This window comes from Duganella radicis (assembly GCF_009720825.1).
Lineage (GTDB): Bacteria > Pseudomonadota > Gammaproteobacteria > Burkholderiales > Burkholderiaceae_D > Rugamonas > Rugamonas radicis.
In genome coordinates, this window is record NZ_WNKY01000003.1 from 112,680 (window position 1) to 330,678 (window position 217,999).

172 protein-coding genes, 3 tRNA genes and 2 pseudogenes (1 of these 177 running past the window's edge) are annotated in these 217,999 nt (G+C 64.7%); 114 read left to right on the plus strand and 63 right to left on the minus strand.

The genetic code is table 11. The annotated features are described in order from the left end of the window. The 5 genes from GM676_RS05195 to GM676_RS05215 form a co-directional block, all read left to right on the plus strand. On the plus strand, positions 1-262 hold the final stretch of the coding sequence (locus GM676_RS05195; RefSeq protein WP_155462325.1) for a UxaA family hydrolase. The gene continues 959 nt to the left of window position 1, outside the view; 262 of the gene's 1,221 nt are visible here — the last part of the coding sequence; its start codon lies beyond the left edge, outside the window; its stop codon occupies positions 260-262. A gap of 1 nt (position 263) precedes the next feature. Beyond that, positions 264-1,277, plus strand: a complete 1,014-nt coding sequence (locus GM676_RS05200) for an aldo/keto reductase (RefSeq protein ID WP_155462326.1) — start codon at positions 264-266, stop codon at positions 1,275-1,277. Between the two features lie 38 nt (positions 1,278-1,315). Further along, complete coding sequence (locus tag GM676_RS05205; RefSeq protein WP_155462327.1) at positions 1,316-2,182, plus strand: fumarylacetoacetate hydrolase family protein; 867 nt, start codon at positions 1,316-1,318, stop codon at positions 2,180-2,182. 92 nt (positions 2,183-2,274) lie between these two features. After that, on the plus strand, positions 2,275-3,576 hold the full coding sequence (fucP, locus tag GM676_RS05210) for an L-fucose:H+ symporter permease (protein ID WP_229262546.1): 1,302 nt from the start codon (positions 2,275-2,277) through the stop codon (positions 3,574-3,576). Beyond that, complete coding sequence (locus GM676_RS05215; protein ID WP_155462328.1) at positions 3,564-4,328, plus strand: SDR family NAD(P)-dependent oxidoreductase; 765 nt, start codon at positions 3,564-3,566, stop codon at positions 4,326-4,328. The genes fucP and GM676_RS05215 overlap by 13 nt, the downstream gene beginning before the upstream one ends. A gap of 3 nt (positions 4,329-4,331) precedes the next feature. Here GM676_RS05215 and GM676_RS05220 read toward each other — a convergent pair whose 3' ends face one another. After that, positions 4,332-5,246 carry a GntR family transcriptional regulator gene (locus GM676_RS05220; protein WP_155462329.1) on the minus strand — a complete coding sequence of 305 codons (915 nt, stop codon included), beginning with the start codon at positions 5,244-5,246 and terminating at the stop codon, positions 4,332-4,334. 138 nt (positions 5,247-5,384) lie between these two features. On the opposite strand from GM676_RS05220, the gene GM676_RS05225 reads away from it, so the two are divergent. Then, the gene (locus GM676_RS05225; RefSeq protein WP_155462330.1) at positions 5,385-5,714 is read left to right on the plus strand and encodes an L-rhamnose mutarotase; all 330 of its coding nucleotides are present in this window, start codon (positions 5,385-5,387) and stop codon (positions 5,712-5,714) included. Between the two features lie 117 nt (positions 5,715-5,831). Next, positions 5,832-7,421, plus strand: coding sequence for a methyl-accepting chemotaxis protein (locus tag GM676_RS32735; RefSeq protein WP_155462331.1), 1,590 nt, complete (start codon positions 5,832-5,834; stop codon positions 7,419-7,421). A 117-nt stretch (positions 7,422-7,538) separates the two neighbouring features. Here GM676_RS32735 and GM676_RS05235 read toward each other — a convergent pair whose 3' ends face one another. From GM676_RS05235 to GM676_RS05245, 3 genes are read right to left on the minus strand one after another with little or no spacing between them, the layout of a single operon-like run. After that, on the minus strand, positions 7,539-8,483 hold the full coding sequence (locus GM676_RS05235; RefSeq protein WP_155462332.1) for a LysR substrate-binding domain-containing protein: 945 nt from the start codon (positions 8,481-8,483) through the stop codon (positions 7,539-7,541). A gap of 5 nt (positions 8,484-8,488) precedes the next feature. Then, on the minus strand, positions 8,489-10,060 hold the full coding sequence (locus GM676_RS05240; RefSeq protein ID WP_155462333.1) for a methyl-accepting chemotaxis protein: 1,572 nt from the start codon (positions 10,058-10,060) through the stop codon (positions 8,489-8,491). A gap of 58 nt (positions 10,061-10,118) precedes the next feature. Continuing rightward, a complete protein-coding gene (locus tag GM676_RS05245) occupies positions 10,119-11,576 on the minus strand; it encodes a catalase (protein ID WP_229262556.1) in 1,458 nt (485 codons plus the stop codon). Between the two features lie 386 nt (positions 11,577-11,962). On the opposite strand from GM676_RS05245, the gene GM676_RS05250 reads away from it, so the two are divergent. Further along, entirely contained in the window at positions 11,963-14,119 is a 2,157-nt protein-coding gene (locus GM676_RS05250; RefSeq protein WP_155462335.1) for an exo-alpha-sialidase, read from the plus strand. 48 nt (positions 14,120-14,167) lie between these two features. On the opposite strand, the gene GM676_RS05255 is transcribed toward GM676_RS05250, so the two are convergent. The 6 genes from GM676_RS05255 to GM676_RS05275 form a co-directional block, all read right to left on the minus strand. Continuing rightward, positions 14,168-14,938 (minus strand): IclR family transcriptional regulator domain-containing protein, encoded by a 771-nt coding sequence (locus GM676_RS05255; protein WP_155462336.1) that lies wholly within the window; start codon positions 14,936-14,938, stop codon positions 14,168-14,170. Between the two features lie 12 nt (positions 14,939-14,950). Further along, positions 14,951-17,164: a beta-glucosidase gene (locus GM676_RS05260; RefSeq protein WP_155462337.1), complete on the minus strand. Its 2,214-nt coding sequence runs from the start codon at positions 17,162-17,164 to the stop codon at positions 14,951-14,953. A 77-nt stretch (positions 17,165-17,241) separates the two neighbouring features. Then, a complete protein-coding gene (locus GM676_RS32740) occupies positions 17,242-17,832 on the minus strand; it encodes an extracellular solute-binding protein (protein WP_308936678.1) in 591 nt (196 codons plus the stop codon). Further along, positions 17,724-18,524, minus strand: a complete 801-nt coding sequence (locus GM676_RS32745; RefSeq protein ID WP_308936676.1) for an ABC transporter substrate-binding protein — start codon at positions 18,522-18,524, stop codon at positions 17,724-17,726. Before GM676_RS32745 ends, GM676_RS32740 begins: the two co-directional genes overlap by 109 nt. Beyond that, entirely contained in the window at positions 18,521-19,948 is a 1,428-nt protein-coding gene (locus GM676_RS05270) for a sensor histidine kinase (RefSeq protein WP_155462338.1), read from the minus strand. Before GM676_RS05270 ends, GM676_RS32745 begins: the two co-directional genes overlap by 4 nt. Before the next feature lie 6 nt (positions 19,949-19,954). Then, positions 19,955-20,650, minus strand: a complete 696-nt coding sequence (locus tag GM676_RS05275; RefSeq protein WP_155462339.1) for a response regulator transcription factor — start codon at positions 20,648-20,650, stop codon at positions 19,955-19,957. A gap of 172 nt (positions 20,651-20,822) precedes the next feature. On the opposite strand from GM676_RS05275, the gene GM676_RS05280 reads away from it, so the two are divergent. The 5 genes from GM676_RS05280 to GM676_RS05300 are packed head-to-tail and all read left to right on the plus strand — an operon-like array spanning position 20,823 to position 29,784. Continuing rightward, entirely contained in the window at positions 20,823-23,051 is a 2,229-nt protein-coding gene (locus GM676_RS05280) for a TonB-dependent receptor (RefSeq protein WP_155462340.1), read from the plus strand. After that, positions 23,051-24,856, plus strand: coding sequence for a tannase/feruloyl esterase family alpha/beta hydrolase (locus tag GM676_RS05285; protein WP_211923157.1), 1,806 nt, complete (start codon positions 23,051-23,053; stop codon positions 24,854-24,856). Before GM676_RS05280 ends, GM676_RS05285 begins: the two co-directional genes overlap by 1 nt. A gap of 36 nt (positions 24,857-24,892) precedes the next feature. Then, positions 24,893-28,258: a glycosyl hydrolase gene (locus GM676_RS05290; protein WP_155462341.1), complete on the plus strand. Its 3,366-nt coding sequence runs from the start codon at positions 24,893-24,895 to the stop codon at positions 28,256-28,258. Continuing rightward, positions 28,255-29,307 carry an alpha/beta hydrolase gene (locus tag GM676_RS05295; protein WP_155462342.1) on the plus strand — a complete coding sequence of 351 codons (1,053 nt, stop codon included), beginning with the start codon at positions 28,255-28,257 and terminating at the stop codon, positions 29,305-29,307. Before GM676_RS05290 ends, GM676_RS05295 begins: the two co-directional genes overlap by 4 nt. 24 nt (positions 29,308-29,331) lie before the next feature. Next, positions 29,332-29,784, plus strand: coding sequence for a nuclear transport factor 2 family protein (locus GM676_RS05300; protein ID WP_155462343.1), 453 nt, complete (start codon positions 29,332-29,334; stop codon positions 29,782-29,784). A gap of 32 nt (positions 29,785-29,816) precedes the next feature. Here the strand turns inward: GM676_RS05300 and GM676_RS05305 are convergent, their stop codons facing one another. Further along, on the minus strand, positions 29,817-30,818 hold the full coding sequence (locus GM676_RS05305; protein ID WP_155462344.1) for a glycoside hydrolase family 43 protein: 1,002 nt from the start codon (positions 30,816-30,818) through the stop codon (positions 29,817-29,819). Positions 30,819-30,923: 105 nt separating this feature from the next. On the opposite strand from GM676_RS05305, the gene GM676_RS05310 reads away from it, so the two are divergent. The 4 genes from GM676_RS05310 to GM676_RS05325 all read left to right on the plus strand — a co-directional run bounded on the left by GM676_RS05310 (position 30,924) and on the right by GM676_RS05325 (position 36,268). Continuing rightward, positions 30,924-32,393: a carboxylesterase/lipase family protein gene (locus GM676_RS05310; RefSeq protein ID WP_155462345.1), complete on the plus strand. Its 1,470-nt coding sequence runs from the start codon at positions 30,924-30,926 to the stop codon at positions 32,391-32,393. Positions 32,394-32,501: 108 nt separating this feature from the next. After that, positions 32,502-33,398, plus strand: a complete 897-nt coding sequence (locus GM676_RS05315) for an isoaspartyl peptidase/L-asparaginase (RefSeq protein WP_155462346.1) — start codon at positions 32,502-32,504, stop codon at positions 33,396-33,398. An 83-nt stretch (positions 33,399-33,481) separates the two neighbouring features. After that, positions 33,482-33,751 (plus strand): GlsB/YeaQ/YmgE family stress response membrane protein, encoded by a 270-nt coding sequence (locus GM676_RS05320; RefSeq protein ID WP_155462347.1) that lies wholly within the window; start codon positions 33,482-33,484, stop codon positions 33,749-33,751. A gap of 3 nt (positions 33,752-33,754) precedes the next feature. After that, the gene (locus GM676_RS05325) at positions 33,755-36,268 is read left to right on the plus strand and encodes an excinuclease ABC subunit UvrA (protein ID WP_155462348.1); all 2,514 of its coding nucleotides are present in this window, start codon (positions 33,755-33,757) and stop codon (positions 36,266-36,268) included. Positions 36,269-36,277: 9 nt separating this feature from the next. Here the strand turns inward: GM676_RS05325 and GM676_RS05330 are convergent, their stop codons facing one another. Continuing rightward, entirely contained in the window at positions 36,278-37,510 is a 1,233-nt protein-coding gene (locus GM676_RS05330; RefSeq protein ID WP_155462349.1) for a family 1 glycosylhydrolase, read from the minus strand. 218 nt (positions 37,511-37,728) lie between these two features. Here GM676_RS05330 and GM676_RS05335 point away from each other — a divergent pair, with 218 nt between their 5' ends. The 14 genes from GM676_RS05335 to GM676_RS05400 all read left to right on the plus strand — a co-directional run bounded on the left by GM676_RS05335 (position 37,729) and on the right by GM676_RS05400 (position 63,737). Beyond that, the gene (locus tag GM676_RS05335; protein ID WP_229262547.1) at positions 37,729-39,384 is read left to right on the plus strand and encodes a DUF1302 domain-containing protein; all 1,656 of its coding nucleotides are present in this window, start codon (positions 37,729-37,731) and stop codon (positions 39,382-39,384) included. Between the two features lie 18 nt (positions 39,385-39,402). Then, positions 39,403-40,764 carry a DUF1329 domain-containing protein gene (locus GM676_RS05340; protein ID WP_155462350.1) on the plus strand — a complete coding sequence of 454 codons (1,362 nt, stop codon included), beginning with the start codon at positions 39,403-39,405 and terminating at the stop codon, positions 40,762-40,764. Positions 40,765-40,778: 14 nt separating this feature from the next. Then, complete coding sequence (locus tag GM676_RS05345; protein ID WP_170304226.1) at positions 40,779-41,831, plus strand: WD40/YVTN/BNR-like repeat-containing protein; 1,053 nt, start codon at positions 40,779-40,781, stop codon at positions 41,829-41,831. Between the two features lie 10 nt (positions 41,832-41,841). Next, the gene (locus GM676_RS05350) at positions 41,842-44,265 is read left to right on the plus strand and encodes an efflux RND transporter permease subunit (protein ID WP_155462351.1); all 2,424 of its coding nucleotides are present in this window, start codon (positions 41,842-41,844) and stop codon (positions 44,263-44,265) included. A 2-nt stretch (positions 44,266-44,267) separates the two neighbouring features. Next, positions 44,268-44,720 (plus strand): cache domain-containing protein, encoded by a 453-nt coding sequence (locus GM676_RS05355; RefSeq protein ID WP_155462352.1) that lies wholly within the window; start codon positions 44,268-44,270, stop codon positions 44,718-44,720. A 74-nt stretch (positions 44,721-44,794) separates the two neighbouring features. Next, positions 44,795-45,907, plus strand: coding sequence for an alcohol dehydrogenase catalytic domain-containing protein (locus tag GM676_RS05360; protein ID WP_155462353.1), 1,113 nt, complete (start codon positions 44,795-44,797; stop codon positions 45,905-45,907). A 16-nt stretch (positions 45,908-45,923) separates the two neighbouring features. After that, positions 45,924-46,298, plus strand: coding sequence for a nuclear transport factor 2 family protein (locus GM676_RS05365; protein WP_170304227.1), 375 nt, complete (start codon positions 45,924-45,926; stop codon positions 46,296-46,298). A 21-nt stretch (positions 46,299-46,319) separates the two neighbouring features. Next, positions 46,320-46,862 (plus strand): VOC family protein, encoded by a 543-nt coding sequence (locus GM676_RS05370; protein ID WP_155462355.1) that lies wholly within the window; start codon positions 46,320-46,322, stop codon positions 46,860-46,862. 322 nt (positions 46,863-47,184) lie between these two features. Continuing rightward, positions 47,185-48,234, plus strand: a complete 1,050-nt coding sequence (locus GM676_RS05375; protein ID WP_155462356.1) for a Fic family protein — start codon at positions 47,185-47,187, stop codon at positions 48,232-48,234. Positions 48,235-48,300: 66 nt separating this feature from the next. After that, the gene (locus GM676_RS05380) at positions 48,301-53,601 is read left to right on the plus strand and encodes a DEAD/DEAH box helicase family protein (protein ID WP_155462357.1); all 5,301 of its coding nucleotides are present in this window, start codon (positions 48,301-48,303) and stop codon (positions 53,599-53,601) included. 18 nt (positions 53,602-53,619) lie between these two features. Next, positions 53,620-56,412, plus strand: a complete 2,793-nt coding sequence (locus tag GM676_RS05385) for a DUF8741 domain-containing protein (RefSeq protein WP_155462358.1) — start codon at positions 53,620-53,622, stop codon at positions 56,410-56,412. A 20-nt stretch (positions 56,413-56,432) separates the two neighbouring features. After that, the gene (locus tag GM676_RS05390) at positions 56,433-60,938 is read left to right on the plus strand and encodes an Eco57I restriction-modification methylase domain-containing protein (protein ID WP_155462359.1); all 4,506 of its coding nucleotides are present in this window, start codon (positions 56,433-56,435) and stop codon (positions 60,936-60,938) included. A 16-nt stretch (positions 60,939-60,954) separates the two neighbouring features. Beyond that, a complete protein-coding gene (locus tag GM676_RS05395; RefSeq protein ID WP_211923158.1) occupies positions 60,955-62,949 on the plus strand; it encodes a coiled-coil domain-containing protein in 1,995 nt (664 codons plus the stop codon). An 11-nt stretch (positions 62,950-62,960) separates the two neighbouring features. Continuing rightward, entirely contained in the window at positions 62,961-63,737 is a 777-nt protein-coding gene (locus tag GM676_RS05400; protein WP_155462360.1) for an HNH endonuclease, read from the plus strand. A 218-nt stretch (positions 63,738-63,955) separates the two neighbouring features. Here the strand turns inward: GM676_RS05400 and GM676_RS05405 are convergent, their stop codons facing one another. The 4 genes from GM676_RS05405 to GM676_RS05420 all read right to left on the minus strand — a co-directional run bounded on the left by GM676_RS05405 (position 63,956) and on the right by GM676_RS05420 (position 68,649). After that, on the minus strand, positions 63,956-64,657 hold the full coding sequence (locus GM676_RS05405) for a GntR family transcriptional regulator (protein ID WP_155462361.1): 702 nt from the start codon (positions 64,655-64,657) through the stop codon (positions 63,956-63,958). 79 nt (positions 64,658-64,736) lie between these two features. Continuing rightward, a complete protein-coding gene (locus tag GM676_RS05410) occupies positions 64,737-66,332 on the minus strand; it encodes a bifunctional 3-(3-hydroxy-phenyl)propionate/3-hydroxycinnamic acid hydroxylase (protein WP_155462362.1) in 1,596 nt (531 codons plus the stop codon). Positions 66,333-66,362: 30 nt separating this feature from the next. Continuing rightward, entirely contained in the window at positions 66,363-67,793 is a 1,431-nt protein-coding gene (locus GM676_RS05415) for an aldehyde dehydrogenase family protein (RefSeq protein ID WP_155462363.1), read from the minus strand. Positions 67,794-67,797: 4 nt separating this feature from the next. Further along, positions 67,798-68,649 carry a fumarylacetoacetate hydrolase family protein gene (locus tag GM676_RS05420; protein WP_155462364.1) on the minus strand — a complete coding sequence of 284 codons (852 nt, stop codon included), beginning with the start codon at positions 68,647-68,649 and terminating at the stop codon, positions 67,798-67,800. Positions 68,650-68,812: 163 nt separating this feature from the next. On the opposite strand from GM676_RS05420, the gene GM676_RS05425 reads away from it, so the two are divergent. Genes GM676_RS05425 through GM676_RS05435 form a run of 3 tightly spaced genes read left to right on the plus strand, consistent with a single transcriptional unit; the run spans position 68,813 to position 70,533 of the window. Then, a complete protein-coding gene (locus GM676_RS05425) occupies positions 68,813-69,394 on the plus strand; it encodes an amino acid synthesis family protein (protein WP_155462365.1) in 582 nt (193 codons plus the stop codon). 21 nt (positions 69,395-69,415) lie between these two features. Then, complete coding sequence (locus GM676_RS05430; protein WP_155462366.1) at positions 69,416-69,955, plus strand: cupin domain-containing protein; 540 nt, start codon at positions 69,416-69,418, stop codon at positions 69,953-69,955. Continuing rightward, positions 69,952-70,533 carry a malonic semialdehyde reductase gene (locus GM676_RS05435; protein WP_155462367.1) on the plus strand — a complete coding sequence of 194 codons (582 nt, stop codon included), beginning with the start codon at positions 69,952-69,954 and terminating at the stop codon, positions 70,531-70,533. Before GM676_RS05430 ends, GM676_RS05435 begins: the two co-directional genes overlap by 4 nt. A gap of 8 nt (positions 70,534-70,541) precedes the next feature. Here the strand turns inward: GM676_RS05435 and panB are convergent, their stop codons facing one another. The 3 genes from panB to GM676_RS05450 are packed head-to-tail and all read right to left on the minus strand — an operon-like array spanning position 70,542 to position 72,397. Beyond that, the gene (gene panB, locus GM676_RS05440) at positions 70,542-71,357 is read right to left on the minus strand and encodes a 3-methyl-2-oxobutanoate hydroxymethyltransferase (RefSeq protein WP_155462368.1); all 816 of its coding nucleotides are present in this window, start codon (positions 71,355-71,357) and stop codon (positions 70,542-70,544) included. A 12-nt stretch (positions 71,358-71,369) separates the two neighbouring features. Beyond that, positions 71,370-71,669 (minus strand): AzlD family protein, encoded by a 300-nt coding sequence (locus GM676_RS05445; RefSeq protein ID WP_155462369.1) that lies wholly within the window; start codon positions 71,667-71,669, stop codon positions 71,370-71,372. Next, positions 71,666-72,397: an AzlC family ABC transporter permease gene (locus GM676_RS05450; RefSeq protein WP_155462370.1), complete on the minus strand. Its 732-nt coding sequence runs from the start codon at positions 72,395-72,397 to the stop codon at positions 71,666-71,668. Before GM676_RS05450 ends, GM676_RS05445 begins: the two co-directional genes overlap by 4 nt. Before the next feature lie 113 nt (positions 72,398-72,510). On the opposite strand from GM676_RS05450, the gene GM676_RS05455 reads away from it, so the two are divergent. Then, positions 72,511-72,975 carry an Lrp/AsnC family transcriptional regulator gene (locus GM676_RS05455; RefSeq protein ID WP_155462371.1) on the plus strand — a complete coding sequence of 155 codons (465 nt, stop codon included), beginning with the start codon at positions 72,511-72,513 and terminating at the stop codon, positions 72,973-72,975. A 52-nt stretch (positions 72,976-73,027) separates the two neighbouring features. After that, positions 73,028-74,092 (plus strand): helix-turn-helix domain-containing protein, encoded by a 1,065-nt coding sequence (locus tag GM676_RS05460; RefSeq protein ID WP_155462372.1) that lies wholly within the window; start codon positions 73,028-73,030, stop codon positions 74,090-74,092. Between the two features lie 43 nt (positions 74,093-74,135). Here GM676_RS05460 and GM676_RS05465 read toward each other — a convergent pair whose 3' ends face one another. Both GM676_RS05465 and GM676_RS05470 read right to left on the minus strand, forming a co-directional pair. Further along, entirely contained in the window at positions 74,136-74,879 is a 744-nt protein-coding gene (locus GM676_RS05465; RefSeq protein ID WP_155462373.1) for an SDR family NAD(P)-dependent oxidoreductase, read from the minus strand. Between the two features lie 17 nt (positions 74,880-74,896). Further along, positions 74,897-75,304: a DoxX family protein gene (locus GM676_RS05470; RefSeq protein WP_155462374.1), complete on the minus strand. Its 408-nt coding sequence runs from the start codon at positions 75,302-75,304 to the stop codon at positions 74,897-74,899. Positions 75,305-75,396: 92 nt separating this feature from the next. Between GM676_RS05470 and GM676_RS05475 the strand changes: the two genes are divergently transcribed. Next, positions 75,397-75,786 (plus strand): winged helix-turn-helix transcriptional regulator, encoded by a 390-nt coding sequence (locus tag GM676_RS05475; RefSeq protein WP_155462375.1) that lies wholly within the window; start codon positions 75,397-75,399, stop codon positions 75,784-75,786. Between the two features lie 5 nt (positions 75,787-75,791). On the opposite strand, the gene GM676_RS05480 is transcribed toward GM676_RS05475, so the two are convergent. Continuing rightward, positions 75,792-76,682, minus strand: a complete 891-nt coding sequence (locus GM676_RS05480; protein ID WP_155462376.1) for a LysR family transcriptional regulator — start codon at positions 76,680-76,682, stop codon at positions 75,792-75,794. Between the two features lie 111 nt (positions 76,683-76,793). On the opposite strand from GM676_RS05480, the gene GM676_RS05485 reads away from it, so the two are divergent. The 4 genes from GM676_RS05485 to GM676_RS05500 are packed head-to-tail and all read left to right on the plus strand — an operon-like array spanning position 76,794 to position 80,927. Beyond that, a complete protein-coding gene (locus GM676_RS05485; protein ID WP_155462377.1) occupies positions 76,794-77,981 on the plus strand; it encodes an acyl-CoA dehydrogenase in 1,188 nt (395 codons plus the stop codon). A gap of 5 nt (positions 77,982-77,986) precedes the next feature. Continuing rightward, on the plus strand, positions 77,987-79,225 hold the full coding sequence (locus GM676_RS05490) for a CaiB/BaiF CoA transferase family protein (protein WP_155462378.1): 1,239 nt from the start codon (positions 77,987-77,989) through the stop codon (positions 79,223-79,225). A 9-nt stretch (positions 79,226-79,234) separates the two neighbouring features. Beyond that, complete coding sequence (locus tag GM676_RS05495; RefSeq protein WP_155462379.1) at positions 79,235-79,987, plus strand: electron transfer flavoprotein subunit beta/FixA family protein; 753 nt, start codon at positions 79,235-79,237, stop codon at positions 79,985-79,987. Positions 79,988-79,997: 10 nt separating this feature from the next. Beyond that, positions 79,998-80,927, plus strand: a complete 930-nt coding sequence (locus tag GM676_RS05500; protein ID WP_155462380.1) for an electron transfer flavoprotein subunit alpha/FixB family protein — start codon at positions 79,998-80,000, stop codon at positions 80,925-80,927. A 7-nt stretch (positions 80,928-80,934) separates the two neighbouring features. Here GM676_RS05500 and GM676_RS05505 read toward each other — a convergent pair whose 3' ends face one another. From GM676_RS05505 to GM676_RS05515, 3 genes are all read right to left on the minus strand, one after another. Further along, the gene (locus GM676_RS05505; RefSeq protein ID WP_155462534.1) at positions 80,935-82,335 is read right to left on the minus strand and encodes an efflux transporter outer membrane subunit; all 1,401 of its coding nucleotides are present in this window, start codon (positions 82,333-82,335) and stop codon (positions 80,935-80,937) included. Positions 82,336-82,424: 89 nt separating this feature from the next. After that, positions 82,425-85,502, minus strand: a complete 3,078-nt coding sequence (locus GM676_RS05510) for an efflux RND transporter permease subunit (RefSeq protein ID WP_155462381.1) — start codon at positions 85,500-85,502, stop codon at positions 82,425-82,427. Beyond that, positions 85,495-86,622, minus strand: coding sequence for an efflux RND transporter periplasmic adaptor subunit (locus tag GM676_RS05515; RefSeq protein ID WP_155462382.1), 1,128 nt, complete (start codon positions 86,620-86,622; stop codon positions 85,495-85,497). Before GM676_RS05515 ends, GM676_RS05510 begins: the two co-directional genes overlap by 8 nt. A 101-nt stretch (positions 86,623-86,723) precedes the next feature. Between GM676_RS05515 and GM676_RS05520 the strand changes: the two genes are divergently transcribed. The 5 genes and pseudogenes from GM676_RS05520 (at position 86,724) to GM676_RS05540 (ending at position 91,236) form a co-directional block, all read left to right on the plus strand. Beyond that, positions 86,724-87,407, plus strand: a complete 684-nt coding sequence (locus GM676_RS05520) for a response regulator transcription factor (protein WP_155462383.1) — start codon at positions 86,724-86,726, stop codon at positions 87,405-87,407. Then, complete coding sequence (locus tag GM676_RS05525) at positions 87,400-88,788, plus strand: sensor histidine kinase (protein ID WP_155462384.1); 1,389 nt, start codon at positions 87,400-87,402, stop codon at positions 88,786-88,788. The genes GM676_RS05520 and GM676_RS05525 overlap by 8 nt, the downstream gene beginning before the upstream one ends. A 47-nt stretch (positions 88,789-88,835) precedes the next feature. Further along, positions 88,836-89,265, plus strand: a pseudogene (locus GM676_RS05530) (DUF4172 domain-containing protein); the annotation flags it as partial. Positions 89,266-89,449: 184 nt separating this feature from the next. After that, positions 89,450-90,169: a DUF6088 family protein gene (locus tag GM676_RS05535; RefSeq protein WP_155462385.1), complete on the plus strand. Its 720-nt coding sequence runs from the start codon at positions 89,450-89,452 to the stop codon at positions 90,167-90,169. Then, a complete protein-coding gene (locus GM676_RS05540) occupies positions 90,166-91,236 on the plus strand; it encodes a nucleotidyl transferase AbiEii/AbiGii toxin family protein (RefSeq protein ID WP_155462386.1) in 1,071 nt (356 codons plus the stop codon). Before GM676_RS05535 ends, GM676_RS05540 begins: the two co-directional genes overlap by 4 nt. Positions 91,237-92,063: 827 nt before the next feature. On the opposite strand, the gene GM676_RS05545 is transcribed toward GM676_RS05540, so the two are convergent. Together GM676_RS05545 and GM676_RS05550 are read right to left on the minus strand one after the other, a co-directional pair. Next, entirely contained in the window at positions 92,064-93,371 is a 1,308-nt protein-coding gene (locus tag GM676_RS05545) for a sugar MFS transporter (protein ID WP_155462387.1), read from the minus strand. Between the two features lie 134 nt (positions 93,372-93,505). After that, positions 93,506-94,411, minus strand: a complete 906-nt coding sequence (locus tag GM676_RS05550; protein ID WP_155462388.1) for a LysR substrate-binding domain-containing protein — start codon at positions 94,409-94,411, stop codon at positions 93,506-93,508. Between the two features lie 112 nt (positions 94,412-94,523). Between GM676_RS05550 and GM676_RS05555 the strand changes: the two genes are divergently transcribed. From GM676_RS05555 to GM676_RS05570, 4 genes are all read left to right on the plus strand, one after another. Further along, on the plus strand, positions 94,524-95,258 hold the full coding sequence (locus tag GM676_RS05555; RefSeq protein WP_155462389.1) for an SDR family NAD(P)-dependent oxidoreductase: 735 nt from the start codon (positions 94,524-94,526) through the stop codon (positions 95,256-95,258). 10 nt (positions 95,259-95,268) lie between these two features. Then, positions 95,269-95,481, plus strand: a complete 213-nt coding sequence (locus GM676_RS05560; RefSeq protein WP_155462390.1) for a 2-hydroxymuconate tautomerase family protein — start codon at positions 95,269-95,271, stop codon at positions 95,479-95,481. Further along, the gene (locus tag GM676_RS05565; RefSeq protein ID WP_155462391.1) at positions 95,478-96,095 is read left to right on the plus strand and encodes a DsbA family protein; all 618 of its coding nucleotides are present in this window, start codon (positions 95,478-95,480) and stop codon (positions 96,093-96,095) included. Before GM676_RS05560 ends, GM676_RS05565 begins: the two co-directional genes overlap by 4 nt. Before the next feature lie 80 nt (positions 96,096-96,175). Continuing rightward, on the plus strand, positions 96,176-97,303 hold the full coding sequence (locus GM676_RS05570; RefSeq protein ID WP_170304228.1) for a sensor histidine kinase: 1,128 nt from the start codon (positions 96,176-96,178) through the stop codon (positions 97,301-97,303). Here the strand turns inward: GM676_RS05570 and GM676_RS05575 are convergent. Then, positions 97,300-97,521 (minus strand): 2-hydroxymuconate tautomerase family protein, encoded by a 222-nt coding sequence (locus GM676_RS05575; protein ID WP_155462393.1) that lies wholly within the window; start codon positions 97,519-97,521, stop codon positions 97,300-97,302. The genes GM676_RS05570 and GM676_RS05575 overlap by 4 nt on opposite strands. Continuing rightward, positions 97,509-98,894, minus strand: a complete 1,386-nt coding sequence (locus GM676_RS05580; protein ID WP_155462394.1) for an MFS transporter — start codon at positions 98,892-98,894, stop codon at positions 97,509-97,511. The genes GM676_RS05575 and GM676_RS05580 overlap by 13 nt, the downstream gene beginning before the upstream one ends. A 99-nt stretch (positions 98,895-98,993) precedes the next feature. Between GM676_RS05580 and GM676_RS05585 the strand changes: the two genes are divergently transcribed. Beyond that, complete coding sequence (locus GM676_RS05585; protein ID WP_155462395.1) at positions 98,994-99,866, plus strand: LysR family transcriptional regulator; 873 nt, start codon at positions 98,994-98,996, stop codon at positions 99,864-99,866. A 40-nt stretch (positions 99,867-99,906) separates the two neighbouring features. Continuing rightward, entirely contained in the window at positions 99,907-101,640 is a 1,734-nt protein-coding gene (locus GM676_RS05590; protein WP_155462396.1) for a GGDEF domain-containing protein, read from the plus strand. Between the two features lie 7 nt (positions 101,641-101,647). On the opposite strand, the gene GM676_RS05595 is transcribed toward GM676_RS05590, so the two are convergent. Then, positions 101,648-101,899 (minus strand): dynamin, encoded by a 252-nt coding sequence (locus GM676_RS05595; protein ID WP_155462397.1) that lies wholly within the window; start codon positions 101,897-101,899, stop codon positions 101,648-101,650. Between the two features lie 152 nt (positions 101,900-102,051). Between GM676_RS05595 and GM676_RS05600 the strand changes: the two genes are divergently transcribed. Beyond that, complete coding sequence (locus tag GM676_RS05600) at positions 102,052-103,029, plus strand: ribonuclease T2 family protein (protein WP_155462398.1); 978 nt, start codon at positions 102,052-102,054, stop codon at positions 103,027-103,029. Between the two features lie 3 nt (positions 103,030-103,032). On the opposite strand, the gene GM676_RS05605 is transcribed toward GM676_RS05600, so the two are convergent. Next, positions 103,033-103,779, minus strand: a complete 747-nt coding sequence (locus GM676_RS05605; RefSeq protein ID WP_155462399.1) for an SDR family oxidoreductase — start codon at positions 103,777-103,779, stop codon at positions 103,033-103,035. Between the two features lie 114 nt (positions 103,780-103,893). Between GM676_RS05605 and GM676_RS05610 the strand changes: the two genes are divergently transcribed. The 8 genes from GM676_RS05610 to GM676_RS05645 all read left to right on the plus strand — a co-directional run bounded on the left by GM676_RS05610 (position 103,894) and on the right by GM676_RS05645 (position 114,848). Further along, on the plus strand, positions 103,894-104,823 hold the full coding sequence (locus GM676_RS05610) for a LysR family transcriptional regulator (protein ID WP_155462401.1): 930 nt from the start codon (positions 103,894-103,896) through the stop codon (positions 104,821-104,823). A gap of 11 nt (positions 104,824-104,834) precedes the next feature. Further along, positions 104,835-105,896, plus strand: a complete 1,062-nt coding sequence (locus tag GM676_RS05615) for an SGNH/GDSL hydrolase family protein (protein WP_155462403.1) — start codon at positions 104,835-104,837, stop codon at positions 105,894-105,896. Between the two features lie 3 nt (positions 105,897-105,899). Further along, positions 105,900-106,802 (plus strand): sulfurtransferase, encoded by a 903-nt coding sequence (locus tag GM676_RS05620; RefSeq protein WP_155462405.1) that lies wholly within the window; start codon positions 105,900-105,902, stop codon positions 106,800-106,802. Positions 106,803-106,864: 62 nt separating this feature from the next. Then, positions 106,865-109,249: a glycoside hydrolase family 127 protein gene (locus tag GM676_RS05625; RefSeq protein ID WP_170304229.1), complete on the plus strand. Its 2,385-nt coding sequence runs from the start codon at positions 106,865-106,867 to the stop codon at positions 109,247-109,249. Positions 109,250-109,391: 142 nt separating this feature from the next. Then, positions 109,392-110,663 (plus strand): dicarboxylate/amino acid:cation symporter, encoded by a 1,272-nt coding sequence (locus tag GM676_RS05630; protein WP_155462409.1) that lies wholly within the window; start codon positions 109,392-109,394, stop codon positions 110,661-110,663. Positions 110,664-110,693: 30 nt separating this feature from the next. Further along, positions 110,694-111,689, plus strand: coding sequence for a porin (locus GM676_RS05635; protein ID WP_155462411.1), 996 nt, complete (start codon positions 110,694-110,696; stop codon positions 111,687-111,689). Between the two features lie 34 nt (positions 111,690-111,723). Next, on the plus strand, positions 111,724-113,517 hold the full coding sequence (locus GM676_RS05640) for a sensor histidine kinase (RefSeq protein WP_155462413.1): 1,794 nt from the start codon (positions 111,724-111,726) through the stop codon (positions 113,515-113,517). After that, the gene (locus GM676_RS05645) at positions 113,514-114,848 is read left to right on the plus strand and encodes a sigma-54-dependent transcriptional regulator (RefSeq protein ID WP_155462415.1); all 1,335 of its coding nucleotides are present in this window, start codon (positions 113,514-113,516) and stop codon (positions 114,846-114,848) included. The genes GM676_RS05640 and GM676_RS05645 overlap by 4 nt, the downstream gene beginning before the upstream one ends. On the opposite strand, the gene GM676_RS05650 is transcribed toward GM676_RS05645, so the two are convergent. Further along, a complete protein-coding gene (locus GM676_RS05650) occupies positions 114,845-116,827 on the minus strand; it encodes an AsmA family protein (protein WP_155462417.1) in 1,983 nt (660 codons plus the stop codon). The genes GM676_RS05645 and GM676_RS05650 overlap by 4 nt on opposite strands. Before the next feature lie 57 nt (positions 116,828-116,884). Then, positions 116,885-121,561: a DEAD/DEAH box helicase gene (locus GM676_RS32070; RefSeq protein ID WP_155462419.1), complete on the minus strand. Its 4,677-nt coding sequence runs from the start codon at positions 121,559-121,561 to the stop codon at positions 116,885-116,887. An 83-nt stretch (positions 121,562-121,644) separates the two neighbouring features. On the opposite strand from GM676_RS32070, the gene GM676_RS05660 reads away from it, so the two are divergent. From GM676_RS05660 to GM676_RS05675, 4 genes are all read left to right on the plus strand, one after another. After that, positions 121,645-125,289: an ATP-binding protein gene (locus GM676_RS05660; protein WP_211923160.1), complete on the plus strand. Its 3,645-nt coding sequence runs from the start codon at positions 121,645-121,647 to the stop codon at positions 125,287-125,289. An 89-nt stretch (positions 125,290-125,378) separates the two neighbouring features. Next, on the plus strand, positions 125,379-128,123 hold the full coding sequence (locus GM676_RS05665) for a bifunctional diguanylate cyclase/phosphodiesterase (protein ID WP_229262549.1): 2,745 nt from the start codon (positions 125,379-125,381) through the stop codon (positions 128,121-128,123). An 11-nt stretch (positions 128,124-128,134) separates the two neighbouring features. Further along, complete coding sequence (locus tag GM676_RS05670; RefSeq protein ID WP_155462423.1) at positions 128,135-130,426, plus strand: FdhF/YdeP family oxidoreductase; 2,292 nt, start codon at positions 128,135-128,137, stop codon at positions 130,424-130,426. Next, on the plus strand, positions 130,423-131,343 hold the full coding sequence (locus GM676_RS05675; protein ID WP_155462425.1) for a bestrophin family protein: 921 nt from the start codon (positions 130,423-130,425) through the stop codon (positions 131,341-131,343). Before GM676_RS05670 ends, GM676_RS05675 begins: the two co-directional genes overlap by 4 nt. On the opposite strand, the gene GM676_RS05680 is transcribed toward GM676_RS05675, so the two are convergent. After that, complete coding sequence (locus GM676_RS05680; protein ID WP_155462427.1) at positions 131,338-132,897, minus strand: methyl-accepting chemotaxis protein; 1,560 nt, start codon at positions 132,895-132,897, stop codon at positions 131,338-131,340. The two genes, GM676_RS05675 and GM676_RS05680, sit on opposite strands and share 6 nt — an antisense overlap. A gap of 62 nt (positions 132,898-132,959) precedes the next feature. After that, the gene (locus tag GM676_RS05685) at positions 132,960-134,405 is read right to left on the minus strand and encodes an aminotransferase-like domain-containing protein (protein ID WP_371866122.1); all 1,446 of its coding nucleotides are present in this window, start codon (positions 134,403-134,405) and stop codon (positions 132,960-132,962) included. A gap of 108 nt (positions 134,406-134,513) precedes the next feature. On the opposite strand from GM676_RS05685, the gene GM676_RS05690 reads away from it, so the two are divergent. From GM676_RS05690 to GM676_RS05715, 6 genes are all read left to right on the plus strand, one after another. Next, positions 134,514-135,974, plus strand: coding sequence for a sensor histidine kinase (locus GM676_RS05690; protein WP_211923161.1), 1,461 nt, complete (start codon positions 134,514-134,516; stop codon positions 135,972-135,974). Continuing rightward, entirely contained in the window at positions 135,961-136,584 is a 624-nt protein-coding gene (locus GM676_RS05695; RefSeq protein WP_155462429.1) for a response regulator transcription factor, read from the plus strand. The genes GM676_RS05690 and GM676_RS05695 overlap by 14 nt, the downstream gene beginning before the upstream one ends. 98 nt (positions 136,585-136,682) lie before the next feature. Next, positions 136,683-137,084, plus strand: coding sequence for a response regulator transcription factor (locus GM676_RS05700; RefSeq protein WP_371866123.1), 402 nt, complete (start codon positions 136,683-136,685; stop codon positions 137,082-137,084). A 4-nt stretch (positions 137,085-137,088) separates the two neighbouring features. Beyond that, positions 137,089-139,017, plus strand: coding sequence for a putative bifunctional diguanylate cyclase/phosphodiesterase (locus tag GM676_RS05705; protein WP_155462431.1), 1,929 nt, complete (start codon positions 137,089-137,091; stop codon positions 139,015-139,017). 13 nt (positions 139,018-139,030) lie between these two features. Further along, positions 139,031-140,692: a methyl-accepting chemotaxis protein gene (locus tag GM676_RS05710; RefSeq protein ID WP_155462433.1), complete on the plus strand. Its 1,662-nt coding sequence runs from the start codon at positions 139,031-139,033 to the stop codon at positions 140,690-140,692. Positions 140,693-140,737: 45 nt separating this feature from the next. Continuing rightward, the gene (locus GM676_RS05715; RefSeq protein WP_229262550.1) at positions 140,738-141,403 is read left to right on the plus strand and encodes a FecR family protein; all 666 of its coding nucleotides are present in this window, start codon (positions 140,738-140,740) and stop codon (positions 141,401-141,403) included. Here the strand turns inward: GM676_RS05715 and fur are convergent. Further along, positions 141,400-141,852, minus strand: coding sequence for a ferric iron uptake transcriptional regulator (gene fur / locus GM676_RS05720; RefSeq protein ID WP_155462435.1), 453 nt, complete (start codon positions 141,850-141,852; stop codon positions 141,400-141,402). The genes GM676_RS05715 and fur overlap by 4 nt on opposite strands. A 262-nt stretch (positions 141,853-142,114) precedes the next feature. On the opposite strand from fur, the gene GM676_RS05725 reads away from it, so the two are divergent. Genes GM676_RS05725 through GM676_RS05735 form a run of 3 tightly spaced genes read left to right on the plus strand, consistent with a single transcriptional unit; the run spans position 142,115 to position 146,030 of the window. Beyond that, the gene (locus GM676_RS05725; RefSeq protein ID WP_155462437.1) at positions 142,115-143,368 is read left to right on the plus strand and encodes a hypothetical protein; all 1,254 of its coding nucleotides are present in this window, start codon (positions 142,115-142,117) and stop codon (positions 143,366-143,368) included. 2 nt (positions 143,369-143,370) lie between these two features. After that, positions 143,371-143,811 (plus strand): type 2 periplasmic-binding domain-containing protein, encoded by a 441-nt coding sequence (locus GM676_RS05730; protein ID WP_155462439.1) that lies wholly within the window; start codon positions 143,371-143,373, stop codon positions 143,809-143,811. Beyond that, entirely contained in the window at positions 143,808-146,030 is a 2,223-nt protein-coding gene (locus GM676_RS05735) for a putative bifunctional diguanylate cyclase/phosphodiesterase (protein WP_155462441.1), read from the plus strand. The genes GM676_RS05730 and GM676_RS05735 overlap by 4 nt, the downstream gene beginning before the upstream one ends. On the opposite strand, the gene GM676_RS05740 is transcribed toward GM676_RS05735, so the two are convergent. Genes GM676_RS05740 through GM676_RS05750 form a run of 3 tightly spaced genes read right to left on the minus strand, consistent with a single transcriptional unit; the run spans position 146,027 to position 150,006 of the window. Next, positions 146,027-148,135 carry a TonB-dependent siderophore receptor gene (locus tag GM676_RS05740; RefSeq protein ID WP_229262551.1) on the minus strand — a complete coding sequence of 703 codons (2,109 nt, stop codon included), beginning with the start codon at positions 148,133-148,135 and terminating at the stop codon, positions 146,027-146,029. The genes GM676_RS05735 and GM676_RS05740 overlap by 4 nt on opposite strands. Positions 148,136-148,171: 36 nt before the next feature. Beyond that, positions 148,172-148,792 (minus strand): helix-turn-helix transcriptional regulator, encoded by a 621-nt coding sequence (locus GM676_RS05745; RefSeq protein WP_155462443.1) that lies wholly within the window; start codon positions 148,790-148,792, stop codon positions 148,172-148,174. Then, complete coding sequence (locus tag GM676_RS05750; RefSeq protein ID WP_155462445.1) at positions 148,789-150,006, minus strand: MFS transporter; 1,218 nt, start codon at positions 150,004-150,006, stop codon at positions 148,789-148,791. Before GM676_RS05750 ends, GM676_RS05745 begins: the two co-directional genes overlap by 4 nt. 121 nt (positions 150,007-150,127) lie before the next feature. Between GM676_RS05750 and GM676_RS05755 the strand changes: the two genes are divergently transcribed. Together GM676_RS05755 and GM676_RS05760 are read left to right on the plus strand one after the other, a co-directional pair. Beyond that, positions 150,128-150,487, plus strand: coding sequence for a hypothetical protein (locus GM676_RS05755; RefSeq protein ID WP_155462447.1), 360 nt, complete (start codon positions 150,128-150,130; stop codon positions 150,485-150,487). A 46-nt stretch (positions 150,488-150,533) separates the two neighbouring features. Beyond that, complete coding sequence (locus GM676_RS05760) at positions 150,534-151,058, plus strand: hypothetical protein (protein WP_155462449.1); 525 nt, start codon at positions 150,534-150,536, stop codon at positions 151,056-151,058. On the opposite strand, the gene GM676_RS05765 is transcribed toward GM676_RS05760, so the two are convergent. From GM676_RS05765 to GM676_RS05775, 3 genes are all read right to left on the minus strand, one after another. Continuing rightward, positions 151,006-152,031, minus strand: a complete 1,026-nt coding sequence (locus GM676_RS05765) for a transporter (RefSeq protein ID WP_155462451.1) — start codon at positions 152,029-152,031, stop codon at positions 151,006-151,008. The two genes, GM676_RS05760 and GM676_RS05765, sit on opposite strands and share 53 nt — an antisense overlap. A 6-nt stretch (positions 152,032-152,037) precedes the next feature. After that, positions 152,038-152,877 (minus strand): HDOD domain-containing protein, encoded by an 840-nt coding sequence (locus tag GM676_RS05770; protein WP_155462453.1) that lies wholly within the window; start codon positions 152,875-152,877, stop codon positions 152,038-152,040. A gap of 162 nt (positions 152,878-153,039) precedes the next feature. Continuing rightward, a complete protein-coding gene (locus GM676_RS05775) occupies positions 153,040-154,323 on the minus strand; it encodes a D-amino acid dehydrogenase (protein WP_155462455.1) in 1,284 nt (427 codons plus the stop codon). A 98-nt stretch (positions 154,324-154,421) separates the two neighbouring features. On the opposite strand from GM676_RS05775, the gene GM676_RS05780 reads away from it, so the two are divergent. The 3 genes from GM676_RS05780 to GM676_RS05790 are packed head-to-tail and all read left to right on the plus strand — an operon-like array spanning position 154,422 to position 156,811. Beyond that, positions 154,422-154,919 (plus strand): Lrp/AsnC ligand binding domain-containing protein, encoded by a 498-nt coding sequence (locus GM676_RS05780; RefSeq protein ID WP_155462457.1) that lies wholly within the window; start codon positions 154,422-154,424, stop codon positions 154,917-154,919. Between the two features lie 55 nt (positions 154,920-154,974). Continuing rightward, positions 154,975-155,235, plus strand: coding sequence for a hypothetical protein (locus GM676_RS05785; RefSeq protein WP_155462459.1), 261 nt, complete (start codon positions 154,975-154,977; stop codon positions 155,233-155,235). 52 nt (positions 155,236-155,287) lie between these two features. Beyond that, entirely contained in the window at positions 155,288-156,811 is a 1,524-nt protein-coding gene (locus tag GM676_RS05790; protein ID WP_371866125.1) for a hypothetical protein, read from the plus strand. Here GM676_RS05790 and GM676_RS05795 read toward each other — a convergent pair. From GM676_RS05795 to GM676_RS05810, 4 genes are read right to left on the minus strand one after another with little or no spacing between them, the layout of a single operon-like run. Continuing rightward, positions 156,808-157,956: an HlyD family secretion protein gene (locus tag GM676_RS05795; RefSeq protein WP_155462463.1), complete on the minus strand. Its 1,149-nt coding sequence runs from the start codon at positions 157,954-157,956 to the stop codon at positions 156,808-156,810. The genes GM676_RS05790 and GM676_RS05795 overlap by 4 nt on opposite strands. Before the next feature lie 12 nt (positions 157,957-157,968). Next, the gene (locus tag GM676_RS05800; RefSeq protein WP_371866126.1) at positions 157,969-159,405 is read right to left on the minus strand and encodes an efflux transporter outer membrane subunit; all 1,437 of its coding nucleotides are present in this window, start codon (positions 159,403-159,405) and stop codon (positions 157,969-157,971) included. 12 nt (positions 159,406-159,417) lie between these two features. After that, on the minus strand, positions 159,418-160,950 hold the full coding sequence (locus GM676_RS05805; RefSeq protein WP_155462465.1) for an MDR family MFS transporter: 1,533 nt from the start codon (positions 160,948-160,950) through the stop codon (positions 159,418-159,420). After that, a complete protein-coding gene (locus GM676_RS05810) occupies positions 160,947-161,381 on the minus strand; it encodes a MarR family winged helix-turn-helix transcriptional regulator (protein WP_155462467.1) in 435 nt (144 codons plus the stop codon). The genes GM676_RS05805 and GM676_RS05810 overlap by 4 nt, the downstream gene beginning before the upstream one ends. Before the next feature lie 142 nt (positions 161,382-161,523). Here GM676_RS05810 and GM676_RS05815 point away from each other — a divergent pair, with 142 nt between their 5' ends. Beyond that, positions 161,524-162,015: a hypothetical protein gene (locus tag GM676_RS05815; protein ID WP_155462469.1), complete on the plus strand. Its 492-nt coding sequence runs from the start codon at positions 161,524-161,526 to the stop codon at positions 162,013-162,015. A 38-nt stretch (positions 162,016-162,053) separates the two neighbouring features. Then, complete coding sequence (locus GM676_RS05820) at positions 162,054-163,334, plus strand: NAD(P)/FAD-dependent oxidoreductase (RefSeq protein ID WP_229262552.1); 1,281 nt, start codon at positions 162,054-162,056, stop codon at positions 163,332-163,334. Here GM676_RS05820 and GM676_RS05825 read toward each other — a convergent pair. Together GM676_RS05825 and GM676_RS05830 are read right to left on the minus strand one after the other, a co-directional pair. Then, entirely contained in the window at positions 163,331-164,053 is a 723-nt protein-coding gene (locus tag GM676_RS05825; protein WP_155462473.1) for a sensor histidine kinase, read from the minus strand. The genes GM676_RS05820 and GM676_RS05825 overlap by 4 nt on opposite strands. 74 nt (positions 164,054-164,127) lie before the next feature. Next, positions 164,128-165,753, minus strand: a complete 1,626-nt coding sequence (locus tag GM676_RS05830) for a response regulator (protein ID WP_371866127.1) — start codon at positions 165,751-165,753, stop codon at positions 164,128-164,130. A gap of 167 nt (positions 165,754-165,920) precedes the next feature. On the opposite strand from GM676_RS05830, the gene GM676_RS05835 reads away from it, so the two are divergent. Next, positions 165,921-166,340 (plus strand): hypothetical protein, encoded by a 420-nt coding sequence (locus tag GM676_RS05835; RefSeq protein WP_155462477.1) that lies wholly within the window; start codon positions 165,921-165,923, stop codon positions 166,338-166,340. Positions 166,341-166,358: 18 nt separating this feature from the next. Here GM676_RS05835 and GM676_RS05840 read toward each other — a convergent pair whose 3' ends face one another. The 3 genes from GM676_RS05840 to GM676_RS05850 form a co-directional block, all read right to left on the minus strand. Next, positions 166,359-167,336: a GGDEF domain-containing response regulator gene (locus GM676_RS05840; RefSeq protein WP_155462479.1), complete on the minus strand. Its 978-nt coding sequence runs from the start codon at positions 167,334-167,336 to the stop codon at positions 166,359-166,361. Between the two features lie 214 nt (positions 167,337-167,550). Beyond that, the gene (locus GM676_RS05845; protein WP_229262553.1) at positions 167,551-169,734 is read right to left on the minus strand and encodes a hybrid sensor histidine kinase/response regulator; all 2,184 of its coding nucleotides are present in this window, start codon (positions 169,732-169,734) and stop codon (positions 167,551-167,553) included. Positions 169,735-169,804: 70 nt separating this feature from the next. After that, the gene (locus GM676_RS05850; protein ID WP_155462482.1) at positions 169,805-170,623 is read right to left on the minus strand and encodes a response regulator; all 819 of its coding nucleotides are present in this window, start codon (positions 170,621-170,623) and stop codon (positions 169,805-169,807) included. Positions 170,624-170,850: 227 nt separating this feature from the next. Here GM676_RS05850 and GM676_RS05855 point away from each other — a divergent pair, with 227 nt between their 5' ends. From GM676_RS05855 to GM676_RS05880, 6 genes are all read left to right on the plus strand, one after another. Beyond that, a complete protein-coding gene (locus GM676_RS05855; RefSeq protein WP_155462483.1) occupies positions 170,851-171,078 on the plus strand; it encodes a hypothetical protein in 228 nt (75 codons plus the stop codon). 191 nt (positions 171,079-171,269) lie between these two features. After that, a tRNA-Arg gene (locus GM676_RS05860) sits at positions 171,270-171,346 on the plus strand. A gap of 74 nt (positions 171,347-171,420) precedes the next feature. Further along, positions 171,421-171,497: transfer RNA gene (locus GM676_RS05865), tRNA-Arg, on the plus strand. A 57-nt stretch (positions 171,498-171,554) separates the two neighbouring features. Continuing rightward, a tRNA-Arg gene (locus tag GM676_RS05870) sits at positions 171,555-171,631 on the plus strand. A gap of 263 nt (positions 171,632-171,894) precedes the next feature. Beyond that, positions 171,895-172,380: an FxDxF family PEP-CTERM protein gene (locus GM676_RS05875; RefSeq protein WP_229262559.1), complete on the plus strand. Its 486-nt coding sequence runs from the start codon at positions 171,895-171,897 to the stop codon at positions 172,378-172,380. A gap of 144 nt (positions 172,381-172,524) precedes the next feature. Next, positions 172,525-173,007 carry a VOC family protein gene (locus GM676_RS05880; protein WP_211923162.1) on the plus strand — a complete coding sequence of 161 codons (483 nt, stop codon included), beginning with the start codon at positions 172,525-172,527 and terminating at the stop codon, positions 173,005-173,007. On the opposite strand, the gene GM676_RS05885 is transcribed toward GM676_RS05880, so the two are convergent. Genes GM676_RS05885 through GM676_RS05895 form a run of 3 tightly spaced genes read right to left on the minus strand, consistent with a single transcriptional unit; the run spans position 173,000 to position 175,688 of the window. Next, on the minus strand, positions 173,000-173,785 hold the full coding sequence (locus GM676_RS05885) for an alpha/beta fold hydrolase (RefSeq protein ID WP_155462485.1): 786 nt from the start codon (positions 173,783-173,785) through the stop codon (positions 173,000-173,002). The genes GM676_RS05880 and GM676_RS05885 overlap by 8 nt on opposite strands. Beyond that, entirely contained in the window at positions 173,782-174,750 is a 969-nt protein-coding gene (locus GM676_RS05890) for a D-2-hydroxyacid dehydrogenase (RefSeq protein WP_155462486.1), read from the minus strand. The genes GM676_RS05885 and GM676_RS05890 overlap by 4 nt, the downstream gene beginning before the upstream one ends. Before the next feature lie 11 nt (positions 174,751-174,761). Then, positions 174,762-175,688 (minus strand): LysR family transcriptional regulator, encoded by a 927-nt coding sequence (locus tag GM676_RS05895; protein WP_155462487.1) that lies wholly within the window; start codon positions 175,686-175,688, stop codon positions 174,762-174,764. Between the two features lie 124 nt (positions 175,689-175,812). Between GM676_RS05895 and GM676_RS05900 the strand changes: the two genes are divergently transcribed. The 5 genes from GM676_RS05900 to GM676_RS05920 all read left to right on the plus strand — a co-directional run bounded on the left by GM676_RS05900 (position 175,813) and on the right by GM676_RS05920 (position 183,114). Then, a complete protein-coding gene (locus GM676_RS05900; protein WP_155462488.1) occupies positions 175,813-176,025 on the plus strand; it encodes a hypothetical protein in 213 nt (70 codons plus the stop codon). Next, the gene (locus GM676_RS05905) at positions 176,022-176,888 is read left to right on the plus strand and encodes an alpha/beta hydrolase (protein ID WP_155462489.1); all 867 of its coding nucleotides are present in this window, start codon (positions 176,022-176,024) and stop codon (positions 176,886-176,888) included. The genes GM676_RS05900 and GM676_RS05905 overlap by 4 nt, the downstream gene beginning before the upstream one ends. 300 nt (positions 176,889-177,188) lie before the next feature. Beyond that, complete coding sequence (locus GM676_RS05910; RefSeq protein ID WP_155462490.1) at positions 177,189-178,424, plus strand: efflux RND transporter periplasmic adaptor subunit; 1,236 nt, start codon at positions 177,189-177,191, stop codon at positions 178,422-178,424. 6 nt (positions 178,425-178,430) lie between these two features. Beyond that, complete coding sequence (locus GM676_RS05915; protein WP_155462491.1) at positions 178,431-181,619, plus strand: efflux RND transporter permease subunit; 3,189 nt, start codon at positions 178,431-178,433, stop codon at positions 181,617-181,619. A 1-nt stretch (position 181,620) separates the two neighbouring features. Beyond that, positions 181,621-183,114 carry an efflux transporter outer membrane subunit gene (locus tag GM676_RS05920; RefSeq protein ID WP_155462492.1) on the plus strand — a complete coding sequence of 498 codons (1,494 nt, stop codon included), beginning with the start codon at positions 181,621-181,623 and terminating at the stop codon, positions 183,112-183,114. Between the two features lie 72 nt (positions 183,115-183,186). Here the strand turns inward: GM676_RS05920 and GM676_RS05925 are convergent, their stop codons facing one another. Further along, positions 183,187-183,537, minus strand: a complete 351-nt coding sequence (locus tag GM676_RS05925) for a hypothetical protein (RefSeq protein WP_155462493.1) — start codon at positions 183,535-183,537, stop codon at positions 183,187-183,189. Between the two features lie 157 nt (positions 183,538-183,694). On the opposite strand from GM676_RS05925, the gene ligD reads away from it, so the two are divergent. Next, complete coding sequence (gene ligD, locus GM676_RS05930; protein WP_155462494.1) at positions 183,695-186,184, plus strand: DNA ligase D; 2,490 nt, start codon at positions 183,695-183,697, stop codon at positions 186,182-186,184. Positions 186,185-186,203: 19 nt separating this feature from the next. Here the strand turns inward: ligD and ku are convergent, their stop codons facing one another. Beyond that, complete coding sequence (ku, locus tag GM676_RS05935) at positions 186,204-187,253, minus strand: non-homologous end joining protein Ku (RefSeq protein ID WP_155462495.1); 1,050 nt, start codon at positions 187,251-187,253, stop codon at positions 186,204-186,206. Between the two features lie 2 nt (positions 187,254-187,255). Next, complete coding sequence (locus GM676_RS05940; protein ID WP_155462496.1) at positions 187,256-188,251, minus strand: SDR family oxidoreductase; 996 nt, start codon at positions 188,249-188,251, stop codon at positions 187,256-187,258. Positions 188,252-188,448: 197 nt separating this feature from the next. Here GM676_RS05940 and GM676_RS05945 point away from each other — a divergent pair, with 197 nt between their 5' ends. After that, on the plus strand, positions 188,449-189,915 hold the full coding sequence (locus GM676_RS05945) for a GGDEF domain-containing response regulator (protein ID WP_229262554.1): 1,467 nt from the start codon (positions 188,449-188,451) through the stop codon (positions 189,913-189,915). Here GM676_RS05945 and GM676_RS05950 read toward each other — a convergent pair. Further along, positions 189,912-191,048, minus strand: a complete 1,137-nt coding sequence (locus tag GM676_RS05950; RefSeq protein WP_155462497.1) for a thiolase family protein — start codon at positions 191,046-191,048, stop codon at positions 189,912-189,914. The genes GM676_RS05945 and GM676_RS05950 overlap by 4 nt on opposite strands. An 88-nt stretch (positions 191,049-191,136) precedes the next feature. Here GM676_RS05950 and GM676_RS05955 point away from each other — a divergent pair, with 88 nt between their 5' ends. Next, complete coding sequence (locus GM676_RS05955) at positions 191,137-191,709, plus strand: TetR/AcrR family transcriptional regulator (RefSeq protein WP_155462498.1); 573 nt, start codon at positions 191,137-191,139, stop codon at positions 191,707-191,709. On the opposite strand, the gene GM676_RS05960 is transcribed toward GM676_RS05955, so the two are convergent. Then, on the minus strand, positions 191,706-194,030 hold the full coding sequence (locus GM676_RS05960) for a hypothetical protein (protein ID WP_155462499.1): 2,325 nt from the start codon (positions 194,028-194,030) through the stop codon (positions 191,706-191,708). The genes GM676_RS05955 and GM676_RS05960 overlap by 4 nt on opposite strands. Before the next feature lie 27 nt (positions 194,031-194,057). After that, positions 194,058-194,219, minus strand: coding sequence for a hypothetical protein (locus GM676_RS31525; protein WP_170304219.1), 162 nt, complete (start codon positions 194,217-194,219; stop codon positions 194,058-194,060). Here GM676_RS31525 and GM676_RS05965 point away from each other — a divergent pair. The 7 genes from GM676_RS05965 to GM676_RS05995 all read left to right on the plus strand — a co-directional run bounded on the left by GM676_RS05965 (position 194,218) and on the right by GM676_RS05995 (position 206,922). Beyond that, a complete protein-coding gene (locus tag GM676_RS05965) occupies positions 194,218-196,599 on the plus strand; it encodes a glycoside hydrolase family 95 protein (protein WP_211923163.1) in 2,382 nt (793 codons plus the stop codon). The two genes, GM676_RS31525 and GM676_RS05965, sit on opposite strands and share 2 nt — an antisense overlap. A gap of 72 nt (positions 196,600-196,671) precedes the next feature. Beyond that, positions 196,672-198,318, plus strand: a complete 1,647-nt coding sequence (locus tag GM676_RS05970) for a SulP family inorganic anion transporter (RefSeq protein WP_155462500.1) — start codon at positions 196,672-196,674, stop codon at positions 198,316-198,318. An 88-nt stretch (positions 198,319-198,406) separates the two neighbouring features. Continuing rightward, positions 198,407-200,968 carry an ATP-binding protein gene (locus tag GM676_RS05975; RefSeq protein WP_155462501.1) on the plus strand — a complete coding sequence of 854 codons (2,562 nt, stop codon included), beginning with the start codon at positions 198,407-198,409 and terminating at the stop codon, positions 200,966-200,968. 48 nt (positions 200,969-201,016) lie between these two features. Then, positions 201,017-203,200, plus strand: a complete 2,184-nt coding sequence (locus GM676_RS05980; protein WP_155462502.1) for an EAL domain-containing response regulator — start codon at positions 201,017-201,019, stop codon at positions 203,198-203,200. Between the two features lie 16 nt (positions 203,201-203,216). Further along, positions 203,217-204,989 (plus strand): DUF885 domain-containing protein, encoded by a 1,773-nt coding sequence (locus GM676_RS05985; protein WP_155462503.1) that lies wholly within the window; start codon positions 203,217-203,219, stop codon positions 204,987-204,989. A 108-nt stretch (positions 204,990-205,097) separates the two neighbouring features. Next, positions 205,098-206,357, plus strand: a complete 1,260-nt coding sequence (locus tag GM676_RS05990) for a DUF945 family protein (protein WP_170304231.1) — start codon at positions 205,098-205,100, stop codon at positions 206,355-206,357. Beyond that, positions 206,335-206,922: a nucleotidyltransferase family protein gene (locus tag GM676_RS05995; RefSeq protein ID WP_155462505.1), complete on the plus strand. Its 588-nt coding sequence runs from the start codon at positions 206,335-206,337 to the stop codon at positions 206,920-206,922. The genes GM676_RS05990 and GM676_RS05995 overlap by 23 nt, the downstream gene beginning before the upstream one ends. Here the strand turns inward: GM676_RS05995 and GM676_RS06000 are convergent. Beyond that, positions 206,919-207,551 (minus strand): sigma-70 family RNA polymerase sigma factor, encoded by a 633-nt coding sequence (locus GM676_RS06000; RefSeq protein WP_170304232.1) that lies wholly within the window; start codon positions 207,549-207,551, stop codon positions 206,919-206,921. The two genes, GM676_RS05995 and GM676_RS06000, sit on opposite strands and share 4 nt — an antisense overlap. A gap of 150 nt (positions 207,552-207,701) precedes the next feature. On the opposite strand from GM676_RS06000, the gene clpP reads away from it, so the two are divergent. Further along, on the plus strand, positions 207,702-208,286 hold the full coding sequence (clpP, locus tag GM676_RS06005; RefSeq protein WP_371866128.1) for an ATP-dependent Clp endopeptidase proteolytic subunit ClpP: 585 nt from the start codon (positions 207,702-207,704) through the stop codon (positions 208,284-208,286). Here clpP and GM676_RS06010 read toward each other — a convergent pair. After that, on the minus strand, positions 208,283-209,173 hold the full coding sequence (locus GM676_RS06010) for an NAD-dependent epimerase/dehydratase family protein (RefSeq protein ID WP_155462507.1): 891 nt from the start codon (positions 209,171-209,173) through the stop codon (positions 208,283-208,285). The genes clpP and GM676_RS06010 overlap by 4 nt on opposite strands. A gap of 281 nt (positions 209,174-209,454) precedes the next feature. On the opposite strand from GM676_RS06010, the gene GM676_RS06015 reads away from it, so the two are divergent. The 8 genes from GM676_RS06015 to GM676_RS06050 all read left to right on the plus strand — a co-directional run bounded on the left by GM676_RS06015 (position 209,455) and on the right by GM676_RS06050 (position 215,157). After that, on the plus strand, positions 209,455-210,318 hold the full coding sequence (locus tag GM676_RS06015) for an urease accessory protein UreD (RefSeq protein WP_155462508.1): 864 nt from the start codon (positions 209,455-209,457) through the stop codon (positions 210,316-210,318). Between the two features lie 14 nt (positions 210,319-210,332). Further along, positions 210,333-210,635 (plus strand): urease subunit gamma, encoded by a 303-nt coding sequence (locus GM676_RS06020; RefSeq protein WP_155462509.1) that lies wholly within the window; start codon positions 210,333-210,335, stop codon positions 210,633-210,635. 12 nt (positions 210,636-210,647) lie between these two features. Then, positions 210,648-210,974 (plus strand): urease subunit beta, encoded by a 327-nt coding sequence (locus GM676_RS06025; RefSeq protein WP_155462510.1) that lies wholly within the window; start codon positions 210,648-210,650, stop codon positions 210,972-210,974. Between the two features lie 8 nt (positions 210,975-210,982). Beyond that, positions 210,983-212,683 (plus strand): urease subunit alpha, encoded by a 1,701-nt coding sequence (ureC, locus tag GM676_RS06030; RefSeq protein WP_155462511.1) that lies wholly within the window; start codon positions 210,983-210,985, stop codon positions 212,681-212,683. A gap of 2 nt (positions 212,684-212,685) precedes the next feature. Then, positions 212,686-213,195 carry an urease accessory protein UreE gene (gene ureE / locus GM676_RS06035; RefSeq protein WP_155462512.1) on the plus strand — a complete coding sequence of 170 codons (510 nt, stop codon included), beginning with the start codon at positions 212,686-212,688 and terminating at the stop codon, positions 213,193-213,195. Between the two features lie 94 nt (positions 213,196-213,289). Next, the gene (locus GM676_RS06040) at positions 213,290-213,970 is read left to right on the plus strand and encodes an urease accessory protein UreF (RefSeq protein WP_155462545.1); all 681 of its coding nucleotides are present in this window, start codon (positions 213,290-213,292) and stop codon (positions 213,968-213,970) included. 13 nt (positions 213,971-213,983) lie between these two features. Then, the gene (gene ureG / locus GM676_RS06045) at positions 213,984-214,598 is read left to right on the plus strand and encodes an urease accessory protein UreG (protein WP_155462513.1); all 615 of its coding nucleotides are present in this window, start codon (positions 213,984-213,986) and stop codon (positions 214,596-214,598) included. Between the two features lie 10 nt (positions 214,599-214,608). After that, entirely contained in the window at positions 214,609-215,157 is a 549-nt protein-coding gene (locus GM676_RS06050) for a HupE/UreJ family protein (RefSeq protein ID WP_155462514.1), read from the plus strand. 3 nt (positions 215,158-215,160) lie between these two features. Here GM676_RS06050 and GM676_RS06055 read toward each other — a convergent pair whose 3' ends face one another. After that, entirely contained in the window at positions 215,161-215,778 is a 618-nt protein-coding gene (locus tag GM676_RS06055; RefSeq protein ID WP_155462515.1) for a 1-acyl-sn-glycerol-3-phosphate acyltransferase, read from the minus strand. A gap of 140 nt (positions 215,779-215,918) precedes the next feature. Between GM676_RS06055 and GM676_RS06060 the strand changes: the two genes are divergently transcribed. Both GM676_RS06060 and GM676_RS06065 read left to right on the plus strand, forming a co-directional pair. After that, on the plus strand, positions 215,919-217,259 hold the full coding sequence (locus GM676_RS06060; protein ID WP_155462516.1) for a sigma-54 dependent transcriptional regulator: 1,341 nt from the start codon (positions 215,919-215,921) through the stop codon (positions 217,257-217,259). A 182-nt stretch (positions 217,260-217,441) separates the two neighbouring features. Continuing rightward, positions 217,442-217,999, plus strand: a pseudogene (locus tag GM676_RS06065) (hypothetical protein); the annotation flags it as partial.

Sequence of the window (217,999 nt, forward strand, 5' to 3'; positions counted from 1 at the left end):
GGCGATCTCGCCGGTGATCAAGGTGTGCGCCAACCCGGCCACCTACGAGCGCCTGGCCGAGGACATGGACGTCAACGCCGGCCGCATCCTGACCGGCGCCGCCTCGCTGGAGCAGGTCGGCAGCGAGATCGTGCAACTGGTGGCGCAGGTGGCCAACGGCGCGCAGAGTTGCTCGGAAGCGCTGGGGCACCAGGAGTTCATCCTCACCTACAAACAATTCGAGCCCTCGGGCCCGGGTTGCTTCCCGCTGAAGGCGGCCTGAGATGCACGTGACCGAATTGCGCCCGCTGCCGCGCCGCGCCCTGTCGCTGAGCAGCCTGGGACTGGGCTGCGCCCAGCTGGGCGGCCTGTACCAGGCCGTCAGCGAGGCCGAGGCGCTTGCCATCGTCGACACCGCTTGGGAACTGGGCATCCGCTATTTCGACACCGCGCCGTACTACGGCTACACGCTGTCCGAGCACCGCCTGGGCGCTGCGCTGCGCGGGCGGCCGCGCGACAGCTACACCATCAGCACCAAGGTGGGCCGCCTGATGCTGCCGGACCCGGGCGTGCGGCCGGGCGACTCCGGCTGGGCCCGGCCGCTGCCGTTCCGCCCGCACTTCGACTACAGCTACGACGGCATCAAGCGCTCGCACGAGGACAGCTTGCAGCGGCTCGGCATGGACCGGGTCGACATCCTGTATGTGCACGATATCGGCCGCGTCACGCACGGCGCGCGCCACGCGCACTACTGGGAGCAATTGGTGCAGGGCGGCGGCTTCCGCGCGCTGACGCAGCTGCGCGACGAGGGCAGCGTCGGCGCCATCGGCCTTGGCGTCAACGAATGGGAAGTGGTGGCCGAGGCGATCGACGTCTGCGACCTGGATTGCGCGCTGCTGGCGGGACGCTACACCTTGCTGGAACAGGCCTCGCTGGCGCCGCTGCTGGATGTCTGCGCCGAGCGCGGCATCGGCATCGTGATCGGCGGGCCGTTCAATTCCGGCATCCTGGCGGGCAACCGCAAGTTCAACTACGAAGAGGCGCCGGCCGAGATTGTCGCCCGGGTCGACGCCATCGCCGCCGTGTGCGCGGCGGCCGGCGCGCCGATCCAGGCCGCCGCCTTGCAGTTCCCCATGGCCCATCCGGCGGTGGTGTCCTGCATCCCCGGCGCGCAAAGCCCGGCGCAGTTGCGCCAGAACGCCGCCTGGTTTGCCCAGCCGCTGCCGGCCGCCTTGTGGCAGGCGCTGGCGCGTGATGGCCTGATCGACCGCCGTGCGCCGTTGCCGCCGGGCGCCTAATACCGCTTTTATCTCGATTTGACAGCAGAAGGAATGAAATGAAATTGTTACGCTTTGGCCCCAAGGGCTATGAAAAGCCGGGCCTGCTCGACGCGCAAGGCCAGGTGCGCGATTTGTCCGGCGTGCTGCCGGACCTGACCTCGGCCCACCTCGGCAAGGCCAGCCTGGACCGCCTGGCCTCGCTCAATCCCGCCCAACTGCCGCTGGTGGCCGAACCGGGCCGCATGGCGCCCATCGTCGCCGATATCGGCAAGCTGATCTGCGTGGGCCTGAACTATTCCGACCACGCCGCCGAATCCGGCATGGCGGTGCCGTCCGAACCGGTGCTGTTCGCCAAGGCCACCAGTTCCATCATCGGCTGCAACGACCCGGTGGTGCTGCCGCGCGACTCGGTCAAGAGCGACTGGGAAGTGGAGCTGGGCGTGGTGATCGGCACCCGCGCCCGCTACGTGGAGGTGGAGCAGGCGCTGGACTACGTGGCCGGCTATTGCGTGGTGAACGACCTGTCCGAGCGCGAGTACCAGCTCGAACGCGGCGGCCAGTGGGACAAGGGCAAGGGCTGCGACACCTTCGGCCCGGTGGGGCCGTGGCTGGTCACCGCCGACGAGGTGCCGGACCCGCAGAATCTCGACATGTGGCTGGAGGTGAACGGCAAGCGCTACCAGACCGGCAACACCCGCACCATGGTGTTCACGGTGGCGCACCTGGTCAGCTACATCAGCCGTTTCATGACGCTCAATCCGGGCGACGTGATCAGCACCGGCACGCCGCCCGGCGTCGGCCTGGGCCAGAAGCCGGACCCGGTCTACCTGCGCCCGGGCGACCGCATGGCGCTGGGCATCGAAGGCCTGGGCCAGCAGCGGCAGACCGTCCACGCATGGGACCCGGCCCTGATCGACGGTTGAAGTAACAACGCCGCCGCGGCCGCGCCGCGGCGGTGGGAAGCAAATGGATACAGCGAAAAAATGGCACCCAGAGTGCCGCATACGGAGACTCCATGGCGCCAACCGAAACAACCAGCGGGCAGAGCTACAAATTTGCCTTCGCGATGATCACCACCCTGTTTTTCATGTGGGGCTTCGTCCATAATCTTGATCCGATACTGATTCCCCACCTGCGCAAGTCGTTCAACCTGACCGTGCTGCAATCGGCGCTGGTGGATTCGGCGGTGTTCATCGCTTATTTCGTGATGGCGCTGCCGGCCGGCCTGCTGATCCGCAAGGCCGGCTACAAGAACGCCATGCTGTGCGGGCTGGGGCTGTTCGCCGTCGGCGCGCTGCTGTTCATCCCGGCCGCCGACACCCACCGCTACGCCTTCTTCCTGGGCGCGCTGTTCATCATCGCCTGCGGCCTGACGGTGCTGGAAACCGCCGCCAATCCCTATATCACGCTGCTGGGGCGGCCCGAGCTGGCCACCCAGCGCCTCAACCTGGCGCAATCGTTCAACGGCCTGGCCGCCACGCTGGCGCCCATCGTCGGCGCCCGCGCCATCCTGGTCGACGGCGCCAGCGAGGCGCAGTTGCAGGCCATGTCCGACAGCGCGCGCCAGGCGCAGCTGGCGGCGGAGGCGGCCAGCGTCAAGGGGCCTTACCTGGCGATCGCGCTGGTCATCATGCTGATCGCGCTGGTGTTCTACTTCCTGAAGTTGCCGGCCGCCGCCGGCGCCAGCGGCCACGCCAGCCCCGCCAGCGGCGCGATCGGACGGGCGCTGCAACGGCCGTCGATCCGGCGCGCCGTCATCGCCCAGTTCTTTTACGTGGGCGCGCAGGTGTGTGTGTTCAGCTTCTTCATCCTGTACGCGTCCAGGGCGGCCGGCATCTCGCAGATCCGCGCCGCCGATTATCTGGGCTGGGGCTGCGGCGCCGCCTTCGTGGTGGGGCGCTTCGCCGGCACCTGCCTGATGAAATACTTCGCGCCGGCGCGCCTGCTGCTGAGCTATGCGATGGCCAGCGCGGCGCTGTCGGCGGTGGCGATGTTCGCCAGCGGCGGCGCCGCCCTGGCGGCGGTGATCGGCATCGCCTTCTTCATGTCGATCATGTTCCCCACCATTTTCTCGCTGGGCATCCGTGACGCCGGCGCCGACACCGAGATGGGCAGCAGCCTGATCGTCATGTCCATCGTCGGCGGCGCCGTGCTGCCGCTGCTGTTCGGCGCCATCAGCGACGCCACCCAGAATCTTCAATTCGGCTACGCCGCGCCGCTGCTGTGCTTCCTCGTGATCGCCTGGTTCGCGCTGCGCGAGGCGCGGCCAGCCGCCAGCACCACCTCGACCGGGAGTATTGAAACATGTTTGAACTGAATAACAAGACCGCCATCATCACCGGCGGCGGCAGCGGTATCGGCCGCGCCATCGCGCTGCTGTTCGCGCGCAGCGGGGCCAGCGTGCACGTGCTGGAGCTGAGCGAAGAGGCCGGCGCCGGCGTGGTGAACGAGATCCGCGCGGCCGGCGGCCAGGCCACCGCCCACGTCTGCGACGTCACCCGCCAGGCCGACGTGCGGGCCCGCTTCGCCGCCATCGGCGCGATCGACATCCTGATCAACAACGCCGGCATCGCCCACGTCGGCAAGGCCGACAACACCGCCGAGGAAGACTTCGACCGCGTCATCAACGTCAACGTGAAGGGCGCCTACAACTGCCTGCACGAGGCGATTCCGCTGCTGCGCGCCAACGGCGGCGGCGTGATCCTCAACATGGCGTCGGTGGCGGCCTGGGTGGCGGTGCCCGAACGCTTCGCCTATTCCACCGCCAAGGGCGCGGTGATGGCCATGACGCTGTCGGTGGCCAAGGATTATTTGCAGGACCGCATCCGCTGCAATTCGATCTCGCCGGGACGGGTGCACACGCCGTTCGTCGATGGCTTCCTGGCGAAGAATTACCCGGGCCAGGAGGCCGAGATGTTCGAGCGGCTGTCGAAGACCCAGCCGATCGGCCGCATGGCGCGGCCGGAGGAGGTGGCCGCGCTGGCCCTGTACCTGTGCAGCGACGAGGCCGCGTTCATCACCGGCAGCGATTATCCGATCGACGGCGGCTTCATCACCCTGAACGCCTGAGGCTTACGCCTGCGGCATGCTGCTTTCCCGGGCATGCAGCGCGTTGAGCATGGTGGAGCGCGAAGAGTGCAGGTGGCGGCGCATGGCCGCCATCGCGGCCGGCAAATCGCCGCCGACCAGCGGGCGCAGGATGGCCACGTGCTCCTGCACCGCGTACTGATTGCGCGGCAGCTCGTCGCGCTTGTCCCATTGGTAGTGGTAGTGGTACACCATCGACACCGCTTCGTTCAGGTTTTCCGCGAAGCGGTTGTCCAGCAGACTGATCAGGAAACTGTGGAACTCGCGGTCCAGCGCCGGGAACTCGGCGTGGCTCTCGGCCGGTTCCTTGCCCAGCGCCTCGTGGCGCGCCAGCAGGTCCGCCAGCCGCGCGAACGCCGGATGGTCCGGCGCCAGGGTGGCGATGCGCTCGATCGCCCGCAACTCGAACATCTCGCGCGCCTCACCCAGCTCCTGCGCGAACTTGCTGTCGAACGCGCACAGGCGCCAGCTGCCGCGCGGGGTTTTCTCGATCAGGCCGTTGCGCGAGAAGCCGATCAGGAATTCACGCACGGCGATGGTGCTCACGCCGGCCGCGCGCGACAGCTCGACCTCGGTGAACTCGGCCCCCGGCGGCAAGTCGCGCTCATAGATCCGCTCCATCAACACCTGCTGCAACTGCTCGGTGGCGCTGTGCAGTTCCGTCACGTCGAAATAATCGTCCGGCCTCGGCCGGCGCAATAGGTGGCGCTGCTTCATGCCCGCGATCAGGCCATGCTCCACCATGTGCGCCAGCGCGCTGCGCACCGCGGTGCGGCTGCTGTTGACGATCTGCGTCATTTGCATTTCGGTGGGCATGGCGTCGCCCACTTTCAGGTGGTTGGCGGCGTGTTCCAGCAGCAGGTTGATGCTGCGTCTGGTGGTGATGGGAAGCTTGGCCATGTATGGGCGGCGTCGGGACTGAAAAATAAAACCATATTTTACCTCCCGGGGTCCCCGATCAGAATGAAAATACGTTGAGTGTATTGAATATATTCAGTACAATCTGCCGATGTTAACCGATTGGGCAAGGACAAAAAAATGCAACGCATGGGCATGGTGATCGGGATCGAACCCGGCAAGATCGATGAATACAAGGCGCTGCACGCGGCGGTGTGGCCGCAAGTGCTGGCCACGCTGGCCGCCGCCAATGTGCGCAACTACACTATCTTCCTGCGCGAGCCTGAGAACCTGCTGTTCGGTTACTGGGAATACCACGGCAGCGATTTTGACGCCGACATGCGCCGCATCGCGGCCGATCCGGAAACCCAGCGCTGGTGGACCTTCTGCGAACCGTGCCAGCGGCCGCTCGCCAGCCGCGCCGAGGGCGAGCACTGGGCCATGATGCCAGCCGTGTTCCACATGGACTAGGGCGGGCGCTATCTCCGGTAGGGAAATCCTTACCGGAGATAGCGTGCCCGCCTTATTGTTGCAAAATTGAATCGACTATATCCTTAAGGCATTTTTAGTAATGCGTACCGGGTAGTCATGAAATTTTCAAACTTAAGGATTGTCATCAGGCTGAGGTTGGCGTTTGCCGGCATGTTGCTGCTGCTGATGGGCGTCGCGCTGGTCGGCTGGATGGCGCTGTCCGCCACCAAGGCCGACATCGATGTCATCACCGGCGAGAACGTGGTGAAGATCGATGCCGCCACCGACCTGCGCCAGGGCCTGAACGTGTGCGCCCGCGCGGTCCGCAATTACATTCTATACGACGACGCCGACCAGCGGCGCGTGATGCTGGGCCGGATCAAGGAGGGCAGCGCGGCGGTGCTGGAGGCCTCGCAGCGCATGCACCGGCTGGTGGTCAGCGAGCAGGGCCGGCGTCTGGATGGCGAGATCCAGGCCACCGCCGCTAACCTGCTGCCCATGTACGGCCAAGTGGTTGCGCTGACCGACGGCGGCCAGACGGCCGAGGTGGTCGGCTTCCTGCAACGCTCGGTGCAAGCCCCGCAGGACAAGCTGTTCGAGCTGACCGAGGCGATGATCGCGTTGCAGGAAAAGCAGAACAAGGAGGGCGTCGAGCGCATGAACCGGCAGTACCGCTTCGCCCGCGACGCCTTGGGCGCGATGGTGGCGGCGGCGGTGATGGTGGGCGCGCTGCTGGCGTGGCTGCTCTCGCGTTCCATCACAGTGCCGATCGGCCAGGCGGTGGCGGTGGCGCAAACCGTCGCCGGCGGCGACTTGAGCAGCGTCATCCAGGTTGAATCGGCCGACGAGACGGGACAGCTGATGCTGGCGCTGCGCGAGATGAACAGCGGCCTGGTCGACATCGTCGGCCGGGTACGTGCCGGCGCCGAGGTGATCGCCACCGCGTCGGGCGAGATCGCCAGCGGCAACCTCGACCTGTCCGCGCGGACTGAACAGCAGGCCGGGGCGCTGGAGGAAACCGCCTCCTCCATCGAGCAGCTGGCGGCGGCGGTCCGGCACAACGCCGACAGCGCGCGCCAGGCCAACCAGCTGGCGATCGCCGCCAGCGACATGGCCAGCCGTGGCGGCGCGGTGGTGACGCAGGTGGTCGAGACCATGGGCGCGATCAACGATTCGGCGCACAAAGTGGGCGACATTATCGGCGTGATCAATGGCATCGCCTTCCAGACCAACATCCTGGCCTTGAACGCGGCGGTGGAAGCCGCGCGCGCCGGCGAGCATGGCCGCGGCTTCGCGGTGGTGGCCAGCGAGGTGCGCAATCTGGCGCAACGCTCCGCCAGCGCCGCCAAGGAAATCAAGGCGCTGATCGACGACTCGCAGCGGCGGGCCACGGCGGGTGCCGCGCTGGTGGAGGAGGCCGGATCGGCGATGCGCGACATCGTCGAGCGCGTGCACCAGCTGGGCGACACCGTGAACGAGATTTCCTCGTCCAGCCAGCAGCAGGCGGCCGGCATCGATCAGATCAACCAGGCCGTCAACCAGATGGACAGCGCGACCCAGCAGAACGCGGCGCTGGTGGAGCAGGCCAGCGCCGCCTCGCAGTCCCTGCGCGAGCAGGCGGCCAGCCTGGCGGCGGCGGTCGGCAGTTTCCGGCTGACGGCCACCGTGGCGCGGCGCCAGCCGGCGCCGGCGCTGGCCCTGCGTTGAGCGGGGGAGGGCGGCCGGCACGCCACGGCTTGTCTCTTATTGCCGGGGCATGACTTCATAAGCGCGGCGGGCAGCCGGCCGGGGCCGCCGCCTGCGCGGGAGGTCCGCGCCGCGCGCTCACAGGGCGAACGCGCACGCGCCCGCCTCGGGCGGGGGCGCCAGCAGCGGCGGCAGCTGCGCCAGCAGGCACGCGACCAGGCCGCGCACCGACGGCAGCATGCCGCGCTGGGCGGGGTAGATCGCGTACAGCGGGCTGTCGATTACGGCCCAGTTCGGCAAAACGCGTTCCAGCTGGCTGGTTCCCGGTTGGTCCTTGACCGCGTGCGCGGGCAGGCAGGCGATGCCCAGCCCGTGCGCTGCCGCCGCCAGCTGGGTCGGCAGGTCGCCGCTTTGCAGGCGGGGCGACAGCGTGACCGTGGTCTTGTGTTCGCGTGCTCCCAGCAGGCGCCAGTGGACCAGGCCATCGCGCACGTCGCCGGGGGCCGCCACCGCGTCCAGCATGGCGAGCTCCTTGGGCGTGCCGGGCCGGCCGTGGCGGTCGAGGAAATCGCGGCTGGCCAGCAGCTGGCGCCGCACCCCGCCCAGCTCGCGCACGACCAGCCCGGACAGGCTGCCCGCCGGCAGTGATGAGCGCAGCGCGATGTCGCACTGCTGGCCGCTCAGGTCGGGCGGCGTGTCGCCATGTTCCAGTTCGACGCGCACCTTGGGATGCGCGGCGAGATAGGCGGACAGGATGGGGCTGAGATCGGCGGCCGCCAGCGCCTGGGGGCAGCTGATGCGCACCAGGCCGGCGGGTTCGTCGCGCAGTTGCGCCACATTGGCCAGCGCCAGCTGGGCCGCCTCGACGATTTTCAGGCTGTCGGCGTAGAACCGCGCGCCGGCCTCGGTCAAGGCCACGCTGCGCGTGCTGCGCTGGAGCAGGCGCACGCCCAGCCGCTGTTCCAGCGCCGCCACGCGCCGGCTCAGACGGGTCTTTTCCACGCGCGTGGCGCGCGCGGCCGCTGAAAAGCCCTGGTGACGCACCACCGCCACGAAGCAGGACAGATCGTCGAGGTTGTTCATCGCCGTCACCGCAAGGCCGCCACGTCCTGGCGCAGCCGGAAGATGCCGATCACTTCACGCAGGTTGTGGGCCTGCGCGTGCATTTCGTCGGCGATGGCGGAGGTCTGCCGCGCCAGCGCGCTGTTCTGCTCGGTGGCTTGTTCCATCAGGGCCAGCGCGTCGCGCGCCTGGCCCACGCCGGCCGCCTGCCGGCTGCTGGCGGCGCGGATGTCGGCCATTCTGCCGGTGACCTCGTGCATCGCCGCCGCCACCTCGGCCATGGTCTGGCCGGCCTGGCCGATCAGGGCGGTGCCGGCCTCGGTGCGCTGCAATCCGGTGGTGATGAGGGTCCGGATTTCCTTGGCGGCGGTGGTCGAATGCGCGGCCAGCGAACGGACTTCCGACGCCACCACGGCGAAGCCGCGTCCGTGCTCGCCGGCCCGCGCGGCTTCCACGGCGGCGTTCAGGGCCAGCAGATTGGTCTGGAAGGTGATGTTGTCGATCAGGTCGGCGATGCTGGCGATGCGGGTGGCGTCCTGCTGGATCAGGTGCATGGTCTGCACCACCTCGGCCATCGCGCGCCCACCCTGTTCGACGATGGCACTGGCCTGGATGGCGGCGTGGTTGGCCTGTTCGGTGAAACCGAGGTTTTCCCGCACGCTGGCGTCCAGCTGCTCCATCGCCGCGCTGGTTTCGGCCAGGGCCGATTGCTGTTGCGCGTTGCGCCGGGCCAGCTGGCGGTTGTCTTCCAGCAGTCCGCCGCCGATGTCGGCCACCTGATGGGCGCTGAGCTGGACCCGCGACAGGGCCGAGGCCAGGCTGTGGCGCAGGGTGTGCAGGCCGGCCAGCAGCCGGCCGCCCTCGTCGCGCCCGCCGGCCGGGATGTCCTGTATCAGGTCGCCGGTGGCCATGGTGTGCACCGCGTGCGTGGCCTGGTGGATCGGGCGGGTGACGGCGCGCGCGGTGGCCCAGCCGATCAGGCCGGCCAGTAGCAGCGCCATGCCGGACAGGATCAGCATCAGCCGCGAAAAACCTTGGGCGGTGGCGCGTACCTCGGCCGACTCGGCCTTGATCCTGGCTTCCTCCAGGTCGATCAGTCGATTGACCGCCGCCAGCCAGGCGACGTAGGCCGGGCGCGCGGTTGTCAGCAGCAGCGCGCTGGCCTCGGCTTGGCGCTGCGCCAGGCGCAGGTCGATGACTTGCTGGCTCACCGCCAGCGTGCGCGCCTCGATCTCCTTGATGGCTTGCACCGCCGTGCGCTCCTCGCGGTCGAGCGGGGCGCGGTCGAGCAGGACGGCGGACTGCGCGTAGCGCTCCGCCAGCATGCGTATCCTGGCGACCTGTTCCAGCGCACCCGGCTCCTGCTCCAGGATGAGATCGCGCAGCGCGATCGCGCGGTCATGCACGCTGCCGCGAAAATTGATGGCGTAACGTTGCTTGACGCTGTGCGCCTCGGCGATCTCGGTCAGGCCGGTATTGATCCGGCTGACGCGATGCACGCCGGTCGCGGTCAAGGCCAGCATCAGGGAAATCAGGATGGCAAAACCCAGCGCCAGCTTGTGGCTGGTCTTGATATCTTTGAAAAAACGGAAAAACATGAAGGGCTCCCGGATGGGCGGGCGGACGGCGGTGCCGTCGCGCCTGCCCGGATTGCGCTTAGTCGCGTAGCGCCGCCGCCAACGCTTCAACGCGGCCGGTGTCCGCTTTCAGCGCCTGCGCCAGGGCCTTGCCGTAGCCGGCGTCGGCCTTCTGGAAGTAGGACAGCATGGTGTACTTGATGTTCTCGTCCTTGACCTGGCCCAGGTCGCCGGCCAGATTGCTGATCAGGTTGGCCTGCTGGGACTTGCCGAGGGAACGATAGAACTCGCCGGCCTGCTGGAAGTTCTGCGTGCGCGCGATGCCTTGCTGCTGGGTGGCGCCCGTCAGCGGCAACTGGCTGTACTTGTACTGGCCGTTGTCGGCCACCGCGGCGCGCTCGCTCGGCTGATAGTTGACGTCGCCCTTGCGCGCGCCCGGGTTCTGGGCGCCGTCCTGGTTGTAGTTCACCGCCGCCTGGCGCGGGCGGTTCACCGGCAACTGCAAGCCATTGGTGCCGACCCGGTGCAACTGGGTGTCGGCATACGAGAAGATACGGCCTTGCAGCAAGCGGTCTTCGGACGGTTCGATGCCCGGCACCAGGTTGGACGGCGCCAGCGCCGACTGCTCGGTTTCCAGGAACACGTTGTCAGGATTGCGGTTCAGCGTCATGGTGCCGACCTTGACCTCCGGCACATTGGGCCAGATCTTGGTGGCGTCCAGCGGATCGATCGCCATGGATGCCATCTCGGCCGGTTGCAGCACCTGCACATACAGGTCCCATTTCGGGAAGTCGCCCTTGTTGATGGCGGCGATCAGATCGCGCGTCATGTGATTGAAGTCCTTGGCCTGGATGGCCTCGGCCTCCTTGGCGCTCAGGTTGCGCTGGCCTTGCAGGCTTTTCCAGTGGAACTTCACGTAGCTGTACTGTCCTTGGGCGTTGACGAACTTATAGGCGTGGACGCTGTTGCCGTCCATTTCGCGGTACGAGGCCGGCGTGCCGAAGTCCGAGTACACCCGGGTCAGCATGTGGGTCGCTTCCGGCTGGTGCGAGAAAAAGTCGAAGAAGCGGTTGGGGTCCTGGATATTGCTGTCCGGGGCCGGTTTCAGCGAATGGACCATGTCCGGGAATTTGATCGCGTCGCGGATGAAGAACACCGGCAGATTGTTGCCGACCAGGTCCCAGTTGCCTTCGCGAGTATAGAACTTGGTGCCGAAGCCGCGCGGGTCGCGCAAGGTTTCCGGCGAGTGGTTACCGTGGATCACGCTGGAAAACCGGACGAACACCGGCGTTTCCTCGCCTGGACGGAACACCGCCGCGCGGGTCAGTCCCGAAATATCCTTGCTGGCGACGAATACGCCATAGGCGCCGGTGCCGCGCGCGTGGACCACGCGCTCGGGCACGCGCTCACGGTCGAAGCGTTGCAGCTTCTGGATCAGTTGTACGTCCTGCAACAGCACCGGACCGTTCGGCCCGGCGGTTTGCGAGTTCTGGTTGTCGCCCACCGGCGCGCCATTGTCGCGAGTGAGATCGGTCATCACTTCCGCGCTGGCGGCGCCGACGCCGAGCAGTATCAGTAAGGACGCGGTAATCCGGGTATGTTGAGTCATGTTGGCTCCCTTAATTGTTGTGTAACTGGAATCGCCAATGTACGTGCCGGATGAATATAGTTGAAGTTAATTATTCTAATGGAATCGATAGTAATTTATTTCTTGATAATATCCGATTGGTGTTGGCGCAAGTGATACGGCGGCTTCCGGCGCTTGATTGTTGCGATGACGCACAGCTGTGTTGCTGCGCGGGTGTGTGAAATTTCGTTGCCGGTTTAGGCGATTTTCGTAATTGCCTGCGTTCGGAAAGCATGGGCACAATCGTCCGAGCGCCGGCCTCGACCGGAAATACAACGCAAAAGGAGACGAGACATATGCAACTGATCAAGGCAATGTTCATGCGGCTGGCGTCATGCACGCTGGCCGCGCTTGGCGTCCTCACCATCGCCGCGCCGCCGGCGGCCGCCTACACCTGGGACAACGTCGCCATGGGCGGCGGCGGCTTTGTTTCCGCCGTCATCCCCAGCAAGACCGAGGCGGGCGTGGTGTATGCCCGCACCGACGTCGGCGGCGCCTATCGCTGGGACAACGGCAACGGCCGCTGGCTGCCGCTGACGGACTTTGTCGCGGAAGACCAGGTCGGCTATCTGGGGGTGGACTCGCTGGCGGTCGATCCGAAGAACGCGGCCAACGTCTATCTGCTGGTCGGCATCAGCTATTTTAACGGCGGCAAGACTGCCATTCTGCGCTCCAGCAACTACGGGCAAAGCTTCACCGTGACCGAGGTCACCAGCCAGTTCAAGGCCAACGGCAACGGCATGGGCCGGCAGAACGGCGAGCGGCTGGTGGTGGACCCGGGCTCCAGCAACGTGCTGTATGTCGGCACCCGCGCCAACGGCCTGTTCAAGAGCAGCAATTCCGGCGCCACCTGGACCCGTCTGAACGCGCTGAGCGTCACCACCACGCCCAACGAGAACGGTATCAGCTTCGTGATGGCGGACCCGGCCAGCGTCAGCGGCGGCGTGGCGCAACGCTTGCTGGTGGGCGTGTCGCGCTTCGGCTCGGTGGGGGCCAACCTGTACCGCAGCGATAACGCTGGCGCTTCCTTCAGCGCCGTCTCCGGCAGCCCGTCGGGCCTGATGCCGCAGCGCGCCGCATTCGACGGCGCCGGCAATCTCTACATCACCTACGCCAACGGCGCCGGCCCGCACGGCAGCAGCACCCAACCGGAGCCGATGAGCAATGGCCAGATCTGGAAGTACAACTTGGCCGGCAACAGCTGGGCCAATGTCACGCCTGCCGGGGTGACGGCGGCCTTCAGCGGCATCAGCGTCGACTCCGCCAACAGCCAGCGCCTGGTGGCCACCACCATCAATCAGTATCAGGCGCAGGGCGACAGCTACGGCGACCGCATCTTCATCTCTACCAACGGCGGCGCCAACTGGACCGATGTGATCGCGCGCGGTTTCGTCAAGGATAACGGCGGCGTCCCATGGGTGGCCGGCCACGCCATCCACTGGGCCGGCACGGCGGTGTTCGATCCGTTCAACAGCAAGGCCGTGTGGGTCACCTCGGGCAATGGCATCTTCAAGACCAGCAATATCGACGCGGTGCCGACCACCTGGACTTTCACCGTCAAGGGGCTGGAAGAGACGGTGCCGCTGAACATCCACAGCATCGCCGGCGGTCCGCTGCTGTCGGCCATCGGCGACTATGACGGCTTCCAGCATTACAACATCGCCACCTACACCAACCCGATGTACTCGCCGCAGATGGGCACCACCACCGGCCTGGCGGTGGCCGCCAGCAACAGCAACCTGGCGGTGCGGGTCGGCAACCAGATGTACACCTCCGGCAATGGCGGCACCAACTGGAATCTGGCCACCATGAACGGCAGCAAGGGGCAGGTCGCCCTGTCGGCCGCCGGCACCGTGCTGCTGCACAATCCGGAAAACGCCAGTACCATGTACCGCTCCACCAACATGGGCGCCAGCTGGTCGACCGTCGGGGGGCTGAGCGTGAACAACGCGCGGCCGGTGGCGGACCCGGTGAACGCCACCAAGTTCTACGTGTACAACCCGGCCGACGGCGGCTTCATGATCAGCACCGACAGCGGCGCCTCGTTCTGGAAGTTCTCCACCCTGGCCACCGGCGGCAGCGACGCGATACGCGCCGCGCCCGGCGCCGAGGGCGATATCTGGGTGCCGCTGTATGGCGGCGGCCTGGCGCGCACCACCAGCTCGGGCTGGCAGTTCAGCAAGGTGGCCGGCATCACGTATTGCGGCGCGGTGGGCTTCGGCAAGGCGGCCAGCGGCGCGACCTATCCCACCGTCTTCATCTGGGGCACCATCAATAACGTGATCGGCCTGTACCGCTCCACCGACAGCGGCAACAGCTGGACCCGCATCAACGACAACGCCCACCAGTTCGGCGGCCCGGGCAACGGCCGCTTCGTGGTGGGCGACATGAACACCTTTGGCGTGGTGTACATGAGCACGGCGGGCAGGGGTATCGTGGTCGGCCGGCCGTAAGCGGACGTGGCGGTGTTCGTCGATTCAAGAAAAACCTGGCGCAATCCATCACAGCAATGCAGATAGCTCGCGCGCGGTTTCCCGCAGCGCCGGCAGGAACCGCCGGTGCAATTGATCGACGCTGACCTGGCTGGCCTGCACTGCCACGTTCAACGCCGCCACCACCTCATCGCAAGCCGCTGACCATACCGGTACCGCGATCGCGCGCAAGCCGATTTCCAGCTCCTCGTCGTTGAGCGCATGGCCGCAGCGCCTGACTTCCGCCAGCACTTCGCGCAGCGCCGTTGGCGACACCACGGTCTGCCCGGTCATCGCGGCCAGGCTGGTGCGGCCGAGGTAGCTGTCCAGTTGCGCGGCCGGCAGGTGCGCCAGCATGACCCGGCCGAGCGCGCTGCAATAGGCCGGCAGGCAACTGCCGGCGCTCAGCGACATCGATACCGCGCGCGACGTGTTGGTGTTGGCCACGCAGATGATGTCATCCTCATTGAGCACGGCCACCGAGCAGGCTTGTTGCAAGGCCTGGCCCAGCTTGTCGAGCAAGGGCTGGGCCTTGAGCGCCAGCGGTGTCGACGAGCGGTAGGCATGGCCCAGCGCCCGTATCTGCGGCGCCGGCGTGTGCGCATGCAGTTCGCCGACCACATATCCCAGCTGGCGCAAGGTGTACAGGCAGCGCCTGACCGCCGCGCGCGAGAGGCCGGTGCGGGCGCTGAGCATGGCGATGCTTTGCGGCTGCCGCGCATCGCACAGCGCCTGCAACACGTGCATGCCGCGCGCCAGCGAGCGCATGAATTCGGCATCGCCGTGGTCTTCGGATTGCATGGCCGCCGCCGCTCAGGGCTTGATGCGCCGGGCGGCCAGTCTGGCGCCGCCGAGCAGGGCGCTGTCGCCGGCGTGCTGGCCGACGCTCACCTGGTATTCGCCGGCCGCGATCTTCCAGCCGTGCGCGGCCGTGTCGTAGCTGGCCAGCAGGCGCGGATCGGCGGTGACGCTGACGCGCTTCTGCTCGCCGGGCGCCAGCTGCACCTTGTCCCAGCCGATCAGGCGCGCCAGCGGCTGCCCGGCCGCCGAGCGCAAGTACACCTGCGGCACCTCGGCGCCGGCGCGCGCGCCGGTGTTCTTCAGGTTGAAGCTGACGGTCAGCGTGTCGCCGCCGCTCACCTGCAAATCCGATAGCGCGAAGCTGGTGTACGACAGGCCGAAACCGAACGGGAACAAGGGCTGCGCGCCGGTCCTGGCGAACCAGCGGTAGCCGACGTCGGCGCCTTCGTTGAACAGGATGTCGTACTGGCTGTCCGGCGCCAGGCCGGCGCCCGGCAGGGCGGGGCGCGGCAACTGGGCCACCGATTGCGGGAAGGTCATCGGCAGATGGCCGGAAGGGTTGACCTGGCCGAACAGCACATCGGCAATGGCCTCCGCGCCTTGCTGGCCGGGATACCACGCTTGCAGCACGGCGGCGCTCTGGGCCAGCCACGGCATCTGCACCGGATTGCCGGTTTCCAGCACCACCACCGTGCGCGGATTGGCGGCCGTCACCGCCGCGATCATGGCGTCCTGGCCTTGCGGCAGGCTGAGGTCGGGCACGTCTTCGTTCTCGCTGTTCCATTGGGTGCCGAACACCACCACCACGTCGGCGCGGCGTGCCGCCGCAGCGGCCGATGCCGGATAGCGGCCGTCGTCGAAAATGATCTCGGCCTTGGGCGCGCGTGCGCGAATGGCGTCCAGCGGGCCGGGGCCGAACCAGGAGATGCGGCGGAACAGGGCGTCAAACGGCGTGTTGCCGCCCATCGGTTGGACCATCGGCGGCGCGCCGTGCGGCGTGACCTGCGACGAGCCCGCGCCCGACAGCACGCCGATGCTGGCGTTGCCGCCGATGACGGCGATGCGCTTGATATCGGCCCGCAACGGCAGCATCGCGCCTTCGTTGCGCAGCAGGACCATGCCTTCGGCCGCAGCCTGGCGCGCGATCTTGCCGTGGGACTCATAATCGATCTGGCCGCCGCCGGCGGGGTGCTCGAACAGTCCGTGCGCAAACATCGAACGCAGTACGCGCCGCACCATGTCCGAGATGCGCGCCGGCGCCACGCTGCCGGCGGCCAGCGCGTTTTTCAGCGGCGCGCCGAAATACACTTCCTTGTCGAGCTGCTCGCCCGACTGGTGGTCCAGCACCTTGACCGCATCCAGCGAATGTACCGCGCCCCAGTCGGACATCACCCAGCCCGGGTAGCCCCAGTCGTCCTTGAGCACCTTGCCCAGCAGCGGCACGCTCTCGCAGGCGTAATCGGCATTGACCTTGTTGTAGGCGCACATGACGGAGCCGGGCTGGCCGCGCTCGATGGCGATCTGGAAGGCCAGCAGATCGCTCTCGCGGAACGGCGCTTCGGCGATCACGGCGTTGTGGGTGTTGCGCGAGGTTTCGTAGGCGTTCAGGGCGAAGTGCTTGACGGTCGAGATCACGTGGGCGCTCTGGACGCCGGCGATCGATGCGCCGGCCATCACGCCGGTCAGCAGCGGGTCTTCGCCCAGGTATTCGAAGTTGCGGCCGGCGCGCGGGTCGCGCGTCAGGTTGGCGCCGCCGGCCAGCAGCACATTGAAGCCCTTGGCATGGGCTTCCTGGCCGATGGCCGCGCCGGCCGCGCGCGCCAGCGCCGGGTTCCAGCTGGCGGCCAGCGCCAGGCCGGACGGCAGCGCGGTGGCGACGTCGCCGGGCCGCGCGCCGCCCGGATTGGTCACGCCTAGGCTGGCGTCGCTTTGCTGGAGCGCGGGCAGGCCCAGGCGCGGGATGCCGGTGACGTAGCCGGCCGAGGACAGCGCGCCGGCCGGTTTGCTGAACGGGCCGAAATCCAGCGCCATCGGGCTGTGCACCAGGCTCAGTTTCTCGTCCATGGTGAGTTCGCGTTCCAGCAGCCCGGCGCGCGCGTCCGGCGACAGCCGGGCATCCATCCAGGGACGCTGCGGCGGCGCGGCCGCTGCGGCGGTCGCCGTCAGGCACAGCGCTAGCGCCACGCTCATGCTGCGGCAAGCGCGCAGCGGGTGTTCTGGTCTCATGCTTTCCCCTGAATGTGATTTCAAAGGGGAAAGATTAACATGATCGTTAATGTTTGATAATCATATTAATGATTGATTCAGGGCCGCTGGCGGCCGGCCGGGGCGGCTTTGGCGGCGATGGCCGCCAGCCGGGCCATGGTCTCCGCCGGACTCATCGCATCCTGGTGCCAGAACTGGCTGATGACGTCGGAGATGGCGCTCACCACCGGCGACGGCAAGCTGCCGTTGAGCAGGCTGGGCATCAGGCTGCCGCGGCTGGCGCTGCGCTTGAAGTCATGGCTGGAACGCTTGCCGCATTCGTCGAAGCGGTCCATTGGCACATCCAGCCGGACCGGAATCGAGCCCTTGGCCAGGTTGAAGTTTTCCTGAAATTCCTTGCTCATGACGGCGCGCACCAAGTCGCGCTGGGCCGCCTGCTTGTCCTTGCTGACCTGGAACATGACGAAGGAATCGATATTGAAGGTGAAGGCCTGGGCCGTGCCCGGCGCCGGCGCGCACAGCACGTCGATCCCCGGCCGCTTGCCGGCGGCCTGGATCTCGGCCTTGGCCCAGTCGCCCATCAGCTGCATGCCGGCCGTGCCCTTGGCCACCATGGTGGTGGCGCTGATCCAGTCGCGCTCGGCCGCCTGCGGATCGGTGTAGCGCTTGATGCGCTTGTAGGTTTCCAGCGCCTTTTCCATGGACGGGCTGGTGAACGCCGCCGGATCGAGTTCGACGAAGGCGCGCCGGTAAAAGTCTTCGCCACCCACCGCCAGCGCGACATTTTCAAACGTCCCAGGTTGAGCCAGGACTGGCCCACGTAGGCCACCGGGATCACTCCGGCCTGCCTGATCGCCTCGGCCACGGCAAAGAACTCGTCCCAGGTGGTGGGCACTTTGGCGTTGGCTTTCTTCAGCACTTCGGCATTGATCCATAGCCAATTGACGCGATGCACGTTCATCGGCGCGGCGACATAGCGGCCCTGGTATTTCATGGTGGCGCTCACGCTCCGCGGTAACAACTGGTCCCATTGGTCGGCCCGCGCCACTTCGTCGATCCCGGCCAGCTTGCCGCTGCGCGCCCATTCCTGGATGGCGATGCCCTTGATCTGGGCGGCGGTTGGCGGGTTATCCGAGGCTACCCGCGACCGCAGCATGGTCATGGCCAGGCCATTGCCGCCGTTATTGACCGTGAAGTCGCGCCAGGTATGGCCCTGCTGGCGCAAGCTGGCCTTGAGTTTGGCCAGGGCGCCGGTTTCGCCATCGCTGGTCCAGAAATGCAGCACCTCGATCTCGCCGCCGGCGGCCGGGGCGGGCGCGGCCAGGCAGGCCAGGGCGGCGCCCACGGCGCACAGGGTGCGGCGCGCTTGCAGGGCGCTCATGCGGCGTCTCCATCGCTGCCGTCGGCCGGCGCCAGCGGCAAGCGGATGGTCACCCGTAGGCCATGCGGCTGGGCGTCGGCGAGAGTGACGCCGCCATGCTGGCGTTCGACGATTTCCTTCACGATCGCCAGTCCCAGGCCGCAGCCGTCGCCGTCATAGGTGGCGCGCACGAAGCGCTCGAACACGCGCTCGCGGTCCGCCGCCGCGATGCCCGGGCCATTGTCTTCGACGATCAGCAGCGCGTGCGGGGGCTGGCGGCGCGTTTGCACCGTAATCACGGCGCCCTGGCCGGCGTACTGGATGGCGTTGTCGATCAGATTGGTCAGGGCTTCGCGCAACAGCAGGGCGTTGCCTCGCACTGGCAAGGCGTCGTCGCCGGCGTCGTCGAAACCGAGGTCGGCGCCGGCCCGCAGCGCGCGCGGCACCAACTGGGCGACCCATTCCTGCGCGGCGCGGCGCAAGTCGAATTGTTCCTGTGGCGCCTGGGTGGGGCGCGGCTCGGCGCTGGCCAGGGTTAATAATTGCGCCACCAGGTGGGCGCTGCGCGCCGCGCTCTGGTGCACCAGCGCCAGGCGGCGGCGCTGCTCGTCATCGGTGGCGGCTTCCAGCGCGAGCAAGGTCTGGCTCTTCAGGCCGGCCAGCGGCGTGCGCAGCTGGTGGGCGGCGTCGCTGATGAAGCGCTGTTGCGCGCCGATCTGGTGCTGCACCGCCGCCAGCAAATGATTCAGCGCGGCGGCCAGCGATTGCAGTTCCGCCGGCGCCAGCGCCAGCTGCACCGGCGTCAGGTCGTCGGGCGCGCGGCGTTCCACTTCGCGCCGCAGGCGCGCCAGCGGCGCCAGCCCGGCGCGGATGCCGGCCCAGACGATCAGCGTCATCAGGATGACCAGGATCGACAGCGGCAGCAGGGTGTCGGCCAGGATGGCGTGCGCCAGTTCCTCGCGGTTGGCGCTGCTGCGGGCGACCTGCACCAGCATGGTCTGGCGTGGCGATGCGTTGTCGCCATACGCCACATACAGGGCGGCGATGCGCATGCGCTTGGGCGCCTCCGTGCTGCCGGGCTCGGGTGCAATGACGCGGTCGTAGAAGTAGGGCTGGTCGAACTGGTAGCGGCTGATGTCGGGCGGCGGCAGGTTGCGGTTGCCAAGGATGAATTTTCCCGGCGGCGTGCTGACCGTGTACATCAGCCGGTCCCTGGGGTCGGCCTCCAGCACGTCCTGGGCGGCGCGCGGAAAGTCGATCAGCAAGCCTTGGTCGATGGGTTTGACCTGGCGCAGCAGGGAGCGCGAGGCCTGGGCCAGGCCGGTGTCGATGGCCTGGTTGGCGTAGCTGGCCGCCAGGCGAAAGGTGGCGACCCCGCCCGCCAGCCACAGCACCAGCTGCGGCAGCAGCAGCCACAACAGCAATTTGCGGTGCAGGGACACCATGGGCGTTCAGCCCGCGCGGGGGACGGCCCGGCCGGCCGCTTCAAGCAGATAGCCCAGGCCGCGCACGGTGCGGATGTCGACCTCGGAGTGCTCCAGCCGGCGCCGCAGGCGGTGGATGTAGACCTCGATGGCATTGCCGGCGCCGAGGTCGCTGCCATCGCTGGTCCAGGCCTGGACGATCTGTTCCTTGGTGACCACGTTGTCGCGGTTCAGCAACAGCAATTCCAGCAGCGTCCACTCGCGCGGGCTCAGTTCAATCAGCTCGCCGGCCACGCTGGCGCGGCGGGTTTTGGGATCGAAGAACAACTGGCCGAAACCCAGCTCGGACGAGGCGGTGCCGGCCTTGGCGCGGCGCGCCAGCGCGCGCACGCGCGCCTCCAGTTCAGGGAAGTCGAAGGGCTTGGTGATGTAGTCGTCGGCGCCGGCGTTGAGTCCGGCCACGCGGCTGTCCAGGCCATCCTGCGCGGTGAGGATGATCACCGGCATCTGCTGGTTGACGGCGCGCAGTTGCCGCAGCACGCTCAGGCCATCCATCATGGGCAGGCCGAGGTCCAGGATCGCCACGTCAAAGCTGTGCCGCAGCAGCAGGTATTCGGCGACCGGGCCGTTCGGTGCGTGTTCGACGGTATAGCCGGCGCCGCGCAACTGCGCGCCCAGCGCGTCGGCAAGGATGGTGTCGTCTTCGGCCAGAAGGATATGCATGGATCAAGTTTAACAATAAATGAATGCTTATGCCATTGCGATCACCAACGTGATTAATTTTCGAGCGAAGCGACAAAGCATTTGCGCGAAATTAAGCCGGTGTTATATTTCATTAAGGCACGTTAATGTTGAATTAATGAAGCCGTGACATAACGACAAGAACGGAGACGATATGAAAAAGTGTAACTGGAGCTATTCGGCCCCTCTGCTGGCGCTGAACCTGGCGCTGAACATGGCCTACGGTTCGTTTGCCACGGCCGCGACCCTGGCCGATAACGCGGACGAGCAGCAGCCAGAGCCGGCGCCGGCGGCGGCCGTCAAGGATCAGGCGATACCCGAGGTGGTGGTCACCAGCCAGCGCCGCGCCACCAAGGTGCAGGACATTCCGATCGCCACCACGGTGCTGAGCGGCGACCAGCTCAAGGCCCAGTCGGTGGTGCGGCTGGCCGACCTGCAAACGGCGTCGCCGGCGCTGACGGTGGTCGACGCCGGCCTGGTGTCGTCGGTGAACATCCGCGGCATCGGCCTGGCCAGCGGTTCGCCGAATGTGGCCAACGGCGTGGCCACCTATGTGGACGGCCTGTTCCAGCCGCCGCTGGTGAGCGCGGCCAGTTACTACGATATCGCCAATGTCGAAATCCTGCGTGGCCCGCAAGGCACGCTGGTGGGCAATAGCTCGACCGGCGGCGCGGTGCTGATCACCACCCAGAATCCCCGGCTGAGCGGGATGGAGGGGTATGCCGAAGCGGGCTTCGGCAGCTACAACGCGCGCAATCTCCAGGGCGCCATCAATGTGCCGCTGTCGGACACGCTGGCGATCCGCCTGGCCGGCAACCACCGCACCCGCGACAGCTACTACACCGATCACGGCGTCTATCACAACACGCCGGGCAAGCTGGACGAGAACGCCGGCCGTTTCGGCCTGCTGTGGAAGCCGGGCAAATTCCAGGCCCTGCTCAAGATCGATGACGTGGAACGCAAGAGCGGCGGGGTGGTGGGCAAGCCGGTGCCGGGCAGCGCCAACGATTTCGGCGCCAGCGGCGGCGTGTTCGACCTCGACTACAACAGCCCGACCCGCTTCAACGAGCGAGGCCTGATGAACTCGCTCGAACTGAAATACGAGCTGGACAACGGCGTGGTGCTGCGCTCCCTGAGCGGCTACCAGGACAAGAAGATCAGCGCCGGCTACGACCAGGACATGAGCGCGCGCCTGAGCAACTACATGGACCAGATCGTGCGCGAGCGCGAGAGCTCGCAGGAATTCAACCTGATCTCGCCGACCACCGGCCGCTTCAACTGGATACTGGGCGCCTACTTCCAGCAGAACACCATCGACGTGACCATCCTGCAAACCAGCGCCGGCCCGCAGGTGAATGTCGATGGCAAGAATAAAAAACGCGTGACCGGCCTGTTCGCGCAAACCGGCTACAAGCTGACCGACGACCTGGAGCTGCAATTCGGCCTGCGCCGCTCGACCTTCAAGGCCACCGGCGAGGGCGGGGTGTTCATCGGCCGCGGCTTGCCGGTATTCCCGGCCGGCGGTCTGCAAGTGGCGGACCTGACCGCCGCCTACGAGGACAGCAAACCGACCGGCAAGCTGGCGCTGAACTGGAAGACCGACCGCAACAACCTGCTGTACGCGTTCGCCGCGCGCGGCTACAAGCCTGGCAACGCCAATTCCGCCACCACCAAGTTCGATCCCGAAACGGTGATGAACTACGAGTTGGGCTGGAAGTCGACCATGGCCGAAGGGCGCGTCCGCACCCAGCTGGATGTGTTCTACAACGATTACAAGAACTTCCAGCTGGACTTCCTCGACACCGCCACCGGCCAGAACAACCCGGCCAACCTGCCGCCGTCGACCATCAAGGGCATCGAAGGCCAGATCCAGGCCAAGCTGAACGGCTTTGGCATCAACGCCGGCTTCGCCTACGTCGATTCGAAAATGGGCGCCATCAGCCTGGTGGACGTGCTGTCGCTGCCGGCCGGCCTGCTCGGCCCGCAATGCGCGGCGGGTACGCCATCCAATCCGCCCATCTGCTTCAACTATGGTCCCTACATCTATGCCAACCAGGGCGGCCCCAACCTGATGTCGCCCAAGCTGACCTACAACCTGGGCATCGACTACAAGTTCGCGTTTGAAAACGGCACCAGCTTGACGCCGCGCCTGAACTTCTCGCATATTGGCGATAGTTACTTTTATGCCACCTACCAACCGAACTCGCACGTGGCCGCGCGCAATCTGATGTCCGCGCTGCTCACGCTGCGCCATGACGACTGGACCGCCGAGTTGTTCGTCAACAACCTGGCCGACAAGCGTTATGTGGCGGGCGGATCGGGAACCAGTCTGTTCTACGGCGCCCCGCGCGAGTTCGGCTTCCGCTTGAATAAGGAGTTCTGATGATGACGCAGCACACCGCCCGGCAAGCCGCCGGATCTGTTATGTATTCCCAACTTGCCGCGCGGGTGCTGCGGCATCTCAGGGCCTGCTGGACCCTGGCCGCGCTCCTGCTCGGCCTGTCCTGGGTGGCGCCGGCGCACAGCCAGGCCGCGCCGGCCGATGCGGCCGAGGCTAACTGCAACAACTTCCAGTCGCGCGCGTTGAAGTTCAGCGAGCGCTCGGTGCGGCTGGTGTCCAGCCGTTTCGTGGCGGCCGGCCCGCTGGTGTTCCCGCCCAATCCGGGCGGCCCGGGGCGCACGGTGTCGCTGCCCGACCACTGCGAAGTGTTTGGCGTGCTGCAAGAACGCACCGGCGTGCGTGGCGCCAAATACGCGATCCGCTTCCACATGCGGCTGCCGGTGGCGTGGAACCAGCGCTTCTTCTTCCAGGGTGGCGGCGGCAGCAACGGCGAGGTGGGCGACGCGGTGGGCCAGGTCGGCCCCAGCCTGCCGCCGGCGCTGGCGCTGGGCTACGCGGTGCTGACCCAGGATTCCGGTCACGACAATGCCACCAATACCGATCCGGCCTACAACGGTCCGCTGGCGTTCGGCTTCGATCCGCTGGCGCGCTCCAACTACGGCGACCTGTCGCTGAAGCTGACCGCGCAGACCGGCAAGGAAGTGCTGGCGCAGTACTACGGGCAGAAGCCGCGCTACTCCTTCTTCGTCGGCTGTTCCAAGGGCGGGCAGGAGGGCATGGTATTCGCCCAGCGCTATCCGGAGGAGTTTGACGGCATCGTGGCGGCGGCGCCCGGTTTCTCGCTGCCGCGCGCGGCGCTGGCGGAGGCCTGGGATACGCAGGTGTTCGGTGAACTGGTCAAGGCGCCTGGCGCCACCGGTTTTGACGTGAGCCGCCTGCACCAGGCCTTCAGCGTGGGCGACTATGGGCTGGTGCGCAACGCCATCCTGGCCGCCTGCGACAAGGACGACGGCCTGGAGGACGGCATCGTCGGCGACTTCACCCGCTGCACCGACGACAAAGTGCTGCCGCAGCTGCGCGCCCGTTTGTGTCAGCAGGACAAGGCCGAGGGCTGTCTGTCGTCGGCCCAGATCGCCGCCCTCCAGCGCTCGCGCCAGGGACCGCGCGACGCCAAGGGACGCGCGCTGTATAGCGACTGGGGCTGGGCGCCCGGCATCTCGGACCCGGGCTGGCGCCTGTGGAAGACCGGCTTCCCCAACATGACGGCCCTGAACGTCACGCTGGGCGCGCGTTCGCTGGCCTCGGTGTTCACCACGCCACCTAGCGTGTTGCCGGATGGCGACCAGGCCGCCGCCGATTTCCAGAGCGCCTTCGACTTCGACCGCGACGCCGCCAGGATCTACGCCGTCAACGCCGTCTTCAAGCGCTCGGGCTGGCAGGACGTCGGCGCGCGCTCGCCGGACTTGTCGGCGTTCCAGCGTCGCGGCGGCCGCCTGATCGTGCCGCACGGCGATTCCGACGCGGTGTTCTCGCTCAACGACACGCTGAGCTGGTACCGTGAAGTGGACGCCCGCGCCAAAGGCAAGGCAGCCAGCTTCGTGCGGGTGTTCCCGGTGCCGGGCATGTGCCACTGCATGGGCGGCCCGGCCACCGACAACTACGACGCCTTTGGCGCGCTGGTGGCATGGGTGGAGTCGGGCAAGGCGCCGGACCAGATCATCGCCACCGCCGGTCCGGCCTCGCCGTGGCCGGGCCGCGAGCGTCCGCTGTGCGCCTATCCCCAGGTGGCCCGATACACCGGCCGTGGCGATCCTGAAAAGGCCGCCAGCTTCGAGTGCCGCATCTGAGGATGCCGCGCCTGTCACACTGAATGGAATGATTCGATGACTCTTTTGACTTTACCGCACCCACGCCTGCTGGCGCTGCTGGTCGCCGGCGCCGTGGCGCTGCCTTGCGCGCAGGCGCAGGACGCGCTGACGGCCGGCTTCGCCAATCCGCCGAACTCGGCCAAGCCACGCGTGTGGTGGCACTGGTTGAACGGCAATATCACCCAGACCGGTATCAAGCAGGATCTGGAATGGATGTCGCGCATCGGCATCGGCGGCATGCAGAATTTCGACGCCGCCCTGCAAACCCCGCAAGTAGTGGAGCGCCGCCTGGCCTATATGACGCCGGAATGGAAGGATGCCTTCAAATACAGCGCCACCCTGGCCGCCTCCTTGGACCTGGAGATGGGCATCGCCGCCTCGCCGGGATGGAGCGAGACCGGCGGCCCTTGGGTGGCGCCCGCCGACGGCATGAAAAAACTGGTCTGGAGCGAGACCGTGATCGGCGGCGGCAAACGCTTCAAGGGCAAGCTGCCGCGTCCGCCGTCGGTGACCGGGCCGTATCAGGACGTGCCGCGCCCGCCGCCCTTCATGGACACCTCCAAGCCAAAGAAACTGCCCGAGGTGTATGCCGATGTTGGCCTGTACGCCTTGCCGGTCGGCGCGCCGTCCGGCGCGCGCAAGCCGCGCATCTCGGTGGGCGGCAAGGCGCTCGACGCCGCGCTGCTGATGGACCGCGGCTGGACCCGCACGGTGGAAGTGCCGGGCGGATCGCCGGAACGGCCCACCATCATCCACTTCGCTTATGACCAGCCGCAGACCATCCGTTCGGCGACCCTGTATCTGCCGGGCGCGGTGTCGATGTTCTTTGGCACGCCGATCCATCCGGTGCTGGAGGCCAGCACCGACGGCAAGCAGTGGACCAAGGTGGCCGAGGTGGCCCTGGCCGGCGTGCCGACCACCGTCAGTTTCGCGGCGGTCAGTGCGCGCCAGTTCCGGCTGGTGCTGAACGTCAAGCCAGCCAATGTGCCCGAGCTGTTCACGCCCGGTCCGGGCATCGCCGGCACGGGCTTTGGCGGACCCGGCGGCAATCCGCCGCTCAAGCTCGCCGAGGCCAGCCTGTCGTCGCAGGCGCGCGTCAACCGCGCCGAGGTCAAGGCCGGGTTTGCCATGGCGGACGATTACTACGTGCTCGACCGCGACACGCCCGACGAGCCGGGCAGCGCGCCGGACGCCGTCATCGACCTCAGCGGCAAGCTGGCCGCTGACGGCAGCCTGGACTGGACGCCGCCGCCCGGCCGCTGGAAGCTGATCCGCTTCGGTTATTCGCTGACCGGCACCGAGAACCATCCGGCCACGCCGGAGGCCACCGGCCTGGAGGTCGACAAATACGATGGCGCGGCGGTGCGCAACTACATGCAGACTTATCTCGACATGTATGCCGGCACGGTCGGCCCCGACCTGATCGGCAAGCAGGGCTTGCGCGCGCTGGTGGTCGACAGCACCGAGGTGGGCGCCTCCAACTGGACGCCGCGTTTCCTCGCCCAGTTCCAGCGCCTGCGCGGCTACGATCCGGCCCGCTGGATGCCGGTGCTGGCGGGCGAAATCGTCGGCAGCCGCAAACAAAGCGACGCCTTCCTCTACGATGTGCGGCGCACCCTGGCCGAGCTGACCGCCACCGAACACTATGGCGTGGTGGCCGAGATGGCGCGCGCGCGCGGCCTGACCGTGTACACCGAGGCGCTGGAGGGCGGCCGCGTCAGCCTGGGCGACGACATGGCGATGCGCCGCTTCGCCGACATCCCGATGTCCGCCATGTGGACCTTCAAGAACGAAGCCACCATGAACAAGGTCAATCTGGCCGACATGCGCGGCGCCGCGTCGGTGGCGCACGTGTACGGCCAGAAGCTGGTGGCGGCGGAATCGCTGACCTCGGCCTTCACGCCGTGGGCGTATGGCCCGGCCGACCTGCGGCCGATGATCGACCTGGAGTTCGTCTCCGGCATCAACCGTCCGGTGATCCACACCTCGGTGCATCAGCCGAGCGACGATAAAAAGCCGGGCCTGTCGCTGGAAATGTTCGGCCAGTATTTCAACCGGCATGAAACCTGGGCGGACATGGCCAAGCCGTGGATCGACTATCTGGCGCGCAGCAGCTATCTGTTGCAGCAGGGCCGCTTTGTCGCCGACGTCGCTTATTTCTATGGCGAGGACGCGCCGCTGGTCGGGCTGTACCAGACCACGCCGGTGGCCGATGCGCCATCGCGTTACGCCTACGACTTCGTCAACGCCGAGATCGTGCTGGACAAGCTGTCGGTGCGCGACCAGCGCCTGGTGGCGGACAGCGGCGCCTCGTACCGCGTGCTGTACCTGGGCGGCTCCAGCCGCACCATGACGCTGGCCATGCTGCAACGGCTGAAGGCGCTGGCGAGCGCCGGCGCCACCATCGTCGGCCCGGCGCCGACCGCCACGCCGGCGCTGATGGACGATGCCGCCAGCTTCCAGGCGCTGGTGGCCGAACTGTGGGCGCCGGGCGCGACGCGGGCCGTGGGGCAGGGCCGCGTGATCGACAGCACCAACATCGAAGCCGTGCTGTCGTCGCTACAGATTGCGCCGGACTTCAGTGTCGCGCCGGCCGCCGCCAACATCCAGTTCCTGCACCGACAAATGGAGGACGGCGATCTCTACTTCCTGACCAACCGCGGCGGCGCCAGCGGCCAGACCGAATTGCGCTTCCGCGCCAGCGGCAAGAAGCCGGCCATCTGGCGCGCCGACACCGGCCAGATCCTGCCGGTGTCCTATCGCGTCGAAGGCGGGCAAACCGTGGTGACGATGGACGTGGCGGCGCAGGATGCCTTCTTTGTGGTGTTCCGCGAACCGCTGCTGGCGCAGTCCGCCGAGGTGAAGGCCAAGGCCTACGCCACCGCCGCGACGCTGGATCAGGGCTGGGACGTGTCGTTCAAGGGGCTGGCGGCGCCCGCGCCGTTCCACATGCGGGAGCTGCGTTCCCTGAGCGAATCGGCGGACCCTGCGGTGAAATATTTTTCGGGAACCACGACCTACCGCAGCCACTTCGAACTGGGGGCGGGCGGGCAGGGCAAGCCGCTGCTGCTGGATCTGGGCAAGTTGTCCGACGTGGCGCACATCTTCGTCAACGGCAAGGATGCCGGCTACGCCTGGCGCGCGCCGTACACGGTGGACATCGGCGCGCTGGTCCAGCCGGGCCGCAACGCGGTTGAGATCCAGGTGGCCAATTTGTGGGTCAACCGCCTGATCGGCGACGCCCAGCCCGGCGCCAGCAAGGTGGCGTTCACCACGCTGCCGACCTATCTGCCCGAAGCGGTCCTGCGGCCGGCCGGACTGATGGGGCCGGTGGTGGTGCGGGCCGAAAAAAGCGACGCCGATGCAGGAATGAAACCATGAAAAAAACACTCCCTATCTTGTTGACGGTGCTGCTGGCGCAAGCTGGCCTGGCCGCCTCGCTGGCGCCATTGCCGCCGCCACCGCTGACCATCTCGGTGCAGGCGCAATTCGAGATGAACAAGTTCCAGCAGAACCTGGGCGAGCCGCCGGCGGAAGCCGCGCAGCCGGGCCCGGACGATATCGAAGCCTGGCGGCCGTTGCAGGAAAACTTCATCAAATGGATCGAGCCGTTTTCACGGCCGCTGCTGCGCCAGTTCCATTACACCCAAGCGGCCCGCACGATAGGCGGCGTGCCGGTGATCGAGGTCACGCCCGCGCACTGGAAAAACGATGGCAAGGTGATGGTGTACGTGCATGGCGGCGGCTATGTGTTCGGCTCGGCCGCGTCCAACCTGCTGTCGGCGGTGCTGGCCGCCGACGCCACGCACATGCGGGTGGTGGCGGTGGATCACACCGTGGCGCCGCGCGGCAAGTGGCAGCAGGCCACCAGCGAAGTGGTCAGCGTGCTGACCGGCCTGAAGAACGAAGGCTATCCATTGCGCTCGATCGCGGTCTTTGGCGACTCGGCCGGCGGCGGCCTGGCGGCGGGGGCGGTGCTGAAGATGCGCGACCAGGGGCTGGGCATGCCCGGCGCGGTCGTGCTGTGGTCGCCATGGTCGGACATCACCGAGGCCGGCGACACCTATGCCACCCTCAAGGATGTGGACTTCCTGCGCTACAAGGAACAGCTCGGACCGGCCGCTGCCGCCTATGCGGCGCCGGCCGAGCAAAAAAATCCCTACGTCTCGCCGGTCTACGGCGACTACAGCAAGGGCTTCCCTCCCACCCTGATCCAGGGCGGTACGCGCGAGATTTTCCTGAGTAATTTCATTCGCCAGTACCAGGCGATCGATAGCGCCGGCGGCGACGCCAAGCTGGATCTGTACGAGGGCTTGCCGCATGTATTCCAGGTGCTGCTGGCCAACACGCCGGAGTCGCAGCTGGCGCTGCGCAAGATGAATGAATTCCTGCAAGCGCGCATGCGCGACGTGCGGGTCGCCCAACCATAATCACTCACCAGAAAGGCAGCAACAATGATCAAGAAAATCTGCATCTCGGCCATCGTCCTGGCCAGCCTGTCCGGCGCCGCGTGGGCGCAGACCGGCACGGCGCAGGAGGAGGCCAATCGCCAGACCGTGCTGGCCTTCTACGAGAAAGGCCTGAACCAGAAAGACGCCGACGCCGCGCTCCAGTACGTCGGCGACCATTACATCCAACACAATCCCTTTGCCGCCGATGGCCGCGAGGGCTTCCGCAACTTCATCGCCTTCATGCGCGAGAAGATGCCCAATGCCCGCGGCGAAATCAGGAAATCCTTTGCCGACGGCGACTACGTGATCCTGCACGTCTACGCCGCCGGTCCGCCGGGAACGCGCGGCAGCGCCATCGTCGACATTTTCCGGCTGGAGAAAGGCAAGATCGTCGAGCACTGGGACGTTGCCCAGCCGATTCCGGAAAACCCGGCCAACGCCAACACCATGTTCTGAACACGGTCACCCGCCAGCGGCAGCCCGGGGTTTCAGTTCGGCTTGACGGCATCCGCCACCGGCGCGCCGAAATCCGGTGTGCCGTCGCCGCGCCAGTGGATGAGCTGGGCGCGGGTATGGCGGTTGGGATCATTCAGCGGATCGCCCTGGATGTCGCGGTAATTGCGGGCGTGGTAGACCAGCACGTCCTGCTTGCCGTCCGGCGTGGTGGTGAAGGAGTTGTGGCCCGGGCCATACTGGCCGTTGGCGGCGCTGCTGGTGAACACCGGCACCGACGATTTTTTCCACGCGGCCGGATCGAGCAGATTGGCCGAGGCATCCGCCGTCAGCATGCCCAGCGCGTAGTTGGCGTCGGTCTTGCTGGCCGAGTAGGTCAGGAACACGCGGCCATTCTTTACCAGCACGGCCGGCGCCTCGTTGACGTTGAAGCCGATCCGCTCCCACGCGTATTCGGGCTTGGTCAGCAGGACCGCCGGACCGGTGATCGATACCGGGCTGTCCATCCTCGCCATGTAGATGGCGGTCAGGTGTTCGCCGGATGACGCCGGGCGCTGCGTCCACACCAGATAGCGCTGCCCGCCCAGCGCGAAGGTGGTGGCATCCAGCGAGAACGATTCCCAGCCGGTCCTGAGCTGCCCGCGTTCCTTCCATTCGCCCTCCAGCGGATTGGCGGAGGCATTCTCCAGCACGTACAGGCGGATATCGAACGGCGCGTCGGCGCGGCCGGCCGTGAAGTACAGATACCACTTGCCGTCGATGTAGTGAATCTCCGGCGCCCAGATGTTGGCGCTCATCACGCCGCTGGCGTGCTTGCGCCAGACGGTCCTGACATCGGCCTTGCCCAGTTCATCGAGATCGCGCACGCGGCGCAGTTCGATGCGGTCGTATTCCGGGACGGTGGCCGTGTAGTAGTAATAGCCGTCGCTGTGCAGCATTACCTGCGGATCGGCGCGTTGCTGCACCAGCGGATTATTGAATGCCGATGCCTGATGCATCATCAGCGCGGCGGCAAGCGCGCAAGCCATGCGGATCATTTCTTGTCTCCTTCTCCTGTTTTTCGAAGCATAATGTGATGAAATCGGGCGAGCTGCCAATAACTTTTTAGCGTTGAGCGATAACTTTTACAACAGGGAGACTTCATGACCTTATTTCGTGCGATCGCACTGATCGCAATGTGCGCGGGCCTGGTGGCCCAGGCGCAGCCGACCGCTCCTGTGAAGGTGTCCGGCGGCGAAATCGCCGGCGCCCACGCGGATGCGGTGAACACCTATTTCGGCATTCCCTACGCCGCGCCGCCGGTCGGCAAGTTGCGCTGGCGCGCGCCGCAGCCGGTGACGCCGTGGAAGGGCGTCCGCCAGGCCACCAGCTTCTCCGCCGCCTGCGCGCAAACCGCCGTCTGGATCACCGATCCGAAAAGCGAGGACTGCCTGTACCTGAACATCTGGGCGCCGGAGAAGGCCGAAAAGCTGCCGGTGATGGTGTGGATACACGGCGGCGGCTACTATGGCGGCACCGGCTCGCAGCCCGGCTTCAACGGCGCCAACCTGGCCAAACGCGGCGCCATCGTGGTCACCATTAACTACCGTCTCGGCATCTTCGGCTTCTTCGCCCATCCGGAGTTGAAGGAGGAATCGGGCAACCAGGGCCTGCGCGATCAGATCGCCGCGCTGCGCTGGGTGAAGAACAATATCGCGGCCTTTGGCGGCGACGCCAGCCGGGTCACCATCTTTGGCGAATCGGCCGGCGGCATCTCGGTCGCCATCCTGACCGCCTCGCCGATGGCGAAGGGCTTGTTCCACCGCGCCATCGCCCAGAGCGGCAATGCCGGCTGGCCGATGAATCCCGATGAGAACGCGCCGTACGAACAAAAACGCGTGGAAGCCACCGGCCTGGCCCTGGCCAAAACCGTCGGCGCCAGGAATCTGACGGCGCTGCGCGCGATGAGCGTGGAGACGCTGCACAAGCAGCCATGGAGCGCGCGCGTCAGCGTCGACGGCCACGTGCTGAAAGAAGACCAGACCAGCCTGTATCGCGGCCATCGCCAGAACGACGTGCCCTTGTTGGTGGGCTGGAATGCGGAAGAGGGCAAGGATCTGGCGCCGGAAATCCTCAACACCGGCGAATTCACCGCTGCCCGCCATAAGGAATTGGTGACGAAGCTGCTGGGCCACGCGCCGTCGGACGAACTGCTGGCTGCCTATCCCGGCGCCACCGATGCGCAAGCCAAGGCATCGATCGATCAGCTGACCACCGACTGGTGGGGCTGGCGCAAAGTGTATTGGGCCGGACTGCAAGCCAAGTACGGCGGCTCGAAAGCCTATGTCTACTACTTCACGCACCGGCCGGCGGAACCGGCCACGCCGTGCGGCTACGGCTGCGGTGCGGGCCATGGCGCGGAAATCCGCTACGTGTTCGATAACCTCGATCAGGACAATCGCGCGTGGAACGCGGCGGACCGCCAGACGGCGGCGCGCATGGCCGACGCCTGGGTCGAATTCGCCCGCAGCGGCAGCCTGCCGGGCTGGACGCCATACGACGGCTCCAGCGCTTCCATCGTGCGCATTGGCGAAGGCAAGGACAAGCTGCCGGACTTTTCGCTGTTCCAGTAGCGCGCCGCCGTAAGCCCAGTCTTACGCGCGCACAGCACGCACCCCGATGCCGCGCGCCGCCACGATTGCACATAATCAGCCGCATGCTTATTTCATCTGGGGGGCGCAATGACAGCAATCGTAGTCCACGGCGGCGCCGGCGCCGGTCAGGAATTGAGCGACGGCTGCCGGCGCGCCGCCGAAGCGGCGGCGCAACGCCTGCAAGCGGGCGATGACGGCCTGGTGGCCGCCATCGCCGCCGTGCTGGTGCTGGAAGACGACGAGCGCTTCAACGCCGGCACCGGCGCCGCGCTCGGCCTCGACGGCCAGAGCATCGAAATGGACGCCGCCGTCATGGATAGCCGGGGCACGCTCGGCGCGGTCGCCATCCTGCGCTCCGTCAAAAATCCCATTCTGGTCGCGCGCGATGTGGCGCGCACGCCGCACTGCCTGATGGCCGGCGAGGGCGCCTTGCGCTTCGCCCGGGTGATGGGCCACCAGCCCTACGATGTCATCAGCGACCAGGCCCGCCGCGAGCACGCCGACATGCTGGCGCAGCTGTCCAGCGAGGAGCCGGCCATGCCCGGCAGCGACAACCAGGCCTTCCTCCGTTACTGGAATTATGCCTGCTCGCCGTCCTTCAGCGGCCGCCATGGCGGCGACACGGTCGGCGCGGTGGTGCGCGACGCCGACGGCCATTTCGCGGTGGCGTCGTCCACCGGCGGTTCGGCGCCATCGCTGCTGGGCCGGGTGGGCGACACGGCGCTGATCGGCGGCGGCTTCTACGCCGGGCCCGATGGCGCGGTGGCCGCCACCGGCGTCGGCGAATACATCATGCGCAACATGCTTGCAAGCAAGGTCTACCACTGGATCGCTGGCGGCATGGACCTGCACGAGGCGCTGCGGCGCGGCATCGCCCTGATTCCGCCCGACGTCGACACCGGGCTGATCGCGGTCAGCAAAACCCAATCCGGCTGGCATGCCAATGCCGCCACACCTATCGGGCAGATCCAGCGCCCGGTGTGAGCCGCCGCACACAGTCTTCGGCGGCAAGTCTTTACCATGGTTGTTCCATCGACGTTGTTTAATAATATTTACGGGGAGGTTATATGGGCTTCATTATCTGGTTGGTAATCGGCGGTGTCCTGGGCTGGCTGGCGAGCATCATCATGCGCACGGACGGACAGCAGGGGATTTTCCTGAATGTGGTGGTGGGCATCATCGGCGCCGTCCTTGGCGGCCTGGTGCTGGCGCCGATGGTCGGCACCGGCACCATCAATGACGGCGATTACAGCATCGCCTCGCTGGGCGTCTCGTTTGTGGGCGCGATTGTGTTGCTGGCCATCGTCAACCTGCTATTCCGTGGGCGTGCGCGTTAAGCGATGTCCGCGTTTGACGGCTATGTCCGCGTGCGCGGTGCGCGTGAGCACAACCTGAAAAATGTCAGTGTCGACCTGCCGCGCAATGCGCTGGTCGTGTTCACCGGCGTGTCGGGTTCGGGCAAGTCGTCGCTGGCGTTTGGCACGCTATACGCCGAGGCGCAGCGGCGCTACCTGGAGTCGGTATCGCCGTATGCGCGGCGCCTGTTTCACCAGATGCCGGTGCCGGAAGTCGACGCCATCGACGGCTTGCCGCCGGCGGTGGCGTTGCAACAGCAGCGCGGGACGCCGACCACGCGCTCCTCGGTCGGCAGCGTCAGCACCTTGTCCAACTCGCTGCGCATGCTGTACTCGCGCGCCGGCGATTATCCTGCCGGCCAGGAGTTGCTGTACGCTGAATCGTTTTCGCCGAATACGCCACAGGGCGCCTGCCCGCAATGCCACGGCCTCGGCCGCGTCTACGACGCCACCGAGCGTTCGATGGTGCCCGACGACAGTCTGACCATCCGCGAACGCGCGGTGGCGGCCTGGCCCACCGCCTGGCATGGCCAGAACCTGCGCGATATCCTGGTCACGCTGGGCTACGATGTCGACGTGCCGTGGCGCGACCTGCCGCGCAAGACACGCGACTGGATTTTATTCACCGATGAGCAGCCGACGGTGCCGGTCTACGCCGGCCTGACGCCGGCCGAAACCCGGCGCGCGCTCAAGCGCAAGGAAGCGCCGAGCTATCAGGGCACCTTCACCGGCGCCCGCAAGTATCTGCTGCAAACCTTTGCCGGCACCGAGAGCGCGCTGATGAAAAAGCGCGTGGCGCAATACCTGGTCAGCATGGATTGCCCTGTGTGCCAGGGCCGGCGCCTACGCAAGGAAGCGTTGTCGGTGACGTTCGCCGGCCATGACATCACCGCGATCAGCCGCCTGTCGCTGCGCCAGCTGGCGCAATTGCTGCGGCCATATGCCGAGGGTGCCCCATCGCGCCGCAGGGAGGCCCAACGCCACCCTGAAAAAGCCATGGTCACCCAGCGCATCGCCGCGGATTTGCTGGCCCGCCTGCACGTGCTGCTGGATCTTGGCCTGGGCTATCTTCATCTGGAACGCGGCACGCCGACGCTCTCGCCGGGCGAGTTGCAGCGCTTGCGGCTGGCGACGCAAGTTCGTTCCGGCCTGTTTGGCGTGGTGTACGTGCTGGACGAACCGTCGGCCGGCCTGCACCCCGCCGATACCGAGGCTTTGCTGCGGGCACTGGATCGCTTGAAAGCCTCCGGCAATTCGCTGTTCGTGGTCGAGCATGCGCTGGATGTGATACGGCACGCCGACTGGCTGGTCGATGTCGGCCCGAGGGCGGGCCAGCACGGCGGGCAAGTGCTGTACAGCGGCGCGCCGGAGGGCCTGGCCAATGTGGCGGAGTCGCGCACGGCGGACTATCTGTTCGGCCGGGTGACGCGCCCGCAGCGTGTGCCGCGTGCGCCGCAGGGCTGGCTGCAATTACGCGGTGTGGTGCTGAATAATCTCGCCGGACTGGACGCCGATTTCCCGCTGGGCGTGCTGACCGGCGTCAGTGGTGTATCGGGGTCCGGCAAGTCCAGCCTGGTCAGCCAGGCGCTGGTGCAACTGCTGCTGGCGCAACTGGGCCAGGCCCCGGTGGACGAGGCGCCCGGCACCACCGAAGAGCTACTGGAACAGGCCGACGCCGGCGTGGCGCACGGCCGTATTGCGGCCGGCATGGCGCAATTGCGCCGGCTGGTGCAAGTGGACCAGAAGCCGATCGGCCGCACGCCGCGTTCCAACCTCGCCACCTATACCGGCCTGTTCGATCATGTGCGCAAGCTGTTTGCCGGCACGCGCGCGGCGAAGTCACGGCATTACGACGCTGGCCGCTTCTCGTTCAACGTGGCCAAGGGGCGCTGCCCGCATTGTTCGGGCGAAGGTTTCGTCATGGTGGAACTGCTGTTCCTGCCCAGCGTGTACGCGCCCTGCCCGGAATGCAAGGGTGCGCGCTATAACCCGGCGACCCTGGCGGTACGCTATCGCGAGCGCAATATCGCCGAGGTGCTGGCCATGACGGTCGAAGCGGCGGCGGAATTTTTCCACGACGTGCCAGCGCTGCATCACGCGCTGGAGGTCCTGCGGGCCGTCGGCCTGGGCTATCTGCGGCTGGGCCAGCCGGCCACCGAACTGTCCGGTGGCGAGGCGCAGCGCATCAAGCTGGCCACAGAATTACAGCGCGCCAGCCGCGGCGACACCCTGTATGTGCTGGACGAGCCGACCACCGGCCTGCATCCGGCCGACATCGACCTGCTGCTGCAACAACTACACGGTTTGGTCGACGCCGGCAATACGGTGGTCGTGGTGGAGCACAATATGCAAGTATTGGCCGACTGCGACTGGCTGATCGATGTCGGTCCTGGCGCCGGGGAAGAGGGCGGACGCATTGTCGCGCAAGGCATTCCCGCCGAGGTGGCCGCCAACCGCCGCAGTAAAACCGCGCCGTATTTGCGGCGCGTGCTGTCGTGAACGCCGTGGCTAGCCAGGTTGATAATCGCTGGGGCACAGCACCGGCACCTGCAGGCAGACGCTTTTGGTCGGCAGCACGGTCGACCATTTCTGGATCAGGTCCCGGTAGGCGGTGCCGACCGGGCGGATCTTGCGGTCGAGGTCGTACAGGCCCAGCGGATTGACCGTGCCCTTGTCCTCGCGCAGCGCGCAATCCCAGTCGACCTGGTCGGTAAGCGAATACCAGGTGAAGCCGACGATGGGGACGCCGCTGTTGCGCACGCACAGCACGTTGGCCCATTCCTTGCGCAGCCAGCGCACCGCCTCGTCGCCGTCGGCGCCCTGGCACAGATTGGTCTCGGTATGCATCACTGGCAGCCCGTAGCGGCTGCAATACTGCTCGGTGATGGTGGCGTAGCCGAATACCTCGCCCGAGCCCCAGGTGGCGCCGTCGCTGGACACATAGTGCTCGTTGGTCTGGTAATAGTCGTTGCCCATGATGCAGTGCTGCTTGAGGTTGTTGTGCATGAAAAAGCTGTATTCATCGCGCGTCATGCCGTTCTGCATCAGGTATTCATACATCACCGAGTCGACCCGGCGGCCGTAGTTCAGGTCCAGCGACAGGAAGCGGCGCGCGTTCATGGCCTCGGCCGGCTCGATGGCGTCCGGATTTTCTGCGTGAAAATATTCGCTTGACTCGCTCTGCACGAACAGCGCTTCCGGCTGCACCTCCAGGATGGCCTGCATGGCCAGCACATTGGCCTTGACCAGATGCTTCAAGGCGGTGACGAACGCGCGGTCGTCGCTCAGTTGCTCATTCCACCAGCCATACAGCGCGGAAAAACGGGCGCAGATCGACATCTCATTGACCGGCGTGTACAGCTGCAACCACGGATAGCGCCGGGCGAAGGCGCGGGCGTAGTCGGCAAACAGGGCCGGGAAGTCGGGATTCTGGAAATTGCCCAGCCAGTCCGGCAGGCCGAAATGGCACAGGTCGACAATCGCGACCATATTGCGCCGCCGCAGTTCATTCAGCGTTTCGTCGGCAAACGCCCAGTCATAGCGGTCCGGCCCCAGCCAGGTGGTGTGCAGCGGCGGCCCGTAGCGCAGCGCCGCCACGCCCAGCTCCTGTACCAGATCGAAATCGGTTTTCCAATAGCGGTAATGGCCGCACTTCGCCATCTCATCCACGCGCGTGCGGCCGTGGTTGATGGTGGGAATGCTGTTTTCGATGCCGGTGGCAAAAATGAAACGACGCAGCATGGCAACTCCTCGCGGTGCCGGCGCCGGTTGGCGCCCATCCCTACATGCTAGCGGAGTCGAACGAACCGCGGCGTTCGTTTCATTTTCAATTTATGTGCATGAAAAAATAAACTATGCACAAAATAAAAATACGTGCATAATAATTTCGAACATGCTCACGCATGGAGATGGACATCACGAGAATTGCGGCAACAAGCCGCAACAATGAGGAGACAAAAATGGCAAGAACGATGTCAAGCAGGGCCGGGGCGGCCTGGCCGCTCATGGCCGCCGCGCTGGTGCAAATGGCGGCCACGCCGGTGGCTGGCGCGACCGAATTCGATACCGGCAACCCCGACCTGAAGCTGCGTTGGGATAACACCGTCAAATACAGCGGCGCCGTCCGCCTGAAAGTCCAGTCGCCCGGGCTGATCGTGGACGCCAACACCGACGATGGCGACCGCAACTTCAACAAGGGCCTGATCAACAACCGCATCGACCTGCTGTCCGAACTGGATCTGGCCTACAAGGATTCCGGCCTGCGGGTGGCTGGCGCGGCCTGGTACGACAGCGTCTACAACCGCGGCAACGACCACAATTCGCCGGCCACGGCCAGCCAGGACAGCGTGGCCTACAATGAGTTCACCGACGCCACCCGCCGCCTGCACGGCCGCAAGGCCGAGCTGCTGGACGCCTATGCCTACACCCGTTTCGACCTGGGCCAGATGCCAACCACCATGCGTCTTGGCCGCCACACTGTGCTCTATGGCGAAACCCTGTTCTTCGGCGATAACGGCATCGCCGCCGGCCAGGCGCCGGTGGACGTGATCAAGCTGCTGTCGGTGCCCGGCACCCAGTTCAAGGAACTGCTGATGCCGGTCAACCAGCTGTCGGGGCAGTTACAGATCAACCCTAACTTCACCGTCGGCGGCTACTACCAGTTCGAGTGGCGCGCCAATCGGATTCCGGCTTCGGGCAGTTACTTCTCCGGCGCCGATTACGTGGGCACGGGCGCCGAGCGCTTCTTCGCGCCGGGCTCGTTCGCCCATGTGTACTTCGACCGGGTCGACGACATCAAGCCGAAGAACAGCGGGCAGGGCGGGCTGCAACTGCGCTTCCGCCCCGACAGCGACGTCGCCGAATTCGGCTTTTACGCCACGCGCTACCACGACAAGGATTTCAACCTCTACCTGATGCCGGCCGCCGTGCCGGCGCTGCCCTCGGTCGGCACCTACCAGGCGGTGTACGGGCAGGACATCAAGGCTTACGGCGTCAGCGCCAGCACCACGCTGGCCGGCGCCAATGTGGCGCTGGAAGTGTCGACCCGCCGCAACGCGCCGCTGGTCAGCGATCCGGTGGTGGCCTTCGGCGCCGGCAACTCCACCGGCAGCGCCGCCTACGCGGTCGGCAACAGCGCGCACGCCAATCTCTCGGCCATCTATGTGCTGAACGGCAGCGGCTTGTGGGACGGCGGCGCCATCCTCGGCGAGCTGGCGTGGAACCGCATGCTGAGCGTGACGAAGAATCCAGGCGCGCGCGACCCCAACACCACCCGCGACGCCAGCGGCATGCGCCTGCTGTTCACGCCGGAGTATTACCAGATCGTGCCGGGCGTCGACCTGGCCGTGCCGATCGGGCTGGGCTATGCGATCAGCGGCCGGTCCTCGACCAATGTGAAGTTCGCCGGCGGCGCCGAGCATGGCGGCGACTTCAGCGTCGGCGCCACCTTCGATTTCCGCAAGCAGTACAAATTTGCCGTCAACCTGGTCCATTTCTATGGCGGCCAGGGCACCTTCATCACCCCGAACGTGAGTCCGCAGGCGACCGTGCTGCCGTACCGGCAGACCAACAAGGACCGGGATTTCCTGTCCTTCTCGCTGCAAACCACTTTCTAAGCACAGGAGTCAACCGATATGAAAAGCACGATCAAGCGGGCCGCGATGTCATCGCTGGCTCTGGGGCTGGTGTTCAGCGGCGCGGCCATCGCGGCCGTGAGCAATGAGGAAGCGGCCAAACTGAAAACCGAACTGACGCCGATGGGCGCGGAAAAGGCCGGCAACAAGGCCGGCACCATTCCGGCCTGGGACGGCGGCCTGACCAAAGCGCCGACCGGCTACAAGGAAGGCGATACCCGCGCCGATCCGTATGCCGCCGAAAAACCGCTGGTGTCGATCAGCGCCAGGAACATGGACCAGTACGCCGACAAGCTGAGCGACGGCGTCAAGGCGCTGATGAAGAAATATCCGAGCTACCGCATCGACGTCTATCCTAGCCATCGCACCGCCGCCATGCCGCAGTGGGCCTACGATAACACCCTCAAAAACGCCACCCGCTGCAAGACCAGGGATGGCGGCCAGTCGCTGGAAGGCTGCTACGGCGGCGTGCCGTTCCCGCTGCCGAAGACCGGCGCCGAATTGATGTGGAATCATTTGCTGGCCTGGAAAGGGCAGGCCAATTCCATGCTGTTCCGCCTGTTTGTGGTGACCTCGGACGGCAAGCCTACCATGGCCTCGGACGGTCTGAACGAAGTGCAGTCGCCGTACTGGTTCAAGGATGGCTCGCTGGAGAAATTCGGCGGTGACTACAACAACCTGATGCTGGTGACCTACGGCCCGCCGTTCAAGGCCGGCGAATCGATCCTGCTGCGCGACACGGTGGATGCCGGCAAGGGCCGCCAGGCTTGGCAATACCTGGTGGGCCAGCGCCGCACCCGCAAGGCGCCCACGCTGGGCTACGACACGCCGGACAGTGTGGCCTCGGGTGCGTTCTACTTTGACGAGGCGTTCGGATTCTCGGGCGGCCTGGACCGCTACGACTGGAAGGTGATCGGCAAGAAGGAACTGTACATCCCGTACAACACCAACCGCACCTGGCTGGCCAAGTCCACCGACCTGCTCGGCCCGCAGCACCTGAATCCGGACCACATCCGCTGGGAACTGCACCGCGTGTGGGAAGTGGAAGCGACCGTGGCGCCGGGCAAGCGCCACGCGGTGCCGAAACGCCGCTACTACCTCGACGAGGATACCTATACCGCCGCGCTGGCCGACATGTGGGACGGCCAGGGACAGATCTGGCGCGTCGGCTACACGCTGCCGATGGCGATGCCGGACGTGCCGGGCACCATCGCCCAGAGTTTCGGCCTGTACAACCTGCTGGCCGGGACCTATGTGCTGGCCAACTATCCGGGCGAGAAGGCCTACCAGTTCAAGCAGGTGCCGCCATGGAACGAGAACTACTTCACGCCGGAGAACCTGGCGGCGAAGGGTAGCCGCTGATCCGGGAGCCCATCATGAACTTATCGCAATGCCGGCGGATGGCCGGCGCGCTGATCGGCGCCGCGCTGCTGGCGGCGGCGCCGGCACAGGCCGAGCCCGACGTGCTGGCGCGGCCGGCCCTGGCCAGCGCCAAGGCCGCTTCGTCCGTGATGCTGGCGATCGCCCAGGCCGGCGAGCGCATCGTTGCCGCCGGCGAGCGCGGCATCATCGTCTACTCGGACGACCAGGGCGCCAGCTGGCGCCAGGCCGCGGTGCCGGTCAGCGTGTCGCTGGTGGGCCTGCGCTTCGCCAACGGCCGCGACGGCTGGGCGGTGGGCCACAGCGGCGTGGTGCTGCGCACCCGTGACGGCGGTCAGAGCTGGGTGCGCCAGCTGGACGGCGCCGGCGCGGCCCAGCGCGCGCTCGACGCCGCCAAGGCCGGGCAGGGCGGCGCCCGGGCGCTGGCCGATGCCGAACGGCTGGCGGCCGAAGGCCCCAGCAAGCCTTTCCTCGACGTGCAATTTTTCGACGAGCAGCATGGCCTGGTGGTCGGCGCCTTCGGCCTGATGTTTGCCACCGCCGATGGCGGCCAGCACTGGCAGCCGGCCATGGAACGGCTGGACAACCCGAAAGGCAAGCATCTGTACGCGGTGCAGGCGCGCGGCGACGAGTGCTATGTGGTGGGGGAGCTGGGCGCGGTGTATTACTCGAAAGACCGCTGCCAGGCCTTCAGCGCCGTGCAAACGCCGTATGAGGGCACCTACTTCGGCGCGGTGGCCACCGGCCCGCGCAGCGTGGTGGTGTTTGGCATGCGCGGCCATGTCTACTGGTCCGGCGACGCCGGCGCCAGCTGGCGGCAGAGCGAGATCGCCACGCCGGCCTCGCTGATGGCCGGCCTGCTGCTGAAAGATGGCTCGATCCTGCTCAGCGATGAAACCGGGCGCCTGTTCCGCAGCACCGATGGCGGCCGCCGCTTCGAGCCGGCGCCCGCCGCGCAGCCGGCGCCCACCACCGGCTTGCTGCAAACGGCCAACGGCAGCCTGTTCCTGTCCGGCGTGCGCGGCATCACCCGCGCGGCCCTGAAATGAAAGCGGCATCATGAAGCAATCCAACCAAGACATGCCGGCCGTGACCAGCCTGGCCGATTTCGACCGCCGCTCCGGCTCACGGGTGGAGCGCCTGCTGTTCAACCACCGGCTGGCGGTGTTGCTGCTGTTTGCCGTGGCGACCGCGCTGCTGGCCTGGCAGGCGCTGGGCGTCAAGCTCAACCCCAGCTTCGAGCGCATGATACCGGCCCATCATCCCTACGTGCTCAACTACCGCGCCCACAAGGCCGACCTGGCCGGGCTGGGCAACACCCTGCGGATCGCCGTCGAAGCCAGGGAAGGCAGCATCTACAGCGCGCGCTACATGGAAACCCTGCGCAAGCTGAACGATGAACTGTTCCTGCTGCCCGGCGTCGACCGCTCCTTCATGAAGTCGCTGTGGATGCCGGCCGTGCGCTGGATCGGCGTGACGGAGGAGGGGCTCGATGGCGGCCCGGTGATACCGGACGCCTTCGACGGCTCGCCGTCCAGCCTGGATGCGCTGCGCGCCAACATCGAGCGCTCCGGCGAAATCGGCGCGCTGGTGGCGCCGGACTTCAAGTCCAGCGTGATCGTGATGCCGCTGATGGAGGGCGACGGCGCGCAACGCCTCGACTACGCCAGGCTGTCGCAGCAGCTGGAACAACTGCGCACCAAGTACGAGGCCGAGGGCGTGCGCATCCACATCACCGGCTTCGCCAAGGTGGTGGGCGACCTGATCGAAGGCATGCAACAGGTGCTGGTGTTCTTCGCCGTGGCGCTGGCGATCTGCACCGCGGTGCTGCTGTGGTACACCCGCTGCGTGCGCAGCACGGTGCTGGTGGTGGCCTGTTCGCTGGTGGCGGCGGTGTGGCTGCTGGGTCTGTTGCCGGCGCTGGGTTATGAGCTCGATCCCTACTCGGTGCTGCTGCCCTTCCTGGTGTTCGCCATCGGCATGAGTCACGGCGCCCAGAAGATGAACGGCATCATGCAGGACATCGGCCGCGGCGCGCACAAGCTGGTGGCCGCGCGCTATACCTTCCGCCGCCTGTTCCTGGCCGGCCTGACGGCCTTGCTGGCGGACGCGGTCGGCTTCGCGGTGCTGATGGTGATCGACATTCCGGTGATCCACGACCTGGCGATTTCGGCCAGCATCGGCGTGGCGGTGCTGATCTTCACCAACCTGATCCTGCTGCCCATCCTGCTGTCCTACACCGGCGTCAGCCCGGTGGCGGCCCAGCGCAGCCTGCGCGACGAGGAGGGCACTGCCCCGCGCAAGCACCGCTTCTGGGCTTTCCTCGACCTGTTCACCGGACGCCGCTGGGCCAGCGTGGCGATCGGCGCGGCGCTGGCGCTGGCGGCCGGCGGCGCGGCGGTCAGCACCCAGCTGAAGATCGGCGACCTCGATCCCGGCGCGCCGGAACTGCGGCCCGATTCGCGCTACAACCGCGACAGCGCCTTCATGGCGGCGCACTATGCCGCCAGCAGCGACAACTTCGTGGTCATGGTGCAAACGCCGCAATACATGTGCGCCAACTACGCCGTGCTGGCCCAGGTGGAAGCGCTGGAATGGCAGCTGCAACAGCTGCCGGGCGTGGAATCGACCAATTCCTATGCCACCCTGAGCAAGCGCACCTCGGCCGGCATGAACGAGGGCAGCCTGAAATGGTTCGACCTGCCGCGCTCGCAGGACATGCTGAACGCCATCACCACCCGCGCCCCGCGCGAGCTGCTGAACCAGAACTGCGACCTGCTGACGGTCTACGTCTACCTCAAGGACCACAAGGCCGACACGCTGGACGCGGTGGTGCGCGCGGTGGAAGCCTTTGCCGCCGCCAACAACACCAAGGAGCTGCAATTCCTGCCGGCGGCCGGCAACGCCGGCATCGAGGCCGCCACCAACATCGTGGTGCGCAAGGCCAATACGCAAATGCTGCTGCTGGTGTACGCGGCGGTGATCGTGCTGGCCTTCGTCGCCTTCCGCTCGTGGCGCGCGGTGATCTGCGCGGTGCTGCCGCTGATGCTGACCTCGGTGTTGTGCGAGGCGCTGATGGTGGCGCTGGGCATCGGCGTCAAGGTGGCGACCCTGCCGGTGATCGCGCTGGGCGTGGGTATCGGCGTCGACTACGCGCTGTATGTGGTGACGGTGACCCTGGCCGAAATGCGGCGCGGCGCCAGCCTGTCGCAGGCTTATTACCGCGCCTTGCTGTTCACCGGCAAGGTGGTGGTGCTGACCGGCGTGACGCTGGGCGTGGCGGTGGCCACCTGGGGCCTGTCGCCGATCAAGTTCCAGGCCGACATGGGCATCCTGCTGGCCTTCATGTTCATCTGGAACATGCTGGGCGCCCTGATCCTGCTGCCGGCGCTGGCGCACTTCCTGTTGCAGCCGCGCGCCGCGACGCCCACCCGCAGCGTTGCCGCCGCCCCGGCGCCGGCCGCCTGCACCGCTGGAGACTGAGCATGAAACGTCGCACCTTTACCGCATTGCTGGCCGCCTGCTGGCTGTCGCCGGCGCTGGCCGAGCCGGCCTCGCGCGCCGCCGCCGTGGCCTTCGTCAAAAAAGCCGTGGCCTATCTGGGCCAGAACGGCAAGAGCAAGGCGCTGGCGGAGTTCAACGACCCCAAGGGCCGCTTTGTCGACGGCGAACTGTACATCGTCGCCCTCGACCTGGACGGCGTGGTGCTGGCCGACGCCAACCAGCCCAAAATGGTCGGCAAGTCGCTGTACGACATCCGCGACATGAACGGCAAGTACTTCGTGCGCGAAGAGCTGGAGCAGGCCCGCGCGCAAGGGCAGGGCTGGGTGGAATTCGTCTGGCCGCATCCGGTCAGCAAGCAGTTGGCGCAGCGCGCCAGCTACTTTGAACGGGCGGGGGATGTCATCGTATTAACGGGCATTTACAACGCCAAGTAATTTTCTGCATAAATTTAAAATTTATGCGTAAAATAGGGCTATAACAGCTTCAACATTAAACACAGGAGACAGACATGGAAAAGACAATGAAGGTGGCGCGCATGCACGCGGTGGGCGCACCGATGCAAATCGAGCACATCCCGGTGCCGACCCCCGGCCCGAGTGACGTGCTGGTGCGGGTGCGTTCCTGCGGCATCGTGCCCAACCTGGGCAACATCCTGGCCAACTGGACCACCTGGTTCCCCGAGCTGCCGCTGCCGCCGCTGCCGGCCATCTTCGGGCTGGACCCGGCCGGCGAAGTGGTGGCGGTCGGCAAGCAGGTGCATGACTGGAAGGTGGGCGAGCGCGTCTACGTCAATCCGGGCCGCTACTGCGGCGGCTGCCGCGCCTGCCGCTCGGGCGACCTGATCAACTGCACCCACTACACCTTCAACGGCTACTTCGGCTTCTCGCAGAACTCGCTGAAGATCTTCAACGACTATCCCTACGGCGGCCTGGGCGAGTACATGACGGCGCCGCAGTACGCGCTGGTGCGCCTGCCGGACAACGTCAGCTTCGATCAGGCGGCCCGTTTCGGCTATCTGGGCACGGCGTATTCGGCGCTGCGCAAGGGCGGCGCCGGTCCCGGCAAGACGGTGCTGATCAACGGCATCAGCGGCACGCTGGGCCTGGGCGCGGCGCTGTTTTGCCTGGCGATGGGCGTCACCCGCATCCTCGGCACCGGCCGCAACCTGGACTTGCTGGAAAAGGTCAGGGAACTGGCGCCGGGCCGCATCCAGGTGCTGTCCACCGCCAACGGCGAAGCCATCGACACCTGGGTGAAACAGGTGACCGACGGGCTGGGTGCCGATCTGTTTGTCGATTGCCTCGGACCGGGCGCCACCCATGAGCCGCTGCTGCAAGGCGTGCGCGCGCTCAGGCGCGGCGGCCGCGCCTTCAACATCGGCGCCACCGCCGGCGGCGTGGCGATGGACCTGCACACCATGATGGACGAGCAGCAAAGCATCGAGGGCTCGGCCTGGTTCACTGCCGGCGAAGGCCAGGACATCGCCGACATGGCGGCGGCCGGCACCCTGAACCTGTCGGTGTTCGAGCACGTCAAATTCCCGCTGGACGAGGTGAACCAGGCCATCAATGGCATCGCCAGCCGCAACGGCGGTTTCAGCAACTACGTCATCAACCCTTAACCGCGCGGAGACCGACATGGACTATGCCCAGGACATCCTCAATCTCGAACAGCAGCGCTGCACCGCCATGATGGGCGCCGACGTGCCGCTGCTCTCCCAGCTGTTTGCCGACGACATGGTGTGGATACACGCCTCGGCCAAGGTGGACGGCAAGGCCGGCGTGCTGAACACCATCGGCAGCGGCAAGACCAAATACCTGGCGATCGACTGCTCCGACCAGCAAGTGCGCCTGTACGGCGAGACGGCCATCGTTGGCGGGGTGGCCGACATGAAGCTGGAAAGCGCCGGCGAAGTGCGCAGCCTGAAGAACCGCTACACTATCCACTGGCTCAAGCAGGCTGGCGGCTGGCAGGTGGTGAACTGGCAGTCGACCTCGGTGAAAGCCGCCTGAGCCGTCGAGAAAGGAACCACAATGCTTTCCCAAAGTGTGACCCGTCCCACCCCGTCCCATTTCGGCATCTTCGTGACCGACCTGGAGCGGATGGTGGATTTCTACACCCGTCTGTTCGGCCTGACCATCACCGATCGCGGCCAGGGCCGCAACTTCAAGAGCGAGCTGGTGTTCATGAGCGCCAGCGTCGACCAGCATCACCAACTGGTGCTGGCCTCGGGCCGGCCGCCGGAGGCCAGCTTCAGCACGGTGATGCAAGTGTCCTTCATCGTGCCGGCCATCCAGAACCTGCGCGAGATCCGCGCGCTGGCGCTGGAACTGGGGGCGACCCAGATGCGCGGCCTCAACCACGGCAACTCGCTGTCGATTTATTTCGCCGACCCGGAAGGCAACACGGTGGAGGTCTACACCGACACGCCGTACTACGTGGCCCAGCCGCACGGCGATCCGCTCGACCTCACCAAGAGCGACGCGGAAATCCTGCGCGAGACGGAAGCCATCGTGCGCCAGGACCCGACCTTCATGCCGCTGGAGGAGTGGCGCAAGAAGTTTCTGGCTTCCTGATCACAGACCACGCGCTCTCATCTGTATAGCCGTGCGGCAGATGAGAGCGTCTTGCTGTGTTCACTTCCGCAACAATCAACAAACTCCAGGCTGTCACCGCGCAAGCGCTCCAGCTTCCCAGCCCTTGTCATAAGCGTATTGGTCGGGGGCGGTAATGCCCGGTTGAATTCTGCCTGGATCATCTGCTAGCAGAACCGGAACCCGCAAGCTGATCCGAAAGGTAGAAATGGGGTAATCTTGGATTTATTGGGGTAATGACGGTCATCCATACCCCAATTTATAGTAACATTACCCTTACTCCTACTCTTTCAGATGCTGCTGCATGCAATCACTCTCGCCAGATTACCTCGTCCGGTTGCGCTTCGATACGCAGCAGCTAGCGACGTTGCGTGCCTTGGGTGAATACAGGGGCAAGCAGCAGCTCTTTGTGGCGCAGTCACCCGAGGTTTTGAGCGACCTGCGACAGGTTGCCATTGTCGAGTCCACCGAATCGTCGAATCGCCTGGAGGGCGTGGTCGTGGCGGCCCATCGGCTCAAGTCGCTGGTACTGAAGAATGCGACGCCTCAAAACCGGTCTGAGCAAGAAGTGGCGGGCTACCGCGATGCCCTGGGTCTGATCCACGAGAGCGGTGAGCAGATGCCGCTTTCAGAGGGCACCGTCCTGCAGCTCCACGGCATACTGTACCGCTACATGCCACAACCAGGCGGGCAATGGAAGGCCACGAACAACGACATTATCGAGCGCCATCCCGATGGCAGCTCGCGCGTCCGTTTTCGTCCAGTCGCCGCGCACCTCACCCCCATGGCGATGACAGACCTGATCGCGCGGTACCGTTCAGCGCTGGATCAACATTTGGCGGACCCCTTGGTGCTGGTGCCTCTCGCCATCCTCGACTTCTTATGCATTCACCCATTCCCGGACGGAAACGGCCGCATGGCACGCCTGCTTACCCTGCAGTTGCTGTATCACTTTGGCTATACGGTAGGCCGTTTCATCAGCCTGGAGCGCATCTTCGAGGAGTCGAAGGAGGGCTATTACGAAACGCTAGAGGCCAGTTCCCATGGCTGGCATGAGGCTGCTCATAACATCGCACCTTGGCTAAACTATTTCTGGGGCGCCCTGTTGCGGGCCTACAAGGACTTCGAAGAGCGCGTAGGCACCATCGAGCGTGGTCGGGGCGCCAAGGGTGACCGCGTTCGTTCAGAAATCCTCAAACGGCAATTGCCCTTCTCCATCTCGGACATTGAGGAGGCTTGCCCTGGCATCAGTCGTGACATGGTTCGAGTGATTTTGCGCATGATGAAAGCAGAGGGGCTCATAGAACCAAATGGCAAAGGCAGGGGGGCTAAATGGCAACACAAACAGCCTTGACCTTTCACTGGGCTGCGGCCATGGATGAATTGCGCCTACACAAAGAAGAACAAGGAGAAAAGAATCATGGATGACGTCTTTCAGTTTCGCAACCAACTAGTTGACCGCTACAGCACCTTCTCGCGCAGCTTTGTTCGCATTGCGGCAAGTGATATTCAGGAAGAGGTCGAGCGACAGTATAAGGATGGACGTTACTGGCCCGAGCCCCTGGTGCAGATCAACCCCAATTACCAGCGCAAAGGCACTGTGCAATCGCTAGCTGCAGAAGGGGTTCTGTATCCCCTGTGCGCAGATGTCTTTCAAACAGGAAAGCCTGAAGGCAATCCGCAACCATTGCACCTATATGCGCACCAGCTGGAGGCATTGGCAAAAGGGCAATCTGGGAAAAGCTATGTGGTGACCACGGGAACGGGGTCGGGGAAGTCACTGTCTTTTTTCATCCCGATAATTGACCGTATCATTAGGGCAAAGGCAGAGGGCGGTAAGCCTCGCACGCGGGCCATCGTCATCTATCCGATGAACGCATTGGCCAACAGCCAACTGGAAGAGCTGGACAAGTTCCTCCATGGCTATGCGCCCGACGAGCGGCCATTCACTGTGGCGCGCTACACCGGCCAGGAAAAAAAGCCCGAGCGCGATGTGATGGCAGATAACCCGCCTGACATCCTGCTCACGAACTTCATGATGCTGGAGTACATCCTAACCCGCTTTGACGACGTGGATCGCAGGGTGGTGGATCACTGCGAAGGTCTGGAGTTCCTAGTGCTCGATGAACTACATACCTACCGCGGCCGCCAAGGTGCCGATGTGGCCTTGCTTGTCCGCCGCCTACGTGAGCGCCTCAAGGCCGACAAGCTGGTTTGCATTGGCACATCAGCTACCATGTCTACTGCGGGCAACCAGGCCGACCGCAATCGCACCGTAGCAGAAGTGGCAGCTAAACTGTTTGGCACCCAGATCAGTGAGCACGACGTGATTGGTGAGACCCTTGAGCGTGTCACTGACCCGCTCAAAGATGTTGTCTCGATTGCAGCAGAGTTGCCTGCAGCGGTCCAACGTGCACACTTTGAATGGGAAAGTTTTGAGGCCTTTCAGAGAGACCCTTTGTCCATTTGGGTAGAACTCAACCTCGGAATTGAGTTACCTGATCAAGAGCCCCCTCGGCGTGCCAAGCCAAAGACGCTGCAGACCGCCTGCGGTGATCTCGCGCATGACGCAAACTGTGATATCGAGCTGGCGCGTAATGCGTTGCAGCGCTTTCTGGTCGCGGCCCACGACGTACGGACGCCTCAGGGGCGCCCTCCATTTGCCTTCAAACTGCATCAATTCATCAGCGGTCCGGGCAAAGTGCTCACCACCCTTGAAGCCCCCGGCCATCGCCACGTCACGCTTGACGCTCAGCGCTTTGCTCCTGGTCGGCAAGATGAGGGGGTTCATCTCTATCCAGCCCATTTTTGCCGAGATTGTGGCCAAGAGTACCTGCCGGTGTGGAAGTCGGGGCAGCGCTCCACCACCTACATGCCAAGAGAGATTGACGATGTCAGCGCCGATGACAGCGAAGATGTGAGCTATGGCTTTCTCTGCTCAATCAAGGGGGGCCAGCAATACGGTGGTCAGCTCAATGACCTGCCTGAAACTTGGCTGGACCTCAGTCGCGAAGAGCCGAAAGTCAAAACTACTTACAGAAAAGCCATTCCCTACCAAGTGACGGTTAGCCCTGAAGGGCACGAGGGCTTTGGCGAGGAATTCTGGTTTATCCCGGGTAAGTTCCGCTTCTGTCTGAGCTGTGGAGTCACTCATGAGGCGCATGGGAAGGACGCCAATCGGCTGTCCAGCCTATCAGGCGAGGGACGTTCGTCGGCCACTACTATGATAGCGCTGAGTGCTTTGCAGCAACTCTTCGCTTTGCCGGAGCCAGCGCCAGGCCAGCCTGATCCGCGCAAGCTTCTGGGGTTCACGGATAACCGCCAAGATGCCGCACTTCAGGCGGGACACTTCAATGATTTCATCTTCTTGTTGACTCTGCGCTCTGGTCTGATCGGCGCCTTGCAGGACAATGCGGGTGTACTCACCGAAGAGCAACTCGCTGATTCTGTATTCAAAGCGCTAGGCTTTCATCAGGTCGAGCAAAGCATCCTCGTCGAATACTTACGGTCTCCAAAGTTAATGGGGCTAGCGCGACAAGAGGCCCAACGCACGCTGCGCTTCATCATCGCTTACCGCTTGTTGCGTGACCTTCGCCCAGGCTGGCGCTTTAATAACCCCAACCTCGACCAACTCGGCCTGCTGATGATCCGCTATCGCGGACTCGACGAGTTCTGTGCTGATGCAAACTCATTTGCAGACCACAGCGTGCTATCCAGACTTAGCCCAGCACATCGGGTACGGCTGAACGAACTGCTGTTCGACAATCTGCGTCGCCACTTGTGTCTTGAAACCAGGTACCTTGATCCGGTCGAGCAAGACAAAGCTCGCACCAGCGGTCACACCTACCTCACTGAGCGCTGGGCATTTGCTCCCGATGAAAAGCTCGAAACAGGTCGCTATTTGATTTTGGGCCGGCGCCCGGAATACAAGGGGAAACCACGTACGGATCTCGTCACCGGCGGCGCGCGATCACGCTTACTGCGTCAGCTTAAAACCTCAAGCTTCTGGCAGGACACGGTTTTCGCCAACGAAGTCAAACATTGGAACGATACAGAGTGGGTAAAGCTCATCGAGGCCACGCTCCTTGCCGCCGGGAATTACGGCTATGTGCAGAGGCATGCCATTGACACGCAGTTGGCGGGCTGGCGCCTGAACGCCGCGCGTTTGGATTGGTGTTTGACCACTGATCATCCTTTGGGCGAAGACAGCCGAGTTAACACCTTCTTCCGTGAATTGTATCTGAGCGTAGCTGACCTGTTGCGCCTACCTTCACATCCTATGTTCGAGTTCGAAGCTCAGGAGCACACCGCGCAGGTTGATGCCCCGCGGCGACAGCTGCTGGAGCAGCGGTTCCGCTACACGGACAAAGATCGAAACGACTGGTCGCAAAACCCAGCGCACGAAGCTCCGCTTGAGCGTTTGCCTGTAATGTTCTGCTCGCCCACCATGGAGCTGGGGGTAGACATCTCTGCGCTCAACACCGTGTACTTGCGAAACATGCCGCCCACACCGGCCAATTACGCCCAGCGAAGCGGCCGTGCGGGACGTTCCGGACAACAGGCTCTGGTTGTGACCTACTGCGCAGCACTTAGCCCGCACGATCAATGGTTCTTCCGCCATGCCACCGACATGGTCCACGGAGTGGTCCGTGCTCCAACGCTCGACTTGGCTAACCGAGATCTCGTGGACAGCCACCTTCAGGCCGTGTGGCTAGCCAGCACTCAGACCGCGCTGGACGCCAGTATCGCACCGATGCTTGATCTGGACCTGCCCGGCAAACCGCTTAAGCAGAGCTACCAAGATGCCTTCAATGCATCCGGCGTGCGGAAGCGGGCCTTGGATAGCGCGCAGCGCGTAGTCGATCAGTTACTGACTGAGTTGAACGGCAGTCACTGGTTTTCACAGGAGTACGTGCAGCAGGTCATTGAGCGCGCGCCCCAACAGTTCTCTGGTGCCCTGGAACGCTGGCGGGTTTTGTTCGACGCCACGCGGCAGCAGATGAACATGGCAGACCAGATTGTCAAGAGCCACACCGCCTCGCATGCGGAGCGCCAGAATGCCCAGCGCCGATATGGTGATGCTGCGCGCCAGTACGCGGTTCTACTCAAATCAGGCAATACTCAGAACACCGATTTCTACACATATCGCTACTTGGCTAGCCAAGGGTTCTTGCCAGGCTACAACTTCCCTCGCTTACCACTGATGGCTTGGATTCCTGCGCGCGGTGGGCAAATCACAAATGGCAAAGACGACGAGGGCAGTATGGTCAGTCGCCCCCGTTTTCTGGCGCTGTCGGAGTTCGGCCCACGTAGCCTCATTTACCATCAGGGGCGCATGTACCGCGTGGTACGAGCCAAGCTCAATGTGGGCAACGCCGACCACATTTCAGGCAGCAGTCAACTTGCCACGATCACTTCGTTGGTATGTAGCCAATGTGGCTACGGTCACCTAGGTGAGCCTGGAGGCGGGCAGCCGTTGGTTAACCGCTGCGAAAGCTGCGACGCACTGCTAACCGAAACCGATTGGGTGCGTGAGCTATATCGCATCGAAACCGTCGAGACGCTGCCGGTTGAGCGCATTTCGATCAACGACGAGGACCGACAGCGCCAAGGTTTCGAGCTGCAAACCACCTACCGTTTCTTACCGGGACCTGATGGCAAGATCCAGAAGCAAAAGGCCGATGTCCTACAAGGCGAAGAGGCTCTAGCTGAGCTCAGCTACGCTCCGGCCGCACGTATCTGGCGAATCAATCGGGGGTGGCGTCGTCGCAAAGACGAGGAACAACTCGGCTTCTACATCAACCCCATCACGGGCACTTGGAGCAAACAAGACGCTCCTGATACGGGTGAAGATGCTGGCGGTGACGATGCGCTCATGGAAAAAGTGCCCAATCAGCGGATCGTCCCGTTTGTTGAGGACCACCGCAACCTCCTGATCTTGGCGCCGACGCATGCGCTGCCTTTGGAAGCCATGGCCACGCTGCAGGCAGCACTTAAGCGCGGCATCGAGATGACCTTCCAGATCGAAGAGTCCGAGCTCGTGGCCGAGCCACTTCCAAAGCTGAACGAGCGACGAGCACTGCTGTTCTACGAAGCGGCCGAGGGGGGCGCCGGTGTGCTCACCCGTTTGGCCAACGACGCAGCCAGCCTAGCGCTGGTGGCCCAAAATGCATTGCGCCTTTTGCATCATCGCGACCCTGCAGATGACATTTGGCGGTTGGAAGACTTACCCGAAATGGAGCAGACCGATGACCTCGGTAACCACATTTGCGAGGCTGGCTGCTATCAGTGCTTACTTTCGTATTTCAATCAGCCGGATCACGAGCACATCAACCGTCGCAACCCGGAAGCATTGAAGTTGCTAGTAGCTATGGCGAATGCGCAGGTGAAGTTACGCCTTGCTGATGACATTGCACCCACCGGTCCCATGGCTAGTGATACAGCGTCGGACGACGACACCGCCGAAGCACGGTGGCTAGCCGCTTTGCATGCGGCGGGCTTACGTGCGCCTGATGCTTTGAATGTTGCAGTCAATCAAGGTGCTGCCATAGCCACAGCCCAGTACAAGACCGCACGAGCCCTAGTGTTCCTCAGCCCAATTGATGCAATCACAGCCACTACTCTGCAAGACAAAGGGTGGCAGGTGCTGGATTTTTCTGAACCCGAATTTTGGTCTGCCCGCTTTGCCGAATATCCAGCCGTGTTTCGCGTAACCGGCTAAGGACCCAAGACAACTCTCATGACAACACTTGAACACGATTTTTTGCCAGGCAACCTGGTTCGCGCCAGAGGCCGCGAATGGGTAGTGCAGACCGATTCTCGCCGCGACTGGCTGCGATTGCGGCCATTAGGCGGGGCTGAAGACGAAAGCATTGCACTGATTCCTGAGCTGGAGTTGGCACCGGTTGAGCACGCGACCTTCGACCTGCCTGACCCCGCTGTGGCGGGCAACCACGCGGCGGCCATTCTGCTGCGCGACGCATTGCGCCTCACACTGCGCGCCGGAGCCGGTCCTTTCCGCTCGTTCGGCAACATCGCGGTCGAGCCCCGTGGCTATCAACTGGTGCCTTTACTTATGGCCTTGCGCTTGTCCACCGTTCGACTGCTAATTGCCGACGACGTGGGCGTTGGCAAGACGGTCGAGGCCGGCTTGATTGCTCGCGAGTTGCTGGACCGTGGCGAGATCACACGCTTGGCCGTGCTATGCCCGCCGCACCTGGTCGAGCAATGGCAATCCGAACTGGAGATCCGATTCAACCTGCAAGCGGTTTCCCTCACCGCAGCATCGGCGGCCCGAGTGGAGCGCGAGTTGCCCCACGGTGTGGCCTTGTTTGATCACTATCCGGTGGTCGTTGTGAGCTTGGACTACATCAAGAGCGAGCGCAATCGCGAACAGTTCCTCGCTACCGCCCCGGAATGTATCATCGTCGATGAGGCTCACACGTGCGCCAGCAGCGGTGCAGGCAAGCAGTTACGCTTTGAACTGCTGCAACGCCTTGCGAGGGATGAGCACCGCCATCTGATCTTACTCACCGCCACACCCCACTCAGGCGACGAGGTTGCGTTCTATAACCTCTTATCCCTCTTGGATCAACGCTTCCTGGCATTGCAAGGCCGCATGTCGGCCAACGATCCTCTGCGCCAGGAGCTTGCGCGTCACTTCGTTCAACGCCGCCGCAAAGACATTGCAGAGTGGCAGACAGAAACCCAGGATGGTCGCGGCTTTGCTCGACGCATGAAAACCGAGCTCACCTATCAGCTTAGTGGTGACTGGGGTAGTTTCTTCGACGCCGTGCAGGACTACTGCCGTGAACTGGCCGAAACCGCTGAACACAACGCTGCTGCCGAGGGCTCTGACCTGATGTGGTACGTCACCTTGGCGCTGCTGCGCTGCGTTGCATCCTCACCCGCCGCAGCAGTCAAAGCCCTGACCACTCGACTGGAAGGCACTTTGTCTGCAGAACAATTGTTGACCGATGAGCGCCTACACGACGGTGAGGTAGACGACCTTTCTGCCAGCGACCTGGAGCCGCCTGCCCAACTGCAAGATGCATCTCGTCTGCAAGCATTGATCGCGACGGCGCAGCGTCTTTCGGGTCAATCCGGAGATCCCAAGCTGGCCGCGCTCATCCAGCATATCGGACAGTTGCTCAAAGACGGCTACCACCCAGTGGTGTTCTGCCGCTATATCGCTACCGCGCACTACGTGGCTGAACACATCAAGGCCAACTTCCCCCAGCCCACCATCGAGGCCATCACCGGTGAGCTCTCGCCGGAAGAGCGTCGGGAGCGTGTCGAAGACATGGGTGAGGCTGACAGCCGAATCCTAGTGGCGACTGACTGCCTGTCTGAGGGCATCAACCTCCAGCACCTGTTCACTGCCGTCATCCACTATGACTTAGCCTGGAATCCAACACGCCACGAGCAACGCGAAGGTCGAGTGGACCGCTTCGGCCAACAGGCACCCGAGGTGCGCTGCACTATGCTCTACGGGCAAGACAACCCGATTGACGGTTTTGTTCTGAAGGTCATCTTGCGCAAGGGCGAAGCCATACAGAAAGAGTTGGGGGTGATGGTGCCGCTGCCCGAAGACGACGTCCGCGTCAACCAGGCGTTGGTCAAGGCTGCATTGATGCGACGTGATCATGGTGCCCCGCCCATCATGCTGCAAGAGTCCTTCGACTTCGGTGAGCCCGAGCGCTTGCTGGCTCCGCTACAAGCCAAGTGGCAAGACGCACTGGATAAAGCCAAAGCCAACCGTACCGTGTTCGCGCAGCGCCGTATCCGCCCAGATGAGGTATTGCCGGAGTGGCAAAAGCAACAGCAAGCCCTGGGCACTCAAGGGGATGTGAAACGCTTCTTGCAGAGCGCTTGCATACGCCTAGGGTCACCGCTTGAGGGCGCACGCCGCGCCAATCAGGCCCGCTTTACGCCTCAGCATCTGCCTGAAGCCCTGCGCCTGCGCTTGGCCGACGAAGGCCTGGAATCTGAACAACTGATTGATTTGAGCGAGCTGCACCGCAGTCACCCGCTGGTGGGCATATTAGCTCAGCACCTGTTGGAAGACGCCCTTGGGAATACCCAGCCTGTGGCCGCCCGTTGCGCGGCCACGCTGACCAACGATGTGAACATGGTCACCACACTCTACCTGCTGCGCGTTCGCCACCAGTTAAGCTATGTGCGCAGGCGCGAGCCTTTCCAGATGATGGCGGAAGAGACCGTCGCCCTAGTCGTGCGTGGCCGAACCGACCCAGAATGGTTTTCCGATGAGTATGCTGCGCGGTTAATTGAATGCACTCCTAGCGGCAACCTGCCTTCTGAGGCGGTGCGGCGCGAGGTGCGCCAAGCCATCGAGTTCTTGGCCGCCCACCCGCAGCAATTGCAGGCCTTGGCTCAACAGCGGGCCGATACTCTGCTGGCCGATCATAAGCGCGTGCGAGAAGCCGCACGTGATGTGGGCCAATACAATGTCAAGCCTTGTCTACCAGTAGATGTGATGGGTGTGTACGTTCTGCTCCCAGATTCGCTGTAAGCCCGCCCCGAGAAAACAATATGAAACGCACCCGCAACAGCAAACGCCAAGCTGCACTCAACCTACCCACCATTCAACTGGAAGGCAGCTTGTTCCTGCCCGACCAGCTGGAAAAGGCCGCCCAAGGTCGGGCGGCAGATCAGACGGAGGTGGACTATGGCATACCCAAGGGCGTCAAACTCAAGGACGAGTACAGCCGTTCCTTTCAGATCGCCAGTGCGCAGTGGCAGCATTTTGTCACCCAGACGGAACGTACCGACGTGGACGCTCACCGGCTTACTATCGGCTTCGTGAGCGAACTGTTGCACGACGCGCTGGGTTATACCTCTGTGCAACAAGCCCTTGCCGTACCAGTAGGTGCAATGGCTTACCCCATCAGCCTAGTGGCCGGCCAAATGGCTGTTCTTGTCGCGCCGCACAGCATTGGGCTGGACGATGCAGATTCGCGGTTCGCAGCTGCTGGCGGTGGCAATCGCAAGAAATCTGCCTTTCAGGCTATGCAGGAGCTGTTGAACGCCAGCTCAGAACATACCTGGGGCATGGTCAGCAACGGCAAGCAACTGCGCTTGTTGCGCGATGCGGCCTCGCTGACGCGTCCCTCCTACCTTGAGGTTGACCTCGCGGACCTTCTGGGTGGTCAGCGCTATGCAGAGTTCGCAAACGTTTGGCGCCTGCTGCATGCCAGCCGCGCACCACAAGCTGATGGCATTACTTGCGTGTGGGAGCGTTGGCGCGAAGCGGGCAAGGCCGAAGGAACCCGTGTTCGCGATGGACTGCGTAACGGGGTGGAGAAAGCTCTACTTACCTTTGGCGAAGGATTCCTGCAGCACCCCGCGAATGACGCTCTACGCGCTGCACTCAACGATGGCAGCTTGAGCACAGACGCCTATTTCCAACAACTGTTGCGCCTTATCTACCGTTTGATCTTTGTGTTCACTGTGGAAGAGCGTGGCGTATTACATCCGTTAGATGACGGCGCTGAAGCACTGGCTGCACGCAAAGCCTATGCTGAAGGCTATGCCCTGAGCCGTCTGCGCGAACTTTGCCTCAAGCGACGCGCACGCAACCGGCATGACGATCACTGGCAGGCCGTCCGCATCGTCTGGCTCGGCCTGGCCCACGGTCAAGTTCGGCTGGCCTTGCCCGCCCTAGGCGGGTTGTTCGCAATGGACCAGTGCCCCGATCTGGATACTGCTGGATTGCAAAACACCCACCTGCTGGCTGCGTTGCAGCACCTGCGCTGGGCCGTGACCATCCAAGGTAAATCCAGCAGCCTCACCCCGGTGGACTACCGCAACATGGGGCCGGAGGAGCTGGGCAGCGTGTACGAGAGCCTTCTGGAGTTGGTACCCACAGTTGATCTGCCTGCACGCCGATTTGGCTTCATCGGAATTACCGAAGAAGGCAGTACCGCTGGCAATGCCCGCAAGACGTCGGGGAGCTATTACACGCCCGACAGCCTGGTGCAAGAGCTGATCAAAAGCGCGCTGGACCCCGTTATTGAACAGCGCGTGGCTGAGCAGCCTGAACAGCCGGTCGAGGCTCTGCTGTCCATCCGCGTCATCGACCCGGCATGCGGCAGCGGCCACTTCCTGCTCGCCGCCGCGCGCCGCTTGGCCGAAAAGCTCGCGCAACTGCGCAGCCTGCAAGGAGAGCAAGAAGGCGCCGTCAAACCCCAGGACTATCGCCATGCCCTGCGCGATGTGGTGGCCCATTGCATTTACGGCGTCGATCGCAACCCAATGGCCATCGAGTTAGCCCGTACCGCGCTGTGGTTGGAAGGATTTGAGGAAGGTCGCCCGCTTAGTTTCCTGGATCACCATTTGCAGGTCGGCGACGCACTGCTAGGCCTGACTGACCTTAAGGCGTTAGAACTAGGCATCGCCAAAGACGCATACAAACCCCTGAGCGGCGACGACAAGGAGCTATGTAAGCAACTGGCAAAAGCCAACACCGCCGCCCTGAAAGACTTGGCAAAAAAACGCGATGCCCACGCCTTCGGTCAGCTGGACGTGTCCAACCATAACGGCAGCGGGCTGACCGAGCTGCAAACCCTCGAAGCCCTGCCCGAGGACAGCGCAGCGCAAATCGCCGCCAAGGCCGAGGCATACAGCGCCTACCTGCGGCAAGCTCGCACCGGTCGCCTCGCACAGGCCGCCCACTTGCTGCTGGGGGCCTACCTGCTCCCCAAGCGCGCCGACACCGCCGCCCAGATCCCGACCACTGCCACGCTCTACCTCACGCTGCAAGGCGTGGCGTTGCCTGCCGATCAACAGGGTGCCCTGATCGCTGCAGTGGCCGCATGCGATGAAGCACGCGTGCTGCACTGGCCGCTCGCCTTTCCGCAGGTATTTGCGCAGGGCGGATTTGACTGCGTGCTGGGAAACCCGCCTTGGGAACGCATCAAGCTACAAGAGGAAGAGTTCTTTGCCACCCGCCACCGCGATGTTGCCCAAGCCAAAAACAAGGCCGAGAGAGCCGAACGTATTCAGTGGTTGAGCGAGGGCAGGCTGGCCAAGCAAATCTACCCACAGCACGAGCATCCACCACACGAATGCGAGGCAGAGCAGAGGCTGTACGCCGAATTCATCAGCGCTCGCCGCACAGCGGAAGCTGCTAGCCTTTACGCACATGTGAAAGGCGAGGACGGTGGCCGCTATCCGCTCACAGGTCGCGGTGACTTGAATACTTACGCATTATTTGCAGAGAGCATCTGCCAGATTACCCACCCTAACGGACGAGCGGGCTTCATCGTTCCAACAGGCATTGCCACAGATGATGGAACCAAAGCATATTTCGGACATCTCTCTCAACAAGCGCGACTGGTGAGTCTGCTGGGGTTCTGGGAAATCCGACGACTCTTTCCAGGGACAGATAGCCGTGACTCCTTTTGCCTTCTCACAATCGGCGCGGCCCCAGAGGCGAACTTCATCTTCCATGCAAAGGAGCTGATTGACCTGGCCGATGAACGCCGCCGCTTCCGCCTCACACCAGAGGAATTCAGACTCATTAATCCGAATACTCTCACCTGCCCGATTTTCCGCAGCAAACACGACGCTGAGCTAACCAAAAAGATTTATCGCATTTTGCCTGTGCTTATCGACGAAGGGCGACCCGACGGCAATCCGTGGAGCATCGGTTTCACGGCCATGATGCACATGTCCGGCGACAGCCACCTATTTGCCGAAAAACCAGCAGAAGGTTTTGTGCCACTTTATGAAGCTAAGCTGATTCACCAGTTCGACCACCGTTGGGCCACCTACGGGGCAGATGGCAACAGCCGCGACATGAGCGATGCAGAAAGAGGGGACCCAAGATGCGTGATGACACCCCATTATTGGGTGAGCCAGGCCGAGGTAGAGAAACGCCTGAAGGACAAGGGGTGGGCGCGCGATTGGCTGATGGGATGGAGGGACATCTGCCGTGCGACCGACGAGCGCACAGTGATTGCAAGCGTGATGCCGCGAGTTGGCGTCAACCACAAGACTCCGCTCTTCTTCCTAGACCAAACTCTATCGGTCGCGCACAGTGCCGCCATGCTCGCCAACTTTAATTCATTGGTGCTCGACTATGTAGCCCGCCAAAAGGTCGGTGGAACTTCTCTTGCCTACTTCTACTTGAAGCAGCTCCCGTTTTTGCCCCCCGAGCGCTACACTGATGCCGATCTCGCTTTCATCGTGCCGCGCGTGCTGGAACTCACCTACACTGCTCAGGACTTGCAAGCTTGGGCTAAGGACTTGGGCTTTGACGGCCCGCCCTTCGTCTTCAATCCACCGCGCCGCGCCGAAATACGCGCCGAACTCGACGCCTACTACGCCCACCTCTACGGCCTGACTCCTGAAGAGTTGCGCTATATCCTCGATCCCTATGAAGTGTTAGGCGAGGACTACCCGAGTGAAACCTTCCGCGTGCTCAAAAAGCGCGAAGTGAAGGAGTTTGGTGAGTACAGAACTCTGACCTTGGTGATGCGAGAGTTCGGCCGCATGACTCTTGTCGGGGACAAAAGAGAGTCCTATGTCAGCCTGCTCAACCCGCCGCCAGGTGTGCAAGCGGCACCTGGCTACTCGACGCATGGTGTCATCTGCGACGAGGCCGACGCCCATCTTGCCGGCCTGATGCTGACCATGATCAAGCAAGCACAACGTCTGCCCCGCCGTACGCTGACGCAGTCGCTGACCTTGGCGAGCCAGCCCGACTTGCAGGCAAGCTTTGTCGATGCGCCGGGGGGCGCATTGCTCCACTCGTTTGCGCAGTCGCATCCGGGGGTGTTTGACAGTTCCCGGCTGGGAGGTGATCGCGTCCATCAGTGGCTTCGCCACTTTGAGTCGACCGGTGTGGTCCGGCTTGACGTGGCCAGCGATTCTATTGAACGTGTCGCTTCGGCTGCTTGGCCTGCCGAAGCGCTGGTGGCTAGCGATACCGCTCAAGTTGCAGTGTTGCTGGTTCAAACCGCGACCCAAGCCTTCGCCAGAATGGCTTCAGCCGGGGAGGACTTAGCCTCTCCCCGTCCCCAGAAACAGGCCTGATTAAGAGGAGAGAACGGTGGAGCAACTAACCCAGCACCTTCCAGCCGAAAGGAACGCGCCACGTCTGTGGTTCGAGCGCTTGATCCTCTTTTCCGAACCTGGTGACGACCATGTGCTGCGCACGATCTCGTTTCAACGCGGCCTGAACATCGTCTGGGCCAAGGAACCGAGTGCTGGCCACGCACAGGGCACCCGCGCGGCTGGGCATGGTGTGGGCAAGACTTCACTGTGTCTGTTGCTGCGCTTTTGCATGGGCGATGCATCCGATGCCGTGGCGGAGCTGCGAGAAGAACTGGTCCGGGAGTTTGCTCAAGGTGGCCTCGTCGCCGTCCTGCATGTGGACGGACAGCCATTCACATTGTGCCGATATTTCAACGCGCATAAGGAGGGAATGGCCTATCTGGGGACAGACATCACCGGGATCTGGACTCGCCAAGCCGAGTGCGGCGACCGTGCCTTCCTCAAAAAGCTTGCCGACGATATGATGGGGCGGGTCTCGCCCAAGTCCATTCCCGAGACCGGCCAGCCCATCGAGTGGCGTCATCTACTGGCCTGGATCAGCCGGGATCAGGGGGCACGCTTCAAGTCTTTCTATACGTGGCGCGATGGTGAGGGCAACCTGTTGCAGAGACGGCGGCAAGACCCGCCCATCGTCATGCGGGCCGTGCTGGGTCTACTGGACAAGGGGGAGTCTGCTCTGCTCACTCGGGCGGCTGAGCTTGAAGAAGGTCTGAAGAAGGCCCGTGAGAAGACAGAAGAACTTCTGAAAGAGCCTTTCTTGATCCGGCGCCGCATTGAGTCGAGCCTGAGAGCACAAGGACAGTTACCGGCTGATCTGCCCATCCGCACCGACGATCTTTTCGCCGACTCAGTGGAGCGGCGCATCAAGGCGGCCAGTGAAGACGCCGAAGCGCGCCTTGCTCTGTGGGATACCAAACAGGAAGCGGATGATCTGGCCTTGGCCGAACTGCGGGCAGGGCTGAAGCAGCTACAAGCTGAGTACGACCGGGCGGAAGCTGAGTACAAGTATGCCGATGCGGCCCGGCAAGGTGACGAGAAGGCGTTTCTCTCTCTTGGCGCTCAACTCTTGGAGCTCCAGCAACTGACAGGGCATTGCAAGCACGGAAGGCTGGAGTTTGCCGATTGCCAGCATGTGCAGGAGGAGATGAATAAGCTGAAGCAATTCAGCTTCCACGACGCCCGCGACAAGCCAAACCTTAAGCAGGCCATGGAGGTGTCCATCGGGTTCGCCGGAAAAGCGCTGGAGCGCAAGGAGGCCATATGGCGACGCCTTGAGGAAATGCGCCGGGAAGAAGGAACGCTGGTCGCCGCGCTGCAGAAGACGCGCATGGCCAGAAGAACGGCAGAGATCGAGGCGAACAAGTGGCCCACCCTGCTGGATGAACTGACTCGTTGGGAAGCCACGGCTGGATCTGCACTGGCCCAGGCCGACATTGAAGCTTCCCGGGCGAATGTACGCCGAGTCGAGCAAGAACTGAATGGCGTGCAAACCAAGTTGGCTGTCGCGCAGAAGAGCAAGTCTGACCACGAAAGGGCGCTAGCGGCCATCACCGACGCGCTGACGCAGCAGTTGTTTCCCGATGGCGCATTTGGCGCTTTCGATCCTCGCGACGAACAGCGTCCGTTTCGCTTGTCCATGCGCGGTGGAGAAGCTTTCCGCGTCTTGGAAGTGCTACTGGGGGATGTAGCTTGCATGCTGAACAGCCCTCGCGCAGCCGGTGCGCTGCCAGGGCTGTTCATCCACGACTGCCCACGCGAAGCCGACATGAGCACAGGGCTATACGAGAACTTCCTGTCGCTGATTGACACCCTGCAAAGGGAGCAGTACCCAGACGGGCAATTGCCATTCCAGTACATCGTCACCACGACCACGCCGCCGCCTATCGGTCTGCAAGGCGACGTGGTGCGACTGACTCTCGACCCGAGCACAGATCAGGGGCTACTGTTCTGCAAGCGCTTCGTGGTCGAGCGGCAACGCGTTTTGCCATAGGTGACTGAAGAATGAATCCGCTACAACGAGCGCTGATCGAGAAGCTCGGCCATGACTATGGCTTTGAACACGTTCTGGCCAGTGATGCGGGGTGCGTGGTACTGGCTTCAGCACGACATCCTGCAAATGCAAGAGTAACGGTGCCGCCATCGGGTGGATATTTGCTGTACTTACTGGCTGACACGCCCGCACTGCTGCCTGAAATGAATCGTACTTTTGGCCAAGAGAGCACAGCGGCCGGTTTTGTTGCCAAATCTGAGGCACGCTTGGCAGCGTTTCTCCGCCGTGCGGCCGGACTAGCACGCGCCTTGCCCAGTCAGGCGGCCCAGGACTATGAGGCATCTGTGGCCACCCAACTGGCGCAACTGCCTACAGGCGTGAAAGGCACAGAGGTCGAGCGGCTGGTGCGTCAACGTGTCGGTCAGCAGAAGTTCCGCGAAGCCATGCTCGATTATTGGGGCGGTGCGTGCGCGGTGACGGGGCTAGCGTTACCCGAAGTTCTGCGAGCCAGCCATGCCAAACCCTGGTCAGAGTGTGAAAGCGATGCGGAACGGCTGGACGTGTTCAACGGCTTCTTGCTGGTGGCCAACCTGGATGCGCTATTTGATCGCTTCCTGATCAGCTTTGACGACGGAGGGCATATCTTGGTGTCATCGCGAGTTGGGCACGTTGAGCAAACGCGTCTAGGATTGGTGGCAGGTATGACGCTGCGCTGGCTGACTGATCCACACCGAAACTACCTCGCTTTGCACCGGGCGCGTTGCGGTGATCTCAAGCCGATAGCATGAATGAGGGACCACGGGAGGCATTTTCCTCATGCAGCGTTAAAAGGCCAGCAGGAACGCATCTTCGATAAGTACAAAGGCAGCAAGTTTGTTTTGCGTGACCATGCAGAGGGCGGCCTACAAGTTCAGTTCTTCTTGTTCGCGCTTTGATAACGCGCCAACCGGTTTGCTGGAGTTTGACTTGGGCAATTGCCGCCAGGAAGCCGAGATAGGGAGCGTCCTTATTGCAGCGTCGCCAGCTGGCGGGCGAGGGTGTCGCCGATGCTGTCCTTGGTGTGGTCGATGTGCTTGCGCAGCAGCTTGACGGCTTTTTCCTGCTCCCGCGCCAGCACCGCCTTCATCAGCACCTGGTGCTCGTTGCTCTTGTGGCGCTCGGTCTGGCGGTGCAGCGCCGAGTAGCGGCGATAGCGCTCGGCGCGGTCGAACAGCGAATCGATCATGTTCAGCAGCAGCGGCGAGGGGCAGGCGGAGAACAGCGCGAAGTGGAAGGCCTTGTGGCGCTCCGACCATTCGTCGTCCAGCGCCACCGGGCCGGGGCCGAGCCGCTTTTCCACCACGCTGAGGCGGTGGAAGGCGGCCAGCACGTCGCCTTCCCAGGCGTCGTCGCCATATTGCATGGCGTCGGACAGGGCTTCGCCCTCCAGCAAGCTGCGGATACGGGAAATTTCGTGGAAGTCTTCCACCGTGAGCGGGGCCACGCGGAAGCCCTTGTTGTCGCTGGCGTTGACGATGCCTTCCTGCGCCAGCCGGTTCAGGGCTTCGCGGATCGGCGAGCTGCTCAGGTCGTAAGCCTTGGACAAGGCCTCGACCTTGAGCTTGCTGCCGGGCGCCAGCTCGCAGCAGACGATGGCGCGCTTCATTTTGGTCAGGGCGACCTCGATCAATGAAGCGCCCTCTGCCGGTTGAGCGAACAGATTAGCCATGACGTTATCCTGAATATCTACACATTCCTCATTTTATGCCTAAAACTACAGAAAATGCAAATTCCGGCAACGTGGCGTATCAGGCCGCCAGGCTGGCCTCGGCGGCATCGGCGGACGGGGCCGCCAGCAGACGGGCCAGGTTGTCGAGCAGGGCCGCGCCGCCGGCGGCCGAGGCGGCGCCGCCAAACACGTAGTGGTCGGGCCGCACCAGCGCCACCTGGCAGCCGTGCTGCCGGAACCAGCCGGCCAGCACGCCATCCTGCTCGCGGTAGTCATGCGGGCCGCTCGCCGTCTCGTCCGCCAGGCGCGCCAGCACCAGCGGCAGGCCGGGATGGCGCGCCGCCGCCTGTTGCAGCGCCTCCAGCGGCACGCCCGGCGCCGCCACCAGCCGGAAGGTGGCGCCGGTGAATTCGTCCAGCAGGCCGCTGAGGCCGGCGCTATTGACCACGCGCGGCTGGGGGAACAGTTTGCCGCGCACGCCCGCCGCGTCGTCCGGCGCCAGCAGGCCGGATGCCAGACCCGGGATCAGCGACTGACGGATGGTCGGTCCGTCGGCGGCGGCCATTTCTTCCAGCATGCGGGCATCGCGCTCGGCGGCTTTGGCCGGGTCGCGTTCGCAGATCACCTGGCCCAGTCCCTTGGTCACCAGCGTGGTGCTGCGCACGTGCGGCAGGCGCTCCTGCTGGTAGGTGTCGAGCAGCGCCTCGGACGCCTGGCCGCGGCACACCATGGCCAGCTTCCACACCAGGTTGGACGCGTCGCGGATGCCCTGGCACATGCCTTGCGCCATGAACGGCGGCGTCATGTGGGCGGCGTCGCCGAGGAAGAACTGGTTGTCCTGGCACCAGGTCTTGAGCACCAGCGCGTGGAAGCGGTAGGCCGAGGCGCGCCAGATTTCGTACTCGTGCGGTTGCAGCCAGCGCGAGATGAGCTTGCGGATGGCCTCCGGCTGCTGGATGCTGTCCGGCGTTTCATCGTGGTTGATGGTGAATTCCCAGCGCCGGTGCAGGCCGGGGCCGACGATGTAGCTGCTGGGACGGGCGGTTTCGCAGAACTGGACGTTGGTCTCGGGTAGGCGGCCCAGCGCCTCCGGCTTGACCAGCACGTCGACCACCATCCAGGGCTCGTCGAAGGCCAGGTCTTCCATCTCCAGCCCGAGCCGGGTGCGCAGCGGGCTGGTGCCGCCATCGCAAGCCAGCACGTAGCGCGCCGTGACGCGGCTTTCGGCGCCATCATGGCGGCGCAGCAGGACGCTGGAGCCGGCGCCCTCGGGCGTCACGGAAATCACCTCGGTGCCCAGCTCCACGCTGACGCCGGGCAGGGTGTTCAGGTTGCCGCGCAGCGCGCCTTCCACCGCCGGCTGGGAGAACACATAGTTGGAGGCCCAGCCCAGCGGGTAGGGTGCGCCGGCCGGCGCGATGCGCTTGATGACGCGGCCGCCGGTGGTCTGGTATTCCGAGGTGCGGTAGGGCAGCACCGCGTCGGCGATCTGTTCGGCGATGCCGAGGTTGCCGAAGATGCGCATCACTTCCTGGTCCAGGCCGAAGGCGCGCGGCTTGTCGTAGATGTCCAGCATCTTGTCGACCGCCAGCGTGTTCAATCCCCAGCTGCCGGCCAGGTTGGCCGCCACCGCGCCCACCGGTCCCATGCCGATGATAAGCAAGTCAAAATCCATGTTTGTCTCCTGTGTCATTATCTGCTGAGCTTATGCTTTTGTATATGCCGTCTTGACGGTGGTGAAGAACTCCGCCGCGTAGCTGCCCTGTTCGCGCGCGCCATAGCTGGAACCCTTGCTGCCGCCGAACGGCACGTGGTAGTCCACGCCGGCGGTTGGCACGTTGACCATCACCATGCCGGCCTGCGCGTGCCGCTTGAAGTGGGCGGCGTGGCGCAGCGAGCTGGTGCAGATGCCGGCGGTCAGGCCGAAGGGGCTGGCGTTGGCGATGTCCAGCGCATGCTCATAGTTGTCGGCCGGGATGGCGCAGGCCACCGGGCCGAAGATTTCCTCCTGGGCGATGCGCATGGCCGGGGCGGCGTCGGCGAACAGGGCGGGACGCATGAAGTAACCTTCGGTGTCGCGTTGCAAAGCCTCGCCGCCGAAGACCAGCCGCGCGCCCTCGTCGCGGCCGATGGCCACATAGTCCAGGTCCTGTCGCAGCTGGGCGGCGTCGGCCACCGGGCCGATCTGGGTGTCGGGGCGCAGCGCGTGGCCGACTTGCAGCGTGGCCAGCTGTTCCTGCATGCGCTGGACAAAGCGCGGATAAATGCCTTTTTCCACGATGAAGCGCGACGAGGCGGTGCAGCGCTGCCCGGTCGAGAAATAGGCGCCCTGGATGGCGCAGTCGACGGCGGTGTCGAGATCGGCGTCGTTGAGCACCAGCAGCGGATTCTTGCCGCCCATCTCCAGCTGCACCTTGGCGCGGCGCTGGGCCGCCGTGGCCAGCAGCCGGTGTCCGGTCTCCACCGAGCCGGTGAAGCTGATCGCCGCCACCGACGGCGACTCGATCATGGCTTGCCCGACCACGCCGCCGCGCCCCATCACCAGGTTGAACACGCCGGCCGGCAGACCGGAGCGGCTGATGATCTCGGCCAGCGCCCAGGCGCTGCCGGGCACCAGGTCTGCCGGCTTGAACACCACCGTGTTGCCGTAGGCGAGAGCGGGTGCGATCTTCCAGGCCGGGATCGCCATCGGAAAGTTCCACGGCGTGATGATGCCGACCACGCCGACCGGCTCGCGCGTGATGTCGACCTCGATCTCGGGCCGCACCGAGGCCAGCTTGTCGCCGCGCTGGCGCAGCGCCTCGCCGGCGAAAAACTTGAAGATGTGGCCGGCGCGCGCCACCTCGGCCACCGCTTCGGCCAGGGTCTTGCCTTCCTCGCGGGCCAGCAGGGTGCCCAGGTCCTGTTGACGGCGCAGCAGTTCGGCGCCGATGAAGTCGAGCGCGATGGCGCGCCGCTGGATGCCGGCATGGGCCCAGGCGTGCCGGGCGTCGCTGGCGGCGGCGATGGCTTGCCTCGCCTGCACGGCGTCGGCCTGCGCATACACGCCGACCAGCTCGCCGAGATCGGAGGGATTGAGGTTCTCGCGGACGGTGGGGCCGGTCACCCACTCGCCGCCGATCAGGTTGGCGTGCATGGCGTCAGGCTTCGTCGGCCACCGGATTGGACAGGGTGCCGATCTGCGAAATCACCACCTCGTAGCGGTCGCCGGCCTTCAGGAACACCGGCGGCGTGCGCTTGAAGCCGATGCCGCTCGGGGTGCCGGTGGCCAGGATGTCGCCCGGATTCCACGGCAGCGCTTTGGAAATGTAGGCGATCAGCGCCGGGATGTCGAACGCCAGCTCGGACAGCTTGCCGTGCTGCATGCGCTCGCCGTTGAGCAGGCCGGTGACGGTCAGTTCGCGGTAGTCGGCGATCTCGTCGGCGGTGACCAGCCACGGGCCGATGGCGCCGGTGGCGGCGAAGTTCTTGCCCATGCCGTACTGGTGGGTGTGGAACTGCCAATCGCGCACGCTGGCGTCGTTGAAGCAGGTATAGCCGGCCACGTGTTCCATGGCGTCGGCCGGGTCGATGTGCGCGCCGCCCTTGCCGATCACCACGGCCAGCTCGGCCTCGAAGTCGAAATCGGCCGAGGCCTTGGGGCGCAGCAGCGGCGCCTCGTGCGCCAGCAGGGTTTCGCTGTAGCGCTGGAAGATCACCGGATACTGGCCCACCTTGCGGCCGGCCTCAGCGGCGTGTTCCACATAGTTGATGCCGACACACACCACCTTGCCGGGACGCGGAATCACTGGCGCCAGCTGCACGCTGTCGAGCGCATAGTCGGCCTTGGCGGCGGCGACCAGTTGGCCTGCTTGCGCCACCAGCGCGTTGTCCGCGAGCAGGGCCGCCAGATCTGGCACGCCGTTCAGGCGATGGGTCAGTTCCACCACGCCGTTGGCAGTGACGGCGCCAAAGTGCGCCTGGCCGGCGCGGTGATACGAAATCAGTTTCATGCTTTTCTCCTTGGGTCTATGTCGGGCGACGATGCAGACGATTATAGGATTAATTTTTAATTTTGTGCACAAAAATATTTAGTTTGCATAAAAATGACTGCTATGTATAATCGGTGACAGGATACTTTTGCGGCCGCAGTGCCGCCTGACTGAGGAGAATTGCATGTCGCTCGTGAATGTGCGGAAGTACAAACTGGATGTGGAGGAATGCTGGCACGAGGGCGGGCCGCGGCTGGCCACGCCGCTGCGGGTGGCGGTGGCGGCGGCGGTGGTGAAGAACCCGTTTACCGGCCGCTATGAACCGGACCTGCTGCCGTTCATGGCGGAACTGCGCCAGCTGGGCAGCGAACTGTCGGCGCGCGCGATTGCCGCGCTGGGCGGCGTGGAGGCGGTGCAGGCCTACGGCAAGGCCGCCATCGTCGGCGAGGATGGCGAACTGGAACATGGCGCCGTGTGGCACGAGGCGGGCGGCTGGGCCATGCGCGAGGCGCTGGGGCAGCCCAAGGCGATCGTGCCGTCGGCCAAGACCATCGCTGGCATCGGCACGCGCCTGATCGTTCCACTGGGCCATGTGCAGGCGGCCTACGTGCGCAGCCACTTCGGTTCGGCCGAGATGACGATCTGGGACGGTCCGCGCCGTGACGAGATCGTATTCGGCCTGGCCATGGCGACCGGCGGCCGCGTGCATGCGCGCCTGGGCGGCCTGGCGGCGGCTGACGTAGTGGGCAACGACGGCCTGCGATAATACAAAAAACAGGAGGAGACCATGAAAATACGACGCATCGTCACCGGCCACGACGGCCAGGGCGCATCCATCTTTGCCTTGGATGCGCCGGCGCCGCGCGCCAGCGTGATTCCCGCCATTGCCGGCCACGCCTTCGCACAAGTGTGGGCGACCGGACCGGGCGCCAGCGTGCCGTGGAACGGCGCCGACCCGACGCTGGGTGGCGGCTCGCTGCTGCCGGCCGCCGGCGGCAGCAGCCTGCTGGTGGTGGCGTTTCCGCCGGCCGAGGTCTTCATGCGACCGGACTTCGATGGCGCCGCCGCCGGCGCGCAACTGGCGGCGGCCGCACCCGGCCTGATCGACACCTTCGAAGCCGACCATCCCGGCATGCACACCACCGACAGCGTCGATTATGGCTTTGTGCTGGACGGCGAAATCTGGCTGGAGCTCGACCATGGGGAAGAGAAGCTGGTACGTCCCGGCGATATCGTGGTGCAGAACGGCACCCGCCACGCGTGGCGCAACAAGACCGACAAGCCGGTCACGGTTGCCTTCGTGCTGGTGGGCGCGCAGCGCACATGAGCGCCGAGATGCAGGCGCGGCTGTTCCTGGAGGCGCGCAGCCAGAATCGCTGGCTGCCGCGCCCGGTGCCGGACAGCCTGTTGCGCGAGTTGTACGAGCTGATGAAGTGGGGCCCGACCAGCATGAACAGCTCGCCGCTGCGGGTGTTGTTCCTGCGCAGCGAGGAGGCGCGCCAGCGGCTGCTGCCGGCGATGGCCGCGCCCAACGTCGACAAAGTCCGCACGGCGCCGGTGCTGGCCATCGTTGCCTACGACACCTGCTTCTACGAGCGGATGCCTTACTTGTTCCCGCATCGGCCGGAAGCCGGCGATCTGTTCCGCCGCAACGTCAAGCTCAGCCAGGACACCGCCTTCCGCAACAGCAGCTTGCAGGGCGCCTACCTGATGGTGGCGGCGCGCCTGCTGGGGCTGGATTGCGGGCCGCTCTCCGGCTTCGATGAGCAACGAGTGAACGACACGTTCTTTGCCGACAGCTCCCTGCGCGTCAACTTCCTCTGCGGCCTCGGCTACGGCGACCCTGACGGCCTGTTCCCACGCCACCCGCGCCTGCCATTCGAGGAAGCCTGCCAACTGCTGTAGCGGCCGCGCTAGAAGCAGTGTTCTGTCGACGGGAAGGACTTCTCCTTGACTGTTACGACATAACTACGAATGGCATCCGCTATGCTCGATTGTCCGGCCATGAAATTGCGGACGAAGCGCGCTTTTTTGCCAGGGAAGACATCCAGCATGTCGTGCATGACCAGCACCTGGCCGGAGCAATCAGGGCCGGCGCCTATGCCGATGGTCGGCATTGAAAGCGCTTCGGTCAGTTCCTTGCCCAATGCGGCAGGTATGGCTTCAAGCAGGAGCATGGAGGCTCCTGCCGCTTCCAATGCAAGCGCTTCATCTTTCAAGCGTTGCGCCGCTTCGGCGGTTTTCCCCTGGACTTTGAAACCGCCGAGCTGGTGCACATATTGCGGTGTCAGGCCGAGATGGGCGAAAACCGGTATGCCGCGCTCTGTCAGAAACTGTACGGTATCGCGTAGCCATAGGCCGCCCTCGATTTTGACCATCTGCGCGCCGGCCTGCATCAGCTTGACCGCATTCTCATAAGCGGTCCGGGGTGTGCCGTAACTGCCGAAAGGCATATCCGCCGTCAAAAACGCAGTGCGGTTCCCGCGAGCGACACATTCCGTATGGTACGCAATGTCGTTGACGCTTACCCCTAGTGTGGTGCCACGGCCCTGGCAGACGTTACCCAAGGAGTCGCCTACCAGCAGCATATCAACGCCGCATTGATCCATCAGCGTTGCGAAGCTGGCGTCGTAGCAGGTCAGCATGGCGATCTTTTCGCCGGCGTTTGCCATTTCCCGCAGACGCGGCAAAGTCACCGATGTTGAACGGTTTGGAAGGTACGCGTTCATTTTTTTCCTTTCTTAAAAGCTCAACGTGCGCAACAACCCTGCCGTCGTCACGCCAAGTAATACAGTGGGGAGCATGGACAAGCGGGTTGCAGCCAGCACCGTCACGGCAAGCGCCAGCAAGTCCTCTACACGATTGCTCACGAAATGTGGTGCAATCACCGAGATCAACACGCAGCCAGGCGCCGATTCAAGTACCTGCATGGCGCGCGGGCTTAACGTCCGGTTGCGTAGCGCGAGGTAGCCAAGTATCCGCGTGAGATAGGTGGTGACCGCCATTGCCAATATCGACAGTACAGTGGTGTAGCTGATCATCGCTTGCTCCCCGCAAAAAGATACGCGGAGATCAGTCCGGATAACGCGCCGGCGGCGACGTACCAGGCGCCAGGTACCGATCGATATGTGATCGCCGCAACGGCGAGGCTGATGAACCACGGACGGGAAGGTGCGAAGCCTTTCCACATTCCTCGCAGCAGCACCAGAAAGACCGCCGGAAAAGCCATCTGCAAGCCGAAGGCTTCCAAGTCTGTGATCATGGGGCCGAGCAGGGCGCCGAGTGTGGTGAAAAACACCCAGGTCATATACAGCCCGATTGAGGCGCCCAGATAGTATCGAAGATTGAACCCGCCTGGCTTCTCGCGGGCCTGTGCATCCGCCAGCCCCATGGCCCAACTCTCATCACACATGAGGAAGAGCGCAGGTAGCGCCTGCCGCTTTGGAAGATGCCGCAAATGAGGCGCGAGCACAGCGCCCATCAGCAGGTGACGACTGTTGATCAGGAACGTCATCGCGACGAGCAGGGCCAGTTGTGGCGGTGAGCTCCAGAGGGCAATGGCGGCGAACTCGGAGCCGCCGCCGAAATTCAATCCGGTCAATAGCGGTACTTCCATCGGGCTAAACCCTTTGCTGCTTGCCTGCGCACCCAGGACCAGAGCGAAAGGAATAAAGCCTGCCATGACAGGTAATGCATCCCTCAAGCCCCGGCGCGCAGGAAAATTGAATAAGCTAGTCATCGTCACCAATCTCTGCAAGAAAATTGGCATTCTGAGCTAAATTCGTTGAAATTTTTGTGCGTTGTTGTCTACGGTTTGCCACTACATTGGATGTGTATGCCGTATATTCTGTAGATCGTGCGTTTTTATGCCAAGGATTTCAAATGGAGTTAAAGCTAGACAAAATCGATCACAAAATTCTGAACGAACTTCAGCGGGACGGACGCTTGCCGAATGTAGACCTGGCCAAACGCGTAGGGCTATCGCCGTCGCCCTGCCTGCGCAGGGTGCGTCTGTTGGAGGAGGCGGGAATCATCGATCGCTATGTGGCATTGCTCGACCCGGCAAAAGTGGGGGCGGGCATGACGGTGTTTGCGCGTGTCTGGCTGGTGGGACAGGACGAGAAGACGGTGAACACCTTCATCTCTGCCGTAAAAGACATGCCGCAGGTCACCGAGTGTTATTTGATGGCTGGCGACTGCGACTTCCTGCTGCGCGTCGCCGTCGCCGACCTGGACGCCTATCGGCAGTTTCAGGTGCTCTACCTGACCCGTCTGAAAGTGGTGCAGAGCGTCAAGAGCGAGATCCCGATGCAGAAGATAAAGCACACATCGCAAATCATGTTGTAATCGAGGTGGCGGTTGGTTGACAAATATTTTTTTGATCTGTAGTTTGTCAACCATGGGAACCCCAATACATGAACGGATACGTCGAGCAAGAATTTCCAGAGGGTTGACTCTGGAGGCCTTGGCGCAAGAGCTCGGCGATATCACCAAGCAAGGACTCAGCAAGTTCGAGAAGGGCCTTGCTGTGCCAAGTTCGACCCGGCTATTGCAGCTGTCCAAGGCCTTGGGGGTGAAGCCGGAGTATTTTTTCCGCTCCAATACCGTTTCTCTGGCACCACTTGAATTTCGTAAGCTCTCCAGAATGCCGGCATATCGACAGGAACAAGTCCAGGAAATGATGCGAGATCATCTGGAGCGCTATCTCTCGTTGGAAAAAAGTTTTGATGAGAATTTGTCGATCAAGCTGACTCCGGCACGATCGGTTGCGGTCAATTCCATTGATGATGCTGAATCGGCTGCTACGTGGTTGCGGAAGAAATGGGGTGTCGGCAATGACGCGATTGCCGACCTTATCGATCTTCTTGAGAACCAAGGTTTCAAAGTCGTTCTTCTAAACGGGATCGACAACTTTGACGGCGCTTGCGCGGCGACTGTCGATGAGCGCAACGTGCTCTTCGGGCTCAACGGTGACAGGCCAGGCGAGCGTATGCGTTTTACCGCTGCCCATGAGCTGGGGCACTGGATAATGAAGCTTCCGCAGCATATGCCTGAGAAGGACAAGGAGCGTTGTTGCCACCGTTTTGCCGCGGCATTCCTGTTCCCGGCCGGGCAAGTCAAGCTGGAGTTCGGCGTTCATCAAAGGTCCAAAGTGCATCCACAAGAGCTTTTCAATGCCAAGAAGACCTACGGCGTCTCCATGGCCATGATTAGTCTGCGATTAAAAGATTTGGGGTTGTTGAGTGACGCTGGTTATCGATCCTTGCTTATCCAGTTTGGCCAGCAGGGGTGGCGCAAATCCGAGCCTGGCGCGCTGCCCAGCGAGCGGCCCCGGCGGTTTGAATCGCTGACGTTCCGTGGGTTGTCCGAAGATATTTTTACTATCTCACGGGCCGCCGAGTTGCTCCAGATTCCCATTAGCCGATTGACCGACCGTGTTCTTGGAGCCCTTTTGCACGAATGAGTTCCATTGCTCGCTGGCGGACGTTTCCTGTTATTTTCGCAAATCAGCGGGCGCTGTCGATGATGGAGCCGCCATCAGGGGTGAGGCTTGATCCGGTGATGAATTGGCTGTCTTTGCTGGCCAGGAAGAGCACGACCGGCGCGATGTCTTCTTCTGGCGATCCATACCGGCCAAGAGGATTGGTCGGTGCCGGCACATTGGCTTCCGGGCCCCATGTCTCGGCGACGGGCAGTACGTTGTTCACGGTGATTTTATCGGCAGCCCATTCGCGCGCGGCGGTTCGCGTCAGCGCGCGTACCGCCTCTTTCGCCATGTTGTAGGGGCCATACCCGGCCAGGCCGACCACACCGGCCATGGAGCCGAAGTTGATGATGCGTCCCTCGCCACTCTTTTTGAGGTGGGGGTAGGCCGCCTGCATGGCGCGCAGATAGGCGACCGGGCCCAGGTCGAAGTTGCGCTGTAGCTGTTCAGCCGACAGGTCGAGAATGGATGAGAAGGGCGCACTTGGATCGAAGGCGTTGTTGACGAGGATGTCGATGCCGCCGTACAAGGACGCCACTTTCTCGATTGCCGCCTTGAGTTGTTCCGCGTTGCCGATATCGCACGGGATGCCAACCGCAGTGCCGCCGGTCGCCGTAATGCTGGCCACGACAGCGTCCACGTTCGCGGGTGTGAGCGACAGCACCGCCACTTTGGCTCCCTCCGCTGCGAACAATTTGGCGGTGGCACGGCCGATGCCGCGCCCCGCGCCGGTGACGATGGCTACTTTTCCGGTAAGTCGGGACATGAGTTTCTCCTTTGCAGTTAAGAATGGCTTGGTTGGATTGCCGCGGTCACGCCATAAGGCGAGGGGATGTCGCGGGCAATGTTTTGGGTGGTGAACGAGACGATCAGCAGCACGAGGCCAACCGCCGCCGGCAGCGCGCCCTTGGGTTTGCGGACGCCGAGATGCGCCGAACCGGACAACAGCAGGTGGTAGAACATGCCGGCATAGGCCAGGTCGCTCAGCGGCACGCTGTAGCGCGACAGGATGGCCAGCGGCCCCAGCACTTTCACGACTGCCATCAGCGGCACAAGGTAGCTGGCCGGATAGTTCAGCTCGCGCAGGGTTTGAAGCACCCAATCTTTTCTGACGATGTATAGCGTCGAGGACGCCAGATAGAGCAATGCCAGTAAGGCGGTACTAATCCAGTATGCGTAGGTTGCAGCCATGAGTGGGTTCCTTGAGTTGATTCAGTAGACTTGCCTGAATCATGTCGGCTAATATGAAACCCCGCAAGTAGGATGAAAAAATGGCTCATAGTATGAAAAACCAGACTAATGGAAGCGCCGATATCAACATGCACGACGAGATGAGACGCGCGTTCTCTCTGCTTTCCGGCAAGTGGAAGCTGGAGATCATGTGGTTGCTGAACCAGCGGGTCTATCGCTTTGGCGAGTTGCGCAAAGCGATTCCGGGCATCACTCAGCACATGTTGACGGCGCAGCTGCGCGAGCTGGAGGCGGATGGCCTGGTGTTGCGCACGGTGTTCGCGGAGGTGCCGCCCCGTGTCGAGTACGAGATAACGGCCAAGGCGCGCGGCCTGGGGCCGACCATGGAGGCGCTGGCGGCCTGGTGGGAGAAGTACGGTAAAACTGTGCCTGAACGGCCCTCGACGCGCGGACGCCGCGCCAAGCCTGCGGCGCCGAAGTAGATGGTTTAATCCAGTCCCCTCAACTGGCGATACTCCCGCGCCTGCGCTTCCAGCCAGGAGCGGAAGGCGGTCAACGCCTGGTTTTCCGATTTCTGCTCCGGATAGGTGAGGTAGTAGGAGCGGCCGCTCATGTATTCGTGCTTGGACGCCAGCACCAGCACGCCGCGTTCCAGTTCGTCATCGATCAGAAAGCGCGGCAGCAGGGCGATCCCCATGCCGTGCGCCGCCGCCTCGGCCAGCATCGAGAACAGCTCGAAGCGCGGGCCGCTCATGTCGCCTTCCACTTCCATGCCGCGCGTGGCGAACCAGTCGCGCCACACGTAGGGCCGGGTGCTGGATTGCAGCAGCGTGTGGCGGCGCCAGTCCGGCCGACCCAGCGATGGGCTGCACACCGCCACCAGCTGTTCGCGCATCAGAAACACGCCCTCGGTGCCCGGCCAGGTGGCTTCGCCGGCGTAGATCGCCGCGTCCAGCGGCGTTTCATCGAACAGGAAGGGCCGGGTGCGCGAGCTGAGGTTGATGGTGATGCCCGGATGCTGGCGCGCAAACAGCGGCAGACGAGGCAGCAGCCATTTGGTGGCGAAGGTCGGCACCACACCCAGTTCAAGCGCGCCGCCGGCGCCGCCCTTGGCCATCAGTTCCAGCACGTCGCGCTCCACTTCGTCCAGCCGGCTGGTGACCTTGCGGCTGTACTCGGCGCCGGCGTCGGTCAGCACCACGCCACGGCGGCTGCGGCGGAACAGCGCCACGCCGAGGAACTCCTCCAGCGTGCCGATCTGCCGGCAGATCGCGCTTTGCGTCAGCGCCAGTTCGTCGGCGGCCTTGGTGAAGCTCTGGTGGCGCGCCGCCGCCTCGAATGCCGACAGGGCGGCGGTGGAAGGAATCTTTCTGCGCATGGCGCTGTCTCCGGAGTGAGTTTTCCGCACAATTGAGTGCGAACAAATCGTTTGTCTGCCCAGATTATGCACGGTACATTGACTCATGACCAATCTTTTGAGGAACACGGAATGAGCTCCAAGCATAATTCGCCAGCATTTCAATGGGATGATCCACTGTTGCTGGACCAGCAGCTGACGGAAGAGGAACGCATGGTGCGCGATTCGGCGCGCGCGTATTGCCAGGATCGCCTACAGCCGCGCGTGCTGGAAGCGTTCCGCCACGAGAGCACCGACCCCGCCATCTTCCGCGAGATGGGCGAACTGGGCCTGCTGGGCGTGACGATTCCGGAAGCCTATGGCGGCTCCGGCCTGAACTACGTCAGCTACGGCCTGGTGGCGCGCGAGGTGGAGCGCGTGGATTCCGGCTATCGCTCGATGATGAGCGTGCAGTCGTCGCTGGTGATGGTGCCGATCAACGAATTCGGCAGCGAGGCCACCAGGCAGAAATACCTGCCCAAGCTGGCCAGCGGCGAATGGATAGGCTGCTTCGGCCTGACCGAGCCTAATCACGGCTCCGATCCCGGCAGCATGCGCACCCGCGCCAGGAAGGTTCATGGCGGCTATGAACTCAGCGGCAGCAAGATGTGGATCACCAACAGCCCGATCGCCGATGTGTTCGTGGTGTGGGCCAAGGACGACGAGGGCGCGATTCGCGGCTTCGTGCTGGAGAAGGGCTGGCGCGGCCTGACGGCGCCGGCCATCCACGGCAAGGTCGGCCTGCGCGCCTCGATCACCGGTGAGATCGTAATGGACGATGTGTTCTGCCCGGAAGAGAATGCCTTCCCCGAGGTGCGTGGCCTGAAAGGCCCGTTCACCTGCCTGAACAGCGCGCGTTACGGCATCGCCTGGGGCGCGCTGGGCGCGGCCGAGGATTGCTGGCACCGCGCGCGCCAGTACACGCTGGACCGCGAACAGTTCGGCCGGCCATTGGCGGCCAACCAGTTGATCCAGAAAAAGCTGGCCGACATGCAGACGGAAATCACGCTGGGCCTGCAAGGCTGCCTGCGCCTGGGCCGGATGAAGGACGAGGGCACGGCGGCGGTCGAGATCACCTCCATCATGAAGCGCAATTCCTGCGGCAAGGCACTGGACATCGCCCGCCTGGCGCGCGACATGTTGGGCGGCAATGGCATCAGCGACGAATTCGGCGTCATCCGCCACATGGTCAACCTGGAGGTGGTCAATACCTACGAGGGCACGCACGACGTCCACGCGCTGATCCTGGGCCGCGCCATCACCGGCATCGCCGCCTTCTGACGACCATGCGGAGCATGCTGCAAGCGGGGGCGCTGGCCGGCCTCAAGGTGCTGGACCTGTCGCGCGTGCTGGCCGGTCCGTGGTCGGGCCAACTGCTGGCCGATCTGGGCGCGGACGTGGTCAAGGTCGAGCGTCCCGGCGCTGGCGACGATACCCGCGCCTGGGGGCCGCCATGGCTGAAAGACCAGTTGGGGGCGCCGACCGGCGAGTCGGCCTATTACCTGTGCGCCAACCGCAACAAGCGCTCGGTGACCATCGACCTCGGCCAGCCGGAAGGCCGGCGCCTGGTACGCGAGCTGGCGGCGCAGGCTGACGTGGTGATAGAGAATTTCAAGGTCGGCGGCCTGCGCCAGTATGGCCTGGATTACGACAGCCTGAAGGAAGTCAATCCGCGCCTGATCTACTGCTCGATCACCGGCTTCGGCCAGGATGGTCCCTACGCCGCGCGCGCCGGCTACGACTTCCTGATCCAGGGCATGGGCGGGCTGATGAGCCTGACCGGCCAGCCCGATACGGTGGAGGGCGGCGGCCCGGTCAAGGTGGGCGTGGCACTGACCGACGTCATGACCGGGCTGTACGCCACGGTGGCTGTGCTGGCCGCGTTGGCGCACCGCCAGCACAGCGGCGCCGGCCAGCATATCGACCTGGCGCTGCTGGATGTGCAGATCGCCTGCCTGGCCAATCAGGCCTCGAACTATCTGGTGGGCGGAGTGGTACCCGGCCGCATGGGCAACGCCCATCCGAACATCGTGCCCTACCAGGAATTCGCCACCGCCGACGGCTATATGATCATCGCGGTCGGCAACGACGGGCAGTTCGCCAATTGCTGCCAGGTGCTCGGTCATCCGCAATGGGCGGCAGACGAGCGCTACGCCAGCAACGCGCAGCGGGTGCGGCACCGGCAGGAGCTGGCCGCCGGCATGCACCGCGTGACAGTCACGCGCACCACCGCCGAATGGATCGCGGCGATGGAGGCGGCCGGCGTGCCCTGCGGCCCGATCAACACGTTGGACCAGGTGTTCGCCGATCCGCAGGTGCGGGCGCGCGGCATGCGGATCGAGCTCGATCATCCGCTGGGCGGCAAGGTGCCGCTGGTGGCCAATCCGATTCATCTGTCGGCCTCGCCGGTGCAATACCACAGCGCGCCGCCGGCGCTGGGCGCCCATACCGACGAGGTGCTGGCCGAGTGGCTGGCGCTGGACAGCGGGCGATTGGCCGCGTTGCGCGCCGCCAAAACTATTTAAGGAGACAACATGAAGGTGCTGGTTGCAGTGAAGCGGGTGGTGGACTTCAACGTCAAGGTGCGGGTCAAGGCCGATGGCTCGGGCGTGGATATCGCCAATGCCAAGATGGCGATGAATCCCTTCGATGAAATCGCAGTGGAGGAGGCGGTGCGCCTGAAGGAGGCCGGCCTGGCCAGCGAGGTGGTGGCAGTGTCCTGTGGCGGTCCGGCCTGCCAGGAGACGCTGCGCACGGCCATGGCGATCGGCGCCGACCGCGCCATCCTGGTCGAGAGCGAAGCCGAGTTGCAGCCGCTGGCGGTGGCCAAGCTGCTGGCGGCGGTGGCGGCGCTGGAGCAGCCGCGGCTGATCGTGCTGGGCAAGCAGGCCATCGACGACGATTGCAACCAGACCGGCCAGATGCTGGCGGCACTGCTGGCGTGGCCGCAAGCCACTTTCGCCTCGAAGCTGGCGCTGGAGGCCGGCCGGGCGCTGGTGACGCGCGAGGTGGACGGCGGCCTGGAAAGTCTGGCGCTGCCGCTGCCGGCGGTGGTCACCACCGACCTGCGCCTGAACGAGCCGCGCTATGTCACGCTGCCCAACATCATGAAGGCCAAGAAGAAAGCGCTCGACACCATGACGCCGGCCGACCTGGGCGTCGATGTGGCGCCGCGCCTGCACACGCTGAAGGTGGCCGAGCCGGCGCAGCGGCCGTCGGGCGTGCGGGTGGCCGATGTGCAAACGCTGGTGGCCAAGTTGAAGAACGAAGCCAAAGTCATCGCCTAGGAGAAGATTCATGACCGTACTCGTTATTGCAGAACACGATAATGTGCAATTGAAGAGCAGCACCTTGCACACTGTCAGCGCCGCCATGCAGTGTGGCGGCGAGGTGCACATCCTGGTGGCGGGTCACCGCTGCGGCGACGTCAGCGCGGCGGCCGCGCGCGTGGCCGGCGTGGCCAGGGTGCTGCTGATCGACGCGCCTTATCTGGCCGATGGCCTGGCTGAAAATGTCGCCGAGCAGGTGCTGGCGGTGGCGCGCGGTTACAGCCACATCCTGGCGCCGGCCACGGCCTATGGCAAGAACATCGCGCCGCGCGTGGCCGCCCGGCTCGACGTGGCCCAGGTGTCGGAAATTACCGCCGTGCTGGCGCCGGACACCTTCGAGCGCCCCATCTACGCCGGCAACGCCATCGCCACGGTGCGCTCGTCCGACCCGGTGAAGGTGATCACCGTGCGCGGCACCGGCTTCGATGCCGCCGCCACCGGCCCGGCGGCGCCGGTCGACAGCCCGTCGCCGGCCGCCGACACCGGCAAGTCGGCTTTCGTCGGGCGCGAGCTGGCCCGGTCGGACCGGCCGGAGCTGACCGGCGCGCGCATCGTCGTCTCGGGCGGGCGCGGCATGGGCTCCGGCGAGAATTTCAAGATCCTGGAACCGCTGGCGGACAAGCTGGGCGCGGCGATGGGCGCCTCGCGCGCGGCGGTGGACGCCGGCTTTGTGCCCAATGACTGGCAGGTTGGCCAGACCGGCAAGATCGTCGCTCCGGCGCTGTACATCGCGGTCGGCATCTCGGGGGCGATCCAGCATCTGGCCGGCATGAAGGATTCAAAAACCATCGTCGCCATCAACAAGGACCCGGAGGCGCCCATCTTTGCCATCGCCGACTATGGCATCGTCGGCGACCTGTTCGAACTGGTGCCGCAACTGACCGCCGAACTGGGATAGGCGCGGCTCACGGCGTCTCATCCCGCCAGCCGCCGCCCAGCGCCTGGAACAGCGCCACTGTGTCGGCATAGCGGCTGGCTTGCGCCTGGATCAGGCTGATCGAGGCTTGCTGCCACGCCTGACCCGCCTGCAGCACTGGCGGATAGGCGCTCAGGCCCAGTTGCCATTGGCGCTGGGCGATGCGCCAGCTGGTGCGGGTGGCCTGTTCGGCGCGCTGCGCGGCCTGGACGGCGCGGGCGTCGGCGTCGATCGCGTGCAGGGTGTCGGCCACGTCCTGGAAGGCGGTCAGCACGGTGGCACGGTATTGCGCGGCGGCCTGGTCGTAGGCCGCTTCCGCCGCGCGCTGCTGGTGCAGCAGCGTGCCGCCACGGAACAGCGGCTGCACCAGGTCCGCGCCGATGCTCCAGAAGCCGGTGCCGGACTTGAACAGGGTGCCGGCGTCCAGCGCCGAACTGCCCATGCTGGCCGTCAGCGCGATATTGGGCAGGCGCGCCGCTTTGGCGATGCCGATCTGCGCCGATGCCGCCTGCAACTGCGCTTCGGCCGCGCGGATGTCGGGCCGCTGTTCGACCAGCCTGGCCGGCACGCTGAGCGGCAGCTCGGCCGCCAGCACCAATTTGCTGAAGTCGAGACGCTGGGCGACGCCTTCGCTTGGGTAGCGCCCGGCCAGCACAGCCAGCAGGTCTTGCTGCTGGACCAGCTGTTTTTCCAACGGCGGCAGTTGCGCTTCCACCTGGGCCTGCGCCGCCTCCTGCGCCGCCACGTCCGCCGCACCCAACTGGCCGGCTTTCTGCTGCTTGCGCACCGCCTCCAGTTGCTGTTGTGCTTGCGATGCCAGTTCCCGCATGGCGCTGAGCTGGGCGCGCAGCGAGGCTTCCTCGATGGCGGCGTTGGCCACGCTGGCGGCCAGCGTCAGGCGCGCCGCCTCACGCTGGAAGCGTGCCACGTCCGCTTGCGCGCAGGCCGCTTCCACCTGCCGCCGCGCGCCGCCGAACACGTCCGGCGTGTAGCCGATGTTGAGCTGGGCCGTGTGCAGGGTGTACAGATTGGTGCCCGAGGCGGTGGGGCTGGACAGGGTGCCGGCCACGCGCTGGCGGCTCGGTTGCAGGTGCAGGTCGGCGCTGGGGAAGTAGGCGCCGCGCTGGGCCGCCGCCGTCTCGCGCGCCGCGCGCAGGGCGGCGTCGGCCGCTTGCAGGTCCGGGTTGCTTTGCAGCGCGGCGGCCACCAGCTGGTTCAGGTCTTCCGAGCCGAACACCGTCCACCACTGCGCGGCGACTTCCTTGCCGGCGATCAGGCGCTGGTCGGCCGGACCGGCCAGCGGTTCGGCGGTGTAGCTGGCCACGGCCGGCGCGGCAGGGCGCACGTAGTCGGGGCCGGCCGCGCAGCCGCTCAGCAGCAAGGCCAGCATCAGCTTGGCCAGCACGGTCGCCAGCGTGGCAGCCGGCGCGCCGGCCAGCGGCGCCGCCAGCGCGCCAATGCGGATGGTCAGGGCCTTGATCATGCTTGCTCTCCTTGGCCGTAGCGTTGTTCGATCAGGTAGTACAGCGCCGGCAGCAGCACCAGCGTCAGCACGGTGGCCGTCACCAGGCCGCCGACCACCACTGTGGCCAGCGGGCGCTGGACGTCGCTGCCCAGGCCGTGCGCCAGCGCCGCCGGCACCAGGCCCAGCGCGGCCACGGTGGCGGTGGTCAGCACCGGCCGCACGCGCTCGCGGGCGCCATTGATGACGGCGCTGCGCAGGTCGCCGGGCAGTTGCTGGCGCCAGTGGTTCAGGCTGGCCAGCATCACCACCGCGTTCAGCACCGATACGCCAAACAGCGCGATGAAGCCGACCGCCGACGAGACGTTGAGCGTCATGCCGCGCAGTTGCAGCGCCACCAGCCCGCCCAGCAGCGACAGCGGCACCGCCAGCAGGATCAGGCCCGGCTGGCGCAGGTTGCCGAAGGCCGAGAACAGCAGCACAAACATCAGCGCCAGCACGGCCGGCACGATCACCGCCAGACGGGCCTGGGCGCGCTGCTGGTTTTCAAACTGGCCGCCCCAGCTGATCTGGTAGCGCGCGTGGTCGTACGGAATCTCGCGGGCGATGCGGCCTTGCGCCTCGGCCAGGAAGGACGACAGGTCGCGTCCGCGCAGATTGGTGCGCACCGTCAGGTGGCGCCGGTTCATCTCGCGCGTGATGGTGGTTTCGCCCTCGGCCAGGCGGATGTGCGCCACCTGCGCCAGCGCCACGTGGGCGCCGTTGGCGGCGTTCAGCACCAGGTCGCCGATGGCTTGCGGGTCGTTGCGGGTGGGGCCGCTGAAGCGCGCCGCCACGTCGTAGCTGCGGTCGTCCACATAGACTTGCGCCACCGGGCTGCCGCCGATGCCGGTCTGGATCAGCGCCATCACGTCGGCCACGTTGATGCCGAGGCGGGCCGCGGCGGCACGGTCGACGTCGATGCGCACCTGCGGCAGCGGCGGTTCCTGGTCGATGATCACGTCCTGCGCGCCCGGCACGGTGCGCAGCAGGTGCTCGACCGCGCTGGCCAGCTTGCGGGTGGCGTGGAAGTCGTCGCCGTAGACCTTGACCACCAGGTCGCTGTGGGCGCCGGCCAGCTTGTCCAGCACGCCGTCGATCATCGGCTGCGAGAAGCCGACCTCGGTGCGCGGCAATTGCTTGTAGCGCGCCGCCAGCTTGTCGATCAGGTCTTGCTTGCTCATGCCGGACGGCCACTCGCTGTACGGCCGCAAGGTCACCGCGCATTCGATGTGCGAAGGCGTGAACGGGTCGGTGCCTTCGTCGTTGCGGCCCAGCTGGGTGACCACGTGGGCCACCTGCGGCTCTTGCAGGGTGGCGGCGCGCAGGGCGTCGGCCATGGCGGTGGCCTTGGTCAGCGAAATGCCGGGCGGCAGCGTGACTTGCAGCCAGATCGAGCCCTCGTCCAGCGTCGGCAGGAAGTCGCGGCCGATGGCGCCGCCCACCAGCACCACCGCCGCCAGCGTGGCGCCGGCGATGGCCAGCACCAGTTTCGACTTGCCCACCAGTCGTTGCAGCAGCGCCTCGTAACGCGGCATCAGCCATTCCAGCACCGGATTATGGAAAATCTTGCGCGGCTTGCGGAACGCCCAGAAGGCCAGGCCCGGAATCAGCATCACGGTCATCAGCAGCGCCCCCAGCAGGGCGAAACCGACCGCGAACGCCATCGGCGAGAACAGCTTGTATTCGATGCGCTGGAAGGCGAACAGCGGCAGGTAGGCGATCATGATCACCAGCATGCCAAAGCAGGTCGGCTTCATCACTTGCAGGGCGGCGTGCACGGCGTCGCGGCCGGACAGCAGGCCCTCCGGCTGCTCCTCGCGCCGGCGCAGGATGGCTTCCAGCACGAAGATGGCGCCGTCGACGATGATGCCGAAGTCGATCGCGCCCAGCGACAGCAGGTTGGCCGGGATCTTGAAGTGATGCATCAGGATGAAGGCCGCCATCAGCGATACCGGAATGGTGGCCGCCGCGATCAGCGCCGCGCGCGGGCTGCCCAGGAACAGCACCAGCACCAGCGTCACCAGCACCACGCCTTCCACCAGCGTCTTGCCGACCGTGTGCACGGTGGCGTCCACCAGCGTGCTGCGGTCCATGTAGGGCACCACCTTGACGTCCTTGGGCAGCAGGTGCTCGTTGAGGTCCTGCACCGCCGCGTGCACGCCGGCGATCACGTTCGACGGGTTCTCGTGCTTCAACAGCAGCACCACACCGGACACGGTGTCGGAGCGCTTGTCCTTGCCCAGCACGCCGTGGCGCTCCTGCTGGCCCAGCGTGACGTTGCCCAGGTCCTTGACCAGCACCGGCACGCCGTTCTTTTGCGCCACCACCACGTTGCCGAGGTCGTCCAGGCTGCGGATCAGGCCGACCCCGCGCACCACCAGCCCCTGTTCGCCGCGCGTCAGCACGCTGCCGCCGGCGTTGGCGTTGTTGGCGGCGATGGCCTGCGTGATCTGCGCCAGCGACAGGTTGTACTTGGACAGCTTGGCCGGATCGAACTCCAGCAGGAACTGCGTGGTCAGCCCGCCGAAATTGCTGACGTCGACCACGCCGGCCGCCTGTTTCAGGCGCGGGATCACGGTCCAGCGCTGCAATTCCGACAGCGAGCGCAGGTCGCGGCTGTTCGATTCCAGCGTGTAGCGGTAGATCTCGCCGATGGGCGAGGTCAGGGCGTCGAGCGAGGGCTGGGCGCCATACGGCAGCGTCACGCCGGCGATGCGTTCCTGCAAGCGCTGGCGCGACCAGTAGTCTTCCGCGCCGTCCTCGAACACCACGGTGATCAGCGACAGGCCGAAGGTGGACTTGGAACGCATCACGTGCATGCCGGGCGTGCCCATGATCTCGCGCTCCAGCGGAATGGTGATCTGCTGCTCGACTTCCTCGGCGGCCAGGCCATTGACCTGGGTGACCACCTGCGAGGTGACGTCGGCGATATCGGGATAGGCTTCCAGCGGCAGTTGGGTCCAGCAGTAGCCGCCGTACAGCGCGGCCAGCGCGAACACCAGCGAGACGATGCCGCGCCGCTTGAAGCACAGGGTGACCAGGCGATCAATCATTGAGCAGCACTCCATCCTTGGTGACGATACGCTCGCCCGGCTTGAGGCCGGCCAGCACCTCCACCTGTTCGCCGATCTGCGCGCCCAACTGGAGGTCGCGCGGGACGAACTGCCACGGCTTGACTTCGACGAAGGTGCGGCTGGTAAAGCCGCTCTGGATCACCGCGCTCATCGGCACCAGCAGACCCTGGTGCGGGCGCGCCAGCAGCGTGGCTTCGGCGAACATGCCCGGTTTCAGGCGGCCGTCGCGGTTGTCGAAGGGCAGGCGGACCTTGATGGTGCGGGTGTCGGGGTCCAGCATCTCGCCGATGTAGCGCACTTGGCCGGTGAGCGGCTGCGGCCAGGCGTCCAGCTTGATGCTGGCCTGCTGGCCGACGTAGAGCTGGGCCAGGTCTTTTTCCTGCGCGCTGGCGCTGATGAAGACGCGCGACAGGTCGGCCACTGTCATCAGCGGCGCGCTGGCGTCGTTCCACCAGGCGCCGGCGGCGGCGGCCAGCTCGACCACGCGGCCGGCGATCGGCGCACGCACCGCGATGCGGCTGCCGCTGCTGCCAGTGCCGCCACGTGCGCCCAGCTGGGCCAGGCGGGCGGCGGCGCGGACCGCTTCGGCGGCGGCGCTGTCGTAGTCGCCTTGCGCCTGCTCGACATCGCGTTTTGCGGCCAGCTCCGACTGCGCCATTTCCTGCTGGCGTTGCAGGTTGCGCTGGGCCAGGCTGAGCGCGGCCTGCGCCTTGGCGTGGTCGGCGCCGGCCTGCGCCATGTCCGCCGCGTCGATGGTGAACAGCACTTCGCCGGCTTGTACCGTGTCGCCCAGCTGCTTGTTGAGGCTGACGATGCGTCCGGCCAGCGGCGGTGCCACCTTGACCAGACGGCCCGGATCGGCTTCCACCAGCGCCGGCAGCGTGAATGGCGCGGCGATGCTTTGTTCGTCGATGGTGCTGACCGCCAGCGAGCGCCGCAGCGGCGACTGCTCGGGGATACGCAGCAGATCGCCTTCGTGCAGCAGCGATGGCGTGTCCTCGGCGGCAGGCGTCTCTTTGGCGTGGCTGCCGTACAGGCGCAGCGCGGCCGCGACCAGCAGGCCGGACAGGATCAGTTTGAACAGGGTGGCTGGTTTCATGGTGGTTCTCCGAAAGTGCCGCCATGGTAGGGAAATTTGCTGCACTGCATCCTGAATTCTTCTTCAGGAACGGCTGGCCGGGCCGCTGCTATACTTGCCCCATGCACATATTGCTCGTAGAAGATGATCACAAAGCGGCACGGCTGCTGGCCCGTGGCCTGGAAGAGGAGGGGTACGTGGTCACGGTCGTCCATGCGGCGCACGAGGTCGAGGCCGTGGACCTGGCGCGCGCCGACCTCGCCATCCTCGACTGGATGTTGCCGGGCAAGGATGGCGTCACCCTGTGCCGTGAATGGCGCCAGCGCGGGCTGCCGCTGCCGGTGTTGATGCTGACCGCGCGCGACGCCCTGGCCGATCGCATCGCCGGCCTCAACACCGGGGCCGACGATTACCTGACCAAGCCGTTTGAATTCGATGAATTGCTGGCGCGCGTGCGGGCCTTGCTGCGGCGCGTGGTGCGGGCGGCGCCGGCCTTGCGTCAGGTGGCGGACATGACGGTCGATCCGCAGACCCATGAGGTGCGGCGCGCCGGCGTCAGCCTCGACCTGACGCCCAAGGAGTACGCCATCCTGGAATTCCTGCTGCAACACGTGGGCGAGGTGGTCAGCCGGCTGCAACTGGCCGAGCATGTCTGGCATGCCGACCTGATCGCCATCGACAACCTGATCGATGTCCACATGAAGAACCTGCGCCGCAAGGTCGACGCGCCGGGCAGCGCGGCGCTGATCGCCACCGTGCGCGGACGCGGCTTCCGCCTGGCGCCGCCGGAGGCGACCGATGCTTAGCCTGCGGCGCCGCCTGGTGCTGATGCACCTGATGGTCAGCGTGACGGCCATTTCCGCCACCGCCGCCGCCGGCTGGTGGCAGCTGTCGCGCTCGGTGCGCGGGCAGCTCGACTCGGCGCTGCTGGCGCTGGCCGATACCGAGGTCGGCATGCTGGCCGACACCCGGGGCGCCGCCGTGCGCGTGCACGAGGCGCCGGCCGGCAGCGCGCCGCTGTCGCTGACGCGGCTGGACCGGCTGGTGCAAATTGTCGATGGCCAGGGCCGGGTGCTGGCGCGCAGCGCCAACCTCGGCGATCAGCAATTGCCGGTGCCGCCGCGCTGGCTGGAGCAACTGGCGGCCGGCGAAACCGTGTTTGAGACGCTGCCCGATGCGCGCGAGGAGCCCTTGCGCGTGGTGTCGGTGCCGGCGCTGGTCGATGGCCGGCGCTACGCGGTGCAGGTGGCCGGTTCGCTGGACGATGCCGACCACATCCTGCAATCGGCGGCGATCCTGTTCGCGGCGATGGCGACCGCCTTGCTGGCGCTGGTCGGCTGGGCCGGGGCACGGCTGTCGCGCAAGACCATGGTGGCGATCGAAAACATCGTCGACCAGGCGCGCAAGATCGGCGACACCAGCCTGGACAGCCGCCTGCCGCATCCGGGCGACGATGACGAGATCGGCCATCTGGCCGACACCCTGAACGCCATGCTGGACCGCATCGAGCAGGCGTTCGAGGCGCAGCGGCGCTTCACGGCGGACGCCTCGCACGAGCTGCGCTCACCCCTGTCGCGGCTGCGCACCGAAATCGAAATCACCTTGCGCCGGCCGCGCAGCAACGAGGAATACATCACCGTCCTGCGCTCCTGCCTGGCCGAGGTCGGCGGGCTGACCATGCTGGTGGAGGAATTGCTGATGCTGGCGCGGCTGGACGCCGGCCAGCAGCTGGCGCAAGTGGAACTGGCGTCCTTGCAGGCGCTGGCCGGGGAAGCGGTCCAGCGCCTGAGCGCGCCGGCCGCCGAGCGCCGCATCCGCATCCTGCTACGGGATGAGTTGAGCGAGCCGGTGCAGGCCGACCGCGCGCCGGTCAGCCTGGTACTGCGCAACCTGCTGGAAAACGCCCTCAAGTTCTCGCCGGCCGACGGCCACATCACCGTGCGCCTCCAGCGCGGAGAGCAGGGCGTGACGCTGTCGGTGGAAGACCAGGGCGCCGGGATCGCCGAGCACGAACTACCGTTCCTGTTTGAACGCTTCTTCCGTGGCAGCGGCGCGCGCGCGGGCGAGGTGGACGGTGTCGGCCTGGGGCTGGCGCTGTCGCAGGCCATCATGCAAGCCTACGGCGGCAAGATCACGGCAGAGAACGCCACAACCGGCGGCGCCCGCTTCACACTCCACCTGCCTTAACCGGCACCGCGCTCGTCCCATGCGGCGAATAAGCGCATAATCTCCGCATGGAATGCGGAGATTACATCTGGCAGGCCGAGGATTGGCCTCGTTGGCGCTACGACCTGGCGGCGCTGGGGACGCGCATGTCCGAGGTGAGCCACGACCAGGGATATCTGCTTGGCCGGCTGGAAGAGGTGGGCTTGCTGCGCTGTTCCCGACCGGTTATTCCGGGTTGACCCGGATTCGTGTGGGCGCCTGGCGTGACGACGCCAGCGGCCCGATGCAAGTGGTCTCCGGCCCTGTCGGCCGCCAGCGCGTGTATTTTGAGGCGCCTCCCGCCGAGTGCATGGAGGCAGAAATGGCGCGCTTCCTTGGCTGATAAATAAAGCCTGATGACCCGCCCCTGATCAGGCGGGCCAGGCACACTTGTGGTTCCTGACCGTGCATCTGTTTGACGACGGCAACGGTCGCATCGACACCGCGCTACGCGACATCACGGATCTGCTGAACAGAGGCGCGCTGCGCAAGACCACCGCCGGACGGCCGCAGCACCGGCTACGAGCTGAATGGGCATAGCCCATGAGCCGATGCTCATGGTGTCTGAAATAAGCCTACAAATTTCGGACATTTTATTGTAATGTATCCGAAAAAAGTATATAAATATCGGACAGGAGAGGCAATGTCCCCACTCAAATCCCACATTTCAGCCTTGATCGAAGCAGCGGAACCCGGACAAGTTTGGGTGCCGACCGACTTTGCGCAGTTCGGCAGTCGTGATGCCATCGACAAAACGCTGCAGCGCATGGTGCAGGCGGGAGAGTTGCGTCGCATCGACAGGGGCCTATATGACAGGCCCAAGGTCAATAGCCTGACCAAACGTCCAACAACTCCAGATTATCGCGCCGTGGCGGAAGCCATTGCCCGTCGCGATCACCTGCGCCTATTAGTCGACGGCATGACCGCCGCCAATGATCTGGGCCTGACCAATGCGGTGCCGGCACGTGTCACCATCCATACCGACACCCGTCGCCGCGCAATTCAGCTAGACAAACTCACAATTGAATTCAAGCAGACCGCGCCCAGCCGTCTTTACTGGGCGGGGCGTCCGGCAATGCGTATCGTACAGGCGCTGCACTGGTTGAAAGACACTTTGACTTCCGAACACTCTTTTATCTTGAACAAGCTGACCAAAGTGCTGGCTGATCCGATTCACGGCGCGGCGCTACGCCAAGATCTGCTTGACGGTTTCCACATGTTGCCTGCGTGGATGCAGAGTTTGGTTCGTGAACTTCCCGGATGTGACCTGCAAACTGTGTTGACTGTAGCGCCTCAATCACCCGGCGATGAAAATCCACCATTCGCGCGACGCCGCGCTGTCAAGCACGTGGAGGTCCATTGAATCCGGCATTCCATTCCGTCATCGCCGCCAGCGATGCCGAGCGGCGAGACTTGTTTCTTGGCGCCTCAGCTCGCCTTGGTACAGCGGTTCAAAACATCGAGAAGGATTTCTGGGTCTGTTGGACACTGGATGCGCTGTTTAACGGCCTGGAAGCTGATGGCCCCCGCCTGTTGTTCAAGGGCGGTACTTCGCTCTCCAAGGCCTTTGGTCTCATTTCCCGCTTTTCCGAAGATATCGACATCGCAGTGTTTCGTGATGACTTGGGGCAGCGTGCCGAGATTGCCGACCTAGCCGCATTGAGCGGCAAGAAGCGCCGTGCACGCCTCGATGCCATCCACGATGCTTGCCAGGATTACATTACGGGGCCATTAACCGCACAGTTCACTCATCTTGCGGCATCTGTCATTCCCGAGGAGCGTTTTCGGCTGGAACCCGATCCCGACGACAAAGATAGTCAGAGCTTGCTGTTCTGGTATCCCGCAGTCACGGCCACCACTGGCGACTACATCCGCTCAGCCGTCAAGATAGAGGCCGGTGCTAAGTCCGCACTCGATCCGCATGTCGCCGCCTCCATCACGCCCTATGTCGCGCAGGACCTGCCAGACCTGGATTTGACCGTGGAAAATGTGATCACTGTGAAGCCTGAGCGTACCTTCTGGGACAAGGTCATGATCTTGCATGGACTACGTCAATGGCATGATCGTCGCGGTGAGCTACGACACGGCGGACAACGCGTCTCTCGCCACTACTATGACGTGCATCAACTGATGCAGGCGCCGTTGGCAGCCGCGTGGCAAACCGATCACGAGTTGGCGACCGACTGTGCTCACCATGCGAGGTTGTTCTTTGGTAGTGCCGATCTGGGGCTTGATGTTGCAGTACCCGGTGCGTTTACGCTAACGCCAAGTCCGGCGATGCGACAAGCACTTGAAAAAGATTATGAAGCAATGGCTGGCATGGTCTTCGGCGACGTTCCTCAATTCGACGCGGTGTTGCACAGCGCAGAACACGTCGAGCAGATCGTCAATGGCGCAGCAATGCCCGCGTTCACCATAAAAGGAACGTAACGATCATGAGCGACTACTTCAGTGGTCGAGAAAGTCTGACGTAATCCTTGCCTTTTCAATTTTGGTAACGGCACTGGATCAGCATCCTGTTGGAGCGCTGATGAATAGCAACATGGGCTAACGCACGCATTGGAATTTCGGCTTTCTCGGCTCGTCCTGCCTGTGTCTTCGAGAGCAAATCTTGCTGCGAGCTTTGAGCCAAATTTCACAGAACTATCGGCAAGATCGATGCTCCCAAGCCGATAACTACCTGATCCCCGTTTTTGTATTCCATAGACATTCCGGCACCATGCCAAGAATCGTTGTCGATCAGAGACTTAAGCTGCATCTCGGTTTAGCCGATGCAGTACAAGCGTCACTTCCAGTTGCCGACCAATTCCCCGAGCATTTGACACTGCTGGATTTTCATTCAACCCTTGGAAGAACCGTCGTTCGTCGCCCAACGAGTAAAAAGTCGTCAGATTAATTAATATTTTCATTAGTCTCTCAGTCTTCTATGTAATGCCTCGCTGTACTCGTGCGTAGCCGGATGGCCCGCCCGGACAACCGAAGGGGAGATACGCGTGACGAGAACGCAGCAGATATTTGGCTTAAAAGCTTCATTTCATTAAATCCCTACAAATTCCGACATTTTCCCAAGCGTCAGCTTGTGCTTGCTGATGACCTAATCTCCTCCACCCCAGCATTTCCCGTCCCGTTGTGCCCTCGCAGAAGCAAGGTCGCCCCGGCGAAGAGCACCATCTCTGCGCCGAATATGGCACGGCCGACGGCTGTACAAATAAAAAAAGCCCGCGCGAGGCGGGCGTGAGGACAACGGGAGTGGGTGGTTAGCCGACTTGTTCGTCGGCGAAGGCGTTGGTGGCTTTCGAGCCCCAGACGGCGTAGAACAGTACGTACAGTTCGCAGGCCGCGGTCAGCAGGAAGGACAGTTGCAGGCCGACGGTGTCGGCCAGCCAGCCTTGCACCACCACCAGCGCGCCGCCGGCGATCGCCATGATCAGCAACCCGGCGCCTTCTTCGGTCAGCGGACCCAGACCTTTGATGCCCAGCGTGAAGATGGTCGGGAACATCACCGAGTGGAACAGGCCGACCGAAATCAGCGCCCACATGGCCAGGCTGCCCGTGCCCAGCGCGGCGATCATCATGACGATGAAGGCGCCGATCGCGCAGAAAGCCAGCACGCGCTCGGCGCTGGTTTTGTTCATGGCCCAGGCGCCGACGAAACGCCCGACCAGCATGCCGCCCCACAGCAGGAACAGGTAGTGCGCGCCTTGCTCGTGCGACAGGCCGCCGATTTCCGGCTGGCCGGTGAAGTTGATGAACAGGTTGGCCACGCCGATTTCGGCGATCAGGTAGATGAAGATGGCCGGAATGCCGAACACCAGGTTGCGGTGCTTCCACAGCGACAGCTTGGCGCGCTCGGTGTCCGACACGCGGCTGGTGGCGCTGTGGTGCATGGCCGGCATCTTGAAGCGGGCGATGACCAGCGCCAGGATCACCAGCACCGCCGCCACGATCAGGTACGGCAGTTGCACCGCCTGCGCATCGGCCAGTTTTTCGGCCTGGGTCAGGACGTGGCCGGCTTCTGCCGTGCCGGAGGACGAACGGCCCAAAATCAAATACGCGCCAAACAGTGGCGCCAGCGTGGCGCCCAGCGAGTTAAACGCCTGCACTAGGTTCAGGCGCGAGGAGGCGGTTTCCGGCGAACCCAGCACGGCCACGTACGGATTGGCCGACACTTGCAGCAGGGTGATGCCGCAGGCGATCACGAACAGCGCCACCAAGGTCACGCCGTACGACGGCAGGCGCGCGGCCGGTATCATCAGCAGGGCGCCCACCGCCATCATGCACAGGCCGAACACCATCGACTTTTGATAGCCGATGCGCTCGATCAGGCGCGCCGATGGAATCGAGGCGAAGAAGTAGGCGATAAACCAGACCGACTCGATCAGCGTGGTCTGGGTGTAGTTCAGGTCGAACACGCTGCGCAGGTGCGGCAGCAGGGTGTTGTTGATGACGGTGATGAAGCCCCAGGTGAAGAACAGGCTGGTCAGCAGCGACAGGACCGCGCGCGAACTGGTGGAATGGGATGGCGACGACAGGGCGCCGGTCGCACTTGGCATTGGAGCTGGCATGGTGGTGTCTCTGGTAGTTTTCTTAACACGGTATGCTATCTCAGCGGTGCTTCGATCTCCAATGCCAAAAGCGCCAAGATCAATAACATTTGGACATAGGTCGGCGGCAAGCCCCGTTCTGGCGCACTGGCTGCTCAGCGCGCAGCCATGATGAAATCCACAAACGCCCGCACCCGCTGCGACAAATGCCGCGCGTGCGGATACAGCAGGAAAAACGGCCGCGAGGTACCGCCATGCTGCGGCAGCAATTCCACCAGCGCACCGCTGGCCAGGTCCTGTTCCACAATAAAGCGATAAGTCTGCACCAGCCCCGCACCGCCGCGCGCCAGCGTGACAATGCCCAGTACATCCTCCGCGCAACTGAGACCGCCCTCGGTAGGCACATCGGTGGCCACGCCATCCTGCATGAAAATCCACGGAATGCGCTTGCCGGTGCTGGGCAGGTCGAACTGGATGCATTCATGCTTGTGCAGGTCGGCCAGCGATTTCGGCTTGCCGGCGCGTTTCAGGTAGGCAGGGGAGGCCACCAGCACCAGTTCCGCATCTTCCAGCTTGCGGGCGATGAGACTGGAGTCGGCCGGCGCGCGGCCGCGTATCGCCAGGTCGTAGCCCTCGTCGGCAAAGTCGATGTTGCGGTTGCTGACGTGGATATCGATGGTCACGTCCGGATACTGGCGGCGGAATTCGCCCAGCCTCGGCAGCAGGCGGTAATGCGCGTACGGCGTGGGCGTGCTGATGCGCAGCGGACCGGACGGCCTGGCTTGCTGGCCGGTGACCTGGCGTTCGGCCTCGGTCAGTTGCGACAGCGCCTGCCGGCACTGCTCGAAATAGACGCGGCCGCCGTCAGTCAGCCGAATTTGCCGTGTGGTGCGCACGAACAGGCGCACGCCCAGCCGTTCCTCCAGCCGCGAGACTGAACGGCTGACGGCGGCCGGCGTCACGCCCGCCGCCGTGGCTGCGGCGGTAAAACTGGACAGCTCGGCGGCCAGGCAGAACAGCTCGATGCTGCCCAGCAGAACATCGTCAAATTGGCGTTTCATGGCTGTGATTAATTACGTGGTGTATCAATTGTCTTGCTTTTCAGGGTGTTTATCAAGGTCTGAGTCACGAATATAGTGGACTCACTTCAACACATCCCTGAAAGGAAACATCATGAGCAAGACTGTTATTGTGACTGGCGCGTCGAGCGGTATCGGCTTTGCCGTCGCCGAGGCTTACCTGAAACGCGGCTACAACGTGGTCGGCAACGCCCGCACCATCGAGCGCCTGAAAGTCGCGTCGAACAAGCTGGGCAACCCGGCCAACTTCCTGCTGGTGCCGGGCGACATCTCCAAACCGGAAACCGCCAAGGCCCTGTTCGAGCGTGCCGTGCAGGCGTTCGGCAAGGTGGATATTTTGATCAACAACGCCGGCATCTTCATCGCCAAGCCCACCACCGACTACACCGAGCAAGACCTGGACGACCTGCTCAACACCAACCTGAAGGGCGTGTTCTTCCCGTCGCAGCAGGCGGCGGCACACATGGGCGCCAACAAATCGGGCCACATCGTCAACATCACCGCCAGCATCGCCATGCAGCCGAACGTGAAAGTGCCGGCGCTGCTGCCGGTGCTGATCAAGGGCGGCCTGAACAACGCCACCCGCGCGCTGGCGATCGAGCTGGCGGCGTCCAACGTCAAGGTCAACGCGGTGGCGCCCGGCATCATCGCCACGCCGATGCACAGCGAAGACGAAGCCACCCAGGCCTTCTTCCGCACCCTGGCGCCGACCGGCACCACCGGCGTGACCGACGATGTGGTCAATGCCGTGCTGTACCTGACCGAATCCAACTTCACCACCGGCACCATCCTGCCGGTTGATGGCGGCGCTACCGCCGGTACTTTCTAAGGAGATCACCATGCCATACGTAAATATCCGCGTCACCAACGAAGGCGTGACGGCTGAACAGAAACAGCAACTGATCGAAGGTTCGACCGACCTGCTGCAACGCGTGCTGAACAAGGACCCGGCCACCACCTTCGTCATCATCGACGAAGTGGAGACCGACAACTGGGGCGTGAACCGCGAAAACGTCACCACGCGCCGCCAGCGCGAGAAGGCCGGCAAATGAAGCTGCTGTACGTGGGCGATCCCATGTGCTCGTGGTGTTATGGCTTCGGCAAGGAAATGACCGAGCTGATGGCCATGCACCCCGTGCTGGATCTGGAAATCATCGTCGGCGGCGTGCGCGCCGGCGCGACCGATGTGCTCGATCAGGCGGGGAAGGAGTTCCGCCTCGGGCACTGGGCGCGGGTGGAGGCGGCCAGCGGCCTGCCGTTCAACCGCCAGGCCTTGCAGGCGCGGCAGAACTTCGTCTACGACACCGAGCCGATCTGCCGCGCGGTGGTGGCGGCCCGCAAACTGGCGCCGGAGGCCGACCTGCTGGCCGTGTTCCGCGCCTTGCAGCAGGCGTTCTACGTTGACGGCCTGGACACCACCAGCGGCCGCGTGCTGGCCGGTGTGGTGGCGCAACAGCTGCGACTGGACGCCGGCGAAGTGCTGCGCGTCTGGCAGGACAGCGACACCATCCTGCAAACCAAAGCCGACTTCGTTCGTGCCCGCGCCCTGGGCGTGCGCAGCTTCCCGGCCCTGCTGCTCGACACCGGCAACGGCATCGTCGAAATCAGCGGCGGCTATGCGCACGCGGCGCAGTTGCACCAGCAACTGGAGCGCGCCTTAAGCTGATGCGGTCTGCCGTGTGACAGTTTGCCAATGTTTTTGCTATGCTGGTTGCTTCCTAAATGATGAAGCCAGGCGGAGCGACGATGATGTTGGCGACCGATCAGAAAGAGGACAGTGAGGGGCTGTCCGCAACCTCCCGGGCCATGCTGTCCATGCGCGGGCAAGTGTTCGATTTGTGGGAGGCCCAGGTGCGTGCGCGTGTGGCGGAGGCCATCGAAGTGCCTGGTCCGCTGCTGACCAACACCCTGCCCGCGTTCTACGACAATATCGCCGAAGCACTCACGCCCGCCTATCCGCGCGCGGACGGCGCCAGCAATACCACTTCCATGTCGGCCCACGGTCGCGAGCGGGCGCGCATGACGCCTTTCAGCGCCGACCAGATCATCCTTGAATATCAATTGTTCCGCGACGCCATTGCGGTGGTGGCGCTGCGTAACGGCATCCACTTCCAGCCGGAGGAGTGGGCCATCGTGGAGCGGTCGATCGATATCGGCGTGCGCGAAGCGGTACGCGAGTTTTCTCTGATGCACGAAGGCATACGCGAGCGGCTGGCCGCTACCTTGTCGCACGATATGCGCAACCCGCTGTCGCTGGTGCTGACGGGAACCCAGTTGATCGCGGTGGCGCCGGATCTGGACACGGCGCGCGGCGCGGCGTTGAAAATCCGCAGCGGTGCGCAGCGTCTGGAGCATATGCTGATTCAGCTGGTGGATGCGCTGACCTTCGATCGCGGCGTCAAGCTGCCCTTGAGTCTGTCGGAATTCAATATCCGTCATCTGGTCACAACGCTGATGGAGGAGTTCAGCGTGCCGGGCGCCGGAGAGATCGTGGCGCATGTTGAACCGGTCACTGGTTTCTGGTGCAAGAATTCCCTGTTGCGCGCGCTGGAAAATCTGCTGACCAATGCTTTCAAATATGGCGATGGCGGCCGCGTGGTGATCAAGGGCGAGCAGATACGGGGACGCCTGATGCTAAGCGTGCACAACACCGGCAAGCCGATTCCCGGCGAGCAGCGCGAGCGTATTTTCGAATATTTACGGCGGGAGGAAAACGGCAACGGCCACGATGGCTGGGGCATCGGCCTGCCGTTCGTGCGCAGTGTGGCGGAAGGCCATGGCGGCAGCGCGGCGGTGGACAGTTCCGCTGATGCCGGCACGACCTTCATCATCGATATTCCGATCGATTGCCGGCCGTACGTAAAAAACGCTTAGGACTTGGCCGCCGCTTCCCTGGCGCGCTTGCGCAGTTCGGTCACGGCGGTACCGCCCACGCCCCAGTTGTCGGTCTCCACTTCGTCGATGATGACGAAGGTGGTGGCGGGATTCTTGTTCAGCACTTTTTGCAGCAGGTCGGTCACGCCCTGGATCAACTCCTGCTTCTGCTCGGCGGTCGCGCCTTCATTGGTGATGCGGATATTTACGAATGGCATAGTTTTTCTCCTTGGTTAAAAATCGTCAGATAAGCCAGCAGGGCGCCGCCCAGCAGCAGTGCGGTCGAGACGGCCATGGCGGCCTGGATGCCCGCAAGGATAGCAGCTGTGGACGGTGTTGCCACCAAAGCGCCATACACCGCCACGCCCATGGCGCCGCCCACCTGGCGCGCCGTGTTCAGTACCGCCGACGCCGTGCCGCCCTGGCGCTTGTCGACCGCCGCCAGAATCGAGGTGGTCATGGCCGGCACCGCCAGCCCCATGCCGGCCGGGATCAGGGCCAGACCGGGCAACATGGCCCAGAAGCTGGCCGTCTCCGAAATCCCGAACACGCCCAGCAAGGCATAACCGCTGCCGCCGATCAGGCCGCCGATAATCATGGGCTGGCGCGAACCGACCCGCGCTTGCAGCCAGCCGCTGGCGATGTTCGCGAACAGGAAGGTGCCGGTCAAGGGAAGGAAGATCAGGCCGGCATGCAGCACGGAAAAACCGCGCACTTTTTGCAGGTAAAAACTCAGCACGAAGATCACGCCATAGTAGGCAAAATTGACGAACACGCCGAACAGCACGGCCGGGGTAAAGCCAGTGAGGCGGAACAATTGCAGTGGCAGCATGGGCGCGGCGCTGCGGCGCTCGACGCGGATGAATAGCACGCCCGCCACCAGCGCCGCCAGCAACGCGGCCAGCACGGCCGGATGCGTCAGGCCCAGCGCATGGATTTCAATCACGGCGCCGATGAAGGCGGTCAGCGCCACCACCGCCAGCAACTGGCCGGGAATATCGAAGTGGCGGGCCGGGCCGCTGTGGCGCAGCGCCGGCACCACGCGCAGGGTCAGCCAGAAGCCCAGCACGCAGATCGGGATATTCACCCAGAAGATGCTGCGCCAGCCGAACGCCGACATCAGCAGACCGCCCAGCACCGGCCCGGCCGCGATGGAGACGCCGCCGGCCGCCGTCCACCAGGCGATGGCTTTGGCCAGCATCTTGCGGTCCTCCGCATAGACGGCGTTGAGGATGGCCAGCGAGCTGGGCACCAGCAGCGCCGCGCCCACGCCCTGTGCCGCGCGCGCCAGGTTGAGCGACAGCGCATCGGGCGCCATGGCGCACGCCAGCGAGGCCGCCGTGAACAGGCCGAAGCCGCCCAGGAAGACGCTGCGCGAGCCGAAACGGTCGCCCATGGCGCCGGCCGACAGCAGGAACACGGCAAAGCCCAGCGTGTAGGCATCCACCACCCATTGCAGCTGGCTGACGCCGGCCTGCAATTCGCGGCCGATTTCCGGCAGGGCGACGTTGACGATGGTGACGTCCAGCTGGACGATGATGAAGGCGAAGCTGCATGCCAGCAGGATGGCCAGTGAGGGAGTGGATTTCATGATGACGCTCCGGTGATCGATGTTGTCACTATAGATCGCCTGGCGCATCATGAAAAATGAATTATACTGAACTCATGATTCTTTAATTGAGAACTGATCATGGAACTCTCATCCCTGCGCATCTTCAAGACGGTGGCCGAGGAGGGCGGCGTGACGCAGGCCGCCGCCCGGCTCAACCGCGTGCAGTCCAACGTCTCGGCGCGCCTGACCCAGCTGGAGGAATCGCTGGGCGTCAGCCTGTTCCACCGTTCCGGCCGGCGCATGCTGATCACGGAGGAGGGCGCGCGCCTGCTGGCCTACACCGAGCGCCTGCTGCAACTGGCGGACGAGGCGCAGGAAGCCATGCGCGGCGACCGCCAGCCGTCCGGCCCGCTGCGGATCGGCTCGATGGAAACCACGGCCGCCGCGCGCCTGCCGCTGGTGCTGGGGCAGTTCCATCGCCAGTATCCGCAAGTCGATCTGGTGCTGGACACCGGCCCCACCGATTATCTGTTGCAGGCCGTGCTCAACCACCGGGTCGATGTGGCGCTGGTGGCGGCGCCGGTCGAGCGTCCCGAGCTGATGCAACTGCCGGTGTTCGACGAGGAACTGGTGCTGCTGACCGACAGCCTGCACGGCCCGGTCAAGTCGCCGGCCGATGTGGCGCGGCGCACCTTGCTGGGCTTCCGCAGCGGCTGCTCCTACCGCCGCCGTCTGGAGCGCTGGTTCGCCGAAGGCGGCGTGTCGCCGGCGCGAATCGCCGAGTTTGGCACCTTCGAGGCCATCATCGGCTGCGTGGCGGCCGGCATGGGCGTGGCCCTGATGCCGAAGGAAGTGCTGAAACAGCGCGAACTGGCGAGGTCGGTCCGCGTGCACAAGCTGCCGGCGGACGTGGCCCATGTACAGACCATGCTGGTGTGGCGGCGCGACATCGTCCAGCATGCCGCCCGTGATGCGTTTGCCGCAACATTCGGCACGCTGCCGAGTGAGTAGATTATTGATAGTTACAATCTGAATACCGTATGATTGTTGCATGATCCTACGACGCGCGATTCCCTTGCTGCTCGCCGCAGCCTCCCTGGCCTACGGCCCGCCAGCGAACGCGGCGGACGATGCCGAGGCTGAACGCTGCATGGACCTCAGCGCTTCCGATCCCGCCGCCGCCCTGAAGATGGCGGAGGCAGGATTGACGCAGCAGGGCAGCCAGCGCGATCCCCGCCATCTTGCGCGTCTGCACCTGTGCAAAGGCCACGCCTTGCTGATGAGCGGCAAGCGCGAGCCGGCCATCGATGAATTCCAGTTGACGGTGTCGGAAGCCGAGCGCTTGCAGGACGAGGCCTTGTTGGCCCATGCCTTGCTGCTGCGCGGCGAGCAGCGTGGCAACAACGGCCAGTATGCCGACGCCATCGCCGATCTCAAGCGCGGCTATGAACTGGAAGTCAAGCTGGGCGACGTTTACAACCAGAACTACGCGCTGAGCGCCATCGCCACCCTGTATGCCGACAGCAACGTCAAGGATTACGAGCAGGCGCTCCAGTACTACCGCAAGCTGCTGACCTCGCACCAGGGCCGTAACGAAGTCCAGAACATGGCGGTGACCCACTTCAATATCGCCAGCACGCTGGAAAAGATGGCGCAGCTGGACGCGGCGCAGGAAGCATTTGAACAGGCGCTGGCCATCGACCGCAAGCGCGGCGTCGAGGCGGACGTGGCCGAGGACCAGCGCGCGCTGGCCGTGGTGCTGTCCAAGCGCGGCCTGCACGTGGAGGCGCTGAACCTGCTGGACCAGGCCTTGCGGCAGCGTCTCCGGGACAAGGATGAGGATGGCGCCGCCGCCGTGCGGCTGTCGCGCGGGGCGGCGTTGCGGCGCGCCGGCCGCCATGCGCAAGCCTTGCCGGATCTGGAGGCGGCACGCGGCTATTACGGCAAGGAAGACAATCTGCGTTTCCTCGACAAGATCTACGAGGAGCTGGCGCTGGCGCAATCCGGCACCGGCAACTGGCGCGAAGCCTACGCCGCGCGCGGCGAGCAGATGCGGGTCAAGCAGGAGTTGCAAAAGCAATTGCTGGACGAGCGCAGCAGCCGCCTGCGGGTGCAGTTCCATACCGAGCAGGCCCAGCGCAACAATGAAGCGCTGGCGCAGGCGCTGAGCGCGGCCAACACCATCCGCCGCTGGCAGTATGCGGCATTGGCGCTCAGTCTGCTGGCGATCGGCGCGCTGGGCGTGATGATGAGACGGCAGGTGCGGCAAGCGCGCCGCATGCGCGATCTGGCGCTGACCGATGAGCTGACCCGGCTGCCGAACCGCCGCCACTTCCTGGAGCTGGCGCGCGGGGCGCTGGAGCAGGCGCAGCGCGACGGCAAGCCGCTGGCGTTTGCCGCGCTCGATATCGATCACTTCAAGCGCATCAACGACAGCTACGGTCACGCGGTGGGGGATGTGGTGCTGCAACGGGTGTCGCACGCGGCGCGCCTGGCGTTGCGTCCGGGCGACGTGATCGGCCGCATCGGCGGCGAGGAATTTCTGGTGCTGCTGCGCGGGACTTCACTGGATCAGGCCATGGGCGCGGCCGAGCGCATCCGCGAGGCGGTGGCGGCGGTCGATTGCCGCGACCAGGCGCCCGAACTCAAGCCCAGCATCAGCATCGGTGTGGCGGCGTATGACGCGCTGGCCGGCACGCTGGAGCTGATCTGCAAGCGTGCCGACGATGCGCTGTACCGCGCCAAGGCCAATGGCCGCAACCGGGTGGAAGCGGCGCTGGCCTGAGGCCCGATTAGCGGGTGGTTGGCGGCGGCGGTTCGGTGGTGTTGGCCGGAGGCGTGGTTGGCGCCGGTGCGTTTGGATCGGTCTGGCCAGGCTGCGGCGTGGTTGGCTGCGGCGTGGCCGGAGCCGGTGCTGGCGCAGGAGCCGGGGTGGCTTCCGGCACTGGCGGCGTATCCGGGTTTTTCTTCTGGCAGCCGCTGATGAAGGCAACCGTGGCGATCAGGGCGCAAGCAAGCTTGCCGGAAAGATGGAGCTGTTTCATGGTGTAGTCCTCCTGTGGGATGTGCAAGTTGTCATCGTAGCCACTCTTGGCAGAGTGCCGTGTCGGTCTTCCCGCAGTGCGCTTGTAGGACTAGTGCCCGTGCTGATTGCTTCCGGTAGAATGTTGGCATTTCGTTCATTATGGGGGATTCCATGCGTCGTTACATCGCAGTTGCACTGCTGGCTTTTACCGCGCTGGAATGCGGCGCCAGCGAGTCGGCCAGCGGCAGTTTTACCGCCAACAAGAGCTGCGAAGCCTTCAGCTCCTTCGCCAAACGCGCCAATCCGGGCGAGGTGAAGATCACCGCCGGCACGGCCTACACCGTCCGCGAAATCAACAAGACCGATTACGACTGGCTGCGGGTGGAAGTGCCGGGCGCGCAACCGTCGCTGCGCTGGGTGCAGCGCGAGTGCGGCACGCCGGCGCTGGAGGACAAGCAGGCCGGCCGGCCGCCCGAAGGCGCCAGCGGTGAAGTCTGCTCGGCGCCCAATCAGCAGGACAGCTATGTGCTGGCCATCACCTGGCAGCCGGGCTTCTGCGAACACACCAGGTACAACGGCAAGAAACCGGAGTGCGACGCGATGAACAGCGGCGCGCTGGAGGCGAAAACGTTAAGCCTGCACGGCCTGTGGCCGAACAAGAAGGAATGCGGCACGCATTACGGCAGTTGTCAGGGCAAGCAGTTTGAACTGAGCAAGGACACCATCGAGAAGATCGCGCCGTGGATGCCCAACTTCTTCTACGAGCGCACCTTCGGCGCCTACGAGTGGAACAAGCATGGCAAATGCCAGTCGCTGCCGCCGGACGAATACTTCATCAAGGCGGTATCGGCGGTGCGCGTGGTGAACGATTCGGAAGTGGGCAAGATCGTGCTGGGGAATACCGGCAAGAGCTTCAAGGTGAACGATTTCTTCGACCGCGTGAAGTCGCGCTACGGTGACAAGGTGGCCAATACCATCACGCTGGTGTGTGTGCAGCGCAAGTACCTGCAAGAGATTCGCGTCTCGCTGGCGCTGGACTTCAGCACCGAGCGCGATCTGCCGGCGCTGGTGGCCAACGCCAAACCGGCCGGCCCGCGCGCTGTCGGCTGCGACGACGAAGTCTACGTCGAGGCAGCCGGCAGGAACTGAGGCTCAGGCCGCGAAGCCGCCGTCGATCAGCAGGTCGGCGCCGGTGACGAAGCCGGCTTCGGGACCGGCCAGGTAGGACACCATGGCCGCCACTTCATCGGCCTTGCCGTGGCGTTTCAGCGCCATCAGGCCGTGCAGACCGGTGGCGAAATCGCTGTCGGCCGGGTTCATGTCGGTGTCCACCGGGCCGGGCGCTACGTTGTTGACGGTGATGTTGCGGCTGCCCAGGTCGCGCGCCATGCCTTTCACCAGGCCGACCAGCGCCGATTTGCTCATGGCGTAGGCGGCGCCGCCTTCGAACGGCATGCGCTGGGCGTTGGTGCTGCCGATGTTGATGATGCGGCCGCCGTCCTGCATGTGTTTCGCGGCGGCTTGCGAAGCCACGAACACGGCGCGCACGTTGACGGCGATGGTGCGGTCGAAGTCTTCCAGCGAGAACTGGTCGAGCGGGCCGAGATGCAGCACGCCGGCGCTGTTGACCAGGATGTCGAGGCGGCCGTAGCGGTCGGCCACGCTGTCGATGGCGCGGGTCAGGGCGGCGGCGTCGGCGGCATCGGCCTTGATGGCGAAGGCGTCACCGCCGGCAGCCTTGATTTCTTCGACCAGCGCCTCGGCGGCGATGGCCGAGGCGGCGTAGCCGATGGCGACTTTGGCGCCGTCGCGGGCCAGGCGGCGCGCGGTGGCGGCGCCGATGCCGCGCGAACCGCCGTTGATGAAAGCGACTTTACCGTTCAGTTGTTGGGCGCTCATGATGTGTTTCCTTTCGGTTTGGGTGGTTGATGAACACAGTATGGTCGCGGCCACTTGATCGCGGTAGTCGCAAAATTCATCGATCAGTTTCAACCAATGGTATAAGATGTCATCATGTTGACCGAACTGAGCAGTTATCTCGACGCTTTCATTGCGGCCGCCGACGAAGGCAGCTTCTCGGCGGCTGCGCGCCGTCTCGGCCTGACGCCGGCGGCGGTCAGCAAAAGCGTGGGGCAGATGGAAGCCCGGCTGGGCGTGCGTCTGTTCCAGCGCAGCACCCGCAGCCTGGCGCTGACCACCGACGGCGAGCGCCTGTACGGGCAGGTGCGGCTGCCATGGGGCGAGATCGGCGATGCGCTGACCGATCTGCGCCAGGGCGCCGGCAAGCCGGCCGGCACGCTGAAAGTGTCGCTGGCCTACACCGTCGGGCGGCAGTATTTCGTGCCGCTGCTGGAGGGGTTCTGGCGCCGTTATCCGGACGTGGTGCCGGATCTGTATTTCGATAACCGCCACGTGGATCTGGTGGCGGAGGGTTTTGACGTCGGCATCGGCGGCGGCATCGAGTTGACCGATGCGCTGATTGCGCGCGAGCTGGCGCGGGTGGATATTGTGCTGGCGGCGTCGCCTGCCTATCTGAAGGCTCATGCGGCGCCGGAATCGCCGCAGGAACTGGCGCGCCATCACGGCCTGCTGCGCCGCTCGCTGAGCACCGGCCGGCTGATGCCGTGGACGTTGAAAAATCGCGCCGGGCAGGAAGTGGTGGCCAGTGTGCGGCCGGTGGCGGTGCTGGACGATCCGGAAGCCATTGCCCGCGCCGCCGCCTGCGGCATGGGCATCGGCATGCTGCCGTTGCCGCACGCCTTGCCATTGCTGGACAGCGGAGAACTGGTGCGCGTGCTGCCGGACTGGCGTGCCGAAACCCGGCCGCTGTCGATCTATTATTCAAGCCGCAAACTGGTGCCGGCCAAGGTGCGGGTATTTGTTGACTATATGGTGGAGCAATTCCGCGCCAGCGGCCATGCTGCGCGCTTCCGCCAACACTAAGGAGATGTTCGATGAAGTTCAAGGCAGGATTGGCAGCGCTGCTGCTGGCTGGGCAAACGTTTGCAAGCGTGATGGTGGGGGCGGACAATCCGCAGTTGCAGTACACGGGACGGATCGATTTCGCCGACCGCGCGCGGCCCATGCTGTCCTGGCCCGGCACCAGCATCGAAGGGAATTTCACCGGCGGCAGCCTGGCGGTCAAGCTGGACGACCAGTTGGGCAAGAACTTCTTCAACGTCTTCGTCGACGGCAAGCCGGTGGTGATCGAGGCTGCGCAGGGCAGCAAGACCTATCCGGTGGCCAGCGGCCTGGCGCCGGGCGAGCACCGTTTCCTCATCACCAAGCGCACCGAGGGCGAGGAGGGCGCGACCTTCTTCCAGGGACTGGAACTGGCCGATGGCGGCAAACTGCTGGCGCCTCCGCCGCGCAAGCAGCGCCGCATTGAATTCTTTGGCGACTCGATCACCAGCGGCATGGGCAACGAGTCCCCGGACGATGGCCCGGATCATCTGGGCAAGGACAAGAACAACTACATGTCCTATGCCTCGATCACGGCGCGCGCGCTGAACGCTGAAGCGCACATCACCTCGCAGAGCGGTATCGGCGTGATGATCAGCTGGTTCCCGTTCACCATGCCGGACTTCTATGACCAGCTGAGCGCCGTCGGCAACAACGACACCAAATGGGATTTCAGCTCGTGGACGCCGGATGTGGTGGTGGTCAACCTGTTCCAGAATGACCGTTGGCTGGTCGACCGCGAAAAGCGCCTGTCGCCGATGCCGGATGACGCGCAGCGCATCGCCGCCTACCGCACCTTTGTGCAGAAGATCCGCGCACTGTATCCGAAGGCCTATATCGTCTGCGCGCTGGGCAGCATGGATGCGGTGCAGGAAGGCTCGAAATGGCCGGGCTATGTGCGCACGGCGGTGGATCAGATGCGCGATGCCGGCGACGCCCGCATCGACACCATCATCTTCCCGTGGAATGGCTTCGCCGGCCACCCGCGCGTGAAGCAGCACCAGTACAACGCCGGACTGCTGACGGACTTCATCCGCAAGAAGGTCGGCTGGTAAGCCATGCTGCCGCGCGCGCGCCAGTTGCTGACGGCGGACCGGCTGGCGGCGCTCGTGCTGCCGGCGCCGGCCAATCCGGGCCTGCCGCTGCTGCTGGAATGCGGTTGCGGCGAGCGCGCACAGTTCGAGCGGGCGCACATCCCTGGCGCCGGCTATCTCGACACCGGCGATGTCGAACGCCCGCCCCACTGGACACGGATACCGGACGCCGAGCTGCTGGCCGTTCTGCTCGCGCAAGGCATCCGCCATGACAGCACCGTCATCCTCTACGGCCGCAACAACCTGGCCGCCGCGCGCGTGGCGCAGTTGCTGCTCTACGCCGGCGTGGACGACGTGCGACTGCTGGATGGCGGCTTCGCGGCATGGCTGGCTGCCGGCCTGCCTTGCGAGTCCGGCGCGCCGCGCGCCGTCTCGCCTGCTGCCGCGTCGGCCGCCGCGTTTGGCGCCATCTTTCCGCGCCATCCCGAATACCTGATCGACACCGCGCAAGCGCGCGCCCTGCTGGCGCAGGAAGACGGCATCCTGGCCAGCATCCGCACGGAAGCCGAACATCTTGGCCTGACCTCGGGCTACAACTACATCACCGCGCGCGGCGACATTCCCGGCGCGCACTGGGCGCGTGCCGGCGACAACGGCGACGTCAATAGCATGAGCGCCTGCCAGCAGGCCAACGGCGCCATGAAGCCAGCCCGCGAAATCGAACAGCTCTGGCGAGCCGCCGGCATCACCCGCGACCACGAGGTGGCGTTCTACTGCGGCACTGGCTGGCGCGCGTCGATGGCGTTCTTCTATGCGTGGCTGATGGACTGGCCGCGCATCAGCGTCTACGACGGCGGCTGGTGCGAATGGAGCGCCGACCCGACCAATCCGATTATGCCGATTTCGTCACCCTTTTCGCGGCCCTGAAACAAGACGCACGGCGCTGTCGGACGTACATTATTGGTTAAACATTTACCATGAGGGTACGTATGCACCGCCGACAGTTATTGCAGGGCGCCGCCAGTCTGGGACTGGTCGCCAACTGGCCCGCCAACGCCGCTGCCGATGCCGCCCCCACCGGCGCCGCCGCAAGCCCGGTCCCCGCCACCGCCCGCGCGCTGCCATTGTCGTCGGTGCGGCTGCTGCCATCCGTGTATGCCGACGCGGTGCAAGCCAACCAGGCCTACCTGCTGCGCCTGAGCGCCGACCGCTTCCTGCACAACTACCATAAATTCGCCGGCTTGCCGGTCAAGGGCGCCATCTACGGCGGCTGGGAGTCGGACACCATCGCCGGCGAAGGCCTTGGCCATTACCTGTCGGCGCTGTCGCTGATGTATGCGCAAACCGGGATCGCCGCGCTCAAGCCGCGCATCGATTACATCGTGGCGGAACTGGCGCGCGTCCAGCAGGCGCAGGGCGATGGCTACGTCGCCGGCTTTATGCGCAAGCGCAAAGACGGCCAGGTGGTCGATGGCAAGGAGATCTTTCCCGAGATCATGCGCGGCGAAATACGTTCCGCCGGCTTCGATCTGAATGGTTGCTGGGTGCCGCTGTATAACTGGCACAAGGTGTTCGCTGGCCTGTTCGATGCGCAGACCTACGCCGGCAACGATCAGGCGCTGCAGGTTGCGATCGGCCTGGCCGGCTATATCGACAAGGTGTTCGCTGCGTTGAACGACGAACAGGTGCAGCAGGTGCTGGCCTGCGAACATGGCGGCATCAATGAAAGCTTCGCCGAACTGTATGCGCGCACGCGGGACAAGCGCTGGCTGGCGCTGGCGCAGCGCCTGTATCACACCAAAGTACTCACGCCGCTGGCGGAGGGCCGCGACGAACTGGCCAACCTGCACTCGAACACGCAGATTCCGAAACTGATCGGCCTCGCGCGCCTGCACGAACTGACCGGCCGCCAGAGCGACGCCAAAGCCGTGGACTTTTTCTGGAAGCGCGTCACCCGGCACCACAGCTACGTCATCGGCGGCAATGGCGACCGCGAATACTTCTCCGCGCCGGACAGCATCGCCAACCACATCACCGAGCAAACCTGTGAAGCCTGCTGTAGCTACAACATGCTGAAGATGACGCGTCATCTTTACAGCTGGGCGCCGGATGCCGCTTACTTCGATTACTACGAACGCACGCATCTGAACCACATCCTGGCGCACCAGAATCCGCGCACCGGCATGTTCACTTACATGACGCCACTGATGTCCGGCGTGGCGCGCGAATATTCCAGCGAGGAGAATGATTTCTGGTGCTGCGTGTTGTCCGGCATGGAGAGCCACGCCAAGCATGGCGATTCGATTTACTGGGAAAACGGCGACACACTGTTCGTCAATCTCTACATCCCTTCAACGGTGGACTGGAAGGCGACCGGCGCGCAACTGGAACTGAACACCGGCTATCCGTTCGAAGGCGATATCGACCTCAAAGTGCGCCGCCTGGCCGGCGCGCGCGACTACACGCTGGCGCTGCGGGTGCCTGCCTGGGCCTCCAGCCACAAGCTGCTGGTCAACGGCAAGCCACGGAAAGCCAGCAAGGAAAAGGGTTACTTGCTGGTGCGCCGCCGCTGGAAAGCCGGCGACACGGTGCGCCTGTCGCTACCGCTGGAATTGCGACTGGAATCGGCGGCCGGCAACGACCGGGTGGTGGCGCTGCTGCGCGGCCCGATGGTGCTGGCGGCCGATCTGGGCCCGGCCGACAAACCATTCAGCGGACTGGCGCCGGCGCTGGTGGGCGCCAACATTCTTGGGTCGTTCGCGGAAGCCGATAAGGTGAAAGCCGTGTACCGCAGCGTCGGCACCGGCCGGCCGGGCGACATGAAGTTCACGCCGTTCTTTGCACAGTACGAGCGGCGCGCGGCGGTGTACTTCAGCGCCTACACCGAGACCGAATGGGCGGCGTCGGAAGTGGCGTTCCGCAGGGAGGAGGCACGCCTGCGCGAACTGGCGGAACGTTCGGTGGATGTGATGCACCTTGGCGAAATGCAGCCGGAGCGCGATCACGATCTGCAATCGGATATCTCGTATCCGGTGTCCTACCGTGGCCGCAATGGCCGCGATGCGCGCACCGGCGGCTATTTCAGCTTCCGCATGAAGTGCACCGACGGTCCGCTGGTGCTGCAAGCCAGCTACTGGGGCGAGGAGCGCAACCGCGACTTTTACATCAGTGTGGACGGCGAACGGATCGCGCATGTACAGCTGAATGGCCGTCAGCCGGGCGTGTTCATCGACCAGGAATATCCGGTGCCGGAGCGCCTCACGCGTGGCAAGAGCAGCGTGGTGGTGCGCTTCGATCCGGAGCCAGGCCACACGGCGGGGCCGGTGTTCGGCGTCCAACTTTTCATACAAACCAGCCCTGCGGCGTCTCAATAATTGCGCTACTTTTCAGTGGTAGTGACAGTTTCTTAAAAGAATCCCCTTTGTAGTCAAGCACTTGCGGCGCCTCCGGGCGCCGCTTTGCGTTGGCACACGCATTGCTATCCAAGCGCACAACCAAAAAACCTTGGAGGAGCCAATGAAAAAGAAACGTCCTTTAACGCTGTATATCCTGATCGCCATGGTGCTGGGCGTCGCGGTGGGCTACGCCTGCCATGAAACCATCGCCGACCAGAAGCTCAGCGCCACCATCGCCAGCCACATCTCCATCGTCACCGATGTGTTCCTGCGGCTGATCAAGATGATCATCTCGCTGCTGGTGTTCTCCACCCTGACGGTGGGTATCGCCCATATGGGCGACGGCAAGGCCGCTGGCCGCGTCGGCGTCAAGGCCATGGCGTGGTTTGTGATCGCCTCGCTGATTTCGCTGACGCTGGGCATGGTGCTGTCCAACGCCATGCAGCTGGGCGCCCATCTCGGCCTGCCGCTGCCGCCGCTGGATGCGGCCACCGGCCTGAAAACCTCGGCGTTCACGCTGAAGGACTTCATCGCCCACATGGTGCCGAAATCGCCGATCGAGGCCATGGCCAATAACGAAATCCTGCAAGTGCTGGTGTTCGCCGTGTTCTTCGGCGGCGCACTGGGCGCGCTGGGCGACTCCGCGCGCCAGCTCACCGGTGTGATCGACCAACTGGCGCAGGTGATGTTGCGCATCACCGGCACCGTCATGAACCTGGCGCCGCTGGCGGTGTTCGCGGCCATGGCCTCGGTGATCACCACCAATGGCCTGGCCATCCTTGGCACCTTCGCCAAATTCATGGGCGGCTTCTATCTGGGGCTGGCCTGCCTGTGGGCACTGCTGATCCTGGGCGGCTTTGCCTTTATCGGCAAGCGCGTGTTCCGACTGATCGCGCTGATCCGCGAACCGTTCCTGCTGGCGTTTTCCACCGCCAGTTCCGAAGCGGCGTATCCCAAGCTGCTGGTGGCGCTGGACCAGTTTGGCGTGCAGCGCAAGATCTCCAGCTTCGTCATGCCGATGGGGTATTCGTTCAATCTGGATGGCTCGATGATGTACTGCACCTTCGCCGTGCTGTTCATCACGCAGGCTTACGGCATCGATCTGTCGCTGGGCACGCAGATCACCATGCTGCTGCTGTTGATGGTGACCTCGAAGGGCATCGCCGGCGTGCCGCGCGCTTCGCTGGTGGTGATCGCCGCCACCCTGAATCAGTTCCATATTCCCGAAGCAGGCCTGCTGCTGTTGATGGGCATCGATCAGTTCCTCGACATGGGCCGCTCGGCCACCAATGCGGTCGGCAACGCGGTTGCCACCGCGGTCGTCGCCAAGTGGGAAGGTGCGCTGGCGGAGGAAGTGGAAGCGCCGGCCATGGTTGCGCAGCGCGCGGCTTAAACAATAAAAAATTAACGGGAGACTTATCTGATGCAGAAGTATGTAATCGGCGCATGTGCGCTGGCCGTGGTATCGCTGGGCGCGCAGGCGCAATCGTCATTGACCGTGTATGGCGTGGCCGATGCCGGCCTGCTGCTGGAACGCGGCGGCGCCGACGGCCCGGTGCAAAAAATCGGCAGCGGCATGGCATCCAGTTCGCGCCTTGGCTTCAAGGGCAAGGAAGACCTGGGCGGCGGCACGGTGCTGACCTTCATTCTGGAAAACGGCTATTCGATCGACACCGGCGCGGCCAAGCAAAACGGCGCGCTGTTCGGTCGCCAGGCCCTGCTGTGCCTGAGCGGCAAGGCCGGTGCGCTCAGCATCGGCCAGCAGTACACGCCGTTCTACAAGACGCTGAACAACGTGGCGGATCCATTCTCCACCGGCATGGCGGGCAATGCGCAGAACGTGTTTGACGACACCACGCGCATCAGCAACACGGTGGAGTACATCACGCCGCGCATGGGCGGCTTTGTGGCCGATGTGCAGTATGGCCTGGGCGAGGCGGCCGGAGACAGCGCGAAGAACCGCTATCTGAGTGCCAGCGGCAGCTACGAGCAGGGCGCGCTGACGCTGGAACTGGCGCACCAGCGCAAGGAAAACGCGCTGGCCAGCGCGCATAGCCGCAACACCATGCTGGTGGCGCGCTATCGCTTTGGCGATGTCACCGGCCATGCCGCCCACGCGCGCAACCGCGATGCGCTGGGCCGCGAGAGCCACGATACGCTGCTGGGCTTTACCGCGCAGCTCAGCGGCGGCAACAAGCTGTTTGCCTCGCTGATCGACCACCGCGACCAGGCCGCCGCGCAGCGGCATGCGCGCCAGGCGGCGCTGGGCGTCAGCCATGGCCTGTCGCGCCGCACCGACCTGTATGCGGCCTATGGTCATATCCGCAACAGTAACGGTGCGCAGTTCCACGTTGGCACGGCGGCCGATAGCGGCTCCGGCACCACCGGTGTTAACCTGGGGGTACGTCATGTGTTTTAATGCTGATCACACATGATAATAAACAGGGGAGACTATGGGGACGACGCGGGCGCGGCGACTGGCGCTATGGGCGGTGGCGTTGGCCATCGCCCTGACGCTGGCCGGCCTGGCGGGGCGCTGGGCTGGCGACGCCGCCACCGACAAGTTGCGGCTGGCCGGCGCGCAGCGTCTGGACGGCTATGCGGTCAGCCTGGAAAACCTGCTTTCCAAGTATGACTTCCTGCCTGGCACGCTGGAGCTGAACAAGGACGTGGTGACGCTACTGGAGCGTCCCCACGACGAAGAGCTGCGCGATGAGGTGAACGCCTATCTTGAGCAGCTTAACCGCCAGTCCGGCTCCACCACCATCTACGTCGTCAATCTCGATGGCGTTACCCAGGCTGCCAGCAACTGGCGCTCGATCTATAGCTTCGTCGGCGATCACGTCGCCTTCCGGCCGTACGTGCGCGATGCGCTGCGCGGTGTGCCCGGCGGTTTTTACGGCGTTGGCACCACCAACGGCGAGCCGGGATATTTTTTCGCGCACGGCATTTACCACAACGGCCGCATGCTGGGCGTGGCCACCGTCAAGGTCAACATCGAGCGGCTGGAACGGGGTTGGGAGCAGGGCGGCGACAAGGTGCTGCTGGCGGATGCCAATGGCGTGGTTTTCCTGAGCACTGTCCCCGGCTGGAAGTACCGCACGCTGGCGCCGTTGACGCCGGAGGTGACGCGGGAGCTGGAAGCGTCGCGCCAGTACTCAGGCCATGCGCTGGAACCGCTGGGCATGCGCGCGCTGCGCCAGTTGGATGGCGAGGCGGCCATCGTCACGCTGCCGGAGGATCAGCGTACGCCGGTACTGAGCCAGACCCGTTCACTGTCGCCGCGTCATTGGAGTTTTGTCTATCTGTCCGATTTGAACAGCGCGCGCGGCAGCGCCCGCAATGCCTTTCTGTTTGCGCTGCTGGTACAGGCGCTGTTGCTGATGCTGGTGTTGTACGGCCGCCAGCGCAAGCAGACGCGCGAGCATCTGGAGGCCATGGTGGCGGAACGCACCACCAGCCTGCGCGAGATGACCCAGCACCTGAGCGAAGAAAACAGCGTGCGCCGCGCGGCCGAGGAAAAGCTGCGCCGCGCGCAGAGTGAGCTGGTGCAGGCCGGGAAAATGGCGGTGCTTGGCCAGATGGCGGCCGGCATGACGCATGAACTCAACCAGCCGCTGACGGCGCTGCGCACCATGTCCGACAACGCGCAGGTGCTGATCGAGCGTGGGCGGCTGGATGAAGCGAAGAGCAATCTGGCGACCATTTCGCAACTGGTCGGGCGCATGGGCGCCCTGACCGGCCAGTTGCGCCAGTTCGCGCGCAAGTCCGACGCCATCGTCACGGCGGTGCCGGTGACGGCGTCCATCACCGCCGCGCTGTTCCTGGTGGAGCGGCGGGTGGAGCAGGAGCGCGTGAATTTCCAGATGGCGGTGCGCGACCAGGATGTGCATGCGCTGTGCGACAGCAACCGGCTGGAGCAGGTGCTGGTCAACCTGTTCAACAACGCGCTGGACGCCATGGCCGACAGTGAAACGCGTCACCTGACCGTGAGCGTGGAGCGCGCCAACGGCCGCGCGCTGATCGCGGTGACGGACTCCGGGCCGGGCATACCGGAAGAGATCCGCGCCCATTTGTTTGAACCATTTTTTACCACAAAAGCGCAGAGCAAGGGCCTGGGACTGGGGCTGGCGATCTCCGAGCAGATCGTACGCGAATTCGGCGGCGAGCTGCGTGCCGAGGCGCCCGGCGCCGGCGGCGCCCGGTTTGTCATCGCCTTGCCGCTGGCGGAGCAGGAGACACTATGAAGGTTTTATTGATCGAAGACGACGCCACCGTGCGCGCCGGCAGCGCACAGGCGCTGGACCTGGCGGGTTTTGAGGTGGAGGCGCATGCCGCCGCCGAACCGGCACTGGCACGGATCACCCCAGGCTTTGCCGGCGTGGTGGTGAGCGACGTTCGTCTGCCCGGCATGAGCGGCCTGGAATTCATGACGGCGGCCCACGCCATCGACGCGCAGCTGCCGGTGGTGCTGGTGACCGGCCATGGCGATATCAGCATGGCGGTGGGGGCGATGCGCGATGGCGCCTACGATTTCATCGCCAAGCCGTATTCGTCGGAACAGCTGGTGGAAGTGGTGCAGCGCGCGCTGGAGACGCGCCGCCTGATGCTGGAAGTGGCGGCGCTGCGCCACCGCATCGAGCATGGCGAGGGCATCGAGGCCACGCTGCTGGGCGACTCGGCGCCGATGCGCGCCTTGCGCCGTTTGATCCTCGATCTGGCCGATGAACCGGCCGATGTGCTGATCTACGGTGAAACCGGCACCGGCAAGGAGATGGTGGCGCGCTGCCTGCACCAGTTCAGCCGCCGTCACAAGCGTCATTTCGTGGCGCTGAATTGCGGCGCGATCCCGGAGACGATTTTCGAGAGCGAGGTATTCGGTCACGAGTCGGGCTCCTTCACCGGGGCCGGCAAGCGCCAGATCGGCAAGATCGAACATGCCGATGGCGGCTCGCTGTTCCTCGACGAGATCGAGAGCCTGCCGATGGCCTTGCAGGTCAAGCTGCTGCGCGTGCTGCAAGAGCGCTACATCGAGCGGCTCGGCTCCAATACGCCGGTGCCGGTGGATGTGCGGGTGATCGCCGCCTCCAAAGTCGATCTCAAGGAATGGTCGGACCAGCAGAAGTTCCGCAGCGATTTGTACTACCGCCTGAATCTCATCGTTCTGAATCTGCCGCCGCTGCGCGAGCGGCGTGAGGATATTCCGCTGCTGTTCGAGCATTTCCTGCTGGGCGCGGCGGCGCGCTACAAGCGCGAGGCGCCGCCGGTGCCGGGCGCCCTGATGCAGTCGCTGATGGCGCACAACTGGCCGGGCAATGTGCGCGAGCTGCGCAACATCGCCGAGCGCTATGTGTTGGGCCTCGCCAGCGGCGCGGATGGCCTGCTGTCGGCGCGCAGCATGGAGGCGGTGCCGCTGGCCGATCAGGTGGGCGCCTTTGAGCGCGCCGTCATTGAGCAGGAGCTGCGCAAGGCCGGCGGCAACGTCACAGCGGTCAGCGTGGCGCTGGCGGTGCCGAAGCAAACGCTGTACTACAAGTTGCAGAAGTATGGCCTGACCGCGGACGAATACAAGGCTTAGCGTTTTTTGACTGGCTGGGTCTTGGCTGCCTTGCGGGTGTCATTGGCCTCCGCCAACGCGGCGGCGCAATCCACCGGTTCCACCTTGCCCGGATTGACCAGCGGGATGATGGCCGCCGCAGGATTGACGATGGTGGCCAGCGCCACGGCGGCGCCGGCCTTGAGCGCCAGCGGGCCTTTCTGTGGTCCCACGTCCGGATTGGTGAAGGTGCCGCGCGCATACAGCGGCGTGCGCAGCGAGATGATGCGCAAGCCCTTGGTTTGCGGGCGGACGTCGAAGTCCAGCGTTTCCCTGGCCATGTCCACATTGCCGCTGACGTTGATCACCGCCTCCTGCGTGTCGATCACGAAGCGGCGCGTTTGCGCCTTGCCGTGTTCCACCACGAAGTCGCCGGCCAGGCAGTTCAACTGGATTTGCTTGTCGCCGAACAGTTTGACGAAGACCAGGTTGGCGATGTTCAGGCCCGCCGCTTCCAGGATGAATTTGCTGACCGAGCCTTCGCTGACGGTGGCGCCCAATTCGCCGCTGGAGGTGGCCAGCATGGCGGAGACGGAATTGCCCTTGCCGGCCAGCGCCGCGTCGCCGCTGACTTCACCCACGCTGGCCTGCATCGATTCCAGTTTGGGGAACAGCTGGCGGATTTTCAGGTGGCGCGCGGCCATGCGGATTTGCGCGTCGATCTGTTTTTGACGGCCATCCAGCTTGACGTTGGAGGTGATGTCGCCGCCGGCCATGCCGAAGTTGAGTGGCGTGAGTGTCAGCACCTTGTCTTTCATGACGATGTGGGTTTCGATATCTTGCAGCGGGATGTCGTGCGTGCGTATCAGCTTTTTGCCGGTGAATTTGACGTCGGCGTCCAGCGCGCCCCACTTGGCGGTGTTGAATTGGTCGACCGGCAGCGCTTTGTCGGTCTTGTCGTTGCCTTTGGCGCCGATGGTGGGGCCGAGGTCTTCCAGCCGCAGCTGGCGCGAGGTGAGGGCGCCGGTCAGCAGCGGACGTGGTTTGCGCGGGCTATAGGCCAGCGTACCTTCAAGGTCGCTGCCGCCCACGGTGCCGGTGAAGTTTTTATAAGTCCAGTTCCAGATGGCGCCGGACTTCTTGCCGATCAGGCGTCCGGTGGTGGTGTAGGGCGGCGTCTCCGGCAGCAGCACGCCGGTCAGCGGATACAGGTCGGCCATGCTGTCGCCGCCCAGCGTCAGTTTCAGATCGAGGCCGGCGGGGGCGCGCGGATCGGTGACCAGGCCTTCGATGGCGATTTTGTTTTTTCCGAGGTCGGCACTGGCCTGCACCGGGAAGTTGGCGTGTTCGTCGCGCAGGGCCAGCACTTTTCCGACCTTACCGCCGCCGGTGATGGGGGCGTTGCGGTAGCTGCCGCTGAGGTCAAAACGCAGGCCGTATTGCCGGGCATCGGCGCCCTGGTTGATGCCGCTGGCCTTGGCGCGCAGATCGAGCTTGATGCCGTCGTCGAGGTAGCGCAGGTCGCCTTCGCCCAGCGTCAGGCGGCCGATATCGACCTCCCATTCGGACGGGCCGTTGTCCTTGAAGGTCCAGGTGTTGCTGCCGTCGGCGCGGCGCTGCGCTGCCACGGTGACTTTGTCGACCGCGAGGTCGGCGATGGCGACTTCCTTGTGCAGCAGCGGCAGCGGATGGACTGCCGCCACGATGCTGCCGATGTTGACCAGTCGCGGGCCGGTGCTGGTCCAGGCGGGATTGGCGATGCTGACGTCGGCGGCGCTGATGCGCGGGCGCGGCACGTAGCGCCGCCAGCCGGATTCGGTGGCGTCGCCGTGCTCCCATTGCACGCGCAGGTCGCCGTTGATGGCGAACTCGCGGCCGATGTTGTCGGAGACGCGCTGGTTAATCCATGGGCGCGCGCGGTTCCAGTCGAAGGTCAGCACGAAGATGACGATCGCCGTCAGCACCAGCAGCAGCGTGGCAACGATGCCAAGCACAATTTTGAGTGGACGCGATTTTTTCATGGGTATTCATGCTACGCCTTGCGTCTTGATCGTTATGTGCGCTATGCCACAGTGGCGTTAAACGGGCGGCTTGCCTACCAGCCAGGCGTGGAGTAGTTCGCGGTCTTCGGCGCCTTGCAGGTAGTGGAATTTGCCGGCGATCTGGGTGGCGACGGGCAGGCCGTCGCGCAACAGGATGCGGTTGCCGGCCAGTGCTGGGACTTTGTCGCCGGGCAGCAGGGTGCCGCACAGGTTGAGCGGGTCGACGCCGGAGATGCAGACGTAGCCGCCGTCGTGCGGCCGGCGGCGTGTTTCGCGTAGCAGGGGGATGGCTTCCGGCAGGGCGAATTGTTCGCCCGAGAGGCCGGCGACGAAGCGGCCGCTGCGGATCTCGCCACGCGCCTCAAGGCGGTGGTAGACCGGCAGCAGCTCGCGCCAGCTGGGCATCCAGCCGGCTTCGCGCTCCAGCAGGCGCCAGAACATCACGCCGTAGCGGCGCAGCAGCGTCATGGCAATGTGTTCCAGCGTGTCCGGATCGGTGCGCGGCTTGCGGGCCGGTGTCGCTGGCCGCGCCGTGATGGCGGTAGCGGTAGCGGCGGCATCGGCGACGGTAGCGCCGTTTGCATTGGCGGTGCTGGCGCGGCCCTGCGTGGTGACGGCGCTAGCCGCTCCGGCGTGCGGGCCGGGCGCCGCGAGAGCGGTTTCAACGGCGCGCACCGTGATGCTTACGTTGTCGCTGCGCCGGACCAGTGCCCAGCGGCCGGCTTCCTCCATCGTTGGACCGGCGCCACGGCGGCGGCGCTTGTCGTTGCTGGCGCGCTTGTTGGCTGGCGCCAGCATGGCGCGCAGGCCGGCGTAGCTGTCGGCGTTGACCAGCCCTGTGGCCACCAGTTCGCCCAGCGTGTTCTCCAGCTCCACTGGCAGCAGGCGGGCGTCGTGCGACAGCTCGTCGAAGAACATGGCGCCGTCGCGCTTCAGCGCCTCCAGCACGCGGGCGGCGCGCGGCGACACCTCGACTTCGCTCGCCACGGCGGGCAGTGCATGCCACAAGGCCAGTTGGCGGCGCGGCAGCAGCACCAGCGGCGTGCTGCGCACCGGACCACCAGCGGCGCTGGCCGGCGCGCCGACACGGGTCCAGACGATTTTGCCGACGCGGCACAGATCATCGAGCCACAAAGCCGAGTAGTCGCGCACGCGCAGGGCCAGCAGCTCGCTTTCCCACGCGCCGGCGGCGGCCTCGTAGCCTTCCAGCTGGGCCAGCGCTTCCGGCAGCGCCTCGATGCCTTGCAGCTGCGCGTCCGGCGTGAGGTGCTGCCATTCGAGCAGGAAGCGCATGAAGTCCTGACGCTCGACCGGCTCGATCTCGCGCCGAAGGCTGCGGATGGTGTAGCGATGAATGCGCGCCAGCAGATGACGTTCGCACCATTCCTCGTCCGTGACGCCGGGCGTGAAGCGGCCACGCATCACATAGCCCTCGCTTTCCAGCTGCGTCAGCGCGATGGTGACTGTGGAGGAGGGTAGCGCAAGCGGTGCCGCGATCGTCTCCACCGTCTGCGGCCCGAAGCCGCTCAGGCGGGCCCGCAAAATCTCCACCAGCGCCGCATCGCGCGTCCACTCTTCGCCACCAATCGCGCCCGCATCGCCCGCCGTCGCGTCCAGCACCGCTTCTGCCCCCGCATCACCCGCCGTGGGGGCCAGCGCCGCTCCTGTCCCCGCATCGCCTGCCGTAGGGCGCAGCGCCGCTCCTGCGTCCGCGTGCTCCGTCGTCGCGGCCAGCGTCGCTCCTGCGTCCGCGTTCGCCATCGTCGAGGCCAGCGCCCGCCGCTGGCCCGCCCCGGCCGGTGCGGCGCTGATCGCTGCACCGGGCCAGGCGGCTTGGGCGCAGGGGAGGCGTTCGCGCGCCACCCACAGGTCCGCGCCGCTGCCGGCGTCGCGCAGGCGCATGGCGCGGCCGCCTGCGGCAAGGCCGTCTATCCATTCCTGCCAGCCTTCTTCCCGCGCCACCTCGTCCGGCGTAACGCAAGCCAGCGACATCAAAGCCTCATGCATCTCATCGCCACTGCGCACCGAAGGCCAGGCCTCGGCCGCCATCGCCGCAATCGCGCCCACATCCAGCGCCCCCAGATCATCCGCCGACGCCGGATCGGTCCAGCGCCGCTGGAGCACCGCCCGCGTGCGCCGCTCCTCCAGCGGCGCGTCGTCCAGAAACGCATATGGCCGCGCATTCAGAATCTCCATCGCCAGCGGCGACGGCGCCGGCAAATCGCGCGACAGCAAACGCACCTCGCCCGCCTCCATGCGCCGCAACAGCGCCAGCCAGCCCTCGCTGTCCATCGCCTCATGCAGGCAATCATCCAACGTCTGATCCACCAACGGATGGCTGGGCAACTCCCGCTCGCCGACAATATTCTCCAGACACGCCGCCTGATCCGGAAACACCGCCGCCAGCAAATCATCACTCTTCATGCGTTGCAGCTGCGGCGCCACCTTGCGCCCGCCGGTAAAGCGCGGCAAAGCCAGCGCGGTGGTCGCATTCCAACGCCACCGTACATTGAACAGCGGCGCATCGAGCAAGGCCTGCACCAGCACATGCTCCGCCGTCGCCGATTTCAAATACCGCCACACCTCATCCAGCGGAAAACTATGACTGTCCGACAGCGACAACACAATCGCATCCTCGGTGGCCGCCGCCTGCAACTCAAAATTGAAGGTGCGGCAGAAGCGCTTGCGCAGGGCCAGTCCCCACGCCCGGTTCACGCGGCTGCCGAACGGCGCATGCAGCACCAACTGCATGCCGCCCGATTCATCGAAGAAGCGCTCCATCACCAGCGTATCGCGCGTCGGCAGCGCACCCAGCGCGGAACGCGAGCGGGCCATATACTCGGCAATCTGCCGCGCCGCCGCATCCTGCAAGCCCAGATGCTCGACCAGCCAATCTACAGCGCTTTCAATACCGGCCTCGCCATCCGGTGCGGCAGCCAGCAAGCGATCCATCTCGCCGCGCAAGCGCGCCACCCCGACCGACAACTCGTCGCTGCGGCCCGGCGCCTCGCCCAGCCAGAACGGAATGTTCGGCGCTGCCCCATGCGCATCCTCCACCCGCACCTTGCCCGCATCCACGCGCAGGATGCGGTACGAGGTATTCCCAAGCTGGAAAACATCGCCGGCCAGACTCTCCACCGCAAAATCTTCGTGCACCGTGCCGATACTCTGGCCCTGCGGCTCCAGCAGCACCGTGTAATCGGCGTTATCCGGTATAGTCCCGCCGGACATCACCGCCGTCATCTTGCCGCCGCGCCGTCCGCGCAAGGTGCCGCTCACCGTATCGCGGTGCAGGTAGGAACCACGCACGCCCTGGCGGCTGGTGTAGCCATCGGTCAGCATGTGCAGCACGTCGTCGTAATGCCGCCGGTCCAGCTGCGCATAAGGTGAGGCGCGCCGCACCAGCTGATACAGGCCGTCCTCGCTCCACTCGCGGCATGCCACTTCCGCCACAATCTGCTGCGCCAGCACGTCCAGCGGCGCTTGAGGAATGTGCAGCGCATCCAGCTCGTCGCGCCGCACGCAGTCCAGCAGCGCCGTGCATTCGACCAGGTCATCGCGCGACGTGGGGAACAGCCGGCCCTTGGGCAGACCGCCAACGTGGTGGCCCGAACGGCCCACGCGTTGCAGGAAAGCGGCGATGCTGCGTGGAGAACCGATCTGGCACACCGGATCCACATCGCCGATATCGATGCCCAGCTCCAGCGACGCGGTGGCGATCAGCACCCGCAACTCGCCGCGCTTGAGACGCTGCTCGGCGTCGAAGCGGTACTCTTTGGCCAGGCTGCCGTGGTGCGCCGCCACGTGCTGCGGTCCGATGCGGTCGGCCAGATGGCGCGCCATGCGCTCGGCCATGCGGCGCGTGTTCACGAACACCAGCGTGGTGCGGTGCATGGCCGTCAGCTCGGCGATGCGGTCGTAAACGCGCTCCCACACCTCATTTGCCATCACCGCCTCCAGCGGCACCGGCGGCAGTTCCAGATTCAGATCGCGCGCCCGCACATGGCCCACATCCACCACCGCACAGGGACGCCCGCTGCCGGCGAGGAACTGCGCCACCGCCGATATCGGCTTCTGCGTGGCCGACAGGCCTACCCGCACCGGCGGCTGCGCGCACAGCGCCGCCAGCCGCTCGAGGCTTAGCGCCAGATGGCTGCCACGCTTGCTGCCGGCCACCGCGTGGATTTCATCGACGATCACGGTGCGCACGCCGGCCAGCATGGCACGGCCGCTGTCCGAGCCAAGCAGCACGTACAGCGATTCCGGCGTCGACACCAGGATGTGCGGCGCGCGCCGGCGCATGGCGTTGCGCTCGGCCTGTGTGGTGTCACCGGTGCGCACGGCGGTGCGGATGCCGTGCGGCGGCTGGCCCATGGCCTCCAGTTCGCGCCCTATGCCTTCCAGTGGCGCCAGCAGGTTGACGCGGATATCGTTGGACAGCGCCTTCAAAGGCGACACATACAGCACCCGCGTTGCATCCGGCAGCGGCGCCTCGCGGCTCTCGCGCACCAGCGCATCGATGGCGGCGAGGAAGGCGGTCAGGGTTTTACCTGAGCCGGTGGGCGCGGCGACCAGTGTCGCGCGGCCGGACTGGATCAGCGGCCAGGCGCGCTGCTGCGCCTCGGTGGCGGCAGCAAAGGCAGAGCTGAACCACGCCGCCACCGCAGGGTGGAAGCGATAAATGTCGGCGGCGGTGTGCAGGGCGTCGGTCATGGTCGGGGCATGGTAAGCTCGAAAACATTGTAAATCATGAATGGTTCAGGCACATGTCCGGCGTAGCCAAGGATGAGATACCGATGTTCCTCAGCGCCCCGGGCGAGCTGGGGGCGCGCATCTGGGCCTACGACTGGCAAAACACGCCGCTCGGTCCCATCTCCGGCTGGCCGCATAGCCTGAAGACGGTGATTAACCTGATGCTCAATTCACCGCAGCCGATGTGGATGGGGTGGGGTGAACAGGTGACGTTTTTATACAACGACGCCTACATCGATGTCCTCGGCATGGCCAAGCACCCGTGGGCCCTGGGACGGCCCACGGTCGAGGTCTGGGCCGAGATCTGGGACTATTGCGGACCGCTGGTGGAACGCGTGTTCACGCATGGCGAGTCGACCATGGCCGACGACGTGCAGCTGTTCATGCGGCGCGGCGACTTCCTTGAAGAGACGTTCTACGCCTTCTCCTATAGCCCGGTGCGCGACGAGTCCGGGCAGGTGGCGGGCCTGTTCTGCGCCAATCTCGATGTCACCAGCCGCCACCTGAACGCGCGCCGCCTGCGCACGCTGTCGGACCTGAACGCCCGCACGCTACAGGAAAGGACGGTGCTGGGCGCCTGCGCCATCGCGCTGGACGCCATCGCCGCCAATCCCGACGACATACCGTTTGCCCAGCTTTATCTCAGCGATGCGCAGGGGCCGGCGCGGCTGCTCAAGTCCACCCATGCACAGATGGACAGCCACGGCGAGCTGTTTGCGGTTGACGCGGTGATCGCCGAAGCGGCGCCGCGCCTGGTCACGCTGGGACAGCCGCTGGCCGGGGTGCCGGCCGGACCATCGCGGCAGCCGGTCCGGCAAGCGCTGGTGCTGCCGGTGCTGGGCTGCGGCGCGCTGGTGCTGGGTGTGAGCGCGGCGCGGCTGCTGGACGCGGAGTATCGCGGCTTTCTTGAGTTGATCGCCACCCAGACCAGCAACGCGATCCGCCATGCGCGCGCGGCGGAAGATGAGCGCCTGCGGGCCGACATGCTGGCGGAAGTGGACCGCGCCAAGACGCAATTCTTCGGCAACATCAGCCACGAATTCCGCACCCCGCTGACCTTGCTGCTCGGCCCCGTGCAGGATGCGCTGGAAGATCCCGCCGCGCCGCTGCCGGAGGCGCAGCGCGAGCGCCTGCACATCATCCAGCGCAATGCGGTGCGGCTGCAAAAGCTGGTCAACACGCTGCTGGATTTCTCGCGAGTGGAAGCGGGGCGTGCGCAGGCCCGTTTCATCGCCACCGACCTGGCGGCGATGACCATCGACCTGGCCAGCAGCTTCCGTTCCGCCATCGAAAGCGCCGGCATGCGGCTGGTGGTGGATTGCCCGCCGCTGCCGGCGCCCGTGTATGTCGATCCGGAGATGTGGGAAAAGATTGTGCTCAACCTGCTGTCCAACGCTTTCAAGTTCACTTTTGAGGGCGAGGTGCGGGTCAGCTTGCGCGTGGCTGGCGCGCAGGTAAGGCTGGCGGTGGCGGATACCGGCAGCGGCATCCCGCAGGACCAGCTGCCATTGCTGTTCGAGCGCTTCCACCGGGTGGAGGGCGCGCGTTCGCGCACGCACGAGGGCTCGGGCATCGGCCTGGCGCTGGTGCGCGATCTGGTGGCGCTGCATGGCGGTGCGATCGACGTGGAAAGCGTGCCGGGACACGGCTCGATATTCAGTGTGACGCTGCCGCTGGGGACCACCCATCTACCGCCCGACCAACTGGGCGTGGCGCCTGCACGGCCGTTGCAAAGCACGGCGGCAGCCTACGTGGCGGAAGCGGAAGGATGGCTGCCGCATGCGGTAACGGCGGGCGGCGGCGCTGCGCCACGCGGCCGGCTGCTGATCGTCGACGACAACGCCGACATGCGCGACTACCTGCAACGCCTGTTGCAGCCGCACTGGCAGGTGGAGGTCTGCAACAACGGCGCGGAAGCGCTGGCCGTGATCGCGCGTCGGGCGCCGGACCTGATCCTGTCGGACGTGATGATGCCGCAGCTGGACGGCTTCGGCCTGCTGGCCGCCTTGCGCGCGCGGGAAACCACGCGCGACATTCCGTTCATGATGCTGTCCGCGCGCGCCGGCGAGGAAGCGCGGCTGGAAGGCTTGCAGGCCGGCGCCGATGATTATCTGGTCAAGCCATTCTCCGGGCGCGAGCTGCTGGCGCGCATCGAGGTGCTGCGGCTGCGCCAGCGCGTGCGCACGGTGCAGGACGAGGCCACGCGCCGCATGCGCAGCATCTTCAGCCAGGCGCCGGTGGCGATCTGTATCCTCGGCGGTCCGCAGCACGTGTTCGAGCAGGCCAACGATTACTATCAGCAGCTGATTGGCCCACGTCAGCTGCTGGGGCTTCCGGTGCGCGAGGCGCTGCCGGAACTGGAATCGCAAGGCATCTACGAACTGCTGGACGGCGTTCTGGCCAGCGGCCAGCCGTATGTCGGCCGTTCGGTGCAAGTACGGCTACGGCAAGTGCCGGAGATGGATCTGCGCGACCGTTGGTTCGACTTCGTCTACCAGCCACTGTTCGACGCCGCCGGCAATGCCGAAGGTGTGGCGGTGGTGGCGTTTGAAGTGACCGAGCTGGCCATCGCCAAGCGTGACGCCGAAACCGCCAACCGCGCCAAGGACGAATTCCTCGCCATGCTGGGGCATGAGCTGCGCAATCCGCTGGCGCCCATCGTCACCGCCTTGCAGCTGATGCGCATGCGTGGCAGCGACTTCGCACTCAAGGAGCGCACCGTGATCGAGCGCCAGACGCGCCATCTGGTGGCGCTGGTGGACGACCTGCTGGATGTGTCGCGCGTGGCGGAGGGAAAAATCCAGCTGCGCCGTCAGGTGGCGGAGATCAATGATGTCGTCATGCGCGCGATTGAAACGGCCAGCCCGCTGATCGAGCAAAAGCGCCACGCGCTGTCGGTTGAGGTGCCGGCCAGCGGCTTGCCGGTGCTGGCCGATCCGGTGCGGCTGGCGCAGGTGTTGGCCAACCTGCTGACCAACGCCGCCAAATACACCGAGCCGGGCGGCCAGCTGGCGGTGCGCGCGCGCCTGGAAAACGGCGAGGTGCTGGTGGAAGTACACGACAACGGCATCGGCATCTCGGCCGAGATGCTGGGCTGCGTGTTCGAGCGCTTTACCCAGGAACGGCAAGCCCTGAGCCGCTCGCAGGGAGGGCTGGGCCTTGGCCTGGCCATCGCCCGCAGCATGACCGAGCTGCATGGCGGCCGTGTTGAGGCGCACAGCGACGGCAAGGGCCGCGGCAGCACTTTCGTGGTGCGCCTGCCGGCATGGCGGGAACAGCGCTCGGAGCACGAGCGCATCGCGCCATCGGCGGCGCTGGCGCTGGCGCCTGGCCAACTGCGCGTCATGATCGTGGATGACAACGAAGACGCGGCGCGCGCGCTGGGCGAGGGACTGGAGCTGCTGGGCCATACGGTGCAGGTGGCGTTCAGCGCGCCCGATGCCATCGTGCTGGCGTCGCATTTCCGGCCGCAGGTGGGCATCCTCGATATCGGCCTGCCCGGCATGGATGGCTATGAACTGGCGCAACGCCTGCGCCAGCTGAGCGGCGGTGCCGCCCTGCGCCTGTTCGCAGTCACCGGCTACGGCCAGGACGCCGACCGCCAGCAGGCCATTGCGGCAGGTTTTGAACAACACCTCACCAAACCGGTCGAACTGCACCGGCTCGACACCCTGCTGCAAAATCATTAATTAAACCTTGGTATGAGTTCGCATACGAAGGTGCAATTTCGCCGGAATCCTCCTGAATTTATATTGATGCCTGGTCATCGGGAGGATTTATGTTCGTCCATCATTATAAAAAACTCACGGTTGAATGGCTGATGCTGGGCTTTGTGCTGGCCCTGAGCGGGCTGCTGATCGTGTACTTCGTCTGGAATGAGCGCGGCTTGATCATGACGTCCAACGTCGAGCGCATGCGCTTGCAGACGCTGATCATCGACGAGAACCTCAGCCACCAGCTTGAGGGCGTGCGCAGTGCGCTGGACAGCGTGCGCGCCACGCTGCGCCCCGGCAGCGCATGCGGCACCGAGTGCCGCCGCACCCTGCTGCAATCGCTCAAGCGCGCCATGCCCGGCGTGCGCGCGCTGCTGGTGCTGGACCGCAAAGGCGCTATCGTCATGTCCGACGACGACCTGCGCGACCGCCGCCTTGATGACCGCGACTACACCAGCCGCGTCGAACGCATGCGCGATCCGGATACGCTGTATCTGTCGCAGCCCTACGAAAATACGCCGGGCGTGTTCAACATCAAACTGTCGATGGCGGTGATCGGCGCCGGCGGCGAGAACGACGGCGCCGTCAGCGCCATCCTCAATCCCGAATACTTCGACGCCGTGATGCGCTCGGCCCTGTACGCACCGGACATGAACAGCGCCATCACCGAAGACAGCGGCCGCCGCATCCTGTTCGTGCCGGCCGATCCCACCGCCATGCGCAACAGCGGCGCCATGCCCGACCCCTTCTTTGTGCGGCACCAGGCCAGCCGCCGCACCGAGACAGTGCTGGACGGCGCCGCCGCCAGCGGCGAGCAGCGCCTGGTGGTCCAGCGCACCATGCTGCTGCGCGGCCTGGGACTGGACAAGACGCTGGTGGTGAGCCTGGGCCGCAACCAGGCGCTGATGGCGACCGGCTGGCACAGCATGGCGTGGACCTGCGGCCTGGCGTGGCTGGTGTTTGGCCTGACCTCCAGCGGCGCGCTGGTGCTGGTGCAGCGCCGCCGCCAGGTGCTGGAAGATCTGGCCACGGCGCGCGCCGAAGAGCAGGCGGTGGCTGCGGAAAAAGTGGAATTGGCGCTGAACGGCGCCAATCTGGGCCTGTGGGAATGGCAGATGGTGGACGACGTGCGCACGGTGGACGGCCGCGCCGCCGCCATGCTGGGTTACACCCGCGAGGAACTGAACGCCGCCGGCATCGACTGGAACAGCATGGTCAAGGCAGATGACATGCCGGCCATCGAGGCGGCGCTGGCCGCGCATCTGGCCGACGGCTCGCGTTCCTTCGAGGCCGAGTACCGCATGCGCCACCGCGCCGGTCATTGGATCTGGGTGCAGAGCCGGGGCAGGGTGGTGGAACGCACCGCCGACGGCCGCCCGCTGCGCATGCTGGGCACGCGCATGGACATCAGCGCCCGCAAGCTGGCGGAAGCCGAAATCGCCCACCTGGCGTTTTACGACGGCCTGACCAACCTGCCGAACCGCCGCTTGCTGCTGGATCGCCTGCACCACGCCATCGCCAAGGCGGCACGCGGCGGCAGCCATGGCGCGGTGCTGTTCGTCGACCTGGATAATTTCAAATCGCTCAACGACACCATGGGCCACGACATGGGCGACCGCCTGCTGGAGATGGTGGCGTTCCGCCTGACCGAGGTAACGCGCGAGACCGACACCGTGGCGCGCCTGGGCGGCGACGAATTCGTGATCCTGCTGGAAGACCTGGGCGACGAGCAGCAGCAAGCCATGGGCAACGCCGCCGCCGTCGCCGGCAAGGTGCTGGACTCCCTGAGCCGCGGCTACACGCTGGATGCGCACGAATTGCGCAGCACCCCAAGCATCGGCGTGGTGCTGTTCGGCGCCGAGCACCACACCATCAACGACCTGCTGCGCCAGGCCGACATGGCGATGTACGAAGCCAAGGCGGCCGGCCGCGCCACCTTCCGCTTCTTCGACCCGCACATGCAGGTGGCGCTGGACGCCTCGGCGATGCTGGAGGCGGACCTGCGCTTCGCCTTGCGGCGTGAGGAGCTGCGCCTGTACTACCAGCCGGTGGTGGATAACGACGGCCGCGTCACCGGTGTGGAAGCGCTGCTGCGCTGGCAGCATCCGCAGCGTGGCCTGATCGGGCCGGGCGATTTCATTCCGCAAGCGGAGAAATCCGGCCTGATTGTGGAACTGGGCGAGTGGGTGCTGGATGCGGCCTGCCGTCAGCTGGTGCAGTGGGCCGGCTGTGCCGACAGCGCGCATCTGAGCATGGCCGTCAACGTCAGCGCGCGCCAGTTCCGCCAGCCGGCCTTTGTCGACCAGGTGTTGGCGGTGCTGGAGCGCACCGGCGCCGATCCGCGCCTGCTCAAGCTGGAGCTGACCGAGAGCATGCTGCTGGCCGACATGGATGACGTGATCGCAAAGATGACAACCTTGAAAGCCCATGGCGTCGGTTTTGCGTTGGACGATTTCGGCACCGGCTATTCCTCGCTCAGCTACCTGAAGCTGCTGCCGATCGATCAGCTGAAGATCGACCGCTCCTTCGTGCACGACATGCTGCACACGCGGCACGCCTCCAGCATTGTGCGCGCCATCATCACACTGGCCTACAGCATGGACCTGGCGGTGGTGGCGGAAGGCGTGGAGACGCGCGAACAATGGTCGGCGCTGGAAGCCTTTGGCTGCAACGCTTTCCAGGGCTATCTGTTCGGCCGCGCCACGCCACTGGCGGAACTGGAGCTGGATCTGGCTGTGCTCCCCGGGGGCGATGCGGACTGTGCTCCTTCCGCCGCGCCGCCCGGCGCTATGCTGGACATGTCGATTTAAGGAGCGTCCGCATGCCAGTCAAGCCCTATCATCACCCCGCCGCCGGCTGGGGCGCGTTGAAATACGTTGCGATCAATCTGCTCAAGGAGCGGGTCAGTGGCGTCAACTACAAGTCGCTGTTTGCACAGAACCAGCCGGACGGATTCGATTGCCCCGGCTGCGCGTGGCCGGACCGAGAGCATGCTTCCACCTTCGAATTCTGCGAGAACGGCGTCAAGGCGGTGGCGGCGGAATCCACCAGCAAGCGCGTGACGCCGGACTTCTTTGCCGCACACACGGTGGCACAGTTGTTGGAGCAGTCGGATTATGAGCTGGAACAGCATGGCCGCCTGACCCATCCCATGGTGTACGAGCCGGCCAGCGACAAATACGTGCCGATCGCCTGGGATGACGCTTTCAAACTGATCGCCGATGAACTGAATGCGCTGGAAGATCCGGACCAGGCGGCGTTCTACACCTCCGGCCGCGCCAGCAACGAAGCGGCCTTTCTGTACCAGCTGTTCGTGCGCGCCTATGGCACCAACAACTTCCCGGACTGCTCCAATATGTGCCACGAGGCCACCAGCCGCGGCTTGCCCGGCACCGTCGGCATAGGCAAAGGCACGGTGACGCTGGACGATTTTGAACACGCCGACACGCTGCTGATCTTCGGCCAGAATCCGGCCACCAACCATCCGCGCATGCTGGGCGAGTTGCGCGAATGCGCGCGGCGCGGCGCCACCATTGTGTCGATCAATCCGCTGCGCGAGCGCGGTCTTGAGCGCTTCACCAGCCCGCAGCACCCGCTGGAAATGCTGACCTTATCCAGCACGCCGATCAGCGCCATGTTCGTGCAGCCCAGGCTGGGCGGCGACCTGGCGTTGATCAAGGGCGTGGCCAAGCGGGTGCTGGAGCTGGACGACCGGGCGGTGCTGATCGGCGTGCCGCGCGTGCTGGACCCGGATTTCATCGCTGCCCACACGGTGGGCTTCTCCGACTTCGCGCGCGATCTGCGCACGGAAAAATGGGCGCTGCTGGTGGAGGAATCCGGCGTGTCGCGCGAACAGATTGACCGGCTGGCGGAAGTCTTCATCAAAGGCCAGCGCGTGATCGCCACCTGGGGCATGGGCCTGACGCAGCACAAGCACTCGGTGCCGACGGTGCAGATGCTGTCCAACCTGATGATGATGCGCGGCCAGATCGGCAAGCGCGGCGCCGGCTTGTGCCCGGTGCGCGGCCACTCCAACGTGCAGGGCGACCGTACCATGGGCATCGAGGAACGCCCCGCCGCCGCCTTCCTCAACCGCATGGCGCGCGTGTTCGGCTTTGAGCCGCCGCGCCATCACGGTTACGACGTGGTGGCCACCATCGGCGCCATGATGGCGGGGAAGGTCAAGATGTTCGTCGGCCTGGGCGGCAACTTCGCCATGGCCACGCCGGACACGCCGCTGACCTTCAAGGCGCTGCAATCGTGCGCGCTGACGGTGCAAATCGCCACCAAGCTGAATCGCGGCCATTTGATCCATGGCCGCAAGGCGCTGATCCTGCCGACGCTGGGCCGCACCGAGATCGACCTGCAGAACGGCGTGCCGCAAGGCGTGACGGTGGAGGATTCGATGAGCATGGTGCATATCTCGTATGGCCTGAACAAGCCGGCCTCGCCGGCGCTGCTGTCGGAAATCGCCATCGTCTCGCGCATGGCCGAGGCCACGCTGGGCCGGCGCCACAAGCTCAAATGGCAGGCCTACCGCGACGACTACGCCGTGATCCGCGACGATATCGAAAAGGTGTTCGACGATTTCTACGACTACAACGCCCGCGTGGCCAAGCCGGGCGGTTTCCATCTCAAGGTGGCGTCGCGCGAGCGCGAGTGGGCCACGGAAAGCGGCAAGGCGCAGTTCGTGCCGCAGAAGATCGTGCTGGATACGCCGATCCGCCGCGCCCGCGCCAAACATGGCCAGCGCCTGCTGGTGATGATGACCACCCGTTCGCATGACCAGTACAACACCACCATCTACGCCATGGACGACCGCTATCGCGGCGTGTTCGGCATGCGCAGGGTGATCTTCATCAACCAGCAGGACATTGACATGCTGGGCATGAAGGCAGGCGACTGGGTGGACGTGGAAAGCGCCTGGGACGATGGCGTCGAGCGCCGCGCCGGCGGCTTCATGCTGGTGGCTTACGACATCCCGCGCGGCTGCATCGGCGCCTACTACCCGGAGACCAATCCGCTGGTGCCGCTGGGCAGCGTGGCCGACGGCGCCGGCACGCCGACCTCGAAGTCGATTCCGGTCCTGTTATCGCTGGCGGCGGCATCATGATTATCCGGCCGCCCACCAACTGGCTGCGGATGCTGTTCGTCTGGGATGGCTCCGTACTCAAGAGCATTGTGCCGCAGCTGGTGCTGATGCTGGCCATCAGCGTGCTGGCCGTGGCCACCGGCGGCCGCGTGTTGGGCAGCCGCATCCCGCTGGACACTGTGCCGTTCCCGCTGGTGGGCGTCAGCCTGGCGATCTTCCTCGCCTTCCGCAACAATGCGGCCTATGCGCGCTACGTGGAGGCGCGCCAGATCTGGGGCCGCATCCTGATCGCGGCGCGTGCGCTGACTTCGCAGGTGATGAACTACCTGCCGCAGGATGGTGACGGCTTCGAACGCAAGCTGTTCGTGCAGCGCCTGATCGCTTTTGTGTATGCGTTGACGCACCAGCTGCGCGGCACCGATCCCTCGGCCGACCTGGCGCGCTATCTGTCGAAGGCAGAAGCGGGTGAACTGAGCGGCTTGCAGTATATTCCGGTGGCGCTGCTGGACCGGATTCGCCTGATGCTGGCGCGCGCCGGCCGCAGGCGCGGCGAGGGCGAGCCGCTGCTGTGGATACTGGACGCGCAAGTGAGCGAGCTGGCGGCCGCCGTCGGCGGTTGCGAGCGCATTTCCAACACGCCGATTCCGTTTGCCTACGGCGTGCTGGTGCACCGCACCGTCTACCTGTACTGCTTCATGCTGCCGTTTGGCCTGGTGGCGGACCTCGGCATGACGACGCCGCTGGTGTGCGTGTTCGTGGCCTACACGCTGTTTGCGCTGGAAGCCATTGCGCAGGAAATCGCCGAACCATTCGGCACCGCCCCCAACTGCCTCGCGCTCAACGCCATGACCCGCAATATCGAACGTTCGTTGCTGGAGCAGTGCGGCGAGGCGTTGCCGGCGCAACTCCAGCCCTGCCAGCGCTACAACATCTCATAAGCCGGCGATCTTGAAGCGTGAAACGGCTTGTTCCAGCTGGCCGGATTGTTCTTGCAGGGCGCTGGCCGCGGCGGCCACCTGTTCCACCAGCGCGGCGTTCTGCTGCGTGCCCTGATCCATCTCCGTTACCGCCTGCGAGCAGGCCAGGATGCCGGCGTGCTGCTCGGCGCTGGCGTGCTTGATCTGCGCCATGATCCGCTCCACGTGGGCGACGCTGTCGACGATGTCCCGCATGGCGGCGGCGGCTTCCCGCACTTTCTGGTCGCCGTCGCCAGCTTGCGCCATGGCGGCCTGTATCAATGCGCCGATGTCGCGCGCGGCGTCGGACGAGCGATGCGCCAGCTGGCGCACTTCTCCCGCCACCACGGCGAAACCGCGTCCCGCTTCGCCGGCGCGCGCCGCCTCCACGGCGGCGTTCAGGGCCAGGATATTGGTCTGGAAGGCGATGCCGTCGATCAGGCCGATGATGTCCGCCATCTGCGTGGCCGAGCTGCGGATGGCCTGCATGCGCTCCGTGACGGCGGCCACCGCATGACCGCCTTTGCCCGCCGCGCTGGAGGCGTGCAAGGCCAGCGTATTGGCGCGCGCCGCGTGGCCGGCATTCTGCTGCACGGTGGCGGTCAGCTGTTCCATGGCGGCGGCGGTTTCCTGCAAGCTGGAGGCCTGCTGCTCGGTACGGGCCGACAGATCGAGATTGCCGCTGGCGATCTGGCTGGAGGCCGAGGCGATCATTTCGGTGTCGGCGCGTACTTGCGCCACCAGCTTGCTCAGGCTACCGCGCATGTGCTCCATTTCGTACAGCATGCTGCTGCGGTCCCCCTCGCGCACAGCGATGGCCCGTGTCAGATCGCCGTCGGCGATGCAGGCGGCGGTGCGCGCGGCCAGATCGGGCTCGCCGCCCAGGTCGCGCCGCAGGCGGCCGATGATGACGACGGCCACGCCCAGTGAAATCGCCAGCGCGGTCGCGCCCAGCGCCAGCATTTTCATGCGGGTGTCGCTGTAGGCTTCCGCCGCCTGTTCGCGCGCTTCGCGCATCAGCGCCACCTCGTTGCCGATCTGCGCCGCCAGCGTTTCGCGGCAGGCTTGCAGCATGGGCTTGACCTCGGCTTCCAGGTAGCCGCGCGCCTCCTCGTCGCGGCCGGCCAGCACCAGCGCGATCAGATGCTCCTGGCCCAGGGTGTAGGCCTGATAGGCCGTCACCACTTTTTGCAGCGCCGCGCGGCCGTTGGGCGTTGTTACGCGCCGGTCCAGTTGCGCGATATTGGCTTCGGCCTCGCGCCGGTAGCCTTCGATATTGTCGATCTGGCGCTTGCGCACGGCCGGATCGGCGCTCAGCATCAGGTTGCGCAGCGAGACCGCGATGTCCGTCACACGCAGGCGCAGGTCGGTGGCCAGTTCGATCTTGGGCCAGCGGTCGTCGGCCATGGCGGCGGTGGCGGCATTCAGCTTGGCCTGTTCGGTCAGGCCCAGCGCAATGACGGCGGCGAGGAACACGCAGATCAGGCCAAAGCCTGTCAGCAGCAGATTGGCAACCTTGATGCGAGCGGTTTTCATGGCAGTGATACCCGTAATATTGGCAGGCTGCCAGAATAAGCGCGGAAGCGCCGCCGCAATGGCTACAGATTGGCCTCTTTGCGAGGAGTACAGTTGGCCAGTTCGCCCGCCAGCAGGCCGAGTGTGCGCACCGCGCCTTCCACTTCGGCGGTCCACGGATAGCTGTAGTTCAGGCGGATGCAGTGCTGGAAGGCGTCGCCGGTGGCGAAGATATTGCCGGCGCCGACGCTGATGCCGCGCTCCTGCGCGCGCGCATACAGTTCCAGCGCACGCACCTCCGGCGGCAGCGTCACCCACAGCAGGTAGCCGCCGGCCGGCGTGGAGACGCCGGTCCCGGCCGGGAAGAAGCGCCGCACCGCCGACGCCATGATGCTGGCCTGCTGGGTGTACGCCTTGCGCACCTTGCGCAGGTGGTAATCGTAGCCGTCGTTTTTCAGGTACTCGGCGATGGCCAGCTGCGGCAGGGCGGGGGTGTTGAGGGTGTTCAGAAATTTCAGCTTTTCCACCTGCGCCTTGTAGCGGCCGGGCAGGGCCCAGCCGATGCGGTTGGCGGGGCTGAGCGTCTTGGAGAAGGAGTTACAGTGCAGGACCAGACCGCGCGTGTCGTAGTTTTTCAGCGAGGTCGGATGCACGTCGCCGTAATACAGCTCGTGATAGACATCGTTCTCGATCACCGGCACCTCGTGCCGCGTCAGCATTTCCACCATGGCGCGCTTGCGCTCATCGCTCATCTGGAAGCCCAGCGGATTCTGGAAGTTGGGCATGACGATGCAGGCCGCCACGCCTTGTTCGACGATGGCGCGTTCCAGCGCATCCAGTTGGATGCCTTCGACCGGATCGGTGGCGATTTCCAGCACCCGCATGTTCATGCGCTCTATCGCTTGCAGCAGCGCGTAGTAGGTGGGCGACTCCACCGCGATCGTGGCGCCGGGCGCCGCCACCGCTTGCAGGCACAGATTAAGCGCCTCGGTGGCGCCGGTGGTGACGATGATTTCATTGGCATCCACCGGCAGGCCGTTTTCCAGATGGCGGCGGGCGATCTGGCGTATCAGTTCCGGATTCCCCGGCGGCAGATCGGCGGTGATGCCCATCTGGGCCACGCGGCGCGCCAGGCTGTTGGCGTACTGGTTCAGCTTCGCCCATGGGAACATGGCGGGATCGGGATAGGGAGAGCCGAGCGGCACGCTGCCCTGATTGATAGAGCGCAGGGTGGTGAGCACGAATTCGCTGGTGTCCAGGTTGTCGCCGCGCGCCATGTCGGCCGGTGCGGCCGGGGCGATGGTTGTGGCGTGCGCGGCGGGCCTGCGGCGCACGAAATAGCCGGATTGCGGCCGGCTTTCGATCAGGCCCTGGCTTTCCAGCAGCAGGAAGGCGCGGATCACGGTCGATACGCTCAGGTTGTGGTGCTGGCTGGTCTGCCGCACCGACGGGATTTTTTCCCCTTCGCGAATCACACCCTGGGCGATCTGGCCGGCGATGCCGGCGGCCAGCGTTTCATACAGTTTCACTTACTCTCTCCAACAGTATTACGTTAACTCATACTGGAGTATAGGATGCAAGCCGCCCAAACCACACTATAATTGGGTAGGTTTCCAATATAACCCATAAGGATAGGCATGTTACGGGTCCCTCGCACCCCCTGGATGTCCGCGCTGCTGATTTGCCTCATGCTGTTGATCTTCGCGATCGACACGTTCTCGCCGCTGGACATGGCCATCGCCGTCATGTACGTGGTGGTGGTGCTGCTATCGGCCAGCATCTGGGGCCGGCGTGGCGTGCTGCAAGTCACCGCCAGCTGCCTCGGACTGACCTTGCTATCCTATGTGCTGACCCACAGCGAAGTGTTTTCCACCGCCGCCTCCGGGCGTTTGCTGGTCGGCCTGCTGGCGATCAGCGTTACCAGCGTGCTGGTGCTGCGCGGCCAGGCCGCCACCAACGCGCTGCTGGCGCGCGAGGATGCGCTGCGCCGCAGCGAGGCGTTTTTGGCCGGCACCCAGCGCATCAGCAAGACCGGCAGCTTCAGTTTCAAGTCGCCCGGCGGCGAGATGTACTGGTCGGACGAGGCGGCCCGCATCTATGGCTACCCGCTGGACGTGACGCCCACCATGGAGCGCATCCTGGCGCACACCGCGCCCGAGGACCGGCACGTGGTGCAGGCGGCGATCGACCAGTCGCTGCGCTGCGAAGGCCCGGTCGAGCTGCGCCACCGCCTGCTGCTGCCGGACGGTGAGCTCAAATACGTGCACGTGCTGTCGCATCCGCGCCATAACAAGGACGGCGAGTGCGAATACCTGGGCGCCCTGACCGACGTCACGGCAGCGGTATTGGCGGAGCAGGCCCTGCACCGCTCGCAGGTGCAGCTGGCGCACGCCACCCGCGTCACCATGCTGGGCGAGCTGGCCGCCTCCATCGCGCATGAAGTCAACCAGCCGCTGGCCGCCATCTCCACCAATGGCGAGGCTTGCCTGCGCTGGCTGAATCGCCCGCAGCCGGAGCTGGACGAAGCCAAAGCCACCGTCACCAGCATCCTGGAGGCCAGCGCCCGCGCCACCGGCGTGATCAAGCGCATACGCGCGCTGGCGCGGCGCAGCGATCCGCAGTATGCTGAACTGGATTTGAAGACGGTGGTGGAGGAGAGCGTGGACCTGGTCCGGCGCGAACTGAATAACCACCACGTGGCGCTGATGCTGGGCCTCACACCAGACCTGCCGCCGGTATTCGGCGACCGCGTGCAGCTCCAGCAGGTCTTCATCAATCTGCTGATGAACGCCATCCAGGCCATGGCCTCGTGCCAGCCCGGCCAGGCGGTGTTGACGCTGCAAACCCAGCGCAATGCCGACGGCGCCTTGCAGGTGAGCGTCAGCGATTCCGGCCCCGGCATCCCGCCCGCCGACATGCCGCGCCTGTTCGAGGCCTTTTACAGCACCAAGGAAGACGGCATGGGCATGGGCCTGCCGATCTGCCGCTCCATCATCGAGAACCACGGCGGCCGCATCTGGGCCAAAGCCGCCACGCCGGATAGCCCGGTGGCCGGCGCCACCATCTATTTCACACTGCCTGTCCATGAACCAGATTGACTACGCCGATTCGCTGATCTACATCGTCGATGACGAGGCGCCGCTGCGCGACGCCATCTCCAGTCTCCTGCGCTCGGTCGGCATGCAGGTGGCCAGCTTCGCCTCGGTGGCGGACTTCCTGGCCGTGCCGCGGCGCGAGGTGACCAGCTGCCTGCTGCTGGACGTGCGCATGCCGGGTGTCAGCGGGCTGGATTTCCAGGCCGAGCTGAATCGCGACGGCGTCGCCTTGCCGATCATTTTCATGACCGGGCATGGCGACATTCCCATGTCGGTGCGCGCCATGAAGGCCGGCGCGGTGGATTTCCTGGCCAAGCCATTCCGTGACCAGGACCTGCTGGACGCCATCCATGCGGCACTGAGCGCCGACCGCGAACGGCGCCAGCGCGATCAGGCCCGCAACGGCATCACCGCGCGCTACGCCACGCTGACGCCGCGCGAGCGCGAAATCATGGCGCTGGCGGCGCGCGGCCTGATGAACAAGCAAATCGCCGGCGAAGTGGGCACCAGCGAAATCACCGTCAAAATCCATCGCGGCAACGCCATGCGCAAGATGGAAGCCAAGACCTTTGCGGACCTGGTGCGCATGGCCGAAGCCCTGGGTTTAGCCTGACCTATACCCTTGTATAATTTTCCCAACCGGTAGCAAACTGTATTGTTCTCCCATGCGCTGGACGGCCGCGAATCGCCGTCCGAACAAGGGAGTAGCCAGTGTCTTATCCGGAACCACAATTTTCCAGTATTGCCATCGTTGACGACGACGAAGCGGTGCGCGTCGGTTTGCGCAGCCTGCTGCGGTCCTATGGCTATCAGGTTGAAGTCTACGACTCGGCGCTGGCGCTGCTGGCCGCCGGCGTCATGCGCGGCCACCACTGCATCATCACCGACCTGCAAATGCCCGGCATGAGCGGCATCGAGCTGCTGGAACAGCTGCGCCGCGACGGCAGCCAGCTGCCGGTCATCCTGATGACCGCCTTCCCGGAAGCCGCGCTGCGCAAGCGCGCCTTCCAGAGCGGCGCCTCCTGCTTTTTGAGCAAACCATTTGAAGCGAATGAACTGCTGCTTTGCCTGAAACAGGCCAGCGGCAACTCCACCAATCAAGCCAGGGAGTAAGTCCATGAACAACACCACCAGCAATTCGCGCCGATTGATTTACCTTTTGCTGCTGCTGGTGATTGTTGCCAGCGTTGCGCTGTCGATCGTCATGGAACGTACCGCGCACAACATCCGCCGCAATGAGACGCCGCTGCTGAACAGCACCATCCCGCGGATGCGCTATCTGGGCGATTTCGAAAGCGCCTTGCTGCGCTACCAGCTGGCGCTGGACAAGCGCTTCACCGAATCGATCACGCCGGACCGTTTCCAGTTTTTGGAGAACATGGGCCGCGGCGAGATGGATGCCACCATCGTGCAACTGCGCCCCAGCCTGGGCGATGGCCCGGAGCTGGAGGCGCTGCGCGAAGGCTATCAAAGCATCATTCGCCTGACGCCGGAGTTTGAGCGCAGCGTCGGTCGCGATAACGCCGCCGCCCGCGCGGTGCTGATCAAGATGAATGAGGAAGTCAAGCTGCTGCGCGCCCACATCGACGGCATGCAGCAGCAGGTGGAAGACGCCATCTATGACAACGGCACCATGGCCAACCGCGCCATCGGCTGGATCACGGGACTGGTGCATGTATTCGACGTGCTGGCGCTGGTGACTTGCGTGTTCCTGATGTACCACGTGCGGGCCCGGGTGCGGATGGAGGATGAATTGAGCCATCAGGCCCGCCACGATCCGCTCACCGGCCTGGCGCACCGCCGCAGCTTCGAGGCGCGCCTGGCCAGCCTGCCGCAGGTGCCGCACGTGGTGGTGCTGGGTACCATCGACCGCTTCTCGCGCATCATCGGCGGCTTTGGTCACGCCTTCGGCGACCGCATCATGGTCGGCCTGGCGGCGCGCATCCGTGCCGCGGCGGAGCGCAGCGGCGGCGAGGTGTTCCGACTGGACGGCGCCAATTTCGCCATCCTGTACCGCATGGCCTGCGAGGACGAGGCGTTTGGCCAGGCGCTTTCCAGCCTGCGCGACGAGGTGCGCAATCCCTACGACTGCGAAGGCCACGAAATCTTCACCACCCTGAGTCTGGGCGCGGTCAGCTTCCCGCTGCACGGTGCAACGCCGGACACCCTGCTGCGCAACGCCGACGCCGCGCTGCAAGCGGCGCGCAAGGCGGGCGGCGACCGGCTGGTGGTGTACTCGCACCAGCTCAATGCCGAAGCGGGCGAACGCCTGGACCTGGAATCGCTGCTGCGCCACGCGGTGGAGCGCAACGAGCTGGAACTGCATTATCAGCCGCAGCAAGCCTTGCACGACGGCGGCTTGATCGGCTTCGAGGCGCTGCTGCGCTGGCGCCGCCACGGCAAGCTGATTTCGCCGGCCGACTTCATTCCGCTGGCCGAGGAATCGGGTCTGATCGTCGCCATCGGCAACTGGGTGTTGGAGGAAGCCTGCCGTCAGATCAGCGTGTGGCAGGCGGAGATCGGCCAGCGGGTGGTGGTGGCGGTGAATATCTCGCCGCGCCAGTTTGCCGCGCCGGGCTTCCTGTCGCATCTGGAAGAACTGCTGGCCACCACCCACGTCGACCCTTCCTGCCTGGAGCTGGAAATCACCGAGAGCGTGATGGTGGAGGATGCGGAAAGCGCCATCGCCTTGCTGCATCGCCTGCGCGCGCTGGGCCTCAAACTGGCCATCGACGATTTCGGCACCGGCTATTCCAGCCTGGCCTATTTGTCGCGCTTCCCGATCCACAAGCTGAAGATCGACCAGTCCTTCGTGCGCAATATGCACGCGGTGCGCGAGCAGGGCGCCATCGTCCAGGCCACCATCGGCCTCGGTCACAGCCTGGGCCTGACCGTGATCGCCGAAGGCGTCGAGTCCGAGACCCAGCGCGCCATGCTGAGCGCCTGGCGCTGCGACGAAATCCAGGGTTACCACTACAGCCGCCCGCTGCCGGCGGCGTCCGCACTGAACTTCCTCGAAGGGAGCCTGCAATTGCAGGCCGCATAATTAGGAGAATGCCATGAACTGGTTCCGCAACCTGAAGATCGCCAACAAACTGAATGTGGTGGTCGCCGCCGTGCTGGCGCTGATGATGGCGCTGGGCGTGTTCTCCGTGTTCCAGCTGTATGAGCTGGACCGCGTGACCAATGAGATCAATCACCGTTGGGCACCCGGCGTGCGCAATGCGCTGGACATCAAGTACGGCCTGACGCGCTTCCGCACCTTTGAGCTGTTCCATGTGGTGTCGACCGAACCGGACATCCTGCGCAAGTATGAGCAGGACATGGACCTGCAGATGCGGCAGGTGCAGCAGTCGCTGGCCGCATACGCGGCGCAGCCGCGCAGCGGCGCCGAGATGGAGATCGTCGGCCGCCTGCAAACCTCGCTGGCCGCCTATCGCGGCGCGGTGCGCCAGGTGGTGGCCCTGTCGCGCGGCGGCGATGATGTCGCCGCGCTGGCGGTGGTGCGCGGCGAATCGCGCAAATACGATTTTGAAGCCATGGACCTGATCGACAAGCTGGTCTCGCTCAACGAGTCTGGCAGCGCCCAGGCGGCGCTGTCGGCCGACCAGACCTACCTGCATGCGCGCCACCTGATCTTCGGCTTCATGGCCGGTGCGCTGGTACTGGGCTTGCTGCTGGCGGGCCGGGTGGCGCGGCTGATCTCGGTGCCGCTGGCGCGCGCGGTCGAGGTGGCGCGCCGCGTGGCCGATGGCGACCTGCGGGTGGAAGCGGCGGTGGCCGGCAAGGATGAAACGGCGGATTTGCTGCGCGCCATGAACCAGATGAGCATCAACCTGCAACGCATGGTGACGCAGGTACGCGGCGGCACTGACACCATCGCCAGCGCCTCGGCGCAGATTTCGGCCGGCACCGGCGACCTGGCGCAGCGCACCGAAGGCCAGGCCGCCACGCTGGAAGAAACCGCGGCCACGGTGGAGGAACTGACCGCCACCGTCGCCAACAACGCCGACAGGGCGGAGCAAGCCTACAAGCTGATGGACCAGACGGCGGCGGTGGCGCGCGAGGCTGAAGTCGCGGTATCGGCGGTGACCGCGACCATGGAGCGCATCAGTGCCTCGTCGCGCCGCATCGGCGACATCGTCGGCCTGATGGACAGCATCGCCTTCCAGACCAATCTGCTGGCGCTGAACGCGGCGGTGGAAGCGGCGCGCGCCGGCGAGCATGGACGCGGCTTCGCCGTGGTGGCGGGCGAGGTGCGGGCGCTGGCCCAGCGCAGCGCGCACTCGGCCAAGGAAATCAAGGATCTGATTACGCACTCGCTGGAAGAGGTCAGCGGCGGCAGCGCGGCGGTGAAAGATGCCAGCGCCACCATCGACGACGTGGTGCGGAGCGTGCTGCGCGGCGCGCTGCTGATGGGCGATATCAGCAGCGGTACCCGCGAGCAGAGCCTGGGCCTGCAACTGGTGAACCGCACGCTGGCCTCGATGGACAGCGTCACCCAGCAGAACGCCACGCTGGTGGAGGAGTCGCTGGCCGCCATCGTCTCGCTGCAAGAACAAGCCGAGCGTCTGGCGCGCAGCGTCAGCCTGTTCAAGCTGGCCGGCACGCCGCGCGAGGAACTGGCGGTGATCGAGATGCCGGTGGTGGTGACGGCCAGGCCGAAATCGCGCCCGGCGCCGGCCGGCAATGGCCTGAATTACGTCGCTGGCCTGGTTTGACAGGCTTGAGGTATGCTGATGTTTTTACATCGGAGCGTACCTGCGATGCGGCGCATTCTTTTTGTTGTATTACTGGCGATGGCGATGACCGGTGCGCAAGCCGCGCAGGTGGCGGGCGTGGTGGTGCAGGTGAGCGGTCCGATGACGGCGCGCTCGCCGGCCGGCGCGGTCAAGGCCTTGCAGGCCAGATCGGAAGTTGAGAGTGGCGACACGCTGGCCACCGCCGCCGGTGCTTATGCCGTGGTGCGCTTCATCGACAACAGCGAACTGGCGCTCAAGCCCGGCACCACGGTGAAGATCGAGCAGTTCGCGTTTGACGAAGCCAGGCCGGAAGCCGACCGCGCCGCTTACACGCTGGTGAAGGGCGGCCTGCGCTCCATCACCGGCTTGCTGGGCAAGCGTAATAAAGACAAGTTCGCGATGAAGACGCCCAGCGCCACCATCGGCATCCGCGGCACCACCTTCTTCCTCGAATACCTGACCGGCAGGGGCGACATCGACGCCTCGCCGGGGCTGGAGCCGGGTTTGCACGTGCACGTCAGCACCGGCGGCATCTCCATCGTCAACAGCGCCGGCGAATTCCGCTACGACACCGGGCAGTTCGGCTTCATCAAGGACGACAAGACCAAACCGGTGAAGATGTTCGCCAACCCCGGCATGCAATTCACCCCGCCGGCGTCGTTCAACGACGCCGACACGCTCACGCCTTAAGTCCGGCGCAGCTTCCTGGCCGCCGTCGGCTTGATGCTGGCGGCGCAGTCGCCGCAAAAACCGTACAGCGACAGCGAGTGCTCGTGCAGCACGAAGTTGCGTTCGGCCGCCACCGCTTCCTGGCGCTGCTCGATTTCGGCGTCGAGGAATTCCTCCATGCGGCCGCAATTGGTGCAGATCAGGTGGTCGTGGTGGCCGCCCTCATTCAATTCAAACACCGACGCCACCGACTCGAAGTGCCGTCGGATCAGGATGCCGGCATCGGCAAATTGCATCAGCACGCGGTAGACCGTGGCCAACCCCATGTCGATATGCTCGTCGTGCAGCAGGCGATAGACATCGTCCGCGCTCAGGTGCTTGCTCTTGGTTTCCTGGAACAATTGCAGGACGCGCAAGCGGGGCAGCGTGGCCTTCAGGCCGAGTTTGCGCAGTTCTTGAGGGATATCCATGTGGCCCTATATGATAATGATTCCTATTCTCACTATATCCGAGATTTATTTTCCTGGCAATGCAAAAGGAATTGTGTGATTTTTGGAGAGATTTTTGGTATATTGCTCTAAAGTATCGACAGTTTCTTCCGAGAAGTATAAAGTTGACCTGTATCATTTGGTACGCACCCAATCCCGTGTCTGTTGCCAAACATTTCTCCCATCCAGCCTAACCAAACGCTGCTTTTGCGCGAGCCCGCGCACGCACGTAAGGAACCTGCGTATGAACGCCAAACTTTCGCCACTGCGGGCCTCCACGGCCGCCGTCACGATGCTGAGCTGCTGTGCAGCCCTGGCAGGCGAACTTGCGGACGCCGATACGCCACGCGTCACCATCGGCGGTTTTGGCACACTGGGCGTGGTACACAGCAGCGACGATCAGTCGGATTTCACCGCCAACGCCCTTAATCCGGGCGACGCCGGCCATGGCCGCCGCTGGAGTCCGGCGGTGGACAGCCGCGTGGGCGCGCAGCTGGGCGTGAACCTGGGCAGCAAGTGGTCGGCGGTGCTGCAACTGGTGTCCGAGCGCACCCTGAACAATGGCTACGCACCGGTGGTGGAATGGGCCAACGTGCAGTATCAGGCGACGCCGGACCTGAGCCTGCGCGTGGGCCGCATCGCGCTGCCGCTGTTCCTCAGCGGCGACTATCGCAAGGCCGGTTACGCCTTGCCTTGGGTGCGGCCGCCGGTGGAGCTGTACAGCGCCATCCCGCTGTCCAAGAGCGACGGCGTGGACGCCAGCTACCGCTGGCAGGCCGGCGATGCGCACAATGTCACGCAGACCTTTTTCGGCCACACCGACTTGGCGCTGGCGCCGGGCGCCGGTGCGCAGGCGCGCGCGGTGACCGGTTTGTCGAACACCACCACGGCCGGGGCGCTGACCGTGCGCGCCAGCGCGATGACGGCGGAACTGAGCGTGGATGTTGCGCGCGCCCTGTTTGACGGCTTGCGCCAGTTCGGCGCGCAGGGCCACGCGCTGGTTGACCGCTATGAATTGTCGGCCAAGCGCGCCTCGGTGGTGTCGCTCGGCTTTAACTACGATCCGGGCCAGTGGTTTGCCATGGGCGAAATCGGCCGCATGAAGACGCATTCCTATTTGGGCGACAAGACCACGGCCTATCTGAGCGGCGGCTACCGCTTTGGCGATCTCACGCCTTACCTGGTGTACTCGGTCTCGCGCGCCAACATGGAAACCAGCGTGCCCGGTCTCGATCTTGGCCGCTTGCCGCCGCATCTGGCCGCTGCCGGGGCGCCACTGAACGCCGGCCTGAACCAGCTGCTGGCGGCGATCCCGCGCCAGCATAGCCTGAGCGCCGGCGTGCGCTGGGACTTCTATCCCAACTACGCGCTCAAGTTGCAGGCCGGGCGCTTCACGCCGGAGCATGGCTCCACCGGCACCTTTATCAATGTGCAGCCGGGATTCCGTTCCGGCCGGCCGATCACGGTGCTGAGCGCAGCCCTGGACTTTGTGTTCTGACCATGCGGAAGCTCTTTTACACATTGCGATCAAGGCTGTTGCTGGCGTGCCTGCTGCTATGGTGTGGCGCGGCGACGGCCGCGGAGTACGTGGTCATCGTCTCGGCCAAAAATCCGCTGACCGCCCTGCGCGCCGAGCAGGTGGCGGCCATTTTCCTGGCGCAGACCGGCCGCTTCCCCGGCGGCGAGGAAGCGATTGCGCTCGACCTGCCGGTCGGCAGCGCGCTGCGCGACGATTTCTACAACAAGGTGGCGGCCCGCTCGCCGGCGCTGATGAAAGCCTACTGGACCAAGATGGTGTTCACCGGCCGCGGCCAGCCGCCGCGCGAACTGGCCAACAGCGCCGCCGTGCGCAAGATGGTGGCCGACAATCCGGCCATGATCGCCTACATCGACCGATCGGCGCTGGACGCCAGCGTCAAAGCCATACAGGTGACGCCATGAAGCCGAACCAGGAAACCGTGCGCGCGCGCTGGCTGCGGCGCGGCCTCGATACCCACGTTTCGCTGCCGCTGTTTGCCTTGCTGCTGCTGGTGGCGGTCTGGGTGGTGACCTTCCACGAGATCGACGCCGAGCGCGAACACGCGCAGGAAGCGGCCGCCGATTCGTTGCACGAAATGCTGGGCACTTACGAAGCCCAGGTGGCGCGCAGCCTGGATGGCATCGACCAGACCTTGCGCATGCTGAAGTACGCGGTGGAGCGCAAGGGCGCGCTGGGCGCCTTGCCCGAGCTGGGGCGTGCGGGCCTGCTGCCGCCGGGCGTGTTGTTCGTGGTCAGCATCGTCGACCGCAATGGCGTGACGGTGGCCAGCAACCCCAAGGCGCTGCCGATTTCGGTGGCGGACCAGCACTACTTCCAGTTCCATGTGGAGCGCGACAGCGGCGCCACCTACGTCAGCCCGGCCACGCGCGACGCCGCCAACAGCGAGTGGCATCTGCACTTCACGCGCCGGCTGGATGACGCCAGCGGCAATTTCGCCGGCATCGTCATCGTCGAAACCGATCCGGCCTATTTCACCAGCAGCTATGAGCGCAGCCGCCTCGGTGAACGCGGCATGCTGGGACTGGTGGGCGCCGACGGCATCGTGCGCGCGCTGCGCACCGGCGACAAGATGTCTTTCGGCCAGCGACTGGAAGGCATGGGCAAATACAGCGGCATGCGCGAGCTGCATGGCATCGGCCTGAATGTGCTGATCGCCCTGGACGAGCAAGAACTGATGGCCGGCTTCGAACGCCAGCGCCGCGAAAAGCTTTGGGAAGCGGTCATCCTGAGCGGTGTGCTGGTGGTCGCCACCAGTCTGGTGTGGCTGTGGTCGTGGCAGGGCGCGCGCACCCGCGCCCGCATCGAGGAGCGCATGGTGCATCTGGCGCACCACGACATGCTGACCGGGCTGCCGAACCGCAGCCTGATCAGCGACCGTCTCGACATGACCATCGCCCAGGCGCAGCGCAGCGGCGGCTCGGTGCTGGTGGCCTTCATCGACCTGGATGGCTTCAAGCTGGTGAACGATGGCCTGGGCCACAACGCCGGCGATGAACTGCTCAAGGTGGTGGCCGAACGCATGTCCGGCTGCCTGCGCGCCTGCGATACCGTGGGCCGCTTCGGCGGCGATGAATTCGTGCTGCTGCTGACCGAGCCGGGTGCGGCGGTGGCTGCGGCGCCGGTGCTGGAGCGCGTGCGTGAAGCGGTCTTGCAATCGATTTCGCTGTGCGGCCAGGAAGTACAGGTCAGTTGCAGCATTGGCGTGGCGGTGTATCCGAACGATGGCGATGACGCCGAGACCCTGCTGATGAACGCCGACGCCGCCATGTACCGCGCCAAGGAAAAGGGCAAGAACAACTGCCAGTTCTACACCCGCGAAATGAACGCCAGCATCGAGGAAAAGCTGGTGCTGCTGGAAGGCTTGCGCAATGCGCTGGACGATGGACAGTTCCGCCTGGTCTATCAGCCCAAGGTGGAATTGCACAGCGGCCGCGTGTTCGGGGTCGAGGCGCTGGTGCGCTGGGAACATCCGGAGCAGGGTGTGATCGGGCCGGACCGCTTCATTCCGCTGGCCGAGGAGAGCGGCATGATCGTGGCGCTGGGCGAGTGGATCTTGCGCAGCGCCTGCGCGCAGAACAAGGCATGGCAGGATGCCGGCTTGCCGCCGCTGTGCGTGTCGGTCAATGTGTCGCCGCGCCAGTTCGAGGAAGCGCGGCTGGTGGAGCGCGTGCGGCAGGCGCTCGACGACAGCGGCCTGGCGCCGCAATGGCTGGAGCTGGAAGTGACGGAAGGCGTCATCATGCGCGATTTGCAGCAGGCCGTGGCCAAGATGGCGCAGGTGCGGGCGATGGGCGTGTCGTTGTCGATCGACGATTTCGGCACCGGCTATTCCAGCCTGTCGGCCTTGAAGTCGTTCCCGATTTCCACCCTGAAGATCGACAAGTCCTTTGTGCGCGATCTGGGGCGCAGCAGCGGCGACGAGGCGATCGCCAGCTCCATCATCGGGCTGGCGCACCGCCTGCGCCTGCGGGTGATCGCGGAAGGCGTGGAGACCGAACAGCAGCGCAGTTTCCTGCGCGAGAACGGCTGCGACGAGATGCAGGGCTATCTGTTCAGTCGCCCATTGCCGCCGCAGCAGCTGGCGGCGCTGTTAAGCGCGCCAGCCATGCGGGCCGCTTAGTACGACCAGCTCAGGGTCGCGCTGCCGTTGCGCGGCGCCGCGTAGTAGCTCTGGGTCCAGTACAAGCTGGTGAGGTGCTTCTTGTCGGTGACGTTGTTCAGGTTCAGCGACAGCGCCAGGTGTTTGTCGATCTGGTAGCGCGCCATCAGGCCCAGCGTGGCGTAAGCGCCTTGCACGGTGCGGATGGTGTCGGTCTGCGCCACCGAGGTCTCGCTCTGCCATGCCAGCGAGCCGCCCACTTTCAACGCCGGCAGGCCCGGCACGGTGTAGGTGGTGTTCACGCGCAGCGTGGTGCGCGGGATGAAGGTGCGCACCGCCTTGCCATCGTCGCCCTTGAGGGAGGTCAGGCGGGTCAGGCCGGCGCTGGCTTGCCAGTTCTTCGACAGGTCGCCCGACAGGTCGAATTCATAACCCTGCGATTCCGCATTCACGCCACGGTAGTAAGCCTTGGCGCCGATCATGCCGGCCTGCTCGGCCGTGTTGTCCTGCTGCGTCTTGAACACCGCCCCGGAGGCATTCAGCTTGCCGTTGAACAGCGCGGCTTTCAGGCCGGCCTCGGTGGTCTTGCCTTCGACCGGATCGAGCGGCGTGCCGGTGGCGTCGATCTCGCTTTGCGGATTGAAGATCTCGGTGTGGCTGGCGTAGGCCGACCATTCGCGGTTGATGTCGTACACCACCCCCACATAAGGGGTGGTCTTGCTGGCCGACTTGTACTTGCTGGTGCCGTAGGAATTGCCGTTGCTCCTGGCGCGGGTGGAATTCAGGCCGGTTAGCACTTTCCAGTCGTCGGCCAGGTTGAAGCGGGCGGCCAGGAAGATCGTGTTGCGGCGGTCCTCGTAGCTGCTGCCGTCGGTGGAGGCGTCGAAGCTTGGCATCGGGTAGCTGCCGTCGAAGGCGGTCTGGCCCGGCATTTCGGTGCCGATGCCCTGGCCGTAGTGCGAGACGTCGTTCAGCTTCGAACGCGACCAGCTGTAGCCGAAGCTCAGGTCATGCTGGCGGCCGCCGAGGGCGAACTTGCCGTCGACCGAAACGTCGGCCAGCGTTTGCTTCTGGTCGGCGTTGTACTGCGACGGGTAGGCGTACAAGCCACCACCGCCCACCTTGTTCGGCGTGCCGTAGACGTACAGCAGGTCGGAGTCCGACTTGTCGGTGATGTAGCTCAGCGTGCCTTGCACCTTCCAGCCGTCACCGATGGTGTGGCTCAGTTCAGCGAAGGTGGTGTTGGTGGTGGTGTCCCAGCGCGACCAGTTGGCCGAGGTGTTGGCCGATACCGGATAGCTGGTCGGGCTGCCGTCGGCGTAGTACAGCGGCAGCGCGCCCCACATCACGCCCTTGCCGCGGTTGGTCTCGTAGGTGTGGCCGACGGTCAGCCGGGTATCCCTGGCCAGTTGCGCTTCGATCACGGCGTAGGCCACGGTTTTCTTCGGCGAGTAGCGGTCCAGATAGGAATCGCTTTCCTGGCGCACCAGCACGGCGCGGCCGGCGACCGTGCCGCTTTCATTCAGCTTGGTGCTGACATCGCCCTCGATGCGGCGCTGGTTCCACGACCCCAGCGTCAGGCTGGCGCTGGCCGAGGTGCCGGCGGTCGGGCGCTTGCGCACGAAGTTGACGGTGGCGGAAGGATTGCCGGTCGAGGCCATCAGGCCGTTGGCGCCGCGCACGATGTCGATGCGGTCGTACAGCGCGGTGTCGATGTCGCCCTGCACATTGCCGAATACTTGCGGCATGCCGACGCCGTCGTACTGGAAGTTGACCACGTCGAAGCCGCGCGCGGTGTAGTAGGTGCGGCTGGTTTCGACTTTCTCGACCGTGACGCCGGTGGTGGAGGCCAGCACCGCGTTGATGTTATCGAGCTTGAAGTCGTCCATCAGCGCGCGGGTGACCACCGACACCGATTGCGGCGTTTCGCGCAGCGACAGTTCCAGCTTGCCGGCTGACTTGGTGCTGTTGGCGGTGTAGATCTTGTCTTCCGCAGTGCCGGTGACCGTCACCGTTTGCATTGGCGTGTCGGCGGTATCGGCTGGCGCGTCGGCGGCGACGCTCAGGCCGGAATAAATCATCGACAACGCCAGCAGCATCGGGCGCAGGGGCAGGTGACGGGGCATGCGGAACTCCTTGAATAAGAATGAGAATGATTCTTATTATAGTTCCTTAATGATGTACACGCAACGGCGCGCGCCGTCCAGCATGTGTTCCATCCGGCCGACCGAGCAATCCGGCCCCAGCACGCGCTGGAAGACGTCCAGCTCGGAGCGGCAGAATTTCTGGCATTGCCGGGCGGCGGCGCAGATCGGGCAATGGTTTTCGATCAGCAGCAGGCTGCCGTCGTCCCGCTGTTCCAGCTCGGCCATGTAACCCTCGCTGGTGCGGGCCTGGACCAGCGCCTGCACTTTTTCCGGCAAGGTGCGGCTGGCGGCCAGGTGCTGGCGGTAATCGCGCTCGCTGGCGGCCTCGCGCGAGCCGATCAGCTTGTCGAGGCCGGCCTCGCCGAACAGGGTGCGCACCTGATCGATCAATTGCAGGGTCAGTTCGGCGTGGCGGTCGGGGAAACGGTCGTGGCCGGCCTGGGTCAGCAGCCAGCGGCGCGCCGGGCGGCCGGGCTTGTCGGCCACCTCCTCGTAGGTGACCATGCCTTTTTCCTGCCACGATTCCAGCTGCTTGCGTGCGCCCATCGAGGTCAGGTCGAGCAGGGTGGCCAGTTGCTGGGCGGTTTGCGGGCCGCGCGTCTTGAGCAGGAACAGCGTCTGTTCGGCGGTATTCATGGCACGGCGCCTTCCACCCGGCGGTGCATGCTGTGGTGCCAGCTGTGCATGCGCCAGGCCGACCAGGCGCTGAGCGATGCGCCCAGCAGCAGGATCAGGCGGGTGTCGATCAGCGTCAGCACCGCGCCGGCCAGCGCCATGATGATGTTGGCCAGGCAGAAGGTGGTGGAGATCAGCCCCATCACCGCACCCTGGCCGTGGGCGCCGCCAAAGCGCTCGGCGCAGTAGTTGGGCACGATGGCGTTGTAGAAGGAGTGCGGAATGCCGTACAGGATGATGCAGGCCAGGCCCAGCGTGGCGTTGCTGGCCGCCAGCAGGGCGATGATGGCGGCCACGGTGAAGGCGTACAGGCGCGCGCGCAGCAGCGGTTCGCCCTTGAACGGACGACCGGCGACGATGGTGGTGGCGGTCATCACGGCGCACATGGCGGCGGTGACCCAGGCGATGCCTTGCGCGCCGTAGCCGGGTACTTCCACCAGCCACAGCGGGTAGAACTCGTAGAAGGCGGTGACGCCGCAGGTGTAGGCCAGCGTCACGATGAACAGGCTGCGCAGGTCCGGTTCGCGCAGCAGGTTGAGCGAGTGGCGGTCGCGCGCTACCTGCCACCACGAGGTGGTGGCGCCGGAAGCGGCTTCGCGCGGCAGCGTGGCGGCGACCAGGGCGGCCACCAGCAGCAGGGCGGCCACCGCCACCCAGAATGGCGTGGTGATGCCGAATTGCAGGGTGGCGCCGGCCAGCAGCGGTCCGGCCAGCCAGCCCATGTAGAAGGCGCCATTCAGCCAGGACAGGGCTTTGCGGCGCAGGTCGCCTTCAAGCCGGTCGGCCAGCAGGGCGCGCGCGACCGAGCCGCTGCCTTCCAGCAGGCCGGTGGCGAAGCGGGCGACGATGAACAGCGGATAGTTTTCAATGATGAGGGCGCCGGCGGTGACGGCGTGGCCGATGGCGGCACCGACGGCGGTGATCAGCAGCACCGGGCGGCGGCCGTAGCGGTCCGACATCGGGCCGAGCAGGGCGGAGCCGATCAGCAGGCCAAGCGGATTAATCGTGAGCGCCAGGCCGAACAGCAGCTTGGGCGGCAAGCCGAGGAAGGTGTTCAGGCCGTTGGTGGCGCCGGCCGCGAACAGCGGCGGCAGGATGGGATACGGCAGCGCCGCGCCGATGGTCGACAGCAAAGCCAGCAGGCAGGCTGAAGCGATAAGCAGATGTGTTTTCATGCCCTCCACTGTAAGCTCGTCTCGACAATAAGTAAACAAAAAAGTTTACAAACAATTGTTTGATCATGGTCAAACTTGCTCAGCTTGCCTGACCGGGGACGAACGGCGCAAGATGAATGACATGGAAACGCAAACCTCACAAACAGAAGAGCAACTGACCTCGCTGGCTCACCGGTTGACGGCGGTTGAGCGCAATCTTGCTGGCCTGACCAGTCAAGTGGCCGCATTGACCACGGAAGTGGCGGTGCTGTCCAAGACCGCCGCTACAAAAGAAGATTTGGCCAAACTTGAAGGCGGGATGCGCAGCGAAATTGCCCGCATTGATGCCACGCTGCTCTCGCTTCAGGAAAACTGCGTAACCAAAGCGGACTTGTATAAGCTGGAAACGCGCATAACGAAGTGGATGATTACCACGCTGGTTGGCGTGGCAGCCATGAACTCAGCCTTTATTCTTGTTGTGATAAAACTCGTGCAGCCATGAAAAGCGAGGCTGTATCATACGGACTTTTCATACAAGCAAACGCAAGATGAAAGACTGGTTCGCCGGCGAGCGCGGGGCGTATTTTTTTCTTTGGCTGGGCATCGGCCTGATCGCGCTGTTTGGCGTGCTGGAGTATCGCTTTCCCAGGCTGGAGCAGCTGGAGACGGCGCGCGGGCGCGTGGTGTGGCAGCAGGAGACGCGCGGGGCGCTGTATTTCATCCTGTCCGATAGGCAGCAGCTGGTGTTGTACGCCAAGGGCGATGCCGATGGCCGCCAGCGCGCCACCATCCGTGACGCCGCCATGTACCCGGTCAGCGTGCGGTTTTTCCGCCAGCAGAAAACCGGCATCGGCTTTGCGCCGGGCGATTTTTATACCGCTTACAGCGTCGCCGTCGGCGGCAAGGAGGTGGCGGCACTGGAGGCCGTGCGTGCCGCCTACCGCCGCGATAACCTGATTGCGCTGGCGATGGGTATCGCCGCCACCCTGGCCGGCGCCTGGCGGGTGCGTTCGTTTGGTGCTAGCTCACGTCGCGCTGGCGGCGGAAGGCCAGCCAGCCGGCGATCACGGTAAAGCTGGCCACGATCACCACCACGATCAGGAAGCCGTGCCTGGATTCCGCCAGCGGAATCCCGCCCACATTCATGCCCAGCAAACCGGCGATGATGTTGATCGGCAGCGCCAGCACCGTCACCACGGTCAGCACGAACAGGCTGTGATTGTTGGCCTCGCTGGCGAGGGCGGCGATCTCCTCCTGGATCAGCTTGATGCGCTCTTGCAGCGAAGCCATGTCGGCCAGCACCATGGAGAATTCCTCGGTCGATTGGCGCAGCTCCTGCGCATCGATCTCCGCCATCCACGCCGGCGGCTTTTGCAGCAGGCGGAACAGCGCCGACGGCTCCGGCGCCAGCAGGCGCTGCAAGCGCACCAGCACCCGCCGCAGGGCGCCCAGGCTGGCGCGCTTGGTGGTCAGCTTGCCGGCCAGCAGATTGTCTTCGATGCCGTCCACGGTGGCGATGGCGTCGCGCACGATTTTGATCAGGGCGTCAGCCTGGTCGCGCAGCAGGTGGATCAGCAGTTCCACCGATGAGCGGATCGGCTCGCCGTTGCGCACGGCGTTGCGCAGGCTGTCCACCGCGCGCAGCGGCTTGCGGCGCGCGCTGATGACGATCTGCTGGTCGACGCTGAGCCACAGGGTCGAAATGTCCGACGGCTCGAACGAGAAATCGTGCAGCACGTCGTTGACCACCGCGATCAGGGTATTGTCGGCCAGCTCGATGCGGGTCGAGCGCTGGCCTTCGTGCAGGCTTTCGTAGAACTCATCCGGCAGCGCGGTATGCTCATGCAGCCATTTCTCGCTGGCGGTGTTGGCCAGGTTGTAGTGCAGCCAGATGAATTCCCGCGGATGCTGTTCGCGCTGTTTCAGCCAGGCGCAGGCCGCGTCGGTGTCCAGCGGCTGGCCCTTGCCGTCGGCGCCGCGGCCGAACAGATAGCCGCACACCATGCCGGATTGATCGGAACCGTAGGACAGGGACGTGGTCTGCATCGGGAATCAGACCAGCAGCGCGGCGCTCATTTCGGCCGCATCGCGTTTGGCTTCTTCCAGCATGCTGGCCAGTTTGTGTTCGTCGATGAACAGGTCGATGGCTGAGTCGGAGTGCGGCGGCAGGTCGCGCTGCGGCTCCTGCAACGGCGATTTCACCGGTGTCAGGTGGTTGGCCAGCAGCAGGGTGTCGAGCAGCGAATCGGGCGGAATCGACATGAAGCTGTCGCGCAGGCCCTCGATGGCATCGGCCACCGGCTCCGGGATGCACAGCTTGCGCATCACTTCGCGGGTGATGATTTCCTCGCTGGCCGAGTGCCAGTTTTCCGGATCTTCATCCAGCAGGCCGGGGAACTCGTCGGCGCGCGACAGCAGGTAGAAGCCACCCACCTCGTGCACGATGCCGGCAAACAGGGCGGTGTCTTCGTTCACGCCGGTGACGTGGCGCGCGATCAGGCGGCCCAGCGCGGCCACGGCGATGGTGTGATCCCATAGCTTTTCGGCCTTGCGGCGCAGCGCCGGATCGGAGATCTTGCTGCCGAACTGGCGCACCACCATGGCGGCCGCCAGCGCGTACAGGTTCTGGTAGCCGATGCGCATGATGGCGCCGCGCACATTGGTCACCACCGGCGCGCCGGCGCGGTTGAACATGGTGGAGTTGGAGATGGCCACGGTTTTCGCGGCCAGCAAGGGCTCGGCCAGCACCAGGCTGATGGCGGTGTCGATCGGGCAGTCGGGATCGTCCAGTGCCAGTTGCACGCGCAGCGCCGCGTTGACGCTGGTTGGGAAGACGAGTTCGCCACGTATGGCCAGGGCCGCGATGTGGCCGTATGCTTCGAGTTTGTTCATGGTCAAAATTATACGCAGGCTTGGCCCCAATCTCAACGCTCGATCGGCGTTAATGTGGGTTCATGCGCAGATAGTTGCCACAAACGGCCGTCGCTTGTGACAAGCGGATGACATGGAACGGCAAAAGAGCGGTGCGCGGCGCCGCGAACGAGGGGACGGGCTTTAAGCGTTGACCAGTTGAGGCTGACGCGCGCCGCGCTCGGCGCTGTAACGGCTGACCGACAGGTCGTCGGCGCGGATGGCCGGGCGGCGCGCCGAGATGAGGTCCGACAGCAGTTGGGCCGAGCCGCAGGACATGGTCCAGCCCAGCGTGCCGTGGCCGGTGTTGAGGTACAGGTTGCGCAGGCCGGTGCGGCCGACGATCGGCGTGCCGTCCGGCGTCATCGGGCGCAGGCCGGTCCAGAAGCTGGCCGACGCGGTGTCGCCGGCGCCGGGGAACAGGTCGTTGACCACCATTTCCAGCGTTTCGCGGCGGCGCGGGTTGAGGCTCTTGTCGAAGCCGGCGATCTCGGCCATGCCGCCCACGCGGATGCGGTCGTCGAAGCGGGTGACGGCGATTTTGTAGGTTTCGTCCAGGATGGTCGACACCGGCGCGGCGTCGGCGTTCACGATCGGCACGGTGATGGAATAGCCTTTCAGCGGGTAGACCGGGATGTTCACCAGGTCTTTCAGCAGCGCGGTCGAGTAGGCGCCCATCGCCACCACGTAGGATTCGGCGGTGACCAATTCGTCGCCGCACTGCACGCCTTTGATGGCGTCGCCTTCGGTGACCAAGCCGTTGATGTCGACGCCATAGCGGAATTTCACGCCCAGCTGTTCCGCCATCGCGGTCAGCCGGGTGGTGAACAGCTGGCAGTCGCCGGTTTCATCGTTGGGCAGGCGCAGGCCGCCGACCAGCTTGTTGCGGGCCAGGCCGGGCTCGGCGGCGACCAGTTGTTCGCGGCTCAGCAGTTCGTACGGCACGCCGGTTTCTTCCAGCACGCTGATGTCCTTGGCGGCGGCGTCCAGCTGTTCCTGGGTGCGGAACAGCTGGGTCGTGCCTTGCTGGCGGCCTTCGTATTCGATGCCGGTGGCGGCGCGCAGGGCTTTGAAGCAGTCGCGGCTGTACTCGGCCAGGCGCACCATGCGTTCCTTGTTGACGGCGTAGCGTTCGGCATTGCAGTTTTGCAGCATCTGCCACATCCATTGCAGCTGGAACAGGGTACCGTCCGGTTTGATGGACAGCGGCGCGTGGCGCTGGACCATCCATTTCATGGCTTTCAGGGGGATGCCGGGAGCGGCCCAAGGTGAGGCGTAGCCGGGCGAGATCTGGCCGGCGTTGGCGAAGCTGGTTTCGAGGGCGGGGCCGGGTTGGCGGTCCAGCACGGTGACGTCGTGGCCGGCTTTGGCCAGATAGTAGGCGCTGGTGACGCCGATAACACCGCTACCCAGGATGACTACACGCATTCTTGCCCCCGATTATTTAACTGCATTGGATTCCGCTATGGTATTCTCGTTCTACTAGTGTTTGTTACTGTATATGCGCGATAAAACAGTGGATTTTCATGAGAATTCATAAAGAATCGGTCCGCGGACTGGACAAGCTTGACCGAAAGATATTGCAGATCCTGCAGGAGGACGGGCGGATCTCGATGAAGGATCTGGGCGAGCAGGTGGGCTTGTCGACCACGCCGACCATCGAGCGGGTCAAGCGCATGGAGCGCGATGGCGTGATTACCGGCTACCACGCACGCATCGATCCGCCGTCGCTGGGGGCCAAGCTGCTGGTGTTTGTCGAGATTACGTTGAATCAGAAGTCGGGGCCGGCGTTCGAGCAATTCCGGCGCGAGGTGTTGCGGATTCCTGAGGTGCAGGAGTGCCATCTGGTGTCGGGCGATTTCGATTATCTGATCAAGGCGCGCATCCACGAGATGGCCGAATACCGCAAGCTGCTGGGCGAAATGCTGCTCAGCCTGCCTGGCGCGGCGCAGTCGAAAAGCTATGTGGTGATGGAGGAAATCAAGGAGACGCTGACTTTATCGACGGAAGTGGTGCAGGGCTGATCTGCCTCAAAGTGGCGCCACTTGCGTTCGACGGCCGGCGGCGCATACTGTTCCCATGAACTCCGTCGAATCCACCAAATACCGTAAAACGCTCGAAGAGGGCGGCGTGCCGTCCGGGCAGGCGCAGGCACATGCCGACGCGCTGGGAGAGGTCCTGGAGAATATTGCATCTAAAGAATGGGTGAAGACGGAACTCGAGCACCAGCTAGGGGACCTGAAATTCGACATGCTGAAATGGATGATCTCGCTGTTCGTCGCGCAGACTGGCATTACAGTTGGCGCCGTCATTGCCCTCGTCCGCTACCTGCCTCATTGATCCTTGCTTCAGTTACAATGTAATAATGGCATCACAACCAACTGGAGCAGGCGTGGATATCGTCGTGCGCTCGCTGGACGAGCATTTGTCTTCTGACCAGAGTTTCAGCTCCGCCTACGCGCGCGCGGTGGGCGCGATCGCCGGTAACGAGGGCAGCCTCACGCTCGCCCAGTTCGCCGCCGTCACCGATATCGCCGGCGACGGCCAATCTTCAGCTGTCTTCACCGCACTGGTGCTGAACGCCATCGAATCCGGCGTGGAAGTCGACTGGGCGTTGAATGCGCTCAGCCGCAGCTGCACCGGCATCGATCAACAGGCGCGCGAGCATGCCCTGAGCATGGCGATTCCGCTGCTGGCGCTGCACGGCGCCGACGCCCGCGCATTGGCGCAGCGTCTGGCCAAAGCGCTGTCGGTGCGCCTGCCGCCGGAAGACCTGGAGCGCCTGCCGCCGGCCGAGGAGCGCGGTATCCTCGCCAACCTCGGCGAACAGGCGCGCCGGCTGGTGCGCGGCCGTTCGCTGGCCGACGCGGTGGCGGATTTCGGCCGTACCGCCGGTCAGCAGGAACTGATTACCCACGCGCGCCATTTCCAGTCCGGGGAAATCGACCAGAGCGCGCTGCGCGATCTGGTGAGCAGCACCACGGCCGCCATCACGCACGACATCTCGGTCTACCTTGAACAGGCGCGCCTGCTGTCGGCGGGCGAGGCGGCCGCCAGTTCGCTGGTCGGCGCCGCCAGGGATTTGAAAAATCAGGTGACGCAGCGGCTGGTGCTGGTGGACCAGCGCATCGCCCACGAGCGCCGTTTGATGATCGAGGAAATCGACGACGCCGTGCACGACGCCGGCAACGCCATCGAACTGGCCATGACCGACCGCCTCAACACCGACAAGTGGAAGGACGAAGACGTGTGGGCCAGCATGGGCCGCAACCAGTTCGGGCAGGAGATGGAGCGGCGGCTGGACCGCATCGTGCGCCGCAAGGAGCAAGCCTTGCAGCTGTTGCAGGAAGACCTGCGGCTGTTCCAGTCTGGGATGAAGCTGGGGCAGGCGACGGTGTTCCAGCGTCAGCATCATGCGGCGCTGGCCAAGCTGATGCCGCGCATGCGCATCGGCACGCGCATCGTCAACAGGCTTGATACGGCGGCCAATGTCACCTTGGTCAGCGGCGCGGCGGTGGCGGCCAGCACCGGCACGGCGGCTTACCTGATCGGCGCGGCGGTGGTGTTGCCGGTGGTGGCGCCGGTGGCGCCGTTTGTCGGCGGCGCCGTGCTGCTGGCCGGCGCGTTCAAGTGGTTCACCGACGGCGGCAAACGCAAACGTACCGAGATCCGCGACAAGCGCGCCGCCTTTGAAGAGGAACTGCGCAAGCAATTGCTGGCGGCCGAGCAGTCCTTCAACGCGCAGCTGGATCAGGTGGCGGAAGGCTTCCGCGATTCGGCCGTGCAGCTGTTGACACCCATTCTGCTGGAGGCCGAAGCCGCCGGCCGCGTGCCCGGCATGCGCCAGCGTATCGCCGACCGCGTGATCACCCAGGCCCAGGCCGCCATCCGCCAGCTCGATGCGGAACTCGGTTAAAGATTGCGGGCGATGATGGCGTCGGCTGCGCTGGCGGCTTGTTGCAGCGGTTGCGTCAAGGCTTGCGTGGTGTAGACCGGCGTTTGCGGCATGGCCGCGCCCAGCACCGGGCCGTCGGTCTTGCTGACGTCAACCGACACGGTGGTCGACAGGCCGATGCGCAACGGGTGCTCTTTCAGTTCTTTCGGATCGAGCGCAATCCGCACCGGCAAGCGTTGTACCACCTTGATCCAGTTGCCGCTGGCGTTCTGGGCCGGCAGCAGCGAGAAGGCGCTGCCGGTGCCGGCCGACAGGCCCACCACGCGGCCGTGGAATGCCACTTTGCTGCCATACATGTCCGCTTCCACCTTGGCCGGCTGGCCGACGCGGATGCTCTTCAGTTCCGACTCCTTGAAGTTGGCGTCCACCCACAGCTGGTCGAGCGGCACGATGGCCATCAGCGACGTGCCCGGCGTGGCGCGCGCGCCGATTTGAACGCTGCGTTTGGCCACGTAGCCCGATACCGGCGCCAGAATGGTATTGCGGCGCGACGCCAGCCACGCTTGCACGTAGTCCGCCTTGGCCGCCTGCACCGCCGGATGCTGCGCCACGCTCACGCCGCTGACGCCCGCCTTGGCCGCTTCTTCCTGCTTGAGCGCGACCGCGATCGCCGCACGCGCATCGGCCACGGCCTGGCGGGCGTGCTCGACTTCCTCGCCGGAGATGGTGTGGTCTTCCGCCAGCGGCTTGCGGCGCGCCAGGTCGTCTTCCGCATTTTTCAGTTGCAGCTTGCGCAGTGCGACGGTGGCGTCGTACTGCGCCACGTCGGCGTAGCGCTGGCGTTGCTGGCGCACGGCGGCACCCAGTTTCGCATCGGCTTGCGCCAGCGCGATATCGGCATCGGCCGCATCCAGCTGGATCAGCGGGGCGCCGGCTTGCACCATCTGCGTTTCATCGGCGCGGATCTCGGTGACGTTGCCGGTCACCTGCGACGACAGGTTGACCAGGTTGCCGCCGACGTAGGCGTTGTCGGTCTCCTGCACCTTGGACAGCACGACCTCGTAGTAGACCGCATAGGCCGCACCGGCGGCGATGAAGGCCAGCGTGATCGCCGCCAGCATGAACTTGCGCTTTTTCTCGTTTGGTTTGGTGATTTCAGTGCTCATGATGTTGTGTCCTTATTTGATGGCGGTCGCCAGCGGCGCTTCTTCGTGATAGCCGCCGCCCAGCGCATTGGTCAGCGCGACTTCGGCCAGCAGTTGTACCTGTTGCAGATAGAGGTCGGCGTCCTGCTGCTTGAGCAGGGCCAGGCGCGCATTCAGCACGCTGTTATTGTTGGCCAGGCCGTGATCCAATCGCTTCTGCGCCGACGCCAGTTGCGCGCGTGCCAGCGTGGTGGCCGCGGTCTGCTGTGTGATCTGCTGCTCGATGCCTTGCAGCTGCGCGCCGCCTTGCGCCACGTCGCGCACGGCTTCGACGATGGTCTGGTTGTACTCGGCGATGCGTTCGTTGCGGGTGGTGCGGGCGCTGTCCAGTTGCGCGTCGAGGCGCTTGGCGTCGAATAGCGGCAGCGACACGCTCGGCCCGATGTACACGGTGCGGCTGGCCAGTTGCAGCAGGTCTTCGGCCTTGACGCTATTCAGGCCGATGGCGCCGGTCAGGTTGACATCCGGGTAGAACGCGGCCTTGGCGGCGTCGATCTTGCTGAGCGAGGCTTCCAGTTTCCAGCGCGCGGCTTGCAGGTCGGGACGGCGTGCCAGCAGTTCCATGCCCAGACGGGCGGGCAGGGCGTGCGGCGTGGCGGTCAGCGCGACCGGCTTGAGATCGGCCAGCGCGGTGTTGTCGGCGCCGGCCAGGGCGCGCAGGGCTTCGCGTTCGTGTTCGATGTCGGCCTTGAGCGCGGCCTGCTGTTTGGCGGTCAGACGCAGTTCCGCTTCGGCGGCGCGCTGTTCGTCGGCGTTGGCCAGGCCCTGGGCGATGCGCCTGGCCTTGTCCTGCACCAAGGCCGTTTGCGCGGCCGCCAGTTGATCGGTGTTGGCAAGGCGCGCCCACGCGCCTTGCAGGCGGAAGTAGCTCTGCGCGATGGCGGCGGCCAGCACCTGCTCGGCTTCCGCATATTCCGCGCGGCCGGCATTCAGTTCGCCGACGGCGGCCGACACTTGCGCGCGGTTTTTGCCCCACCAGTCGAAGTTGTAGCGCAGGTCGAGGCGCAGCGTCTCTTCGGTGAAGTAAGCGCCGCCGATCGGCGCCGGGAACAGGCCAGTACCCGAGTAGCGCTGGCGGTTGGCGTTGCCGTTCACCGCGCCGGCGATGCCCAGATCGGCCACGCTGCGCGACAGCGAGGAGCGCGCGGTGCCGATGTGCGCCGCCGCCACTTCCAGCGACGGGCCGCCGGCCAGGGCCTGCTTGATGATGGCGTTCAGCTGTGCGTCATGATAGGCGGTCCACCATTGCGCCTGTGGCCAGCCTTCCTTGGCCAGCTTGATGTTGGACGACAGTTCTGCGCTGGCGATATCGCGCCGGGCGAGCGGCTGCTTGTCGGCCGGGATCTGCGCGCAGCCGGCGAGGGTGATGGCCACGGCGGCTGCCACAGCCAGTACGGTAGGTGTTTTCACTTCAGGTTCTCCTCATTCCATCGCAGCGTGATCGACTGCGGCCGGTGCGGTTTTCGCCGGCGGTTTAATCAGCAACAGCAGCGGAATCACGCACAGCGTTGCGATCATCATCAGCCAGAAGTCGTCCACGTAGGCGATCATCGACGCCTGGCGGGTGATCTCATTGTTCAGCGTGGCCGCCGCCTGCGGCGTGGCCAGGTTGTCCAGCAGCGCCGGATTGGTGGTGGAGATGTGCTCCGTCAGCGAGGCGTGCACGGTCTGGGTATTGCGCGCCAACAGGGTCTGCACCAGCGCGATGCCGATCGAGCTGCCGATATTGCGTATCAGGCTGTAGATGGCCGTGCCTTCGGCGCGCATCTCCGGCGACAGGGTGGCGAAGGTGGCGGCGCTCAGCGGCACGAACACCAGTCCGAGGCCCAGGCCCTGGATCACGCCCGGCCACACGATGTCGCTTTGCGACAGCACCAGCGTGTACTGGGTCATCTGCCACAGCGAGAAGGCGGTGATCAGGAAGCCGCTGCCCAGCAGCAGGCGCAGGTCGATCTTGCCGACCAGGCGGCCGACAAACATCATCGCCACCATGGTGCCGATGCCGCTCGGCGCCGTCACCAGCCCGGCGATCTTGGCCGGATAGCCCATCAGGCTTTGCAACATCGACGGCGTGAGCGCGCGCGTGGCGTACAACACCAGGCCGACGATGAAGATGAACAACAGCCCGCTGACGTAGTTGGCATTGCGCAGCAGGCGGTAATCGAAGAAGGATTTGCCGGCCGGGCGCGTGGCGGTGTGGGCGACAAAATAAGCAAAGCTCAGCGCCAGGATGATGGCTTCCACCCAGGTTTCGGTGGAGCTGAACCAGTCATTCTGCTCGCCGCGGTCGAGCAGCATTTGCAGCGCGCCGATGGCCAGGCTGAGGGTGGCGAAGCCGAAGGCGTCGAACCGCATCTTGCGCGGCGCCGCGGTCTTGCGGATGTAGCGCCAGATGCCGTAGAAGGCCAGCGCGCCCACCGGCACGTTGATGAAGAACACCCAGCGCCAGTCGTAGCTGTCGGTCAGCCAGCCGCCGAGGGTGGGGCCGAGAATCGGGCCGATCATCACGCCCATGCCCCACACGGCCATGGCCGAGCCGTGCTTTTCGCGCGGATTGATGTCCAGCAGGGTGGCTTGCGACAGCGGCACCAGCGCCGCGCCGAAAATCCCTTGCAGCAGGCGCGCGATGACGATTTCGGTCAGCGAACCGGACAGGCCGCACAGCACCGAGGCGATGGTGAAGCCCGCCACCGAGGCCAGGAAAATGTTCTTCTGGCCGAAGCGGTCGCACAGCCAGCCAGTCAGCGGCGTGGCGATCGCGGCAGCCACGATGAAGGAGGTCAGCACCCAGGTGATCTGGTCCTGCGAGGCCGACAGGCTGCCCTGCATGTGCGGCAGGGCGACGTTGGCGATGGTGCCGTCCAGCGCCTGGATGATGGTGGCCAGCATGATCGAGATGGTGATCATGCGGCGGTTCAGACTATCGCCGGGGAGGGTGCTTGCGGCCGCGCTCATGGCAGGGACTCGATGTTGGCCTGGATGGCTTCAAGGAAGGTGGTGACGGTGCGCAGCGTCTCAGGATCGACATTGCCCAGTAGCTCGCGGCGCAGGGCGTCGGCTTCCTTCCACACCGATTCATACACGTCTTGCCCGGCCGGCGTCAGGCTCAGCAGCTTGACGCGGCGGTCGGTGGCGGACGGCGTGCGCACCATGTAGCCGGCTTTGACCAGCCGGTCCACGGTGGACACCATGGTCGGATCTTCCACCCCGGCGCGCGCCGCCAGCCGGGTTTGCGATGGCGGTTCGGTTTCCTTGGCGGTGAGGGCGATGGCCATCCAGCTGGCCTGGCTCAGGTTCAGGTGCTTGAGGCGGCGGTCGATGGCCAAGCGCCAGGCCCGCGCCGAATTGTGCAGCGCGGCCGAGAAGCGTTCTTCTATAGAAGACATATGATTTTGGTGCTAATGGTTAGATATCGAACGATTAGTTTAACACAGGTAATTTATGTTCGCTAGCGCACTGAAATTTTGTGCCGCTGCGGCTATCATGAGAAATGAGCACCTTCGCTCATACTAAAAACAGAGACTTATCATGAAAGCCAAGTTACTCGCCGCCAGCCTGCTGGCCTTGTCTGCCTCCGCCTTTGCCTCCGATGTGGCGATGTCCATCAGCGTCGGTCAACCCGGCTTCTATGGCCGCATCGACATCGGCGACTACCCCGCGCCGCAGCTGGTGTACCGCCAGCCGGTGATCATCGAGCGCCCGGTGCGTTACGTCGAGACCGCGCCGATCTACCTGCGCGTGCCGCCGGGCCACGCCAAGAACTGGGCCAAGCATTGCGGCAAGTACAATGCCTGCGGCCAGCGCGTGTACTTCGTGCAGGACAACTGGTACAACAACACCTACGTGCCGCGCTACCGCGAACGCCACGGCGGTCCGGACCGCCACGATTACCGCGATGACCGTCGTGACGACCGCCGCGACTACCGCGACGACCATCGCGATGACCGCCGCGACGACGGCCCGGGCCGTGGTCACGGCAACGGCAAAGGCCATGGTCACGGACACGATAAACGCGACTGATGCCATGGCGTAGAGCGCCGTCAACAAGGAGCATAACTTTGCAGAGCAAATTCGTGATTGTTGGCGGCGGGGCAGGCGGGTTGGAGCTCGCCTGCAAACTGGGCCGCAAGCTCGGCCCGGAAGCGGTCATGCTGGTCGATAGCAGGCTGTTCCACATCTGGAAGCCCTCGTTGCACGAGGTGGCGGCCGGCACCCTGGATGTGCATCAGGAGGGCCTGTCCTACCAGATGCTGGCGCACGATAACGGCTTCACGTTTGTCTACGGTCCCATGCAGGCGCTCGATCCGCAGCAGCGCCTGTTGACGGTGGGCGCCATCGTCAGCGAAGGCGAGGAAATCTTCCCCGAGCGTCAGATCCGCTTTGACAAACTCGTGATCGCGGTCGGCAGCACCTCCAATTATTTCGGCGTGCCCGGCGCGGCCGAGCACACCATTTCCCTGAATGCCACCGAGGATGCGGAACGCTTCCGCCTGACCTTGCTCAAGCTGCTCACGCTCGCCGAGCTGAACAAGGAAAACGGCGTGGACGTGGTCATCATCGGCGGCGGCGCCACCGGCGTCGAGCTGGCGGCCGAGCTGCGCGAGGCCAGCGGCGTGTATGCGGCCTATGGTTTCCGCCAGTTGCAGGCCGAGCGCGATGTGCGCATCACGCTGCTGGAGGGGGCGCCGCGCATCCTGGCGCCGCTGCCGGAAAAAGTCTCGGATGCGGCGCTGGAACTGCTGCGTCAGCGCGCCGTGACGGTGGTGACCGACACCCGCGTGACGGCGATTGACGCCGTCAGCGTGACCGCCGGCACCACCGTCTATCCGGCGCAAATCGTGGTGTGGGCGGCCGGCATCAAGGCGCCCGATTTCCTGAAAACGCTGGGCCTGCCGACCACCAGGTCCGGCCAGCTGGATGTGGATGGCACGCTGGCGGTGAAAGGCTTCGATTCGATCTACGCGCTGGGCGACTGCGCCGCTTGCGCCGGCCCCGATGGCAAACTGGTGCCGCCGCGCGCGCAGGCCGCGCACCAGCAAGCCGATTATCTGCTGGAGACTTTCCTGCGCCTGCAAAAGAACCAGGCGCCGCAGTCCAAGCCCTATATTTACCGGGACTATGGCTCGCTGGTCTCGTTCGGCCAGACCACCTCGGTGGGCAGCCTGATGGGATCGCTGAAGGGGCTAAGCTGGTTTGTCGACGGCTTTGTGGCGCGCATGATGTATGTGAGCCTGCACCTGCTGCACCACAAGGCGGTGCTGGGCACGGTGCGCACCGGTGTGCTGGCGGTGGCGCGCTTCCTGATCAAGCGTACCACGCCGCTGGTCAAGCTGCACTAAGCCGCTGGCGGCTTGGGCAGCACCATGGTGAGCGTGACGCCGCGCTCGGCGCCAGCCGACAGGGTCAGCGTGCCGCCCAGGTAGGCCGCGCGCTCGCGCGCCATGCGCAAGCCGAACTTGCCGGCCGATTGGTCGCGCGGCGCCGGCACCGGGCCGCTCAGGCCGACGCCGTTGTCCTTCACCGTCAGCATGATTTCATCCTCGTTGTCGTCGACGATGACGTCCACCTCGGTGGCCTGGGCGTGGGCGCTGATGTTGCGCAAGGCTTCCTCCAGCGTGTGCAGCAGCACGATGCCGTGGCTGCGCGGGCAGTCCAGTTCCTCTTCCGGCAGGCTGCAACGGGCGGTGACGGCGTGCTGCTCGCCGAACTGCGCCACCAGCTCGTCCAGCGCCACCCGCACGCCCAGGAACTCCAGCTTGTCGTTCCACAGCTTGAGTTGCATCTGGCGGTTGGTCTCGACGATCTGGCCCAGCAGCTTTTTCATGTGGCCGGCGCGGTCCTGCAAGGCCGGGTCGGGCGGCAGCTTTTGCATCAGCAGGCCGAGGTGCATGGTGAGCGCCGTCAGCGACGAGCCGAGGCTGTCGTGCAGCTGGCGCGACAGGGAGCGCCGTTCATTGTCCCAGCAAGTGTGGACGTGTCCCAAAAGCTCGCTCAGGTCCGCGCTGCGCAGGGCTTCTTGCTGGGGATGTTGTTGGTCTTGTGGAGCCGGTACGGACATGGTTTTCTCGGTAAAGTCGGGCAGGCTATGGTGAGTGCCGATGATACCCGAGCTTTGCAAGTCGGGGCGCACGGCTATGGCTTGAGCGCAACCGGCGCCCGCGCGCAGGTGTCGATCACTTCCATCAGCTGGTCGATGTCGACCGGCTTGACCAGGTGGCGGTCGAAACCGGCATCCATTACCCGCCGCAAATCCTCGGCCTGGCCGTAGCCGGTGAGGGCGATCAGGCGGATCGCGCGCGTGGCGGGATCGGCGCGCAGGCGGCGCGCCACCTCATAGCCGTCGATGCCGGGCAGGCCGATATCGACCAGCGCCAGGTCGGGCTGGCAGTCGCGGGCCGCCGTCAGGCCGAGCAGGCCGTCGGCGGCCGACTCCACCTGGTAGCCGTAGCCGCTCAACATCATGCCCATCATTTCGCGGCCGTCGTCGTTGTCTTCGATCAGCAGCACGCGCGGCTTGTCTTGCGCGCCGCCGGCGGGCGCAGCCGGCGCGGCGGCGCTCTGGTGTTCGACGCGCGGCAGGCGCAGGGTGAAGGTGCTGCCGCGGTTGGCGCCGGCGCTTTCGGCGGCGATGCTGCCGCCATGCAGCTCGGCCAGGCGGCGCACCAGCGACAGGCCGATGCCGAGCCCGCCCTGCGAGCGGTCCAGCGTGCTGCTGCCTTGCACGAACACGTCAAACACATGCGGCAGCAGCTCGGCGGCGATGCCGACCCCGGTGTCGCGCACGGTCAGCACCACGTCGTCGTTCTCGGTCCAGGTGCGGACCTCGATGCGGCCGCCGGGCTGGGTGTATTTCAGGGCGTTGTCGATCAGGTTGCTGGTGATTTGTTCCAGCCGCGTGCTGTCGCCCTCCACCCAGCCCGGTTCCAGATCCTGGTCCAGCTCGTAATCGGTGCTGCGGCCGGTGGCGCGGTAGGTTTCCAGCGCCTGGCCCACCAGCGTGGCGAGGTCGAGCGGCGCGCGGTTGAGCAGGATCTTGCCCGACATGGCGCGCGACAGGTCCAGCAGATCGTCGACGATGCGGCCCAGGTGCTGGCTCTGGCGCTGGATGATTTTCTTGGCGCGCTGCACGCCATCGAGCGACACGCCCGGCAGGCCGATCAGCGAGGCCGCGCTGCTGATGGCGCTGAGCGGATTGCGCAGTTCGTGGCCCAGCATGGCGAGGAATTCGTCCTTGGCGTGGTTTTGCCGTTCCACCGTCTGCCGTTCCGCGATCTCGCGCGTCAGGCGCTGGTTGGTGGCGGTCAGCTCGGTGGTGCGCTGGCTCAGCTGGCGCGCCTGCTTTTTCAATTCCTCGTTCTTCATCGCCAGCGTGACGAACACGGAAATCTTGGCGTACAGGATCTGCGGGATCACCGGCGTGAACAGGAAATCCACCGCGCCGTGCTGGTAAGCCTTGAGCCGGTCCAGCTCGTCCGCCAGGAAGGCGGTGATGAAGATGATGGGGATGTCGGCCGAGCGCGCCCGCTCGTGGATGGCGGCGGCGGTTTCAAAGCCATCCATGCCGGGCATGTTCACGTCCAGCAGGATCACGGCGAAGTCGTGCATCAGCACCTGGCGCAGGGCGTCCTGTCCGGAGCGTGCGGCCAGCACCTCGTAGCCCTCTTGCCCGGCCCATTGGGCAAGCAAGCTGGTCAGCGCGAACAGGCTGTTGGCGTCGTCGTTAACGACCAGGATCTTGGGGGTATCGATTTTGGGCACGGGTATCTCTGCCATAAAAGCATCGAATGATCATAGCAAGCACCTATATGAATGTCAAAACGGCACATTCAATCGGGCGCAACAATGGGGAAGTTGGCTTCCGCACAGACCCGGTGTGGCGCAACTGGCACAGTCAGCACGGTATGTTCACCTGAAAGGAAGCCATCATGAATATCGATACCGTGGTAGACAAAGAGTATGTGGGCCAGAGCTTCCGCGCGCTGGCCGATGCCCCGACCAGCGCGCTGCGCGGCATCAGCGCCAAGGACGCCAAGGCGCTGGCCCAGGCCTTCAATGTGCACACCGTGCGCGAGCTGGCCAACCTGGAATTCGTGAAATGGGCGGCCGCCATCACCACGTTGGCCGAGCAGGAGCAGGAAACGCCGGCCGAGCAGGCCAGGGAAACCCTGCTCGACAGCGGCGTCGAAATGACTTTCCCGGCCAGCGATCCGGTCTCGGTGGATGCCGGCATTACCCGCATCGAGGTGGCGCCGGAAACTGTGGACGCGCACGACGACCACCAGCATGCCGGCAAGGTCGAGCAGAGCACCGCGAAGGGCTTGAAGGAGGAGGCGGCCACGCACTAGGCGGCGCGGGGTGCCGGCTCAGGCCAGCGTGGCCGACATGGTGTGATGCTGGGCCGGCGGCACCCGCATGGTCTGCGCCGTGCAGCAGCGATTCTTGCCGGCGCGCTTGGCTTCGTACAGGGCGCCATCGGCGGCGGCGATCAGCTCCGGCACTTCCTGGGCGTCGTCCGGGAAAATGCCGACGCCGATGCTGGTCGACAGGCGCAGGGTCTGGCCATTGACCTGGTAGGGCTGCGAGACCGCGTCGATCAGTTTGTTGCACGGCTCCTGGGTGTCGGCCACGGTGGCGATATTGCCCATCACGATGACGAACTCGTCGCCGCCGACCCGCGCCACGGTGTCCTCCTTGCGCGAGCAGCCGACCAGGCGCTGCGCCACCTGCTTGAGGATCTCGTCGCCGTAGGCATGGCCGTGGGTATCGTTGATGGCCTTGAAGCCGTCCAGGTCGAGATACATCACGGCGGCCTTGTTCTGCTGGCGCACGGCGTGCTGCAACACGGTGGAAATGCGGTCTTCCAGCAGACGCCGGTTGGGCAGGCCGGTCAGCGGATCGTGCAGCGCCAGTTCTTGCTGCTGGCGGCTGTACTGCGCCAGCTCGCGGTACAGCAGGCGCACCTCCAGCATGTTGTGGATGCGCTTGTGCACCTCCAGCAGGTCGAACGGCTTGCTGATGAAATCGCGCGCCCCGGCTTCCAGCGCGGCGATCTTGAAGCTGGGCTGGGCGGTCAGGGCCAGCACCGGCAGGTAGCCGCCCTGTTCGATCTCCTTGAGCCCCTTCATCACCTGGAAGCCGTTCAGGCCCGGCATTTGCAGGTCCAGCAGGATCAGGTCGTAGTTGTGCTGGCGGTGCAACGGGCACACCTGTTCGGGCAGCATGGTGGACGATACATTGGTATAGCCGGCCTCGCGCAGGATCTCCAACATCAGGTCGACGTTGTCTGCGCTGTCATCCACCACCAGGATTTTGGCGTTCAGGATTTCGTCTCGGCTCGGCATAATAATGGTCTCGGTGGTCTCGGTGCTGAGTATGAATTCGATAATAACCCATGGCTTGGTGCTGCGGCGCACACAAGTGTAAGTTTTTTCCGTGTGGAAACTATTGTACGCTTATTTTCAGGTTACGGTAGTGTATCAAGGGATTCCCACATTGCTTGTAGGACATCGCCGCGTCCGCAAGTAGGAGTACAACAATTTCCGTGTGGTAATTTTGTCACGGCCGGTGGGCGGCGCTGGTGGCCGCGACCTTGGCGATCAGTTCGTTCGGTTCCACCGGCTTGGCGACATGGGCCAGGAAGCCGCTGGCCAGCGCCTTGACCCGGTCTTCCGAACGGGCAAAGGCGGTCAGGGCGATGGCCGGCAGGTTGCCGCCGCGCGCCGGCCCCAGCGCGCGGATGCGGTCCAGCAAGCCGTAGCCGTCCACCTCGGGCATGCCGAGGTCGCTGACCATCAGGTCCGGCCGCTCGTGTTGCAATAAATTCAAGGCTTCGGTGGCGGTGGCGGCGGTCAGCACCTCGGCGTTGCAGTCGCTGAGGATGCGCTTGATCAGTTCGCGCGCATCGTCCTCGTCGTCCACCACCAGCACTTGCAGGCCGCTCAGGTCGTGCGTGGCGCCATGGGCCGGCGCGGTGTCGGTGTCGGCCGGCGGCGCAGTGCCGCTGTGGCGCGGCAGGCGCAGCGTGAAGCTGGCGCCGCGGCCTTCGCCCTCGCTGGCCACGGCGACGGTGCCGCCATGCTGCTCCACCAGATGCTTGACGATCGCCAGCCCCAGCCCCAGGCCGCCGTGCTGGCGGGTGGTGGTGGCGTCGGCCTGGCGGAAGCGCTCGAACACGTGGTCGAGGAAGGCGGGCGTGATGCCGATGCCGCTGTCGCTGACGCTGATGGCGATCTGCTCGCCGTCGCGTCGCACGCCCAGCCTGACCGTGCCGCCGCGCGGGGTGAACTTGATGGCGTTGGTCAGCAGGTTCCACAGGATTTGCTGCAAGCGGTTGGGGTCGCCGGCCACCATGCCGGGCGCGCGTTCGAAGTCGCGCTCCAGGCGGATTTGCTTGGCCTCGGCGGCCGGGCGCACCGATTCGAGGGCGGTGGCGGCCAGCGCGGCCGGCGCCAGCGGCTGCATTTCCAGCCGCACCTGGCCCGAGGCGATGCTGCTCATGTCCAGCAAGTCCTCGATCAGCTGGGCCTGGGCGCGGGCGTTGCGCTCGATGGTTTGCAGGCCGCGGTGCAGGTCGGCCTGGTCGCGGCTGCCGCGCCGCAGCACCTGCGCCCAGCCGAGGATGGCGGTCAGCGGCGTGCGCAGTTCGTGCGACAGGGTGGCCAGGAACTCATCCTTGAGCTGGCTGGTGCGTTCGGCCTCGGCGCGCGCCAGGCGTTCGCTGTCGAGCAGCTCCTTGCGCTCTTCGGCCGCCTGCTGTGCCGCCTCGTACAGGCGGGCGTTGTCGATCGCCACCGCCGCCTGGGAGGCGAGGCCGACGATGATGCGCTCGGTGCGCTCGGTAAAGATGCCGGGCTGCGGATGACCGAAGATCAGGCAGCCGATCACCTCGCCGTTGCGCTGGGCCACCGGCACCGCCAGGTAGCTGCGCACCGCCGGATGGCCGGCCGGGAGGCCGCCGTGCGGGCTGTTTTTGCCATAGCGCCGGTCCTTGAGCACGTCGTCGCAGCGGATGGTGCCCTCGCCGCGCATGCTGGGGCCGAACAGGGCGGTGGCGCGCGGCTGGCCGAATTGCGCGAACGCGGCCGGCGCGCCGGTCGACAGGGTGTGCAGCACCAGCGCCTCGCCGGCCTGGTTGGTGCTGTGGTAGAAGAAGGCGCCAAAGCGCGCGCCGCTGATGCTGGTGGCGGCGTCGGTCATTTCCTGAAGCAGCGGCTTGAGGTCGCGCTGCGAGGCCAGCATGGCGCCGGTACGGTTGAGCAACTCCAGCACGGCGGTCTCGTCGCGCAGCGCTTCCTGCGCGCGCTTGACCTGGTCGACGTCGGTGCTGGTGCCGAACCAGCGCAGCACGCTGCCGTCGGTGCTGTGGACCGGGTTGGCGCGTGTCAGAAACCAGCGGAATTCGCCGCTGGCGCTGCGGATCGGCACCTCCAGCTCAAACGGCGCGCCGGTGCGGCGCGAATATTCCCAATGCGATTCGATCGCGCCGACGCAATCGGGCGCGTACACGCGCTGCCAGCCGTCGCCAGTCATTTGCTCGGGGGTGGTGCCGGTGTAATCGTACCAGCGCTGGTTGTACCAGATCATGGCGCCATCTTGCTCGGCAATCCATGCCAGCTGGGGCATGGAATTGGCGAGGGCGCGCAATTCCAGCTGACTTTGGCGCAAAGCTTCCCTGGCGCGCAGCAGCTCTTCGTGCGCGTCCGGCGCGAGAGGCGAGAGGGCGGTAGGGGCGGTTGGCATCATAATCTTATTTTAGCGCCAACCCAAGCGCCTGCTTCGCACGGTTGAATGCGATTTGTTCAGGACGAAATCAGGGCGAGCGCAACCCGGATGCGATCTGTTGCAGCGCCGCTTGCAGTTGCTCGATGTCGTAGGGTTTTTGCAGGGAATGGGCGGGGAAGTCCAGCCGGCGGGTCAGTTCGTCGCCATAGCCGGAGGCAAACAGCAGCGCCAGTTGCGGCGCATCCTGCCGCGCGCGGCGCGCCAGGTCGACGCCGGACATGCCAGGCAGGCTGACGTCGGTGAACAGCACGTCGAACGACTGGGCCGCCAGCAGCGGCAGGGCGTCCTCGCCGCTGGCCACGGCTTGCACCTCATGACCCAGCGCGCGCAGGGTTTCGCACACCAGATAGCGGGCGTCGGTATTGTCTTCCACCACCAGCAGGCGCAGCGGCGCGTTGCTGTCGGCCAGCGGCGCCATCGCCGCCGGCACCAGTGTGCACAGGATGCCGGCCACCTCGCCGCCGTTGCGGATCGGCGTGTAATACAGGTCCAGGGGTTGCTGCTCGACCCGGCCGTTGCGCCACACCGGCAGCGGGCGGCCGCGATAGCTCAGGCTGCGGCCGGCGCGCACCTCGGCCAGGGCGGCGCTGTTCCAGCTCCAGGCCGCCGGCTGCATGGATGGCACATGGCCGCCGGGCGCGCGCAGGCTGGGTAAACTGATCAACTCGGCATAAGCCTGGTTGTAGACCATGATTTGTTCCGCACCCCACATCAGCAACATGGCTTGCGGCGAGTTGAGCATGATGTCGACGGTCAGGCGCAGGCCGGGCGGCCAGCCTGCGGCATCGCCCAGGGCGGTGGTCGACCAATCGGGAGCGGGGGGCGTGACGGCTGCGGGGGAATTCATGCGTGGCGAGCGTTCTCTGTTATCTGTCTTATGAAAAGGCAAAGCTGAGTGCATCGTACACGGTAAAAAAAAAGCCCGCTACAGGAGCGGGCTAAATCTATTTCCTTGGAGGAGAATAGAGGAGACAGGTGAATGATGCTGCAATGCGCAAAGTAAAGCAAATTTAGATTCATAATGTGCGTAATCACTGGCATGAATGAAGTGACTACAAGGAGAGAGGAGAGGCCATGGCCACACTGGTAAAGCACCGCAAGGTAAACATCATCGTGCTGGAGCAGGGCGAGGACATCGCCGGCAATTGCCGCGAAGGTGATATTGCCATTCTGTCGGACGCGGCGGGCTGGTGGATCAAGTTTGTCGGCGCGGACGGGCAGGTGGATTGCTATGGCATTCCCTACGCGTCGTACAACGAGGCGTTGTGGGCGGCCAAGGCGGCGGCGGAGTTCGGTACCTGACACGCAGTGCTGGACAAGCCCGGGGAGTATCCCTATAATGCTGCTTCTTTCGAACGGCATGCTGTTTGAAAGGGGCGGCAAAGCAGTTTTGCAGGGCGGTTGATTCGGTATTTCGTGTGCCAAGCCAACTAAACGATAGAAAATATCCAACCTTGCAAAATAAAATTTATGCTTTATAATGCTTCCACAGTGCGGCTGTAGCTCAGCTGGATAGAGTACTTGGCTACGAACCAAGGGGTCGTGGGTTCGATTCCTGCCAGCCGCACCATCTGTTGTACCGGAAGAGTTGGAAGATTCTTCTGTTTTCTACAAGAAATTGCTGTTATAATCTTCTTGTTTTGCGCGGCTGTAGCTCAGCTGGATAGAGTACTTGGCTACGAACCAAGGGGTCGTGGGTTCGATTCCTGCCAGCCGCACCAGATTGAATGTCGGGCAGACTGTCGAGTCTGTTTGATAGCAGTAGATGTAAAAGTTAAGCGGCTGTAGCTCAGCTGGATAGAGTACTTGGCTACGAACCAAGGGGTCGTGGGTTCGATTCCTGCCAGCCGCACCAAATATGTAGAAGGGCCTGATGAGCAATCATCAGGCCCTTTTGCTTTGCGTACCGCTTTTCTAAATGTGAAATCCGCATATCAATAGTTAATTTTCGTTGTATTTTTTAAATCGTTTCTTAAAGGTACGGAACGCGCCCGGTTCAGCTCGGTGACTTGGATAAGATCGCCTCCATCCCACCCAAGGGATATTCCGATCTACGCGTCGTTCTTTATTGAAAAGGGATGAATCATGAAAGTTAAAAAAATAGTTGCGGCCTCACTGATGGCACTGGCAGCAGGTTTTGCTTCCGCGGATAATTTCCAGATTGATGCCGGTGCAATCACGACCGACGTCATGAATCCGTATGGACACATGTTCACACACGAAGTCGGCATGTTCACCGACACCATCGATTTCACCATTCCGGCAGGCAGTCTCGGTAGCTCTGCCAATCCCCTCATGCTCACGCTGGGCAACACCAACGTCTTCAGCATTTCCGGCCTGTCGTATTCGGTGTACGGCGGCACGGCCATGGATGGCGGGCCGTGGTACGCCACCTATGTCGGCAACAACACCACCAATGATCTGCCGCTGAGCATGGCAGGCGCCTACCACATCATCGTCACCGGCACGGCCGACGGCACCATGGGCGGCAGCTATGCGATCGCTCTGGTGTCCTCGGTGCCTGAACCTGCCACGTACGGCATGATGTTGGGCGGTATTGCGCTGCTGGCCGGTTACGCCCGCAGCCGCAAAGCGCGTTCCTGAACAGCAAAACAGCTCCCCTTTAACGCCGCCTTCCGAGGCGGCTTTTTTGTGCACTCCGCTCCCCGGCGAGTGTACATTTTTGTTGGCATTTTCTTAAAAATATCCGATGATCTGCGCTACGCTGTTTACTGCCGGGGAGTTTTAATGCTGGATCAAGCTGTGGGCCACACCTATATTTTTGCCGAGACGCTGGCGCCAAGCCAGCGCATGCACATGGTGCTGCTGGGTGTGAACGACGTGGCGCGCGCGGCGCGCTTTTATGAGGCGCTGGGCTGGCGGCGTTCTCCCACCAGCAGCGACGGCTTCGTGAAATTCAACATGGGCGGCTATGCGATCTGTCTGATCAACCGCGGCGACCTGGCCCGGGATGCATTGGAGCCGGCTGCGGAAAACAGGGGCTTCTCCGGCGTCGCCCTGATCCATGTCGCGCGCAAGCCGGAAGACGTGCCGCGCATCCTGGCCAAGGCGGCGGAGGCGGGCGGCGTCATCGTCAAGCACGCCACCCGCACGCACTGGGGGATCGCCGGCTACTTCAAGGACCCGGATGGCCACCTGTTCGAGGTCGACTACGAAGACGTGTGGGTGCTCGACAACGACAACCACCTGGTGGTCGACCGCATCAATTAGCCCCAAGCATTTGCAGCACGGCCCCGCTGATGGCTGCCGGTTCCGCTTGCGCGACTTCGGTCACTTTAATCTCGCCAAAAGGTTTGCGCGCCTTGCGCAGTTGATCGGCGCTGGTTTCCAGGCTGTCCAGTTCCGAGGCGCGGGCGCGCCAGTACGTGAGCTTGCTCGCTTGCGCGGTTTGCGCCGCCGCCAGTGCCGGGCCGATCTCGCCGTTGATGCTGGCGCCGGGATAGGCGCAGGCGGGTTTGCCTTGCTCGGCCGCGCTCAGGCAGGCCAGCACGGCGTCGAGGCGCGCGTTGCGGTCGGCTGGCAAGGCGTCCTCATGCCACGGTTCGACCAGCACCAGACCGGTGACATTCGCGCCGCGCGAGCGCAGGGCGAAGTGCTGCGCCACCATCGCGCCATAGCCTGCGCCCACCAGCACGAATGGCCCTTCCAGATGCGCGTTCCTGATCAGGAAGTTCAGATCCTTGCCGGCGTTGGCCACGCTCGCAGCGCGGATGATCGGATCGCTGGCGCCAAAGCCGGCGCGGTCGTACACGCAGGCGCGCGCGTGCTTCGCCACTTCCGGCAGCACCGCCGACCAATCCCAGCCGGCGCGGCCGGCGTCGGCTTCGAACAAGACGGTGGGCGCGCCTTTGCCGGCGCAGTACATATTCAGCTTGCGCCCGCCGACATCGACCCTTACTTGCGGCCCGGCCAGCGCATCCTGTCCAGCTGGCGGCGCCGCCTGCGCGGTTGCCGCCAGCAGGGCGGCGATCGGGACCAGGCGCTTCATGGCGTCACCACATTGCGCGGCGCGCCGGCGGCCCAGGCTTCGATATTGTCGATCAGTTGATCGGCCAGCGTTTGCATGGCTTGCGCGCTGGCCCACGCCGTGTGCGGCGTGAGGATGAAGTTGGGCAGGCGCAGATTGAGCAGCACATGGTCCGGCGGCGGCGGTTCCGTGGTCAGCACGTCGAAGCCGGCGCCGGCGATCACGCCCGCGCGCAGCGCATCGGCCAGCGCCACTTCATCCACCAGTCCTCCGCGCGCGGTGTTGATCAGCAGGGCGTTGCGCTTCATGCGTATCAGCTCCTTGGCGCTGATCATGTTGCGGGTCTTGTCGGTCAGCGGCAGGTGCAGGCTGACCACGTCCGAGGTCTCCAGCACGTCGTCGAAGCTGGCTTCGCGCACGCCATCGGCCGCCGCATCCGGCAGCGGCGAGCGCGTATGCACGATCACTTCCATGCCGAACGCGCGCGCAATTTGTGCCGTGGCCTTGCCCAGCGCGCCGTAGCCGAACAGGCCCAGACGGCTGCCGGCCAGGTCGGCGATCGGATGGCCGAACAAACAGAAGCTCTGCGATTTCTGCCACAGGCCAGCCTCGATGTCGGCGCGGTAGGCCACCAGTTGGCGGCGCAAGGCCAGTATCAACGCAAAGGTGTGCTCGGGCAGCGTGTGCACCGCGTAGTTGCGGATATTGGACACCACGATGCCGCGCTGCGTCGCCGCCGCCAGGTCGATCATGTTGGAGCCGGTGGCCGCCACCGCGATCATCTTCAGGTCCGGCAGTTGCGCCAGATCGCCGGCCGACAAGGGCACCTTATTGGTGATGGCGATGGTGGCGCCCATATCACGCAGGCGCTGCACCACCTGGTCCGCGCGCGTGGCCGGATACTCGGTCCACTCATGCGCAAACGATGGCTTGCGCACATTGGCGATCACGCTGTCGCGGTCGAGGAAAACGATACGTTGCGTCATAAGGCAATCTCTCATAAGGCGGCGCGCGCGGGCAGGCGCATGCCGGGGTGATTGGAAAATAGTTCGGCGATCCACTCGACAAACACGCGCACCTTGGCCGACAGGTGACGGTTCTGCGGGTACACCACGTGCACCGGCAGCGGATCGCTGATCCAGCCGTCGAGTATCGCCTCAAAGCGGCCGTCCTTGATCATCGGCTCCATCAGGAAGTTCGGCATCTGCACGATGCCCAACCCCGCCAGTCCCGCCGCCGTGTAGGAGTTGGTGTCGTTCAGCGCGATCAGGCCGGGCAGGGCGACCTGCACCCGTTCGCCATCGCGCGTGAAATCCCAGTCGAAGATTTTACCGGTGCGCGAGGAAAAATAGTTCACGCAGCGGTGCCGCAGCAATTCGTTCGGATGGGTGGGCCGGCCGTAGCGGTCCAGGTAGGCCGGCGTGGCGCAGGTGAGGAAGTGCATGACGCCGACCCGCCGCGCGATCAGGCTGGAGTCGCCCAGCTGGCCGCCGCGTACCGCGCAATCGACGCCTTCCTCGATCAGATCCACCGTGCGGTCGCTGGAGCCCAGCTCCAGCTGGATGTCCGGATAGCGCTCGAAGAAGTCGGGCAGGGCCGGTACGATCACCTCGCTGGACAAGCCGGTCGGCGCATCCACCCGCAACCGCCCGGAAGGACTGAGCCGGGTGCGCGACAGCGATTCCTCGGCTTCGCGCACGTCCGACAGAATCCGCAGGCAGCGTTCATAATAGGCCGCGCCGTCGGCCGTCACGCTCACGTGGCGCGTGGTCCGGTGCAATAACTTGGCCGCCAGAGACGTCTCCAGCGCCTGGATCAGCGTGGAGACGGTGGCCTTGGGCAGCTGCATGTTTTCCGCCGCGCGCGTGAAGCCGCCGGCGTCCACCACCTGCACAAACACTTCCATCGCTTGAAGTTTATTCATCTTTCACCTTCATTGTTCGAGATCCTGAACAATCAATTCAACTTTGCCGTATTTATCGGATTGTAGATCAAGTTTAAGATTGCTGTACTGCACAAAGCAAAAGATGAAGAAAGGAGGACTTATCATGAAATATCGGGATGCAATTTTCGCAACGATAGCGCTGGCGGCGACGTCGGCGGCACTGGCAGGCGTGGTATATACCGATGCCTACTCTCACACCGCGCAAGCGGAAGTTCATGGCGTACGCGCCCTCACGCTGGTGGCCAGCGGTGAAGCAGTGACCTGCGATCCTGCTACCATGTTGTCCTCCAACGAATCGGGCACGGTGCAACAATGAACAATCCAGCAGAGAAGCTGCCGACTTTGTCGGACCAACTGAAAATTCGCGCCCTTGAGGTCAAGGGCGCGGAAGGTCCGCTGGCGGCGCGTCTCTACACCAGCGGCGAAGTCGGGATCAAGCGTGACATGCTGCTGGTGTTCTTCCACGCCGGCGGCTTTGTCGGCGGCGACCTGGAAGACGCGGATGTCTTCCTGCGCCATTTGGCAGACGACAGCCCGCAGGTCGCCGTGTTAGCCTCTGCCTATACGCTGGCAACCGAAAAGCCTTTCCCGGCCGCGGTGGAAGATGCACACGCTGTGCTGATGTGGGCCAAGAAGAACAAGACCAAGTTGGGCTGGACCGGCAAGCAGTTGCTGGTGGCGGGGATTGAAGCGGGTGCCAATCTGGCGGCGGTGGTGGCGCTGATGTCGCGCGACCGCGGTGGCCCGGCGTTGACCGGCCAGGTGCTGATCATGCCGATGCTGGACCCGGGCCTGACCACCTGCTCGATGCGTGAAATGCAGGCGGCGCCGGAGCTGCTGGACGTGGCCGACGCCTGTGCGAAGGCCTACCGCGGCTACCTGCCGAATGCCGCCGACCGCACGCACCCGTATGCCTCGCCGCTGCAATCGAGCCGTTTGAAAAACCTGCCGCAGGCCTTGATCCTGTCGACCGAAGATGACCCGCTGCGCGACGAAGCGGAACAATATGGCGCCAAGCTGATTTCGTGCGGCGTCAAGACCACTGTCCGGCGCATGCAGCCGGCGCCCCTGAACGATGTGGGGGCACGTAACGAATGCGCCTGTCGATGTCAGGCGCTGGGAGAGATCGCCGGTTTCATCGCCGGCCTGGAACGGTCCGAGACGCCGCCAGCCGCATAGGGTCCCCCTGAACCTTTAGCAGTAATGAGTCACGTCCCCACTGGCTTGCCGGCGGGGCGAGTGGGCTGTGACGTTTAAATTGGGAGCGAAGGACGCACAGGCGGCGCGCAGGGCAAGGCGCAAAGCGCAGCGATAGCGAGCTATCGCGAGCATTTGCAACGCCGCCATGTGCGTTGCCTGGGCGGCAGGCGCTACCAATTTAAGCGTGACAGCCCACCAGTACCGTGTTTTCTCGATTTTCCTTGAGACCGCCCGGTGCCGCCTTTTCTATTAATTATTTTCATACAAAAAGGATTTAAAATGAAAAACATTAAATCAATGACCGCTGTAGCCCGGCCGCTGGCCGCCGCTATGGCGCTGGCGGGCCTGGCCGCAATTTCCCTCTCCGGTTGCGGCGACGCGAACAGCAAAGCGGCCGAAGCACCGGCAGGCGCGGGCGGTCCTCCGATTTCGGCCGCGGCCGTGGTCGAGAAAAGCATTATCGAAACCCAGGAGTTCTCGGGCCGCCTGGAAGCCATCGAGCAAGTGCAGATCCGTCCGCGCGTGAGCGGCTTCATCACCGCCATCAACTTCAAGCCTGGCTCGCAGGTGAAGAAGGGCGACGTGCTGTTCGTGATCGATCCGCGTCCATATCAGGCCGAAGCCAATCGCGCCGAAGCCGCCGCCAACTCGGCACGCGCCAAGGCCGACCTGGCGAAAGTGGAGCTGGTGCGCTCGGAAAAACTGCTGGCCGATAAAGCCATCGCCCAGCGCGAGTACGACGCTTCGGCATCGAGCTACAAGCAACTGGACGCCGACGCCCGCGCCGCACAGGCACAGTACGAGGCGGCCAAGCTGAATCTGAGCTACACCCAGGTGACGTCGCCGATCAACGGCCGCGTGTCGAAAGCCGAAATCACCCTGGGTAACCTGGTGGATGCCTCGGCCGTGCTGACTTCCGTGGTGTCGCTGGACCAGATCTACGCCTCCTTCGACGGCGACGAAGACACCTATCTGCGCGTCGGCGCCGCCGCCCATCAAGGCAAGCCTGCCACCGTGAAGATCGGCCTGGCCAACGAAACCGGCTTCCCGCATGAAGGCAAGCTGGAATTCGTCGACAACCAGCTGGACGTCCGCAGCGGCTCGGTGCGCATGCGCGCCACCCTGGCCAACACCGACGGCGCACTGGTGCCAGGCCTGTTCGCCCGCGTGCAGCTGGCCGGCAGCACCGGCGCCAGGCAAGCCATCCTGATCAACGAGCGCGCCGTCAACACGGACCAGAACCGCAAGTTCGTGTTCGTGGTCGACAAGGACAACAAGGCTGAATACCGCCCGATCACGCTGGGCCAGCAAATCGATGGCCTGCGCGTGGTGCGCGAAGGTCTGAAGCCGGGCGAGAAGATCGTCGTCAACGGCCTGCAACGCGTGAAGCCAGGTTCGCCGCTGACCCCGACCGTGGTGCCGATGGATTCCGATCCGCTGGCAGCCAACGTGGCCAAGAAAGAAGAGAAAGTCGCCGCAGTCGATACCAAAAAGACCGGCACCTCCAAGGAATAATTAAAAATGAATATCTCTCGATTTTTCGTCGACAAGCCGATCTTCGCGGCGGTGCTGTCGATCGTTATCTTCGTCGCCGGCTTGATATCCATCTTCAAGCTGCCGATCTCGGAGTATCCGGACGTGGTGCCGCCGTCGGTGGTGGTGCGCGCGCAGTATCCGGGCGCGAATCCGAAGATCATCGCCGAAACCGTGGCCGCGCCGCTTGAGGAACAGATCAACGGCGTCGAGAACATGCTGTACATGTCCTCGCAAAACACCTCGGACGGCGCGCTGGCGCTGACCGTCACCTTCAAGATCGGCACCAACGTCGAGCAGGCCGAAACGCAAGTGCAGAACCGCGTCCAACGCGCGCTGCCACGCCTGCCGGAAGAGGTACGCCAGATCGGTGTGACGACCGTCAAGTCGTCGCCTAACCTGACCATGGTGGTCCACCTGAATTCGCCGAACGGCCGTTACGACGACCTGTATCTGCGCAATTACGCGGTGCTGAACATCAAGGACCAGCTGGCACGCCTGCCTGGCATGGGCGAGGTGCAGCTGTTTGGTTCGGGCGACTACGCCATGCGCGTCTGGCTCGATCCGCAGAAAGTGGCGCAGCGCGGCCTGACCGCCGGTGACGTGGTGAACGCCATCCGCGAGCAGAACGTGCAAGTGGCGGCCGGTGTGATCGGCCAGGGTCCAAGCAAGAACGCGGACTTCCAGCTGACCGTGAACACGCAAGGCCGTCTGCAATCGGAAGAAGAGTTCGGCAACATCATCCTGAAGACCAACAACGACGGCGCGGTCACGCTGCTGAAGGATGTGGCGCGTCTGGAGATGGGTTCGAACTCCTACGCCCTGCGCTCGCTGCTGAACAACAAATCGGCGGTGGCGATCCCTATTTTCGAAGCACCTAACGCCAACGCGCTGCAACTGTCGGCCGACGTGCGCTCGACCATGGCTCGCCTGTCGAAAGATTTCCCGGAAGGCGTCGAATACAGCATTGTGTACGACCCGACCCAATTCGTGCGTGAATCGATCCGCTCCGTGATCCACACCCTGGTTGAGGCGATCATCCTGGTGGCGCTGGTGGTGATCGTATTCCTGCAAACCTGGCGCGCATCGGTGATCCCGCTGCTGGCCGTTCCTGTCTCGGTGGTGGGTACCTTCGCCGTGATGCTGGGCTTTGGCTTCTCGATCAACACGCTGTCGCTGTTCGGCCTTGTGCTGGCCATCGGTATCGTGGTGGACGATGCGATCGTGGTGGTGGAAAACGTCGAGCGTAATATTCACGACGGCCTGAATCCACGCGAAGCGACCATCCAGGCCATGAAAGAGGTGAGCGGTCCGATTATCGCGATTGCGCTGGTGCTGTGCGCCGTGTTCGTGCCGATCGCTTTCGTCTCCGGTCTGTCGGGCCAGTTCTACAAGCAGTTCGCCCTGACCATCGCGATTTCGACCGTGATCTCGGCATTCAGCTCGCTGACCCTGGCGCCCGCACTGGCCGCGGCCCTGCTGAAACCAGCCAATGCACCGAAAGATGCGCTGACCCGCGTCATGGACAAGATCTTCGGTGGTTTCTTCGGCTGGTTCAACCGCTTCTTCAACCGCGCTTCGCACGGCTATGAAACCGGCGTGACCGGCGTGTTGAAACGCAAAGGCTCGTCGCTGATCGTGTACGCCGTGCTGGCCGTGGCCGCAGGCTTCATGTTCAAGGTGGTGCCACCTGGCTTTGTGCCGGCGCAGGACAAGCAGTACCTGATCGGCTTCGCCCAGTTGCCTGACGCAGCCTCGCTGGACCGTACCGACGCCGTGATCCGCAAGATGTCGGACATCGCCAAGGAAATCCCGGGTGTGGAGAACTCGATCTCCTTCCCAGGCCTGTCGATCAACGGCTTCACCAACGCGCCTAACGCAGGTATCGTGTTCACTGGTCTGAAACCATTCGACCAGCGCACCAAGAAGAGCGAGTCGGCCGAAGCGATTGCCGCTGAAATCAACAAGCGCATGGGCGCCATTGAAGGCGCGTTCGTGATGGTGCTGCCGCCGCCGCCAGTCAATGGCCTGGGCACCACCGGCGGCTTCAAGCTGATGGTGGAAGACCGCGACAACCTCGGTTACGACGCGCTGTTCAAAGCCGTGCAAGCGGTGCAGATGAAGGCGTGGCAAAATCCGAAACTGGCCGGCGTGTTCTCCAGCTATCAGATCAACGTGCCACAGCTGTTCGCCGACATCGACCGCGCCAAGGCCAAGCAACTGGGCGTGCCGCTGAATACGATTTACCAGACCTTGCAGATCAATCTGGGCTCGCTGTATGTGAACGACTTCAATCAGTTCGGCCGTACCTATCAGGTGCGCGTGCAGGCTGACCAGCAATTCCGTTCGCACGCGGAAGACATCGCCCAGCTGAAAGTCCGCAACGACAAGGGCGAGATGATTCCACTGTCCTCGCTGATGCGTGTGAAAGACAGCTATGGCCCGGATCGCGTACAGCGTTACAACGCCTACGTGGCGGCCGAGATCAATGGCGCACCGGCTCCTGGCGTATCGTCGGGTGAAGCGCAGGCCGAGATGACCAAGATCGTCAACGAAGTTCTGCCGAAAGGTATCGGCTACGAATGGACGGAGCTGGTGTATCAGGACATCCTGTCGGGTAACACCATGATTTACGTGTTCCCACTGTGCGTGCTGCTGGTGTTCCTGGTGCTGGCCGCACAATACGAAAGCTGGACCTTGCCGCTGGCGGTGATCCTGATCGTGCCGATGTCCATTCTGTGCGCACTGATTGGCGTGAAGCTGACCCACGGCGACAACAACGTGTTCACCCAGATTGCGCTGTTCGTGCTGGTTGGCCTGGCGTCGAAGAATGCGATTCTGATCGTGGAGTTTGCACGGGAGCTTGAGCACCATGGCCGTTCGATCGTGGAAGCCGCGCTGGAAGCCTGCCGTCTGCGTCTGCGTCCGATTCTGATGACGTCGATCGCATTCATCATGGGTGTGCTGCCGCTGGTGTTCTCGCACGGTGCGGGTTCGGAAATGCGTCATGCGATGGGGGTGGCGGTGTTTGCCGGCATGCTGGGCGTGACCTTCTTCGGCCTGTTCCTGACGCCGGTGTTCTACGTCCTGCTGCGTACCCTGGCTGTGCGTCTGGAAAAGAATAAACCAGCCGTGGCGGCCGATGCCGCTCCGGCCAAACTGGAAGGGACTCATTAACATGAACAAGCTGCATATGATCGCAAAAGGCGTCGCGCCCATCCTGGCTGCCTTGCTGATGACCGCGTGCGCTGCACCGGAATTCAAGCAGCCAGCGATCGAAGTGCCGACTGCCTTCAAGGAATCCCAGCAACCGGAGGTTGCTGTTAAAACCGCCGCCGATGGCAGCACCTGGAAACAGGCGCAGCCCGCCGAAGCGCAGCCGCGCGGCGAGTGGTGGCTGGCGTTCAACGATCCGGCCCTGAATGAGCTGATCAACGAAGCCACCCGCGCCAACGCCAACCTGGCGGTGGCCGCGGCCCGCGTCAAGCAGGCGCGCGCCATTGCCGGCATCGCGGAAGCGGACCGCATTCCGCAAGTCGGCGTCAACGCCGGTGCACAGCGCGTGCGCCAGTCGGATGTGGAACTGGGCCTGCCGGCCGGCACGCCGGTGGCGCCGGCCAAGGTGTTCACCGCCAACCTGACGGCGAGCTACGAGGTCGATCTGTTCGGCCGCGTATCGTCCAACGTGGCGGCAGCGCGTGGCGACGCCGCTTCGGTGGAAGCCAACTACCGCTCGGTGCTGCTGGCCGTGCAGGCCGACGTGGCGCAGACTTACTTCCGTTTGCGTTCCACCGACGCCGAACTGGAAACGCTGAACCGCACGGTGCAGACGCGTGAAGAAAACGTCAAGGTCAACCAGCGTCGTTTCGATCTGGGTGACATTGGCGAGTTCGATCTGTCGCGCGCCAGGACCGAGCTGGCGACGGCGCGTGCCGAAGCCATTGGCTTGCAGCGTCAGCGCGTGACCACCGAGCATGCGCTGGCGGTCTTGCTGGGCAAGCCGGCGGCCAGCTACACGGCGGGTAACAGCCCGCTGCTGGACGGCACGCTGCTGCCGGTGATTCCAGCCGGCCTGCCGTCGTCGCTGCTGGAGCGTCGTCCGGACGTCGCCGCCGCGCAGCGCGCGATGGAAGCGTCGAATGCCCGCATCGGCGTGGCCCGTTCGGCCATGTTCCCGTCGCTGATGCTGAACGCGAACGCGGGCGGCACCTCGGCCAACACGGTGGCGGACGTATTCAAGTGGAGCAGCCGTTCCTGGCTGCTGGGCGCGGCCTTGTCGATGCCGTTGATCGATGGTGGCCGCAACCGCGCCAACATCACGCGCAGCGAAGCGGCGCTGGAGGAATCGGTTGGCACGTATCGTCAGAGCGTGCTGACGGCTTTCGCGGAAGTGGAAGACAATCTGGCGGGCCTGCGTATCCTGGCTGGCCAGACGGCGCAGATTGAGGATGCCGTGGTCTCGGCACGCCGTTCGGCGGACCTGGCGCAGAAGCTGTACACGGCCGGCCGCTCCAGCTATCTGGATCTGCTGGATGCGCAACGCAATCTGGCCTCGGTGGAGCGCAGCGCGGTGCAGTTGCGCGGTAATCGCGCGGTTACCACGGTGGCGTTGATCCGTGCGCTGGGCGGTGGCTGGGGCGATGCGCCGCCAACCACGCTGGCGCAGAAGTAAAAAAAAAGCCCGCCTGCCTGAACGCGCTCAAGATCGCGCTCAGTGCAGGCGGGCTTTTTTTACGCGTCGTTCTTACTTGGTCACGACTGGAGCGGGAGTCGCTGCTGCTTCTGCTTTTTCTGCCTTGGCGTGGGCCTTGGCTTTGGTTTTGGTGGCTTTTGCGTGAGCGTCGGCCTTGTCGGCTTTTTCTTCGGCTTTGGCGACGGCGACGTCTTTCTTGGCGTCGGCTTCTACCTTGGCGGTCTTGGCTTCTGCCTTGATTTCGGCCTTGGTTTCCTTGGCTTCCGCTTTAGCGGCTGCCTTGGTTTCCTTGGCTTCGGCTTTGGCGGCGGCAGGAGCGGCAGGGGTGGCCGGGGCTGGGGTCTGTGCGAATGCAGCGGTAGCGAACAGGCCGGCGATCAGGGTAGCGATTACTTTAGTCATGATTCAATCCTTTAGTTTTCAGGTTTCGGGCCCGGGACAATTCCCGCGTCTCTGAGCAAAAAACGCGGCCTCGAATCGTATCGTTGACGGTCTTTACAATCGCTTACATGTTCGGTATCGCACGGTGTGCGCGCTGGATCGGGCATAGGCTAAGCGCATGAAAGGCTCGCTCAAAACCTACAAGGCCAAGCGCAACTTCGCCATCACGCCGGAACCAGCCGAAGGCGGTGAGGGCGGCGCCGGTGTGTTCGTGATCCAGAAGCACTGGGCCACGCGCCTGCACTATGACTTCCGTCTTGAACTCGATGGCGTCATGATGAGCTGGGCCGTGCCCAAGGGACCGAGCTACGACACGCATGACAAGCGTATGGCCGTGCATGTGGAGGACCATCCGATTTCGTACAACGATTTCGAAGGTACGATACCGCCGAAGCAGTATGGCGCCGGCAAGGTGATCATCTGGGACAAGGGCACATGGAAACCGCTCGATGAGCCGCACAAGGCGCTCAAGGCGGGCAATATGAAGTTTGAGATGTACGGCCACAAGATGCACGGCCGCTGGGTGCTGGTGCGCATGAAGGGCAAGGGCGAGAAGCAGGAGCCCTGGCTGCTCATCAAGGAGCACGACGAATACGCGCGCCCCGCCGAAGAGTTCAGCGTGATCGACGAAATGCCCGACAGCGTCAAGGCGCTGCCCATGCCCGCCGCCGCGCCCAGCACAAACGTCGAGCGTGGCTCCGCGCCAGCCACCGCTGACCTCCTGAGCGCCGCGCCCAAGGCGGCGATGCCGGAGACCTTGTCGCCGCAACTGGCCACGCTGGTTGACGCGCCGCCGGCGTCGGCGGAGGACTGGCTGTTCGAGGTCAAGTTCGATGGCTATCGACTACTCGCCCGCGTGGACGGCAAGGACATCCGCCTGATCACCCGCAACGGCAACGACTGGACCCACAAGCTGCAACCCTTGCGTGCCGAACTCGCCCGATTGAAGCTGCCGGCCGGCTGGTACGACGGCGAAATCGTGGTCCACGACGACAACGGCCGCCCTGACTTCGGCCTTCTGCAAAACGCCTTCGACGAGGACCACCCGGGCGACATCGTCTACTTCCTGTTCGACCTCCCATTCCACAACGGCCGCGACCTGCGCGACCTGCCGCTGGAAGACCGGCGCGCCATCCTGCAAGACATCATGGCCAGGCGCGAAACCGACAACGTCCGCTTCAGCGCCGCCCTCAGCGCGCCGCCACAAGACATGATCGCCGCCGCCTGCCAGATGGGCCTTGAGGGCATCATCGGCAAGCGCAAGGACTCGCGCTACACAGCAAGACGCGCCGGCACCTGGATCAAACTCAAATGCGGCCAACGGCAGGAATTCGTCATCGGCGGCTACACCGACCCGCAAGGCTCGCGCAGCGGCTTCGGCTCGCTCCTGCTGGGCACCTACGACCAGGACGGCAAACTCCAATACGCCGGCAACGTCGGCAGCGGCTTCAACGCCACCTCGCTGGCCGAACTCAAAGCCCAGATGGACAAGCACGTCGCCGACAAAAGTCCATTCGCGCCCAACCGCGACATCGCCAAAAAAGCCCACTGGCTCAAGCCAGCGCTGGTGGCTGAAGTCAGCTTCGGCGAGTGGACCCATTCCGGCTCGATCCGCCACGCCGTTTTCAAAGGACTGCGCAAGGATAAGCGCGCAAGCAGCATCACGCGCGAAACGCCTGCCCATCTCAAAGAGGAGCAACCCACCATGCAATCCGCGCTCGCCTCAATGAAAATCACGAACCCAGACCGCGTCATCGACAAACAAAGCGGCGCCACCAAGATCGCGCTGATACGCTACTACGCGCTGGTGGCCGACCTGATGATCCCGCACCTCAAGGGCCGCCCGGTATCGCTGGTGCGCGCGCCGGAGGGTGTGGGCGGCGAACTGTTCTTCCAGAAGCATGCGGAGGTCAACCGCATGCCGGGCATGAAGCAGTTCAAGCAGTCGCTCGATCCCGACCATCCGCCGATGCTGGAAGTGCCGACCGAAGAGGCCTTGCTGTCGGCCGCGCAAATGAACGTGGTCGAGCTGCACACGCAAAACGCCAACGGCAGCAGCTACGAAAAACCCAATCGCATGATCTTCGATCTCGACCCCGGCAAAAACGTCAGCTGGGACCAAGTCAAGGAAGCGGCACACCTGATGCGGGCCTTCCTCACCGAGCTTGAACTGCCGGCCTTCCTGAAAACCAGCGGCGGTAAAGGTCTGCACGTGGTGGTGCCGCTCAAGCCTGGCTACGGTTGGGACGACGTGAAGTCCTTCTCGCAAGCGATCGTCGCGCACATGGCGCAGACCATCCCGGATCGCTTCGTGTTGAAAAGCGGGCCGCGCAACCGCGTCGGCAAAATCTTCATCGACTACCTGCGCAATGGGCGCGGCGCCACTACTGTCAGCGCATGGTCGGCGCGCACCCGGCCGGGGCTGGGCATCTCGGTGCCGATTACGTGGGATGAACTGGATGGCCTGCAGAGCGCGGACCAGTGGAACGTCAGCAATGTCCACGACCGTCTCGATGTCGGCAACGCACCGTGGGACGATTACACCAAATCCGCCAAAGGCCTGGCCCCGGCCATGAAGCTGATGAAGTTCAAACCGGGGCAGGGCTGAGAGACCGCTGGCGGCCTGCTTACGCCGCCTTGCGGCTCGCGGCAGGCTTGCGTTTCGCGGCCGCCGTGGCGTGCGTGGTGGTTTTCGCGGTGGACTTGGCGCTGCTCTTGGCGCGCGTGGTCGAGGTGGCGCGGCGTGCCGTGCTGGCGCCGCCAGACTTGGCGCTGCGCGTTTTCGGCTTGACGTCTTCCTCCTCTTCCTCTTCCTCGTCATCCTCTTCCTCGGCGGACGTGGGCGTGGGTTTCGGCTTAGCCGCCGCGCCCTTGCCGCCACGCTTGCCCAGGCTATCCTGTAGCAGCGCCACCAGATCGACCACATTGGAGGCTTTTGGTGCGGCCGTCTCCTTGTCCGGCGCGGTGATGGTCTTGGTCTGGCCGGCCTTGATCTTTTTCTTCACCATGGCCAGCACATCTTCCTTGTAGGTGTCGTGATACTGCTCCGGCTCCCATTCCGCGCTCATGCCCTCCACCAGCGACAGCGCCATTTGCAGCTCCTTGTCGCTGATGCCGGCCGCCTTCAAGGTGGCGGGCGGCAGCTTCAATTCCTCGGCGCTGCGGATCTCGGTGGCGTAGCGCAACGTGTTCAGCACGATCTTGTCCTCCACGCACACCAGCGCGCAAAGGTGCTGCTTGGTGCGCATCACCACCGTGGCGATGCCGATCTTGCCGGCCTTGCGCAAGGTCTCGCGCAACAGCGCATACACTTTGCCGCCACCTTTTGCCGGCGCGAGATAGTAGGGCGTTTCGTAATAAGTGAGCGGCACCTCGGACGCCTCCACGAAGGCCACGATGTCGATGGTCTGCGTCGCCTCGACGTTGGCGCGCTTCAGATCCTCTTCCGACAGCACCACGTACTCGTTATCCTCGTACTCGTAACCCTTGACGATATCGTCCCACGTCACCTCCTTGCCGGTGCTTTTGTTATAGCGCTTGTAGCCGACCGGCGAAAAATCGCGCCGGTCCAGCATGGTCAGGTCCAGGTCGTGCTCCTGCACGGCCGTGTACATCTCGACCGGAATGTAGACCAGCCCGAAGCTGATCGCCCCTTTCCACAAAGCGCGTGCGGCCATGGTCAGGCTCCCACCGATCCGGTCACCGGCAGCACAATGCCCGTGATGTAGCTGGAGCAGCAGGGCGCCGCCAGAAACACATACGCGGGCGACAGCTCCTGCGGTTGCGCCGGACGCTTCATGTCGGTATCCGCGCCAAATTTGGCGATCTTCTCAGGCGGCGAGTCCGCGGGATTCAGCGGCGTCCACACCGGCCCTGGCGCCACCGCGTTCACGCGGATGCCCTGTTCCAGCAGGTTGGAGGCCAGCGACTTGGTGAACGCATGGATCGCGCCCTTGGTGGTGGAATAGTCCAGCAGATGGCTGGAGCCTTCCAGCCCGGTCACCGAACCGGTATTGATGATGGACGCGCCGCGCTTCAGATAGGGCAGCGCCGCCTTGGCCATGTGGAAGTAGCCATAGACATTGGTCTTCATGGTCAGGTCGAAGCGGTCCTCGGTGAGGTCGGTCAATTTTTCGGCGTGTTCCTGAAACGCGGCGTTGTTGACCAAAATGTCGAGCCGCCCAAAACGCTCGTTCGCCTGATGCGCTGCGTCGCGGCAGAACGCAGGATTCCGCACATCGCCGCGCAGCAAAAGGCAGGTCTGTCCCTCAGCCTCCACATAGCGCTTGGTGTCTTCCGCATCCTGATCCTCCTCCAGGTAGACGATGGCGACGTCCGCGCCTTCACGCGCGTACAGCACCGCCACCGCGCGGCCGATGCCGGAATCGCCGCCAGTGATCAGCGCCGCTATGCCGGCCAGCTTGCCGCTGCCAACATAGTCGGGCGCCAGGAATTCGGGCTTTTGCTGCATCTCGGCTTCCAGCCCGGGTTTTTCCAGGTGCTGGGCCGGCATCGGCGTGCCGGGGTAGTCGTGGTCGGTGGTCTGCACCGCTTCCTTGCTCTTGCTGGCGACGCTGGCGCGCGCGCCCTGCTGGTCGACCTGATCCTGGCGCTGCTGGATTTCGCGCTGCAGGCTGGCGGCGCCAGGATCGGCCTTGTTCTCGGAATTTGCCATGGTGTGCTCCCTTGATCTCGAAGGAACAGTATTGGCGCGGCTCGCCAGCATGACGGTGCGCTCACTCACATTCGCCGCCAAACCACGCCCGGCAAAAAAAACTGATCTTTAATGCAAAAAATATTGCTATTTATGAACTTTATGGCACACTAGTAGGGGAGATACTTTTTATAATGAGAACCAAAGCAGGGAGCATCATGAATAGCACGGGCGTTTTTTTTAATCCCAGCAGCGAACGCCGGGCAGCGTTCCAGGCATCTTGCGCGGAGCTGTTCTCGCAGCTGGTACTGTGCGAGAACGTGGACGCCACCGGCGCCGCGCTGGTCAAGCGCGAAGCCGACCTGCTGATCCTCGACCTGACTGGCTTCGACCACCTGAACCAGCTGGCCGGCGTGGGCGCGTTGATCCGTAGCCGGGCCGGCGCCCCCATCCTGGTACTGTGCGCTTACGAACATAGCGCATGGCTGCCGGAACTGATGGCCTACGGCACCTTCGATTACCGCATTTGCCCGGTGCTGGACGACGAGCTGCAAGAAGCCGTCAAGCAGGGCCTGAAAGTGCCGGCCGATCCGGCCGCCGCCATGCAGCAGGAGCTGCTGGACAAGGAAAAGGAATTGCGCGACCTGCTGGGCGTGCAGCGCAGCCTGCAACGCGCGCTGAGCGGCATCGACAACGTCGCCGCCATGTCGTCGCAAATCTGCCTGGCCCTGTGTAACTTCCCGGGCGTGCGCCATACCTCGCTGCTGCACATGAAAGCGCGCGGCGACCTGCAACTGGTGGCGCAGGAAGCGCGTAACCACCTTGATCTCGGCCGCCTGCTGCAACGCCGCGAGCGCCTGCTGCAATCGCCGCTGCGCGACATCTTCCCGCCGCTGATGGCGGTCTCGCGCGGCGAGATGGTGCTGCTGGACGCGCCGGAAAAAGCCGGCGATCCGGAACTGGCGATGCAGCTGCATGACCGCAATGTGCGCATGGTGCTGTCGCTGCCGCTGCGCGCCGAACCGGGCGGCCCTGAAATGGGCGCCATCTGCCTGATGTTCGACCGCCACATCACCTTCTCGCGCGAGCAGTTTGCCTGCTTCGCCAGCCTGGCGCAATTTGTCAGCTTCGGTCTGGGCATGAGCGAATTGAAGCACCAGAACGACGCCTTGTCCGGCCAGCTGTCGCAGATGAGCACCGTGGACACGGTCACCGGCGCCGCCAACCGCCGCGCCGGCGAGGATACGCTGGACAATGAAATCCGCCGCGCGCGCCGCTATGGCCTGCCGCTGGCGGTGCTGACCTTCGACGTCGGCAGCTTCCGCTCGGCAAACGATTTATACGGTTCCCCGGTCGGCGACCATGCCTTGCGCAAGATCGCGGAAACCGTGATGGGCCGCTTGCGCACCTCGGACACGCTGGCGCGCATGCGTGGCGAAGAGTTCCTGATCGTCGCCACCCACACCACCTCCACCGACGCCGTGCGGCTGGCGGAAAAACTGCGCACGGCCATCACCGAAGCCGACCTGCCGGGCGCCGGCTTTGGGGCCACGGTCAGCATCAGCCTTGGCGTGACGCAGGTCAATGCGGACGAGGGCGGCGCCACGGTGCTGGACCGTCTCGACACCGCGCTGCACCGCGCCAAGCGCGCGGGCCGCAACTGCATCGAGCTGGCGACGCTTTAAATCTTTTCGAGAATGGTCGCGATACCCTGGCCGCCGCCGATGCACTGGGCGGCCAGCGCGTAGCGGCCGCCGGTGCGCTTCAGCAGCGCCGCCGCCTTGCCGGTGATGCGCGCGCCGGTGGCGCCCAGCGGATGGCCGATGGCCATGCCGCCGCCGTCGATGTTCAGCACCTCCGGCTTGATCCCCAGTTCGCGCACGCAGGCCAGCGCTTGCGAGGCAAAGGCTTCGTTAATCTCCGCCACGTCGATGTCTTCCGCCTTCAGACCCGCCAGCCCGAGGGCTTTCCGCGTGGCCGGAATCGGGCCGATGCCCATCAGCGCCGGATCGCAGCCGACGGCCGCCATCGAGACGATGCGCGCGCTCGGTTGCAGGCCATGCTTGCGGGCGAAGGCTTCGGTGGTCACCAGCACCGCCGAGGCGCCATCGGTCAGCGGCGACGAGGTGCCGGCCGTGACCACGCCGTGTTCCGGATCGAAGACAGGCTTCAACGACGCCAGCGCCTCCAGCGTGGTGCCGGGGCGGATGCAGCCGTCTTCCGCGATCACCTCGCCGGCGGCGGTGGTGATGGGGACGATTTCGTCTTTCAGCAAACCGGCTGCACGTGCGGCGGCGGCCTTCTGGTGCGATTGCAGCGCCAGCACGTCCTGGTCGGCGCGCGACACCTCGTATTTGCGGGCGACGTTTTCGGCGGTGTCGCCCATGCTGATGTAGGTGTCGGTTTCCGCCAGCAGTTGCGGGTGAGGGGAGAAGTTAAAGCCACCCTGCGGCACCATGGTCATCGACTCCACGCCGACGCACAGATAAGCCTCGCCCAGGCCCGCCTCGATATTGGCGGCGGCGATATGCACCGCCGACATCGACGAACCGCAAAAGCGGTTGATGGTCATGGCGCTGACTTCGTGCGGGAAGCCGGCCAGCAGCGAGACGATACGCGCCAGGTTGTTGCCCTGCGCGGATTCCGGGTAGGCGCAGCCGAGGATGACGTCATCCAGCTCGCGCGGATCGACGCCGGTACGCTCGATCAATCCTTTTACCACCTGCGCGCCGAGATCGTCGGGACGGACCTCGGCCAGCTTGCCTTTGCGGGCGAAATGAAAGGGCGAGCGCGCATAGGCGCTGATAACTGCTTTCATGATGGGTTACCTTTTAATGATGGTCGTAATGTTTGATATATTACGCTCGTAATGTATAATGTCAATAGGGTTCAAGCAGGAGACGGACATGAAAGTCAGCAGGGAACAAGTGGCGCTCAACCGCGAGCGCATCGTCGAGACGGCGGCGCGGCTGTTCCGCGAAAAAGGGTATGACGGCATCGGCGTGGCCGATCTGATGAAGGGCGCCGGCCTGACGCACGGCGGTTTCTATGGCCACTTCGAGTCCAAGGAGGACTTGCTGGCCGAAGCCGCCGCGCACGCGCTGAAAAAATCAGTGGCGCGCTGGGAAGGTTATCTGGCCGAGGACCCGGCCAGCGCGCTGGATAAAATCGGCGACGGCTACCTGACCAGGCAGCATCGCGATCATCCGGAGAAGGGCTGCTCGGTCACCGCGCTGGGCGCGGACATCGCCCGTCTCGGCCCCAAGGCGCGCCACGCCGTGACCGAAGGCGCCAGCGGCCAGATGGCGGTGCTACAGCAACTGATGCCGGGCGCGGACGATGCCGAGAAACGCAAACAGGCCTTGGCCACGTATGCGGCCATGGTCGGCGCCATCGTGCTGTCGCGCGCGGTGGATGACGAGGCCTTGTCGGTCGAGGTGCTGCAAGCGGTGCGCGACTCGCTGCCCGGCCCGGGTTAAGTCAGCAGTTTCACCACGGCGGCGGCGACGTACGGGCTGTCGTTGTCGAAGTAATGCGTGTGGGCGACGGCGCCGGTGCAAAATTCGGGGCGCGGCGGTTGCGGGCCCGGTGTCCAGGCGGCCGGCGCGCCGGCGTCCCACAGATTCCTGCCGACGTAATCGCCGCTGCCGTAGCCGTTGCTCCAGCTGGCCAGGCCGGCCTGGCCGATGTCCGGATTGACCGCCCACGCATAAATGCCGGGGAAGCGCGCGGCGTACAGCTGGCGCAGCGGCGAGCCTACCGTCAGCAGGTCGATGCGGCCCAGTTCCTGTAACAGGCCGGCGTTGCGCACCTTGAGGTAGCGTAGCAGATCGGCCGTGACGACCGTGCCCTGGCTATGGCAGACCAGCACAATGCGGCGGTATCCTTGGCTGTGCAGGTAGCGCAGCAGCGACACATAGCGCGCCATGATGTGCAGTCGTGGCGTATGGCCGACCGGCCGCTCGCGCAGCCAGTTGTCGACGTCGATCAGGGTGTCGATCAGCACCCGCAGGCGCGCAAAGAATCTCGACACCCGCCCCAGCGCACTGACGCCGGACAGCTTGGTCAGGGTGATAAACGCCAGAATGCCGCCGCCCATCGCGGTGCCGAGGTTGGGGATGCCCTCCAGCTTCCAGGGCGTGTACTGGCCGATCACGCCGTAGGGAATCACAAACACAAAGCCGGCGGCGCACAGCCACTTGGCCACATGCAGCAGGCGGAAGCCCTGATTGAGCCAGTGCCACAGGCCGCGCGTGGCGTCGATGTCGACACGGTCTTTGCCGGTGCGCGGGCGGATCTCGGCCAGCACCGATGGCAGCAGGGCGATCAGTGCGCACGCCATCGCCACCGCCAGCACCAGCAGATAAGGGGTGAACGATTCGCTGGCGCTCAGCTCGATCAGGTCGCCCATGCGGTCGATCAGAGGCGTGGCCGGATCGCCAGCCTGCGCGAAGGGCCTTTGCAGCGGCGTGTTCATGATGGGGAAGGCGCCGCTCTTGAGCACTTGCCAGAACGCCGCCCACAGCGCCAGTATCACCGTCAACAGCAGCGGTGCCGGAATGGTGGCGGCCAGCAGGCCGGTGTCGGCTGCCTGCCGTATCTTGCCGGGACCGGCGCGCCAGCGGCTCAGGCAAGCGGCGCCAAACAGCAGCAGGTTGTTGAGGTAAAGCCCGAGCCAGACCAGCGCCATGAACGCAAACACGCCTTCGACCAGATGCGCATACCAGATCAGCGCCGCCAGCGAGGGCGGTTGCGGCAGCGGCTCCCACAGCAGGATCACGCCCCAGCAAGCGGCCAGCACCAGCAGCATGGTCCACCAGCGCAGCGCACCGGGGCGGCTTTGCTGGTACTGCCGGACCAGCAGCGTGGTCAGCGCCAGCAGCAGCGGCAGCGTGACAGCGAAGGCCACGGCGCCCGGCGGCACATGGCACTCCCAATCGAACGAAACGCCCGCCCCGATCACGGCGCCAGTCAGCAGCAGGATCAGCAGCATGCCGTGGCGCGCCAGCCAACCGGGCGCATCGGTGCGACGCAGGCGCGCCGCCAGCACGAGCCCCAGTCCGCCGGCCAAAGCCATGCCGATCAGCAACGAAGCGCCGATGCGTCCCGCCGTGGTGGCGGGAATCAGGTGCGGCAGCAGCGCCAGGCCCAGGTCCAGCAACAGCAGGTTGCCAAGCGCGATCGGCAGCGCGAGCAGCCAGTAGCCCCAGGCGGCGGTGCGGTTCAGCCAACTCAGGCCGGCCGGCTGCGGCGCGTTTTTCGGCAGCGCCTCCACCACCGTCGCCAGGGCGGAGCGGCCGAGGCTGGCGATGTGCAGGAAGATTTGCAGCATTTGCGACAGCACGCTGAAGCCGCTGTGGATGCCGCCATGCGACAGGTCGGACCAGAACATTTCATACAGGTCGACGCCGGTTTCTGACTTGTCGCCCTCCGCGTGCCGGTGGCTGCCGCGCAGGCGCGTGGTGCTGTAGAAGCTCTTGTAGCCGGCGCCACCCGACAGTGCCATTTCGGTGAACTGGATGTCGGCCGGTTCGCTGGACGGGAAGGCGGTGGCATGCGCGGTGACGCGCGAGCCGCCGGCCTGGGGCATCTTTTTGTCCGCTGGTTTGATGCCGGGCGGTTCCGCCGCCTGGACGCGCAACGCCTCGGTGTCGACCGGAATGTGCAGCGGCGTGCATTCAAAGCTGGTGAACCGCGACGGATAAAAGTGCATCAGTTGCTGTGCCAGCGCGGCGGAGGCGGCCATGGGCTGATGGTCGCCTACGCCGTGTACGGCAATCACCGCAATGCGCTCGCTCATCTCGCTCTCCCCAGCTTGAGTCATTATTTATATGACATCAAATGGTAAGCGAAGTTTGGCCGCGTATCCTGCAAAATAACGGTGCGGGTTTTGGTGAATTTCATAATTGTGGCGTGCACGCATCGCAAGCAAAATGCAAGGCATGGAGACGACAAGACGCAGTTTCATGATATCGGCGGGACTGGCCATGGCCTTTCCCGGTTTGGCGCGCGCCGCCGTTCACGCCACCACGCGTGGCCAGCAGGAGAGCCTGTCGCTGTGGTACGAACAGGCCGCCGGGCCGTGGGTGGAGGCGCTGCCGGTCGGGAATGGCCGCCTTGGTGCCATGTGCTTCGGCCGCGTCGCGCAGGAGCGCATCCAGCTGAACGAGGACACGTTGTTTGCCGGCGGTCCTTACGATCCGAATAATCCGCGGTCGGCGGCGGCGCTGCCGCAAGTGCGGGCGCTGATCGATGCGGGCCAGTTCAAGGAAGCGGCGGACCTGATATCCTCCTCCATGATGGGCGTGCCGAAGACGCAGATGCCTTACGGTGCTGCCGGCGATCTGCTGCTGGATTTCCAGGGGCTGGAGGCCGGCACGGCTTATCGCCGCTGGCTCGATCTGGATACCGCCATCTGCTCGACGCGCTTCAACAACGGCGCCGTTCAGTACAAGCGCGAAGTGTTCGCCAGCACGCCGGACCAGGTGGTCGTGGTGCGCCTGACCGCCACCGGCGGCGTGATGAATTTTGACCTCGGCTACCGCCATCCTCTCGAAACCAACTATGGCGTCACCGACTACACCGGCGCCAAGACCGCCACCGTGGCCGCGCCCATGTCGTGGGATTATCGCGAGTCGCTGCGCGCCGCCGAGCGGCCCTCGTCGCTGTCGGTGCGTGCCGATGGCGCCGACGCGCTGCTGATCGAAGGCCGTAACGTGGCGGCGGCCGGCATTCCGTCGGCCTTGCGCTACGCGGTACGGGTGCAGGCGCTGGGTGACGGCGCGATCACTCCGCGTGAGGACCGCATCGAAGTGCGCGGCGCCACCACCGTCACGCTGCTGGTGGCTGCCGCCACCAGCTACGTCAACTACGCCGATGTCGGCGGCGATCCGGTGAAGACCGTGCGCGCGCAGACCGCCGCCGCCGCCGCCAAGCCATTCGCGCGCCTGCGCAGCGGCCATGTGCATGCGCACCAGATGCTGTTCCGCCGCCTGTCCTTGCGGCTGGGCGCCGGCATGGCCGATCCGCGTCCGACCAACCAGCGCATCGCGGTGGCCGAGCAGCAGCCGGATGCCGGGCTGGCGGCGCTGTATGTGCAATATGGCCGCTACCTGCTGCTGTCGTCGTCGCGGCCGGGCAGCCAGCCGGCCAACTTGCAGGGGCTGTGGAACGAGGGCACCAACCCGCCGTGGGGCGGCAAGTACACCATCAACATCAACACCCAGATGAACTACTGGCCTGCCCAATCGGCCAACCTGCGCGAATGCGTGGAGCCCTTGCTGCGTATGGTGGAAGACCTGAGCGTGACTGGCGCCGTCGCCGCCCGCAAGGGCTATGGCGCGCGCGGCTGGGTGGCGCATCACAATACCGACTTGTGGCGTGCCGCCGCACCGATCGATGGTCCGCTGTGGGGCATGTGGCCATGCGGCGGCGCGTGGTTGTGCCAGGCCTTATGGGATCACTACGACTACAACCTCGATGAAGCCTGGCTGCGGCGCATTTATCCGCTGCTGAAAGGCGCGTCGCTGTTCTTCATCGACACGCTGGTGGAAGACCCGCAGGGCAGGGGACTGGTGACATCGCCATCCATCTCGCCGGAGAACGAGCATCACAAAGGCGTGGCGACGTGCGCCGGTCCGGCCATGGACCGGCAGATCATCCGCGATCTGTTCAGCTGGACCTTGCGGGCGCACGCGCTGCTGAAAGAAAGCGATGCCGCGTTTGCGGCTGAACTGGAAGCCAAACGCGCGCGCCTGCCGGCGGATCGCGTCGGCGCGCAAGGGCAGTTGCAGGAGTGGCTGGAAGACTGGGATGCCGGCGCGCCGGAGCAGCAGCACCGTCACGTTTCGCATCTGTACGGCGTCTACCCGAGCGAACAAATCAATGTGCGCGACACGCCGGCGCTGATCGCGGCGGCCAAGAACACACTCAACACGCGCGGCGACAAATCGACCGGCTGGGCCACCGCCTGGCGGCTGGCGCTGTGGACGCGCATGGGCGAGGGCGAACGCGCCTACTCGATCCTGCAAGGCCTGCTTGGTCCCGAGCGCACCTACCCCAACATGTTCGATGCCCACCCGCCATTCCAGATCGACGGCAATTTCGGCGGCACGGCGGCGATCCTGGAAATGCTGGTGCAATCCTGGGGCGGTGAAATCCGCCTGCTGGCGGCGCTGCCGAAAGCCTGGCCCGAAGGTTCCGTGCGCGGCATCCGCGCCCGGGGCGGCGTCGAACTGGACCTCGACTGGTCGCAAGGCCAGTTGCGGCAACTGCAAATTCGCGGCAAGCCTGGCCAGAAGCTCACAATCCGCAATGGCGAGCGCCTGAGCGACATCACCCTGGACGCCAAAGGACGCGCTTCCTTATGAGTTTTCCGCGTTAGCTAATGAGAAAAAGTAATTTGCGGTAAACTGGCGGCATTTCTGTATCTGGACTTGTAAATGCTGCAATGGCTGAAGCTTTACCGGCGTGACCAGCTCCCCGGCGATATCAGCGCCGGGCTGGTGGTGGCGATGATGATGATCCCGCAGGGTATGGCGTATGCCATTGTGGCGGGGCTGCCGCCGGTGGCGGGCATTTATGCCAGCATCATGCCACCCATCGTCTACGCGCTGTTCGGCAGCAGCATGACGCAGTCGGTTGGCCCGATGGTCATCGTTTCGCTGATGACTGCCGCTGTGATTGCCCCGCTGGCGCCGGCCGGTTCCGCCTTGGCCGGGGTACTGGCGGCGCAACTGGCGCTGGTGTCGGGGGCGGTGCTGCTGCTGTGCGGGGGGCTGCGCATGGGCTTTCTCGCCAATTTCTTCTCGCGCCCGGTGATGAGCGGGTTTACAGTGGGATCGGCCATCGTCATCGCCTTCGACCAGGTGCATACTTTGCTTGGCGCCGCGCTGCCGCACTACCATCCGCCCAGCGCCGCGCTGGGCGTCGGCGCGCTGGTGCTGCTGGTGCTGGCGCGCTTCTATCTCGCCGGCTTGCTCCGGCTGTGCGGCTTGCCGCCGGCCGCCGCCGATATCGGCGCCAAGCTGGCGCCCATGGCGGTGGTCCTCGGCAGCGTCCTGCTGATGTCCGTCACTGATCTGGCCGGGTTGGGCGTGCGCACCATCGGCCCCGTTCCCGCCGGCCTGCCGCAACTGCATCTGGCCACCTCCAGCCCGCACTGGCGCGCGCTGCTGCAACCGGGTCTGCTGATTGGTTTCATCGTGTTCCTGATGTCGATGTCCGGCGCGCAGGCGCTGGCGCTCAAGCGCAACGAAAAGCTGGTCAGCAATCATGAGCTGATCGGCCTGGGCGCGGCCAATGTCGCCAGCGCGCTGTCCGGCGGCTTCCCGGTGACGGGCAGCCTGTCGCGCTCCGCCGTCAATTTCGCGGCCGGCGCCAACACGCCGCTGGCCAGCCTGATCACCGCCGTGCTGCTGGCCTGCGCGCTGCTGGCGCCGACCGGCTGGCTGGCCTTGCTGCCGCTGCCGGTGCTGGCCGCCACCATCATCGTCGCCGTGCTGGGCATGCTGGAACTGGGCATCCTGCGCACCGCCTGGGAATATGACCGCGGCGACGCCCTGGCCTGGGCCGCCACCTGCCTCGGCGTGCTGGTGCTGGGCGTGGAGGCGGGCGTGATGATCGGCGTGGCGCTGTCCATGGGCACCCTGATCTGGCGCGCCAGCCGGCCGCACATCGCGGTGCTGGGCCGCATCGCCAATACTGAGCATTTCCGCAATATTGAACGCTATCCGGCCGAGACCCAGCCGGAGCTGCTGGTGTTGCGCATCGACGCCAATCTGTTCTTCGGCAACGTGGAGGCGGTCAGCGAGCGCATCGAATGCGAACTGGCCACGCATCAGAGCGCGCGCCATCTGGTGCTGGTGATGACGGCCGTCAGCTCGATCGATACCACGGCCCTGATGGCGCTGGCGGAATTGAACCAGAGCGCCAAACGGCGCGGCATCGGCCTGCATCTGGCCGAGGTGAAGGGGCCGGTGATGGACCGGCTGCACCACAGTACGCTGCTGCAAGAGCTGAACGGCAAGCTGTTCCTGAGCACGGCTAACGCCGTGGATCAATTACATTCTGCCAAGGATGTTGCTTGAGCGCAAATTCCCATGGACTTCATACCAGTTTGAACCTATGATCTAAGTCGTAGCGCAACGCAGATTAACCCCAAAGAATGGTTTTCCGATGTTGGTTCGACTAGCCCGCCGCCTAGGTAAGGTATCTATCGCCGTCTTCGTCAGCGTGACGCTGACCGCCGTGGTGACGCTGGTTCTGACCACTTTTGCGCTGTATTTCTATCAGGTCGAACGCGGGCAGCGCTGGGAACAGCTGCACAAGACGCTGGCCAACAGCGCCGACGAACTGGCCGCCGCCGTCGCGCTGCCGGCCTGGAACTTCGACGAAACCCAGATCATCACCATCATGAAGAGCGGTTTGAGCAACCGCGATCTGTACGCCAGCGCGGTGGCGCCGGTGGCCAGCAACCATCCTTTCATCCTCACCCGCAACGAGCGGCAGCAACTGGTGCCGACCGACCTGCTGCCGTCCAATCCCGAGCTGCTGTCGGAGCAGCGGCCGATTGTGGCGGGCGGCCAGAATATCGGCACCATCACCGTGTATGCCTCGCCGGCGGTGCTGATCGAGCAGCTGCGCCAGCGCCTGTACACCATCGCCGGCCTGATTTTCGTGCTGGACGTGACGCTGGTGCTGAGCCTCTACCTGCTGCTATGGCAGCTGATCCTCAAGCCGCTGACCAACATCGAACGCTATGCGGCCAGCGTGAAGGCCGGCCAGAATCCGGGCGCCTCGCCGCCGCGCGACTGGTACACCGGCGAGCTGAAAACGCTGAACGCCTCGATCCGCGAGATGGTGCGCCTGATGGAAAGCCGCTACGTCGCCATGCACGCCAGCGAGGAGCGCTTGCAGATCGCCTCCAGCGCGGCCGCCATCGGCATCTGGGACTGGAATATCGTCACCGACGAAATGGTGTGGGACGAGCAGATGTACCGCCTGCATGGGCTGGAAGGCCGCACGCTGCAAAAGCCGTTCGACACCTGGCGCAAGATGGTGCATCCGGACGACGCCATTCCCACCGAAATGCTGCTACAGCAGGCGTTGGACGGCACCGCCGAATTCGACGTCGAGTTCCGCCTGATCTGGCCGGACGGCTCGCTGCACTACCTGAAGGCCGACGCCATGGTGTTCCGCGATGCGGACGGCCATCCGATGCGCATGGTGGGCGTGAACTACGAGGTGACCGCCAGCCGCACGGCGGAGGCGGAACTGCGCCGCCACCGCATCCATCTGGAAGAGCTGGTGGCCGAGCGCACCAACGCGCTGTCGGTGGCGGTGCGCCAGGCGCAGGCGGCCAACCGCGCCAAGAGCACCTTCCTCGCCAATATGAGCCACGAGCTGCGCACCCCGCTCAATTCCGTGATCGGCTTCTCGCGCCTGATGGCGGACTCCAAGAACATGCTGCCGGAAGAGAAGCGCAACCTGGCCATCATCCACCGCTCCGGCCAGCACCTGCTCACGCTGATCAACGACATCCTCGAACTGTCGCGCATCGAGGCCGGCCGCGCCGTGCTGCAAACGGAAGTGGTGAACCTGAACGACATGCTGCAAGAGGTGATGGACATGGTCAGCATGCGCGCCGGCCAGACCGGCGTGGAGCTGGCGCTGGACAGCGTCGGCCTGCCGGCCAGCGCGCGCGTGGACGGCACCAAACTGCGCCAGGTGCTATTGAACCTGATGTCGAACGCGGTCAAGTTCACGGTGCAGGGAAGGGTGACGCTGCGCGTGCGCGGCGCCGCCCGCAACGGCGCCTGCGAGCTGGCGTTCGCGGTGATCGACAATGGTCCCGGTATCGCGCCGGAAGACCAGGCCCGCATTTTCGAACCGTTCATCCAGGCCGAAGGACCTGGCGCGAAAGAGGGCACGGGACTGGGGCTGACCATCTCGCGCGAATTCGTGCAACTGATGGGTGGCACGCTGACGCTGCAATCGGCGCCCGGCGCCGGCGCCACCTTCCAGTTCAGCGTGGAAGTGCAGGTGACCGACGAGGCGCCGGCAGTGGACACGGACGAAGTCACCGCGCTGGCGTCGCCGCAGCGCCGCCGCATCCTGGTGGCGGACGATAACGCCGATGGCTGCACGCTGCTGGAAAGCCTGCTGAAACCATTGGGCTTTGAGGTGGCGGTGGTGGGCGATGGCGCACAGGCGCTGGCCATGGTCGATGTCTGGCAGCCGCACCTGGTGTTCATGGATTGGCACATGCCGGCGCTGGACGGTCTGAGCGCCACGCGCCAGATCCGCGCCAACACCGAGGGCCCGCAGCCGCGCATCGTGATGCTGACGGCATCCGCCTTCACCGAGCAGCGCGAGGAGGCGCTGGCCGCCGGCGCCGATGAGTTCATGCGCAAGCCGGTCGATCAGGAGCTGCTGTACGCGGTGCTGGAGCAGCAGCTCGACGTGCAGTTCGTGCGCCGCCATCATGGCGTGCGCCAGGCCGCGCCCCAGCCCTTGGTGCGCGAGGACTTGCAACTGCTGGAGGCCGGCCTGCGCAACGAATTGAAGACCGCCTTGCAGGAACTGAATCTGGCGCGTGTGGCGGCGCTGCTGGCGCCTTTGCCGCCGGAACTGGCGGAAGTCGTGACGCGCATCGAGCATATGATCCAGCTGCACCAGTATCCGCAGCTGTGCGCGCTGCTGGATGAAGCGGGTAACGAATTGGAGTCCCAAGCCTGACGGGTATATCATAGTAGCTGAGCAGTTGACTAGGCGAGAGAGTTTTACATGCACCGGGATTTGTCGGACCAACACACCAAGGGCGAAGTGCTGATCGTGGAGGACACGCCGGCCTCGCTCAAGCTGCTGAGCGACCTGCTGACGGAGGCCGGTTACTACGTGCGCCAGGCGCCCAACGGCGAGCTGGCGCTGTGGAGCGCCCAATCGCGTCCGCCGGAGCTGATCCTGCTCGACGTCCGCATGCCCGGCATCGATGGTTTTGAAGTGTGCCGCCGCTTGAAAGCCGCGCCGGAGTTGAGCCAGGTGCCGGTGATCTTCCTCTCCGCCCAGCACGACACCGACGACAAGGTACGCGGCTTTGAATTGGGCGCGGTGGACTTCATCGCCAAGCCGTTCCAGGCTGAGGAAATCCTGGCCCGCACCGACGCCCACGTCAAGCTGGGCCGCGCGCAGAAAGCGCTGGCGGCTGAACGCGCGCTGCTGGAAGAGCGCGTGGCCGAGCGCACCGCCGAACTGGCGAAGGAAGTCGAGCAACGCCGCGCCAACGAGGAGTTCCTGCGCCTGGCCAGCCAGGTGTTCGAAGCCACGCAGGACGCCATTGTGGTGACCGACCGCGATGGCCGCATCGTCGCCACCAATCCGGCCTTCACGCAGATTTCCGGCTACACGGCGGAGGAGGTGCGCGGCCAGAACGCCGGCCTGCTGTACGCCGGCGATCAGGACACCTCGACCTTCAGCGCCATGGTGCAGTCGGTGGTCACCACCGGCCACTGGTCGGGCGAAATCCTGGCGCGCCGCAAAAATGGCGAAACCTATCCCGGCCTGCTGAGCGCTTCGGTGGTGCGCGACGAGCAGGGCCACGTCATCAACCATGTGGCCGTGTTCATGGACATCACCGAGCGTAAGGCCGAGCAGCACCTGATCGATTTTCTGTCCAACCACGACGCCCTGACCGGACTGCCGAACCGCCTGCTGGCGCGGCAGCGCTTTGTGCAGACGCTGGCCGCGGCGCGGCGCGAGGGCCGTTGCGTGGCCGTCATGTGCCTGGACCTGGACCGCTTCAAAAGCATCAACGATTCCTATGGCCACGACATGGGCGACAAGGCGCTGCAAGTGGTGTCCAGATACCTGAGCGAGACGGTGCGCGAAGGCGATACCGTCACCCGCCAGGGCGGCGATGAATTCCAGATCATCGTCGACGACGATACGCAGTTGAGCGCCACCATCGCGCTGGCGCAAAAGATCCTGGCCGGCCTGCGCAAGGAGCTGATGATCGACGGCCAGCAGATTACCGTCACCTCCAGCATCGGCATCGCCGTCAGCCTGACCGATGGCGAGAGCTTCGATGAACTGGTGCGCAACGCCGACACGGCGCTGTTCCGCGCCAAGGAAATCGGCCGTGACAACTACGCCTTCTTCACCGAGCGCATGGATGCCGAAATCCGCGACAAGCTGGCGATCCAGGGCCAGTTGCGCGGCGCCATCGCACGCGACGAGTTTGAAGTCCACTACCAGCCGCAGGTCTGCCTGCGGACCGGCGCCATGGTCGGCGCGGAAGCGCTGCTGCGCTGGGATAATGCGGTGCTGGGCAAGGTGCCGCCCAACCGCTTCATTCCGCTGGCCGAGGAATATGGCCTGGTCAATTCCATCGGTGAATGGGTGCTGGAGAGCGTGTGCGCGCAGATGAAGCTGTGGCACGACGAGGGACTGGGCACGATCAAGGTCGCGGTCAATCTGGCGGCCGGGCAGTTCGCCAACGACGCCACCGTGCCTTACGTGGAAAGCACGCTGCGCAACTTCGGCGTGGCGGCGGAATGCCTGGGCCTTGAAATCACCGAAGGCACGGTGATGGGCGATCCAAACAAAGCCGTGGCGGCGCTGCGCCGCCTGAAAGACATTGGCGTCAGCATTTCGCTGGACGACTTTGGCACCGGTTATTCCAGCCTGAGTTATCTGAAACGCTTCCCGATCGATGTGCTGAAGATCGACAAATCCTTTGTCGACGATGTCACCACCGACAGCGCCGATGCGGCAATCGCGCTGTCGGTCATCTCGCTGGCGCACAACCTGAACATGCGCGTGATCGCGGAAGGCGTGGAAACGCGCGAGCAGGTGCAATTCCTGACCGAACGTGGTTGCGACGAGATGCAAGGGTATTATTTCAGCCGCCCGGTCAACGCCGAAGGCTTTACCGCGCTGCTGCGCGAACGCCGCAATTTGTTGGACATGTAAATCAACCTGGAGTCATATGGATAAGAAGCTCAGCACCGCTATCGCGGGCGCATGCATGCTGTTGTGCCTTGGCGCGGCTACCGCCGCACCAGTGGCCAAGACAGGCCCCTCGGACGCCCAATTCAAGGCGATCTACACGCAGGAATGGAAATGGCGCCTGAGCCAGAAGCAGGAAGATGGCGAGGATGACGATGACAGCGGCGTTTCGCCATCGCTGCCGCGCATCGACGCCGCCACCCAGAGCAAGCGCCTGGCCTATTGGCAGGGCGTGATGAAGAAGCTGGACGGCATCAAGGAAGGCCAGTTGTCGGCGCCGGAGCGCATCAACTATCAGGTGTACAAGGCGCAGATCGCGGCCTTCATCGCCGCCCAGCAGTTCCGCGAATATGAAAAGCCGCTGAACGCCGATACCGCCTTCTGGTCCAACATGGCGGGCACCGCGCGCCGCCCGATGACCAAGGAAAAAGAATTCCGCGATTATCTGAAACAGCTGGCCGACGTGCCGCGCTACTTCAACGACGAAATCGTCAACATGCGCGCCGGCATGGCGCGCGGTTTCACGCCGCCGAAAGTCACGCTGGTGGGCCGCGATGGTTCCATTACTTCAGTGACCGAGGCGAAGACGCCGCAGGACACGGTGTTCTACCTGCCGTTCAAGACCATGCCGGCCGCCATGCCGGCGGCGCAGCAGGAGGAACTGCGCGCGCAGGCGGTCCAGGTGATTCGCGATACTGTGATCCCGGCGCACCAGTCGCTGTTGAAGTTCATGCGCGAGGAATATGTGCCGAAGGCGCGCGAGGAACTGGCGGCCGAGAGTCTGCCGGACGGTAAAGCCTACTACCAGTCGAAGATCGTTGAATTCACCACCACATCGCTGACGGCGGACCAGATTCATCACATCGGCCTGGAGGAAATGGCCAAGATCCGCGCCGAGATGCTGGACGTGATGAAGAAGGTTGATTTTAAAGGCGATCTGCCAGCCTTCCTGCAATTCCTGCGCACCGATCCGCAGTTCTACGCCAAGACGCCGGAGGAGCTGCTGATGCGCTCCGCGTGGGTGGCCAAGAAGTTCGACGGCAAGGTGTCGCAGTACTTTGGCTATCTGCCGCGGCGCCGCTTTGCGGTGATTCCGGTGCCGGACGACCAGGCGCCGTTCTACACCTCGGGCCGTGGCGGTCCGGGTGTTTATCTGGTCAACACCTACAACCTGCCATCGCGCGCGCTGTACAGCATGCCGGCGCTGACGCTGCACGAATCGGCGCCGGGCCATGCCTTCCAGATGCCGGTGGCGATGGAGCAGAAGGGCCGTCCACCGTTCCGCAACGCTTACATTTCGGCCTTCGGCGAAGGCTGGGCGCTGTACAGCGAACGTCTCGGCGTGGAGATGGGCATGTATGAAACGCCGTACGAAATCTTCGGCATGCTGAGTTATCAGGCCTGGCGCGCGTCGCGCCTGGTGGTGGACACCGGCGTGCATAGCAAGGGCTGGACGCGCAAACAGGCGCAGGATTACCTGCGCGAGAATACCGCGCTGTCCAATCACGAGATCGAGACGGAAGTGGACCGCTATATTTCATGGCCGGGCCAGGCGCTGTCCTACTATCTGGGCGAGATGAGCATCATCAACGCGCGCAAGAAGGCGGAGAAAGCGCTGGGCCAGAAGTTCGACATCCGTGCCTTCCACGACACTGTGCTGCAACTGGGTTCGGTGCCGTTGCCGGTGCTGGAGGCGCGTATCGACCAGTTCATCGCCGAAGGCGGCAAGAGTCCTTATACAGACTTGCAGTGAGAAAGTGTGTATTTCCGGAGCGGGTCGGTTGGCTACAATAGTGGATCTCTGACTTCTTCCGGTATCGCTTTGAAAAAGACTCTACTCGCACTCACCACGGCTGGCGCCATGCTGGCCGTTTCCGCCCACGCCCAGGAGGCGCAGCAACTCCCCGAGCTCCTTACCAAGGAAAACACCGCCACGCTGTCGCAAGCGATGAAAGAGCTGCGCGCCGCGCACGGTAATGAGCGCAACATGGTCAAACTGCTGGACGCGCAGGCCAAATTCGAGTTTTCGCCCGAATTGCGCCCGAAGCTGAAAGAAATCTTCGGCACCGAGCGTCCTTTCGTCACGCAGCGTGTGCCTGGCGGCGCCAAAGGCCAGATCAACTACGTCACCAGGCTGGCGCCCTATCTGTGGGTGCAGGGGAATGGCACGGACTTCAGCTGGGCTGAACTGACGGCGAAGATCTCGACCGACAAGACTGGCCGCGGCATGAACGCGACGGCGGTCTGGCCGTCGCTGGTGATCGCGCGCCAGGAAGGTTCGGCGCACTTGCAGAATATGAGCATGACCAGCAAGCAGCAGCGCGGCGCGGACGGTGTTTCGTATGGCACGGCTACCTTTGGCATCGGCTCCATCGTCGTGCGCGACGCGGCGGTCGGTGGCAAGGACGCCAGGGAGTTGGTGCGCTTTGAAGACATGCAGGCGCGTTCCGAGTCGGTGCGCCGCGGCAGCATGGCGGAAATCGGCTATCGCTCGTCCACCAAGGCGATTGTGTTTGGCGCGGAGCGCGTTGAGCGCGTCAACCTTGGCTTCCGCCTGACCAATATCCCGGCCAAGGCGATGGCGGAACTGGACCAATCGCTGCGTGCGCAGGAAGAGAGCCAATTGGCGCCCGAGGCGCAGCAGGCACTGATGATGCGCCAGCTGAAGGACTTCGGCAAGCGCCTGATCCAGGCTGGCGCGGTGCTGAATATCGAGGATATCAGCGCGGCGTATCGCGGCAATGTGGCGGCGATCAAGGGCCGCATCACCTTCCAGAAAGCGGTGGAAACGGACTTCGACAGCATGGCCGCGCTAGTGAAGAAACTGGTGGCGCATTTTGAGGTGCGGGTGCCGGTGGCCCTGATCAAGGATATCGGCCGCGCCATCGTCAGCAAATCGGTGCCGCCGGATACGCCGGATGCCGCGAAACAGATCGAGGCCGGCGCGGACGGCCTGGTGAGCGTTGTCGTCGGCAAAGCGGTGACCGAAGGTTTTGCCGTGGTCGAGAAAAACGAACTGCGTTCCAATATCGACTTCAAGGATGGCCAGTTGACCATCAACGGCAAAGTCATCGACCTGTCCAAGCTGAATTTCAAGAATGAACCCAAGCCTGCCCAATGAGCTGGAGCAGCGGCTGTGTGAACTCGCGCGCGCTTCCTCGTGGTTCGCGCCTGCGCTGAAGGCGGCGCGCGGCCTCGGGCTGTCTTCCTGGTGCCTGGGCGCCGGCGCGGTGCGCAATCTGGTGTGGGATGCGCTGCACGGCTATACCACGCCGACGCAGCTGGCCGATCTGGATCTGGCGTATTTCGATGCGTCGGACCTGAGGCCTGAACGGGACGCCGAACTGCAACGCCGCCTGTGCGAAGCGATGCCACGCACCCCGTGGGAGGTCACCAACCAAGCGGCGGTGCATCACTGGTTTGAGGCGCATTTCGGCCATGCGGTAGAGCCGCTGCAATCGCTGCACGAAGCTGTTGCCTCGTGGCCGGAGTACGCCACTGCGGTGGGGCTGTGTCTTCACGCGGACGATTCGATCGAAGTGATAGCGCCGCATGGACTGGAAGACCTGTTCAACTGCGTCATACGGCGCAACCCGGCGCGGGTCAGCATCGATACTTACCGCATGCGGGTCGCGCAGAAGAAATACGCGCTGCGCTGGCCGCGCGTGACGGTGGTCGCGCTCTAGGCAGCGAGACAGTAGACGGCGTCATTCGCGCTGGCGCCCAGCACCGATATTGGCTGCTCACCACCGAGCAGGGTGATCACGGCTGGCACGTCCATGCCATTGATGGCTGCCTGGAAGCGTCGGACCAGATCGCGATTGAGTTTCTCGCTGCTTGCTTCCGCCTCGCGCAGCCGGCGGCGCGCGCGTGCCAGATATTGGCGTGCATTGGCCGGTTTGGTGCCAAGCACCGCCGCGATATCGGCATGCCCGCATTCCAGCACCTCATGCAGCACCAGCGCCAGACGCTCCGCGGGCGACAGGCATGACAGCATGCGCAGCAGCGCTTCTTCCAGTTCCGCGCGGCGTAGCAGATCTTCCTCCGGCAGCGCGGGCGCTGGCTCCGGCGTCAACTCGGCGGCGACATGGGCTGTCGCCAGATCCCGCGCGCGCTTGCGCAGGCGGTCTATCGACTGATGCCGCACCACGGTGGTCAGCCATGCGGCCGGCGTGGCCAACGCCGCGCGATCGGCGCTCTGCCATTTGAGAAAACAATCCTGCACGATATCCTCGGCCTCCGCCTCGCTGCCCACAATGCGGCTGCTGATCGCTTTCAGGCGTGGGCGTAATTGTTCGAACAGGATGGCATCCATGGCGAATCTCCGGTAAAGGGCTGGTTCCCTATGACGCTCGGCGCGGCGCGAACGTGACAAGCCGGCGATATTTTTTCGCGCTGTCACACGGCGCCCGTCCGCAAGCGTCATGCGGACAGATATTCCCACTTTACCGCAAAAGGAGCTGCCGTGATCCCAACCGTCATCGAACAAACCGCACGCGGCGAACGTGCTTTCGACATTTATTCCCGCCTGCTGAAAGAGCGCGTGATTTTCCTGGTGGGGGAGGTGACCGAGCAATCGGCCAACCTGCTGGTGGCGCAATTGCTGTTTCTGGAATCGGAGAATCCGGAGAAGGATATTTCGCTCTACATTAATTCGCCGGGTGGCTCGGTGTATGCAGGCATGGCGGTGTACGACACCATGCAGTTCATCAAACCGGATGTATCGACCCTGTGCACCGGTTTTGCCGCCAGCATGGGTTCCTTCCTGCTGGCGGCGGGCGCGATCGGCAAGCGCTATGCCTTGCCGAACGCCCGCATCATGATCCACCAGCCGCACGGCGGCTCGCAGGGCGTGGCGGCCGATATCGAAATCCAGGCGCGCGAGGTGCTGTACCAGCGCCACCGCCTCAACTCCATCCTGGCCGAGCGCACCGGCAAAACGCTGGCGCAGATCGAAAAGGATTCGGACCGCGACAACTACATGTCGGCCCGGGAGGGTGCCGAGTATGGCCTGATCGACCGCGTGCTGACCGTGCGTGAGGTGGATTAGCGCAGCATGTCGTTGGCGATCCAGTCCAGCACTGGCGGGCGATGCGGCTGCCAACCCAGTTTGCGGGCGCGCTCGCCGCGCACGCGGCTGTTGGAGCCGAGGCCGTAGGAAGCCATCTCGTAACCCCATTCTTGCTTGGCCTGATCGAGCGGCCAGTCCTGCGGCTCGCCCATCTGCAAGGCCTTGGCGATGGCGGCGCTCATGTCGCGGAAGGCTGCTTCGCCACTTTCCACAAAGTAGAAGGCGCCGGCTTCGGTTTTTTCCAGTGCCAGCAGGTACAGGTCGACCACGTCGTCAATGTGCACGTTCGACCAGATGTTGCGGCCCGGGCCCACGTGGCGCACGATGCCGCTCTTGCGCGCCTGTTTCAGCAGGCGTGGCAACTGCACCGAGTCGCGCGGCAGCGCGCCGTGGCCGTAGATCAGCGTATTGCACAGTACTGCGGAACGCACACCTTGGTTGGCCGCGTCGAGCACCAGTTGGTCGATGGCGACGCGCGCGGCTTTATCTGGCGTAGGTTCAGGCAGATTATCTTCGTGGTAGATCTGATCCGTGCCTTCGCCGCCGGACGCATCGCCGACGATGCTGGAACCGCTGGTGTGCAGGAACACCTTGCCCGAACCGGCGAGGGCTTCGACAAATGCCTCCACCGCCGCGCGGTTATCGCTGCTGGCGGCGTTGATGACGGCATCCGCCGCCTGCGCCTGCATGATCAGCAATTCGCGGTCCGTCAGCGAGCCAAGCACGCCGGTGACGCCGATCTTGTTCACTTCTTCCAGTTGCTCCGGCTTGCGTACCAGACCCACGACTTCATGCCCGGCCTTGACCAGGCCAGCGGCGATCGAGCTGCCAATAAAACCAGCCGCGCCGGTGACGAATACTTTCATGCTGTGCTCCATTCAAATCGGGAAGACAGCAGTATGGGGATGAAACAGGGACGCAAAAAGGCGGCAACGCGCAAAGATCAATTGAGCGAAGTTCAACAATCAAAACACGAAGGCGGCGGCGCGAAATCTGTCTTGCGCCGGCGCGCCGTCAATTCTAACTGTGATCCGCACCAACTTGGTGCGCAACGCTGCGTGACGGTGCGCCGGGGCGCGGAAGAGGGGAGTTTCTGCTGGCACAAGGATTGCATAGGACGGAACATTATTTATTCTGTATTCCCCCCATGCCTGATTGCACCGTATCGCGTGACTTCGCCGCCAGCACTGGCCATAGTGCCTGGCAGGCCAGTCTCACCCTCGGGTTTGCGGACGATGCCGGCACCACGCGGCTATTCGACAAGATCCACTATGGCCCGCTGCGTGTGCAGAAGGCGCTGTACCCGGAAGACGCGAAAGTCTGCCAGGCCATCATTGTCCATCCGCCGGGTGGCGTGGTCGGCGGCGACAAGCTGGAGATCGATATCGGCGTCGGCGACAACGCCCACGCTTTCATCACCACGCCCGGCGCGGCCAAATGGTACAAGGCCAACGGCAAGGTTTCACACCAGGCGGTGCACCTGCATGTGAACCAAAACGCCGCACTCGAATGGCTGCCGCAGGAGACTATTTTCTTCGACACCGCCGACGTGGTGCTGGACCAGCATATCGAACTGGCCGCCGGCGCCACTTTCCTCGGTTGCGAAATCCTGTGCATGGGCCGGCGCGGCTCGGGCGAAGTATTCAACACCGGCCGCATTCGCCAGCGCAGCAGCATCCGCCGCGAAGGGCGCTTGATCTGGTGGGAGCAGGGCGACATGATCGGCGGCCTTCTCGATAGTCCGCTCGCGCTCGACCGCCACACCGTGTGCGCCACGCTGATCGCGGCCGGCAAGCCGCTGCCGGCCGCTGTGCTGAATGAAATCCGCGCCGACATCGCCGCCGATGGCGAGCATGTTTTCGGCGTCACCCCAACCAAGGGCGTGCTGGTGGCGCGTCATCTCGGCGACGACAGCGAAACCGCGCGCCGCCTGATGCTCACCGTCTGGCGCCGCCTGCGCCCGCATCTGCTGGGACGCGCGGCCGTCACACCGCGCATCTGGCAAACCTGAGAGAGAACATAGACATGGACCTGACTCCACGCGAAAAAGACAAGCTGTTGATTTTTACCGCAGGCCTGGTGGCGGAACGCCGCCTTGCACGCGGCTTGAAGTTGAACTACCCGGAAGCGGTGGCGCTCATCACCTGCGCCATCATGGAAGGTGCCCGCGACGGCAAAACTGTCGCAGAACTGATGTCCGACGGCACGCGCATACTCACGCGCGCCGACGTCATGGAAGGCATCCCCGAAATGATCCCTGACATCCAGGTCGAAGCGACGTTCCCTGATGGGAGCAAGCTTGTGACTGTCCACAATCCCATCCCCTAAAAGGAGTTCATCATGATCCCAGGCGAATACAAGCTTGAAGAGGGCGAGATCGGCCTTAACGAAGGCCGCGAAACCGTCACCGTCGTCGTCACCAACCAGGGCGACCGTCCGGTGCAAATCGGCTCGCACTTCCATTTTTTTGAAGTCAACTCGGTGCTCAAGTTGGAGCGCTGGAAGGCCTACGGCATGCGCCTGAATATCGCGGCCGGCACCGCCGTGCGCTTCGAACCGGGCCAGCAGCGCACCGTGGAACTGGTGAAGCTGGACGGCGATCAGGAAGTCTATGGATTCAACGGCAAAGTAATGGGCAAGCTGGCCTCCACACCACCCAAAGAATAAAGGCTCTCATGGCTACAATCTCGCGCCGCGCCTACGCGGAGATGTTCGGTCCCACCACCGGGGACCGCATCCGCCTGGCCGATACGGAACTGTTTATCGAAATCGAGAAGGACTACGCCATCTATGGCGAGGAAGTGAAGTTCGGCGGCGGCAAAGTGATCCGCGACGGCATGGGCCAGTCGCAGCGCGTGGCCGCCGACGTGATGGATACGGTGATCACCAATGCGGTGATCGTCGACCATTGGGGCATCGTCAAGGCGGACATCGGCCTGAAGAACGGCATGATCGCCGCCATCGGCAAGGCCGGCAATCCGGACATCCAGTCGCATGTGACGATGGCGATCGGCGGCGCGACCGAGATTATCGCGGGGGAGGGCATGATCGTCACCGCCGGCGGCGTCGACACGCACATCCACTTCATCTGCCCGCAGCAGATCGAGGAGGCGCTGATGAGCGGCGTGACCACCATGATCGGCGGCGGCACCGGTCCCTCGGCCGGCACCTCGGCCACCACCTGCACGCCGGGGCCGTGGCATTTGCATTCGATGTTGCAGGCGGCCGATGCCTTCCCGATGAACCTTGGTTTCCTCGGCAAGGGCAACGTCAGCCTGCCGGCGCCGCTGGAAGAGCAGGTACGCGCCGGCGCCATCGGCCTGAAACTGCACGAGGACTGGGGCAGCACGCCGGCCGCCATCGACAACTGCCTGACGGTGGCCGACAACATGGACATCCAGGTCGCCATTCACAGCGATACGCTGAACGAGGGCGGCTATCTGGCCGACACGCTGGCGGCGTTCAAGGACCGCACCATCCACACTTTCCACACCGAGGGCGCGGGCGGCGGCCACGCGCCGGACATCATCGCGGCGGTGGGCGAATCGAATGTGCTGCCGTCGTCGACCAATCCCACGCGGCCGTACACGGTCAACACGCTGGACGAGCACCTTGACATGCTGATGGTGTGCCATCATCTGGATGCCGCCATCACCGAGGACGTGGCGTTCGCCGAATCGCGCATCCGCCGCGAGACCATCGCGGCCGAGGATATTTTGCACGATATCGGCGCCATTTCGATGATGTCGTCCGACTCGCAGGCCATGGGGCGCGTCGGCGAAGTCGTGATGCGCACCTGGCAGACCGCGCACAAGATGAAGGTGCAGCGCGGGCCGCTGGCGCCGGATACTTCGCGCGCGGATAACTTCCGCGTCAAGCGCTACATCGCCAAGTACACCATCAACCCGGCCATCACGCACGGCATCGCCCATGCGGTGGGTTCGGTGGAAGTGGGCAAGATCGCCGATCTGGTGTTGTGGAAGCCGGCCTTCTTTGGCGTCAAACCGTCCACCATCCTCAAAGGCGGCATGATCGCGGCCGCGCAGATGGGCGATCCGAATGCGTCGATTCCGACGCCGCAGCCGGTGCATTACCGGCCGATGTTCGGTTCCTACGGTGGCGGTTTGAAGAAATCGTTCACGTTTGTGTCGCAGGCCGCGTATGACGCCGGCATCGGCGACCAGCTCAAACTGAATAAAACGCTGATCGTGGCCAGGGGCATGCGTGCGCTGCGCAAGTCGGACATGATTCACAACGCGCTGGCGCCGAAGATGGACGTCAATCCCGAAACCTATGAAGTGCGCGCCAACGGCGAGCTGCTGGTGTGCGAGCCGGCCTCGATTCTGCCGATGGCGCAGCGCTATTTCCTGTTCTGATTATGCTGACCTTACATACCAAGATTCCTCACGCCGAGGCGATTGCCGCGCAACTGGTGCTGCCTTATGAACTGCGCGAGAAGTGCCGCCTGCGCGCCACGCTGGACACCGGCGAGGACGTGGCGGTGTTCACCGTGCGCGGCACGGTGCTGCGCGACGGCGATCTGCTGACCGGCGAAGACCAGCGCGTGGTGCGGGTGGTGGCCGCGCCGGAGCCGACCTACAAAGTTACATGCGCCGATGCGCACACGCTGCTGCGCTGTGCTTTCCATCTCGGTAATCGTCACACGCAGGCGCAGGTGGGCGACGGCTTCCTGCGCATCCGTGCCGATGCGGTGTTGAAGGAGATGCTGGCAGGGCTGGGCGCGACGGTGGTGGAGGAGTCGGCGGCGTTCGAGCCGGAGTCCGGCGCGTATGGCGGCGGCCACGGGCACCATCATGACCATGGCCACGGCCCATTGGCGCCGATCCCGCTGCGTCAGAAAATCCACCGTCCGGGCGATCCGAAATGAACCTTCGCGCGTCGTCCCGGCGCAGGCCGGGACCCAATGTACGTTTGCCCGGATGCTCAGCATGGGCCCCGGCCTTCGCCGGGGCGACGTGGTGATGCAGGCGGCGGCGCTCCTGCATCTGCTGCAATTCGCCAGTCCGGCTTTGCCGATCGGCGCGTACAGCTATTCGCAAGGGCTGGAGGCGGCGCTGGAAAGCGGGGCGGTGCGCAACGCCGATACCGCGCGCGCGTGGATCGTGCGCCATTTGCATGAGGTGGTGGCGCAATGGGAAGCCCCCATCGCATGGCGCCTGATGCAAGCATGGTCGGCGCGCGACTGGCAAGCCGTCGGTGACTGGAGCGAAAAATTCATCGCCTCGCGCGACAGCGCCGAATTCCGCGCCGAGACCATCCAGATGGGCTACTCGCTCACCAGGCTGGTGGCGGAATTGGGCATCGCCGATGCCGACATGCTGGCGCAACTCCAGCGCGAACCGGAGGTCGCATTGCCCACCGCCTTCGCCTGCGCCGTCGCCGCACTGGAGATCCCGCACGCCGAAGCGCTGCTGGCCATGCTGTTCGCATGGGCCGAGAACCAGGTGCTGGTGTGCGTGAAGTCGGTGCCGCTGGGGCAGGTGGCGGGCCAGCGCATGCTGCTGTCGCTGCGCGAAGAAATCGAAGCCGCCGCCCGCTACGCGCAAACCGTCAGCGACGACGACATGTGCAACTGGGCGCCGGGCCTGTCGCTGCTGTCGATGCAGCATGAAGTGCAATACAGCCGTTTATACAGATCCTGAAAGAGCAAACATTATGAACACTTCCAATCCTCTCCGCGTCGGCATCGGCGGCCCTGTGGGCTCCGGCAAGACCGCGCTGTGCGAAATGCTGTGCAAGGGCATGCGCGACCACTACGACATGGCCGTCATCACCAACGACATCTACACCAAGGAAGACATGGAGATCCTGCTGCGCGCGGACGCGCTGCCGGCCGAACGCCTGATGGGCGTGGAAACCGGCGGCTGCCCGCACACGGCGATCCGTGAAGACGCGTCGATCAACCTGGAAGCCATCGCCCGCATGCAGGCCGATTTCCCCAATCTGGATCTGATCCTGGTGGAATCGGGCGGCGACAATCTGGCCGCCACGTTTAGTCCTGAATTGTCCGACCTTACCATCTACGTGATCGACGTAGCCGGTGGCGAGAAGATTCCGCGCAAGGGCGGTCCCGGTATCACGCGTTCCGATCTGCTGATCATCAACAAGACCGACCTGGCGCCGCACGTCGGCGCAGACCTCGACATCATGGCGCGCGACGCCAAACAACAGCGCGGCAGCCGTCCCTTTATCTTCACCAATCTGCGCAGCGGCGAAGGCGTGACCAAGGTGATCGACTTCATTCGCGAACAAGGCCTGTTAAGCCACTAAGGAGAGAACAATGAAAAAAACCATCACCGCCATCGCCCTCGCTGCCGCCAGCGGCGCCGCCTTTGCCCACACCGGCGCCGGCGCGCATTCGCACGGCTTCCTGGCCGGCTTCGCGCACCCGTTTACTGGCCTCGATCACTTACTGGCCATGCTGGCGGTCGGCGCATGGAGCGTGCGCCAGCCGAACGCCAAGTGGCTGCCGGCCACCTTCATCGGCATGTTGTTGATTGGCATGGCGACCGGCGCCGCCGGCCTGACGGTGCCGGGACTGGAAACCGGTATCGCCCTGACGGTGGCGTTGATGGGGGTCTTGCTGGCCGCCGCCGCGCGCCTGCCGGCGGCGGTGAGCGCGGTGATGATCAGCGCCTTCGCCATCTTGCATGGCAATGCGCACGGCCACGAACTGCCACAGGCGATCAGCGCGGTCGGTCTGCTGGCCGCCAGCCTGCTGCTGGTCTACGGTGGAAATCTGCTGGGTCGCGTCAGCCCGGCGCTGGCCGTCAAGGCATCGGGGGCGGCCATCGCCGCTACCGGCATCGTGCTGGCGGCGACGGCGTAAGATTTACTTGCGTTCGTCGCTGCGGCGTTCTTGCAGCACGACGGGCGCTTCGTTTTTCGGATACAGGCCGCGATGGCCGGCGTAGACGGCGGCGATCGCCGCCATGTCGGCTTGCTGGTCGCCGGTCAGGTGCAGGTGATCGACCACGCCCAGCGTCTTGTTCGGATAGTCGATGTACACAAGGCACAGCGGCACCTTGGCCTCCAGCGCCAGATGATAGAAGCCGCTCTTCCAGTGCGGACGATAGCTGCGCGTGGCTTCCGGCGTGATGGCCAGCCAGTACCAGTCGGCCGCATTCATGCGTTCGGCCTGCGCGCGTATCATGCCTTGCGGCGCGCTGCGGTCGACCGGCTCGCCGCCCAGCGAGCGGAACCAGCCGCCCAGCGGTGTCTTGAACAGCGAATCCTTGGCCAGCCAGCGGAACGGCAGGTTCAGTGTCCATTTGCCGAACAGGCCGACCATGAAGTCCCAATTCGAGGTGTGCGGATACACCACCACGATACCGCGCGGGCCGGGCAGGGGACGGTACAGCATGCGCCAGCCGAACAGGTTCAGCGTGCGCAATGCCGCGCGCTGGCCCCAACCGGGCAGCGTGGCCGGCTTCAATTCATATTCGTTCATCTCACCACATCCCGTTTTTTAATCTATATGAACTATTGACAGGTTGTTATTCACCTGTTCAAAAAAGCAGCGCGCATTCTATATTGGGCTCGACGGTGGCACAAGCTTGAACTTTTCGCATCATTGCCCGTCCAACCAGCATGACGACGAATTCGATACTCTGTGTGGGCGTCGGCGTACCGAGTCTGCCGGCGGACTGGGAAGTGATCCCGGCGGCCACACCGGCGGAAGCGCGCCGTCATTTCAAGACACGGCCTTGCACCGTTGGCCTGCTATTGGCGCGGGAGACGGACAATTGCGAAGAGCTTCACGCCTTTTTGCTGGAGCACTGGTGCGTCCACTGGATCGCCGTGCTGCCGCCGGCCATGCTGGAGCTGGCCGCATGGCGTCAGCTGGTGCGCGATCATTGCGACGACTACCATACCGCGCCGGCCGACAGCCAGCGGCTGCGCCATGCGCTTGGCCACGCGCTCGGCATGGCGGCTTTGCGCGCGGACGATGTTGCGCCGCGTGCCGCCAGCGATGCCACGCTCACCGGCCGGAGCGCCGCCATTACGCGCCTGCGGCGGCAGATCGGCAAGGTGGCGGCGGCCAGCGCGCCGGTGCTGATCTGGGGCGAGAGCGGCAGCGGCAAGGAGTTGGCGGCGCAGGCGGTGCACGCGCATTCGCCGCGCCGCAAGGGGCCGTTCGTGCCGATCAACTGCGGCGCGATCCCCGCCGCATTGATTCAATCGGAACTGTTCGGTCACGAGCGCGGCGCCTTTACCGGCGCGGCGCGCGACAAGCGCGGCCTGATCGAAAGCGCGCAGGGCGGCTCGATCTTCCTCGATGAAATCGGCGACCTGCCGATGGAGCTGCAAGCCAACCTGCTGCGCTTCCTGCAAGAGAAGACGATTTACCGCGTTGGCGGCACGCGCAGCATCGCGGTTGATGCACGCGTGATCGCCGCCTCGCACGTCAATCTGGAGCAGGCGGTGCGGCGCGGCGCGTTTCGCGAGGATCTCTATTACCGCCTGAATGTGCTGGCGCTGGATGTGCCGCCGCTGCGCGAACGGCGCGACGATCTGCTGCCGCTGGCCGAACATTTCTTTCATACGTTTTACAGCGAGCGCGCGCCGCGCGTCAAAGGATTCAGCAGCCGCGCGGCGCAAGCGATACGCGAATACGACTGGCCCGGCAATGTACGCGAGTTGATCAACCGCGTGCGCCGCGCCATGGTGATGGCCGAGGGACGTCTGATCGCGCCGCAGGACCTGGGCCTGGCGGCGGACGCGGCGGCCGGCGCGCCGATGCAGCTGGACGACGCCCGCATCCGCGCCGAGCGCGACGCCATCGACGCCAGCCTGCTGCGCGCCGGCAGCAACATCACGCTGGCCGCGCGCGACCTCGGCGTATCGCGCATGACGCTGTATCGCCTGCTGGCCAAGCATGGCATAACCGCACCGTCGCGTGCAGGTTACACCGGCGCTCAGAGTGAATGAACGCCGCGTTGTCACACCGGTGTGACGTGATGCAGCCGCACAGCGCCGCCATATCGCCGCGCGGATGCGGATACTCCTTGCGGATCAAGGCCTTGCCGCCGATGGCATCGGGCTTGCGAAGGAGGTGGGACCGGGGGACAGATCCCCGGTCCCATTTCTCAAACTGTAAGGTAGGAGCAGCTATGAAAAAAAACTTGATCGGCGCACTGATCGTAATGGCCTTTGGCGCACAGGCTTACGCCCAAACGGCGACCACGCAATCCGGCGCGGGCCCGGCCGCCAACGACAATTCCAACACCACCCAGGACAACAGCACTCGCAACCAGAACAACAATAACAATAGCACTGGCGGCGCCAACGCCAGCGCGCTGGCGGGCGTGGCCGCCAACAACGGCGGCACCGCCACTTCGGCATTCAGCAACTCGTTCAACACCTCGACCGCCAACGCCACCAGCACCCTGAACGGCACGGTGGGCGGCAATATGATCTACGGCGTCGGCAACTACGCCACCAACAACGGCAACAGCACCGGCGGTGGCGCCGGTGGCGGCGCGGGCGGCGAAGCCTACGGCGGCAACGCACGCGGCTGGGGCGGATATGGCGGCGAAGCCTATGGCGGCGATGGCGCGGCCGGCGGCACGGGCGGGCGTGCGCGCAACGGCAGCGCATCGAACGGTTCACCGTATGTGGGCGGCAGCATGGGCGGTAACGGTGGCGCCGGCGGTGCGGGCGGTGCGAGC

Excerpts from the sequence above, each read along its gene's own strand:
- GM676_RS05585 (WP_155462395.1), top strand. The coding sequence starts at position 98,994 with ATGGAACTCTCATCCCTGCGCATCTTCAAGACGGTGGCCGAGGAGGGC.
- GM676_RS05280 (WP_155462340.1), top strand. The coding sequence starts at position 20,823 with ATGAAAAAGTGTAACTGGAGCTATTCGGCCCCTCTGCTGGCGCTGAAC.
- GM676_RS05490 (WP_155462378.1), top strand. The coding sequence starts at position 77,987 with ATGCGGAGCATGCTGCAAGCGGGGGCGCTGGCCGGCCTCAAGGTGCTG.
- GM676_RS05555 (WP_155462389.1), top strand. The coding sequence starts at position 94,524 with ATGAGCAAGACTGTTATTGTGACTGGCGCGTCGAGCGGTATCGGCTTT.
- GM676_RS05625 (WP_170304229.1), top strand. The coding sequence starts at position 106,865 with ATGCACCGCCGACAGTTATTGCAGGGCGCCGCCAGTCTGGGACTGGTC.
- GM676_RS05615 (WP_155462403.1), top strand. The coding sequence starts at position 104,835 with ATGAAGTTCAAGGCAGGATTGGCAGCGCTGCTGCTGGCTGGGCAAACG.
- GM676_RS05610 (WP_155462401.1), top strand. The coding sequence starts at position 103,894 with ATGTTGACCGAACTGAGCAGTTATCTCGACGCTTTCATTGCGGCCGCC.
- GM676_RS05995 (WP_155462505.1), top strand. The coding sequence starts at position 206,335 with ATGAACCCAAGCCTGCCCAATGAGCTGGAGCAGCGGCTGTGTGAACTC.
- GM676_RS05220 (WP_155462329.1), bottom strand. The coding sequence starts at position 5,246 with ATGGCCAAGCTTCCCATCACCACCAGACGCAGCATCAACCTGCTGCTG.
- GM676_RS05460 (WP_155462372.1), top strand. The coding sequence starts at position 73,028 with ATGGGAACCCCAATACATGAACGGATACGTCGAGCAAGAATTTCCAGA.
- GM676_RS05580 (WP_155462394.1), bottom strand. The coding sequence starts at position 98,894 with ATGAAATCCACTCCCTCACTGGCCATCCTGCTGGCATGCAGCTTCGCC.
- GM676_RS06060 (WP_155462516.1), top strand. The coding sequence starts at position 215,919 with ATGACGACGAATTCGATACTCTGTGTGGGCGTCGGCGTACCGAGTCTG.
- GM676_RS05695 (WP_155462429.1), top strand. The coding sequence starts at position 135,961 with ATGAACCAGATTGACTACGCCGATTCGCTGATCTACATCGTCGATGAC.
- GM676_RS05805 (WP_155462465.1), bottom strand. The coding sequence starts at position 160,950 with ATGAGCGCGGCCGCAAGCACCCTCCCCGGCGATAGTCTGAACCGCCGC.
- GM676_RS05595 (WP_155462397.1), bottom strand. The coding sequence starts at position 101,899 with ATGAAACAGCTCCATCTTTCCGGCAAGCTTGCTTGCGCCCTGATCGCC.
- GM676_RS05390 (WP_155462359.1), top strand. The coding sequence starts at position 56,433 with ATGAAACGCACCCGCAACAGCAAACGCCAAGCTGCACTCAACCTACCC.
- GM676_RS05295 (WP_155462342.1), top strand. The coding sequence starts at position 28,255 with ATGAAAAAAACACTCCCTATCTTGTTGACGGTGCTGCTGGCGCAAGCT.
- GM676_RS05360 (WP_155462353.1), top strand. The coding sequence starts at position 44,795 with ATGGAAAAGACAATGAAGGTGGCGCGCATGCACGCGGTGGGCGCACCG.
- GM676_RS05565 (WP_155462391.1), top strand. The coding sequence starts at position 95,478 with ATGAAGCTGCTGTACGTGGGCGATCCCATGTGCTCGTGGTGTTATGGC.
- GM676_RS05765 (WP_155462451.1), bottom strand. The coding sequence starts at position 152,031 with ATGCAGACCACGTCCCTGTCCTACGGTTCCGATCAATCCGGCATGGTG.
- GM676_RS05815 (WP_155462469.1), top strand. The coding sequence starts at position 161,524 with ATGAAAGCCAAGTTACTCGCCGCCAGCCTGCTGGCCTTGTCTGCCTCC.
- GM676_RS05340 (WP_155462350.1), top strand. The coding sequence starts at position 39,403 with ATGAAAAGCACGATCAAGCGGGCCGCGATGTCATCGCTGGCTCTGGGG.
- GM676_RS05950 (WP_155462497.1), bottom strand. The coding sequence starts at position 191,048 with ATGAAAGCAGTTATCAGCGCCTATGCGCGCTCGCCCTTTCATTTCGCC.
- ku (WP_155462495.1), bottom strand. The coding sequence starts at position 187,253 with ATGGCCGCACGCGCTTTGTGGAAAGGGGCGATCAGCTTCGGGCTGGTC.
- GM676_RS05535 (WP_155462385.1), top strand. The coding sequence starts at position 89,450 with ATGTCCCCACTCAAATCCCACATTTCAGCCTTGATCGAAGCAGCGGAA.
- GM676_RS05270 (WP_155462338.1), bottom strand. The coding sequence starts at position 19,948 with ATGGTGTCCCTGCACCGCAAATTGCTGTTGTGGCTGCTGCTGCCGCAG.
- GM676_RS05900 (WP_155462488.1), top strand. The coding sequence starts at position 175,813 with ATGAAATATCGGGATGCAATTTTCGCAACGATAGCGCTGGCGGCGACG.
- GM676_RS05925 (WP_155462493.1), bottom strand. The coding sequence starts at position 183,537 with ATGACTAAAGTAATCGCTACCCTGATCGCCGGCCTGTTCGCTACCGCT.
- GM676_RS05385 (WP_155462358.1), top strand. The coding sequence starts at position 53,620 with ATGACAACACTTGAACACGATTTTTTGCCAGGCAACCTGGTTCGCGCC.
- GM676_RS05255 (WP_155462336.1), bottom strand. The coding sequence starts at position 14,938 with ATGCAATCCGAAGACCACGGCGATGCCGAATTCATGCGCTCGCTGGCG.
- GM676_RS05420 (WP_155462364.1), bottom strand. The coding sequence starts at position 68,649 with ATGAAACTGATTTCGTATCACCGCGCCGGCCAGGCGCACTTTGGCGCC.
- GM676_RS05260 (WP_155462337.1), bottom strand. The coding sequence starts at position 17,164 with ATGAGACCAGAACACCCGCTGCGCGCTTGCCGCAGCATGAGCGTGGCG.
- GM676_RS05750 (WP_155462445.1), bottom strand. The coding sequence starts at position 150,006 with ATGAAAACACATCTGCTTATCGCTTCAGCCTGCCTGCTGGCTTTGCTG.
- GM676_RS05705 (WP_155462431.1), top strand. The coding sequence starts at position 137,089 with ATGAACAACACCACCAGCAATTCGCGCCGATTGATTTACCTTTTGCTG.
- GM676_RS05895 (WP_155462487.1), bottom strand. The coding sequence starts at position 175,688 with ATGAATAAACTTCAAGCGATGGAAGTGTTTGTGCAGGTGGTGGACGCC.
- GM676_RS05875 (WP_229262559.1), top strand. The coding sequence starts at position 171,895 with ATGGCACTGGCAGCAGGTTTTGCTTCCGCGGATAATTTCCAGATTGAT.
- GM676_RS05780 (WP_155462457.1), top strand. The coding sequence starts at position 154,422 with ATGAGAATTCATAAAGAATCGGTCCGCGGACTGGACAAGCTTGACCGA.
- GM676_RS05200 (WP_155462326.1), top strand. The coding sequence starts at position 264 with ATGCACGTGACCGAATTGCGCCCGCTGCCGCGCCGCGCCCTGTCGCTG.
- GM676_RS05990 (WP_170304231.1), top strand. The coding sequence starts at position 205,098 with ATGCTGGCCGTTTCCGCCCACGCCCAGGAGGCGCAGCAACTCCCCGAG.
- GM676_RS06000 (WP_170304232.1), bottom strand. The coding sequence starts at position 207,551 with ATGGATGCCATCCTGTTCGAACAATTACGCCCACGCCTGAAAGCGATC.
- ligD (WP_155462494.1), top strand. The coding sequence starts at position 183,695 with ATGAAAGGCTCGCTCAAAACCTACAAGGCCAAGCGCAACTTCGCCATC.
- GM676_RS05375 (WP_155462356.1), top strand. The coding sequence starts at position 47,185 with ATGCAATCACTCTCGCCAGATTACCTCGTCCGGTTGCGCTTCGATACG.
- GM676_RS05590 (WP_155462396.1), top strand. The coding sequence starts at position 99,907 with ATGATCCTACGACGCGCGATTCCCTTGCTGCTCGCCGCAGCCTCCCTG.
- GM676_RS05560 (WP_155462390.1), top strand. The coding sequence starts at position 95,269 with ATGCCATACGTAAATATCCGCGTCACCAACGAAGGCGTGACGGCTGAA.
- GM676_RS05445 (WP_155462369.1), bottom strand. The coding sequence starts at position 71,669 with ATGATCAGCTACACCACTGTACTGTCGATATTGGCAATGGCGGTCACC.
- GM676_RS05975 (WP_155462501.1), top strand. The coding sequence starts at position 198,407 with ATGTTGGTTCGACTAGCCCGCCGCCTAGGTAAGGTATCTATCGCCGTC.
- GM676_RS05320 (WP_155462347.1), top strand. The coding sequence starts at position 33,482 with ATGGGCTTCATTATCTGGTTGGTAATCGGCGGTGTCCTGGGCTGGCTG.
- GM676_RS05430 (WP_155462366.1), top strand. The coding sequence starts at position 69,416 with ATGAAAATACGACGCATCGTCACCGGCCACGACGGCCAGGGCGCATCC.
- GM676_RS05470 (WP_155462374.1), bottom strand. The coding sequence starts at position 75,304 with ATGGCTGCAACCTACGCATACTGGATTAGTACCGCCTTACTGGCATTG.
- GM676_RS05965 (WP_211923163.1), top strand. The coding sequence starts at position 194,218 with ATGGCCTTTCCCGGTTTGGCGCGCGCCGCCGTTCACGCCACCACGCGT.
- GM676_RS05745 (WP_155462443.1), bottom strand. The coding sequence starts at position 148,792 with ATGAATACCGCCGAACAGACGCTGTTCCTGCTCAAGACGCGCGGCCCG.
- GM676_RS05945 (WP_229262554.1), top strand. The coding sequence starts at position 188,449 with ATGAATAGCACGGGCGTTTTTTTTAATCCCAGCAGCGAACGCCGGGCA.
- GM676_RS05405 (WP_155462361.1), bottom strand. The coding sequence starts at position 64,657 with ATGGCTAATCTGTTCGCTCAACCGGCAGAGGGCGCTTCATTGATCGAG.
- GM676_RS05910 (WP_155462490.1), top strand. The coding sequence starts at position 177,189 with ATGAAAAACATTAAATCAATGACCGCTGTAGCCCGGCCGCTGGCCGCC.
- GM676_RS05225 (WP_155462330.1), top strand. The coding sequence starts at position 5,385 with ATGCAACGCATGGGCATGGTGATCGGGATCGAACCCGGCAAGATCGAT.
- GM676_RS05675 (WP_155462425.1), top strand. The coding sequence starts at position 130,423 with ATGATTATCCGGCCGCCCACCAACTGGCTGCGGATGCTGTTCGTCTGG.
- GM676_RS05940 (WP_155462496.1), bottom strand. The coding sequence starts at position 188,251 with ATGGCAAATTCCGAGAACAAGGCCGATCCTGGCGCCGCCAGCCTGCAG.
- fucP (WP_229262546.1), top strand. The coding sequence starts at position 2,275 with ATGGCGCCAACCGAAACAACCAGCGGGCAGAGCTACAAATTTGCCTTC.
- GM676_RS05250 (WP_155462335.1), top strand. The coding sequence starts at position 11,963 with ATGCAACTGATCAAGGCAATGTTCATGCGGCTGGCGTCATGCACGCTG.
- GM676_RS05475 (WP_155462375.1), top strand. The coding sequence starts at position 75,397 with ATGAAAAACCAGACTAATGGAAGCGCCGATATCAACATGCACGACGAG.
- GM676_RS05920 (WP_155462492.1), top strand. The coding sequence starts at position 181,621 with ATGAACAAGCTGCATATGATCGCAAAAGGCGTCGCGCCCATCCTGGCT.
- GM676_RS05410 (WP_155462362.1), bottom strand. The coding sequence starts at position 66,332 with ATGGATTTTGACTTGCTTATCATCGGCATGGGACCGGTGGGCGCGGTG.
- GM676_RS05485 (WP_155462377.1), top strand. The coding sequence starts at position 76,794 with ATGAGCTCCAAGCATAATTCGCCAGCATTTCAATGGGATGATCCACTG.
- GM676_RS06025 (WP_155462510.1), top strand. The coding sequence starts at position 210,648 with ATGATCCCAGGCGAATACAAGCTTGAAGAGGGCGAGATCGGCCTTAAC.
- GM676_RS05290 (WP_155462341.1), top strand. The coding sequence starts at position 24,893 with ATGACTCTTTTGACTTTACCGCACCCACGCCTGCTGGCGCTGCTGGTC.
- GM676_RS05545 (WP_155462387.1), bottom strand. The coding sequence starts at position 93,371 with ATGCCAGCTCCAATGCCAAGTGCGACCGGCGCCCTGTCGTCGCCATCC.
- GM676_RS05785 (WP_155462459.1), top strand. The coding sequence starts at position 154,975 with ATGAACTCCGTCGAATCCACCAAATACCGTAAAACGCTCGAAGAGGGC.
- GM676_RS05450 (WP_155462370.1), bottom strand. The coding sequence starts at position 72,397 with ATGCCAATTTTCTTGCAGAGATTGGTGACGATGACTAGCTTATTCAAT.
- GM676_RS06050 (WP_155462514.1), top strand. The coding sequence starts at position 214,609 with ATGAAAAAAACCATCACCGCCATCGCCCTCGCTGCCGCCAGCGGCGCC.
- GM676_RS05515 (WP_155462382.1), bottom strand. The coding sequence starts at position 86,622 with ATGAAACCAGCCACCCTGTTCAAACTGATCCTGTCCGGCCTGCTGGTC.
- GM676_RS05355 (WP_155462352.1), top strand. The coding sequence starts at position 44,268 with ATGAAACGTCGCACCTTTACCGCATTGCTGGCCGCCTGCTGGCTGTCG.
- GM676_RS06015 (WP_155462508.1), top strand. The coding sequence starts at position 209,455 with ATGCCTGATTGCACCGTATCGCGTGACTTCGCCGCCAGCACTGGCCAT.
- GM676_RS05205 (WP_155462327.1), top strand. The coding sequence starts at position 1,316 with ATGAAATTGTTACGCTTTGGCCCCAAGGGCTATGAAAAGCCGGGCCTG.
- GM676_RS05640 (WP_155462413.1), top strand. The coding sequence starts at position 111,724 with ATGGGGACGACGCGGGCGCGGCGACTGGCGCTATGGGCGGTGGCGTTG.
- GM676_RS05495 (WP_155462379.1), top strand. The coding sequence starts at position 79,235 with ATGAAGGTGCTGGTTGCAGTGAAGCGGGTGGTGGACTTCAACGTCAAG.
- GM676_RS06040 (WP_155462545.1), top strand. The coding sequence starts at position 213,290 with ATGCAGGCGGCGGCGCTCCTGCATCTGCTGCAATTCGCCAGTCCGGCT.
- GM676_RS06010 (WP_155462507.1), bottom strand. The coding sequence starts at position 209,173 with ATGAAAGTATTCGTCACCGGCGCGGCTGGTTTTATTGGCAGCTCGATC.
- GM676_RS05435 (WP_155462367.1), top strand. The coding sequence starts at position 69,952 with ATGAGCGCCGAGATGCAGGCGCGGCTGTTCCTGGAGGCGCGCAGCCAG.
- GM676_RS05795 (WP_155462463.1), bottom strand. The coding sequence starts at position 157,956 with ATGAGCACTGAAATCACCAAACCAAACGAGAAAAAGCGCAAGTTCATG.
- GM676_RS05690 (WP_211923161.1), top strand. The coding sequence starts at position 134,514 with ATGTTACGGGTCCCTCGCACCCCCTGGATGTCCGCGCTGCTGATTTGC.
- GM676_RS05520 (WP_155462383.1), top strand. The coding sequence starts at position 86,724 with ATGCACATATTGCTCGTAGAAGATGATCACAAAGCGGCACGGCTGCTG.
- GM676_RS05605 (WP_155462399.1), bottom strand. The coding sequence starts at position 103,779 with ATGAGCGCCCAACAACTGAACGGTAAAGTCGCTTTCATCAACGGCGGT.
- GM676_RS05400 (WP_155462360.1), top strand. The coding sequence starts at position 62,961 with ATGAATCCGCTACAACGAGCGCTGATCGAGAAGCTCGGCCATGACTAT.
- GM676_RS05345 (WP_170304226.1), top strand. The coding sequence starts at position 40,779 with ATGAACTTATCGCAATGCCGGCGGATGGCCGGCGCGCTGATCGGCGCC.
- GM676_RS05970 (WP_155462500.1), top strand. The coding sequence starts at position 196,672 with ATGCTGCAATGGCTGAAGCTTTACCGGCGTGACCAGCTCCCCGGCGAT.
- GM676_RS05465 (WP_155462373.1), bottom strand. The coding sequence starts at position 74,879 with ATGTCCCGACTTACCGGAAAAGTAGCCATCGTCACCGGCGCGGGGCGC.
- GM676_RS05955 (WP_155462498.1), top strand. The coding sequence starts at position 191,137 with ATGAAAGTCAGCAGGGAACAAGTGGCGCTCAACCGCGAGCGCATCGTC.
- ureE (WP_155462512.1), top strand. The coding sequence starts at position 212,686 with ATGCTGACCTTACATACCAAGATTCCTCACGCCGAGGCGATTGCCGCG.
- GM676_RS05570 (WP_170304228.1), top strand. The coding sequence starts at position 96,176 with ATGATGTTGGCGACCGATCAGAAAGAGGACAGTGAGGGGCTGTCCGCA.
- ureC (WP_155462511.1), top strand. The coding sequence starts at position 210,983 with ATGGCTACAATCTCGCGCCGCGCCTACGCGGAGATGTTCGGTCCCACC.
- GM676_RS05710 (WP_155462433.1), top strand. The coding sequence starts at position 139,031 with ATGAACTGGTTCCGCAACCTGAAGATCGCCAACAAACTGAATGTGGTG.
- GM676_RS05500 (WP_155462380.1), top strand. The coding sequence starts at position 79,998 with ATGACCGTACTCGTTATTGCAGAACACGATAATGTGCAATTGAAGAGC.
- GM676_RS05525 (WP_155462384.1), top strand. The coding sequence starts at position 87,400 with ATGCTTAGCCTGCGGCGCCGCCTGGTGCTGATGCACCTGATGGTCAGC.
- GM676_RS05730 (WP_155462439.1), top strand. The coding sequence starts at position 143,371 with ATGCGGAAGCTCTTTTACACATTGCGATCAAGGCTGTTGCTGGCGTGC.
- GM676_RS05725 (WP_155462437.1), top strand. The coding sequence starts at position 142,115 with ATGAACGCCAAACTTTCGCCACTGCGGGCCTCCACGGCCGCCGTCACG.
- GM676_RS05835 (WP_155462477.1), top strand. The coding sequence starts at position 165,921 with ATGAATATCGATACCGTGGTAGACAAAGAGTATGTGGGCCAGAGCTTC.
- GM676_RS05760 (WP_155462449.1), top strand. The coding sequence starts at position 150,534 with ATGAAAGACTGGTTCGCCGGCGAGCGCGGGGCGTATTTTTTTCTTTGG.
- GM676_RS05335 (WP_229262547.1), top strand. The coding sequence starts at position 37,729 with ATGGCAAGAACGATGTCAAGCAGGGCCGGGGCGGCCTGGCCGCTCATG.
- GM676_RS05855 (WP_155462483.1), top strand. The coding sequence starts at position 170,851 with ATGGCCACACTGGTAAAGCACCGCAAGGTAAACATCATCGTGCTGGAG.
- GM676_RS05215 (WP_155462328.1), top strand. The coding sequence starts at position 3,564 with ATGTTTGAACTGAATAACAAGACCGCCATCATCACCGGCGGCGGCAGC.
- fur (WP_155462435.1), bottom strand. The coding sequence starts at position 141,852 with ATGGATATCCCTCAAGAACTGCGCAAACTCGGCCTGAAGGCCACGCTG.
- ureG (WP_155462513.1), top strand. The coding sequence starts at position 213,984 with ATGAACACTTCCAATCCTCTCCGCGTCGGCATCGGCGGCCCTGTGGGC.
- GM676_RS05905 (WP_155462489.1), top strand. The coding sequence starts at position 176,022 with ATGAACAATCCAGCAGAGAAGCTGCCGACTTTGTCGGACCAACTGAAA.
- GM676_RS06020 (WP_155462509.1), top strand. The coding sequence starts at position 210,333 with ATGGACCTGACTCCACGCGAAAAAGACAAGCTGTTGATTTTTACCGCA.
- GM676_RS05455 (WP_155462371.1), top strand. The coding sequence starts at position 72,511 with ATGGAGTTAAAGCTAGACAAAATCGATCACAAAATTCTGAACGAACTT.
- GM676_RS32070 (WP_155462419.1), bottom strand. The coding sequence starts at position 121,561 with ATGACCGACGCCCTGCACACCGCCGCCGACATTTATCGCTTCCACCCT.
- GM676_RS05960 (WP_155462499.1), bottom strand. The coding sequence starts at position 194,030 with ATGAGCGAGCGCATTGCGGTGATTGCCGTACACGGCGTAGGCGACCAT.
- GM676_RS05735 (WP_155462441.1), top strand. The coding sequence starts at position 143,808 with ATGAAGCCGAACCAGGAAACCGTGCGCGCGCGCTGGCTGCGGCGCGGC.
- GM676_RS05635 (WP_155462411.1), top strand. The coding sequence starts at position 110,694 with ATGCAGAAGTATGTAATCGGCGCATGTGCGCTGGCCGTGGTATCGCTG.
- panB (WP_155462368.1), bottom strand. The coding sequence starts at position 71,357 with ATGAACGCGTACCTTCCAAACCGTTCAACATCGGTGACTTTGCCGCGT.
- GM676_RS05665 (WP_229262549.1), top strand. The coding sequence starts at position 125,379 with ATGTTCGTCCATCATTATAAAAAACTCACGGTTGAATGGCTGATGCTG.
- GM676_RS05300 (WP_155462343.1), top strand. The coding sequence starts at position 29,332 with ATGATCAAGAAAATCTGCATCTCGGCCATCGTCCTGGCCAGCCTGTCC.
- GM676_RS05240 (WP_155462333.1), bottom strand. The coding sequence starts at position 10,060 with ATGTTTTTCCGTTTTTTCAAAGATATCAAGACCAGCCACAAGCTGGCG.
- GM676_RS05325 (WP_155462348.1), top strand. The coding sequence starts at position 33,755 with ATGTCCGCGTTTGACGGCTATGTCCGCGTGCGCGGTGCGCGTGAGCAC.
- GM676_RS05630 (WP_155462409.1), top strand. The coding sequence starts at position 109,392 with ATGAAAAAGAAACGTCCTTTAACGCTGTATATCCTGATCGCCATGGTG.
- GM676_RS05245 (WP_229262556.1), bottom strand. The coding sequence starts at position 11,576 with ATGACCGATCTCACTCGCGACAATGGCGCGCCGGTGGGCGACAACCAG.
- GM676_RS05880 (WP_211923162.1), top strand. The coding sequence starts at position 172,525 with ATGCTGGATCAAGCTGTGGGCCACACCTATATTTTTGCCGAGACGCTG.
- GM676_RS05380 (WP_155462357.1), top strand. The coding sequence starts at position 48,301 with ATGGATGACGTCTTTCAGTTTCGCAACCAACTAGTTGACCGCTACAGC.
- GM676_RS05740 (WP_229262551.1), bottom strand. The coding sequence starts at position 148,135 with ATGCCCCGTCACCTGCCCCTGCGCCCGATGCTGCTGGCGTTGTCGATG.
- GM676_RS05775 (WP_155462455.1), bottom strand. The coding sequence starts at position 154,323 with ATGCGTGTAGTCATCCTGGGTAGCGGTGTTATCGGCGTCACCAGCGCC.
- GM676_RS06055 (WP_155462515.1), bottom strand. The coding sequence starts at position 215,778 with ATGAACGAATATGAATTGAAGCCGGCCACGCTGCCCGGTTGGGGCCAG.
- GM676_RS05645 (WP_155462415.1), top strand. The coding sequence starts at position 113,514 with ATGAAGGTTTTATTGATCGAAGACGACGCCACCGTGCGCGCCGGCAGC.
- GM676_RS05510 (WP_155462381.1), bottom strand. The coding sequence starts at position 85,502 with ATGATTGATCGCCTGGTCACCCTGTGCTTCAAGCGGCGCGGCATCGTC.
- GM676_RS05275 (WP_155462339.1), bottom strand. The coding sequence starts at position 20,650 with ATGCATATCCTTCTGGCCGAAGACGACACCATCCTTGCCGACGCGCTG.
- GM676_RS05235 (WP_155462332.1), bottom strand. The coding sequence starts at position 8,483 with ATGAACAACCTCGACGATCTGTCCTGCTTCGTGGCGGTGGTGCGTCAC.
- GM676_RS05650 (WP_155462417.1), bottom strand. The coding sequence starts at position 116,827 with ATGAAAAAATCGCGTCCACTCAAAATTGTGCTTGGCATCGTTGCCACG.
- GM676_RS05890 (WP_155462486.1), bottom strand. The coding sequence starts at position 174,750 with ATGACGCAACGTATCGTTTTCCTCGACCGCGACAGCGTGATCGCCAAT.
- GM676_RS05660 (WP_211923160.1), top strand. The coding sequence starts at position 121,645 with ATGTTCCTCAGCGCCCCGGGCGAGCTGGGGGCGCGCATCTGGGCCTAC.
- GM676_RS05370 (WP_155462355.1), top strand. The coding sequence starts at position 46,320 with ATGCTTTCCCAAAGTGTGACCCGTCCCACCCCGTCCCATTTCGGCATC.
- GM676_RS05850 (WP_155462482.1), bottom strand. The coding sequence starts at position 170,623 with ATGAATTCCCCCGCAGCCGTCACGCCCCCCGCTCCCGATTGGTCGACC.
- GM676_RS05330 (WP_155462349.1), bottom strand. The coding sequence starts at position 37,510 with ATGCTGCGTCGTTTCATTTTTGCCACCGGCATCGAAAACAGCATTCCC.
- GM676_RS05620 (WP_155462405.1), top strand. The coding sequence starts at position 105,900 with ATGCTGCCGCGCGCGCGCCAGTTGCTGACGGCGGACCGGCTGGCGGCG.
- GM676_RS05915 (WP_155462491.1), top strand. The coding sequence starts at position 178,431 with ATGAATATCTCTCGATTTTTCGTCGACAAGCCGATCTTCGCGGCGGTG.
- GM676_RS05285 (WP_211923157.1), top strand. The coding sequence starts at position 23,051 with ATGATGACGCAGCACACCGCCCGGCAAGCCGCCGGATCTGTTATGTAT.
- GM676_RS32745 (WP_308936676.1), bottom strand. The coding sequence starts at position 18,524 with ATGAGCGCCCTGCAAGCGCGCCGCACCCTGTGCGCCGTGGGCGCCGCC.
- GM676_RS05885 (WP_155462485.1), bottom strand. The coding sequence starts at position 173,785 with ATGAAGCGCCTGGTCCCGATCGCCGCCCTGCTGGCGGCAACCGCGCAG.
- GM676_RS05425 (WP_155462365.1), top strand. The coding sequence starts at position 68,813 with ATGTCGCTCGTGAATGTGCGGAAGTACAAACTGGATGTGGAGGAATGC.
- GM676_RS05480 (WP_155462376.1), bottom strand. The coding sequence starts at position 76,682 with ATGCGCAGAAAGATTCCTTCCACCGCCGCCCTGTCGGCATTCGAGGCG.
- GM676_RS05600 (WP_155462398.1), top strand. The coding sequence starts at position 102,052 with ATGCGTCGTTACATCGCAGTTGCACTGCTGGCTTTTACCGCGCTGGAA.
- GM676_RS05680 (WP_155462427.1), bottom strand. The coding sequence starts at position 132,897 with ATGAAAACCGCTCGCATCAAGGTTGCCAATCTGCTGCTGACAGGCTTT.
- GM676_RS31525 (WP_170304219.1), bottom strand. The coding sequence starts at position 194,219 with ATGGCCAGTCCCGCCGATATCATGAAACTGCGTCTTGTCGTCTCCATG.
- GM676_RS05365 (WP_170304227.1), top strand. The coding sequence starts at position 45,924 with ATGGACTATGCCCAGGACATCCTCAATCTCGAACAGCAGCGCTGCACC.
- GM676_RS05840 (WP_155462479.1), bottom strand. The coding sequence starts at position 167,336 with ATGCCGAGCCGAGACGAAATCCTGAACGCCAAAATCCTGGTGGTGGAT.
- GM676_RS05755 (WP_155462447.1), top strand. The coding sequence starts at position 150,128 with ATGGAAACGCAAACCTCACAAACAGAAGAGCAACTGACCTCGCTGGCT.
- GM676_RS05310 (WP_155462345.1), top strand. The coding sequence starts at position 30,924 with ATGACCTTATTTCGTGCGATCGCACTGATCGCAATGTGCGCGGGCCTG.
- GM676_RS05980 (WP_155462502.1), top strand. The coding sequence starts at position 201,017 with ATGCACCGGGATTTGTCGGACCAACACACCAAGGGCGAAGTGCTGATC.
- GM676_RS32735 (WP_155462331.1), top strand. The coding sequence starts at position 5,832 with ATGAAATTTTCAAACTTAAGGATTGTCATCAGGCTGAGGTTGGCGTTT.
- GM676_RS05305 (WP_155462344.1), bottom strand. The coding sequence starts at position 30,818 with ATGATCCGCATGGCTTGCGCGCTTGCCGCCGCGCTGATGATGCATCAG.
- GM676_RS05550 (WP_155462388.1), bottom strand. The coding sequence starts at position 94,411 with ATGAAACGCCAATTTGACGATGTTCTGCTGGGCAGCATCGAGCTGTTC.
- GM676_RS05575 (WP_155462393.1), bottom strand. The coding sequence starts at position 97,521 with ATGCCATTCGTAAATATCCGCATCACCAATGAAGGCGCGACCGCCGAG.
- GM676_RS05315 (WP_155462346.1), top strand. The coding sequence starts at position 32,502 with ATGACAGCAATCGTAGTCCACGGCGGCGCCGGCGCCGGTCAGGAATTG.
- GM676_RS05505 (WP_155462534.1), bottom strand. The coding sequence starts at position 82,335 with ATGCTGGCCTTGCTGCTGAGCGGCTGCGCGGCCGGCCCCGACTACGTG.
- GM676_RS05415 (WP_155462363.1), bottom strand. The coding sequence starts at position 67,793 with ATGCACGCCAACCTGATCGGCGGCGAGTGGGTGACCGGCCCCACCGTC.
- GM676_RS05845 (WP_229262553.1), bottom strand. The coding sequence starts at position 169,734 with ATGCCAACCGCCCCTACCGCCCTCTCGCCTCTCGCGCCGGACGCGCAC.
- GM676_RS05825 (WP_155462473.1), bottom strand. The coding sequence starts at position 164,053 with ATGTCCGTACCGGCTCCACAAGACCAACAACATCCCCAGCAAGAAGCC.
- GM676_RS05670 (WP_155462423.1), top strand. The coding sequence starts at position 128,135 with ATGCCAGTCAAGCCCTATCATCACCCCGCCGCCGGCTGGGGCGCGTTG.
- GM676_RS05810 (WP_155462467.1), bottom strand. The coding sequence starts at position 161,381 with ATGTCTTCTATAGAAGAACGCTTCTCGGCCGCGCTGCACAATTCGGCG.
- GM676_RS05350 (WP_155462351.1), top strand. The coding sequence starts at position 41,842 with ATGAAGCAATCCAACCAAGACATGCCGGCCGTGACCAGCCTGGCCGAT.
- GM676_RS05985 (WP_155462503.1), top strand. The coding sequence starts at position 203,217 with ATGGATAAGAAGCTCAGCACCGCTATCGCGGGCGCATGCATGCTGTTG.
- GM676_RS05715 (WP_229262550.1), top strand. The coding sequence starts at position 140,738 with ATGCGGCGCATTCTTTTTGTTGTATTACTGGCGATGGCGATGACCGGT.
- GM676_RS05770 (WP_155462453.1), bottom strand. The coding sequence starts at position 152,877 with ATGAACAAACTCGAAGCATACGGCCACATCGCGGCCCTGGCCATACGT.